Below are 227,530 nucleotides of genomic sequence, written 5' to 3'. Positions count from 1 at the left end.
GGGCGGTCACGCCGAAGGAGCAGCCGGCCAGGCGCTGTACGTCGACCTCGGTGCCGGTGAAGGTCATCACGGGGTGCAGGGCCAGCGGGAGGGCGCCCGCGCGGCGGGCGGGGTCCAGCACGGCGGTCCCGTAGCGCCCGGAGGTGTGGACGAGGAGCTGGCCGGGGCGGATCGCGCCCGTCTCGGCGAGGCCCTCGACGAGGGCGGGCAGGGCGTCGTCCGGGACGGTGAGGAGCACGAGGTCGGCGTGTTCGAGCACCTGCCCGGCCGGCACGAGCGGCACGTCGGGCAGCATCCGGGCGGCCCGGCGGCGGGAGGCGTCGGAGACGCCGGAGACGGCGACGGGGCGGTGTCCGGCCTGCTGGAGGGCGCGGGCCAGCGCGGGGCCGACCCGGCCGGCGCCGACGACGCCCACGGCGAGCCGGGCAGGGCGGTCGGACGGATCCCGGGGCTCCGTCTGATGGGGTGCGTTCACGCGGGGAATGCCTTCCGTTCCAGTCCGCGGGGGGTACCGGACGATACGCCGCCATGCTAGCCCCTGGGCGTGTCGGCCGGTCTGCGGTGGCCCGGGCGATGATCGGGTCATGACGGATGACGAAGACCGGACGAAGCGGCTGGTGGCGGCATGGCGCGCGGCCGACCGGGTGCTGTCGCGGAGCCTGCTGGAGCCGACGGTGGGCGAACTGCTGGCCGCCCTGCCGGGGCTGGCCGCGGCGGACCCGGACGAGGGCGCCGACGTGTACGGCGACGGAGTGGTGGCCCGGCTGGAGCGGCGCGTCGCGGAGCTGCTGGGCACGGCGGACGCGGCGTTCTTCCCGAGCGGGACGATGGCGCAGCAGGTCGCGCTGCGGTGCTGGGCGGGGCGGACCGGGAACCCGGTGGTGGCCCTGCACCCGATGAGCCACCCCGAGCTGTGGGAGGGCGGCGCGCTGTCGGTGGTGTCGGGCCTGCGGACGGTGCACCCGACGCGGGAGGCGCGGCAGCCGACCGCGCAGGAGGTCGCGGAGCTGCCGGAGCCGTTCGGCACGCTGATGCTGGAGCTGCCGCTGCGGGAGGCGGGCTTCCTGCTGCCGACGTGGGAGGAGCTGGTCGCGCTGGTGGAGGCGGGGCGGGAGCGGGACGCGGTCGTGCACTTCGACGGGGCGCGGCTGTGGGAGTCCACGGTGCACTTCGGGCGGCCGCTCGCGGAGATCGCGGGGCTGGCGGACTCGGTGTACGTGTCCTTGTACAAGTCGCTCGGCGGGCTGAGCGGGGCGGCGCTGGCGGGTCCGGCCGAGCTGGTCGCGGAGGCGCGGGTGTGGCGGCACCGGTACGGGGGCCAGGTCTTCCGGCAGTTCCCGCAGGCACTGTCGGGCCTGGCCGGGCTGGAGCGCGTGCTGCCGGAGCTGCCGTCGTACGTGGCGCAGGCGCGGGTGGTCGCGGCGGCGCTGCGGGAGGGCTTCGCGGAGGCGGGGGTGCCGTGGTTCCGGGTGCATCCGGAGGTGCCGCACACGCACCAGTTCCAGGTGTGGCTGCCGTACGGGTCCGACCGGCTCACGGAGGCGGGCCTGCGGCAGGCGGAGGAGACGGGCCGCGTCCTGTTCCGCCGCTGGGCCCCCGGCGGCCCGCCGGACGTGTCCCTGACGGAACTGGAGATCACCTCCCCGGCCCTGTCCTGGACCCCGGCGGACGTCCGCGCGGCGGTCGCGGACTTCACGACCCACCTCTAGCCTCCGGCCGAAGTCGGGCGGCGGCCGGGCATTTCCAGCCCCGCCGACGCTTGAGGCGCGGGTACCGGCGGAACCCGCCCCCGGCCCCGCCGGCGCTTGAGGCGCGGGTCCGGGCGGAGCGGCCCACGGCCCCGCCGGCGCTTGAGGCGCGGGTCCGGGCGGAGCCCGGGGAACGGGGGAAGGGCGGGTAGGGGACAGCTCCGCGCAGCGTCCAAGTGCGGCGGCGCTCCCGGGGGCCGGACCCCCGCGCCTCAAACGCCGGCGGGGCCGGATTGGCCGGGGCAGCCGTAGACCGGGCAACCACAGGTCGCCGCAGGGCCGCGACCCGAGCGGGCGGCCGGGCGGGCCCGCTTCGCCCGGACGGACCCGTGCGGGGGGCGGGGGGCCGGGCGGGTCGGAGAATGGGGCGATGAGCGTCACCATCGACATCGCCGGGCTCCCCGCAGAGCGCATCCGCTTCGCGCCCTCCCCCCTCGCGGAACTCTGCATGGCCCTGCACGCGCTCTCCCAGCCCGCCCATCACCCCCGCCTCGCGTCCTGGGCCACCGCCACCGCCGCCGCGCTCGACCCCTGCCTCGCCGACCGGCTGCTCGAAGCCGACTTCCTGTGGCGCAGCTCCTTCTCCGACATCTTCATGCCCTTCGCCGGGACCCCCGGCGGCACCGGGCTGCCCGCCGCGACCCTGGCCGAGGAGCTCGACGTACTCGACGGCCTCGACGACGAGCGCTTCGTGACGGCCGCCCTCGAACACTGCTGGCTCGCGCTCTACAACGAGGGCGGCGCCCCCTCCCCCCTCAAGGACCCGGCCTCCCGCGCCCGGGTCCTTGAGGCCGCCGCCGCGCGCGGGCCGGCGCAGTTGCGGTTCTCGCTGCGGCTGCTGGACGACACCACCGCCGTCCGGGTCTGGCTGCGCCGCCTCCTGGAGGACTGCGACGCGGCGTTCTTCGCCGAGACCTGGCGGCGGACCGGCCCCCAGCAGGCCGCCGACGCCCGGCACAAGACCGAGGTGCTGCGCCGCAAGGGCCTGCCCGCCGCGCTCCGGGAGGTCTCGGCGGCGCTCTGCGTCGACGCAGCCGGGACCACGATCACCGCCGACAAGATGGTCGACGGCTCCGCCACCGCCACCGACCCGCGCATCGGCCCGGGTCTGGTCTTCATCCCCACCAACTTCGGCTGGCCGCACCTCCTCGTGCTGCACGCCCCCGGCTGGCGCCCGGTGGTCCACTACCCCCTCGGCTCCCCCGAACCGGCCTCCGCGCCCGGCTCGGTGGAGCTGCTCCGGCTCCGTATGGACGCCCTGGCGCACCCGATGCGGATGCAGTTGTGCCGCAGCCTCGCCAGGGCTCCGTACACGACCGGCGAGCTGGCCGCCGTATGCGGCATATCCGCTCCCGAGGTGTCCCGGCACCTCGCCGCGCTGAAGAAGGCCGGACTCCTGCACACCCGCCGCCAAGGGCGCTACGTACAGCACCAGTTGAACCTGCCCGCAGTGGCCCGGATCGGCTCCGACTTCATCGAGGGGATCCTGCGGTGACCAACCCGCCGGACGGTGGCCGGAATTCGACGGACCGGACGCACCGGTATCCGGATTTCACAAACCGGAAGCAGTGAAAGGTATGGCGGGAGCGGCTCCCCGCTGCTTAACGTGCGTCCACCGCCCAGCCCGCCTGTCGTGAAAGGACGTTCATGCCCTCACGCCGTATAGCCGCAGCCACCGCCGCACTGGCCCTCGCCTCCCCGTTGCTGCTCGCCGGCCCCGCCGGTGCCAGCAGCCCGCAGAGCGACGCCGCCCGGGGCGACGCGCTGGCGAAGAAGCTGGTCAAGGAGGCGACCGGCAAGGGCGCCGAGAACCACCTGAAGGTCCTGCAGTCGATCGCCGACTACAACAACGGCACCCGGGTGGCCGGCTCCAAGGGTCACGTGCAGTCCGCCCAGTACGTGGAAGCCGTGATGAAGGCGGCCGGGTACAAGGTCACGAGGAACGCCTTCGACTTCGTGTACGTGCAGACCATCGCCGAGACCCTCAAGGTGAACGGCGCCTCCCCGCGCGAGGTCCCGGTCAAGCTGATGACGTACACCGCGAGCGGCCCGGCCGACGGCGTCACCGCGCGCCTCGCCGTCGTCCCCGTCGACACGGACGGTACGAACGGCTGCGAGCCGGGCGACTTCGCGGCCGGCGCCTTCACCGGGCGCATCGCGCTCGTCAAGCGCGGCGGCTGCACCTTCGCCGCCAAGCAGGCCAACGCCGCGGCGGCCGGCGCGGTCGGCGCGATCATCTACAACAACACCGAGGGAGCCCTGAACGGCACCCTCGGCGACGCCGACGCGGGCAAGGTCCCCACCGGGGGCGTCACCCAGGCCGAGGGCGAGAAGCTCGCCGCCGAGGCCGCGGCCGGACCGGTCGAGGTCACCCTGGACATCCGCGAACTGCGCGAGAACCGCACCACCTACAACGTCGTCGCCGAGACCAGCGGCGGCGCCGAGGACGACACCGTCTTCCTCGGCGCGCACCTCGACTCGGTCGCGGCCGGTCCCGGCATCAACGACAACGGCTCCGGCTCGGCCGGCATCCTCCAGGTCGCGCAGCGCCTCGCGAACAGCCAGAAGCACATCAAGAACAAGGTCAAGTTCGCCTGGTGGTCGGCGGAGGAGTTCGGCCTGCTCGGCTCCGAGGCGTACGTGGGCGGCCTGACGGACGCGCAGAAGAAGCAGATCCGGCTCTACCTGAACTTCGACATGATCGCCTCGCCGAACGCCGCCTACTTCGTCTACGACGGCGACGACTCGGACAAGGCGGGCTCCGGCCCCGGGCCCGAGGGCTCCGCCCAGCTGGAGAAGGGCATCACCGACTTCCTGGACGAGCGGAAGATCCCGCACGAGGGCTCGGACTTCACCGGCCGCTCGGACTACGGCCCGTTCATCGAAGCCGGGATCCCCTCCGGGGGCACCGACACGGGCGCCGAGGGCATCAAGACCGCGGCGCAGGCGGCCAAGTTCGGCGGCCAGGCCGGTGTGGCCTACGACGTGAACTACCACGGCAAGGGCGACACCATCGCCAACATCGACCACAAGGCGCTCGACATCAACGTCGACGTCATCGCGAACGCTGTCGGCCACTACGCCTACGACCTGGCGCCGCTCGCGCGGCCGGTCGTCCCCGCCCCCGCGGGCGGCGGCGCGGGCGGCAGCGGCGGCGGCCTGCGCGAGGGCCACGACCACGGCGTGGCGCAGTAGTCCGGCGCTCCGGCCGGGCGGCGCCGCGCGGCGTCAGCCCGACCGGAGCCCCAGGCCGTCCAGCGGGCCCGGGCCCTCCGAGCCGTCCCCGCGGTCGATGCCGACCGGCTGCACCAGCCAGCCGAAGTCCCCGAGGCCGCCGCGCGCGGTGAGTTCCGCCGCCTCCCCCGCCGAGGCGAGGGCGCGCACGTACCCGGCCGGGTCGCTCGACGCCAGCGCCAGCGGCGGGCGGGCGCCCGAGACGCCGAGGGCGGCCAGCGCCTCCCGTTGCGTGAGCAGCACGGCGCCCGGTCCCGCGCAGGCGTCCAGGGCCACGTGCGCGGTGATGTCGCAGCTGCCGTCCGGGACCGGCCGGACCTCACGGCCGCCGCGGAATCCGGTCAGGGTGCCGTACGGGGGCCGCGCCCCGCGGGTGTGCGCGTAGTCCACCGCCACCGCCAGTCCCCGGTCCAGGGTGGCGACGGCCGCCGCCCAGGCCTCGTCGCGCGGCCGGCCGATCTCCGCCCGGCCGGCGCCCGGCCACCACCGGTCCAGCCAGGTGCGGTCCCGGCTCTCCAACGGGCCGCCGGGGCGCTCCGTACCGTCGGGCGCGACCAGGACGTACCGCCCGTCCTCGGCGACCTCCAGCGGTACGTTGTCCAGCCATTCGTTGGCGAACAGCAGGCCCGTCGTCCCCGGCGGCGGCGCCGCGACCCAGCGGACGCGGGGGTCCGGCCCGGCGGGCCGCCCCGCGCGCTCCACCGCGTACGGCCGCACCCGCGCCGCCGTCTCCGCCGGCAGGGCGGCGAGCACCCCGGTCAGCAGTTCCCCGCGGCCGGCCCCCACGTCGACCAGGTCCAGCCCGGCGGGCCGGCCGAGGGCCTCGTCCACCGCCAGGAGGAGCCGGGCCACGGCCCCCGCGTAGAGCGGCGAGGCGTGCACGGAGGTACGGAAGTGCCCGGCGGGGCCGGGGCCGCGGGGGTCCACGTAGAAGCCGCCCGGTCCGTACAGCGCCGCCTCCATGGCCGCCCGCCACCGGACCGGCCCGATCCCTTCACCCTGAACGCTCATCCCCCACAGGCTAAGGTCACCCTCCACCTTGGGGAGTACGCCCCCTTCGTACGGATCGCCCCTGTGGTTGACTCCCGCACCTATCTCCTTTGCCTACGCTGGGTTACGTGCAGCGCCTCTACGATTTCCTCCGCAGACACCCGACAGGGGTCGACAGCTTCTGGGCCGTCCTCCTGTGCGGGATCGCGCTGCTGGACCTGGCGTCCGCCGACCACTACAGCACCGGGAAACGGCTGCTCATCGTGCCCTCGGTGCTCGCGATGGGCGTCGTCATCGCGCTGCGCCGCAGGTGGACGCCGCAGATGTTCTGGCTGGCGGTGGGCACGGGCGCCTACCAGCTGGCCACCGGTGTCGAGGTGCACAACGGCGACTTCGGCATGCTGGTGATCCTGTACACCGTGGCCGCCTCGGGGGAGGTCTCGCGCCGGCTCTCCCGGTTCGCGTTCGCCCTCGGGCTGACCGCCTCGCCGCTGTACGCCCTGCGCTTCCACGTCGACAAGGGCGACACCAGCGACAACTTCTTCTTCACCCTCTTCGCCGTCGTCCCCTTCGCCCTCGCCTGGGTGCTGGGCGACTCGCTGCGCACCCGCCGCGCCTACTACGCGCAGCTCGTCGAGCGCAACCAGCGGCTGGAGAAGGAGCGCGAGGCGCAGTCCAAGGTGGCCGTCGCCGCCGAACGCGCCCGGATCGCCCGCGAGCTGCACGACGTCGTCGCGCACAACGTCTCCGTGATGGTGGTCCAGGCGGACGGCGCCGCGTACGTCATGGACGTGGCACCGGAACAGGCCAAAGAGGCGCTCCAGACCATCTCCGGCACCGGCCGCCAGGCACTGGCCGAGATGCGGCGGCTGCTGGGCGTGCTGCGCACCGGCGAACCGCAGGAGTCCGAGGACTACGTGCCGCAGCCGGACGTCGAACAGATCGAGGTCCTGGTCGAGCAGGTCCGCGCGGCCGGACTCGACGTGGACTTCGCCGTCGAGGGCGCGCCGCGGCGGCTGCCGAGCGGGGTGGAGCTGACGGCGTACCGGATCGTGCAGGAGGCGCTGACCAATACGCGCAAGCACGGCGGCCCGGAGGCGAAGGCGAGCGTCCGGCTGGTGTACTTCGACGACGGGCTCGGCCTGCTGATCGAGGACGACGGGCGGGGCGCCGCCCACGAACTGTACGAGGACGGCGGCGTCGACGGCGCCGGGCACGGACTGATCGGCATGCGGGAGCGCATCGGTATGGTCGGCGGCACGCTGGACGCGGGCCCGCGTCCGGGCGGCGGCTTCCGGATCAGCGCGCTCCTCCCACTCAAGAAAAGGTGATTGATGTCCATCCGCGTGATGCTGGTCGACGACCAGGTACTGCTGCGCACGGGCTTCCGGATGGTGCTCGCGGCCCAGCCGGACATGGAGGTCGTCGCCGAGGCGGGTGACGGCCTGGAGGCGCTGGAGGTGCTGCGGGCCACCAAGGTGGACGTGGTGCTGATGGACGTGCGGATGCCCAGGCTCGACGGGGTCGAGGCGACGCGGCGCATCTGTGAGCCGGAGGAGCACCCCAAGGTGATCATCCTGACCACCTTCGACCTGGACGAGTACGCGTTCTCGGGCCTCAAGGCGGGCGCGAGCGGCTTCATGCTCAAGGACGTCCCGCCGGGGGAACTGCTGGCCGCGATCCGCTCGGTGCACAGCGGCGACGCGGTGGTGGCGCCGTCGACGACGCGGCGGCTGCTGGACCGGTTCGCTCCGATGCTGCCGACGACCTCGCAGGAGCCGCGGAACAAGGAGATCGAGCGGCTGACGGAGCGGGAGCGGGAGGTCATGCTGCTGGTGGCGCAGGGCCTGTCGAACGGGGAGATCGCGGCCCGGCTGGTGCTGTCGGAGGCGACGGTGAAGACGCACGTGGGCCGGATCCTGACGAAGCTGGGGCTGCGCGACCGGGTGCAGGTGGTCGTCCTGGCCTACGAGTCGGGACTGGTCCGCGCGGGCGGCGGCCCGGCCGCCTGACGGCGGCCGGGCCCGCCCGGCAGGATCCCGAGGAGGGGGCCTAGCCGAACTGGCCGGGCTGGTAGTCGCCCGCGGGCTGCTGGACGATGACGTTGAGCCGGTTGTAGGCGTTGATGAGGGCGATCAGCGACACGAGGGCGACGAGCTGCTCCTCGTCGTAGTGCTTGGCGGCGTTCGCCCACACCTCGTCCGTGACGCCGCCGGCCGCGTCCGCGATGCGGGTCCCCTGCTCCGCCAGCTCCAGGGCGGCGCGCTCGGCGTCGGTGAACACCGTGGCCTCCCGCCACACCGCGACCAGGTGCAGGCGCTGCGCGTCCTCACCGGCGGCGAGGGCGTCCTTGACATGCATGTCGGTGCAGAACCCGCACCCGTTGACCTGGCTGGCGCGGATCTTCACCAGTTCCTGCGTCGCGGCGGGCAGCGTCGAGTCGGAGATCACCTTGCCGGCCGAGTTGACGTGCTTGAGGAACTTGCCTGCGGTCGCATTGCCGAAGACGTTCAAACGGGCGCTCATCGTGGACTCCTCCGCCGTGGTACGGGCTGACACAGCTCTGACGGCGCGGCCCGGCCCGATGTGACACCCCCGGACGTGACGTGCGTCACCGCCCCGGGCCGTCAGGTCATCCACCGGTCCGGGCGGGCCGTGGCGCGCGAGGTGCGCGAGCGGTCGGCCTGGGCGTGGAGCAGGGCGGCCGCCTCGGGCGCCGACCGGAGCCGGGCCGTCACCGTGCCGTTGGCCCCGGTGTCGACGTGTACGTCGGCCACGCCGTGGACCCGCATCCAGGGGCCCCGGGTGAGCCGGACGCTCTGCACCTTGGCGTGCGGGACGATCTCCGTACGGCGGCACAGCAGCCCGCGCCGGGCGGCGAACACCTCCGCGGAGACGGCCACGGCGCAGCCCCGCCACCGGACCGGGGCCACCCACCGCGCACCGGACCGTGCGGCGGGGGCGAAGCACAGCGCCGCCAGGTCCACGCCCGGCAGCACGCGCGCGATCACCTCGTACGCGGCGGCCCGGGCGGCCACCGGAACCAGGACGTCGTTCTTCGAGCCCGCCACCGCCAGCTCCACCCGCACCCAGCCGCGCCGCCGCCACAGCAGCGGCTCGACGATCCGCACGGTCTGCACCCGGCCGGGCGGCACCGTCTCGTGGACCCGGTCCGCCAGCCCGTGGTCGAGCCGCAGCCCGTCGGGGGACTCCGCGACCGTCCAGTCGTACTCCGCGAGGAACCGGCCCGCGCTGCTGCTCCAGGCCCAGCCCAGCAGCGGCAGCAGGGCGGCCGCGGCCGCCCACGGGCCGGCGCTGAACCACCACACCGTCACCGGCACGAGCAGCCCGCCGGCCACCGCCGCGAGCACCCCCGGGCTCAGCAGCAGCGAGACCACCAGCTCGCGCGGCCCGACCCGGAGCAGCGCACGCTCCGGCGCCTCGCCTAGCGCGACCGCCTCGGCCGGGGCGAAGCCGGCGGCCCGGGCGAGGAGTTCGGCGCGCAGTGCGGCGGCGTCCTGCTCGGCCAGGTACGCCAGCTCGTCCTTGTCGTCGGTGCCGATGACGTCGATCCGCAGCTTCGCGACCCCCGCGAGCCGGGCCAGCAGCGGCCGGGTGACGTCCACCGCCTGGATCCGGTCGAGCCGGATGTGGGCCGTGCGGCGGAAGAGCAGCCCGGTGCGGATGCGCAGCTCGGTGTCGGTGACGGCGTAGTGCGTGAACCACCAGCTCAGCAGCCCGTACGTACCGAAGACGAGGAGCAGGGCGAGGAGGACCAGGAAGCGGAGTGACACGGACAGCTCCGTGATCCACTCCTCGGCCCGGTCGCCCTGCTGCGCGACCACGCCGATGACCGCCGCGATCGGCACCCAGGCGCGCAGCAGCGGCGTCAGCGGGTGCAGCCGCCGCTCGTCCGCGGACACCGCGGGCACCCCGGGCGGCCCCGGCAGCCCCACCCCCTCGGCGCCCCCGGCGCCCGCCGTGCTCACAGGCCGGCCGATCTTGCCTCGCCCAGCTCGGTCAGCCGGTCGCGCAGCCGCTCGGCCTCCCCCGGCACCAGCCCCGGGATCTTCGCGTCGGTCGCCGCGGCCGCCGTGTGCAGCTGTACGGAGGCCAGCCCGAAGCGCCGCTCCAGCGGCCCCGAGGTCACCTCCACCAGCTGCATGCGCCCGTACGGCACCACCGTCTGGGCCCGCCACAGCACGCCCCGGGTGATCAGCAGGTCATCGGCCCGTTCCGCGTACCGCCACGACCGCCAGTTCCGCCCGAGCAGCACCCAGCCCCACCCCAGCGCCCCCAGCCACACCGCCCCGCAGGCCGCCCACGCCGGGCCGGCGGTCAGCCCGAGCACGACCCCCGTCACCACCGCGAGCAGCAGTGCCCAGAACGCCAGCAGCAGCCGGCGCAGCCTGAGCAGGCCGCCCGGCAGTCCCACCCAGTCGGGGAGGCTCGTCTCACCCGTTGTCCCGGTTTCCATGGGCACAGCGTAGGGCTGAGAGAATGCGGCCATGACGGAGACCACGGTCGGCATCGGCGGGGCGGCGGAGAGCACCGACATGGTGCTCAACATCGGACCGCAGCACCCTTCCACGCACGGCGTCCTGCGCCTGCGCCTCGTCCTGGACGGCGAGCGCATCGTCAGCGCCGAGCCGGTGGTCGGCTACATGCACCGCGGCGCCGAGAAGCTCTTCGAGGCCCGCGACTACCGGCAGATCGTGATGCTGGCCAACCGCCACGACTGGCTGTCCGCGTTCTCGAACGAACTCGGCGTGGTCATGGCCGTCGAGCGGATGCTGGGCATGGAGGTCCCCGAGCGGGCCGTGTGGATGCGGACCCTGCTCGCCGAGCTGAACCGGGCGCTGAACCACCTGATGTTCCTCGGGTCGTACCCGCTCGAACTGGGCGGGATCACCCCGATCTTCCACGCGTTCCGTGAGCGCGAGGAGCTCCAGGCCGTCATGGAGGAGATCTCCGGCGGCCGGATGCACTACATGTTCAACCGGGTCGGCGGCCTCAAGGAGGACCTGCCCGCCGGCTGGCTCGGCCGGGCCCGTGCCGCGGTCGCCGACGTCCGCACCCGCATGGACGTCTACGACAAGCTGGTCCACGGCAACGAGATCTTCCGCGGCCGCACGCGCGGGGTGGGGGTGCTGTCGGCGGAGGCCGTGCACGCGTACGGGGTCTCCGGCCCCATCGCCCGCGCCTCCGGCGTCGACTTCGACCTGCGCCGCGACGAGCCGTACCTGGCCTACGGCGAACTCCAGGACGTGCTCAAGGTGATCACCCGGACCGAGGGCGACTGCCTGGCCCGCTTCGAGGTGCTGCTCGACCAGACCCACAACGCCCTCGACCTCGCCGAGGCCTGCCTGGACCGGATGGCGGAGCTGCCGCCAGGGCCGGTCAACCAGCGTCTGCCGAAGGTCCTGAAGGCGCCCGAGGGGAGCACGTACGCCTGGACCGAGAACCCCCTCGGCATCAACGGCTACTACCTCGTCTCGAAGGGCGAGAAGACCCCCTACCGGCTGAAGCTGCGCTCGGCGTCCTTCAACAACATCCAGGCGCTGGCGGTACTGCTGCCCGGGCAACTGGTCGCGGACATGGTGGCGATCCTCGGCTCGCTGTTCTTCGTGGTCGGGGACATCGACAAGTAGCCGCCGGGTCGGCGGTCCGGCCTGACCGGGGGCGCCGCCGGGTCCGGCGGCCCGGATGTCGGCGGCGGGGTGCAGACTGGGGGCATGTCCCACTCCCCCCGGCGGGCCTGCCCCGCCTGCGGCCGCGACTGCGCCGTGACGGCCGGCCGGATCGCCCGCCACGACCCGCCCGGCGGCCGGGAGCGCGGCGGGCTGGTGTCCTGCCCCGGCTCCCGTGCCCGGGTGGTCCTGGGCGCCTCGGCCCCCACCCTGGACGGTTTCACCCTGGGCCCGCACCCGGGCCAGCTGCCGCTGTTCTGACGGCCCCGGCCGGTGCGGCCCTTCCTGCTCCTGCCCGTCCTGCCGGGCCGGTCCGTCCGGGTGCGGGCAACGGGTCCGGCGGGTCCTACGAAATGGCGCTGCGCAGGCGGGCCACGTCGACCGGCTCGGTCTCGTCGTGGGCGGTCAGGTCGATGACCTGGCCCACCGCCCGCTGTTCGGCGGTGAGCACCTTGAACCCCGGTTCGGCGTTGCCCTGTCCGGCCGACTCCGCCTTGTGCACCGCGAGGGCCTCCGCGCCGACGACGTCCGCGAGGTCCTCGTTCTGAACGGACTCGATCACGGCGCGGGCCTGTGCGGCGGTCTTGGTGCCGAAGAAGTCGAAGCCGCCCTCGACGCGCGAAGTCGACCGCCGGGGAGCCGAGTACGGGGCCACCGCCGCCGCGAGCCGCCGGGCCGGGAGCTGCGCGGCGGGAACGCCCGGCGCGGCCCCGGCGGACGTACGGCCGTGCGCGTCCGGCTCGCCCGCCGGGGTCTGCGCCCCGGACGCACCCGACGGGCCCGCCACCGCGGCCCGCTGCTCCGCCTTGCGCACCAGCGCGGCCATGGCCGCGTTGGCGCGGGCGTACCCGACCGCCGTGGGCGCCCCGCTGCCGGTACGTTCCTGCGACACCGCCGGGAGTTCCTTCGGCGCGGCCGGACCCGAGGCCGCCTCGAGGGCGAGCAGCCGGCGCCGCTCCAGGGCGCTGGCGCGTTCGGTTTCGGCAGTGGCGTACCGGCGCAGCAGCGCGGCGTGTTCGCCGCGCAGGCCCGCCAGTTCGACCCGCTTGGCGCGCAGCTTCGCATCGAGCTTGGCGCGCAGCACGCGGGCTTCTTCCAGATCGGTCTCGAGCTCGGCTATCCGCTCTTCCGTCTTCCACTCGTCCTTGACCCGCTCACGGGCGAGCTCCGCCACCCGGCGTCCGGCCGAGCGGTCCCAGGAGCGCATGACGGCGGCGCCGGCCACGCCCGCGGCCGCCGTGAGGGCCACGAGCAGGCGCAGCGCCACCGGTTCCGCGAGCAGCCAGGCCGCGCCGGCACCGGCCACGGAAACACCGGCGAGGGCGGTCGGAGTGAGCAGACGGTGCAGAGGTTCTGGATTGCGGTGGCGTCCACGGGGCATGGCCTGAAATTTACAGGGCGTGGGCGTGGTGTGGGGTAGCCGCCCGGCAATCTCTTACCAGGCGGATACCCGCCATTTCCGCATCAAACGCGTAACTGATCTTCGTCCGGGACTACTTCTTGATCAGACCCTTGGATTCCAGGTACGCCTTGGCGACGTCGGCGGCCTTGGCGCGCTCCGCGTCCACCTTCCGGTTGAGGTCGACGAGGTCGGCCGTCGTCAGCGTCTTGGTGAGCCCGTCGAGCGCCGCCGCGACCTCCGGTGCGCCGGCGTCCTTGGCGTTGACGACCGGCAGGACGTTGTCGGCGTTCTGGAGCTTCTTGTCGTCCTCCAGCAACACCAGCCCGTAGCTGTCGAGCGTGGCATCGGTGGACGTGGTCAGCACGAGCTGGTCCACGCCGTCCTTGACGGCCTGCTTGGCCTGCGGGGTGCCGACACCCTTCGGGTCAATACCGGAGACCGAAATTCCGTATGTCTTCTCCAACCCCGGCTGGCAGAAGGGGCGGACCGCGCATTCGTCACCGGCCGCGATCTTCACCTTGAGCCCCGCCCTGCCGAGATCGGAAAGGCTCTTGAGGTTGTTCTTCGCGGCGAATTCCTTCGTCACCGCGAAAGCGTTCTGGTCGACCGCCGAACCCACCGGCAGCACCTTGAGCCCGAGCGGGGTCGCGAGCTTCTCCAGCGCCGCCACCGTTGCCGCAGCGTCACTCGACGCGACCGGCTTGTCCTTCGGCGCGTCCTTGCCGTTGACCTTGGCGTTCAGGAACTCCGCGAGCGTGGCCGCGTACTCGGGGACGACGTCGATCTCGCCCTTCTCCAGCGACGGCTCGTACAGTTCGCGGTTGTTGACCGTGGTGACGGAGGTCGAGTAGCCCGCGTTCCGCAGGACCTGCGCGTACAGCTCCGCCAGCACGTTGGACTCGGTGAAGCCGGCCGCGCCGATCACCAGATTGCCCTTGGCGCCGCCGCCCGGGGCGGAGGAGGCCGAGCCGCCGTCCTTGGCCTTCTCCAGGCTGTCGCCGCCGCACGCGGTGAGCGATGCGGCGAGGGCGGCCGCACCCAGCGCCGCGCCGAGGACGTGCAGGGACTTGCTCATGTGGTGGTCCTCCAGAGGAGTGGGGCCGACGGAAATCGTGAGGTGTCGAAACGGGACGGCCGGCGAACGGTCAGCGGGCCGCCGGGGGGTGGCCCGGCAACAGCCGGTCGGCCGCCACCAGTGCCCCCTCCACCAGCAGGGCCAGCAGCGCCACGAGCACGGCGCCCGCCACCACCTGCGGGGTGTTGTACGTGTTGAACCCGGCGGTGATGATCCGGCCCAGGCCGCCCTGGCCGACCATCGCCGCGATCGTGGCGGTGGCGATGACCTGGACGGCGCCCGAGCGCAGACCCGTCATCACCAGGCCCCGGGCGAGCGGAAGTTCCACCCGCAGGAAGAGCTGCCCACCGGACATCCCCATGCCCCGGGCCGCCTCGACCACCGCGCGGTCCACCTCGCGCATGCCCACGTACGCGTTGGTCAGCAGCGGCGGGATCGCGAACAGCACCAGCGCGATGACGGTCGGCAGATAGCCGGCGCTGCGCAGGGGCGAGACCATGAACAGGGCGAGCACCGCGAAGACCGGGACGGCCCGCCCGGCATTGGACACGTTCACCGCGAGGGTGCCGCCCTTGCCGAGGTGGCCGAGCCACAGCCCGACCGGCAGCGCGACCGCGCAGGCGACGGCCAGCGCGATCCCGCTGACGAACACGTGCTCGCCGAGCCGGTGCCAGACACCGTTCTCCCCGGCCCAGTTGGCGCCGTCCGTCAGCCAGTCCCATGCCCCGCCCAGTATGCCCACGGCTCAGGCACCCCCGGAGGGGACCGGCACGGGAACGTCCGGGGCCGCCGCCCTGCGCGGCGCCCGGTCCGCCCTGGTCCACGGCGTGAGCAGCCGCTGCACCCCGAGCAGCAGCAGGTCGGCCACCAGGGCGAGCAGCACGCACAGCACCGACGCGGTGAGCACCTGGGCCTTGAAGGAGCTGTTCACGGCGGGGGCGATCAGGTTGCCCAGGCCGCCCTTGCCCACGATGGAACCGACGGTCGTCAGCGCCACGGTGGACACCGTGGCGATCCGCACCCCGGCCAGCAGCGCGGGCAGCGCCAGGGGCAGCTCGACCTGCCACAGCAGCCGCCCCGGGCCGTACCCCATCCCGCGCGCCGCTTCCCGTACGTCCTCGGGCACGGCCGCGAGACCGGCCAGCACGTTGCGGACCAGGATGGTCAGCGAGTAGAGCACGAGACCGGTCACGACCAGCGCCGCCGACAGCCCGAAGAACGGCAGCAGCAGCGAGAACATCGCGAGGGACGGGATCGTGTAGAGCAGGGTGGTCAGCCCGAGGACCGGCGCCGCCCAGTGGCGGCCGCGGCGGGCCAGCAGCGCCAGCGGCACCGAGACGACGAGACCGATCAGCACCGAGGCGACGGTGATCCACACGTGCTGGACGGTGGCGTCGGTGAGTTCCTGGGAGCGGGAGGTGACGTACTCCCAGCAGAACCAGTCGTTTTCCACGAGGCAGTTCCGCTTGTCCACCCTGCTCACCTCCTGTCACCGGACGCATACGTTTGCGATCGAGGGCCGTCGCGCGGGCACTCGGCCGGAACCGACCCTAACCCCCGGCACCGACATTGGCCGGAATCCTTCGCACTCGGGTAACACTCTCGTCACACACGCTGCCCGCCGAGTGAGGAAAGATGGCGAGGTGATCCGATTCGAGCATGTGACCAAGCGCTACCCCGACGGGACCACGGCCGTCGAGGACCTGTCCTTCGAGGTGGCGGAAGGCGAGCTGGTCACGCTGGTCGGCCCCTCCGGCTGCGGCAAGACGACCACCATGAAGATGGTCAACCGGCTGATCGAGCCGACGTCCGGCCGGATCCTGCTGGCCGGCGAGGACATTTCGAGCGCCGACCCCGTGGAGCTGCGCCGCCGCATCGGCTACGTCATCCAGCAGGTCGGGCTGTTCCCCCACAAGACGGTGCTGGAGAACACGGCCACCGTGCCCCAGCTGACCGGCACCCCCAAGGCCAGGGCCCGCGCCCGCGCCGCCGAGCTCCTGGACCTCGTGGGACTGGACCCGTCGGTGTACGGGGACCGGTACCCGCAGCAGTTGTCCGGCGGCCAGCGCCAGCGCGTCGGCGTGGCCCGCGCGCTGGCCGCCGACCCGCCGGTGCTGCTGATGGACGAGCCGTTCGGCGCGGTGGACCCGGTGGTGCGCGAACGCCTCCAGAACGAGTTCCTGGAACTCCAGCGCACCGTCCGCAAGACGATCCTGCTGGTCACGCACGACCTGGAGGAGGCGATCCGGCTCGGCGACCGCATCGCCGTCTACGGCACGGGCACCATCGAGCAGTTCGCCCGCCCGGCCGTGGTGCTGGCCGCGCCCGCCACCGAGTACGTGGCCTCCTTCGTCGGCTCCGACCGCGGCCTCAAGCGGCTCGCGGTCACCGCCGTCGAGCCGGCCGACCTGGCCCCGGCGGGCGGCGCCGCGGCCCCGGCCGCCGACGTACCGCTTGGGGCCACGCTGCGCGAGGCGCTCGCGGCGCTGCTCCAGGAGGACTCCGGCCGGATCGGCGTCAAGGACCCCGACTCCGGCGCGCTGCTCGGCGTACTGACCCCCGAGGCCGTGCACCGGGCGCTGCGCCGGGCCCAGCTCCAGGAGGCGTGAACAGCCGCGCGGGCCGAACGAAAAGGAGAGTGACCGGCCGTCAGGCCCGTCACTCTCCTGCCTTCCACCCGCCGGCTCCCCGCCGGCGGCCCGGGTCAGGCCTGCATCCGGCCGCTCAGCCAGACCAGCATCGGCGCGATCTCGCGGCGCCAGGTGTTGAAGTTGTGGCCGCCGCTGTCGAGGACGATCGAGGAGACCCGGTCCGAGCCCTTGACCAGCTTGATGAACTTCTTGGTGTCACCCAGGTTGTCCTCGCCCTTCTCGCTGGTCGTGACCAGGAAGGAGGTGCCGGTCGGCTTCTTGTGCTCGATGCTGTGCAGGACGTCGGCGCGCTTCCTCAGCTTGTCGTCGCCCTTGAACAGGTCACCGGTCGTCGGGTCGTCCGCGGCCTGGTAGTACGCGGACAGGCCGACACCGGCGCCGAAGGTCTGCGGGTAGTGCGCGGCGATCTTCAAGGCGCAGTAGCCGCCCGTGGAGTTCCCGATGAAGCCCATGTTCTGCGGCTTCTTGCCCACCCGGAAGGCGGACTGGATCGCCTGCGGCAGGTCCTGCCCGAAGAAGGTCTCGGTCTGCGGGCCGCCCGGGATGTCCACGCACTCCGTGTCGCGCGGGGGCGCGATCGTCGGGCGGAGCATCACGAGGATCATCGGCTGCATCCTGCCCGCCTTGGCCTGCTTGAAGGCCGTCATCGGGTAGTTCAGGCCTTTGATCAGGTTTTCGGCCGTACCCGGGTAGCCCGTCAGCACGATGGAGGCCGGGAAGTTCTTGTTCTTGTAGTGCGGCTGGAAGTACTCCGGCGGCAGCCACACGTACCCGGGGCTGGTTATCTTCGACTTGTCGCCGGTTATGGCAACCTTCAGGATCTGACCGCCGACCTGGGGCTTGGCGCCACCCGGCACGTCCAGGCTCTGCTTGTCGACGACCTTGATGTCCTTGGTGCTCATCGAGTGGTCGACGACCTTGCCCATGGACGTCTGCTGGCCGAACAGGTCGGCCCAGGAACCGTAGAAGAGGAAGGACTTGTTCGCCGCGAGGCCGACCGCCGAGAACAGCGCCAGCTGGGTCACGAGCAGGAGGCCGATCCGGCCGAGCAGCGCACGCCAGGTGCGGCCCGAGAGCCGCGGCCAGAACCACACCGTGGCCGCGAACAGCAGCACACCGAGGATGATGGCCAGGACCAGAACCGTATTACTGGTGAGACCCATGAGCAGTCAGTCGACTTTCTGGTGGCAGGGCTAGTTTTTCTCGACGGAAGAGTGAACCCGCTCGCCCTCGATGTCGTCCTAGGGGACGCACCACACTCCGGAGGCTGTCGCGGCCTTCGGCCACATGATCTCTCGCGGAGCAACGGGAAGCGATGTCTAGCAGGATAGATGGCGATAAGTCGGGACAGGTTCCGAAGGCGGTCCGCCGAATCCTCCGCGGACCCAAGCCGGAGTCGGTGCCCGGCCTGGTAGGTACGGCCGTCATGATCGTCGGCCTTCTGGACATCGCGGGCGGTGTCTTCCCGCGGTTCCGGCACAGCCGGTTCCACTCGGTCACCGAGGTGCTGCCCGGTGCCCTGGGTCCGTTCGCCGCCGCGCTCTCCATCAGCGCGGGCGTACTGATCCTGCTGCTGGCCCACGGCCTCAAGCGGCGCAAGCGGCGGGCCTGGCGGGCCTCCGTCGTCCTGCTGCCGGCCGGCGCAGTGGCGCAGTTCACATACCGTCACTCCCTCATCGGAGTGGTCATCGCGGCGGTGCTCCTCGGCCTGCTGCTGCGCCACCAGGGTGAATTCAAGGCCCTGCCGGACCCCCGCAGCCGCTGGAAGGCGCTGGCCAACTTCGTCCTGATGAGCGCCGGCTCCATCGGTCTCGGCCTGGTCATCGTCAACGTCCACCCGAACAAGGTCGTCGGCAACCCGAGCCTGTACGAGCAGATCACGCACGTCGTCTACGGGCTCTTCGGCTTCGAGGGACCGGTCGACTACGCGGGCCGCGTCTCCTGGACCGTCGGCTACTCCCTCGGCGCGCTCGGCATGCTGACCGCCGTCACCACCATCTACCTGGCATTCCGGCCCGAGCACCCGGCCGCCCGGCTCACCTCCGACGACGAGGCCAAGCTGCGCGAGCTGCTGGCCAGGCACGGCGGCCGCGACTCCCTCGGCCACTTCGCGCTGCGCCGCGACAAGGCCGTGGTGTTCTCCCCCAGCGGCAAGGCCGCCGTCACCTACCGCGTCGTCTCCGGCGTGATGCTCGCCTCCGGCGACCCGGTCGGCGACGTCGAGGCCTGGCCCGGCGCCATCGAGCGGTTCATGGAGGAGGCCAAGGCCCACTCCTGGACCCCGGCCGTCGTGGGCTGCAGCGAGACCGGCGGCGAGGTCTGGACCCGGGAGACCGGCCTGGACGCGCTGGAGCTGGGTGACGAGGCGATCGTCGACGTCAAAGACTTCTCCCTCGCCGGACGCGCCATGCGCAACGTCCGCCAGATGGTGAAGCGCATCGAGCGCAACGGCTACACCACCAAGGTGCGCCGGGTCAGCGAGCTGACCGAGCAGGAGCTGGAGCAGGTCCGCGGCGCCGCCGAGGCCTGGCGCGGCACCGATACGGAGCGCGGCTTCTCCATGGCGCTGGGCCGGGTCGGCGATCCGGGCGACGGGGACTGCTTCATCGCCACCGCGCACCGCGTGGAGGAGGGCGACACCAGCCCGTTCGGCGACCTCAAGGCCATCTTGCACTTCGTCCCGTGGGGCAAGGACGGCATGTCGCTGGAGCTGATGCGCCGTGACCGCGCCGCCGACCCCGGTATGAACGAGCTGCTGATCGTCGCCTCCCTGGGAGCCTGCCCGGAACTCGGCATCGAGAAGGTCTCGCTGAACTTCGCGATGTTCCGCGCGGCCCTCGCCCGCGGCGAGAAGATCGGCGCCGGCCCGGTCCTGCGGATGTGGCGCGGCCTGCTGGTCTTCCTGTCGCGCTGGTTCCAGATCGAGTCCCTGTACAAGTTCAACGAGAAGTTCCGCCCCCGCTGGGAACCCCGCTTCATGGTCTACCGGCAGACCCGCGACCTGCCCCGCATCGGCTTCGCCGTGATGCAGGCCGAGGGCTTCGTGACCCTCGCCCTGCCCCGGCTCTTCGCGAGCCGGCGCCGGCCCAAGCCGGTCCGTCCCTGCGCCCACACGGACGGCACTCCGGTTCCGCCCCAGCCGGGCGAGCGCGAGGTCCAGGCGGCGTAGGCCGCGCGCCCCGGCAGCGCAAGCCGCGGGCGGGGCGCCCGGCCCGGTCGGCGAGCAGACCGGGCCCGGGCGGCGCGGGCCGCGGGTTCCCGGCGGCATGCCCGATGCCGTCCAGCCGGCCGTGCCGGGCCCGGACGTCGGCCCGCGCGTCCGTGACGTCCGCCTGGCGGCAGCGGACGGAGGCGGCCGGGGTGGCCCGTACCTCGCGTTCGGCCAGGATCCGGGAACCCGGGCGGCGCAGGCCGCACGGTGCCGGCGGCGCAAGCCCGCCGGGCACGGCTTCGCATGCCTCCGCGCCGGGGGCGGCCGCCGGCCCCGCAGGCCCGTCCCCGCCCACCGCCCGGCCAGGGCCCGGGCCCTACCCTTGAGCTATGAACACCAACCACGGGGCCACCGGCCGGGGCCGGGTGACAGGTCTGCCGGAGTGGGACCGCTGCGGGGTCATGGGCGTCGTGAACGTCACCCCCGACTCCTTCTCCGACGGCGGCCGCTGGTTCGACACCACCGCCGCCGTCAAGCGCGGCCTCGACCTCGTCGCCCAGGGCGCCGACCTCGTCGACGTCGGCGGCGAGTCCACCCGGCCCGGCGCGACCCGCGTCGACGCCGAAGAAGAGCTGCGCCGGGTCGTCCCGGTGGTGCGCGGCCTCGCCGCCGAGGGGGTCGTCGTCTCCGTCGACACCATGCGGGCCGAGGTCGCGGCGCAGGCCGTCGCCGCCGGAGCGCGCCTGGTCAACGACGTCAGCGGCGGACTCGCCGACCCCGGCATGATCCCGGCCGTGGCCGCCGCGGAGGTGCCGTTCGTGGTCATGCACTGGCGTGGCTTCAGCGCCGGCATGAACAGCCTCGCCGTCTACACGGACGTGGTCGCCGAGGTCACCGCCGAGCTGCGCGACCGGATCGACGCCGTCATCGCCGGCGGCATCGCGCCCGAGCGGCTCGTGGTCGACCCGGGTCTGGGCTTCGCGAAGAACGCCGAGCACGACCTGGCCCTCGTCGCCCACTTGCGCGACGTGCGGGAGCTGGGCTTCCCGCTGCTGGTCGCCGCCTCGCGGAAGCGTTTCCTCGGCCGGGTGCTGGCCGGCGCCGACGCCGCCCCGCCGCCCGCCCGGGAGCGGGACGCCGCCACGGCCGCCGTCTCCGCCATCGCCGCCCACCAGGGCGCCTGGGCGGTACGGGTCCACGAGGTACGTGCGAGCGCCGACGCGGTTCGGGTGGCCCGCGCCGTGGAAGGGGCACTGTGATCCGTCAGACCGACCGGGAAGGGGCACGGTGAGCCGTACCGACATCGAGGCCGTCGAAGAGATCAACACCGCCTTCTACGAGGCCATGGAGCAGGGGGACTTCGACGCACTGTCGGCGCTCTGGCTGGAGGACGAGATCTCGTGCGTGCACCCCGGCTGGCCGGTGCTCTCCGGGCGCGGCGAGGTACTGCGCTCGTACGCCCTGATCATGTCCCACACGGAGTACATCCAGTTCTTCCTCACCGACACCAAGGTGGCCGTCCTCGGCGACACCGCCCTGGTCACCTGTACCGAGAACATCCTCAGCGGCGGGCCCGCCGAGGACGGCGGGGAACTGGGTCCGCTGGTCGGTCAGCTGGTCGTCGCCACGAATGTGTTCCGACGCACACCCGAAGGCTGGCGCCTGTGGTCCCACCACGGTTCCCCGGTCCTTACGGACTCCGAAGATGAGGACGAAGGGGACACGGACTGACCCCATGGGCGGGGCCGGAGGTCCATCGCAGGTAAATTCGAAGGTGGACGACGCCGACCGCACTCGGCGTAGGCCCATGGCCCGGGGAGTCCCCGGGCCGGAAGCACCTACGAAACAGGAGTGATTCGCGTGGATCGTGTCGCGCTGCGCGGCCTCAAGGCTCGCGGGCACCACGGCGTCTTCCCCCGGGAACGCGAGGAAGGCCAGACCTTCATCGTCGACCTGGTGCTGCACATCGACGCCCGCCCCGCGGCGGCCGACGACGACCTGGCCAAGACCGTGCACTACGGAGTGGTGGCCGAGGAAGTCGTCGACGTGGTCCAGGGAGAGCCGGTCGACCTGATCGAGACACTCGCCGAGCGGATCGCCCAGCAGTGCCTCAAGCACGAAGCGGTGGCGCAGGTCGAGGTCGTCGTCCACAAGCCGGACGCGCCGATCACCGTCCCCTTCGACGACGTGACCATCACGATCACCCGGAGCCGCGCATGAACAACGGACTCAACGCCCAGAGCGACCCCACCGTCCAGCCCGTGCCCGCCTCGGTGGTGGAGAAGGTCGACGCTGCGGACACCACCTTGTCCAACCCCAAATGGGCCGTCGTCGCGCTGGGCGCGAACCTCGGCAACCGCCTGGAGACCCTCCAGGGCGCCATCGACGCCCTCGGTGACACCCCGGGCCTGCGGGTCAAGGCCGTCTCCCCCGTCTACGAGACCGAGCCGTGGGGCGTCGCGCCCGGCTCGCAGCCCTCGTACCTCAACGCGGTCGTCAGCGTGAAGACCACCCTGCCCCCCTCCTCCCTGCTGGAGCGCGGGCACGCCATCGAGGAAGCCTTCGACCGCGTGCGCGAGGAGCGCTGGGGTCCGCGCACGATCGACGTCGACATCGTCGCGTACGCCGACGTGGTCTCCGACGACCCCGTCCTCACCCTCCCCCACCCCCGGGCCCACCAGCGGGCCTTCGTGCTCGCGCCCTGGCACGACATCGACCCCGGGGCCCAGCTCCCGGGCCACGGCGCGGTCTCGGCGCTGCTGGCCGGAATCGGCCTGACCGGCGTCGCTGCGCGCCCGGACCTGGAACTCCACCTCCCCGAGTAGTCGTTAGCCTGTTCACTGCTGACGTAACGGCTCAGAAAGCGGGGAACGGGCACGTGAAGCAACTGAGGCCGGCGGTCCTGGCGGGCATCTTCGTGGTGGCGGGGGTGCTGTCCTGGGCGGGCGCCCGGCTGTGGAACGCGTACGGCACCCTGCCGGGCGTGCCCCTGGCCGCGCCGGTCGTCCTCGCGGTGATCGCGGTGATCCTCTTCGCGACGGGGCTGTCGATGCGGGCGCGCCTGAAGGCGCAGCGCGAGCGCCGCCCGGGCGCGAAGGGGGTCGAGCCCCTGATGGCGGCCCGGGCGGTGGTGTTCGGCCAGGCGAGCGCCCTGGTCGCGGCCCTGGTGGCGGGCATGTACGGGGGCGTCGGGGTGTTCCTGCTGACCGACTCCCTCGACGTCCCCGCCCGCCGCGACCAGGCTTGGTACGCGGGCGGCTCCGTCCTGGCGGGCGCGGCGGTCGTCGCGGCGGCCCTGTTCCTGGAGCACGTCCTCAAACTCCCCGAGGACGACGACACCACCCCGCAGTCCCCGGCCCGCGCCTGACGCCCGCTGGCGCGGCCTAGGCGGACCGGCACCGGCCGGGGGGCGGTCAGCGGGCCATGATCAGGCTCATCGCCTCGTTGCGGGTCGCGGGGTCGCGGAGCTGGCCGCGGACCGCCGAGGTGATGGTCTTCGCGCCGGGCTTGCGGACACCGCGCATGGTCATGCACATGTGCTCGCACTCGATGACCACGATGACGCCGCGCGGCTCCAGGATCTCCATCAGGGAGTCCGCGACCTGCGTCGTCAGCCGCTCCTGCACCTGCGGGCGGCGGGCGTACACGTCCACCAGGCGGGCGAGCTTCGACAGGCCGGTGATCTTGCCGTCCGCCGACGGGATGTAGCCGACGTGCGCGACGCCGTGGAAGGGCACCAGGTGGTGCTCACAAGAGCTCATTACCTCGATGTCCTTCACCAGCACCATCTCGTCGTGGCCGAGGTCGAACGTCGTCGTCAGGACCTCCTCCGGCTTCTGCCAGAGACCGGCGAATATCTCCCGGTACGAGCGCGCCACCCGGGCCGGCGTTTCCAGCAGGCCCTCACGGTCCGGGTCCTCGCCGACCGCGATCAGGAGCTCGCGCACGGCCGCCTCGGCGCGCTTCTCGTCGAACTCGCCGATCGTGCCCTCGCCACCGGTCAGGGTCACTGGGTCGGTCATCTCTTCCTCGTTCCTGTGTGCACAGCGCTCGCGGGCCGATGAAAATGCCGCGCCCCCCAAGGCTAGAACCTGGGGGGCGCGGCAGGCATTCCGGGGGCCTCGGGGGCCACCGGTTCCACCGATTACTCGGTGCGGTCCTCCGGAGCGGCCTCGGGGGCCTTCTCCACCGACACCGCCGACGAGCTCGCCGCCGAGGCGCCGTTCGCCGAGTTGGTCAGCTGGAGCTCCTTGGGAGAGAGCACCGGCGGACGGGTGGAGGGGGTACGGCGGGCGGAACCGGTCCACGCCGGACGGGCCGGGCGCTTCACGATCGTGGAGAAGACCTCGGCGATCTCCTCCTTGCCCAGCGTCTCCTTCTCCAGCAGGGCGAGCACGAGGTTGTCCAGGACGTCCCGGTTCTCGACCAGGATCTCCCAGGCCTCGTTGTGCGCGGTCTCGATGAGCTTCTTGACCTCTTCGTCGACCAGCGCCGCGACCTCTTCCGAGTAGTCCCGCGGGTGCGACATCTCGCGGCCCAGGAACGGCTCGGTGTTGTCGCCGCCGAACTTGATCGCGCCCAGCCGCTCGGTCATGCCGTACTGGGTGACCATGGCCCGCGCGGTGGCGGTGGCCTTCTCGATGTCGTTCGCCGCGCCCGTGGTCGGGTCGTGGAAGACCAGTTCCTCGGCCGCGCGCCCGCCCAGCATGTACGCGAGCTGGTCGAGCATCTCGTTGCGCGTGGTCGAGTACCTGTCCTCGTCGGGCAGGACCATGGTGTAACCCAGGGCCCGGCCGCGGGACAGGATCGTGATCTTGTGGACCGGGTCGGAGTTCGGGGAAGCCGCCGCGACCAGGGCGTGTCCGCCCTCGTGGTACGCGGTGATCTTCTTTTCCCGGTCCGACATGATCCGGGTCCGCTTCTGCGGGCCCGCCACGACGCGGTCGATCGCCTCGTCCAGCATGTCGTTGTCGATCAGCTTCTTGTTCGAGCGGGCCGTGAGCAGCGCGGCCTCGTTCAGAACGTTGGAGAGATCGGCACCGGTGAAGCCGGGGGTGCGGCGGGCGACGGCCGAGAGGTCGACGTCCGGCGCGACCGGCTTGCCCTTCTGGTGGACCCTGAGGATCTCCAGACGGCCCTGCATGTCCGGGCGGTCGACCGCGATCTGCCGGTCGAAGCGGCCCGGGCGCAGCAGCGCCGGGTCGAGGATGTCGGGCCGGTTCGTGGCGGCGATCAGGATGACGCCGCCCTTCACGTCGAAGCCGTCCATCTCGACCAGCAGCTGGTTGAGGGTCTGCTCGCGCTCGTCGTGCCCGCCGCCGAGACCCGCACCGCGGTGCCGGCCGACGGCGTCGATCTCGTCGACGAAGACGATCGCCGGCGCGTTGGCCTTGGCCTGCTCGAACAGGTCGCGGACGCGCGAGGCACCGACACCGACGAACATCTCGACGAAGTCGGAACCGGAGATCGAGTAGAAGGGAACACCGGCCTCGCCCGCGACGGCACGCGCGAGCAGGGTCTTGCCGGTGCCGGGCGGGCCGTAGAGCAGCACACCCTTGGGGATCTTGGCGCCGACGGCCTGGAACTTGGCCGGCTCCTGGAGGAACTCCTTGATCTCGTGGAGCTCCTCGACGGCCTCGTCGGAGCCCGCGACATCGGCGAACGTCGTCTTCGGGGTGTCCTTGGTGATGAGCTTGGCCTTGGACTTCCCGAAGTTCATCACCCGGGAGCCGCCGCCCTGCATCTGATTCATCAGGAACAGGAAGACGACGACGATGAGGACGAACGGGAGCAGCGAGAACAGCACGCTCAGGAACGGGCTGGTCTTGTCCGGCGAGACGGTGTACCCGTCGGTGATCTGACCGGCTTCGTACTTGGTCTGGAGGTTCTGGGCGAGCTGGACGCCCTGGTCCCCGATGTAGTTGGCCTGGAACTTGGTGCCGTCGTTGTTGCCGAGCTTCTGGTCCTTCTTGAGCTCGATCTTGATCATCTGGCTGTCACCGGTGGTGAGCTTGGCGCTCTGCACCTGGCCACTGTTGATCGCCTTGATGACCTCGCTGGTCTCCACCGACTTGTAGCCGCCGCCGGAGCCGACGACGTTCATCAACACGACCACGGCGAGGACGGCCAGCACGATCCACATGACCGGCCCACGGAAGTATCGCTTCACGTCCATCCATACGGGGCGCTAGGCACCCCGTCCCTCCTGCCCGTAGGTAAATGCTGCTGTGAGTAAAGGCTGTTCTTCGGAATGTACCCCTGAATTGTCACCCGCGGCCTCGTGGGACGGCTGACAGACCTGTCTTCCCCTGGTCCAACGGCGGGAAGCGCCGCCAGGTTCCCCCGGGGGCCGCAGGTTTCCCTGAGGCTCCCGGGGCGGGCGCGGGGTCCACCGCACGGCGCGGTGGGGCCGGTCAGCCGCCGTAGACGTGCGGGGCGAGCGTGCCGACGAACGGCAGGTTGCGGTACTTCTCCGCATAGTCCAGGCCGTAGCCGACCACGAACTCGTTCGGGATGTCGAAGCCGACCCACCGGACGTCGATGGCGACCTTCGCGGCGTCGGGCTTGCGCAGCAGCGTGACGACCTCCAGCGAGGCCGGCTCTCGGGAGCCCAGGTTCGACAGCAGCCACGACAGGGTCAGACCGGAGTCGATGATGTCCTCGACGATCAGGACGTGCTTGCCCTTGATGTCGGTGTCCAGGTCCTTGAGGATCCGCACGACGCCGGAGGACTGGGTCCCGGCGCCGTAGGAAGACACCGCCATCCAGTCCATGGTGAGGGGGGTGGACAAGGCCCGCGCCAGGTCCGCCATCACCATCACGGCGCCCTTGAGCACACCGACGATGAGCAGGTCCTTGCCCGCGTACTCCGCGTCGATCTTCGCGGCCAGCTCCGCCAGCTTCGCGTCGATCTCTTCCTTGGTGATGAGCACCGACTGGAGGTCGTCGCCCATGTCCTTCTCGTCCACCCGCATCACTTTCGTCGTCGGCCGGGACTCCGGAGGTGGGTGCCCCCGGAGGACTCAGCCGCGTTTCAGCACCAATCAGCCCTGCCGGATGACAAGTCTGCCACCCTGCCGCTGGGCCTCGACCCGGCCGGGCAGGTTGATGGCGCCCTGACCGCGCCAACCGGTGATGAGCCGGTCGACTTCCTCGATGTGACGGGCGAAGAGCGAGCCTGCGGGAGACCCTGCGGCGACCACGGCCCGGCGCAGCACCCGGCGGCGGACGGCCGGGGGCAGGGCGTACAGCTTGGCGCACTCCAGCCGGCCGTCCTCGTCGCGTACCCGGGTCTCCGCGTCGGCGGCCCAGGCGTCCAGGGCGTCGGCGTCGTCGCGGGACAGCTGGGCGGTACGGGCGAGCGCCTCGACGACCCCCTTGCCGAGCGCCTTCTCCAGGGCGGGCAGTCCCTCGTGGCGCAGCCGGGAGCGGGTGTAGGCCGGGTCGATGTTGTGCGGGTCGTCCCAGACGGGGAGGGACTGGACCATGCAGGCCTTGCGGGCGGTCTGCCGGTCGATGTGGAGGAACGGGCGCCGGTAGCGGTGGCTGCGGCCGGTGCCGCCGGACACTTCCGCCATGCCGGACAGCGAGCGGATGCCGGAGCCGCGGGCGAGGCCCAGCAGGACGGTTTCGGCTTGATCGTCGCGGGTGTGGCCGAGCAGCACGGCGACGGCCCCGAGCCGGTCCGCGGCCTCGTCCAGGGCGGCGTAGCGGGCATCGCGCGCGGCGGCCTCGGGCCCGCCGTCGCGGCCGACGCGCACGGCGACGGACTCCACCGGGTCCAGGCGGAGCGCGGTCATGCGGGAGACGACCTCGGCGGCGCGCAGGTCGGAGCCGGCCTGGAGTCCGTGGTCGACGGTGACCCCGCCGGCCCGGAGACCGAGCTTGGGGGCCTCGAAGGCGAGGGCTGAGGCGAGCGCCATGGAGTCGGCGCCGCCCGAGCAGGCGACGAGGACGAGCGGCGCGGCGCCGTCCGGGGTGCCGGGGGTCGCACCGGACGGCATCCGGGGAACCGCGGCGGGGCGGCCGGTGGGGCCGGGTGCGGGACGGCCGCTCACGTTCCGGTCGCCGTGGTCGGTCAGGTCGGTCAGGACGTCGTGGAGTACGCGGCGGACCGCCAGGCGTATCGCCGCGACCGCAGGATGGGGACCCATGTCCGGTGCCCTTCATGGAGTTCGGATGCCTCGGAGGCGTGGGGTGGTGCGCAGGTGCCGCCGGGGTTCCCCGACGAGGGGCCCCGGGGTTCCGGTTGTCGCTCCGGTTGTCACTCAGAGTGCGTCGATGGTGACAGAACCGAGCCGTTCCCTGAGCATCGCACGCCCTTCCACGGCCCACGGTCCCTCGGAAGGGTGATGCTGCTTCCCCCAACGAGACAAGTTCACACCTGCCCGGCGCGGGAACGCGCCCCGCGCCGCGCCGGTGTTCACGCCCCTTCGCTCCCGTCGCGCCCCTCGCTCCCCTTGCGGTGGACGCGGGCCACCCAGTCCGCGGGCTTGGCGATCTCCGCCTTGGTGGGCAGGGTGTTCGGCGAGGTCCAGACCCGGTTGAAGCCCTCCATCCCGACCTCGCCGACGACGGCGCGGACGAACCGTTCGCCGTCGCGGTACTGGCGGATCTTCGCGTCGAGACCCAGCAGCTTGCGCAGCACGGCGTCGAGGCGGCTCGCGCCGCTGGCCCGGCGCTGCTGGAACTTCTCCCGGATCTCGGCGACCGAGGGCACCACCTCGGGCCCCACGCCGTCCATCACGAAGTCGGCGTGGCCCTCCAGCAGCGACATCACGGCGGTGAGCCAGGCCAGCACCTCGCGCTGCTCGGGGGTCTGCACCAGCTCGACCAGCGAGCGGCCCCCCTCGCCCTGCTCGGCGTCGGGGCGGGCGCCGGCGAAGGTCTGGGCGGCCTCGCGCAGCCGTTCCAGCACGGTCATCGGGTCCATCTCGGTGGCGGCGAGGAACGTCTGGATTTCGCCCTCCAGATGGGCGCGCAGCCACGGGACGGCCGTGAACTGCGTACGGTGTGTCTCCTCGTGCAGGCAGACCCACAGCCGGAAGTCGTGCGGGTCCACCTCCAGCTCCCGCTCCACGTGCACGATGTTCGGGGCCACCAGCAGCAGCCGGCCGCCGCCCTGGGCCGAGCCCGGCAGGTCGAGGGCCGGGGGCGCGAAGGTCTCGTACTGGCCGAGCACGCGGGAGGCCAGGAAGCTCAGCAGCATGCCCAGCTCGACGCCGGTGACCTTGCCGCCGACCGCTCCGAACACGGCGCCGCCCGGGGTGTTGCCGCGGCGCTCCTGCATCTTGCCGAGCAGCGGGGCCAGCAGCTCCCGGAAGCCTGCCACGTTGGCCTTGACCCAGCCGGCCCGGTCGACGACCAGGACCGGCGTGTCGTGGACGGCGGCCCCCTCGGGCAGCGCGCCCATCATCCGGGTGAACTCGCGCACGTGCCGTTCCGACGTCCTGGCGTGCCCGCGCAGCTCCGCCACCACGGCCCGGGCCTCGTCCCTGCTGACCTCCGGGCCGGGCCGGACCAGCCGGGTCGCGGTCGCCACCGCGAGGTTCCAGTCGACCATCTCCGCACCACCGATGCTCGTCATGCGTCAACCGTACGTGGACCGGCCCGCCCGCGGGATCCCCTTCGACCCGGCTACGGTGTCGCGGCCACCGCGGCGGCCAGCTTGTCCAGGCTCCGCTCGGCGGTCGCGCCGTCCGGGCCGTTCGCGCTCAGGAACGCGAAGGCGAGCAGCCGCCCGGAAGGGGCGACGACGGTCCCGGCGAGGGCGTTCACGTTGGTGAGGGTGCCCGTCTTGGCCCTGACCAGGCCGGCGGCCTGGGAGCCGGCGGCGTTGCGGGCGCGCAGGGTGCCGGTGAACCCGGCGACCGGGAGCCCGGTCAGGACCGGCCGCAGCTCGGGCCGCTTCGGGTCGGCGGCCCGGACGAGGAGGCCGGTCAGCAGGCCGCTGCTGACCTTGTCGGCGCGGTTGAGGCCGCTGCCGTCGGCGAAGCGGGCGCCGGCGGTGTCGACGCCGAGGGCGGCGAGCTTCGCGGAGACGGCCTTCTCGGCGCCCTCGAAACTGGCGGGCTGCCCGGCGGCCAGGGCCGTCTGGCGGGCGAGGGCCTCGGCGATGTCGTTGTCGCTGTTGGTCAGCATCCGCTCGACGAGGCCGCCGAGCGGGGTGGACAGGGTGGTGGCCAGCGGCTGGGCGCCCGCGGGCGCCTTGGCTCTCGCGGGGTCGGCGGTGACCTTGATGCCGCGTTCCTTCAGCAGGGCGGCGAAGGCGCGGGCGGCGTCCTGGGCGGGGTCCTTGCTCCGCTCGACGGGGGCCGAGCTGGACGGGTCGGGCCTCCCCTCGTCGGCCATGAGGGCGGTGACGGGTGCGAGGTTGTCGTTCGCGCCGATCGGGTGGCGGACCGGGCCGGTGTAGAGGAAGTCGTCGTAGCCCAGGGTCACCGAGTCGGTGCCGGCGGCCTTGAGCGCCTGGGCGGTGTCGGCGGCGAGGGCGACGAGGCTGCCGCCGGACCCGGCGGGGCTCTTCTTCTGCGCGGTGAGCGAGGGGTCGCCGCCGCCGACCAGCACGACCTGTCCGGGCCCGGCTCCGGGGACCACCGTGGTGCGGATCCGGTACTCGGGCCCGAGGGCGGCCAGCGCGGCCGAAGCGGTGGCGAGCTTGACGGTGGAGGCGGGGGTCATGGCGTCGCGCGGCCCGGACTCGTACAGCACCACGCCGGTCGCCGCGTCGACGACGGAGGCGGTACGGGAGGTGCCCAGCGCGGGGTCGGCCAACAGGGGCTCCAGCACGGCCGCCAGCCCACCGGAATCCGGCGCTCCGGCCTCGCGGAGGGTGCCCGGACCGATGCCCGCGAGCACTCCGGGGGCGCTCGGGGCGGCCTGCGGCACCGATCCCGCCGCGGATCCCGGCGCGTGATCTGCGCCACCCGTGAGGCTCCAGGAGGCGGCCCTGTCCCGCTCGGCCTTACGCTGGCCGGAGTCCCACGGACCCGCGGCGGCCACCGTCACGGCCGACAGGGCAAGGCCGGCCACGGCCGACCCCGCGATGAGCTGCCACGTCTTGACCAGAGGCACCTCGGACCAGCCCCTTTCGCGATCACACATATGCGTGAGGGACACTTAACCATTGCGTCTTGCCGCGAGCATGGCACCCCACCCGGCAGGGCCGGGGCGCACGCGCACGCAGGTGAATCAACGCACTCGAAGCAATGAAGCTGATCATGGAGGAGCAGGACGTGGAGTTCGACGTCACCATCGAGATCCCCAAGGGTTCGCGGAACAAGTACGAGGTGGACCACGAGACCGGCCGGATCCGCCTGGACCGTCGCCTGTTCACCTCCACCAGCTACCCGGCGGACTACGGCTTCGTCGAGAACACCCTGGGCGAGGACGGCGACCCGCTCGACGCGCTGGTCATCCTCGACGAGCCGACCTTCCCGGGCTGCCTCATCAAGTGCCGCGCGATCGGCATGTTCCGCATGACGGACGAGGCGGGCGGCGACGACAAGCTGCTGTGCGTGCCGGCCTCCGACCCGCGCGTGGAGCACCTGCGCGACATCCACCACGTCTCCGAGTTCGACCGCCTGGAGATCCAGCACTTCTTCGAGGTCTACAAGGACCTGGAGCCGGGCAAGTCGGTCGAGGGCGCCAACTGGGTCGGCCGCGCCGAGGCCGAGGCCGAGATCGAGGCCTCGTACAAGCGCCTGGAGGCCCAGGGCGGCCACCACTGAGCCCTGCGCTCGGACGCGGGTGAGCGGGACGTCCCGCTGCCCCTGCGACACCGCGGGCGGTGCCCCCCTGAGGGGGGCGCCGCCCGTTGCCGTATCCGCGGGCGGCCCGCCGGTCCGGACTCCGCGGGATTCCGCTTTCGCCGGGGAGGAAACGATTCCGCATACTGATACCGCTGGTGATCGCTGACTGGAGGACGCGTGGCGGAAGCCGACCGGGCAGAGGACAAGAAGCCCACCTCCGACGAGGCGCACAGCGCCTTCGCCCGGCCGCCCGGGACGGGAGCCGACGCGGCGGAAGCGGACCAGCCGACCTCGGAGTTCGCCGTCCCCGAGGGCCTGGCCGCACAGTCCGCCGAGCCCGGGGGTTCCGCTTTCGCTCCCCCCGCCACCTACAGCGCCCAGCACTCCCCGCCCGCGTACACCCCGGGCCACGGCTTCCCCGTATCCCGCATGCCGGAGTCCCCGTGGCAGGACCGCATGCGCACCATGCTGCGCATGCCGGTGGACGTCAGGCCCGTACCGGAGCCGGTGCAGAAGCAGAGCGAGGCCGGGCCGGCCGTGGGCCGCGTGCTCGACCTCACGCTGCGCATCGGCGAGCTGCTCCTCGCGGGCGGCGAGGGGGCCGAGGACGTCGAGGCCGCCATGTTCGCCGTGGCCCGCAGCTACGGGCTGGACCGCTGCGAGCCCACGGTCACCTTCACCCTCCTGTCGATCACCCATCAGCCCTCCCTGGTGGACGACCCGGTCTCGGCGAGCCGGACCGTACGCCGCCGCGGCACCGACTACACCCGCCTGGCAGCCGTCTACCGGCTGGTGGACGACATCAGCGCCCACGAGATCGACGTCTCGCTGGAGGAGGCCTACCGGCGCCTCGCGGAGATCCGCCGCAACCGGCACCCGTACCCGACCTGGGTGCTCACGGCGGCCGCCGGGCTGCTCGCCGGAGCCGCCTCCACCCTGGTCGGGGGCGGCGTGCTCGTCTTCGTCGCCGCTGCCATCGGCGCGGTCCTGGGCGACCGGCTGGCGTGGTTGTGCGCCGGGCGCGGACTGCCGGAGTTCTACCAGTTCGTGGTGGCCGCAATGCCGCCCGCCGCGATAGGCGTGGCGCTGAAGCTGGCCGAGATCGACGTGCGCGCCTCCGCGGTGATCACCGGCGGCCTGTTCGCGCTGCTGCCCGGGCGGGCCCTGGTCGCGGCCGTGCAGGACGGCCTGACCGGCTTCTACATCACCGCCTCCGCCCGCCTGCTGGAGGTCATGTACCTCTTCATCGGGATCATCATGGGCGTGCTCGTGATGCTCTACATCGGGCTCCAGCTCAACGCGAAGCCGAACCCGGACGAGGTCCTGCTGATCACGCAGCGGCCGCTGATCCAGATCGCGGCCTCGATGGTGCTGGTGTTCACCTTCGCCATCCTGCTCCAGCAGGAACGCTCCACCGTGTGGATCGTGACCCTGAACGGCGGGGTCGCCTGGGTGACCTTCGGGGCCCTGCACTACGCGGGCGGCATCCCGCCCGTGCCCTCCACCGCCGTCGCCGCCGGGCTCGTGGGCCTGTTCGGGCAGCTCTTCTCCCGCTACCGCTTCGCCTCCGCGCTGCCCTACACGACGGCGGCCATCGGCCCGCTGCTGCCGGGCTCGGCGACGTACTACGGGCTGCTGCTGATCGCCGAGAACCGGCTGAACGAAGGCCTCGGCTCGCTGGTGAACGCCGCCGCGATCGCGCTGGCCATCGCCATCGGCGTCAACCTGGGGTCCGAGACCTCACGGCTGTTCATGCGCATCCCGGGCGCCGCGAGCGCCGCGACCCGCCGGGCGGCGAAGCGGACCCGCGGCTTCTGAGACCGCCGGGCGGGTACGAGGGCGCACACGGCGGCGCCCCGGAGGCTCGTGCTCTCCGGGGCGCCGCGCGGGGAAGCCGATCAGCGCTTGGCGTGGCGGCCGCGCTGGGCGGAGACCTGCGGCTCGCCTTCCCGCTGGCGGCCGACCGCGGCGGGGGCCTCGGCGGCCGCGGCCTTCTTGTGCTTGCGCGCCTTGAGCACCTCGAAGATCACCGGGATCACCGAGATCAGGACGATGCCGATGAAGATCGTCTCGATGTTGTTCTTGATGACGTCGAACTGGCCCAGGTTGTAGCCGAGCACGGTCACGCCCGCGCCCCAGCCGATGCCGCCGATGACGTTGAACGCCAGGAAGGTGCGGTACTTCATCGCGCCCGCGCCGGCCACCATCGGGGCGAACGTCCGGATGATCGGGACGAACCGGGCGAGCACGATGGCCTTGGGGCCGTGCTTGTCCATGAAGTCGTGCGCCGCGTCCAGGTTCTCCCGCTTGAAGATCCTTGAATTGGGCCGGCTGAACAGCTTGGGGCCGAAGAACTTGCCGATCAGGTAGCCCACCTGGTCACCGAGGACCGCCGCCGCCACGATCAGCGTGCAGACCAGCCACAGCGGCTGGCTGATGTCACCGCTCGCGGTGAACAGGCCCGCCGTGAACAGCAGGGAGTCGCCGGGCAGGAACGCGAAGAGACCCGATTCCGCGAAGACGATGACCAGGGTGCCGATCAGGCCGAACTGCCCGATCAGGTACTCCGGGGACAGCCACTCAGGGGCGAGCGCAAGCGTGTACACGAGTTCCGGGCTCTCCTGGATCGGGGGACGTCCGCTGCGCGGCGCGCGGCACGGGTGGTTTCAACCACGGGTGGTTCCAATTATGAACGCACACCGCCCCCGCCGGGTTCCAGGGACCCGGAGGGGGCGGTGCGGGAGCGGTACGGGTCACACGGAGCGGACGGCGTTGGCCAGGATGGCGTCCCGCAGGAACACCGCCAGTCCAGGACGGACGGCGTCGTAGTACGCCGTGAACCGCTCGTCCGCGACGTACATCTCACCGAGGCAGGTGTGCATCTCGTACGAGCAGTCGTAGTGGTTCGCGGTGATGGATCCGCGGTGCTCCTCGGCCAGGTCCATGGCCGCCTCGGAGTCCGGGGCCGCACCTGACTCCAGCAGCCGCGCCAGGCGCCGGTTGATGTCGTCCGCCTGGTTCTGGATCCGCTGCCAGTCCTCCTTCGTGTAGGAAGCCGCCCGTCGGGCGGACTCCTTGTACGCGTCGGTGCCGCCCCACCGCTGCCGGACCTCGGCCGCGTGCTCGTCGGGGTCGAAGTCCCCGAAGACCTCGAACTTCTCCTCGGGCGTGAGGTTGATTCCCATCTGGTGTGCCTCCATGGCGTGCTCAACGGCCTTGGCCATCCGCTGGAGCCGGCCGATCCGGTCGGACAGGAGGGCGTGCTGCCGGCGCAGGTGCTCCCTCGGGTCCGAGTCCGGATCGTCCAGCAGGACCGCGACCTCTTCGAGCGGGAAGCCGAGCTCCCGGTAGAACAGGATCCGCTGCAGCCGGTCGAGGTCGGCGTCGTCGTACCGCCGGTGCCCCGCCCGGTTGCGCCCGCTCGGGCTGAGCAGGCCGATCTCGTCGTAGTGGTGCAGCGTGCGCACCGTCACTCCGGCGAAACCGGCGACCTGGCCCACGGAGTAGCCCATCGTTCCCGCTCCTCTGGTTGGGTACGCCCTTCACTGTGCGTCCTCACGCGGCGTGAGGTGCAAGTCCGCCCGCGAGGACCGCTACCCGGCCGCCCCGGCCAGGGCCACCAGCTCGAAGGCCGTCTTGCCGTCCAGGGACTCGCGCACGACGTCGGCGTGGCCGGCGTGCCGGGCGAACTCCTCCACCAGGTGCAGCAGCATCCAGCGCATGGACACCTTGCCGTCCTTCGGGAACCACGGCGCGTCGGGCAGCGGGAACGTCTCGTTCAGGCTCTCCAGGCCCGCGACGAATTCGGCGGTCTGCGCCGCCACCTCGTCCCAGAAGGCCAGGATCCCGGCCGTCGTCTCGTCCCCGACGAGCCGGAAGGAGTCGCCCCAGGTCTCCTGCGTGCGCTGGCGCTCGTTCGGCCGCTGCTGCGCCATCCGCAGCCAGTTGAGCTCACACTCCGCGCAGTGCTTGAGCAGCCCCGACAGGGACAGCTCGCTCGCGCTCGGGCGGCTCGCCGCCTGCTCCTCGCTGAGGCCGAGCACGGAGCGGCGGATGCCGCCGCGCTGGGCCTCCACGAAGGAAAGGAGGGCACCGCGCTCATCGCCGTAGGACTCCGCGGGTACGTGCGTGACCATGCTGAACCGCCTCTGTAGGGGGTGTCTCTTCCCGTCTGCTGCTGACGAGGAACACGCTACGGAGGCTTGCGGTCAGATGCTGTCCGCGATCAAGCCGTCTTGGCGGGTCAGAAGGGGAAATTCGTCCGACCGTGCTGGACGGAGATCCACTTCTGGGTGGTGAAGGCCTCCACCGTCGCCTCGCCGTTCAGCCGGCCGAGCCCCGAGGCCTTCTCGCCGCCGAAGGCCGCCAGCGGCTCGTCGCCGATGGTGGAGTCGTTGACGTGGATCATCCCGGTCTCGATCCGCTGGGCGAACCGCACCCCGCGCTCCACGTCCCGCGTGTGCACGGCGCCGCTGAGCCCGTAGGGGGTGGCGTTCGTGAGCCGGACGGCCTCGTCCTCGCCGTCGAACACCACCAGCAGCGCCACCGGGCCGAAGATCTCCTGGCCCAGGAGCGGGGAGTCCTCGGGGAGCCCGGCCAGCACCGTCGGTTCGACGAGGTTGCCGCGCGTAGAACCGCGTACGAGCGCCTGCGCGCCCTCCTCGACGGCCCGGTCCACGAGGGCGGTCAGGGCGTCGGCCTGGAAGGAGTTGATCAGCGGGCCGATGTGGGTGTCGGCCTCGTGCGGGTCACCGGTCTTAAGGCTCCGCACCCGTGCGGTGAACTTGTCGGTGAACTCCTGCGCGACGGAGGCGTCCACGAGGATCCGGTTGGCCGCCATGCAGACCTGGCCCTGGTAGACGAAGCGGCTGAAGACGGCCGCGTCCACCGCGTAGTCGAGGTCGGCGTCGTCGAGGACCACCAGGGCGCTGTTGCCGCTCAGTTCCAGGACGGTCCGCTTGAAGTGGCGGGCGGCGACGGCGCCGACGTGCCGGCCGACCCGGTCCGAACCGGCGAAGGAGATGACCTTGGGGACGGGGTGGGTGAGGATCGCGTCGCCTATCTCGGCGATGTCGGTGACCAGGACGTTCAGCAGCCCGGCCGGGAGCCCCGCGTCCTCGAAGACCTTGGCGATGACCCCGCCGCCGACCACCGGGGCGTTCTGGTTCGGCTTGATCACGACGGCGTTGCCGAGGGCGAGCGCCGGGGCGACCGACTTCATGGTCACGAGGAACGGGAAGTTGAAGGGGCTGATCACGGCGATGACCCCGACGGGAAGCCGCTGGACGCGGTTCTCCTTGCCCTCGACGGGCGAGGGCAGGATCCGGCCCTCGGGACGGATGGCCAGCTGGATCGCCTCGCGGATGAACTCCATCGCGAGGTGGACCTCGTACTCGGCCTTGGGACGGGTCCCGCCGAGCTCGTCGATCATCGCCTCGACGATCTCCTTCCGGCGGTCCTCGGTGATCCGCAGGGCCCGCTCCAGGACGGCACGTCTCGCGTAGGGGCTGGTGGCGGCCCACTCCCGCTGCGCCCGTTCGGCGGCGCGGTAGGCCTGGTCCACCTGCTCGACCGTGGCCGCGGTGATCGCCGCCAACTTCTCACCGTTGTAGGGGTTGACGTCGATGATGTCCCACGAACCGGCGCCAGGCAGCCATTCGCCATCGATGTACTGGTGAGCCAGGTCGTCGAATATGGACATGCCATCCCTTACTGCGAGCGCGCACCCGTGCGCTGCACCGGAGACCGATCGGTCGTCGTCATGCACTGATCAGACGTCATACTACGTGCGGTTCAAGACAGTTGGAGGAGACCGCGCAGGAGATCACGGGTCCGGTCGGGATCGGGGCAGTCCGCCTGGAGCCGCTCCATCGCCCGTGCGTACTGCGCCACTTCCTCGTCTTTGTCCAGGTAGAGCGCGCTGGTGAGCTGTTCCAGATAGACGATGTCCTGGAGGTCGGACTCCGGGAAGCGCAGCAGCGTGAACGCGCCGCTCTCGCCCGCGTGGCCGCCGAAGGAGAAGGGCATCACCTGGAGCTGGACGTTGGGGCGCTGGGACACCTCGATCAGGTGCTCCAGCTGGCCGCGCATCACGTCGCGGTCGCCGTAGGGGCGGCGCAGCGCGGCCTCGTCGAGGACGGCGTGGAAGACGGGGGCGCTCTCGGAGACGAGGACCTTCTGACGCTCCAGGCGCAGCGCGACGCGGCGGTCGATCTCGGCCGGGGAGGCGCCCGGCATGCCGCGCTTGACGACGGCCTGGGCGTAGGCCTCGGTCTGCAGCAGCCCGTGGACGAACTGGACCTCGTAGATGCGGATGAGGGAAGCGGCGCCTTCGAGTCCGACGTACGTCTGGAACCAGCCGGGCAGCACGTCGCCGTAACTGTGCCACCAGCCGGCCGCGTTGGCCTCGCGGACGAGCCCGAGGAGGGACTCGCGCTCGGCGCCGTCCGTGACTCCGTAGAGCGTCAGGAGGTCTTCGACGTCGCGGGCCTTGAAGCTCACCCTTCCCAACTCCAAGCGGCTGATCTTCGATTCGGATGCGCGGATCGAGTAGCCGGCCGCCTCACGGGTGATGCCGCGGGATTCTCGGAGTCGCCTGAGCTGTGAGCCCAGGAGGATGCGGCGCACCACGGAACCGCTGGCTTCTGCGGTCACTAGTCCTGCCCTCCCCATCGCAATGGTGTGCGCGTGGTCAGCGCTGTCGTCTGCGTGCTGCGTCGCTGGGGCCCCCGAACCCCAGGGGCCGCAGTCTGCCACCAAAACGCACCCGCCCGTACTCGTTCTGTAACGGAATCCGGCGTCCCGGAAAAGAAGTCCGTAAGTATGCGTAGGAAGAAATGAGCAAGAACCATCACGGACGGGACAGGTCCGGCGCGTGCACGTGCATCTGCCCTTGCATCCGGCTTCGGCATTCGGAACGATGGTCCCCGCGCACCTGCGTGCTCTTCGCGCCGGCGCCGGACCCACCCCGCAGTTCTTTCTGGCCGGAGACGCCGCTCCGTCCGCGAATCCCGGGAGTGCCTCGCATGGGGACGAATGGATCGACCATGCTCGAGCCGTTACGGCAGGGGCTGCCCCCGGTCGACCCCACGGCTGTCTCGGGGTCCGCTTCCTGCGCCTTGCCCGCCCGCTTCGAAGCGGTGCGCGGAGCGCGCTCGTTCACCCGCTCGACGCTGTCCCAGTGGGGCCTCGACCAGCGCTTCGACGACGTGTCCCTGGTCGTCTCGGAGCTCGTCACCAACGCGCTGCGCCATGCCCTGCCCGACGACGCGCGCGGGACGGCCGCGGATCCGGACGCTCCGGTCCGGCTGCACCTGATGCGGTGGAGCACCCGGCTGGTGTGCGCCGTGCGGGATCCGAGCGAGGACCGGCCGGGCGGGGCGTTCTCGCCCGAGCGGACCGAGGAGAACTTCGACCTGGAGTCCGGGCGCGGACTGTTCCTGGTGGACTCGTACAGCGACAGCTGGGGCTGGCACCCGCTCGCTGGACGGCTGACCGGCAAAGTGGTGTGGGCGCTGTTCCTGCTTCACAAGTGCGACGGCGGCCGGTGAGACGACGGCGAGCGGGACCGGCGGAGCACGCCTGGGAAACGCGCACACCGGCCGGAACTGATCAGTGCGATCAGTCCCGGCCGGTGCACGTGCATGGCCTGATGTGACGCTGTGCCTGGTTCCGTACGATCAGCGGTTCAGATGACCAGGTGATCGAACTCGCCGTCCTTGACGCCCAGCAGCAGCGCCACTATCTCGGCCGGCGTGTAGATGAGCGCCGGGCCGTCCGGGAAGCGCGAGTTGCGCATCGCGACGTCGCCGCCCGGCAGTTTGGCGAACTCGACACAGGAACCTTGCGAATTGCTGTGTCTGCTCTTCTGCCAGGTCAGCCCAAACAAGGAAGTGAGTTCTGCAGCTGCCATCCCGTTGTACGCGTGGTCCACAGGAAGCCCCCGATAGTGCAGATGTCAACTGCACCGGATCATAGCTCTGTTCATGGCGGGCTGCATGGGCAGATGCACGTGCACGGAGGGTGCCGCTGTGATCACTGGGCAGCCGCTCCCGACCCCGGTACCCCCGCTGATCAGGCACGCAGGGTCGCGGAGAGCTCCTCCAGCGCCTCCTGTACCTGCTGCGCCGCCGCCCGCAGCACCCCCGGGTCGCGCGCTTCCCAGCCGGGATCGGCCAGAACCGCGCGCACCGCGCCCCACTCCGGGGCCTTCCGCTCCCGCACCGCCCTCGCGGCCGCCTCGGTGTCCGCCCGCACGGCGGCGGCCAGTGCGGCCGCGCCCGGCACCGGGGCACGGGTGCGGTCCGGGATGTGCGCCTCCAGCAGCATGACGGCGCGGCCCAGCGCGGCCACGGCGTCGGCCGCGCCGTCGGCCGCCGCGCGGGACAGGCCGCGGTGGCGCACCGGTTCTCCCGCGGCCCGGCCGAGGGAGACCTGCCAGGCGATCCGGGCGTCCCGGGTGGCCAGCAGCGCCCGCCGGACGTCTTCGCGCCGGGCGCCGCCCGGATCCGCGTACTGGGCGAGCACCGCCTGCGCATAGCGCCCGACGGCCGCCAGCCAGTCGGCCAGGCGGGTACGCAGCCGCGGCGTCTCCCAGGCGGGGTAGAGGGCGTACCCGGCCATCGCCAGGACCCCGCCGACCAGGGTGAGGGCCACCCGGTCGTACACGGTCTGGTCCCAGCGCAGGCCGCCCATGCCGAGCAGGAACACCACGTATGCGGAGACACACGCCTGGCCCACGACGTAACCGGTCCGCATCAGCGCGTACATCAGACCCGCGGTGAGCACGGCCAGCAAGCCGGAGAGGTACATCCCGGGCCGCGCCAGCTGCACGACGGCGGTCGCGACGGACACCCCGACGAGGGTCCCGCCGAACCGGGCCACCGCCCGGGACCAGGTCTGGGAGAAGTCGGGCCGCATCACCATCACGGAGGCCATCGGAGCCCAGTAGCCGTGCCCGAACGGCAGCGCCCGGCCGACGGCGTAACCCGTGCAGGCGACGGCGGTGACCCGCAGGGCGTGCCGCAGCACGGGTGACCCGGACCGCAGCTCGGCCCGTACGGTCCGCACCACCTGCGGCACCAGGGCGGGCAGCGTGGGCCGCAGCATCGCGGCGCCCGGATCGGCGGTCCGGCCGGACCCCGGATCGGCGGTCTCCAGTACGTCGTCCAGCAGCGCCGCCAGCCTGCGTGCGGCCCGCAGCGGGGCACCCTGGAGGAGGTCGCCCTGGTCGGGGGCTTTCAGCACGGCCAGGGAGGGCGCCGGGATCCGGACCGGTTCGCCGTGCCGGATCGCCCGCGCGGCGGCGTCCAGGACCGCCCCGGCCGCGGCGAGCAGCTCGGACACCCGGTCCCGCGCCGGGCCTTCGGCGGGGGCCCCGACCGCCGGGTCGGCGAGCGAGGCCAGCACCGGCCGGATCCGCTCCGCGAGCCCGCGCGCCCCGTGCAGCTCGGCGGGGCGCCGCCGGGCCTGGCGGACGGTGACGGTGGCGGCGTCGCGCGCCTTCATCAGGGGCTGCGGATCGAAGGACGCCAGGGGGTCCCGGCGCAGCCGGCGGGCGTAGTCGGCCTCGGCGGCGAGCGCGTCGGCCAGGGCGTCGCGCTGGGCGCCCCAGCGGCGGACCGGGAACAGGACGATGAGCAGCGCCTGCACGACACCGCCGGCGGCGATCACCGCGGCGTGCCCGGCAGCCTGCGGGACGGACGTCGGCAGGGTGACGGTGATCAGCATGATCGCGACGTTGCCCGAGGCGATGATCCCGGCGGTGGGGCCTGCCGCCCACAACAGGCCCGCGGCGAAGGTCCAGAGGGCGAGCAGGGCCAGGAACGCCGGCGTGTTGCGGGAGCCGACCAGGTAGCCGACGAAGGTGGACACGGCCAGGGTCACCCCGGAGGCCAGAGCCAGTACCGGGCGCGGGCGCCAGCTCTGCTGGAAGGTGGCGATGGCCGCCGTGAACGCCCCGAAGGCGGAACTGGCGGCGGCACCCGGCCCGAGCAGGGCCAGCCCGGCACCGATGACGATCGCCAGCCCGACCGCCGCACGGACGGCGACGAGGGGCTCCAGCCGGGTCCGCTCGACCTTCATGCCTGCCCGGGCGGTGTCCTTCAGCGCCCGGAGCCAGCTCATGGGAGCGAGCGTAACGGGACGGGAGCGGCCGACGGCCGGCGGCGCGGGCGTCAGCCCGGCAGGGGGCGACGGCGGCCGCCCATGTGGGCCCGGTCGGCGGCGGCCGTGCCGTCCTCCCAGCCCGCGTGGTCGGTGGCGCCGCGCAGGCGGGTGGTCGTGGTGCGGGGGAACATCTCCTCCGCCCGGGAGGTGACGGCGACGTCCCGGGCCACCAGCGCCGGCAGGTGGCCCGGGGTCTCGGACGCGGTGTGCTCCGCGGTCTCGGCCAGCCGGTGGCCGAGCCGGCTGGCGTAGGCGAGCAGGAAGGACTGCCGGAAGGTCTTGGTGCGCTTGCGACCGCCGGAGCGCTGCGCGGCCTCGGCGCGGGTCATCGCCGCCGTGCCCTGTACGAGCAGCGAGGTGTACAGGAGTTCCACCGCCTCCAGGTCGCTCTCGAAGCCGACCACCGTGGAGAAGAAGAAACCGCTGTTCCACACCGCGCGGCAGCGGTTGGCGGTGGCCACCGCGTCGAGCAGTACCGCCTTGGCCTCCTCGTACGGCGGCTCGACGCCGATCCGGCAGGCGCCGGGCGTCCGGGCCGGCCCTCCGCGCCCGGCGGCGAGCAGGGCCTCGTCGACGGTGTGCCGGGCCATCAGCTCCTGGGCCTTCGCGCTCAGCGCCTCCGCCTCCTCCGGATATGTGGTCGCCTCGGCCTTCGCGAGCAGGGCCCGGATCCGCCCGAGCATCCGGGGCTCGATGTGGGCGTGCTCAAGGGGGTCGGCCGGGTCGCCCGGGAGCGGGCCGACCGGTTCGATCGACGGCAGCCGGATCAGCAGCCGGAACACCTCCAGCACCGCCGTCGCCAGCGTGAACCGGTCCGTCTTCTCGCGTTGCGCGAGCCGGTCACCGTAGCGGCCGTCCTCGGACCACCACACCTCGGCGTCCGTCCACCGCTCCGGCAGCCGGGCGTAGCGGCGCGCCTCGGCCGCGATGAGGTCGGCGGTGATGCGCGCGTGCCGCTCGTCCAGGTCCCGACGGACCAGCCGCAGCACGTCGGCCGGGCGCCAGCCGCGCTCCCAGGCCTGCCGCACGTACGCCTGCCCGCGCCCCAGCAACTCGCTCGCAGCCCCGCTCCAGCGCGCGGCATCGGCGGCGAGCAACGAGGCCCCGGCATCCAGCGCGGCGTCGTCCTGGGCATAGAGCGCGGCCTCGCAGGCCCGATCGACGATGTCCTTCACCCCTTCACCCTCCCACGGCCCGTCCCAGCCCTGGTGGGCCACCTCCCTGCCGACCACTGCGGCGGTCTTCCCACCCCCGCCGGCCCTCTCCAGCCCTGCGGGCGAGCGGGGCGGCACCTCCAGCCCCGCCGGCGATTGAGGCGCGGGGTCCGGGGCGGAGCCCCGGCAAGCCCGGCGCAGCCGGGGCCGCTCCGCGCGACGGCGCCGCACCCGACCACCCGGCAACCCGGCAACCCGGCGGAGCAACCCGCGGAGCCTCTGTCACCCCCCGGTGGCACACTCGCACCCATGACCGGCCGCACCCCCCACTGGGCCCTCGCCGAGGCCGACGACGGCTGGTGGCACGCCGCCCCCCTGCCCCCCGCCGCACCGGCCCCGCCCGGACCGGCCCCCGCCGCACCGGCTCCGCTCCGCGTCCGCGACCCCGCCCACGCCGTGCGCTCCGCCCCCACCGGCACCCGCTGGGTCTGGCAGTCCACCGCCGCCGTCTACCCCCGGCTGCTCGCCGCCGGCGTCCGCGTCGAGCGGTGCTACGACGTCGAGGACGCCGAGCTGCTGCTGCTCCGCCACGAGGGCCGGTTCGGCGAACCCCGCTCCGCCGCGGCCGCCTGGGCCCGGCTGAACGGGCTTCCCGTCCCGCCCGACCCCCCGGCCCGCGCCGCCGAACCCGGGACCCAGGACTCCCTCTTCGACCCGCGGCCCGCCCCGGTCCCCCTGGACGCCCTCGTCTCCGTCCACGCCGACCAGGCGAAACGGCACGACGCCACCGCCCACCCCGACCGCACGCGCCTGCTCACCGCCGCCGAGTCCGCCGCGTTCCTCGTCGCCGCCGAGATGCACCAGGCCGGGCTGCCCTGGCGGGCCGACGTACACCGCGCCCTGCTCACCGAGCTGCTCGGCGAGCGCTACGCGGGCGGCGGCCAGCCCCGGCGCCTCGCCGAGCTCGCCGACCGGATCTCCGAGGCGTTCGGCCGGCGGGTGCGCCCCGAGCTGCCCGCCGATGTCGTCAAGGCCTTCGCCGAGGCCGGGATCAAACTCAAGTCCACCCGGCGCTGGGAGATCCAGGGGCTCGACCACCCGGCCGTGGCCCCGCTCATCGAGTTCAAGAAGCTGTACCGGATCTACACCGCCCACGGCTGGTCCTGGCTCGGGGACTGGGTGCACGACGGCCGCTTCCGTCCCGAGTTCATCCCCGGCGGCACCCTGACCGGCCGCTGGGTGACCAACGGCGGGGGCGCGCTGCAGATCCCCAAGGTGATCCGCCGGGCCGTCGTCGCCGACCCCGGCTGGCGGCTCGTCGTCGCCGACGCCGACCAGATGGAACCCCGGGTGCTCGCCGCGATCTCCCGCGACCCGGCGTTCATGGAGGTGGCCGGCCGCCCGGAGGACCTCTACACCTCCATCTCCCGCCAAGGCTTCTCCGGCGACCGGGACAAGGCCAAGCTGGCCGTCCTCGGCGCCGTCTACGGACAGACCTCCGGGGACGGCCTCAAGAACCTCGCCGCGCTCCGTCGCCGGTTCCCCCGGGCCGTGGCCTACGTGGACGACGCCGCCAAGGCGGGCGAAGAGGGCCGGCTGGTACGCACCTGGCTCGGCCGGACCTGCCCGCCGCCCGCGGGCTCCGCCGATGACGACGGCGAGGCCGGGCTCCCGCAGGACCGGGAGGACGGCGCCTGGACCCCCGGCTACGCCTCGACCAACACCCGTGCCCGCGGCCGCTTCACCCGTAACTTCGTCGTACAGGGAAGCGCCGCCGACTGGGCGCTGCTGATGCTCGCCGCCCTGCGCCAGGCCATCGCCGCCGAGGGGCTCCGGGCCGAGCTGGTCTTCTTCCAGCACGACGAGGTGATCGTGCACTGCCCCGCGGCGGAGTCCGAGGCCGTCGCGCAGGCCATCCGCACCGCCGGCGACCTGGCCGGCCGGATCACCTTCGGCGACACCCCGGTCCGGTTCCCGTTCAGCACGGCCGTGGTGGAGTGCTACGCGGACGCGAAGTGAGCCCGGCGAACCGCCGGCTTGGCGGGACCCCGCGCGGTTGTTTCACGTGAAACGCGCCTGATCTGAAACCCGCCCGAGCCGGGGCCGGTTCGGCGCGGACCGACCGCTCAGCCCAGCTCGTGGAAGTAGATGTGGTACCCCTCCCGCACGAAGCCCTCCGACTCGTAGAGGCCCTGCGCGACGTGGTTGTCGTAGGCGGTCTCCAGCTGGACCCCGCAGACGCCCGCCTCCGCCGCCCGACGCACCACTTCCCGCAGCAGGGCCCGGCCGGCGCCGGTGCGCCGGCCGGAGGGGGCCACGTACAGGTCGCTGAGGACCCACACGGGCCGTAGCTGTAGCGAGGCGAAGGTCCGGTAGACCTGCGCGAAGCCGACCGTGCCCACTCCCGGGACGTCCGCCAGCAGGACCAGCGACTCGTCGCCCCGGATGCGTTCGGCGAGGAACGCGCGCGGGGCGTCCGGGTCTTCGACCTTCACCTCGTAGAAGTCGAGGTAGCCGCGGAACAGCTCGGCGGCGGCTTCGACGTCCGCCGCTCCGGCGACCCGCAACCGCACGTCCCGCTCTCCCGGCGTCTGTTCGTCCATGAGGCCCATTGTGCGGCAGGTTCAGTGGCCGGTCACGGGCTGGGCGGGCAGATCGAAGACGTGGTCCGGAGTCACCGTCTTGGTGATCGCCTGGCCGAAGAGGGTGCTGGGTTCGGCGCCCTGGTAGCTGATATCGGTGTTGAGCAGCACCACCAAGGTGGCCTGCGGCCCGGGGAGGTAGATGGTCAGGGACTGGTAGCCGGGCAGCGAGCCGTTGTGCCCGATCCACCCGTCGACGTTGAAGATGCCCAGGCCGTACCCGGAGTCCGGGATGTCGTCCGCGTTCAGCACCTTCAACCGCTGGGCCTGGGTTTCCGGCGTCAGCAGGGTGCCGGTGGCCAGCACCTTGGCCCATGTCCTCAGGTCATCGCGGTCGGAGATCATGGCTCCGGCGGCCCAGCCCCAGGAGGGGTCCCAGTCCGCCGAGTCCTGGGTCTTCCCGGTTGCCGTCTGGTTCGTGTAGCCCTGGGCGTGCGGCTTCGGGAACTCGGCGCCGGTGGGGAAGAGCGTGTGGTGCAGTCCGGCGGGTTCGAGCACGTTGCGCCGGATGTAGTCGGAGAGCTTGTCCCCACTGGCCTTCTCCACCACCAGTCCGAGCAGGATCAGGTTGGTGTTGCAGTAGTAGAAGTCGGCTCCCGGCGCGAACATCACCGGGTGCTTGAAGGAGTACGCCAGCAGCTCCTGCGGGGTGAACGCGCGCTGGGGGTCGCTGGTCAGCGCCTTGAAGAACCCCGGGTCCTGCGAGTAGTTGAAGAGGCCGCTGCGCATTTCGGCGAGCTGGCGCAGGGTGATCCGGTCCCCGTTGGGAACGCCGGAGACGTACTTGCCGATGGGGTCGTCGAGCCCGACCTTGCCCGCGTCGACCAGTTTCAGCAGGGCGGTGACGGTGAAGGTTTTGGTCTCGCTGCCGATCCGCATGTTGAGGTCCGGCTTCATCGGAGCACCGGTGGCCTTGTCGGCCACCCCGAAGGTCCGCTCGTAGGTGCCCTTGCCGGGCGCCGAAAGCGAGACGATCACTCCTGGGACCTGGGCTTCCTTCATCACCTTCTGGACGGCCTCGTCCAACTGCCGCTGCACGGCGGGCGTCAGCTGTGCGAATTCGTCGGACGGCGCAGGCGACGGTTGCGCTGCCGCACGTGTCACGGCGGCCGGGGAGCCGGCCGTGTCCCAGGCGTAACCCGCGCTGACCCCGAGCGGTACCACCACGAGCCCCACCGCGGCCGCCCCGACCGCCGCACCGCGCCAACGTTTCGTCATGCCTGGCCTCCTACCACGAGACCCCCGAGCACCACCAACCAAAGCTAGCCCTCCCCCCTCACCACGGCGACCGGAACCGGCCACCGGGGGCCACGCGGGTCGCGTCCGCGTCCACGGAAAGCGCTGTCCGCCACGTCGGCGGAGCAGCCGAAGGGGAGCTGTCGGGCGCCCGGTTCACAGCAGGTGACGTCGGCCCGCACCTGGGGGCACAGCCAGCGACGACTACGCGCGGTGACCCGCGATCCCACCAATTGGATCTTCTCTTTCGGGGGCACCGCTCGGATGTTAGCTTGCCCACGCCACCACACGGAGAGCGTCGCCCGGGACGGGCGACCACGGCGCTTCGTGGCCGGAAGGAGACATCAGTGGGTCATCAGGCGGCTGCCCGGCAGCTTCGTTCCGCCACACCCGAGATCATCGAGGCGTACCGGGCGGCGTTGGGACGACTCGGCAGCCCACTGGTGTCACGCGAGGACATCTGGCGGCAGTGCCGCCATCAGGCGGAGAACATCGTCGCCGAGTGCGCGCACGCGCTGGAGGCCGGTGAGCACGCGGAGCCCCCGGGGGTCCGGGAGTATTCCCGGCTGCTCGGGGCCCACCGCGTGGTGCAGCAGGTTCCGGTCTCCGAGTCGGTGCGTGCGGCGGAGGTGCTCTGGCAGGCCATGCAGGTCGCGGTCGGGGAGGCCGTCGAACTGGTGCGGGCCGATGAGCGCCACGCGGCGGCGCAGACCGTGAGCACCGCTTTCCGGGCCGCTGCCGGAAGCCGCCTGTACCAAGGGATCAGAGGCTACGAGGAGGCCCAGCGGCCGTCCGTCCCCGAAGAGGCGGAGAAGGCTCCCGGGGCTGCCGGGGACGCCTCGGACGCGTCGGCACTGGATCTGCTGACCCTACGGGAGCGGCAGATCCTGGAGGCGGTCCGGGCGGGGCTGACGAACCGGCTGATAGGCCGCAGGTTCGAGATCAGCGAGGCCACCGTCAAGCGCCATCTGCACAACGCCTACCGCAAGCTGGGGGCCGGCTCCCGGGTACAGGCGCTCAACAAGGCCTTCCCCGGCCAGGGTTGATCCGACCCTGCTGACGTCCCGGCTCACGCTGCGGCGAACGCGGCCAGCATGAGCAGGTTCGCGCCGTACTGCGTGACCATGAAGGCCCGGTAGGCGCCGCGCCGTTGTGCGCGGTCCGCGTCGGCCCGCCGGGCGTCGCCCACCACCCGGGCGACCACCCACACCGCCCCGGCCGCCACCGGCACCGTCCCCACGAGGGCGAGCGGGGCCCACAGGGCGGCCGCCGCCGTCCCGGCCGCGCCGACCAGCACGGCACCCGCCACGGCCAGGGACCGCGCCGCCGCCACTCCGCGCACGACCGCCACGGTGCGCCGCCCCCCGGCCGCGTCCCCGCCAGCGTCCCCCAAGTCCTTGACCAGGGAACCGACCAGAGCCATCCAGGCCGCCATCACGCAGCCGAACACCCCGCCGGTCGCGGTCCACCCGGACCCGGCCGCCGAGACACCCGCCGCGTACGAGGTCGCGCCCAGGCCGAACACCACCACCGCGCAGAGCCCGCTCGACTCCTTCGCCCGCACCGGGGAGGCCGAGTACACCCAGCCGAGCAGCAGGAAGCCCACCACCCACCCGAGCACCCCGGACCCGGCCAGGCCCCCGAGGACCAGCGCGGCGACCGCCAGCAGGGCCGTGACGGACCCGGCGGTGCGAACGGGCAGGTCGCCCCGGGCGATCGGCCGCCGGGAGCCGTTCGCCCGGTCCTCCCGGACGTCCGTCACGCCGTTGAGCAGGTACGCGCAGGACACCGCGCACCACCAGGCCGCCAAGCCGAGCACGGTCCGGCCCGCGGCCTGCGGCAGCTCACCGGCGGACACCGTCCCCACCACGAACCGCAGCAGGAACACCAGCTGTACCGACGGGCGGGCTTCCGCCCAGCACAAACGCGCCGCATGTGCGGCGTCGTGCCATCGGAGAGCCGGAATGCGAGCCGAAACGGGGACGCTCAGGTGGCCAGCGGAATTCATCACGGCCGCAGCCTAGGAATGGGCTCGGGCGCATCGCCATACAACCATCGGCGTACGCGGTGTACACCCCCACTGAGCCCTTGGTGGCAAGACGTTGCGGAACCCGGAATTCCTGCGGAACGATGGCGACGCCGCGGCCCGGTGAAGCGAATCAGAAGGCCCCGGTGGGGACATGGACCGAACCCGTACCGAAATCTCCGCCTCCGCACGAATGCGCCGGAGTCGCGGCACGTCCCGGAAAGGGCATCGACCCTCTCATCCCCCCTCATTCGAAACGGCAGGGCCCGTAGAAATGGATGCTCAGGTGGAAAGGTTGCAGCAGACCACGAAGCTGATCTCCCAGACGCAAGTCCTCGAAGGCGGAGGGGGATGGCACCGCGCCGTCTTCGACCAGATCGCGTCCCGGCTCGGCGGTCCGGACTTCCCGTGCGTCTTCTCCCGGAACGCGTTCCGGAAGCAGCTCCTGCGGTTCGTCTTCGTGGAGAGCGCCGACAGCGACGGCTTCCGGCACCTCGCGGCGGCCCTCACCGAGTACGTCGGGCTGTCCCGGGACTGGGACGGACAGCTCGACACGGCATATCCGCTGCTCGTGATGTTCTCGAAGGAGGCCGTGACCGCGCGCACGGTCGAGGAGTACCACGCCTTCGGCTGGTGGGTGCTACAGGAACTGCACCACCTCGACCCCGCCCCCTGGCCGGCGGACGTCGGGCCGGATCCGGATTCCGCATCCTGGTCCATGTGCTTCAACGGGATGCCGCTGTTCTGCAACATGAGCAGTCCCGCGCACCTGAACCGGCGCAGCCGGAATCTCGGCGAGCACTTCGCCATCGTCATCAATCCGCGGGAACGTTTCGACGTGTTCGCCGGCGAGACGCCGAGCGGCCGGAAGGTCCGCGCCAACATCCGCAATCGAATACATCTCTACGACGGAATGCAGCACTCGCCGCAATTGGGCTCCTACGGCGTCGGAGCACTCGAATGGCTCCAGTACGGGCTCATCGAGGAGAACGCCGAACGAAAGGGCGTCTGCCCTTTCCGGCCCCAGCCGGCTTTCGAAAACGAACAGGAGATGCTCACCAAATGATCGAGCTCATCGTGTCCCAGGGCCGGGTGGCCGACCGGGAGCCCCGGATGATCGAGGGCGCCGCCCGCATCGCGCGGGCCCTGGAGGACCGCTACGGACTCACCGCCCGCTTCATCGGCGAGCCCGCGCCGCCCGCCGACGACGACTGGAGCGTCAGCCTTCCGCAGGCCCGGGAGACGCTGACCGGGCTGCGCCGGGCCGTCACCGAGAGCATCGCGAACGGCAGCCGGACGGTGCTGATCTCCAACACCTGCTCCGCGAGCCTCGGCACGCTGCCGGTCGTGGCCAGGGAGCACCCGGACGCCGTCGTGCTCTACATCGACGGGCACGGCGACTTCAACACGCCGGAGACGACCGGCACCGGGTACCTGGGCGGGATGGTCCTCGCCGGCGCCTGCGGGCTCTGGGACAGCGGCCACGGCTCCGGCCTGCGCCCCGGGCAGGCCGTCCTGGTCGGGGCCCGCGACATCGACGAGGCCGAGGGCGGGCTGATCGCCGAGCACGGCGTCCGGGTCATCCCCCCGGCCCAGACCACGGCGGAGAACGTCCTGGCGGCCATCGGCGACTCCCCGGTGTGGGTGCACATCGACTGGGACGTGCTCGAACCGGGCCACGTACCGGCGGACTACACGGTGCCGGACGGCCTGCTGCCCGAGCAGATCCGGGCGATCTTCGACGCGATCCCGGCGGAGCAGCTCCGCGGCGTCGAACTCGCCGAGTTCAACGCCCCGCTGGACGACGAGCTGAGCGCACAGGCGGTCGAAACGATCCTCGCCATGGTCGCCCCCGCCTTCGAGAGCAGCCCGGCCGCCTAGTCCTGCCGTCCCCGTCCCGGAACACCACCCACACCGTCCAAGGAGTACCTTCCGATGCCCCTCCACGACAGCATCCTCGACACCATCGGCCGTACCCCGATCGTCCGGCTGCACCGCATGTCCCCGGCGCACGCAACGGTCTACGTGAAGGTCGAGTCGTTCAACCCCGGTGGCTCCGTGAAGGACCGCCTCGCACTCTCGGTCGTCCTCGACGCCGAGGCGAAGGGGCTGCTCAAGCCCGGCGACACCATCGTCGAGTGCACCTCCGGGAACGTCGGCATCGCCCTGGCGATGGTGGCCGCGGCCCGCGGCTACCGGTTCGTGGCGGTGATGGGCGACACGTACTCGGCGGAACGGCGCAAGCTCATCCGGGCCTACGGCGGCAGGGTGCTCCTCTTCCCGGGCCACCTCGGCAGCAGCGGCGGCAACCGGATCGCCGACGAACTCGCCGCGGAGCACGGCTGGTTCCGGGCCAACCAGTTCGACAACCCGGCCAATCCGGCGTACCACCGCGAGACCACGGCCGCGGAGATCCTCGGCGACTTCGCGGGCAAGCGGCTCGACTACTTCGTCACCGGATTCGGCACCAGCGGCACCCTCACCGGCGTCGGCCAGATGCTGAAGACGGCCCGCCCCGGCGTACGGATCGTCGCCGCCGAGCCGGACAACGCCGCCGTGCTCGCCGGACAGGAGTGGAACGTCCACCGGATCCAGGGCTGGGCCCCGAACTTCGTACCCGGCGTGCTCGACGCCAGCGTCATCGACGAACTGGTCACCGTCGACGAGGTGGAGGGGCGCGACACCGCGCGCCGCCTCGCCGCCGAGGAGGGCATCTTCACCGGCATCTCGGCCGGCGCCACCCTGGCGACCGCGCTGCGCGTCGCCGAGACCGCGCCGGCGGGCTCCGTGCTGCTCGCCATGCTCCCGGACACCGGCGAGCGCTACCTCTCCACGTTCCTCATGGAAGGGGTGGCCGAAGGCTCGGACGACGAGTGGCTCGCGTCCCTGGGATCCGGCGCCGACGTGGCCTGACCCCCGGCAGGCGGCCCCATCGTCTCGCGGCACACCACCACCTGGCAGGAACCAGACACATGAGGGAATTCATCCCCCCCGCGGCCCGTTTCGCCTACCTCCCCGCACGGTTCGCCATGCGCCTGGGCGGAACGCTGACCGGCGCGCGCATCGCGTACGAGACCGTCGGACGGCTGACCCCGGAGCGCGACAACGCCGTCCTCATCCTCACCGGTCTCTCGCCCGACGCCCACGCGGCCTCCCACCCCGCCGACACCGGCCCCGGCTGGTGGGAGGCGATGGTGGGGCCCGGAAAGCCCGTCGACACCGATCGCTGGTACGTGATCTGCCTCAACTCGCTCGGCAGTTGCAAGGGGTCCACCGGGCCCGCGTCGGTCGACCCCGCCACCGGCGAGCCCTACGGACCCGGCTTCCCCGAGCTGTCGATGGAGGACATCGCCGACGCGGCGGCCCACACCGTTCGCGCGCTGGGCATCGACCGGCTGGCGTGCGTGATCGGCACGTCCATGGGCGGCATGAGCGCCCTGTCCCTGCTGGGCCGCCATCCCGGGCTGGCCCGCGGCCACGTCAACATCTGCGGCGCGGCGCGCGCCCTGCCGTTCTCGATCGCGATCCGCTCCCTCCAGCGCGAGGCGATCCGGTGCGACCCGCACTGGAACGGGGGGCGGTACGACGACGGGCGCTACCCGCAGCGCGGCATGTTCACCGCGCGCAAGCTGGGCATGCTGACCTACCGGTCGGCTCGGGAGTGGGACGAACGGTTCGGCCGCGCGCGGATCGCGCCGCAGGACCGCGCGGCCGACGGCCGCGACGCACCCTTCGGCCACGAATTCCAGGTGGAGGACTACCTGGAACGCCATGCCCGGCGCTTCGCCCGCCGTTTCGACCCCAACAGCTACCTCTGCCTCAGCCGCTGCATGGACCGGTTCGACCTCGGCGAGTCCTGCGGTACCGCCACCGACGAGGCGCTCTCCCGTATCCGCCTGGAGAAGGCGCTGGTCATCGGGGTGGAGACGGACATCCTGTTCCCGCTGCGGCAGCAGCGGCAGATCGCCGAGGGCCTCTCCGCCGGTGGCACGGACGTCGAATTCGCGGCAATGGATTCCCGGGAGGGGCACGACGCCTTCCTGATCGACACCGCCCGTTTCGGGGCGCCCGTGGCGAAGTTCCTGACCGTTCTCTAGCGGACCGGTACCGCCGTCCCCATCCCCCACTACCCCACCCCTGTGTTGGAGATCCCCATGCCCGAACCGCTGCCCGGACTCGCCCTCGTCACCGGCGCCAACCGGGGCATCGGCTTCGAGACCGCGCGCCAGCTCGCCTCCGCCGGCGTCCACGTCCTGCTCGCCGGCCGCGACCGCGAAGCGGTCGACCGGGCCGCCGCCGCGCTGCGCGGCGACGGCCTGCCCGTCGACCCGCTCGTACTCGACATCACGGACCCGGAGAGCATCCGGGCCGCCGCCCGGGAGGTGGAAAGCCGGCACGGCCGCCTCGACATCCTCGTCAACAATGCCGGCATCCGCGTCGAGGAGTACGGGAAGCAGCCGTCCGAGCAGCCGCTGCGGCAGTGGCGGGAGACCTTCGACACCAACCTGTTCGGCGTCGTCGAGGTGACCACGGCCTTCCTGCCGCTGCTCGGCAGGTCGCCGGCCGCACGCATCGTCAACGTGTCCAGCCTGCTCGGTTCGCTGACCACGCACAGCGACCCCGAGTCGTACGCGTACAGCCCCATGTTCAAGTCGCTCCCGGCCTACAGCGCCTCAAAGAGCGCGGTCAACTCCTGGACCGTCCACCTCGCCTACGAGCTGCGGGGGACACCGGTCAAGGTGAACGCCGTCCACCCGGGCTACACCAGGACCGCGATGAACGACGGCGCGGGCGATCTCGACGTCGTGGACGGAGCCCGGACGAGCGTCACGATGGCGCTCCTCGGCGACGACGGCCCGACCGGCAGCTACACCCACGGCGCGGAGACCGTCCCCTGGTAGCCGCCCGGCCCTCCTCCTGGTCCCCCGCCTCTCCCCCCCGTATTGGAGTTCACCCGATGGGCAACCATCTGGCCCTGGTCACCGACGAGACCAGCCTCGCCATCGACTACGACATGCCCTTGCTGCTCGACGCCTGCCAAGCGGCCGGAATCAGGGCCGAGATATGTTCCTGGCGAGACCCGGACATCGACTGGGACCGCTTCGACGCCGTGCTGCTGCGCTCGCCGTGGAGCTACGTGGAGAGCCTCCCGCAGTTCCTGGACTGGTGCGAGTACGTCACCGACGTGACGTACCTGTTCAACCCGCTCCCTGTGGTGCGGTGGAACCTCGACAAGCGCTACCTCGCCGATCTGGCCGCGGCCGGCGTACCGGTCGTACCCAGCGGCTTCGTGGCCCCCGGGGCCGACCCGGCGGCGGCCCTGCGCACGTTCCTCGCCCGGCACGACCGGGCCCGGGAGATCGTGGTGAAGCCGACCGTCGGCGCCTACTCCAGGGACGTGCAGCGCTTCCCCCGGTCGTCCGGGACCGAGGCGGCCGCGTACGTGGCCAAGCTGCTCGACCAGGGCTGCCACGTCATCCTGCAGCCCTACCTGGACTCGGTCGACCACGACGGCGAGACCGACCTCATCCACTTCGACGGGGTCTACAGCCACGCCATCCGCAAGCGCGCGCTCCTCCTGCCGGACGGCACGGTCGACGAGCCGACCCAGGAGGCCCGCACGGCCCGGGACGCCGCCGAGGACGAACGGGCGGTCGCCGCGGCGGCCCTGGACGCCGCGGCCGCCCACCTGGAGCTCCGAGGGCCGCTGCTCTACGGCCGCGTCGACCTCATCCGCGATGCCGACGGAAAGCCGCTCGTCCTCGAACTGGAGCTCTGCGAGCCCTCGTTCAGCATGCCGTTCGCCGAAAGCGCCGCCGCCCGGTTCGCGCAGGTCATCTCCGTACGGCTGGAAGAAATCTCCCGCAACCGCAAGAACGGACAGTCATGACGGCACAGCAGGGTTCCCTCGCCCCCCTCACCACACCCGCGGTCTCCAGCGGCACCCTCTTCGCCGCCCTCGGCGTGGTCAGCTTCTCCTTCAGCTTCCCCGGAACGATGTGGGCGCTCGACGGGTTCGGGCCGTGGAGCGCCATCGGGGTCCGCGGCGTCCTGGCCGCCGTCATCGCCTGCGCCGCGCTCCTCATCGCCCGGGCGCCATTGCCGGCCCGCGCGGACTGGCCCGGGCTCGCCGTCGTCGCCGGCGGCTGCGCGGTCGGCTTCCCGCTGCTCACCACGCTCGCCCTGCAGACCTCGTCCACCGCGAACTCGGCGGTCGTGATCGGTGCGCTGCCGATGGCCACCGCGGTGTTCTCCGCCGTCCTCACCCGGCGCAGCCCGTCCAAGGTCTTCTGGGCTGCGGCGGGCCTCGGAGCGGCGACCGTCATCGTGTACACGCTGTCGCAGAACCACGGCCGGCCCACCGTCGCGGACCTCTACCTCTTCGGTGCCCTGTTGGTCTGCGCGGCCGGCTACGCCTTCGGCGGCCGGCTCTCCGGAGCGGGCATGCCGGGCTGGCGCGTCATCGCCTGGGGCGTCGTGCTCGCCGCCCCCGTCAACCTCGCCGTGGCCCTGTGGGCGCTCCCGCACGAGCCCGTCCACTTCACCGCGAAGGCCCTGGTCGGCATGGCCTACATCGCCGGGATCTCGCAGTTCGGCGGATTCGTCGTCTGGTACAAGGGCATGGGCCTCATCGGCGTGGCACGGGCGAGCCAGCTCCAGCTGGCGCAGCCGCTGCTGACGCTGGTGTGGGCGGTGCTCCTGCTCGGCGAACACATCACCCCGGCCGTCCCGCTCACCGCCGCCATCGTGCTCACCTGCATCGTGATCACCCAGCGCGCCCGCACCTCCTGACCACCCGGGACCGATTCGGGCGGCCCTGCGATGGAGCGCCCGGCCTCCGGAGCCGGCATGGCCTCCTCCCCCGCCGGTTACGGCTGGGGGTGGTGTCACCGGCTCCGGAGGCGGCCACGGCCCACGGACGAGGGGCCTTCGGCGGCCGGCGAGCGGCTCAGTCCGCCGGTTCCGTGGTTCCGTCCGGGTGGATCAGGATGCGGATCGTGCCGCCGTAGCGGTCGTCGCTGATCGTCGCCGGGGCCGGCCCGCCCATCTGCTGGGCGCGCTGCTGGAGGATCGCGATCACGACCTCCTGGATGTCGACGTACGGCGGTGCGGTCACGGGAACGCCGTCGATGAGCCCCGCGCTGTGCGAGAAGACGCGGACTTCGGCGGCCGGGTGCGTGGGATGCATGGTGCGGACCCCTTCAGGAGCTCGCGGCGGATACGCCGGTGGACGGAGCGGCCAGGGCGTACCTGCCGCGGGACACGCGCAGCAGGCGACCCGCCTGGGACATGGCGGACAAGGCGTTGCTGACCGACTTCGCAGGCTGTCGGTACGCCCCCCGGGGCAGCGCCAGCAGGACGTCCCGGCCGGTGAACGGCCCCGGGAAGGAAGTCACCGCCTGCTCGACGGCCCGCCGGAGGCTCGGCGCGGCTGCCGGGGCGATCGGGGGCGCATCCCCGGAAGCGAGGTCCGGTACGGAGCGCAGCGGCGTGTCGCGCCGGATGCCGTCGGCGGGCCAGGCGGCAACCCGGGGCCGTGGCGCCTCGGAGGCGTACTGGGCGATGTGCGCGCCGAGTTCCCCCAGGGCCGTCTGCAGGGCGGCCGGTTCCGCTCGGTCGGGCGAGTCGCCGACCTGGGAGCTGCCGCCCGGGGCGACGCCGTCACCGTCGTCCGGTGCGGTGCTCAGCACCGCCGTGAGCACCTCGATCTGGCGAATCGATTCGGCAAGCCGGTTCAGCAAGGGTTCGAAGATGTCCTGCCGCAAGGCTCCGAGCGGATCACTGGTCACGAGTTCCAGGCTCACCGATCCGGTGAGCCCGCCCCCCGCCGGGCGGTACGGACCGGCATCGCCCGATGCCGCACACCACGCCGCAAGGCGTCGGCGCACTTCGCCCAAGGCGCCCAGCAGCTCCGGCCTGATCCCTGTGGTGGGCATGCGGACCAGCATGGCCGCGATCTGCTCGGTGACTTCGAGGGTGGACAGCGTGGAGCGCACCAGGGGGCCGAGTACGGCCGTCTGTATGGCTCGGGCCGGATCGTCGAGTGAGAAAGTGATCCGTTCGCCTGCCGGGGGCGCCATCGATACCTCGTCCGTGTTGACTCGCTGTTGACCGGTGTGCGGCTCGCCGCTTGCCGCGACGCGGTGTGCCCTGCCGTAGCCCTGGCGGACCGGACCCTCGGGCGTACCCGTGGCCGACGACAGCGCGGGTCGGCTCGCCCAGTGCTCCTGCAGCGCGTGGAACGCGGCGAGTACGGCCTCGGCGTCCACGTGCCTCGCCTCGCGGTCCGGCCAGAGAGCCAGCCGCCCCTGGGCGTCACCGAGCGCGATCCGCCGCCGGATCCACCGCCGGTCCTGCCGGGTGGTGCCCGCCGCGTAGCCGCCGGGATCGGACTGGACGACGGCGTCCCGCAGGCATTCCGCCCACAGGGGACAGGAGGAGCAGAGCTGCCGGGCCGCGTGGGTCAGCGCCTGGCGCCTGCGCGTCTGGAGCGGTGGCCCCGCCTTGCCCCCGGGCGGATTGGTGAGCAGCGGCTGGCTGAATATGTCCGGTCGCCGCTGGCACGGCAGTGGGGCGGAGGAACCGGCTGACCGAACGGATGTTGGCGGCACTTTGCGTACTGTCGTGACCATGAAAGATCCCCCCGGGTTGATCAAGACTCCCGGGGACTCTAGAGCAGGTCAATTGGCATCGACAAAGTTGTTCCACAACCGGCTTCCGTGCCTGTGCGCGTTGGGGCGTGATGGTCCATCAGTCAACTAACGGTCGGTATCGGAAGTCGGCACGGGGCGTCGCGAACCCAGGCGCTCCGCCCGTCCGAGCCGGCTCCGGACCGCTGTGAATCCGCCACCGCGAACGGCCAGTACCAGGGTCACGCCGAGGAAGCCGAGCGGGACCGACGCGGCCGGGAGAACCGTTCCCACGGCGGACGTCACGACGAGGACCACATCGGCCGTCAGCACCGTGACCCCGCGGCGACCGGGGTGGTCCCGGGGGATCCAGGCCCCCAGGAGGGCCATCCCGGCGAGCGCCCAGTATCCGAACACGGCCTGTCCGCTGAGCAGTCCGTCCGCCTCTCCGCGGGCCATGGCGCCCACGGCCGCGAGATATCCGGTGACCGCGGAGGTGACGGTCGTCGAGACGAGCGCCAGCAGGAACTGGCCTCGGCGGCGCAGCAGCCACCCGGCCGCGGCCAAGAGGAGCACCGCAGAAACGGCGACGAACGAGGACATGCTGACCGAGGCGAGCAGGAAGACCGTGTAGGCACCGGCCAGCCCGAAGACGACCCGGGGCAGCAGCCGCACGGCCCAGTCGTCGCTCTTCTCCTGACGCAGGAGGCGACGGAGGGACCGCAGGCCGGCGGAGCCGGCCCGAGAGGGACGAGGGGTCATGCCGGGCCGTCCATTCCTGTGGCGTGGGGGCGGGGCGCGAGACCGGGAGCCGCCCCCGCGCCGGTGCCGGCGGACGGCCCGGAGGCCCCGCGCCGGGATGCGGTGGGCGTGGGTTTGAAGCCCACCTGCCACAGCGGAGTACGGACGCTCTTCGGCGGAGCCTGGAGGGGCGGCTCCTTTACGGCAGCGGCATCCAGGTTCGGCGTCCCGGCGGCCAGGACCTTGTCGACCTCGTTCTTGCGCACCTCGGGCTCGTCGGCGGCGTAGGACCACGGGTCGATGTACCGCGGCAGGGTCGGATCGTCGAACTGGGCGACCGCCCGGACCGCGTTCGTACCCGCCTCCGCCCGGGTCTGCGCCGGCCACGAGGGCGGCGCCTCGTAGGCGAAATGGATGTTGTCGAGACCGACCTTGGGGTTGCCGCACAGCGCGACCAGTTCCTCCCGGTGCAGGATGGACCGGGTGTGCGCGGTCTGGGCGAACACGATGGCCCGGCCTTCGGCGACCTTGGCGTACGTCTTCGAGATCTTCTGCCAGGTCTCCTTGGCGTACCCCGGGGTGAAGCCCGCCGACGCGCCACCGAGGGCGTCGATGACCTCGTCCTCCCACAGGAACATGTCGTCGAGTTCACGCCCCCCTCGGGTGGTCTCCAGCGTCTGCGCGACGCCCGGCTTGGCCTTGTTCCGCTGGTGGGCCCATTCCTCGGCGATGAAGCGCTGGTCCAGGAAGTGGACGCCGTCCTTGTTCGGCGGCACCGCGGGGTGTTCCACCCCGAACGACCAGAAGGCGCTGATCGGGTGCGTACCGGGGGACGGGATCAGCTTGGACTCGTCCTCGGCCAGCTGGTCGATGTATGCCTTCGCCGAGGGTGCCTCCGCCGCCTTGGCAGCGGCTTTGATGCGTCGCGCTACGGACCTCGGGTCCTGCCTGGCCTGCTGCGACGCCTCGTACCGGGCGCTCGCCCGGCGCAGGGCGCCTTGCTCGATGTACTTCGGTATCGGTTCCGGGCTCATCGTGTTCCGGCCTCGAGCGGACGGGGATACACGCGCAGGCTCATGTTGACCGCTCCGGCATCGGACCCGTCGGCGGTGCCCAGGGCCGGCGTGATCCGGAGGCTGGCGAGGGCGCCGCCCGGAGCTGCGAGCTCCCAGTAGGCGATGCGGTAGGGGTTCTTGTCCTCCAACCGGTGCTCCGGCTTGGGGACCGCGTACGGGCCCAGTTCCTCCGGGAAGGACGGCGAGTCCCAGGCCCCTTCCCAGGCGGGCTCGCCGAGCACCGAGGACACCGCGGTGACGTAGACGGGCCAGACGCGCGCCGCCTCGGCCAGCACGTCCGGGTTGCCGGCCGCGGTGTCCGCCGTCTTCCCCCACACCCAGTGGGACAGGCTCTGCACCGGCGCCCAGCTGCCGCCCTGTGCATTCAGTGTCAACTCGCCCCCAGTGTCGGTGCGCACGTTGAGCACGTACTCGAACTGGGTCGGCGTCCAGCCGAACTGCGCGCACCACATGTCCAGGCCCTGACCGGGCAGTGGGGGGCCGTTCCACACGGTCTCCCAGTGCACGTCGGCCAGCCCGCGCAGCTCGGTCACCAGCTCCTGCGGGGTCCGGTTCACCGGCGGTTCGAATGGGGTGCCCATGTCGCTGTCTCTTCCTCGCGTCTCGTACGTCACAGCAGCCAGCCGGGACCGGCGGCCGCTTCCGGGTCGGCCGGGCCGTGGCAGGTCAGAGTGATCGTCGCATCTGCCCCCGGCCGGTAGTCGAGGGCGAGCACGATCACCGGTGCGAGCGGGTTGGGGTACCTCCACTGGGCGAGCCGGTACGGGGCCTGCCGCTCCAGACGCTCGTCGCGGTCGCCCCACCGGCCCGGGGCCGGCGGCGCCGGGAAGCCGGGGCTGTCCCAGGCGCCCTCCCAGCCGGGAGCGCCCAGCGCGGCGGTCGTCCGCGCGAGGTGGGCCCCGTAGCGGTCGAGGCCGGCCGCGGTGAGGTCCGCGGCTTCGGACGCCGTATCGGCCCTGACCTTCCACACCGTGTACGAAGCGGAGGTCACCGGCCGGCCCGGGGCCGCCGGGGCGGCCAGGTGCAGCCGGCCGCCCCGGCGCGTACGGACCCACAGGCCCGCCTCCGGCCAGAGCGGCTCCCATCCGGAGGCCGCGCACCACGCGCGGCGCCCGTCCTCGTCGGCCGGGATCCCGTTCCATACGGTGCGCCAGTCCACGCGCAGCAGCGCGCCCAGCTCGGCGGCGACCTCCCCCGGCGGGTGGTCGGTGATCACGCTTGCCATGGTCGGCGTCTCCTAGCGGGGCATCCGGTCGCCGTTGCGTGGCGGCGGAGGCTGGTGCGGTGGCGCGGGCGGCTGCGGGGTCCGCGGCTCCGCCGCCCGCGCTGGCTGCTGCCGACGCGGCGCTCCGTCGTCGCCGCTGACCCGGCCGCCGGAGCGGGGAGCCGGCGGCGCTGCGGGGGCGGGCGCGGGAGTCTGCGGTGCGGGCGCGGGTGCGGCGGGGGCGGGTCCCGAAGCGGCCCCCTGCCCCTGCTGCTGGGGCGCCGACTGCGTGGACGCGCTGACCCGCCCGCTGCGGCGACGGGACGGCTGGGACCCCTGGTCGCCGGGCTGCCCCGGCTCCGGCGCCGAGTCCCTCCTCTTCACCATCTCGTCGTACTGGTCCTTCTGGACCTCCGCCCCCATCTGCGCGGCCTTGCGCTGCTTCCGCTTGGGGTTGCTCGGCGCGATCCAACCACCCTTCTGCAGCCGTCCCCCCAGTACGGCCTTGTCCATGCCCCGTCCGACGTTCCCGGCGCCCCGTCCGGCGACCCGGCCGGCCGCCCTGGCGGTCCCGGCGGCGGCATTGCCCGCGAGACGCTGCCCCTGGGCACCCAGCTGCCCGGTCAGCGAGTTCGCCATGTCACCCACGCCCAGCGCGTCTTCCGCACCCGCGATCTTCGGGCTGTAGGCACCCGAGAGCAGCTTCTTGAGCATCATCACGACGGCGATGGTGACCAGCAGCAGCATCAGCAACTGCATGAAGAGGGATATCCGGGACGGCAGGATCATCTGGTACAGCACCAACAACACGGTGAGGATGACGCCGAAGCCGGCACGCAGGACGAAGCTGTGGATGAAGGTCTCCAACCAGCCCTTGAGCAGTTTCTGCTGGGCCGGATGGATGCCAAGCGTCGCGATCAGCGGCAGCATGATGATCATGATCAGGGTCACCGCGTGCCACAACAGCGTGAGGGCACTGAGCACGATCACCATCAGACCGACGATCAGTGCGGCGATCAGCGAATAGAAGGCGATCCCGAGCCGGTCGCCGGCGTTCCTGCCGGCCCACTCGTCGAAGGTGACGGGGTAGATGTACTGGTCCGGCTTGTCACCGTTGGCGTCCTTGCCGCCGGCGATGTCATAGCGGATGGGGACCCAGTCATCGTCGTACTTCTTGAGATCCTTGCCGATCTCCTTGTTGGTCCGGGACTGGGCCACCAACTGGATCACCCGGAGGTCCTCACACCGCGCGCCGGAGCCCCAGTCGCACTCTTTCCCTGCGTTCTTCGGGACGCACGCGCCGCCCTGTATGCTGCCCGACCCTTTCCGGAAGACGCAGTTGGTGCCGGCGTCGCCGAACTGCCCCAGGGCCCACGGCCGGAACACCAGCGTGTCGTACATGGCGCAGCTGTTGACGCGCACACCCCGGTTGGGCGCATCGTCAGGCAGGTCACAGGGGGGCTGCATCTTCCCGGAAAGGCCGCTGAGGACCGCCTCGCTGAGCAGCGAGTTGGCCTGGGCGATGCCGGCGTCCGCTTCATTGATGAGCTTGTTGTAATTGCCGCCGGTGAGCATGGCCACGACGGCGATGGTGGTCAGCGCTGCCCAGCCGACGCCGGACCACGCCTCACGCATCTCGTTTTTGCGCCACTTCCCGAACACCCAGATCCCGGTCAGGGAGATCATCACGGGGACGGCAGGTATGAACAGGTTTTTCTTGAGCTTGTCCACGGCATTGTCGCGCCCCTCGTACAGACCGCCGAGCGGACTGGGGTTGGAGGCGTACTCCTTGATGGAGATGGCCGCGCGGGTGAACAGCTTGGTGCCGTCGAACACGGTGTTGGCTATGCCGTTGTTGACGAAGTCCATGATGGAGCAGTCGTCGGCACCGTTGGCGTTCGACCCCATGAACCCGCCGTCCTGGGAGGCGTCTCCCCGGCCGCGCATGGTCATGGACCAGTTCATGCCACGCATGCCGTCGAGCTCGTACATCGTGTAGTTCTTGGCGTGCCTCGGAAGTTCGGTGGGGCCGCCGAACAGGCCGGTCGTGTCGTTGAGGTTCTTACCGCGTGCGTTCTCCCACTGCTTGACTGCCGGGATGATCGATTCGATGTTGCCGGGGTTGTCCATCTGATAGTCGTCGTCGCCCGTGAAGTCACAGGCGAAGTCGAGTGCCTGCGCCGGGACGGGCACGGCCATGGTCAGGGAGAACAGCGCGAACAACAGGAACAGACCGATCCGCACCGCACGCCCGGCGCCCCGAACCAGGTCGAGTGGCGAACGGGCTCGGGCACTGGATTCACGTGACGTGGCGCTACGGCGCACGGACATCTGCTTCCTTCGGGAGTTCCGCGACATGGGACTGGCCGGGGTGTCGGTGACTACGAGCGACGCGGTCGGTCAGCACGCAGCCCTCGGCCAGTCCCTTGTGCTGCTTGCCTCGTGCGTGCAGGTGTTACGCGGGGATGTAGTCCGTCGTGACGCAGCCTTCGACGGCGCTTTCGGTCTTGGAGTAGCCGCTCGGGAGCTTGCTGTTGAAGGCGGCGTTGCACGACGCGACGAGCAGCCCCGAGGGCTTCATCGCCCGCGTGTCGTCGCTACCGGTGGGCACGACGGCGAAGTCCGCGCCGACCAGGAGGATGGTCTTCTTCCCGGCGGCCTCGTTCGCCTTGATCGCCAGCAGGAACCTCTTCATGTCGGAGACGGCCAGCATGGCGATCGGCCCCCGTTGCCCCTTGCAGTACGCCCGCTCCTTAACGCCGGCGTCGGCGCCCTTCGGCAGACCCTCGAACTTCTCGGCGGTCTCCGAGTACTGGCCCAGCGTCGCGTCCGTCTCCAGGTCCCCGCACGTCGTGTACTGGCTGACGAAGCGCTCCATCGAGGCGACGTCCTTCGCCTTGGGCAGGCTCTTGCCGGCCGGCTTGCCGCCGGAGGCCGCGTCCGCAGGCCGCCCGTCCCCGTCCCCGCCCCCGCTTCCACCCCCACAACCGGTCAGGGCCACGAGTGCCACGAGAGCGGCCCCTGCGGTGAGGCTCTTGGACAGGCGCATGGTGTCTCCTTAGGTACGGCGTACGGCGTTCGGAACGGTCTCGGTACGGGTCGGTCAGACGGCGGCGGCCTCCGCGGCCTCCGCCGCGGCCGCGGCCTCCTCGGCCTGGGCCGCCTCCTGCATGAAGGTCCAGTCCCACACGCTGAGCGGCGGGTCGATCGACTGACGGGCGGGGCGCGTGGTGCCGTTGGTGTCCGTGGCGGCGAGGATCTCCTTGAAGACGAGGTCCACGGCAACCGTGCCGACCCGCTTGTCGACGTCGCGCTGCAGGCAGACGCCCGTACGCAGATCCTGCAGGGCCGAGATGACCTTGGCGTCGTTCTCGGGCCGGCCGAGGAGCGGTGCCACCAGGGACGCCTCCTGGGCGGACTTCTGCTTGAAGGCGAACACCGTGTGGATCTGGTTGGCGCCACCGCTGCGCGCCTCGGAATCCTCGATCTGCACCAGGTCGATGGCCTGCTGCGTGATCAGGACCGTGACCGCCAGGTACGAGCGGCCCTGCTTGAGGGCGCGCCGCATCAGGTCCCGGCCGCTTTCGGTCGCGGTGACGACGTACGCCTCGTCGACGAAGAGCGCCTTCGGCCGCAGCCCGATCTCCCCCGTCACCGGGTTCTTCTCGTACCCGACGTCGAGCATCTGGCTGCCCAGCTCCACGACCGCCATCAGCGCGGTGGCGGCCAGGCGTTCGGCCGGGTTCCAGTTGCGCGGGTCCGAGGAGGACGGCGACTGGAATCCGCGCAAGGTGATCACCGTACGGCGCTTGCGCATCGCGGACAGCGTCTGCGGGCGCTCGGCGAAGGCGAGGCGCGCGTACGGCAGGGTCCGCAGCTCGGTGAGGAGCATCTGGGCCAGCTTGAGCTCCTTGACGGCCTCGCGGTCCCCGCTGGCCACCGCGTGGTCGTAGGCGTTGACGACCTCGTCCACGACCTGCCACAGCGTCGGCCGCGGCACCTTGAGCTCCGCCTCCCGGGCGGTCAGCCCCTGCTCGGTGGCCTGCCGCATCGCGGAGTTGTACCAGCCGACGACCGTCGCCATCGCCTCGATGACGGGCAGCCGTACGCGCTGGTAGTCCTCGTCGCCGAGGAACCCGCGGAGCATCGACTCGGCGAGCAGACGGCCCGAGGGGACGTCCCGGGCGACCACCCACGGGTCGAGCACGCCGGCCTGACCCTTGAGGAGGTCGACGACCTCGGTCTCCGCCCAGAACTCCGGATTGACCGGCCGGAAGCGGCTGCGTTCGGTACCCAGCAGGCCGGTGTCCGCGTCGTGCGCGAAGGCCGGGTCGTTCACCTGGGAGCCGAAGGCCAGGTAGTAGCAGAGCTGGGCGAAGTCGGTCTTGGGGTCGATGACCAGACAGCGCACGCCCGCCTCCGACTCCTCGTAGAACTTCTGCAGCGCCAGGGACGACTTGCCACCGCCGGACGCACCGACGATGGCGAGGCCACCGCCGTCGTTGCGGGCGGGTCCGACGTGCAAGGAGTAGTGGACGGGCATCTTCCCGGCCCAGCCGACGAGATTGCCCACCCAGCCCAGCTGCCTGCCCGACCGGTGTTCGGGGTTGTCGCCGAGCTCGGTGCCCGCCGTGGGCAGGCCGGCGCCCAGCTGCTCGACCTCCTGCAGCCGCAGGTAAGGCGCGATGGGCAGCTTGGGAGCGTCGCCCGGCAGCTGGGACTGGAGCAGCCGCCACTGCTGGCGGGTCGGCCGCAGCAGGGTGACCTTCAGGTCCTGCTTGAACTGCATCTCCAGGACGCGGCGCCGGCGTTCCAGCTCGGCGAGGTCGGGCGCGGAGATGGTGAAGCGGATCTGCGCCTCCATGCCCGGCATCTTGTGTTCCTCGACGTCGTCGAGGAGGTGCTGGGCACGCGTGACCTGGTTGGCGAGCTGGGTACCGGGCGAGCGGCCGGAGTTGGCCATGTCGTTCATCTCGTCGACCAGGTTTCCACTGATCTTCTTCGCCCGGTCCTTGAACTTCAGGTACGGGATCAGGGTGAACCGCATGTCGATCTCGACCGGGAAGTCCACGTGCTGCGAGGCGTAGCGCGCCCAGGCGGTGGACTGCCGGAAGCGGGTCTCGGTGGGCCAGCTGGCGGCCACGAGCGTCGTCGTGTAGCTGGTGTGCTGTTCGCCGGTGACCTCGTCGTACTGGTGCAGCACGATGTGCGTCTTGTGGTTCTCACCGGAGAAGTCGACGACGAGGTCGAACTGGTCCGGTCCCCAGGAGCGGGACCCGAGCACCGGCTCCGGCGGTACGGCCAGGTCGCCGTGGAGCGGCTTGCGGATCAGCCAGACCAGCTCCTCGCGGCTCAGTGGCACGCCGTTCAGGCCCTCCAGGCTCTCGTGGACCTCCCGCGCGACCTGGGTCCACTGGGCCAGCACGCCGGGCGACAGGTACTCGTCGTGGACGCCGGTGGCACCCGCCGCCGCCCTGTCGGCGGTGTCGCGCAGGCCGCGGCCCAGGCCCGGCTCCTCGACCGGGTCGTCACCGCCGGGGAGCACCCCGCTGCCGTTCGACCCCCGCTTCAGCGACCCCAGCTTGACCAGCAGGATGTTGCGCTCGCGGGTCGCTCCGATGCGCTCCTGGTACTCCGCCTTGCGGAGGTTGTACGCCTTGTAGTTCTCGGTCGGGTCCCACGCCACCGTGTTGAGCTGCTCGGCCCATTCCACGGCGGTGATCGGCCGGTACACCTTGCGGTAGTGGCACTCGACGTTGCGGTCGCCGCGGGCGAGGTTGAGCAGTCCGCGGGCGGGGCCCTCGGCCATCGCCTGGAGCTCGGTGGCGTTGAGGTACTCGTCGATGGCGGTGGGCAGCACGAGGCCGGTCCACACCGACTCGCCGTGCACGAAGACCATGTCGTCGGCGTAGCGGTAGGGCAGCCGCAGGTCTTCGCGGCGCGTGGTCCGGGCGGCCTGGTTGCGGGGGCCGCCGGTGCCGCGCGTACCGCCGGAGCCCTGACCGCCCTGGGACTTCTTGGAGCCGGCGGCGGCGATGATCATGGCGATCACGAAGAAGGCGACCGCCCCGCCCAGAAGGATCATCATGATCATGAAGGACTCATCCTGCGGTCTCGGAGTGTGCGGGTGCGGGTACGGGTGCGGGATGCGCGGCATGCGGGTTCAGGGCTCGCGCCTGCCCGGCGTACGAGGAACCGTGCCGGGACGCCGTGGCGCGGGCCTCCTCGTACTGCCGCTGCCAGCGCCGCGATCCCGGCTGCCAGAGGATGACCTGCCAGTGCAGTTCCTCGGGTTCCCGGTCGGCGGCCAGCCCCTGCAGGCGCTTGGGCTGCCACCAGTAGTCGGCCCAGACGACCAACTGCTGGCTGAGCGTGAGTGCGGAGGGCAGCGGCCGGCCCCACACGAAGTAGACGCCGACCGGCGGCCCGAGGTAGAGCACCGACGTCAGCATCGAGATGCCGAGGAAGGGCAGGAACGCGGAGAGCGACAGCAGCGCCACCAGCCACAGGACACCGAAGCCGAAGGCCGCGCCCAAGGCGGGCAGCAGCAGGCCCGGGAGCGGGATGTTGCCCCAGTTCCAGATGCGTTTGGGCCGGTTGAGCAGATCCGTGTGGTCGTAGGCGACCATCGGCTCGGGTGCGTCCGATGCGGCCTGTGCCATCAGCCGGTCCCCCTCTCTGACATGGTTGCGGACCGTGGGTCACGGGTGCGGGCCGGACGGGGGCGATGCGCCGCCGGCCGCTGCCCGGGTCGGTCAGCCCTTGCTGCCGCCGCCACCGATCTGGCTGCCCAGGTCGATCAGCAGACCGGCGAGACCGGTCGCGCCGCCGATGATCAGGGCGGCCAGCGCGATGATGCCGAACCCCTGGAACGCCTCGCGCAAGCCGTCGCCGCGCTTCATCGACAGCAGCATCCGGATGCCGAGGATCAGCAGGGAGCAGACGGCCACGGTGGTGCCGATGCCCAGGAGGATCTTCTGGATCTCTCCGAACATGCCGTTGAGAGTAGTAGCCGCCAGGTACATGGCGATGTCCTTTCACTGCGACTGGGATACGTGGGAAGGGGTACGTCGAGGGTTGCGGTCAGGAGGATTTGGCCGGGGCGGGGCCGGGCTCTCCGCCGGCCGGGGCGCCGCCCGCCGGGGCGCCGCCCGCCGGGGCCGGGGCGCTCTCCTCGGGCGCCGGGACGGCGGGACCGCTCGCTCCGGCGTCCGCGATGCCGCCCGTCGGGTCGAGGACGCCGCCGTGGATGTCCTTGATGAACCAGCCCTGGGCGGTGTTCACCACCGTCAGCCGGTAGGACCGCTTCACGGTGGGGACGGGGGCCGGGGCCCCCTTCGCCCCGGGCGACGGGGCGCCGCCCCAGACGACCGTCACCCGCGTCTGCACCGTCTGACCCGGCCCGTACTGGACGGCCTTGCCGTTCTCACTGCCCGCCGGGGCGAGCGCCACGACCTCCTGGACGTCGGGCGAGGCCAGTGCCCCGGCCAGGCCCGTGGTCGCCGCCTGGGTCGCGTCGGGGGTCGTGAAGCGGGTCAGCCCCGTCGCGTCGGAAGCGGCCCACGCCTTGAAGTAGCCGGGCAGCACCTTCGCCCTGAGCTGGTCGGAGAGCGGCTGGTCGACGACTTCCTTGTCCTGCTTGACGACGGGAACGCTGCCGCGCGAAGGCAGCGGCATCTCGCCCAGGTTGCCCGCGACGCGCAGACCCGACCCGGTGGCCAGGTCCTTCACGTACACCGGCACGGACAGGGTGGTGGTGCGGCCGGTCGACAGCTTGACCTGGATGCCCAGATAGCGGCCGTTCGCACCGTACTCGGGGAGCTCCTCGACGGTCCCGTCCCATTTGGCCTGGCGGACGCTCTGGCCGGCCTGACCGCTGACGCCGCAGTCGCGGTCCACGCCCGACGAGGTGTAGTGGGCCAGCGCGTCGCGGCGCTTGTCGGCGGTCTGCGGGGAGTACGTCATGCAGAGCGTCACGTACTCCTCGGCGAAGGTCGCCGCGGCCTGGATCGGGAAGTCGGTCAGCCGGTACCGCTGCAGGTCCTTCTCGTCCAGGGCGCCGCTCTGCACCGCGACGGACGACTTGCCGATCAACAGGCCCGCGACACCGCACGACCCCAGGGCGAAGGCGCAGGTGGTGATCAGCAGGGTCGCGCGCAGGGCCACGTGCGTACGCCGCCCCTGGACGGGCAGCCGCCCACCCGGGCGCGGCACGTCGAAGCCCGCGGGCGCCGCGGCGGGCGCGGGCGCCTTCGGGTCCCGGGCGGCGGAAGACGGTCGGGTCGTCACGGGTGCGGCCGCCGAGGGGACCGGCGCGGCCGCGGGGGCCGCCGCGCCGCCGCCCTGCTTGCGGCCCTCGCGCGCCGCCTTCTTCTGTTCGTACGCGGCCTTGCGCTCGGCCCTCTTGGCGTCCTGGGCGGCCCTGCTCGCGGCCTTCGCCCGGTCGCGCTTGTCCTTCTTCGACGGCCCCGCCGGCTGGTTCGCGCGCGGGGGCAGGACCGGCACGGCCGCTTCGGCCGGGGGCACGGCGCCAGGCCGGGTGGTGCGCACCCAGGCCGCCGCCACCTGAGCGCGCGCGGCCTCCGAGGACTGCTGCGCCGGGGGCTGGGCGTTGCCCTGGTAGCCGTAGGGAGCGGACACCGGCTGCGTCCGGGGGTGCGGCTGCGCCTGCCGCTCGTCGGCGTGCCCCGCGGGGCCGACCGGCCCTGGCTGCCCGGAAGGCCGGCCCCCGCCGACCCCGCCAGCAGAGCTGTTGTGGTCCGTCATCGAGTCCGTCTCTCCCACGCGTGTGCTCCCCCTCCGCCGGCCGACCGGTTGGCGGGCCCCTGGAATTCAGCCAGGTGTGCGGAACGGCAGTGTGGCAAATGAAGAGGCCATCGCCCCTTCCCTTTTCCCTGCGGGGAAAGAGTGGGGAAAGTCGGGGAAAGAGTCGGGAATCCCCGCGAGGCGGTCCCGCGACCCCGGGGCGGCCCGCCCCTCCCCACGCTCCGCAAGAATGGCGGGTCGTGCCCGGGTGACGGGTGCCGAGCCGTCCCCGACCTTGCGAAGGACGAGAGTTGAGCGACCAGTACGCCCTCCCGCAGCAGAACGTTCCCCCCGCGACGGAGGCCCAGCACGCCTGGATCGACGGCTACGAGCCGGGAAACCCCTGGCAGTCGAAGCTCTGCCTGCAAACCCCGCACGGCACCGTCGCCTTCCCCCTCACTCCGCACACGATGCCCGAGCTTCTGGAGGGGCTGGTCATGGTGGCGCAAGCCCAGCAGGGGACGATCGGAGTCCCGGCCCCGGAGGACGACGCCCCGTCGGACGACCCGGACCCGGCTCCCAGCCTGCACAACGGCCGCGCCGCACGCGTCACGGGCTGGGCCGTGGTCCACGACCTCTGGGAGCAGGGCGACCCGAAGGTCCGCTTCATCATGGGCGCGGTGGTGACCGGCCTGCTGGTCCTCGGGATCATCCTGTCCTGACCGCATGCCACGATGCCCACACGTATACCGAGCGAGGAGCTGCAAACAATGCTGACCGAGACATCGGGCCGCACGGCCCAGGACCTGGCCGCCGAGCTGGAGGGTCTGCGCGGGGTGGACTGGGCCTCCGTGTGGGAGGGTCCGCCGCAGGGTGGATCGTCGGAGTGCCGCAAGTGGTGCGCGAGGTACGGCTGGGAACCGCAGACGGCCGACCGCAACCTGGTCGTGGACACCCCCGGCGGCGGCAGGTGGAAGTTCGAAGCAGGTGGCAACTGGCATCCGGTCAGGCGCCTGACCCACTGGGCGTGGCACGTCAAGGCCGATGAGGCGTCCGAGAACCCCGGCCTCCTGGCCCGCGCGGCAGAGGAGTGGCCTGCGTTCGTCAGTGCAGCCGAAAGCGTGCTGGGGCCTGCGGCCTGGAGCGGGCCCTGGGACGCACCGGACTTCCCGGAACCGCCCGAGCCGGCGTTCTGGGAGTCCCGCGAATACCGCCTCGAAACCCGTACGCCCTACCGGATGGCGTACTGGAAGCCGATGGGCGAACACCCGGGACAGGCATGCATCGTGCTGGTGCAGTCAGTGTCGTTCGCGGCCTGGACCACCGACACTCCCGGCGGCTCACGGATCCGGCTGACGGTGAATGCCCCTGAAGGCTCACGGAGGACCCTGTGAGACCTGACGCTCCTCCCACCGCGGAAGAGATAGCCAGGGCCTTTGCCTTCCAGCAGGCACACGCCGACTCAGAGCCTGGCGACAAGCAGGCCGGGGCCGCGGTAGCAGGCGAGATCTACAGGGAATACCTGTCGACGCTCAAGCAGGACGAGGCCGCACCGGGTCTTCTGAAGTTCATCGAGAATCTTGCGGAGAGCGGATCGGTCACCACTGAGGACCGGGGCCCCCACCGCGCGTTCTGGTCCTATCAGTCCCAGCTCGAGGGCGCTGACACACCTGTACCCAACCGCTTTTTGGCACGGGCGTGTGGCGAATCTCGCGGCCTGCAAGTGCTGGAGGACACCCCGGCTGGGCACCAGCTGAATTCGTACTCCCTTGGCAATGAACTAGTGGTGGATGCTCTCACCCAACACTTCGACTTCGATCCGGACGAACTGGACAGCGCCCACGGCAAGGCCTGGGACACCCTCTCGGACCGGTACGCCGAGGCAACCGAGGGCCTGGTGATCGCCTTCGCTGCCGACATCACCGAGGACTCGGTACTCGGCAAGACCGAGGTTCCGGCGCTCCTCCAGAATTCCAAGGTCGGCAAGGAGGGCATCAAGTTCGCGACACCGATGCCCCGGCATGAGCACATTCCCGCCGAGATCCAGGCGTTGATGGCTGACGACCCCGTCCGCTGCCAGCTACGCATGGGGGACTACGACCCTGAGAAGTCCCCGAAGGACCTCGCCGAGAAGCTGGGCGCCATCGACGTACCCGAGAACCAGCGGATGGCGCATGAAGCGGCGATGTGGAAGCTGGCGTCAGCCAACACCTATGACGAGCTGTCCGTCCGTGCGGCAGTGAAACAGCCCGCGCGGGCCGCCAACGCCTTCATGCCCGGCACGGTCGCCCGCCCCGTCGCCCAGCCCGCGGCCCCACGCGGCCCCACCGGCCACGGCGTGATCAACCCGGCTCCCGGACTTCCCTCCCCGGCACGGGTGCAGTCCGGCACCGAGCGCTAACCGACCGACCCTGTGCGAGAGGCACCCCACTTGAGCAGCGACTACGAACGGATCGCCCAGAGCCTGGCGCAGAAGGCGGTCTTCTTCGCCGCGACCAAAGCCTGGGGCGGCATGCACACGAAGCTGACGTTCTTTCTGGCCGGAGCTCGCTCGGCCCAGGAGGAGGACCAGCGTGGAAGGCAACTAACCGATTGGCAAGGGCGGGTGGTGGCCGCCCGCGGGGCAGGCGACACGGCAGCCGGGCAGGCCGTCGAGGCCGAACTCCGCGATTTGGTGCTGGCCGAGCTCCGGCGCCGGGACGGCGCTCTGGACCAGCTGTGCGAGGCGTTCCCCCTCCTTGCCGCCGAGCAGCAGGGCGAACAGAAGTCGGCCGAGGACGAGGTGGAGTTCTACTTCGCCGACGTCTTCGTCTTCGTCTCCGAGTACCTGTCACAGATGGTGCGGCGCCGCGTGAACGGCTCGACCGCCACCTGGTGTCCGCGCTGGTGGGAGCACCCCGAGGCGGGAGCCCGGCTTTCCGCGCTCTGGCTGGCCTGGGAGCACTTGCGTCACGACCCGGCACTGGGCATGTCCACCTGGTGGCTCCACCACGCCGACCCGCACCTGCGGGTGTTGCTGGACGCGGACCTCGGCCCCTTCGCGGCCTGTTCCCCCAAGGACGGGCATACGGCGTACCCCTTCGAGCCGCTGCCCGTCGACCCGTACGACCCCGCGGCACCCTCCGTCTGAGCAGGAACGGTGAAGGGTCCCGGCGACTCCTTCGCGGTTTCTCCGCACGGATTCCGCCGGACCGGCCACGCCGGAACGCCCAGATGTTTCCCCGCCCTTTCCCCGTCTTTCCCCACGGGGAAAAGGCGTGCGTCATCGGCCGTCCCTCCCCCTACCGTGTCCGGGCGACCTGACTGAGGGAGGCCCGGGACGGTGGAGTCACCTGCCGACGACAAGCGAAGTGCGGCACTTGCCCTGGCGGTACTGGGCGTTCTGCTGATCGGCGCCCTGGTGGTGTTCACCGTCTTCGACGGAGACGACGGCCCCGGTGCGCCGTCGGACGCCAAGGCCCCCGCGCCGGCCGCCCAGGACAAGGGCGCCGGCCATGGCGCCCCCGCCGGTGACGGGACGCAGCAGACCGGTACCTCCGACACCGTGCCGGCCATCGTCACACCGGCGGAACTGGCCGAGGCGCACCGGGCGATGGCCTCGTACATGGCCGGACTGGGCACGTACAGGCACACCGACCAGAGCGCGACCTGGGCGAAGCCGCTGCTGGCGCTGACCGTCGGCGGCGACCAGATGAACCAGCAGACCGCGCTTCCCACGGGCAAGGACTGGGCCACCTGCCAGGCAGTGCGCTGCTCGTCCGCCGGGAAGGCGACCGTGGTCCGCGACGCGATGATCGCCGACGAACTCGCCCGCGGCAGTGGCCGGATGGTGTCCAGCGTGGTGTCGCTGACCGCGGTGCGCTCCGAGAACGGCAAGCAGACCCGTACGGAGAACAACTCCTGGCTGGTCAGCGCCCGCAAGGACGGTGGGGCGTGGAAGGTCTCCTCGTTCGACCTCTACGGCCTGGGCAACGTGGGCGCGTCCGAAAAAGCTGGGGGTTGAGACCCGATGGTGGCTCCTGCCGTGCTGGCGGCCGCGTCGAAGGCCGCCAAGGTGGCGAGATCGGCCAAGACGGCCGCCCAGCGGGGGGGCGGCCAGGGCGGTGGCGCCGGTGGCGGCGGCAAGAAGAAGGGCAGCGGCAAGTGGCTGCTGATCCTCGGCGGCGGCAGCCTGCTGCCGATCGGCGGTATCGGCTTCCTCGCCATCGTCATGATCAGCGCCCTGGTGGGCGGCCTCGGCAGCGGCGCCGCGCAGGCGGCCTGCGGCAACTACGGCGAGAACGCGGCCGGCGGCAACACCGGTGACAAGGCGGCCACCAACCCGATCATGCCGGCCGGCAAGGTCTACATGCCCAGCGATACGGCCCGCAACGAGATACCCCCGCGGATGATCCTGGCCGCGATGCGCGGCGCGGCCCGTTACGAGGGGCTCGACTGGACGCTGATCGCCGGGCAGATGTACCAGGAGACCAAGTTCGGCCAGGACCCGTCCGCCGCGCCGGGGGGCAAGAACAGCGCCGGATACATGGGCCTGCTCCAGTTCGGCGACGACGCCTGGAAGGACTACGGCGACGACGGCAACAGCGACGGCAAGAAGGACCTCTACAACATCGACGACGCGGCGTTCGCCGCCGCCAACTTCCTGCATGCGCTGAAGGCCGAGACGAAGCCCTGGGACGCCCTGCTGACCTACTCCGGCTCGAAGAAGGACAACACCGTCTACCCCCGCGTGGTCCTCACGCAGGCCGCCCGCTACCGCGGCAACCTCACCGGTGAGAAGAGCCTGATCGAAGGCTGGTACGCCCATCTGAAGACGACCGTCGAGAAGAACCCGGGCTTCCCCACCCTCGGACAGCACGCGGACATCCCCGAGCCGGTCGGCAACGACGCCCAGCCGAACGAGGCGTTGAGCATCAAGGCGTCCGCGCCCCGCTCCTGGTCCACCCCGCCCTACGGCGGCGACACCGGACGAGGCCGGGACCAGGCGGCCCGGATGGATCCGGCCGCCTTTTCCCGCCCGCTGCTCAGGCCGGCCGCCGACCCGCGGCCCGCGGGCGGCAAGGACTGGCAGTGGCCGCTGAAGCAGGGCACCTACCAGCTCGGCACCAAGTACCACGAGAGCGGCCCGCATTGGAGCCTCGGCTACCACACCGGGCTCGACCTGGTCGCTCCCAGCGGCACCCCGATCTACGCCCCCGCCGACGGCAAGGTGGTGAAGGCGGGCAACGGCGGCTCGTACGGCAACGAAACCGACATCGAGCACGCGAACGGCGTCATCACCCTGTACGCGCACCAGACCACCATCTCCGTCTCGGTGGGCAGCACCGTCAAGCGCGGCGACCAGATCGGCACGGTCGGCGCCACGGGCAACGTCACCGGCCCGCACCTGCACTGGGAGGTACGCCTCCCCGGCGTCGACAACCCCTTCGTCCCCGGCCAGGACAAGGGTCCCGGCATGGTCGACCCGGAGGACTGGCTCAACGGCAAGGTCTCGGCCAACCCCGACTACGGCACGGTTCCCGGCGGCGACGGCAGCAAGGGCAAGGACGCCACGTACGCCGACTGCGCCAAGAACGGCAAGGGCACCGCGGTGCCCCCGGACGGCGCCGGCGTGACCGGCGTACTGCCGGCGGCCGACGACCCGGTCGTACGGGCGGCCCTCCGCTGGGCGCAGCGGGGCATCGGCCAGCCGTACGTCTGGGCCGCTCCCCGGTTGCAGGGCGACAACCCCGTCTCCTTCGACTGCTCCAGCTTCACGCAGTGGATCTACTACCAAGCCAGCGGCCACAAGATCAACATCGGTGCGAACACGTACGAGCAGGAGGCACGGCTCCGTCCGTACAAGATCGATCTGAGCCAGGCCCAGCCCGGTGACCTGATCTTCTTCCACCCCAGCAGCGCCGGTTCCGAACACGTCGGCGTCGTATGGGACCCGGCCGGCAAGAAGATCCTCCACGCCCCCCGCCCCGGCAAGAACGTCGAGTTCAGCACCTGGGACGTGCAGGACCCGATCACCGCCGTGTACCGGGTGCCGATCCCGCCCGGCACCGACCCCAGTGAGGCCGCAGGCGGCGAGAAGCATGCGTAGCGGAAAGGGATGCGACGACATCCCGGAAGGAAAGTCCTGACCATGACCGTCCAACAGCAGAAGAAGCCCCGGTCCGAGGAGGATTGGACGATCGAGATCGTCCTGCTCGTCGGCTCGGTCCTGGCCCTCCTCTGCGGCGCCTGGCTCGCCGCCCGCCTCGGTGCGACCTTCGCAGGCCAGCCGGCCCCGCCGGGCAACCCCTTGTCCTTCGCCGTGGCCCTGGCCACGGGCGACTACGCCTGGCCGAACGGTGCGGCGAACGCCGTCGCGGCGGCCGAGGCGCTGCTGCTCGCCGCTGCCGCGACCGCCGTGTACCGGATCCGCCGGCACCTGCGCGACAAGCCCGACGTCGACAGCGCGGCCCGCCATCTCGCCCAGGGCGAGGAACTCGGCAAACTCACCATGAAGGGCGCCGCCGCGACCGCCGAGCGACTCGGCGTGCACGGCAACGTGCCCGGCGTCTTCATCGGCCGCTCACTGCGCGGACGGCAGCCGCTGTACGGCTCCTTCGAGGACATGCACATCGACATCTGGGGCCCCCGTACCGGCAAGACGACCCGGCGCGCCATTCCCGCGATCCTCGACGCCCCCGGCGCGGTACTCGTCACCTCCAACAAGCGGGACATCGTCGACGCCACCCGCGGCCCCCGCGGGGCGCGCGGGCCGGTCTGGGTCTTCGACCCCCAGCAGGTGGCACAGGAGCCGCCCGCGTGGTGGTGGAACCCCCTGTCGTACGTGACGGACATCGCCAAGGCCCGCAAGCTGGCCGACCACTTCGCGTCGGGCTCACGGGACGCCGACGCCTCCACCGACGCGTTCTTCGACCCGGCCGGACAGGACCTGCTCGCCAACCTGCTGCTCGCGGCGGCCACCGCCAAGTCCTCGATCACCCAGATCTACACCTGGCTGGCCAACCCGAAGGACGACACCCCGGAGCGCATCCTGCGCGGCGCGGGACAGCTCATGCCGGCCGACTCCCTGGCCGGCGTGATCAGCGCACCGGACAAGCAGCGCAGCGGCATCTACGGCGTCGCCCAGCAGATGGCGTCCTGCCTCATCAACCCCGACGTCAACCGGTGGGTGACGCCCGCCTCCGACCACGACGACCGCCCGGAGTTCGACCCCCACGAGTTCGTCCGCAGCGACTCCACCCTCTACTCGCTCTCCCGCGAGGGCAGCGACTCGGCGGGCCCGCTGGTGACCGCACTGACCGTGGCCGTCGTCGAGGCGGCCGAGGAGTACGCCACCACCCAGCGCGGCGGCCGGCTGGCCCGCCCGCTGGTCGGTGTCCTTGACGAGGCGGCGAACGTCTGCCGCTGGCGCGCCCTGCCCGACCTCTACTCGCACTACGGCTCGCGCGGCATCGTCTTGATGACGATCCTCCAGTCCTGGGCCCAGGGCGTCGAAGTGTGGGGCGAGCGCGGCATGGAGAAGCTCTGGTCGGCCGCGAACGTGCGGGTCTACGGCGGCGGCGTCTCCGACACCCGCTTCCTCGGGGACCTGTCCGAGCTGGCGGGGGAGTACGAGCTGCGCGAGTTCACCACGACCCGTGAGGCGGAGGCCGGCGGCTGGTCCGGCAACCGCTCCGTGAACGAGTCCGTACGCCGCGACCGCGTCCTGAAGGTCTCCGACCTGAGCGCGATGCCCCCCGGCCGGGCGCTCGTTCTGGCCTCCGGCACCAAACCCGTCCTGGTGGAGACGATCCCGTGGTGGGAGGGCCCGTACGCCCGCGCGGTCAAGGCGTCCCTGACCACCCACGACCCGGGCGCCCGCCCCTGACCCCGGCGCCGCCCTCCCCCGCACCACTCGGGCGCCCCTCCAGAGGCCGGATCACGCCTCCTGGAGGGGGACGGGCGACGCCCCTGGGCTGATGCCCCGACAGGAGCAAGGCAAAGAAAAACCCCAGGTCACGGTGAGTGAGTCCTGGGGTTAATCCGAGCCGCCTTCGGGATTCGAACCCGAGACCTACGCATTACGAGGTCCCACGAGATCATCTCGGCTGGTGCCGGGGGGTGCCACAGAATCCCGTTTCCGCAGGTCAGAGACCGAGCCGCTGAACCCTCATGCCGCCAAATCCACCGTGTGCCTCCCCGTCCGCTCACGCACCGCTCACGCAAGGCGGGCCCGCCGACTGGCGGCGGACCTCGGCTTTCTCCCCTCTCCAGGAGCGACCACCCGTACGAGTCATTGCACCCGACCAACTCCAAGGGTCAGCTGTTGCCATGCATCGCTGGTCTCCCCTGAACGAACGGCAGCTCGCCCTCCTCGCCCGGCTCGCGAACAGCGAGGACCTCGGAACCTCCTGGGACCCCAGCGAGTGGCGCTCCGCCTACGCGCTACGCGACCGCGGGCTGGTGATGATCAAGCGGAGCAGCGGCGAGGTGCAGACCCAGGTCACCGAGGCGGGCAAGTTCTGCATCCAGCACGGCCACCACCCCGACGACCCGGCGCATGCTGGGGACGAGAAGACCGCTAATGAACAGGGGAAGCGCGGCGGCCGATCACCGTCCTACAACGACAGACCGATCGCCCTCGCTCGTCGCACGAAGGCGACTGAACTGGTCAGGCGTCTCGTCGCGGACAGGCGTCACACCATCGCCCAGCCCGACGAGGCAACGGTGACGGAATGGCGGCGCGTGATCGACTACGCGAAACGCCATGGCCTCGTACCCGAGGGCAAACGCATCGAGAGAATCCGCATGTGGAATCGCGACCTGCAGATCTCTCTGGCTGACGGACCACACCCCAACTCACGGAGGCAGGCGCCGGATGATGCCCCGCCCATCCAGGTCCCGACTCAGTTGCGCTCCCCGCATCCGGCTGTTGCCGCACTGAGGGACGACGACTGCCGACTGGTCATGCCGGCTCCGCTCCGTCGTCGCTCCTTGCTGCTGCTCCAGGGCCTGGCCGCCGAGACCGTATGCCGCGGATACGAGGTGAAGGAGCACCGCGTCCCCAACCGCTACCGCAGCCGTGCCTACACGTACGCGGGCAAGCACTACCCCTCGGGATACTCGCGTCGCGAGGGCGAGCTGGACGTGATCGTCGGCGGCTTTACCTATACCGTCACGATCCAGCAGGAGTCTCCGCAGTCCACCGACCCAGAGCGTTCCAAGAGCCTCGTGATCGAACTCGGCTACAGCCGGTCCAGTCGGCAGTCCCGCTGGGCCGATCGCAAACGGTGGGTGCTGGAGGACATCCTGGGGGCCGTTCTGCGGGAGATCGAAACCCGCGCCGTGGAGGACGCTCAGCGCCAGGTGGACGAGGAGCGCGCGGAGGTCGAGCGCGAGGTCCGCTGGAGAGCGGCCATGGAGAAGGCGAAGGAGCAGGCCGCCCACGATCAGTTCGCCGAGGTACTCCGTTCACAGGCTCGCCAATGGCAGGAAGCGACGGCACTGAGCGCGTATGCCAACGCCCTGGAGCGCCGAATCGAAGCGGACCCGGAAGGGGACGACGCGGAAGTGGCCTCGACGCGACAGTGGCTGGCATGGATGCACCAGTACATCCGGCACCTCGACCCGCTGACCCAGCTCCCCGCAATGCCCACCGCCCGCGAACCGAAGCCAGAGGAACTGAAGCCGTACCTGAACGGCTGGAGTCCACACGGCCCCGAAGCGCACCGAGGATGGGGGGCCTGAGGAGAGATCCAGGCTACTCGCCAGCGATCCGCATAGGGAGGCGGATGCGGAAGGTCGCGCCCCCCAGCTCCCCGTACGCGTCGGCCGCGAGATCCCCATCCTCAACCACCGACCTCCTGCCACACATGTCGGCAACGGCATCACGGACGACTGTCAGGCCGAATCCGGCGCTCTCGTTCTCCGGACCAGTTACGCCCGGACGCCACATGTGTGCGACGTCGACGTCGACAATCCCCGGACCTGAATCGGAGAAGTCGAAAGCCGCGCGGCCCTCCTCAACCCGAGTCCGGACCTGCACGACTCGGTCCCCCAACAGATCGCCGGCACGCGCGAATGAGCTCATGGCATTGGCGGCCAGATTGAAGACGATCGCTTCCAGGTCCGACACTGCGGCCGCGACATGGATCGGCTCGTCCCAGTACTCCTCGTTGATAGAGATGCCGCGTCGCTCCAGCTGGGGGCGTACCGCGCCCAAGGCACGGCTGACCACTTCGTTCAGATCGGCGATGTCGACGCGGAAACCATCTCCCCGGGCCGCTCGTGTAGCGATTCCCACAAGGTCGATCACCCCGCGACCTACTTCGCTGGCATCGCTTCCAGCTGCTGTCTCACGCCCGAACGCGGAAGCAAGGATCCCAGCAGTGGCGAGGGACCGGTACAAGAGGTGCTCCGGTCGCATCGCTGGCAAGGGTGCCTCGTCGCGCTGCGCAGGCAGACTCGGCGCTAGCGTCAACAGCTCCGGCTGCGATGCCGTCTCCCAAGCCCTACGGTCGTCCGCCGAGCTCCTGGGCGTCTCGGGGCGGTCCGTGACCGGGACAGGCGCGGGACGCTGGGCAGGCGAAGGACGCTGGGCGGGCGAAGGAATCCCGAGCTTCTCACCGTCTCGGATCCTCTTTCGTTCCCTTGCCGCCCACTCTGTGGCGCCTCGGGCAAAATCACGGAGTTCAATGAACGCGACGTTCTCCTGGAACCCCATCCGGTCTGTCTTCGGAATGAGAAGGCCATCCGGGTCATCGACCGATACACGCCCGATGCTGTTGTTGGTGGAGGGGCGAAGTTGCGGGTTACGGGCCCTCAAGAGGTTCAGGTCTAGCCAATCGAAGCCCTGATCACCGTAGGGATGCACACGCAGGCCTCGGTGGAAGAGGTGAACGCCACCGACAACCTTGAGCCACGGACGCAGGGCAGTGAACTGATTCTTCGAGCCACGAAGTTCGAACGAGCGCTTGTCCAGCAGGAACATCCACAGCTCGAAGGAAGCCGCTGGCGCTTGATACCTCAGAGGGGGCTGGAGTCGCCCTCCGCGGCTATCCGGCGCGATGTCGACGTGCTCCCCTCGGGTGATTACGCGGCCTTTCCAGTCGTAGAGGACGGTACTCGCGTACCCCTCTTCGTCGAGATTGGCTTCGAGCTTGTATTCATACTCGTCGAAGAAACTTCGATTTACTGCGTCCGAGACCCGATCGAACTGGGGCGCAATGAGCGTCGCGGTGAAACCTGTGTCCTCATCATTGAAGAACCCGGTGACCAAGCGCATGGCACGAGCAAGCCGATCCATCTGCTCTTTCTCGAAACCCTGCCGCAACTGGTGCACAGTCAATGAGGTGCCGGGCTTCTTCGATGTTGCCTGCGTGACAACCGTGAGCTCGACCTCTTCGACCGAGCCAACCGACTCGTAGTCGGACCAGTCGATGACGAGCCTGTGCTCTACGCCGGGCTCGCTACGCGGGCGGGACAGCAGCTCCACCCGGCGCCCAAGGCGCAGTGCCGCCAGGCGGCCCAGCCCCTTCTCACCGATGCGACGACGCTTGGAGTGGCTGTCTGTTGCACCGGACTTCTGCGACCTCCCAATAAGGAGGAAGCCCTCGCGGATGTCCTCGGCCGTCATGCCGTCGCCGTCATCCTCGACCACAAGGGTGCCGCCGGCTTGGGTGGCGTTGTGGAGCTGAACGATGGCCTTCGTCGCATCCGCGTCGTAGGCGTTGCGGACGAGTTCAATCACCCCGAGGTCGGGGTGCGGGATCAGCTCCTCCCCAAGGCGGATCAGGATCTCCGGCGCAAAGCGCAGATGCGTGTTCAAGCGTCCTCCTTCAGGTCAGATCCGCCCGCGTCACAAGATCTCGGGAGGCACGCAGCGTAGCCACCTGTACGCACAGCGCAGGCCGATTGGCTAGATCACCTCGCTACCCAGCGGCACACTTGGCCGGTTCTCACCCACTACCGACACACGGACCACGACCGTCAGGCCGTCACCTGCCACTTCGGGACCTCCGGGAGCCGTGGGCGACCAGCCCATCGGCCGGCCGGAACGCCGTCGCCAGCCGCCTCCGGGCCAGCCCTGTCGGCCTTCGCGGCAGGACAAGCCAGGTGCACAGCGGCCACTATCCGCCTGTATACTCAGCCAACGAAAGCGCTTCTACGCTAGGAAGTGCTCACCAGATTTTCGGTGACCATAGCGGCGAGGAAACGCCCGGTAACATTTCGAACCCGGAAGCTAAGCTTGCCAGCGCCGATGGTACTGCGAGGGGGACCTCGTGGGAGAGTAGGTCGTCGCCGAATTAAACCCGAAGGGGCCGTTCCGCAATTTTGCGGAACGGCCCCTTTTTTGCCTCGATCCTAGCTGTACGGACCCAAGAAGCGCTCACCGTTAAAGTGAATCAGATGTGTGGGGTTATCCGCGCACCAGACATCCGTCTCCCAAGCGATTTCCTTCAGATACTTACGCAGCTCAGCACGCGACGGCAGCGCTGAGATGAAGACGAGGCCAGCCGATGAGCCTCGGAAGAGTTCGCTGAGCTCCCTGTGCCTCTTGGCATCCACCGGTCCATGGGAGGACGCTGCTTCAATCAGGACGAGCCAGTTCCGATCCCGAAGAAATACCACGACGTCCGGCATTTTTCCATGTGAATCGACCTCCACACCGAGCTCAGCGAGTGAACCTTCTTCGAAGATCGCCCACTTGTTGTCGGCATCACCAACATAGAGCACTTCACCATTGGGCGTGTACCGCTCGCAGAACTCGTTTATGATCTGCACGATCAGGGTGTTCTGACCACCGGGACTGAGGTCGATCTTCTTGCCCCCGGGAAGCTGGACCGGAATCCTATTCATCTCCCGCTCCCGCGCGTACAACGCCTGAAGACCGGGACGCTCTGCAAGGTACTCGGCAAGACGCTCATCGAACCCCTCCTGCCCGAACGATGTAATGAGGCCATAGGCAGCGGGCTCTATCTGATAGCACCACTTCGGCGAGTTCACCGGCCGGTCCGGCTGATCTGGATTCTGCACAACGAGGCCGGCATCGACGAACTGGTGCAGCGTGAACCGGCGAATTGTCTCGCGGCTGTTTGCAGCGTAATCCTTCTCGTAGAAGTCGCGCAGCCACTGCATGATCTGCACAGTCCGAAGCATGGACCGTTCAGCTTGCGTCCAGTCCTGATCAGGGCCAAGTTCCAGAAGGGCTAGGAGCACATAGGCCGAGCGCTCATTGGAGCGCTCCGCGTCGAAGCCAAGAAGCTGGAGAATCCTACGGGCCTCCGTAAGTTTATTTTCACGCGCGCCTCCATCAAATTCAATAACGGTCTGCTCGGTCATCTAGTTTTCAGTCTCCGCTTTCTCGATATTCCACTCGACGACTTCGTCGATCTTTTCCTGCCCCAGCCAGACACCACTATCCCAGCCCCGCCCCATTTCGGAGAGTTGCTCTCGACTTGGATAGCGAAGATTCCGCAGGTCTGTAGCATTTACCTGAGTGTGGCCGCTAAACCGTCGAACGAACCGATCCAGCAGCGTTGAATTCAGCCACAGACAAAGGCCCCTCGCAACGTCTTCAGGCAAGCCTTCCCCACCCTCGTGGAAGACGTTCACATGATTCTCGAATCCAATTCGGTCGCAAGGAACCTGGCTCGGATCGAAAACGGCAGCCACGACGCGACGCTTCTCCTCTTTGGAGGAGAGGCGCTTCACTACGACGTAATAACCGCGAGGGAACGTCATCTTCTCGGTGTCCCCGTTTAGCATGATGGCGTTGTTCTTCTTCGCGCCCGGTACGGGCCAAGAAATGCCACCCTCGCGCATATGCAAGGGGTAGATCAGAGGAACAGATCCAGGGACGGGGTCAGGCCGGAGGTGCTCCTTACTGCGGAAGTCGACCACACGCCCAGTAGAGACCTGAAAGCGAAGGTCAGCTAGGGCGGCCGGCAGGCTGGCATGGGCCTGCGCTAGCTGCGTGTCCTCTTCGTCGGCGCTGATGTGAATAAAGAATTCTCGATCCTCCGGGTGGACCATCTCCGCATAACGAACACTGCGGCTTCGAATCTCGCTCGAGTAGCTCTTGCTGGTCGAAACCGTTACCGGGCCGCGGCCACTTGCATCGGTGCGCGTCGCCGAGAAGATGACATTCTCTTGCAGCACATCAGTGTCGGCGAAGACCTTGTTGCGAGCTTCGAATACATGCACATGATCGAGGTGCATTCGGTCCAGGAAATACTTCCGGAACGGTCGGAAGTAAGGTCCGTTAGCAAAGCTCCGAGGCGTGATCGCCACCAACTGGCCGCCAGGCGCCAGCAGATGAACACCAAGCGCCATGAAGGCCGAGTAAAGATTCGACGTCTCGGTGCATTTCTCGGTGACCGCCCTGCGCTCCCGCGAGTTTGCAGCGAGTTTCTTATAGGGCGGATTCATGATCACCAGGTCGAAACGCTCTCGCGTCTCAGCGAACAAGCCTTCGTCCTCGGTCGCCCACGCGATGAAGTCGCCAGGTACTAGGTTCACCTCGACCGAACCGCCGACTGCTTCCGCTGTGCTGACGCAGTCGGCGAGCGTGGCAGCCAGAGTCGCATGCATCTGCGGATCCACCTCGCATGCCGTGACAGAGATGTGCGACCGCGGTTGCTCGCGCAAGATCCGCATGACAAGGGATGCCGTGAGGGAGCCGGCACCAGCACCAGGATCCAGAACGCGGATCGTCTCAGACGCTTCCAACCTGGCGAGGGAGGCGATGAAGTCCGCGGCAGGGGCAGGGGTGAAGTACTGACCGAGCTTCGCACGCTGCTTAGCGTCCAACGCCGAGGACGATTCCTGCCTGCGCGCTTCCGTGCGGATCACAAGATCCGTTACCGCTGCTGGTGCTCCTGTTGCCATAGACACAGCCTAGCCAGCAGTGGCTCCGGTCCTGCGTGCCTGTGGATAACACGAGGGGCTGGCGTTCGTGGCGAGCCATGGGGAGCGGGTTACGACCCGAACGGGTTTCGAAGATCATGGCCGACCATGGGCGAGGCGATGGTGCAGGTAGGGGCCTAGACGAAGGCGTGATTCAGCCAGGTCGCATACCAGCGCCGTGATTCCGTTGCAGGGGATTTACATGGTCCCTATCCTCGTGGGCAACGCGTAGACGGAGACGAGTAGCCGAAGTGCACGCGAGCAGAGAGAGCCGCCGGTAGCTGGGAAGGCGGACTCGCGCCCGAGGTGAAGACCCTCCTGAGCGCGGGGAGGAACAGCCGCCTGGCCCAATGCCCCGCCGGTTCGCCCCCGTCACAGGGCTGAATGAGGCCGCTGCCGTCGGGTGGCGGCGAAAGTGCGGTGGTACCGCGAGTTCCCTTCTCGCCCGCACGCCCAAGGGATCATGACGACGCCCCTGGAGGGCTGCGATGATCCACACGACGAGCCGCGTTCTGACCTCTGAGCTACGCGGCCACATCGACCAGACCGTCTCCGTGTCCGGCTGGGTGAACGCACTCCGGCTGCAGCGCAAGATGCAGTTCGTGATCCTGCGCGACCACTCCGGCATGGTCCAGGTGACCCACAAGCGCGACGGCAGCCCGCTGGAGGAGCTGCTCGAGTCCCTCACCCCGGAGTCCGCCGTACGGATCACCGGCCGCGTCGTGGACGCGGCCCAGGTCAAGCTTGGGGGCCTGGAGCTCGTCCCCGAGTCGGTCGAGGTGCTGAACCTGGCCGAGACGCCGCTGCCGATCGACGAGCACACCGGGCCTGAGTACCGGCTCGACTGGCGGTTCCTCGATGTCCGCAAGGGGAAGACCGCGCAGATGGTGTTCGCCGTGCAGACGACCCTGGAGCAGGGGCTGCGTGAGTACGCCGTGGAGCACGGCTGTACCGAGATGCACACGCCGAAGCTGATGGGGACGGCCTCGGAGTCCGGGGCGGAGGTGTTCAAGCTCGGGTACTTCGACCGGTCGGCGTACCTGGCGCAGTCGCCGCAGTTCTACAAGCAGATGGCCGTGGCCGCCAGCATCGACCGGGTCTTCGAGATCGGCCCCGTCTTCCGGGCCGAGCCGTCGTTCACCTCCCGGCACGCGACCGAGTTCACGGGCGTCGACGTCGAGCTGTCGTGGATCGATGACGTCGAGGACGTGATGGCCTTCGAGGAGCACATGCTCGCCCACACCATCGCCAAGGTCGCCGAGGCCCACGGTGATCGGATCCGCGAGGTCTTCGGGGTCGAAGTCGCGGTGCCGGAGGCGCCGTTCCCGCGGATCACGATGGCCGAGGCGCAGGAGGTCCTGCGGGCCGGCGGCTGGGACCCCGAGGGGCTGAAGGAGGACCTGGACCCGGACGGTGAGCGACGGATCGCCGCGCACATAAAGGGGCAGACCGGACACGAGTTCGCATTCATCACGCACTACCCGGCGAGCATCCGGCCCTTCTACCACATGCGCCCTGCGGACCGGCCGGACCTGACCCTCAGCTTCGACCTGCTGTGGAAGGGGCTGGAGGTCACCACCGGCGCCCAGCGCGAGCACCGCTCCGACGTGCTGCTGAAGCAGGTGGAGGAGAAGGGCATGAACACCGAGCCCATGCAGGACTACCTGAACATCTTCCGCTTCGGCTGCCCGCCCCACGGCGGCCTCGGCGCCGGCCTCGGACGGATCCTCATGGTCATGCTCGGCCTGGACTCCATCCGCGAGGCATCCTTCCTCTTCCGCGGGACCAAACCGTCTCACTCCCTGACCGCGCCGTGCGCACTGCGGCTCTTGGCGGTGAGGTTCCAGACGAGGGTCGAGCAGGAACACGTGTACGCGGATCCCCACAGGGTCCCTTCGCTGGACTCGCACCTCTCTGGATCGGTCTGATTCGGTCAGATCCGCGCACGACTTCAACGAGCCATCTCCGCAAGACATAGGATGATGCGTCTGGGAGATCTTCGTCCCAGTCAATGGCTGTGGGACGCTGAGGCAGCTCGTGGCTGACCCTCGGTGCAAGGGAACGGAGCGGCTGAGAACGGTGCACATGCACAGCTTCACCGTGTGTGGATTCCGATCCCTAGAGGATGTACGCGACATCCCCGTGAGCACACCGACCATCCTCGCCGGGCAGAACGACGGCGGTAAGAGTGCCGTGCTCGCCGCTCTCGCATTCCTTGTGGGGAACGAACAGCTGGCCGAGGACGACCGCACGTACGCGCTTACTCCTTCTGCCGATGCGGAGGACGTGGCATCCCTGTCGCGATGCTCGACTACCTGGGTGGAAGGGCTGTTCACTCTCGACGCTTGGGAGCAAGAAGAGTTCGGCCTTCCCGCGGAGCTGCGTGTACGGAGACGCTCTACTGCTGACGAGGCACCCGTCCTGGAATGCTGGGCGCCACTGGCGGACGATGATCGACTACGCGACACCTCCAAGCTGTCCCTTACAGAGGTCAGGACGCTGGCCAAGGAATTCCTGCCCGACCTGACGTCCATCAAGCGCGGCGACATCGAGCCGGCGTTGCGCAAATACGGCATGGCCCACGCCTCGACGGCGGCGTGGGTTCCCGCTCCGAAGGGTATGGACCGCAGGCTGCCCCGACTCATGCCGTTCGATGGGAAGACGGCTGATCCTGATGGTGCCGTCAAGACGGCACTGATGGGGCGCTTTCAGGCCCACATGGCCGACCCCACGCTGCAGGGAAGTCTGCAGACGATCGAAGACGGCATCAAGGATCGACTCCAGAACGACGCCAAGTCCCTGTGCGAGCACATTCAGAGCCGCTGCGATGACTTGGCTGAGGTGTACGTCGAGCCCGAGGTCTCCTTCACCCATAGCCTCCGGGGCACTCCGCTACGCATCGCGCGCACCAAGGGTGAAGCCGTGGGCCTCAACCGCTCGGGTCTAGGTAGCGGTCGCCGCATCTCTCTTGCGATTTGGGAGTGGAACAGCCGGCTACTCGCGCAAGAGGAGCTCGGCGACGTCGACCACACGGCCGAGCCAGACTCGGCCGAGGATGCCCCACCGCCCGTGCAAACGATCGTGATCTACGACGAGCCGGACACGCACCTCGACTACGGCCACCAGCGCAAGATCATGCAGCTGATCAAGGACCAGAGTGCCCTGCCTCATGTCAACGTCATCGTGGCCACCCACTCTATGAATCTGATCGACGGCGTCGACATCGCCGATGTCGTCCACCTGCGGTTGGAAGACGGGCGAACGCTGATAGAGCGGCTGGGGGCTGACGCCCACGACGAGATTGACGGCCATCTGGGACGCATTGCGGCAGCAGTGGGCTTGCGCAACTCCGTACTCCTGCATGAGCGCTGCTTCTTGGCAGTCGAAGGTGAGACCGAGCAACGGGTGATCCCTATGTTGTTCGGGCTATCCGAGGGGCAGTCCCTGCAGTCGGCTGGCGTCGCTCTGTGGGCGTGCTTCAACAACGAGGGGGCACTGCATCTGGCCCGCTATCTGGTCGAGCACGAGCGCTCCGTGATGCTCATGGTGGATGCCGACAGCCGCAACTTGCCGAAGGGGCTCTTCAAGGCGGCTCGTCTCCAACAGTTCTTCGGCAATGCCGTTGACGATGTGGTCCGCTTCGTCGGCGAACCGGAGTCGTTCAACGAGTTGGAGGAGCTGTTCTCGGACGACCTGTGGGCCACAGCCGCGAATGACCTCTGGCCGAAGGACGAGCCCTGGACAGCGAGCGACTTCGCAGCTCAACGTCCCTGTCAGAAGTTCAGCAAAGAGGTGCTGAACATGCTTCGCCAGGGAAGCCTCAATGGGCCCAGCGGAAAGCCCGACATGATGTTCGAGCTGGTGACTACGCTGACCAGCCCGGATCAGGTCCCTGCACAGCTGCGAGAGATCTTTAGCGAGGTCAGAAAGCTGGCCGCAGGCTAAAGGCGCGTAACACCGCCCTAGCCTCGCCAGTCTTGCGTTTCCGCCGTGCAAGCATGCGCTCCTTCCGCTGCTCCAACGTCGGAGGCTCCCACTTGTGCCACCCCACCGGCGGCTTCCACCGCTGTGCGTGCTCCCGCGCCTCTATCCCGCACCAGCGGCAGCCACCTGGAGCAGGAATACGCTGGTCAGAGGCATTTTGCTCGTCAGTCATCAGTCTCCCTCCCCGCAAAAGATTCTTCCCTATGACACTGACATCACCCCTGCTTCCCGGCGGGCCATTTCACCCTAAAACGGATGAAATGAGCTAACCACTCACGGGCTCTGAGCGCGGCCCCATGTGCGCTCCATCATTACGACCTGAGTCCCGCACGGAGACCCCCCGTTTCTGTGTTGCGTTCCACGTCGGCCTTGTCGCAGTGCGCCATCGTCTAGAGCTCCCGTAGCGCCGTCAGGACCTGCCCCAGCAGGAGTGGGGTCGTCTCCTGCCGGCCGCTGCACTGATCGCCGAGGGCCTCTCTCGGCCGGGCCGGGATCTCGGCCCACACGAACTTTCCAGGGTGCGGGTGCCTGGGGTAGTAGCCCCAGCGGCTGGCCATGGCTGAGGTGAGGAGGAGGCCGCGGCCTCCGGTGGCGCTGTCACTCGGTGTTCGGGGTGTTGGCGGGTGGGGGTCGTTGTCGCCGACGAGCAGAACGATCCCTGCGTGGGCTGGCCAGAGCCTGAGCAGGATCGTGCCGAGGCCTGCCGGGTCGGGGCCGACGGTGTCAGGTCGGCGTGTGTGTCGGATGGCATTGGTGGCGAGCTCCGAGACGAGGAGACGGGCCACCTCTGTTCCCTCGGCGGGGAAGCGCCAGCTTCGGAGAACGTCGACCGTGTGGCGGCGGGCCCAGGCTACGGCGTTGGGTGTGGCCGCGAGCGTGAGATCACTGACGGGCGGCGGGAGGGGCTGGCTCATGCGGGTGGCTCCCACGGCAGCGTGGCCGGGTGGTGTGTGGTGTTCCGTGGATAGCGGGCAGGGCGGCGGGAGGGGCGCCTCCCGGGGGCTCGCCGGTTCTCGGGCTACTTCGTCGCAATCACGTAGACGCTGCCCCAGCGACGCTTCGGGTTGGCCATGGTGGGGTTGAAGGTCCACGGCTCGACGGTGGTGAAGCCGGCCTCGGTGAAAAGCTGGACGAGCTTCTCGTGGTCGTAGGCCCACAGATGCTGGGTGTACGTGGGGTCGTCGTCCTGGTCGCGGAGGACGAGGTTGACGAGGTCGAGCTGGGTGTTGATGTCGCCGAGGCAGTTCCGCTTGGCGTACCAGCGCTCGATCACCTCGGCGGAGGTGTCGAGAGAGCCGGGGTAGCGGCTGAGGGCGAAGGCGGCGTCGGGGACGCCCGTGATGATCTTGCCGCCGGGCGCAAGGACGCGGTGTGCCTCGGCGACGTAGTGCTTGGCGGAGCGGGGGTAGTCAATGTGCTCCAGGAAGTGCTCGGAGAACAGCGTCTGGGCGGTGTTGTCGCGCAGAGGGATGCCCTCGCGGATGTCCCAAAGAAGGTCGGCCGGCGGGACGGCGTCGATGTTGAAGAAGCCGTCGATCCGGTGGGCGCCGCCGCCGATCTGGACCTTGGCAGGCTTGTGGTCGATCCGGCCGGTGGGCCAGGCGCGCCGGCTCGTGTGGTGGTAGCGGTTGAGTTCGATCTCGCGGGCGGCGGCGCGGAGGCCGCGGGCCAGCCCGTGGGTGGTGGCCGGGTCCTCGAGGAGGGAGGCGATCTGCTCGCCGAGGAGGTCGACCGAGGGCATGCCGGAGGTGCTCATGACAGGACTCCTGATCATGAAAGGGTTGGGGTGAGGTGGTGCTGTGGGTGAGGTGCAGGGTTACGCGGCGCTGGGCGCCGGAGCGGTCCACTGCTTGTTGCGCATCAGCGTGTACTTGATGTCCACCAGACGCGGGGCGATGGTGAGGGAGAGCTCCTCGGCCGGGTGGAGGTGGCCGGTGTCGTCCTGCTCGGCGCGCCAGATGCGGTAGGCCAGGTTGGGGTAGGCCGGGTTGATGCCGATCTCGCCCTTGGGCATCGTGCCGTTGAACGGGGCGACGATGTCCATGTGGTTCCAGTAATTCCAGGCTTGCAGCGCCTTGTACTGGTCGAAGTAGAAGTAGAAGTCGGGGTAGCGGCCGAAGGTACGCAGCTCCCGGTGGATGAGGTGGCCCAGGAGCGGGCCGAGCTGGGTGGCGAGGGCGTCGAACTCCCAGCGGGTGTGGTGCCAGGCTTCGGGGATCTCTCCGGGGGTGAAGAGCCGTGCGGCCACGAGGTGGCTGATGCGCTCGACGAGGTACCTGGCGGCGTGCTCGGGGTCGATGGCGGGATCGACACGGCGGAGGAGCGTGGCCAGCTCGTCGGGCCGGGGGCGGAACTTCGCGAGGTCGAACTTGCCGGACAGAGCAGGGAAGGAGGCGAACAGCAACTCCTTGTAGAGCCAGTTGTTCAGCTCCCCCAGTTCCGCCAGGCGGCGGGTGTGGCGCGAGGTGGAGTGGAGCATCAGGTACTCCGCCACGGCTTCGAAGTAGAGGTAGCCGAGGATCGGCAGGCGGGGGATCGTCTCGTCGAGCTGCCGGAGGAAGGCTTCCGGGGCGATGGCCGTGCCCTGGTAGGCCACGGCGGCAGCGGTGGCGAGGAAAGCGGCCGAGTTCTTGACGCGGGCCACGACGGTCTCTCGGAGCTGGTGCCGCTCGCTCTTGCTGAGCAGGTATTCGAGGTGGCTGTAGATCTGCAGATGGATGAGGCCCAGCCGGAGGTAGTCGATGCCGGCCAGCCCTCGGTACGACTCCGGCGGTGTGTCGATCTCGATGATCAGTGGGGTGGGCCTGCGGTCGGTGATGCCGAGCTTGGCCAGGAAGGCCGGCGCCTCCCTGGTCAGGACGTACGAGGCCAGGTTGTGCATGCGGAAGCCCTGCTCGGTCGGGGTGAGCGGGGCGCAGTAGATGCTTCCGACGAGGCAGCCGCCGGAGGGGTAGAGCATGCCCTCCTGATTGATCTCCTCCAGCGCGTGGGTGACGTGGAGGAGGTGCAGCTTGCCCTCGCCGCTCAGGGCGTCGAAGAGGGCGTTGCGGCGCAGCAGCTGCCCGTTCGGGGTGTCCTCCGCGAGGCGGTGGTCCCATGCGGCGGACTGGGCAGTGAGCGGGTCGACGGGATCGGCAGGGCTGGGGATGAGGCCGCTGCCGTAGAAGGCGTGGGCGTCGGCCCACAGGTGGTAAGCGTCGAGGAAATCCATGGTCACACCAGCCCTGCCTGGGCCAGCGCGAAGCGGACGGCCTCAGGGCTGCTGGCCCCTGCCAGGTGGGCCTTCTCGGAGGTGAGGACCAGGTCGAAGGCCAGGCCGCGGTACTGGTCGAAGGCCGGCTCGCGGACGTGCCGGGCGTCCGGCCACCAGGTGGCCTTCGGGAGCCGGTACCGGTCGAGGGCATCGGCGGCCTTCAGGATGTCCGCCAGCGACTCCGCCTTCGAGTGGTCGTGCCAGTCGTCGGCGGTGAAGGCGTCGTACGGGACGTCGTGCAGGCGGACGGCGGTCGCCGCCTGCGCGATCCGGCGGGGGGTGGCTGTGAGGCCGAAGTGGCCCCACACGGTGTCTGCGTTCGCGGCGAGCCAGATGGCCGCCCGGGCGCCGTGCCCCTGGTCGTCCTTGTCGTGACGACGCTGGCAGTCGTGGACGGCCGCGGCCACGACCACCGTGGCCATGTCGGCGTCGTCGAGCCCGTGGCTGTCGGCGAGTACGGCAGCCAGTGCTGCCGTACGCATGCTGTGACGGACGCCGTGGATCGAGGTGTACAGGCGAGGCGTCGCCATCCAGGCGGCTGGCAGCGCGGACTGCTTCAGTAGACCCCGCGCGGCCGAAGCCAAGGCCGGCTGCGCTGTCGTCGTGAAGTCAGGCCGGTTCTCTTCGATCCACTCGACGGTGGCCCGGTCCATGTACTGGTGGAGCGGCAGCTGCCGACGGGCAGCCTGGTCGATCAGGGTTGCGGTTGCTGGGGTCGTGCTCATGTGTGCCCACCCCCTTTGGTGGTCTCCGCGGTGACGTGCTCCTACCTGAGGGGCGCGGCTTGCTGCTCGCGCTCCTTCCGCTCCTGCTCGGCGGCCTCGAAGGCAGCGGTGAAGTCGGCCAGCTCCTGCTCGGTCATCAGCGTGACGCCCAGCTCCGCCGCCACATCCATGATCTTGGCCGTTGCTTCGTCGCGGGCGGCGTCCGAGGCGGCGTCGTCGAGCAGCACCTCGAACTCGGCGTGGTAGCCCCATGCCTCGCTCCACTTGACCGCGATCTCGACGCCGCCGAAGCGGTAGTTGTGCCGGAAATTGAACGCCTCGTGCATGGCGGCCTCGAAGCCGAGGCTGTTGAACACCTTCACCGCGGCGGACACGTCGGCGGGGGCGATTGCGAACTCCGTCTCCGCGAATGCGGAGCCCTGTCCAATCTTGCTCCCCTTGAGGGTGATCTTGGCGGTGCCGGCGGCGGTGTTGTCGGTGACCTTCAGCAGCTGGTTGGGCAGCACGTAGAAGTAGATGTGCTTGTCGTCGTTGCCGAGGTCCTCGCCATCCGCCTTCAGGCGGGCGACCAGCTGGTCGTGGGACTCCTTGGGGAAGCGGGCCCGCATCTCGATCTCGATGGCCACGGGGTGGTGTCTCCTCGTTTCAGGCATGGCGAAGCCAGCCGGACCCTGCCGTGGGGGCCCTGTCCGGTTGGCCACGCGCTGTGAAATTGGTGCTCAGGGTGGTCGGTGTGGCTGGGCCGGGGCCCCGCCGCTTGTGTGTCAGCCCAGGTCGCCGAAGCGGGCCTGGACCACACCGGAGTGCAGGTACGTGGGCAGCTGGACGCCGCCCACCGACGAGCGGCTCGTGGCGACCTGCTCCTCCGTCTCGCTGGGGAAGCCCTCCAGGAGCCGGAGGCACTGCTGGACCCACTCACGGGACGCGGGCCAGTTGCCCAGATCGCGGTGGCGTACCGCCAGGGCGTAGGCGGTCTCGGTCGCCGCCCAGAGGTCGCTCACCAGCTCACGCTGGAAGATCGACTCCAGTTCGTCGGTGGAGGCCAGGCGGGTCTGGTTGGTCATGGTGCCCTCTCAGATCAGACGGTCGTACCCCAGTGGTGTTCAACGCGTCGGCGTCCCACCGGTGACGCCGCACTCCGCCGTCAGTACGTGTAGATCTCGGCCAGCGTCTTGTAGTCCTGCAGCTCGTCCTTGTCGAACCACAGCTCCACCTCCTGCTTGGCCTCCTCCGCGTTGCCGGAGGCGTGCACGAGGTTCGCGACCGCCTTGCCGGAGGCGATGCTGGCCGCGGCGCTGTAGTGCGACAGGTCGCCTCGCACGGTGCCGGCGGGGGCCTGGTTCGGGTAGGTGCTTCCCACGATCTTGCGGACCGTGGCGATGGCGTCGTAGCCCTCCAGGACCAGGGCGATGACCGGTCCCTGCTGCATGAATGTGGAAGTGACGTTGTAGACCTCCGCCCCGAGTCGTTCTTCCAGGTCGAAGTAGTGGCGGCGAGTGAATTCCTCGTCCATCCACTTCATCTTCGTTCCGACGATCTTCAGTGCGGCGTCCTCGAATCGCGTGATGATCCTGCCTGCCAGGCCACGCGCCAGCGCATCGGGCTTCAGCAGGACGAGCGTGCGCTCCACGGTGTGTGCCTGATCCTCGGGCATTGTCTCCCTTTCGCCTTGCTAGCAACCGGAGATGACGGGCGATCAGCCGTCACCTCCTGAGGTTACCGGCGTCGGCGAAGGGGCCAGGACGAGCAGCGGTGCCACGTGGCGATCAGAGGCGAATGCGGCCTCTGCCGAGACTGGATCAAGGAATCGAATTCAGCCAACTTCCCTGTCCCTCCTATCCAAAGCGAGCGCACATCTAAAATCTCCCTGTGGTCGTCCGGCGCCCGTGCGCCTCTCGGTAGGGCCCTGCATCCGGAACGTCGATCAGGTGATTCCTTGCCCCGGTGACTCCGATTCTTCCGGGGCGCGCGCGGCGCGACCATGAAGCGCCAGTGCAGTTGGAGTGCACCTTCGGCACGCGGGTTCCTGCACCGAGAGCGGCGACGACGAAGGGGCGGCGCGTGGAGGTCATCGAGCTCTGGAGCGGGCGGTACGCATGCATCCTCCAGTCCGCGCTCCGGCTCACCAACGAGCAGTTCGCTGCCCAGCTCGGCATCGCCGTCCGAACCGTCGCGGCCTGGCACGCCGACCCCGCCGTCGTGCCGCGCAAGGAGATGCAACAACTCCTGGACTCAGCGCACGAACAGGCCCCGCCGGCAGCCCGTCAACGGTTCTCCCTCCTGGTCGCGAACGAACACCGACCTGCCGCGCCGAGTCCCGCCGGCGCTCAGGCGCTCCGGGTCGCCATCGCTGTGGTCAGCCGTGACGATCAGATCCTGCTGGTGTGCCGACGGCACGACGACGCGTCGGGCATCACCTGGCAGTTCCCCGCCGGCGTGATCAAACCCGGCGGCAAGGCCGAGACCACCACGGTGCGGGAAACCCTGGACGAGACCGGGGTCCACTGCGCCGTACGCGAGCACCTGGGCAGCCGCCTCCACCCGGTGACCGGAGTGCTCTGCGACTACTTCCACTGCGAGTACCTGGCGGGAGAGGCTGCCAACGCCGACGCCGAGGAGAACGCGGACGTCATGTGGGTTCCGAAAAACTCCCTCACCCGGTTCATCCCCGTCGATACGATCTTCCCACCCATCCTGGCAGTCCTGGAGGAGCAGACGTGACGCAGCAGAACGCTGAGGAACGACCGGGCATCGCCGCGGCCATCGTGGTGTACGAGGGCCGCGTGCTCATGGTGCGGCGCCGGGTCAGCGAGGGCCAGCTCTCCTGGCAGTTCCCCGCCGGTGAGGTCGAGCCGGGCGAATCCCGCGAGGACGCCGCCGTTCGCGAAACCCAGGAGGAGACGGGCCTGACCGTGAAGGCGGCCAAGCTCCTCGGCGAACGGGTCCACCCGGCCACCGGCCGGCTGATGTCCTACACCGCTTGCGAGGTCATCGGCGGCCGCGCGCACGTCGCGGACACCGAAGAACTGGCCGAGCTTGAATGGGTTAGCCACGCAGAGATCCCGCAGCGCGTCCCCTACGGCCTGTTCGAGCCGGTGCAAGACCACCTCGATGCGGCCCTGAACCGCTGACGAGGCGGACGGAGCGTGCGGCGTCGCCCCTTGCGCTGAATGGAACGTGCCTTTCGCCCTACCTGGCCCGGGCGCTGCAAGGCCCTTCGGCGTCTCCCCGGTGTTCCTTCGGGGAACAAGCCGACCGTTCCTTCGGGGAACACCCGCCGTGTTCCGCGAAGGAACACGGCGGGCGCCAGTAACCGTGGCAACTTGCGGGCTACCGCCTGCCTCGGTGGGGTGGCTGCTGTCGTGAGGAACCGAGGACAGCTGTGCTCGCACCCACGCGGGTGGTGCTCGCGGAGTCGGGGTGAGCGGGCCTTTCACCTGCCATGCCGACGAGGCGGTGCAACCGCCAGACGAGGACGTCGCTGATCGAGGTGGCGCTGTCGAGTTCCCGTCGTCGGGTGGCTTCAGCAAGCAGGACGGTCGGGTCGTGGCCGGCCCTCTGGGCGTCGGTGAGGGTGACGGCGAGGGCGGGCCAGCTGGGCTCGGTGAGGATCTGCTCGGCCAGGTCCGGTAGCGCTTGGCGGACGAGGGCGGCCTGTTGCTGCTGCACCGTGGTGGTCAGGCGGAGGCCGCGCTGGTGGACCACGGTCAGAGGCTGGTAAGCGGCGGCCCGGTAGGCGGCGTGCAGGTGCTCGGCAGCTTGGCGGGCGGCTTCGGCTTGCTGGTCGTGGTGGCGGGTGTGGTGCCAGTGCTGGGCCGCGACGACGGCCAGGAGCAGGGCGTCGAGAAGGACCGCGAGGAGGGCTCCGTCCTTGGGCGCGGGTTCACGAACGATCGCCTTGATGGCCCGGCGTGTGGACTGGGCCTGCTGGTGACGGGCGCGGATGCGGGAGCGGCTGGCGCGCTCGAATGCGGCTGCTGCCTGGGCTAGCTGGGGCTTGTAGCTGGCGGGGGCGATGAGGGGGAGTGCGTCGAGGGTTTCGGCGAGCACGGTGATGTGCGCCTGGCCTACAGCATCGTCGGCCTGCTCGAGAAGTTCAGGGATCCGGTCGGCCGCGTCGGTGACCTGCTGCCATGCCGTTCGCCGACGGCCGGAGTTCCGGCCCATGGGGGCGGGTTCGGTGGGTGCGAGGCGTTCGCTGATCTTGGGGTAAGACAGGTCGGGGGCGAGGGTGGAGCCTGAGAACCACACGGGCTCGCCCTTGGCGTTCGTGTCGCCGGGGAGGGCGACTTTGTAGCCGCGGATGTCTCCGGAAGGGAAGCGCTGGATGTCCACCAGCACGCCCGCATCGCGGAGGATGGTGAAGAACTCCTCGGTGCCCGTGGCAGCCGCCACCGTCGTGCGGACGGTAGCGCGCAGCCTCTCCCTAGCCGTGGCGGTGTGCCCGGCGCGCAGGGCCTTCTCCTTCTCGGCGCGGGTGGGGCGTTTGGCGGCGGTACGGTCGCCGCGCACGAGCTGGCGCAGGCCGTACTCCTTCTCGATCGCGGCGCATTCCTTGTCGGCGCGCAGGTAGTCGTTCCAATGACGCGGCTGGGTGAGGTCGCCGCGGACCTTGGTAGCGACGATGTGGATGTGGTCCTCCGCGTGACGGACCGCGACCCAACGGCAGGCGTCGGAGTCGCCGGCGGGGGCGATGCCGGTGGCGTTCAGGATCCGGCGGGCGATCGTCGCCCACTGCTCGTCGGTGAGGACCGGGTCTTCGGGCGCGGTTCGTACCGAGCAGTGCCACACATGCTTGGCGGGTGCGCGGTCCCCGGCTTGCTTGACGCGCAGGTCGAGGACGGTGGCGAGCTGGGTGAGTGTGGCGGTCTCGTCGCGGCCGGGGTCGGGGGCGAAGCCGTCCCAGGATGCGACCAGGTGGGGGTCGGTGTGTTCGTTGGCGCGACCGGGCTCGTAGAGGTAGCGCAGGACGCCGCGGGTGTTGGCGCCGGCCTTGCCGATCTTCGTGATCAATCAGGCCGCCGCCTTCGATGTGGCGATCTTGTCCGACGCCACATCGATTGATGTGGCGGCGTCACGGGCCAGGCCCAGGACGCGTCGGGCTTCCCCGAGGAGCGCTATGTCTACAGGGTGTGGATGGCCGCCGGAGTTCAGCTTGAAGGCGATCTGGTTGACGTTCTTGCCGATGGCGGCGACCTGGAACCGCAGGGCGGCGAGTTCGTCGATCAGGTCGTCGTGGGAGGTCCGCTGGCCGGGCAGGGCGAGATCACCGTTCAGGTGGGCCATGACGACGGCGCCTACGTAGTTTGCGCCGGCCAGGTTCAGACGGCGGGCCTCGGCGAGGATCTCGGTGTGCTCGTCGGCGCTGTAGCGGACATCGACACGCATCTTGCGCTGCTCGGTGTCACGGGCGCGACGGCGGGCGACCCGGTACAGCGCGGCCTCGTCGGCGGCACGCACGACGGGCTCGCCGGCGTCGGCGGCACCGGCCGCCTCCTGCCCCGGTGCGCCCTCGCGCCGGGGTTCTGCCTCCGCCACCCCCGGGGCGGAGGCAGTGTTGGACCGGCCCTTGGACGGTCCAACGCCATACCTTGCTGCCTGGTCTGGGGCTGGGGTACGGGTGTTGTGCTGCTGGTGGACGGTGAGTTCGGGGGTGCGCAGGTTGGGCATGCCGGGCCTTTCTTGGGAAGTGGGGTCGCCTCAGCGGGTGGAGTGAGGGCAGGGCGCCTGCCCACCCGCGGTGCCGGTGCGGGTGGGGGTGGGCAGGCTGGATCAGCGGACGGCGGCGGCGTGCTCGTCCAGTTCGGCCTGGATGATGTCCTTGGCCTTCTCGGCAAGGTCCTTGTTGATGGTGAAGCCCTTGTCGCGGACGGCGTCCTCGATGCGACGGCGGGAGGCGTGTCCGTCCCGGCCCGGCTGCGTGGTGCGGCCTATCTCGATGGCCTGCTCCAAGGTGGCGCTGGACGTGCGTCCCTTGCGTTTGGGCGGGGTGGCGACTTCCGCCTCTTGTTTCTGCGCGGGCTCGGGCACATCCCGGCTCGTTTCCAAGGGCGTTGGCGCAGCAGCGTCATCTGCCGGCGCCGGGCCAGGTTCGTGCACGGTGGCGGGCTTGTGGCGGGTGGCGGCTTCGGTGTCTGCGGTGTTGTGGCGGGTGGCGGGCTGGCGCTGGACGAGCAGGTAGAAGTGGACCGCGCCTGCCAGTGCGAGCGGAGCGATGGCGGAGATGGCGCCCACGGTGATGTCGTCCAGCGGGAGTCCGATGTGGCGGGCTTGCTGGTTGAGGCGGATCGCGTGGAGCACGTTGGCCCAGATGCTTGTGGCGGTGGCGAGTGCGACCAGCGAGGCCACGTAGAGGCGGGCGCGCAGGGGTCCGGCGTGCAGGACCAGGAGCGCGCCGATTCCCAGTGCGATGAAGCCGTCGACGAGGAGGGGGAAGACGTAGGTGAGGGTTGGGTGGACGTGGCTGGCGGCGGCCATCTGACGCAAGGCGTCGTAGGACAGCGCGAACGCGCCGAGCGCCATGAGCGCGACCCCGGTACGAATCGCCGCGGCCAGTTTGGGCCGAGCCGGAGATGGGATGGGGGAGGACGGGATGGCGTGCGAGGGCAAGCGTGGGGCTCCAGGGAGTTGGCGGGGATCATCGTGGCGGGTGGCCGTTAAGGGCGCGGACTCGTCCCACCCGTCCCGTCGCTGGTCAGAGCAGGTACGGGTGAGCGGCTGATGTCGACCCGACTCGTTGCGAGGGACGGGGCGTCCGGCTCGGAGATGGTCGGTGGGACGAGTGGGGACGGGGCGGTACGGATGTTGGTCCGCAGACCGCGCCGAGACTCCTCGGAGGGCGGCTGCGAGCCGCGCCTGCCGTGTTCGGCGAGGTCAGCAGCGTGGTGATGTCGGGTTGACCCGTTGCAGCCTCGTGAGCCGTCCCCGCGCTGACCTGGGCGGGGACGGGTGGGACGAGTCGCGACGGGTCACGCGCCGGTGGCAGGTGCTGCTTCGGGGGCAGGCTGTTCCGGCGGGCAGTACCGCGTCCAGGCGTCGGTGAACTGCGCGAGGGTGAAGCCCTTGGCCTGGTTGCCGCCGGGAAAGCGGCGGTTGCCGGAGCTGATGCCGTAGTCGGTCAGCAGGGCCCGCAGCTTCAGTGGGGTGAGCCCAGCGGAGCTGATCTCGGCCCACGGCGCCTCCGGGTCGGCGTTGAGGAAATTCAGCAGGTCGGCGGTCCGCAGGGCAGGCGGGTTGCCCACACTGGCGAAGGCTTTGCGGATGTCGGTCAGGATGCGAATCTTCAGCCCGCCATCCTGGTCCCGTCCGGACTCGTAGTCCGTCATGGCCTTGCACGCCGTGCGGGCGATCATCGGCCAGCGCCCGCCCGCGAGGTCGGCGACGCTGATCAACGGCTCCCACGTGTCGGCGGCGCGGTCGTCCACCGGGAGCTTGGGCTCCAGCGCGATGGCCTCGTCGCGGACGCTGGTCAGCCAGGCCGCCAGCCGCTCCCGCAGTGCCCTGACCGTCAGGTCGTCGCGGCCGTAGCGCCAGGAGGTCACCTTCTCGACGTCGGCGCGGCGGCGCATGCGGATGACCACGGACCGGTCCATGATCGTGTCGGGCAGGTCCCCGATGCCGGCGAGGGCGGCCATGGCGAAGGTGGAGAACTTCTGCACGTCGTGGTTCGGGCCCGAGACGCGCAGGGTGGGACGGTTGCGCATGTGCCCCGCGTTGAGCAGGCCGCGCATCTCCTCGTTCTTCTCCGCAACCTTCGCCGACCCGAATATCGTGTCGACCTCGTCGACCATCAGGGTGGGCGGGTTGCTGCCGTCGATCGAGCGGAAGATCGCCGCAGCTGACGCGCTGACCGTGATCAGCGGTTCGTGGACGGCCTCGTGCAGGACCTCCAGCAGCCGCGACTTCCCGCACCGCTTCGCGGGTCCCACAACCGCCAGGCGCGGGGCGTGCTGCCACACCGTCTGCAGGTGGGTGGCTGCCGCCCATAGCGTGGCGGCTGTCAGAGCCTCCTCGCTGGGCATGACCACGTAGCGGCGGATCGTGGTCCGCAGCTCGTCCAGGATCCACTCCCCCTCCCAGGCGGGGGTCGGCGGCTTCGGAGGGACGTCGGCCTCACCAGGGGATTCGACGGCTGCGTCGAGTTCCCCGTCCTGTGCGTCGTGCCGCTGAGCATCGGGCTGGCCAGGGATCGCGACCGCGGGCCAGATCGTCTTGGCGGGTGCGGCAGGGGGCGTGGATGTCGTAGGTTCCAAGAGGCAGCTCCTTCTCTTGTGGCCGCGTGCGTGCTGGCCACTCGGGTTGACCGTGTGATTGCGGGTGGGGATGTTGCCGGGGCCTCCGACGTTGGCGCGTCGGGGGCTCACTCGTTTCCCGTGAGCCCTTGGAGGAGCCGGGCGACGACGAACAGTACGTCCGACCCCTGGCACAGTCCAGCGTTTCTGTGTCAGCTCCGCGCAGAATGGTCTGCTACCTTCTCTCGCCCTCAAGCCGCCAGTCCCAGCAGGTTGACCAGGTCTGCGGTCACCACGCGGTACGCCTTGCCCAGCCGCAGGACCTTGCACGGGTACTCGCCTCGCTTGGCCAGCTCGTATCCCTTGCTCCGCCCCAGACCCAGCGCACGGTTACTTGTGTCCAGGTCAATGGCCGCTGGCAGAGCCAACACCTCCTCGCGACTCATCCCCTTCGACCCGGTTTCAGTCGGGTTCTCGCGCACGCAGCGCTCCTCTCGTCACAGCCGTCGGCGAACGCGGTCACCACGTCCGACTCCAGGCCTACGAGAACAAGTCTGGTCGAGCTAATGTGTCGCCATGACACAACGTGGATTCGATGATGGAGACGAGGACGACGTTCCCGAATGGGCGGACCGGGTCATGGGCGACGTGGCCCGTGAGGTTCGGCGACGGAGGAAGGAGATCGGGTGGAGCGCACAGGACCTGGCCGACAGATGCGAGGCGATCGGATTCCCGATCCCCCGCAACGTCATCGCCAACATGGAGTCCGGCCGACGCGCGGTCCTGCCGTTGGTCGAGGTGATGGTGCTGGCCAAGGCCCTGTACACCAACCCGATCCGTCTGATCTATCCCGTCGGTTACGTGGAAGAGGTCCAGCAGCTCCCGCTGAGGTATCCGGTGGATACCCCAGAGGCCATGCGCTGGTTCGCCGGCCTGGATGAGAACTACCAGGCCAATTACCCCATGCTCCGCCACCACCTTGCCCACACCGCAGCACTGACGAAGGCCCAGATGGCCCTGCAGATCGCAGACAGCCAGCGACGGAAGGCCGAGCACGCGACGGACGACATCGAGCGCGCACAGGCCCTCCGCACCCAGGCCGACTACGCCGAACGCGCCTCGCGCGCCAAGGAGGAACTCCGGCAGGTGCGCAGCGCTATCTATGCGGACGGCGAGCCGCTCCTCGACCTGCCGACCGAACTCTCCGACGTCGACCCCGACGACGGCTATGAAAGGGACACTGTTTGAAGGGCTCCACCTACCGCCGCTGCTCCTGCCGTGATCCCAAGGCTGGTAAGGAACTCGGCACTTCCTGCCCCAAGCGCAACAGCAGGAACCACTGCACGTACTCCATACGCCAGGAGCTGCCGCCCCACGAGGACGGCAGCCGACGGTCCTTCGCCCGGGGCGGGTACACCAACGCCAAGGCGGCGCAGGCCGACCTCGACCACGTGCGCGCCCTACTAGGTCTTGCCGAAGCCGACGACCCCGAAGGCGTCCAACTGCTTGCCGAGATGCTCGCGGAGGTCAGTGGCGAGAAGCTGCTCCTGCCCGACGTGGAGGAGACCCGGCGGCGGCTCAAGGCCGGCCAGGACCTCGTCGGGAGCCTGACCGTCACCGAGTGGCTGGACCGGTGGCTGGCGGGCAAGCGGATCCGGAAGTCGGGCATCAGCCGGTACGAGACCGACATCCGCGTGCACCTCAAGCCGCACATCGGCCACCGGCGGCTCGACCGGCTGCGCGTGAGTCACCTGAGCGAGATGTTCACGGCCATCGCCGACGGCAACGCCGAGGTCCTGGAGCAGAATGGCCAGCGGCGGGCCGCCGTAGAGGAGTTGGCGACCATCCCGTGGAAGGGCGTCGAGAACCGTGCGCGCCGGAAGGCGCTGAAGGCGGCGATCGACGCGATGCCAGCCTTCCGCCGGGTGACCGGGCCCGCCACGCGCCAGCACGTTAAGGCCACGCTCCGCGCGTCCCTGAACGACGCGATCGGGCAGCAGATCATCACGTTCAACCCGGCAGCCCACGTCGAGATCGACCCGGTGCGCAAGCCGAAGGCGCTGGTGTGGACGGACGAGCGGGTCGCCAAGTGGGAGCAGACCGGCGAGAAGCCCTCGCCAGTGATGGTCTGGACGCCGGAACAAACCGGCGCCTTCCTCGACTTCGTTGCCGAGGACCGGCTGTACGCGATGTGGCACCTGATCGCGTTCCGCGGCCTGCGACGGGGCGAGGCGTGCGGGCAGCCCTGGTCGGAGACCAATCTCGACCGGCACTCCCTCACCGTGACGGGGCAGCTGGTCCAAGATGGCTGGGAGGTCGAGGCGTCCGAGCCGAAGACGGACAGCGGGTTCCGGGTGGTCGCGCTCGATGACGACACCGTCAGCGTCCTGGGGCGGCACCGCAAGCAGCAGGAGGCCGACCGCGCGGAGTGGGGGTCGGCCTGGGTGAACACCGGGCTCGTCTTCACACAGGAGGACGGCTCCTGGCTGCATCCCGGCAAGGTGACCGACCTCTTCGAGCGGCTGGGGGCCGCCTCCGGGCTGCCGCCGATCCGGCTGCACGACCTCCGGCACGGCGCGGCCACGCTCATGCTGGCCGCCGACATCGACATCAGATCGTGTCGGACACGCTCCGGGCACAGCGACACCCGGATCACGCGCGACATCTACCAGAGCGTGCTCCCCCACGTCGGCAAGAGCGCCGCCGAGGCCACCGCCAAGCTGGTCCCCCTCCAGCGCAAGGCCGAGCAGGAAGAGCAGGCCCGTAAGGCCGCCAGGAAGGCCAAGCGGGCCGAGAAGGCGAAGGTCAAGGGGAAGCAGAAGGGCAAGGCCAAGAAGGTCGCCAAGAAGGGCTGACGGCCCCTCCGCTCACGCATCGCTCACGCACGGGGTTCCGAACCCCAGCCGTCGCATGCGCCGGCTGACCCCGAAAATAGCAAAAGCCCCAGGTCACGGCGAGTGAGAATCCTGGGGCTTCTACAGAGCCGCCTTCGGGATTCGAACCCGAGACCTACGCATTACGAGTGCGTTGCTCTGGCCAACTGAGCTAAGGCGGCACCGCTGGGACGACAAGAATTCCCCCGGAGAGGTGCTCTCATCAGCAGCGGCGCCAAGTCTACAGGGTTGAACGGGGTGCCCCGAACCGGGTTGTGCGGAGGGCGCCGGTGGGGGTCAGCAGCGCTTGGCCGGGGGTGGGGGGGTGCCCTCCAGGAGGTAGCGGTTGATCGCCGTGTCGATGCAGTCGCTGCCGCGCCCGTACGCCGTGTGGCCGTCGCCGTCGTAGGTCAGCAGGGTGCCCGAGTCGAGTTGGTCCGCGAGGCCCTTGGCCCACTTGTACGGGGTCGCCGGGTCGCGGGTGGTGCCGACCACCACGATCGGCGCGGCGCCCTTCGCGGTCAGCCGGCCGGCCTGGCCGGTGGCCTGCACCGGCCAGTACGCGCAGTTCAGCGAAGCCCAGGCCAGGCCCGCTCCGAAGACCGGCGAGGCCTTCTCGAAGGACGGCAGCGCGGCCTCGACCGCCGCCGGGCCGTTGAAGGCCGGGGGCTGGTCCAGGCAGTTCACGGCGGCGTTCGCGAACATCAGGTTCGCGTACTTGCCGTCCGGCTCCCGCTCGTAGTAGCTGTCCGCCAGCCCCAGCAGGCCCGAGCCGTCGCCGGCCAGCGCGGCCGTGAGCGCCTCGCGCAGCTGCGGCCAGGCGGTCTCGTCGTACAGCGCCGCGATCACGCCGGTCGTCGCCAGGGACTCGCCGAGCGGCCGGCTAGCGTCGCCCGAGGGCAGGGGCTGGGCGTCGACCTTGCGGAAGAACTCCTCCAGCCGCTGCGCCACCGCGTCGGGGGAGCCCTGGCCGAGCGGGCAGCCGGGCTGCTTCGCACAGTCCTTGGCGAAGGAGCGGAAGGCCGTCTCGAAGCCCTCGGTCTGGTCCCGGTTCATCTCCAGTGCGGACCGGGAGGGGTCCATCGCGCCGTCCAGGACCAGCCGGCCCACCCGGCCTGGGAACAGGTTCGCGTACGTCGCGCCGAGGAAGGTGCCGTACGAGGCTCCGACGTACGTCAGCTTCTCGTCGCCCAGCACCCCCCGCAGCATGTCCATGTCCCGGGCCGCGTCGACGGTCGAGACGTGCGGCAGGATCCGCCGCGAGTGCGCCTGGCAGCCCGCCGCGAACTCCTTGAACGCGGCCACCAGCAGCGCCTGCTCCGCCTTGTCGTCCGGCGTCTGGTCCACCTGGGTGAACCTGTCCATCGCCGGGCCGGTCAGGCACTCCACCGGAGTGCTGCGGTCCACCCCGCGCGGGTCGAAGGACACCATGTCGTACTGGGCGCGCACCGCCGCCGGATAGCCGATGCCCGCGTACGCCTGGAGGTACCCGATCCCCGAGCCGCCGGGGCCGCCCGGGTTGACCACCAGCGAGCCGAGCCGCTTGCCCGGCCCCGTCGCCACCCGTCGGGCCACCGCCATGTCGATCGCCCGGGCCGAGTCAGGGGTTCCCGGGTCCGCGTAGTCCAGGGGAGCCTTCATCGTGGAGCACTGGAAGCCCGGCACACCGCACTCGCGCCAGCTCAGCTTCTGCCCGTAGTACGGACGCAGCGCCGCCGGTACGGAGCCCGGCGCGGCCGGCGACGCGGACGCCCGGGGTTCTCCCAGCCCGCCGGAAGTGCATCCGGAGAGCAGCAGCCCGGCAGCTGCGATCACGGTTCCGGTCGTACGCAGCAGGCGGCTGGTGTCCATGCCGTGAGCCTACGACCTGCCGGGCGCCCGGGACCGCGCGGTGCCGGCCGCTACGGCGACCCGCCGACCGCCGACCGCCCGCCCCCCAGGGGGGGAAGGGGACCCGCCGGGCAGGAGCCCCGGACCCCTCGTACGGGTGAACACGTCAACGCGGGCGGCGTGCTCAGCCCGCCCGCAGCGCCATCGTCATGGCCTCCACCGCGAGGAGCGGGGCCACGTTCCGGTCGAGGGCGTCCCGGCACGCGATGATCGCCTCGATGCGCCGCAGCGTGCGCTCGGGTCCCGAGGCGCGGGCGATCCGGTCCAGGTCCGCCCGTATCTCCTCGTTCGCGATGGCCAGGCCCGAGCCGAGCTGGAGGGCCAGCACGTCCCGGTAGAAGCCGGTGAGGTCGATCAGCGCCAGGTCGAGGCTGTCGCGCTGGGTCCGGGTCCGACGGCGCTTCTGCCGGTCCTCCAGCTCCTTCATCACGCCCGCCGTACCGCGCGGCATCCGGCTGCCCGGACCCGCTCCGGCGCCGAGCGCGGCCCGCAGTTCCTCGGTCTCCTTGGTGTCGACCTCCTCCGCGACCTGCTTGGCGTCCTCGGCGGCGGCGTCGACGAGCTCCTGGGCGGCCTTCAGACAGCCCCCCACGTCGTCCACGCGCAGCGGGAGCCTCAGCACGGCCGCCCGGCGGGACCTGGCCGCCTCGTCGGTCGCCAGCCTGCGGGCCCGGCCGATGTGCCCCTGCGTCGCGCGGGCGGCGGCAGCGGCGACGGCGGGTTCGATGCCGTCGCGCCGCACCAGCACATCGGCGACGGCGGCCACGGGCGGGGTACGCAGCGTCAGGTGCCGGCAACGGGACCGGATGGTGGGCAGCACGTCCTCCAGGGAGGGCGCGCACAGCAGCCACACGGTCCGGGGAGCGGGCTCCTCCACGGCCTTGAGCAGCACGTTGCCAGCCCCCTCGGTGAGCCGGTCGGCATCCTCCAGGACGATCACCTGCCAGCGCCCGACGGCCGGCGACAGCTGGGCCCGGCGGACCAGTTCCCGGGTCTCCTTCACACCGATGGACAGCAGATCGGTACGGACGACCTCCACATCGGCGTGCGTGCCGACGAGGCTGGTGTGGCAGCCGTCGCAGAAGCCGCAGCCGGGCTCTCCCCCGAGGGCGCGGTCGGGGCTGGTGCACTGGAGGGCGGCCGCGAAAGCGCGGGCGGCGGTGGAGCGGCCGGAGCCGGGCGGCCCGGTGAACAGCCAGGCGTGGGTCATCTTGGACGCGTCCGGGGGCGGCGATCCCGCCGAGACGGCCGTGACCAGGGTGTCCGCGTCACGGGCGGCGGCGGCGAGCTGCGCCTGCACGCGATCCTGTCCCACCAGGTCGTCCCAGACGGGCATCCCGCCCACCGCCCTTCCCTGTCCGTACGTGTCCTACATGCGTGTCATACCAGGCGTCGTGCCGGGTGCCTGTCCACATTGTGGCGGTAGCCACTGACAGCCTGGCCCCGCTCAGCGGCGGCGGCGCGGCCGGTCGTCGTCCTCGTCGTCCGGACGCGGGCCCAGCAGTTCGTCGGCCAGGGTCGGCAGATCGTCCAGCGGGGTCGCCTCGGCCCACTCCGGGCGCTCACGGCGCGGCCGGCCCTCCTCGTCCAGGGCCGGGAGCTCGCGCGTCACGTCGTTCCCGCCGTCCCGGAACATGCCCGGCGGCACCCGTTCGGCCGGGCTCTCCTGCGAGTGGCGGGCGGTGGGCCGCGAGGCTGACGGGGCCGGGGGAGCCGACGGGGCCGCCTGGCCACCGCCCGGCCCGGCGGGCCGGTCGCGGCGCGGGTCCTCGGGACGGACCGGCGGCAGGACGGAGGTCTCCGCCGCCGGGTTCACCTTCGGCACCGGCACCGTCTGCGTGACGTCGTCGGGCTGTACGACCCGCTTGACCACCGGCGTCTCAACCGTGACGGCATCGTCCGGCTGTGCCCGCCGGGCCCGCGGCTGCTCCGGCTCCGGCTCCTTGCGCATGGAAACCGCGGGAGCCGCGGGAGCCGCGGGAGCCTGGGCCGGCTCCGCAGCCGTCCGCGCGGCAGTGGCGGCCGTCGAAGCCTCCGCGAGCCGCCGCGCCTCCTCGGCCCGCAGCAGGGCCTCCTCCGCCCGCCGCTGCTTCTCCAGCCGCCGCGCCTCAGCCTCGGCCCGCAGCCGGGCCTCCTCCTCGGCCTGCTTGCGCAGCCGCTCCGCCTCGACGGCGCGCGCCTTCGCCTCGGCCTCTTCGCGCAGTCGCGCGGCCTCGGCCCGGGCGCGGGCCTCCTCCTCCGCGCGCAGCCGCTCCTCCTCCGCCTGACGGGCGGCCTCGGCCTCGGCCCTGATCCGGGCGGCCTCGGCCTCGCGGGCCAGGCGGGCTTCCTCCTCGGCCCGCAGCCGGGCCTCCTCCGCCTTGCGCGCCGTCTCTTCCTCCGCCTTGCGCCGGGCGTCCTCCTCGGCGAGCCGCCGGGCCTCGGCCCGGGCCGCGATCTCGGCCTCGGAGAGCGGGAGCATCCGGTCCAGCCGGTGCCGTACGACCGTGGTCACCGAGCCCGGCTCCTGACCGGCGTCGACCACCAGGTAGCGCGCGGGGTCGGCCGCGGCCAGCGTCAGGAACCCGGCCCGCACCCGCTGGTGGAACTCCGTCGGCTCCGATTCCAGCCGGTCCGGCGCCTCCGTGAACCGCTCGCGGGCGGTCTCCGGTGACACGTCGAGCAGCACGGTCAGGTTAGGCACCAGACCGCCCGTGGCCCAGCGGGAGATACGGGCGATCTCGGTCGGCGACAGATCGCGGCCCGCGCCCTGGTACGCCACCGAGGAGTCGATGTAGCGGTCGGTGATGACCACCGCGCCGCGCTCCAGGGCGGGCCGGACCACCGTGTCCACGTGCTCCGCCCGGTCGGCGGCGTACAGCAGCGCCTCGGCGCGGTTCGACAGTCCGGCGGAGGAGACGTCCAGCAGGATGGAGCGGAGCCGCTTGCCGACCGGCGTGGCCCCCGGCTCGCGGGTCACGACGACCTCGTGGCCCTTGCCCCGTATCCAGTCGGCCAGCGCCTCCACCTGGGTGGACTTGCCGGCCCCGTCACCGCCCTCCAGGGCGATGAAGAACCCGGTCGCGGAGGGCGCCTGGGCCGGCTCCCCGCCCCGCAGCGCCTCGCGCAGGTCACGGCGCAGCGGCACACCACGGCGGTCGTCGGCCTTGGCCAGCACCACCACCGCGACCGGCAGCAACAGCGCGCCGACCAGCATCAGGGTGAACCCGGCGCCCCCGTGGGCGACGGCCACCCGGCCACCGCCCAGCCGGTGCGGGCCGATGGCCCCGGCGAGCAGGGGCGCCAGGACGGCCCCGGCTGCGACGGCCACCCGGACGACGGCCTGGAGGTGCTCGGTGACCCGGGTGCGGCGGAACTCCTCGGTCTCCTGGTCGAGCAGGGTGTGGCCGGTGTTGGCGGCCACACCGGCGGCCAGCCCGGCCAGCAGCGACAGGAACAGCACGGTCGCGGTGTCCGGGACCAGCCCGGTCAGCAGCAGCGCGAGCCCCGTCACCGCGATGGCGAGCGCCAGCAGCCGGCGCCGCGACAGCCCCGGCAGCACCTTGCCGGCCTGCGCGGCCCGGATGCCGAGGCCGGTCCCGCCGACCAGGGCGAGGACCAGCAGCGCGTACGAGGAGGGGCCCCCGCCGAGGTCGAAGGCGTGCAGCACCGCCACTGAGGCGGCGCAGGCCACCGCTCCTGCGACGGCGGCGCAGGCCGTGACGAGCAGCGCGATGGCCCCCGTACGCCCCTTCTCGGGCCGGTCCCCCGCCTTGGGGGCGCGCAGGCCCTCCAGCGGCGACCTCGGACGCGGGGTCTTCGTCTCGGGCAGCACCAGCGGCAGCAGCAGGGAGACGGACGCGGCGAACAAGCCGGCGGCGACGTACGAACCCAGCGCCGCCTCGTTCGCGGCGAACCACTCCACGCCCAGACCGAGGGCCCGCCCTATCAGGCTCGCGGCGAGCAGGACGGCGGCGGCGACGGGCATCGCGGCGAACCCCGTACGCAGCGTGAGGCGGCGCAGGGTGTCCAGGTGGTCGGGCAGCGGCCGTACGGTCGCCCCCTCCGGCGGCGGCGCGGGCAGCAGGGCGGGAGCAGCGCTCTCCTTCGCCAGCGTCCACAGCCGCTCGGCGGCGCCGGAGACGAAGACGGTGGCCAGCAGCGCGGTCACGGCCTGCGCCGGGATCCAGTCGAGCCACAGCGGGGCGACGACGAACAGTGCTATCCGCACCCCGTCGGCGCCGACCATCGTCCAGCGACGGTCCAGCTTGCCGCCGGGGGCGGTCAGCTTGGCCAGCGGGCCGAGGAGCACGGCGCCGAAGAGCAGGGTGGCCAGGATCCGGACCCCGAAGACGGCGGCGACGGCGAAGGCGGCACCCCGGTAGCCGCCGCCGAAGGCCTCCTCGGAGACAGCCGCCTGGAGCGTCAGAAGCACCAGCACCAGCAGGGCGAGGGCATCCCCGATGCCGCTGACCAGCTGGGCGCTCCACAGCCGCCGCAGTCTGGGCGTGCGCAGCAGCGCGTGCACCGCTCGCTCACGGGAGTCCGCGGCTAGGGCTTCGTCATAGGTGGGGTCCTCGGGGGCGGTCACGACCGGTGGCTGCTCGGCTCGCGTCATCCGCCCAGCCTATCCGTTACGCCAAGCGACTGCCGGGGCCTGTGGACAACGCTGCGGAGCCCCTGCCTCCGCCCCGAAAACGACCGGGCCGGGCCCGTCACGGAGCACCGGACCCCGGCGCCGCAGCGCCGGGGTCCGGCCACACACTTCTCCGAGCGACCGGAGGCTACTCGTCCGTCGACACCGGCGCCGTCACGGCCGCCTTCTTCGCCGGGGCCTTCTTCGCGGCAGCCGTCGACGTCTTCTTGGCCGCCGTCGTCTTCTTGGCGGCTGCGGTCTTTGCCGTAGCCGTCGTGGCCGCGGCCGTCTTGGCCGCGGCGGCCTTCTTCGCGGGCGCCTTCTTGGCCGGGGCCTTCTTCGCCGGGGCCTTCTTGGCCGTCTTCTTCGCCGGCCCCTTCGCCCGCTTCTCCGCGAGCAGCTCGTAACCCCGCTCCGGCGTGATCGTCTCGACGTCGTCGTCCCGCCGCAGCGTCGCGTTCGTCTCGCCGTCCGTCACGTACGGCCCGAACCGGCCGTCCTTGACGACCACCGGCTTCTCGCTCACCGGGTCCGTACCCAGCTCCTTGAGCGGCGGCTTGGCCGCGGCCCGCCCGCGCTGCTTCGGCTGCGCGTAGATCGCCAGGGCCTCGTCCAGCGTGATCGAGAACAGCTGGTCCTCGGTCTCCAGCGACCGCGAGTCCGTGCCCTTCTTCAGGTACGGGCCGTAGCGCCCGTTCTGCGCCGTGATCTCCACGCCCTCCGCGTCCACGCCCACGACCCGCGGGAGGGACATCAGCTTCAGCGCGTCGTCCAGCGTCACCGTGTCCAGGGACATCGACTTGAACAGCGAGGCCGTCCGCGGCTTGACCGCGTTCTTGCCCGTCTTCGGCGTGCCCTCGGGCAGGATCTCCGTCACGTACGGCCCGTAGCGGCCGTCCTTCGCGACGATCTGGTTCCCGCTCACCGGGTCGGCACCCAGCTCGAACTCGCCGCTCGGCTTCGCGAACAGCTCCTCCGCGTAGTCCGTCGTCAGCTCGTCGGGCGCCAGGTCGTCGGGGACGTCCGCCCGCTGGTGGCCCTCGGCGTCCTTCTCGCCGCGCTCCACGTAAGGCCCGTACCGGCCGACGCGCAGCACGATCCCGTCACCGACGGGGAACGAGGAGATCTCCCGGGCGTCGATCGCGCCCAGGTCGGTGACCAGCTCCTTCAGACCGCCGAGGTGGTCGCCGTCGGCCGGTACGACCTCCGACGCGTCCTCGGCCCCGAAGTAGAACCGCTTCAGCCACGGCACGGACTGGGCCTCGCCCCGCGCGATGCGGTCGAGGTCGTCCTCCATCTTCGCGGTGAAGTCGTAGTCGACGAGCCGCCCGAAGTGCGTCTCCAGCAGGTTGACGACGGCGAACGACAGGAAGGACGGCACGAGCGCCGTGCCCTTCTTGAAGACGTAGCCGCGGTCCAGGATCGTGCCGATGATCGACGCGTACGTCGACGGCCGGCCGATCTCCCGCTCCTCCAGCTCCTTGACCAGCGAGGCCTCGGTGTAGCGGGCCGGCGGCTTGGTCGAGTGGCCGTCCGCCGTGATCTCCTCGGCCGACAGCGCGTCGCCCTCGGCGACCTGCGGCAGCCGCTTCTCGCGGTCGTCCAGCTCCGCGTTCGGGTCGTCCGCGCCCTCGACGTACGCCTTCATGAAGCCGTGGAAGGTGATCGTCTTGCCGGACGCGCTGAACTCGGCGTCCCGGCCGTCCGAGGCCCGTCCGCCGATCTTCACGGTCACCGAGTTGCCGACCGCGTCCTTCATCTGGGAGGCGACGGTCCGCTTCCAGATCAGCTCGTACAGGCGGAACTGGTCGCCGGTCAGACCCGTCTCGGCCGGAGTGCGGAAACGATCACCCGAAGGCCGGATCGCCTCGTGCGCCTCCTGGGCGTTCTTGACCTTGCCCGCGTAGACGCGCGGCTTCTCCGGCAGGTAGTCGGCCCCGTAGAGCTGCGTGACCTGCGCCCGCGCCGCCGACACCGCGGTGTCGGAGAGCGTGGTGGAGTCCGTACGCATGTAGGTGATGAAGCCGTTCTCGTACAGCTTCTGGGCCACCTGCATCGTCGCCTTCGCACCGAAGCCGAGCTTGCGCGAGGCCTCCTGCTGGAGCGTCGTCGTACGGAAGGGGGCGTACGGGGAGCGGCGGTACGGCTTGGACTCGACCGAGCGGACGGCGAACGAGGTCTCCGCCAGCGCGGCGGCCAGGGCCCGCGCGTTCGCCTCGTCGAGGTGCAGGACCTCGCTCTTGAGCTGCCCGTTCGAGCCGAAGTCGCGGCCCTGCGCGACGCGCTTGCCGTCGACCGCGTTCAGGCGGGCGACCAGGGTGGAGGGGTCCGACGGGTCACCGGCGCGGCCGGTGCCGAAGGTGCCGGTCAGGTCCCAGTACTCGGCGGAACGGAACGCGATGCGCTCGCGCTCCCGCTCGACGACGAGGCGGGTGGCCACCGACTGGACGCGGCCCGCCGAAAGCTTCGGCATGACCTTCTTCCACAGGACCGGCGAGACCTCGTAGCCGTAGAGGCGGTCGAGGATGCGGCGGGTCTCCTGCGCGTCGACCATGCGCTGGTTCAGCTCGCGCGGGTTGGCGACGGCGTCGCGGATCGCGTCCTTGGTGATCTCGTGGAAGACCATCCGGTGGACGGGGACCTTGGGCTTGAGGACTTCCTGCAGGTGCCACGCGATGGCTTCGCCCTCGCGGTCCTCATCGGTGGCGAGGAAGAGTTCGTCGGACTCGGCCAGCAGCTCCTTGAGCTTCCTGACCTGAGCCTTCTTGTCCGCATTGACCACGTAGATCGGCTGGAAATCGTGCTCGACGTCGACGCCGAGACGGCGGACCTCGCCGGTGTACTTGTCGGGAACCTCGGCCGCGCCGCTGGGGAGGTCGCGGATGTGCCCGACGCTCGCCTCGACGACGTATCCCGGGCCGAGGTAGCCCTTGATCGTCTTCGCCTTGGCAGGGGACTCGACGATGACGAGTCGGCGGCCGCCCTTTGCGGTCTCGCTAGTCGGGGACAACTTGGCTCTTCTCTCCGGTCGGCACTCGGTCGCGGTACGGCGACGCTGCGGAGTGTGACGGTACAACCCGCCCCCGTGTCAAACGGCACAAGCCCGCAACGGCCACTCGAACGGTAACCCGACAAGTGCCACTTCTGCCGCCCGGATACCGCGCCGGGCCCTTGGCGATCACCGGGCCGAGTGGCCGGGGGGCCGTCTGGCCCCGCTCCGGCAGCCGGCCCCGGCCCCCCGTCTCACGGGGTTCCCGCCCTGCTCGGGGGAGTCCTCGCGCGGCCCCCGCGGAACCGGCCCGCGCGGCGTTCGCGACCGCCGCGAACCCCGGATCCGAAGACCCGGCGCGACCGCGCCTGCCTGCGGTGACGGCCGCTGCGACCGTGGTGCGGCAAGGCCGGGGCGCGTGCCGGGGGCCGTCGGCGCGCACTGCGGGGCGCGAGCCCCCGGCACCTCCGGCTACCGCCCGGGGGCGGCGACGGGCTCCAGGAAGCCCTGCTCCACCAGCATCCGGATCGCCTCCGGAGTACGGTCGCGCAGGACGACCGGGTCCTCCTGCATGAGCTGCGCGATCGCGTCCAGGATCCGGCCGGCGCTGAGTGAGCCGTCACACACTCCGGCGAAGCCCGCGCCGACCGTGTCGACCTTGGTCGCCCGCCGCATCCCGCGGTTCTGCCGCAGCACCACGTGCTCCGGGTCCTCCGCCCCGGGCGCGCCGACCTGCTCCTGGACGACCTCCTCGGCCAGCGCGAAGTACCCCGCCAGCAGGGCGGCGTCATCGTGCTCGCGCAGGAAGTCCTGGCGCGCGAAGTGGGCCAGGACCGTCTCGCCGAGCGGCTGCTCCACCGAGTGCGGCCACTCCTCCACCACGATCGAGGGCTCGGCCGCGTCGGTCCGGCGCAGGGTGATCCAGCCGAAGCCGACCGCCTTGGTCTTTCGGGCCTCGAACTCGTCCAGCCAGTCCTCGTAGCGCCGCGCGTACTCGGCGGGGTCGGTGCGGTGGTCGCCGGAGTCGCGCAGCCACAGCTCGGCGTACTGCGTCACGTCCTGCACGTCCCGCTGCACGATCCACGCGTCGCAGCCGCGCGGCACCCAGGAGCGGAGCCGGTCGCGCCAGTCCTCGCCCGCCACGTGCTGCCAGTTCCCGAGGAACTGCGCGTACCCGCCCGGGTTGAGCCGGGAGCCGGCCTCCTGGACCAGGGTCCGGCACAGGTCGTCGCCGCCCATCCCGCCGTCCCGGTACGTCAGCCGCGCGCCCGGGGAGATCACGAAGGGCGGGTTCGACACGATCAGGTCGTACGTGGCGTCCCCGACCGGCTCGAAGAGCGAACCCGCGAGCAGCTCGGCCTCCGGTGCCCCGGAGAGCGCCAGCGTCAGCCGGGTGAACCCCAGGGCCCTCGGGTTGACGTCGGTGGCGGTGACCCGTGTCGCGTGCTGGGCGGCGTGCAGGGCCTGGATGCCCGATCCCGTGCCCAGGTCCAGCGCGGACCCGACGGGGATGCGGACGGTGATCCCGGCCAGCGTGGTGGACGCGCCGCCCACGCCGAGCACCACCCCCTCCTCCCGGCTGCCGATCCCGCCGGCGCCGCCCACGGCGCAGCCCAGGTCGGAGACGATGAACCAGTCCTCCCCGTCGGGCCCGCCGTAGGGGCGCACGTCGACGGTGGCGCGCACCGCGTCCTCGCCGTCGGTGGCCTCCTCACGCCGCAGCCAGCCGTCGGCGAGCGCCGTCCCGACGGGCAGTGCGGCCGCGGCCCGCGCCGAGGGCACCGGCTGCTGGAGCAGGAAGAGCCGGACCAGCGTGGACAGCGGGGCGTCGGCGTGGTCGCGGGTGGCGCGCAGGGCCGGAACCGTCTCGCTGCGGGCCAGCGCGGCGTAGGCGGGGGCGCCGAGCAGGTCGAGCAGCCCGTCGGCGGTGAAACCGGCGGCCAGCAGGGCCGTGCGGAGCTCGGCGGCGCGGTCGGGCGAGGGGAGGCTGGTGGTACTCACCCGCCCATTGTGGCGGCTGGCTCCGACAATGCGCGTGCCGCGCGGCCGTGTACCGGCGGGCGGTGCGGGCGACGGTGCGGCAGATGCCCGCCGGGGTGCTGCGGACGGGCGGCGGTGCGGCAGACGCGCGCCGGGGTGCTGCGGACGGGCGGCGGTGCGGCAGATGCGCGCCGGGGTGCTGGCGACGAGCCCGACGCCCGGCAAGGTGCCCGGGCGGCGGGGGGCCTGGCCTATGCCCCGCCGCGCACCTGTCGGCCGCAGCGGACGACGCGGTGCGCCGACGCCCCGCCGTGCACCCGGCGACCGGTCGTCGGCCGGCGGCGGGGGCCGGGACGGGCGGCGGGGGCCAAGAGGGCGGCCGGGGGCCGCTTCCGGCCCCGGCCCGCGGGTCGACGTACGACGGACGACCGGGAACCCGCCGCCACCGCGCCGGCCCCGCCCCGCGGGCGCTACTTCGCCGAAGCGCTCGCCGAAGTCTGGACCTGGCAGCCCTTCTGGCCGTTCATCGCCTTGTCCAGGCCGCCCGACTTCAGCCGGTCCAGGGCCTCCTTGCCGCCCTGGGTCGCGGTCTCCAGACCGCCGGCGACGTCCTTGAGTCCTTCGGCGAACTTCGTCTGGTCCTTGACGTCGAGGGCATCCATCTTGACCTTCAAGTCGGCGTAGCCCTTCGACGTCGACTCGAAGCCCTTCACCGCCGTGCTCTGGGTCTCCGCGCCGTTCTTGACGGGCGGAACCCCCGCGGCCGCCAGGGCGGTCCCCATCGACTTGTACGAGTCCGACATCACCAGGAACGCCGCCGAGTCGGTCTTCTGGACCTCCTCCGGCTTGCTGCTCTCCGTGGCCACGCGCTTGATGTCGACATTGGCGGCCTCGATCTTCGTGAGCTCGGGCTGCCAGGCGTCACAGACCTTCTTGGCCCATGCGTCGGCCTTCTTGTCGCCGTCGTCCTCGCCGCACCCGGACAGCACGAGCATCAGTACCGCACCGCCGGACACCGCGGTCGCAAACTTCTTGTTCACCGGATTGGTCCCTTCGAAGGCTCTCGGCCCGGAAGATACACGCCAGCCATCGGGTGACATGCAAAGGCGGACGGACGGCGCGTCTGTCCGCGCCGCCCGTCCGCCGTTCGGGCGCACCTTCGAGCCGGTCGGGCCCGTTGCCCGCAAGAGCCGCCGAGGGGGCCGCTCAGAGCTGCCCGGAGGCCCGTTCAGGACTCATCAGAACCTGTCCGTTTCGGCCGGGCCCCGTCAGGAGACCGTCGCCGCGTCGGGCGACGGCGTGGCCACCCGCTCCGCCGCGCCGCTCTCGGTGTCGTCGCCGACCGCGATTCCGCGCCGCTTGGAGATGTACACCGCGGTGATGATGACGGCGATGGCGAGGGCCGCGACGATCGCCCGCACCGTGGCACTGGTGTCCGCGCCGTAGCTGAACTGCACGACCGCGGGTGCGATCAGCAGCGCCACCAGGTTCATGACCTTGAGCAGCGGGTTGATGGCCGGACCGGCGGTGTCCTTGAACGGGTCGCCCACGGTGTCGCCGATCACGGTCGCGGCGTGGGCCTCACTGCCCTTGCCGCCGTGGTGACCGTCCTCGACCAGCTTCTTCGCGTTGTCCCAGGCCCCACCCGAGTTGGCGAGGAAGACGGCCATCAGCGTGCCGGTGCCGATGGCGCCCGCGAGGAACGAACCGAGCGCGCCGACGCCCAGCGCGAACCCGACGGCGATCGGGGTGAGGACCGCGAGCAGGCCGGGAGTGGCCAGTTCGCGCAGTGCGTCCTTGGTGCAGATGTCGACGACGCGGCCGTACTCGGGCTTCTCCGAGTAGTCCATGATCCCGGGGTGCTCGCGGAACTGCCGGCGCACCTCGTAGACGACGGCGCCCGCGGAGCGGGAGACGGCGCTGATGGCCAGGCCCGAGAACAGGAACACGACGGCCGCACCGAGGATCAGGCCGACCAGGTTGTTCGGCTGGGCGATGTCCAGGCTGAGGTTCATCTCCCCGGCCTTGGCCCCGACCTCCTTCACGGCGGTCGCGATGGCGTCGTTGTACGAGCCGAACAGCGCGGCCGCCGCGAGGACCGCGGTGGCGATGGCGATGCCCTTGGTGATGGCCTTGGTGGTGTTGCCGACGGCGTCCAGGTCGGTGAGCACCTGCGCGCCCGCGCCCTGCACGTCGCCCGACATCTCGGCGATGCCCTGGGCGTTGTCGGAGACCGGTCCGAAGGTGTCCATGGCGACGATGACGCCGACCGTGGTCAGCAGGCCGGTGCCCGCCAGGGCCACCGCGAAGAGCGCCAGTGTGATCGACGCGCCGCCGAGCAGGAACGCCCCGTAGACGCCGAGGCCGATGAGCAGCGCGGTGTAGACGGCGGACTCCAGGCCGACCGAGATGCCGGCGAGGACGACGGTGGCCGCGCCGGTCAGGGAGGACTTGCCGATGTCCCGGACGGGACGGCGGGTGGTCTCGGTGAAGTAGCCGGTCAGCTGCTGGATCAGGGCCGCGAGCACGATGCCGATGGCGACGGCGACGACGGCCAGGATCCGCGGGTCACCGCTGTGGTTGGTGATCGTGGCGTTCTCGACGCCGATGAGCTCCTTGTAGGTGGCCGGCAGGTACACGTAGACGGCGACCGCGACCAGCACCAGGGAGATCACCGCGGAGATGAAGAACCCGCGGTTGATCGCGGTCATTCCGCTGCGGTCGGAGCGGCGCGGGGAGACCGCGAAGATGCCGATCATGGCGGTGACCACGCCGATGGCGGGGACGATCAGCGGGAAGGCCAGGCCAAGGTCGCCGAAGGCGGCCTTGCCGAGGATGAGCGCGGCCACCAGGGTGACGGCGTACGACTCGAAGAGGTCGGCCGCCATCCCGGCGCAGTCGCCGACGTTGTCGCCCACATTGTCGGCGATGGTCGCGGCATTACGCGGGTCGTCCTCCGGAATGCCCTGCTCGACCTTGCCGACCAGGTCGGCGCCCACGTCGGCGGCCTTGGTGAAGATGCCGCCGCCCACGCGCATGAACATCGCGATGAGGGCCGCGCCGAGGCCGAAGCCCTCCAGGACCTTGGGCGCGTCGGCGGCGTAGACGAGCACGACGCACGAGGCGCCGAACAGGCCGAGGCCGACGGTGAACATGCCGACCACGCCGCCCGTGCGGAAGGCGATCTTCATCGCCTTGTGGGACACCTCGGTCAGGTCCTTGGCGGGCCCTCCCTCGGCGGGGGTGGCCTCGCGGGCCGCGGCGGCGACGCGGACGTTCGCGCGGACGGCCAGGCGCATGCCGATGTAGCCGGTGGCGGCCGAGAAGAGGGCGCCGACGAGGAAGAAGGCGGAGCGGCCGGCCCGCTGGGACCAGTCGTCGGCGGGGAGCAGGAAGAGCAGGAAGAAGACGACGACGGCGAAGACGCCGAGCGTGCGCAGCTGCCGGCCGAGGTAGGCGTTGGCGCCTTCTTGAACGGCGGCGGCGATCTTCTTCATGCTGTCGGTGCCCTCGTCGGCGGCGAGCACCTGGCGCACCAGGATCTGCGCGACGACGAGTGCGGCAAGTGCGACCGCGGCGATCACGATGACGATGAGGCGATTGTCATCGGTGAGCACTGCGGCTGCCAGATCGGAGTAGCCGATCGGCGCGTTGGGGGTGAAGAGCCCCGTCATTCGTCCTCCTTGACGTGATGAGCTCAAGATGTGGACGGATTGTAGGGAGCGCGACCTGATCAAAACAGTGGGCGGGAAACGGAATTGGCCTGCTCTTGCTCCTCAGCAATAGATCCCGTCACTCCATTACCCTCGAAAGTAGTAACGGGACAAAGGCATTGACGATTGATCATTGAGCCGGATATTCATGTCGGCTCGACTCCCGGAAACGGGAAAGGCCCTGCTCAGCAGGGCCTTGATAAAGATCAGAAGATACGATGCACGCGCACCCGGCACCACCCTGGCGGACCGGCACCCCGCCGCCCGGAGCCCAACCCCCCGACGGCACCGCCCGGCAGCCCGCCCCACGGCGCGGCCGAGACCCGCGCCACGGACCGGCGGAGGACGCGGCGGAGCAGGCCCCAAGACGGGCGGGACGGCGGCGCGACGGAGCGCCCGGCCGCGGCGGGCCGGGGCCCGCGAACAGCCGGACGCGGCCGGGGCAGCCCGGCCGGGGCAGGGGCGAGGCAGAGCCGCGCGACCCACGACGGCGGGCAGACCCGCGCCGTCGGCGGTCGGGAGGCCGACGCGGCTACGGCAGGACCGAGACCCGCGCCACGGGCCAGGTCATCCGAATGGTCCCGCCCGCTACGCCGCTGGTCACCTCGACGTCGTCGACGAGCCCGCTGATGACCGCCAGGCCCATCTCGTCCTCGCCCTCGATGTCGGGGTCCAGGACGGCCTCGATCCCCGGCACGGCATCCGCCGGACCGCCGGCCGGCCCGGGAACCTCGTCGCCGACCTCGATGGAGAACGACTTCTCCTCCTCGGTGAGCACGACCCGGACGGGCGCGGTGAGTCCGTTGCTGCGGTGCAGCCCGACGGCACGCGAGCAGGCCTCGCCCACGGCGAGGCGGACCTCGTCGAGGACTGCTTCCTCCACACCGGCCCGGCGCGCCACGGCGGCGGCGACCAGGCGCGCCGTCCGGACGTGTTCGGGCTGGGCGCTGAAGCGGAGTTCAACGGTGGCCATGCGCGTCCCCCTCGGACTACGGGCGCCTCGGAACTACGGGCGCGGGCTATGGCGCCAAGCGGGCGCTCGGGCGTGCCTTACAGGGGCCCGGACCGCCCATGGCCCGGTACCCCCGCCCGTCGTCGGCTCCCTGACGGCTGGTCGCCGCCCTGGTGCGTCAGTCGGTGGCGTTGACGGCGTCGTCCACGGTGGTGTGGATCGGGAACACCTTCGTCAGACCGGTAATACGGAAGATCTTGAGGATGCGCTCCTGGTTGCAGACCAGACGCAGCGAGCCCTCGTGGGCGCGAACGCGCTTGAGGCCTCCCACGAGCACACCGAGGCCGGTGGAGTCGAGGAAGTCCACTCGCTCCATGTCGACAACCAAGTGGTAGCTGCCGTCGTTCACCAACTCCACCAACTGCTCGCGCAGCTTGGGCGCGGTATACACATCAATCTCGCCACCGACCTCTACGACCGTGCGGTCGCCGACAGTGCGAGTCGACAGGGACAGGTCCACGGATCCTCCAGCACCTTGCTATCGAGCGGCGCCCCCCAGGGGCCTCCTTACCCGAAGGTAGAGGAGGGATTGGCTGCCGCAATGGCATTCAATCACTTACCGGCAGGCGCGCACGACGCCTTGGGACCATTGTCCCGCACGCCAGTGACACACTCGGTTCCAATGGCCAATACTCACGATCCCGGTCGGCCCACGGCACACGCGGACACACGACCCACCCCCGGCACGGTCCTGGACCGGCTGGCAGCGGGGCCTTCCCGGGCTGCGCGCATCACCCATACGGAGCACTTGCCCCCTCGGGCGGGTCGTCATGCGGTCTGGCCGGACCGTATTCGATCAGATGTCGTAGCGGCCATCGCCGCCGCCGGGATCGAACATCCGTGGGCCCACCAGGCCGAAGCCGCCGAGCACGCCCTGGACGGCACCTCCGTGGTCGTCGCCACCGGCACCGCCTCCGGCAAGTCTCTGGCGTACCTGGCACCCGTCCTGTCCGCCCTCGCGGACGGCGCGCAGGCGCCCAACGGGCGGGGAGCGACCGCCCTCTACCTGGCCCCGACCAAAGCCCTGGCGGCCGACCAGCGGCGGGCCGTCCGGGCGCTGGCCGCGCCGCTCGGCAACGCGATCCGACCCGCCGTCTACGACGGGGACACGCCGGTGGAGGAACGCGAATGGGTCCGCCAGTACGCGAACTACGTCCTCACCAACCCCGACATGCTGCACCGGGGGATCCTTCCCGGCCACCCGCGCTGGTCCTCCTTCCTCAAGGCGCTGCGCTATGTCGTGATCGACGAGTGCCACACCTACCGGGGCGTCTTCGGTTCGCACGTGGCGCAGGTGCTGCGGCGGCTGCGGCGGCTGTGCGCGCGCTACGGCTCCGAGCCGGTCTTCCTGCTGGCGTCGGCCACCGCGAGCGACCCGGCGGCCGCGGCGTCCCGGCTGACCGGGGTGGCGGTCACCGAGGTCTCCGACGACGCCTCGCCGCGCGGCGAGGTGGTCTTCGCCCTGTGGGAGCCGCCGCTGACCGACCTCAAGGGCGAGAAGGGCGCTCCCGTGCGCCGCACCGCCACCGCCGAGACCGCCGACCTGCTGACCGATCTGGTGGTCCAGGGGGTGCGCACGGTCGCCTTCGTGCGCTCCCGGCGTGGCGCCGAGCTGATCTCGGTGATCGCCCAGGAACGGCTGGCGGCGGTGGACAGCTCGCTGCCCGGGCGGGTCGCCGCGTACCGGGGCGGCTACCTGCCCGAGGAGCGGCGCGCCCTGGAGCGGGCCCTGCACTCCGGGGAGCTGCTGGGGCTGGCCGCGACCACCGCGCTGGAGCTGGGCGTGGACGTGTCGGGCCTCGACGCCGTCCTGATCACCGGCTACCCGGGCACCCGGGCCTCCCTGTGGCAGCAGGCAGGGCGGGCCGGACGCTCGGGGCAGGGCGCGCTGGCCGTCCTGATCGCCCGGGACGACCCGCTGGACACTTACCTGGTGCACCACCCCGAGGCGCTGTTCCGCCGACCGGTGGAGGCCACCGTCCTGGACCCCGACAACCCGTACGTCCTGGCCCCGCACCTGTGTGCGGCCGCGGCGGAGCTCCCGCTGACGGAGCCGGACCTGACCTTGTTCGGCCCGGCTGCCGAGGAGCTGCTCCCCCAGCTGGAGGCGGCGAAACTGCTCCGGCGCCGGGCCACGGCCTGGCACTGGACCCGGCGGGAGCGCGCCGCGGACCTGACGGACATCCGGGGCGGCGGCGGGCGCCCGGTGCAGATCGTGGAGGCCGCCACCGGACGGCTGCTCGGCACGGTCGACGAGTCCGCCGCCCACACCGCCGTCCACGACGGGGCCGTCCACCTCCACCAGGGCCGCACCTACCTGGTGAAGCACCTGGACCTGGAGGATTCGGTGGCCCTGGTGGAGGAGGCCAGCCCGCCGTTCTCGACGACCGCCCGGGACACAACCTCCATCTCGGTGCTGGAGACCGAGCACGAGATCCCGTGGGGGCAGGGACGGCTCTGCTTCGGCTCCGTCGAGGTCACCAACCAGGTCGTCTCCTACCTGCGGCGCAGGCTGCTGTCGGGTGAGGTGCTCGGGGAGGCCAAGCTGGACCTGCCGCCGCGCACCCTGCGCACCCGCGCCGTGTGGTGGACGGTCAGCGAGGACCAGCTGGACGAGGCCCGGATCACCCCAGAGATCCTCGGCGGCGCCCTGCACGCCGCCGAGCACGCCTCCATCGGTCTGCTGCCGCTGTTCGCCACGTGCGACCGCTGGGACATCGGCGGTGTCTCCGTCCCGTTGCACCCGGACACCCTGCTGCCGACGGTGTTCGTCTACGACGGCCACCCCGGCGGGGCCGGCTTCGCGGAACGGGCCTTCCACACGGCCCGCGCCTGGCTGACGGCGACCCGCGACGCCATCGCCGCCTGCGAATGCGCGGCCGGCTGCCCCTCCTGCATCCAGTCCCCCAAGTGCGGCAACGGCAACGACCCGCTGCACAAGCGCGGCGCGATCCGCCTCCTCACCCGCCTCCTGGCAGAATCCCCACCCCCCACGGAGCCCGCCCCCTAGTGCTGTGACCGGAAAGGCCTCCCCCAGCTACCGCTGGGAGGGGCCCGCAGCGTTGTCGGGCCACTAAGTACGTCCAATACGAGCCGCGGCCCTCCGCCTTGCGATGCACCGCATCCTGGGGGTACCCCCCAGCGGTAGCTGAGGGAACCGCGACCCGCAGGCCTTCCCGGCCACAGCACTGGGAACCGGCCCGGCCGGCGATACGCCCGCCGCCCCCGGGCCCCAGGGCTCGGCCCCCGCCGCCCCCGGGCGCCGCACGCCCGGGACCGGGGCGCTTACGCCGGCCCGCACGTCGGCCCCAGCCGGTCGGCGGTGCGCGCCGAGGGCGCGAACCCGCGCGGCAGCGGGCAGAGCAGGCCCGCATGGGCGGTCCCCGGGCGGGCCCGGTCTGAGCAGTGCGGGCAGGGGCGGTCCCGTCCCGGGCGCGGCGGCCGGAGACGGGCCCGCCAGGGCCGCGGCGGGCACGAGGGGGCCGGCTCCGGCGGTGGGGGGCAGGGCTGGGCCCGCGCGGGCGGTGGAGGAGGGGGCGAACGGGCCCATCGGGGCTCGGGCCGTGACGTCCGCGACCTCCCCCCGCAGGCGGCACTCCGTCAGGGCCGCCCCCTGGGCCCGGGCCACCCGGGCCGCCGTCCCGCACGCCACCTCGGGGCCGTGCGCCCAGGCTGTGGCCGCCGCGAGGGACGCCAGGTCCGCCGCGGCCGCCGCCCGGTGGCGTGCCACGACCGCCTGCCCCAGCAGCAGCACACCCCCGAACACCGCCCCCAGCACCGTCGTCACCAGCGCGGCCCACACCGTGGCGGAGCCCCGGTCCCGGCTCACGGCGGCGGCCCCACGCTGTCCTCCGCCAGGGCCACCGCCTGCGCACCCAGCCGGACCGGCAGCCCCCCGGGCCCGGGCGCGGGCGCCGACACCCGGACCCGCCAGAGGTCGCCCGCCCGCTCCAGCCCCACCTCCGCCCCCGGCGGGGCGGCCGCCTTCGCCGCCGCCACCGCCACGTCCGCCGGCTCCGACCGGGCCGCGGCCCTGGCCCCGGCCCGCGCCGCGTCCACGCACCGGATCTGAGCGGCCGCCGCCATCAGCGCCCACACCAGCAGGGCCGCGAACAGCACCAGCGCCGGGATCACCAGGGCCGCCTCCGCCGTCACATATCCGCGGTCCCCGATTCCCCGCGGAACTTTCTCAGAACGGCACATCGAGGGCCTTCCCGATGGTCGACTGGAGCGCCGTCGAAACCACCTCACTGGTCACCACCTTGTACAGAACCGCGGCGAACGCACAGGCCGCGATCGTGCCCATGGCGTATTCCGAAGTCGACATCCCGGCATCGCGGTGACGACCGGTCAGCGACGCCCGCACCCGAATCCAGATGATCTTCATGAGAGCCTCCTGTTGCATTACGTTCTTGATCTGTTTTCAGCTGGTGATCTCAACTGCCCGAAAGGAGACCGGAAGCCATACCGATCACCACGGGCGCCACTCCCAGCGCGAGAAACGCGGGGAGGAAACACAGCCCCACCGGTGCGGTGATGAGCACCGCCGCCCGCTGCGCCCTCGCACCGGCCTGCCGGGTCCGGTCCGCCCGCAGGGCCGCCGCCAAGCGGGAGACCGGCTCCGCGGCCGGCGCCCCCGTACGGGCCGCCCGCTCCAGGCACTCCGCCAGCGGACAGGCACCCGGTATCTCCGCCAACCTCCCCCACGCCGCTCCGGGTTCGCCGCCGAGCCGCAGCTCCGCCCCGGCCAGCGCCAGCCGCTCACCGACGGGGCCGCCCAGCGATTCCCCCACCACCTCGGCCGCTTCCACCGGGCCGGCTCCGGCCGCCAGGCACGCGGCCAGCAGGTCGGCCGCGAACGGCAACTGCCGCTCCGCTTCCGCCGGATCCACCCCGGCCGCCGGGCGGCGCCGCAGCATCCGCCGCACACCGAACGCGGCCCCGCAGCCCAGCAGTGCCCCCGGCACCCCGCCGACCAGCACCCAGCACGCCACCACCGCTCCGGCCGGCCCGGCCCAGGCCGCCGCCAGGCCACGTATCCGTACGCCCCTGGCAGGCCCGGGCCTGGCCGCCTCCACCGCCAGCAGCGCCGAGAACCGGCGGCGGGCCGCCCGCTCCCGCATCCGCGCCGCCACCACCGACCCGAGACACAGCACGGCCACCGCGAGGCAGACCGCCATCCCCAGCCGGTGAGCCACCGGTCCGCCCATCACCGCTCCCCCATCCGTACGATCCGCCCGCACCACAGCAGCCCCAGCGCCTCCAGCACCCCGCCAGCCAACAGGCAGCCCCACCCCATCGGGGTGTGCAGCAGCACCCGCAGCGGATCCGCGCCGAGCGCCGTCCCCATCAGCAGCCCCACCAGCGGCAGCAGCGCGAGCACCACCGCGGTCGATCTGGCCCCCGCCAACTGGGCCCGCAGCGACTCCTGCCGGTCCCGCTCGGCGCGCAACGCCCCTTCCAGCCGCTCCAGTCCGGCGGCCAGCCCCGCGCCACCGTCCACGGAGACCCGCCAGCAGGCCGCCATCCCGGCCAGCCCTTCCGAACCCGGCTCCCGCGCCGCCTCGCGCAGCGCCGCCGCCACGTCCCCGCCGAACGCCGCGGCGGCCAGCACCCCGGGTTCCGCCGCGCCGACCCGGCCCTCCCCCGCGGCAGCCCGCCGGATGGCGGCGGTCAACGCCTGGCCGGGCTGCGCACCCGCCCGCAGCTCCCCCACCGCAGCCGTGCACAGCGCCACCACCCCGGCGGCCCGCCCGGCCCGCGCCCGTTCCCGCTCCCGGATCCGCAGCCACCGCCGCACCAGCGGCACCGAGGCCGCCCCCAGCGCCACGGGAATCACCGACCCGCCGAGCAGCGCCACCAGCAGGCCCACGCCCAGACCGGCCCACTCCCGCCACCGCGCGGCCCGCACCCGCACCGCGATCACCAGCCGCTCCCAGCGGACGGGACCGCCCGGCAGCACCGGCCCGCCCCCGCCCAGCACCAACCGGGCCCGCCGCGACACCTGGTCGCCCCCGGCCAGCAGCCACGCAGCGGTCCCGGCACACAACAGCCCGGCGAACACGGGCACCGAGCCCACGGCCCCCGCCGCCCCGGCGCTCACCGGACGCCGCCCAGCAACGGGCCGAGCCGGGCCCAGCCGTGCTCCCGCACGAAGCCCCGCGCGCCCCACCGCAGCGCGGGCACCGTCACCACCAGGCCGGCCGGATCCCGCTCCAGCACGTGCACCTCGGCGACCCGGCGGCGGCCGGAGCGGTCCCGGACCAGGTGCACCACGAGGGTCAGTGCGGCCGCCAACTGGCTGTGCAGCGCGGCCCGGTCGAGGCCCGCCGCCGTCCCGAGTGCCTCCAGCCGAGCCGGTACGTGCGCCGCGGCATTGGCGTGCACCGTGCCGCAGCCGCCTTCGTGCCCGGTGTTCAGCGCGGCCAGCAGGTCGGCCACCTCCGCGCCCCGGACCTCCCCGACCACCAACCGGTCGGGCCGCATCCGCAGCGCCTGCCGGACCAGGTCCGCCAGGGTGACCAGCCCCGCCCCCTCCTGGTTGGCGGGCCGGGTCTCCAGCCGCACCACATGCGGATGGTCGGGGCGCAGCTCGGCCGAGTCCTCGGCGAGTACGATCCGCTCGCCCGGGCCCACCAGCCCCAGCAAGGCACTGAGCAGCGTGGTCTTGCCCGTGCCGGTCCCACCGGAGACGAGGAAGGACAGCCGCGCCTCGATCATCGCCGCCAGCAGCGTCTGCCCGCCGGGCGGCAGCGTGCCCGCGGCCACCAGCTCGTCCAGCGTGAAGGCCCTGGGCCGCACCACCCGCAACGAGAGGCACGCCGACCCGACCGCCACGGGTGGCAGTACGGCATGCAACCGGGTGCCGTCCGGCAACCGGGCGTCGACCCAGGGCCGGGCGTCGTCCAGCCGCCGTCCCGCGACGGCCGCCAGCCGCTGGGCGAGGCGGCGCACCGCCTCGGCGTCGTTGAAGGTCACCCCGGTCAGCTCCAGCCCGCCGCCCCGGTCCACCCACACCCGGTCCGGGGCCGCCACCAGCACGTCGGTGACCTCCGGATCGGCGAGCAGCGCCTCCAGCGGGCCGGCACCGACCAGCTCCGACCGTAACTCCGCTGCCACGCCGAGTACTTCCGCGTCCCCGAGGAGTCGGCCCTGGGCGCGCAGAGCCGCCGCCACCCTGGCCGGGGTCGGCTCCGCCCCGCTCTCGGCCAGCCGTTGCCGCACCGCGTCCAGCAGCACCGTGCTCATGCCGGCACCCCTTGGGCGGAGCCGAGCGCCCGCTGCCAGAAGCCGTCACAGAACCGGGCGAGCGCGCTACGCCCCCGCGCCCCCGGCGGTTCCCCTTCGGCCACCCGCCCCGGAAGCCCCACCTCGACCGGCACCACCCCGGCCAACGGCGCCCCCAGGAGGTCCGCCACGGCTTCGGCGTCGAGCCCGTCAGGACAGCGGCCCCGTACGACGACGCGGACGTCCCGGGCCACCATCCGCACCCCGGCGGCCACCCGCCCCGCGGCAGCCACGGCGCGCAGCTCTCCCGGCACCACCATCAGCACCAGGTCCAGCTGGGCCAGTACCTCGGCGACGGCTTCGTCCACCCGCCGGGGCAGGTCGACCACCACCACCCCGCCCCGGCGCCGGGCAGCGGCCAGCACCGACCGCATCGCGGCGGGCGGCACCACTACCCGGTCCCCGCGGTCCCAGCTCAGCACCCTGAGGGCGTGCAGCTCGGGCAGTGATTCCTCCAGCGCCCCGGCACCCACCCGGCCCCGCGACCCGGCGAAGTCCGGCCAGCGCAGCCCTTCGGCGCCCTCGCCGCCGAGCAGCACGTCCATTCCCCCGCCGAGCGGGTCTCCGTCGATGAGGATGGTCCGCTCTCCGGCCCGGGCGGCCCGCACGGCGAGGGCGCAGGCCAGGGTGGATGCCCCGGCCCCGCCGCTGCCGCCGATCACCCCCACGGCGAGGGCGGGCCGGCCCGCCCCTTCCACCACGTCGGCGATGCGGTCGACGAGCCTGCTCTCGGCGTCGGGCAGCCGCAGCACCTCCTCGGCGCCGATCTCCACCGCCCGCTGCCACACCCCCGGGTCGTCCAGGTCCCGGCCGACGAGGAAGACCCCGTCCCGCCGCGGCGCCCCACGCACCCGCCGGGCGGCATCGTCCCCGACCAGGACGAGGGGGGCGGACTCCCATCCGGTGCCACCGCGCGGCCGGCCCGCCTCCTCGTCTCCGTCGACGCCGCTTGACGCCTCCCCGGCATCGGCATTCGGGTCACTCACGGCCCACCCGGCCCGCCGGACACCCGCAGCACCGAGCGCTCCGCTTTGCTCGGGCACCGCGTGGTGCACATGCGGCTCGGCGCCCGCAGCGGCACACAGCCGCAGCAGGTCGTCGAGCAGCAGGGGATCCTCGGTGATGATCAGCGGCCGTCCGCCACCGGGCACCGGCCCGCCCGTCCGGTTCGGCGCCCCGGCCCCACCCGACGCCCCGAACTCCGCGACTTCACACGACTTCGATCCAGCCACGATCTCCGCCCCCTTCTCACTGCAAATCCATGAACCGCGGACTTCGCGGCTGGAATCACGGTGCAGCGATCAGGAAAAAGAAGTGGATCTTGCTCGATATCTGTGGCCGAGAACGCGGTTGTGGATATCCCCGCCACCCCATTGGGTGAGTTCAGAGCGCTCCGGAACAACTACACAGAGTCACGAGTTCTGAGAGGTGAGGGCCTGCACAGGCGGGCCCGCCGAACAGGAAGGGCCGGGAAGATGTCCATCAAAGGCCGAAGCAAGGGGCGCGAACCGCGCCTGGACATGCGACGACCCCCGCCGGGGGGGAGAGCGGGGGTCGTCCCCACGGTCCGACTCGGGGGGGGAGGAGCCAGACCGGGTTAGCACGGTCGCGAACGATCCGTGACTTCCATGGTGTACCCGAGAGCCCTCTCAGGCAAACCCACGCGCCACACCTTACGCCGAATGGTGGGCGCATATGCTCGGGGCGTGGAAAATCAGCCCTTGCCGCACTCCTCGCCTCGGACCGCTGCCTTCTTCGACCTGGACAAGACCGTCATTGCGAAGTCAAGCACCCTGACCTTCAGCAAGTCGTTCTACCGGGGCGGCCTGATCAACCGGCGGGCCGTCCTGCGCACCGCGTACACCCAGTTCATCTTCCTGGCCGGCGGCGCCGACCACGACCAGATGGAACGGATGCGCGAGTACCTGTCCGCCCTCTGCAAGGGGTGGAACGTCCAGCAGGTGCGCGAGATCGTCGCCGAAGCCCTGCACGACCTCATCGACCCGATCATCTACGACGAGGCCGCGTCGCTGATCGAGGCCCACCACACCGCCGGGCGTGACGTGGTGATCGTCTCCACCTCAGGTGCCGAAGTGGTCGAGCCCATCGGGGAGATGCTCGGCGCGGACCGCGTCGTGGCCACCCGCATGGTCGTCGGCGAGGACGGCTGCTTCACCGGAGAGATCGACTACTACGCCTACGGACCGACGAAGGCCGAAGCCGTGCGCGAACTCGCGGAGTCCGAGGGATATGACCTCGCGCGGTGCTACGCCTACAGCGACTCGATCACCGACGTGCCGATGCTGGAGGCGGTCGGACACCCGCACGCCGTGAACCCGGACCGGGCCCTGCGGCGCGAGGCGGCGGCCCGGGAGTGGCCGGTGCTGGTGTTCAACCGGCCGGTGCGACTGAAGCAGCGGGTGCCCGGGCTGTCGATGGCCGCGCGACCGGCGTGGGTGGCCGCGGCAGCCGTCGGAGCGGCGGCGGCCACAGCGGGGCTCGTCTGGTACGCCAGCCGGCGCCGGGCCGCCGGCGCAACCGCCTGAAGACTGGCTTGATCCGCCCGGCCGACACCCCGGCCGACACCCCGGTCGGCCGCGGGCCGGCGCACTCCGACCGGCGCCGGCCCGGCTCCTGCGCGACCCGACCGGCGCCGCGACCGGCGCCGCGACCGGCGACCCGACCGGTCCAGCAGAATGGCCCCGCGCTGCCCGCCCCACCGCAATGCCCCGGTCTATCCCGTTATCGCATGTCCGGAACAACCGTAAATGCGAAGAAAGGTAAAGAAGTGAGGCCAGGGGTTTCACTCCTGTCGCAAGCGGAGTACAAAGGAATCAACGGCCCGCGAGACCAAAGAACATCCGAGAGGATCATCTTTAAAACGCAGTAAGGCCCACGGACCGAAGCAGGAACGCCGAGCACCCACGCGACGTCGACCCGTCGATTACGGGCCAGCCGCACCAGGCACGGGCAAAGTTCCCGGCCTGATGGGCAACATCGAGGACGCTTGGTAACCCGGCGGGAATGCCAGCGGCGACACCAAAGCAAGACGGTGTCGCCGCAACCCTGTCCGGAGCCCCTCCGGAACCCGCCCTGCGGAGGGATCAGGCCGCGCCGCGCTGGAGCGCCTCGCAGACCGCCGTCGATTCCCGCACACCCAGTTCGACCGCCCGCCCGCAGTGCGCGATCCAGGCCGCCATCCCCTCCGCGGTTCCGGAGAGGTAGCCGTCGAGAGCCGCCACGTACGCCTGTCGGCCCTGCTCCGCATGGCCGACCTCCGCCGGGCAGATCGCCTTCGGGTCGAGCCCGCTGTTGATCAGCACGATGCGCTCGGCCGCCCGCGCGACCAGGCCGTTGTACGTGCCGAACGGGCGCAGCGCCAGCAGCTCGCCGTGCACCACCGCCGCCGTGACCAGCGCCGGGGCCGAGCCTCCCGCGATGACCAGCCGGGACAGCCCGTCCAGCCTGCCCGCGACCTCCTCGGCGCTGGGCAACGGGGCCTCGATCAGCGGCTCGTCCACCGGCTCGCCCGCCAGCCGGGGCCGCCCCACGGTGTCGCCGCCGCGCTCGCCGGCCCCGGCCCCCGCACCCGTCGGCAGGGTGGAACCCGAGGCGACCAGGTGCAGGCGCGCGAGGACCCGTAGCGGCGACTGGCGCCAGATGCTCAGCAGCTGCCCGGCCTCGGCCGTCAGGCGCAGGGCCGCACCCACCGTGCGCGCCTGCTCCTCCGTGCCGAAGTCGGTCCGGCGGCGCACCTCTTCCAGCGCCCAGTCGGCCCCGGACAGCGCCGCGCTGGCCCTCGCCCCGCGCAGGGCGGCTTCCGAGGTGATCTCGCCGCCGCGCCGGCGCATCACCCGGTGCCCGTAGACCCGGTCCACGGCCTTGCGTACGGAATCCACGGAATCGGCGACACCCGGCAGCCCGGCCAGTGGGGCCAGCGGGTCAGCAGCGCTACTCATAAGTAAGGAGCCTACGCACTGCGGCCCGGTAGCACCGACCCCTCCTTGGAGTGGTCTTCTTCACTCACTCAGAGCACACACAGCGAGCGATCGACTACCCTTCGTGAACATGAAGATCGCTTTCGTGGGAAAGGGCGGCAGCGGAAAGACGACGCTGTCCTCCCTCTTCATCCGCCACCTCGCAGCCAATGAAGCCCCCGTCGTCGCGGTGGACGCCGACATCAACCAGCACCTCGGCGTCGCCCTCGGGCTCCGCGAGGACGAAGCCTCGGCGCTGCCCGCCATGGGCGCGCACCTGCCGTTGATCAAGGACTACCTGCGCGGGTCGAACCCGCGCATCGCGTCCGCCGACACCATGATCAAGACGACCCCGCCGGGCACCGGCTCACGGCTGCTGCGGATCACCGAGGACAACCCGGTGTACGACGCGTGCGCCCGCACCCTGCTGCTCGACGGGGAACCCGTACGGCTCATGGCCACAGGGCCGTTCACCGAGGCGGATCTGGGCGTGGCCTGCTACCACTCCAAGGTCGGCGCGGTCGAACTGTGCCTGAACCACCTGGTGGACGGCCCCGACGAGTACGTCGTCGTCGACATGACCGCCGGCTCGGACTCCTTCGCCTCGGGCATGTTCACCCGCTTCGACATGACCTTCCTGGTGGCCGAGCCGACCCGCAAGGGCGTCTCGGTCTACCGCCAGTACAAGGAGTACGCCCGGGACTACGGGATCGCCCTCAAGGTGATCGGCAACAAGGTGCAGGGCCCCGAGGACATCGAGTTCCTCCAGGACGAGGTGGGCGAGGACCTGCTGGTCACGGTCGGACACTCGGACTGGGTGCGGTCGATGGAGAAGGGCCGCCCGGCCGCGTTCGAACTGCTGGAGGCGACCAACCGGCTCGCGCTGCAGGCGCTCCAGGACGCCGCCGAAGACTCGTACGCCGACCGTGACTGGGCCCGGTACACCCGGCAGATGGTCCACTTCCACTTGAAGAACGCGGAGAGCTGGGGCAACGCCAAGGCCGGGGCCGACCTCGCGGAACAGGTCGACCCCGGCTTCGTCCTCGACGAGGCGCGCCCCGCCGGATCGCAGGGGCTGGTCAGCCCTCGTCCGACCCCGACTCGGCCGGCTCCGCAGCCGGCTTGACCTCGGCCGGGGCGGCCGGCTTGGCCGGCGGCCCCGCCGTCAGGAACTTCGCCCAGCCGTCCTTGGGCGCCTCGCCCACGTCGAGCGTGCGCATCCACTCCAGGACCTTGGGGTCCTGGGCGTCCAGCCAGTCGGCCAGTTCACGGAACGGCACGCAGCGGACCTCCTTCTGCGTGCACATCGATTTGATGGAGTCCTCGACGGCCTTCATGTAGGTGCCGCCGTTCCAGGACTCGAAGTGGTTGCCGATGATGAGCGGCGCGCGGTTGCCCTGGTAGACGCGGTCGAAGGCCTTCTGCAGGCCGTCGCGCATCTGCTCGCCCCAGTACGCGTGCTGCGACGGGTCGCCCTGCGTGGTCGTCCCGGACTGGTTGACCAGGTAGTTGTAGTCCATGCTCAGGGTCTCGAACGCGCGGCCCGGCATGGGCACCAGCTGGAGCGGGATGTCCCAGAGACCGTCCTTCTTCTTCGGCCAGATCTGCTTGCTGATGCCGCTGGAGTCGTACCGGAAGCCCATGTCCTTGGCCGCCAGCATGAAGTTCTTCTGGCCTTCGAGGCACGGGGTGCGGGCGCCGATGAGTTCCTTGTCGTAGTCGAAGGGGAGCGCCTCCATGTCCTTGAGCGCGGGCGAGTTGGTCTTCCAGTTCTTGACGAAGGACTTGGCCTGGTTGATCTCGCTCTTCCACTCCTCGACGGACCAGGTGCCCACGCCGCCGTCGGGGCCGCAGAAGTGGCCGTTGAAGTGGGTGCCGATCTCGTTGCCCTCCAGCCAGGCCGCACGGACCTGGGTGGCGGTGTCCTTGATGCCCTGCGGGTCACCGAAGCCGATGTCGGAGCGGCCCGGGTCGTGCTGCGGGGCCGTGTAGAGGGAACGCTTTTCCTCCGGCAGCATGTACAGGCCGCTGAGGAAGTACGTCATCCGCGCGTTGTACTCCTTCCCGACTTCGCGGAAGTGGGAGAAGAGCTTCTGGCTGTCCTCACCGGCGCCGTCCCAGGAGAAGACGACGAATTGCGGGGGCTTTTCGCCGGGCTTCAGCTTCTGGGGCTGCTGTACGTTCGGCTGGCGGCCGGTGTACGAGGTCGAGCCGTCGCCGATGAGCCTATTGACGCTGCCCGGGGCGGCCTCGGGCGCGCCGGGGCCCTTCTTCGCGTTCGGGCCCCCGAGAGCAGGGGGTTTGGCGGGTTCCGAGCTTCCGCACCCGGAGGCTCCCAGGACCAGGACCGTGGCGACCAGGCCGCCGGCGATCTTCTTCGTAGCGGCGATCATCCGCACACCTCTCCCTCGCAGTTCCCTCGTGGGACTTCCGGGCGCACCGTCCCACGCGGTCTGCTTTGAAGAAGATGTGACAAGCCGGACAAAATGCTTAATCACTCCTGAGGGTTAATTCCTAGGCCGTTTGCCCCCTTTCTCTCCCATCTATCTTTACACTCCATTACCATCCATTTACCGAGTGTTGACTCCCGCCGCTTCATCCCTCCTCAGAGGAGACGGGAACCCATGACAGCCACCTCCGCCACCAGTTCCACCGCCACCCGCCACCGGTTCCGTGACCGCCGCCCAGGCAGCCGGCCCGGTGGTCGGCAAGGCAGTCGGCCCGGCAAAGGCCTGCCGGCAGGACTGTCCGCCGATCTGTCCGCCTCCGTCGCCGTCTTCCTGATCGCCCTGCCCCTTTCCCTCGGCATCGCCCTGGCCACCGGCGCCCCGCTCCAGGCCGGGCTGGTGGCCGCGGCGGCCGGCGGGATCGTGGCCGGGCGGCTCGGCGGCGCGCCGCTGCTGGTGAGCGGGGCGGCCACCGGACTGACCGTGGTCACCGCCGAGTTGATCCAGCGCTACGGGTGGCGCACCACCTGTGCCATCACCGTGCTCGCCGGCTGCTGCCAGCTCGCGCTCGCGTTCCTGCGCACCGCCCGGTCGGCGCTCATGGTGAGCCCGGCCATCGTGCACGGCATGCTCGCCGGCATCGGGGTGACCATCGCCCTGGCCCAGCTGCACATCGTGCTCGGCGGCACCCCGCAGAGCTCCGCCCTCGCCAACGTCCGGGGCCTGCCCGCCCAGTTGGCGGACCCGCACCCGGCGGCGCTCGGCGTCAGCGTGCTGACGCTGGTCGTGCTGCTCGGCTGGCCGCGACTGCCCGGACAGGCCGGGCGGGCCCTGCGCAGAGTGCCCGCCGCGCTCGCCGCCGTCGCCGCGGCCACCGCCTTCGCGGCCCTGGCGGGGCTCCGGCTGCCCCGGGTGGACCTGCCGTCCTGGCGCAGCCACGCACTGCCCGAGCTGCCCGAGGGGCCGGTGCTCGGCATCATCGCCGCTGTTCTGACGGTCACGCTGGTCGGCAGCGTGGAGTCCCTCCTGTCCGCCGTGGCCACCGACAAGCTGATCGCCACGGGCCGCAACACGGGCAGCCGCCCGCCGCGCGCCGACCTCAACAAGGAACTGCGCGGGCAGGGCGCGGCGAACGTCATTTCCGGAGCGCTGGGCGGGCTGCCCGTCGCGGGCGGGGCCGTGCGCAGCGCGGCGAACGTCAGAGCCGGGGCCGTGAGCCGCCGGGCGACCATGCTGCACGGCCTGTGGATCATGCTTGCCGCCGGACTGCTGGTTCCAGTCCTCGACCTGATCCCGCTCGCCTCGCTCGCCGCGCTGGTCATGGTGGTGGGGGTGCAGATGGTGAGCGCGACGCACGTGCGCACCGTCACCCGGCACCGCGAGATCCTGGTCTACGCGGCGACGATCGCGGCCGTGGTCCTCGGCGGCGTCCTGGAAGGGGTGGCCGTCGGCATCGCGGTGGCCGTGGCGGTCGCCCTGCACCGGCTCGCCCGGACCCGGATCACGGTGGAGGAGCTCGACGGGGTCCACCGGGTCTGGGCCCGCGGGCAGTTGACCTTCCTCGCCGTGCCGCGACTGAGCCGGGTGCTGAACCAGATCCCGCACGACGCGCAGGCGGTGATCGAGCTGGACGGCTCGTTCATGGACCACGCCGCCTACGAGGCGCTCCAGGACTGGCAGGACGCGCATGTCGCGCACGGCGGTTCGGTCGAGGTGACGGGCCGGGCCGGGGCCCGGACCGCCGAGAGCGCCCGGCCCGAAGGCGGTGAGCCGGTCCAGCGCGAAGCGCACCACTGCTGCCGCCCCTGGACGCCCTGGAAGAACCACTGCGACCACCGCGCCGCCGGGAGCGAGGAGGACCGTACGCTTCCCGGCCCGGCGGCGGCCGCCGCCACCGCGGCGGAGCCGCGGCGGCGCGGGGCGGGCCGGCTGGCCAGCGGGATCACCGCCTTCCAGCGCGACACCGCGCCGCTCGTGCGGGACGAGCTGGCCCGCCTCGCCCGCGAGGGGCAGCAGCCCTCGCAGCTGTTCCTCACCTGCGCCGATTCCCGTCTGGTGACCAGCATGATCACGGCCAGCGGCCCGGGTGACCTGTTCACGGTGCGCAACGTCGGCAACCTGGTCCCGCTCCCGGGTGCGGAGGCCACCGACGATTCGGTCGCGGCGGCGATCGAGTACGCCGTGGACGTGCTCCAGGTGGACAGCATCACCGTGTGCGGGCACTCCGGCTGCGGTGCGATGCAGGCCCTGCTGAACTCGCACCCGGGTGCCCCGATGACCCCGCTGCGGCGCTGGCTGCGGCACGGGCAGCCCAGCCTGGAGCGGATGCGGAGCCGGCACCACCCCTGGGCCCGCATCGCGGGCCGGCTGCCGGCCGACGCCGTGGAGCAGCTGTGCCTGACCAACGTCGTCCAGCAGCTGGAGCACCTGCGGGCGCACGAATCGGTGGCGCGCCGGCTGGCCGAGGGCACACTGGAGCTGCACGGGATGTACTTCAACGTGGGCGAAGCCCAGGCCTACCTGCTCTCCGCGGGCGACGACTTCTTCGACTGCCGGATCTTCGACAGCATCGGCGGCCACGCCTGACCCGCGCGCCCGGCCGGGTACGGAACCGGCCACGCCGAGACCGGTGGGGCTCCTGAACCGATAACCTCCCGTATCCGTGCCACCCAGTGGCCCCTTTCCGCGCCCTGCAGCGGGAAGGGGCCATCTGCATGGGCCCTGCCGTGCTATAGGTCTAAACCAATTTCCGGCTACCCCTTGTCACCTGGGCCGCTGACTGATGAGCTATGCCCCGGGGACACAACGGACACCCTGGGAAAGGGAGATGTCGTGAGCAACGAAAGCCTGGCCAATCTGCTCAAGGAGGAGCGGCGGTTCGCACCGCCCGCCGATCTGGCCGCCGCCGCCAATGTCACTTCGGCTGCGTACTCACAGGCCGAGGCGGACCGGCTGGGCTTCTGGGCCGAGCAGGCCCGGCGGCTGACGTGGGTCACCGAGCCGACGGAGACGCTCGACTGGACGAACCCGCCCTTCGCGAAGTGGTTCGCGGACGGCAAGCTGAACGTCGCGTACAACTGCGTCGACCGGCACGTCGAGGCCGGCAACGGCGACCGTGTCGCCCTCCACTTCGAGGGTGAGCCCGGCGACAGCCGCTCGATCACCTACGCCGAGCTCAAGGACGAGGTCTCCAAGGCCGCCAACGCCCTGACCGAGCTGGGCGTGCAGGCCGGTGACCGGGTCGCGGTGTACCTGCCGATGATCCCCGAGGCCGTCGTCGCGATGCTCGCCTGCGCCCGCGTCGGCGCCGCCCACTCGGTGGTCTTCGGCGGCTTCTCCGCCGACGCCGTCGCCTCCCGCATCCAGGACGCCGACGCCAAGCTGGTCATCACCGCCGACGGCGGCTACCGCCGCGGCAAGCCCAGCGCCCTCAAGCCCGCCATCGACGAGGCCGTCGCCAAGTGCCCGCAGGTCGAACACGTCCTCGTGGTGCGCCGCACCGGCCAGGACACCGCCTTCACGGAGGGCCGCGACGTCTGGTGGCACGACATCGTCGGACGGCAGTCCGCGGAGCACGCCCCGCAGGCCTTCGACGCCGAGCACCCGCTGTTCATCCTGTACACCTCGGGAACCACGGGCAAGCCCAAGGGCATCCTGCACACCTCCGGCGGCTACCTGACCCAGGCCGCGTACACCCACCACGCGGTGTTCGACCTCAAGCCGGAGACCGACGTCTACTGGTGCACCGCCGACATCGGCTGGGTGACCGGGCACTCGTACATCGTCTACGGTCCGCTCGCCAACGGTGCCACGCAGGTGATGTACGAGGGCACCCCGGACACCCCGCACCAGGGCCGGTTCTGGGAGGTCGTGCAGAAGTACGGCGTCACCATCCTCTACACCGCGCCCACCGCGATCCGGACGTTCATGAAGTGGGGCGACGACATCCCCGCCAAGTTCGACCTGTCGAGCCTGCGGGTCCTCGGCTCGGTCGGCGAGCCGATCAACCCCGAGGCCTGGATCTGGTACCGCAAGCACATCGGCGGCGACCGCTGCCCGATCGTGGACACCTGGTGGCAGACCGAGACCGGCGCGATGATGATCTCCCCGCTGCCGGGCGTCACCGAGACGAAACCGGGTTCCGCGCAGCGCGCGCTGCCCGGGATCGGCGCCACGGTCGTGGACGACGAGGGCCGCGAGGTCCCCGACGGCGGGGGCGGCTACCTGGTCCTCACCGAGCCGTGGCCGTCGATGCTGCGCACCATCTGGGGCGACGACCAGCGGTTCATCGACACCTACTGGTCGCGCTTCGAGGGCAAGTACTTCGCGGGCGACGGCGCGAAGAAGGACGAGGACGGCGACATCTGGCTGCTCGGCCGCGTCGACGACGTGATGCTGGTGTCGGGACACAACATCTCGACCACCGAGGTCGAGTCCGCGCTCGTCTCCCACCTCTCGGTCGCCGAGGCGGCGGTGGTCGGCGCGAACGACGCGACCACCGGCCAGGCCATCGTCGCCTTCGTCATCCTGCGCGGCAGCGCCTCCGAGACGGAGACCCTGGTCGCCGAGCTGCGCGACCACGTGGGTGCCACGCTCGGCCCGATCGCCAAGCCGAAGCGCATCCTGCCGGTGCAGGAGCTGCCGAAGACCCGCTCGGGCAAGATCATGCGCCGGCTGCTGCGCGACGTGGCGGAGAACCGGACGGTCGGTGACGTCACCACGCTCGCCGACTCCTCGGTCATGGACCTGATCCAGAGCAAGCTGCCGGCCGCCGGCAACGAGGACTGAGCAGGGCGGAACGGGTTCGATCCGGGCCCCGGGGGCCATCCGGCGCGACGCGCCGGATGGCCCTTTCGCACATAAAGTGAAGATCGCCGGATACGCCCTTGCGCACCGCCTGTAAAGTATTGAGAACGTAAAGAGTTACTCAGGGTGCGCCGGGAAGTCTGGTCGGCAACGAGCTCCGCCATGCCGTCCAACCGCCCCGGAGGTGCCTCACGTGGCCGCGCCCAGCCCCACCGACCACCAGAGCCGCAAGCTGCTCGGCCGGCTCTCGCTGCCCGAGCGCCGCTACGTCGCCGACGCCCTGCGGACCGAGACCGTCGGCGGTGTGCTCCTCCTGGTGGCCGCGATCGCCGCACTCGTCTGGGCCAACGTCCCCCCGCTCGCGGACAGCTACGAGAACGTGCGGTCCTTCCACATCGGCCCCGCGGCGCTCGGCCTGGACCTCTCCCTCCAGCACTGGGCGGCGGACGGCCTGCTCGCCGTCTTCTTCTTCGTCGCCGGCATCGAGCTCAAGCGCGAACTCGTCGCGGGCGACCTGCGCGACCCCAAGGCGGCCGCCCTCCCGGTGATCGCCGCCGTCTGCGGCATGGCGGTGCCCGCGCTGGTCTACGTACTGGTCAACGTGCTCGGTGACGGCTCGACGGACGGCTGGGCCGTCCCGACCGCCACCGACATCGCCTTCGCGCTCGCGGTCCTCGCGGTCATCGGCACCTCCCTGCCCTCGGCCCTGCGCGCGTTCCTGCTGACCCTGGCCGTGGTCGACGACCTCTTCGCCATCCTGATCATCGCGGTGTTCTTCACCAGCGACATCGACTTCCCGGCGCTCGGCGGCGCCGTCGCGGGCCTGGTGCTCTTCTGGTTCCTCCTGCGCAGTGGCGTCCGGGGCTGGTACGTCTACATCCCGCTCGCCCTGGTGACCTGGGGCCTGATGTACAACAGCGGGGTCCACGCCACCATCGCCGGTGTCGCGATGGGCCTGATGCTGCGCTGCACCCGCAAGGAAGGGGAGGACACCTCTCCGGGCGAGCACGTCGAACACCTCGTACGGCCCCTCTCCGCGGCCCTGGCCGTCCCCCTCTTCGCCCTCCTCTCCGCCGGCGTGTCGCTCTCCGACGAGGCGATCGCCCAGGTCTTCACCCGGCCGGAGACCCTCGGCGTGGTGCTCGGCCTGGTCGTCGGCAAGACGCTCGGCATCTTCGGCGGCACCTGGCTGGCCGCCCGATTCACCAAGGCCGAACTGAACGAGGACCTCGCCTGGCCGGACGTCTTCGCGGTCGCCTCGCTCGCCGGCATCGGCTTCACGGTGTCCCTGCTCATCGGCGAACTCGCCTTCGCGGGTGACGCGACGCTCACCGGCGAGGTGAAGGCCGCCGTCCTGATCGGCTCGCTCATCGCCGCGGTCATCGCGTGTCTGCTGCTCAAACTCCGCGACCGCAAGTACAGGGCGCTGACGGAGGCCGAGGAGCGCGACGAGGACAGCGACGGCATCCCGGACATCTACGAACTGGACAACCCCGAGTACCACCTGCGGATGGCGCGGATCCACGAGGAGAAGGCGGCGGAGCACCGCCGCCTCGCGGCAGCGGCCGCGACGCTCTCGGGCGGCGAAGCGGCGGCCGGGTCCAGCGCAGAGCGCGGCCGTCCGGCATGATCTGAACTGACGGAGGACAGCCGTCGACGACGGACGACATAGGGAGAGAGCGATGAGCGCGTTGGACCAAGGGGTGCAAGGAGCCGAGCGCACACTCGGCCAGCTGGTCGCCTCGGCGACCGCCGAGATGTCCGCCCTGGTGCACGACGAGATCGCCCTCGCGAAGGCGGAGCTGCGCCAGGACGTCAAGCGCGCGGGCACCGGCGGCGCCGCGATCTCCATCGCAGGAGTGTTCGCGCTCTTCTCCCTGCCGGTGCTGAGCTTCGCCGCCGCGTACGGCATCCACAACCTCGGGCTGGGGCTCGCCTGGTCCTTCCTGATCGTCGGCGCCGCGTTCCTGCTGCTCGCCGGGGTGCTCTCGCTGCTGGCCATCTCCAAGTTCAAGAAGGTCAAGCCGCCGGAGAGGTCCATCGCCTCCATGAAGGAGACCGCGGCCGTCGTCGGGACCGTCAAGCCGCACCCCCGCCCGGTCAGTGACAACGCCGTGGGTGTGGCACGCTCGTCCTCATGACAGCCCCCTCGCCGGCTTCCGGCACCCCGCCCACGGCCGCCTCGGCGGTACGAATCGACATCCCCGGCGGGAAAGAGGTCACGCACCGGGACGTCGCCGCCAACGGGGCGCGGTTCCACGTGGCCGAGCTCGGCGACGGGCCGTTGGTGCTCCTGCTGCACGGTTTCCCGCAGTTCTGGTGGACCTGGCGGCACCAGCTGACGGCCCTCGCCGACGCCGGTTACCGCGCCGTCGCGATGGACCTGCGCGGAGTGGGCGGCAGCGACCGCACGCCGCGCGGCTACGACCCGGCGAACCTGGCGCTCGATGTCACCGGCGTCATCCGGTCCCTGGGCGAGCCGGACGCCGCCCTCGTCGGGCACGACCTGGGCGGCTACCTCGCCTGGACGGCGGCGGTGATGCGGCCGAAGCTGGTCCGCCGGCTCGTGGTCTCCTCGATGCCGCACCCGCGCCGCTGGCGCGCGGCGATGCTGGCGGACTTCGGTCAGACCCGGGCGAGTTCGCACATCTGGGGGTTCCAGCGGCCGTTCGTCCCCGAGCGGCAGCTCGTCGCCGACGACGGGGCGCTCGTGGGCCGGCTGATCCGGGACTGGTCCGGCCCGCTGCCCCCCGAGGACGCCGATGTCGACGTGTACCGGCGCGCGATGTGCATCCCGTCCACCGCGCACTGCTCGATCGAGCCGTACCGCTGGATGATGCGCTCCATGGCCCGGCCCGACGGGCTCCAGTTCAACCGGCGGATGAAGCGTCCGGTGCGGGTGCCGACGCTGCACCTGCACGGCTCGCTCGATCCGGTGATGCGCACGCGCAGCGCCGCGGGTTCCGGGCAGTATGTCGAAGCCCCGTACCGCTGGCGGCTTTTCGACGGTCTGGGCCACTTCCCGCACGAGGAGGACCCCGCGGCCTTCTCGGCGGAACTGGTGAACTGGCTCAAGGACCCCGAACCGGACCGCTGAGCGGACGGACCCGGCAATCGGCCGATCCTTCATACGGTCGTGTGATGGTCGTTCAATTGCCCGGCGCATAGGCCAATTGGCCGCCCCGTACGGGATTACCGACCTTGGGGCCCGGGCACAGCTCGGAGTATGGGCTGGACGCACGACTACCGTGACACCGCACACGAACGCCGCTCGGCCGCCGCGCCGGGCGCCCCCGAGGGGGAGGGCCGCGACGGCCACGACCCTCGGCTCGGGATCCCGCGCATCCTGCGCCGCCGGGCCCGCTGGGTATCGGCCCGGCTGCGCCATCCGCGGATGTAGAGCCCTTCGGTCCCGGTGCTGCTCCGAGACCTGCGTCTAGAGCGCGCAGCCCTGGCTGTCGACCCGCCGTTCGGCGGTCTTCCCGCTCCGGATGTCGTCGTGGATCTCGTCCGCCGTCAGGGCGTAACCGGTGTTGGGGTCGTCCAGTGACTTGGCGAAGACGACCCCGTACACCTTGCCCTCGGGCGTCAGCAGCGGGCCACCGGAGTTGCCCTGGCGGACCGTCGCGAACAGGGAGTACACGTCCCGTCGGACCGTGCCGCGGTGGTAGATGTCCGGGCCGCTGGCGTTGATCCGGCCGCGGACGCGCGCCGAACGGATGTCGTACGCGCCGTTCTCCGGGAAGCCGGCGACGATCGCGTCGCTGCCGCTCACCGCGTCCTTGTCGGTGAACTCCAGCGCGGGCGCCTTCAGCTTGGGCACGTCCAGGACGGCGATGTCGCGCTCCCAGTCGTAGAGCACCACCTTGCCGTCGTAGAGCTTGCCTTCGCCGCCCACCTGCACGGTCGGCTCGCCGACCCCGCCGACGACGTGTGCGTTGGTCATCACCTTGCCGGGCGCGAACACGAAGCCCGTGCCCTCCAGCACCTTGCTGCAACTGGGCGCGGTGCCCACGACCTTCACGATCGACCGCTTGGCCAGGTCGGCGACGCCGCTGCGGGCGAGCGCCGGATCGGGCGCCCGCACCTCGGTGATCGGCTCGTTGGAGAACGGGCTGAACACCTGCGGGAAACCGTTCTGCGCCAAGGTCGAACTGAAGTCCGAGAACCAGGTGTTCGCCTGCGCCGGCACCACCCGCGACACCCCGAGGAGCACCTTGGAGTTGCGGACCTCCTTGCCCAGGGTGGGCAGTGAGGTCCCGGCGAGCGCGGATCCGATCAGCCATGCCACCAGCAGCATCGCGACGACGTTCACCAGCGCCCCGCCCGTGGCGTCGACCGCGCGGGCCGGGGACCAGGTGATGTGCCGTCTGAGCCTGCTGCCCAGATGGGTGGTGAGGGCCTGGCCGATCGAGGCACAGATGATGATCACGACGACGGCGATCACCACGACGGTGGTGGACACCTGGGTGCCGTTGTCCGTGACCCGGTCCCAGATCAGAGGCAGCAGGGACACGGCGATGAGACCACCGCCGAGGAAGCCGATCACCGACAGGATGCCGACGACGAAGCCCTGGCGGTAGCCCACGATCGCGAACCACACGGCGGCGACCAACAACAGGATGTCCAGCACGTTCACGTGGGCCACCGTCTCATGCGCGCCAGTCGATCGTGACCTCACGTGATCGGTCCCACTCCCGCTCCCACCCCGCGAAGTGCAGCAGCCGGTCGATCACCCCGGCGGTGAAACCCCAGACCAGAGCCGATTCGACGGTGAAAGCGGGGCCCAGATGGCCGCTCGGATGGACCGCCGTCACGCGGTGCGCCGGATCCGCGAGATCCGCCACCGGCACCGTGAAGACCCGGGCCGTCTCCGCCGGATCCACGGCGCCGACCGGCGTCGGGACCCGCCACCAGCCGAGCACCGGGGTCACGACGAACTCGCTGACCGGGATGTACAGGCGGGGCAGCGCCCCGAAGAGCTGGACCCCGGCGGGATCGAGGCCGGTCTCTTCCTCGGCCTCCCGCAGGGCGGCCCGCAGCGGGCCCGTGGTCTGCGGATCGCCGTCCTCGGGGTCGAGGGCGCCGCCCGGGAAGGACGGCTGGCCGGCATGCGAGCGCAGGCTCCCCGCGCGTTCCTGGAGCAGCAGCTCCGGGCCCCGGGGACCCTCGCCGAAGAGGATCAGCACGGCGGACTGGCGGCCCCGCCCGTCCTCGGGGGGCAGGAACCGGCTCAGCTGGTGGGGCCGCACCGTACGCACCGCCTCGACCACCGGATCCAGCCAGCCCGGAAGCCCCCGGGTGCTCAGGGTCACGCCGCCGCGGGGGCCGGCGTACGGCTCCCCGCCCCGGGCCCCCGGCGCGCCCGGCGGCACGTCCGTCACGCTCTCGTCCCTCGTACCCCGCGTCATAGGCACCCCTGCTCCTGGATCCGTGTCCACCCCGGCGACGGTGACATTCGCTCAACGCGGCCCGGCGCCGGTTTCGTTCCTCGGCGAGCCGCGCCCGGGCCCCGCACTAGGGCGCCGGGGCGCCCAAGGGCGGTGCGGGCAGGCCCGGGTAGTCCGGCGGCGGGCTCAGCCGCTGGCCCGGGTGACCGCCCTTCTCGTACTTGAGCAGCTTCCGCGCCTTCTCCGGATCGGTCTCGCCCTCCCCGTACGACGGGCAGAGCGGGGCGATCGGGCAGGCACCGCAGGCGGGCTTGCGGGCGTGGCAGATCCGGCGGCCGTGGAAGACGACGCGGTGCGAGAGCATCGTCCACTCGCTCTTGGGGAAGATCGCGCAGATCTCCTCCTCGACCTTCTCCGGGTCCTCCTGCTCGGTCCACTTGAAGCGGCGCACCAGCCGTCCGAAGTGGGTGTCGACGGTGATCCCCGGGACCCCGAAGGCGTTCCCGAGCACCACGTTGGCCGTCTTGCGGCCCACGCCGGGCAGCGTGACGAGGTCTTCGATCCGGCCGGGCACCTCGCCGCCGAAGTTCTCGCACAGCGCCTGCGAGAGCCCGAGCAGGGACCGGGCCTTCGCCCGGAAGAACCCGGTCGGCCGGATCAGCTCCTCCAGTTCCTCCGGGGCGGCCGCGGCCATGGCCTCGGGGCCCGGGTAGGCGGCGAACAGGGCCGGGGTCGTCTGGTTCACGCGCAGGTCGGTGGTCTGCGCGGACAGGACGGTGGCCACCAGGAGCTCGAACGGGTTGCGGAAGTCCAGCTCCGGATGGGCGTACGGGTACACCTCGGCCAGTTCCCGGTTGATCCGGCGGGCCCTGCGGATCATCGCGAGGCGGGATTCCGGCTTCGGCGACCGGGCGGGCACGGCGGGCTTCGTGCTGGTGGGCTTGGCAGCGGCGGGCTTCGCGGCGGCGGACTTCGCAGGCGCCGCGCGGGTGCCGGTCCCGGCCGGCGCGGCCTCCGGCTGCTTCGCGGCCCGCCCGGATGCGGGTTTCTTGGTCGAACCTTTACCCTCGGAACCCGGCGGAGCCGCCGAGGGCGACGTTCCGGGGCCTTGTTCGCCCACGGCTGAATTAGGGGCGGCCGTCACTCCTGCGGACCCCATGGCCTGTGCTCTCACCGGCTTATTGGACACCCGGCCAGCCTAAGGCCGGCCGCTGACACCCGCCCGGACCTCAGGTAACACCACCCCGATGGGGCTCTCGCCACACAGCACGCCCGTACGTCCGGCATCCTTGTGATTGATCGCACTGTTTCAGCCGTCCGGCAAAATGGGGAGCGGTCCCCTGAGCCGGTCGACATAGGAGAGAGACTCGTGGACGACGTTCTGCGGCGCGCCCCGCTCTTCGCGGCGCTCGATGACGAGCAGGCCGCGGAGCTCCGCGCCTCCATGGGCGAGGTGACCCTCGCACGCGGTGACGCCCTGTTCCACGAGGGCGACCCCGGTGACCGGCTCTACGTCGTCACCGAGGGCAAGGTGAAGCTGCACCGCACCTCCCCCGACGGCCGCGAGAACATGCTGGCCGTCCTCGGTCCCGGCGAGCTGATCGGCGAGCTGTCGCTCTTCGACCCGGGTCCGCGCACCGCCACCGCGACCGCGCTGACCGAGGTCAAGCTGCTGGGCCTGGGCCACGGCGACCTCCAGCCCTGGCTGAACGCCCGGCCCGAGGTCGCTACCGCGCTGCTGCGCGCCGTGGCACGGCGCCTGCGCAAGACCAACGACCAGATGTCCGACCTGGTCTTCTCCGACGTTCCGGGCCGCGTGGCCCGGGCCCTCCTCGACCTGTCGCGCCGCTTCGGCGTGCAGTCGGAGGAGGGCATCCACGTCGTGCACGACCTCACCCAGGAGGAGCTGGCACAGCTCGTCGGCGCCTCCCGCGAGACCGTGAACAAGGCGCTGGCCGACTTCGCCGGCCGCGGCTGGCTGCGGCTGGAGGCCCGTGCGGTGATCCTGCTGGACGTGGAGCGGCTGGCGAAGCGCTCGCGCTGACGCCACGGCGCCACAGGCCGGTACGGAAGGGTCCTGCCCCGAGGGGCGGGACCCTTCCGCCGTCTACGGGCGGGAGGCGGGCGGCCGGGGCCCGTGATCAGGGTCCGGCCGGTCAGGGCCCGTCGGTGAGCGCCTCGACCGCGCGCTTGGCCTCCAGGAGGTCCGAGCCGGTGGCGCGGCGGTGGGCGCGGATGGCCTCGACGGTGCGGCCGTCGCGGGCCAGGGCCCGGATCCCGGCCATCCCGGCCGGCTCCGGCTCCTCGATGCCGAAGTGCTCCAGGACCAGGCCCAGACGGCGCTCGAGGCGGTCCGCCCGGCGTTCCAGGGCCTTCGTGCGGAGGGTCACCGCAGAGGTGATCCACGCGGCCGTGGCGATCAGTGCGAGCAGCAGGTACAGCGTGGTCACTCGGGTCCCCCCGGAATCAGTCCGTGATCTTGAAGGTACTCCAGCTGGGCCCGGACGGACCATTCCGCGATCGGCCAGAGCGACCGGTCGACGTCGGCGTAGACGTACGCGACGACCGCCTCCGGGGTGAGGAAACCGTTCTCCACGGCGGTCTCCACCTGGGCCAGCCGGTGGGCGCGGTGGGCCAGGTAGAACTCCACGGCGCCCTGCGCGTCGTCCAGGACCGGCCCGTGGCCCGGGAGCACCGTGTGGACCCCGTCGTCGACGGTGAGGGAGCGCAGGCGGCGCAGGGAGTCCAGGTAGTCGCCGAGCCGGCCGTCGGGGTGCGCGACGACGGTCGTACCGCGCCCGAGGATGGTGTCGCCGGTCAGGACGGCACGGTCGGCCGGCAGGTGGAAGGAGAGCGAGTCGGAGGTGTGACCCGGCGTCGCGACCACGCGCAGCTCCAGGCCGCCGACGTAGACGCCCTGGCCCGCGGACAGGCCCTCGTCGCCCAGGCGCAGCGCCGGGTCCAGGGCGCGCACCTTGGAGCCGGTGAGCTCGGCGAAGCGGCCGGCGCCCTCCGCGTGGTCGGGGTGGCCGTGCGTGAGAAGGGTCAGGGCGACCCGCTTGCCGGCCTCTTCGGCAGTACGGATGACCGCCCGCAGGTGCCCCTCGTCCAGCGGGCCCGGGTCGATGACGACGGCCAGGTCGGAGCCGGGCTCGGAGACCAGCCAGGTGTTGGTGCCGTCCAGGGTCATGGCGGAGGCGTTGGGGGCCAGGACGTTGACCGCGCGGGCGGTGGCGGGCCCGGAGGAGACCACTCCTCGGGGCTGGCCGGGCAGGGCTGCGGCGTCGGTCATGCGGTGGCACCTCCGGGGCGTCCGAGCCGGACGCGCTTGGTGAACTCATCGTGCCCCGGCCAGCTGAGCACCACATCCCCGTCCTCCAGGGCGGCCTGTGCGAGAACCGGGGCCAGGTCCTGGTCCGCGGCCCCGGCCAGGGCGTGGGCGGCGCTCTCGTACGGTGTCAGGGACCGCAGCGTGGAGATGGTGGGCGGCATCATCAGCAGTTCGCCCTTGTCGTAGCCGGCGGCCGCCTCCTCGGGGCGGATCCACACGGTCCGGTCGGCCTCGGTGGAGGCGTTGCGGGTGCGCTGGCCCTCGGGGAGGGCGGCGACGAAGAACCAGGTGTCGTAGCGGCGGGGCTCGAACGCGGGGGTGATCCAGCGGGCCCAGGCCCCGAGCAGGTCCGAGCGCAGCAGCAGCCCGCGGCGGTCGAGGAACTCGGCGAACGACAGTTCGCGGGCTACGAGGGCCAGCCGGTCGGCCTCCCAGTCGTCGCCGGTGGTGTCGCCGACCACGGTGTCGGGGGCTTCGCCGGCGAGCAGCACGCCGGCTTCCTCGAAGGTCTCGCGGACCGCTCCGCAGACGATGGCCTGGGCGCCGCGGGGATCCGTGCCGAGCCGGTCCGACCAGTCCGCGAGGCTCGGTCCCGCCCAGCCGATGCGGTGGTCCTCGTCGCGGGGGTCGACCCCGCCGCCGGGGTAGGCGTAAGCGCCTCCGGCGAAGGCCATGGAGGTGCGGCGGCGCAGCATGTGCACGGCGGGACCCGCGTCGGTGTCCCGCAGCAGCATCACGGTGGCGGCGCGTCTGGGTTCGACGGGGGTGAGGGAACCGTCCGCGAGCGCGCGGATGCGGTCGGGCCACTCCGGGGGGTACCACTGGCCGCCGGCGGGCGCGGCCCCGTGCGGTCGCGGCTGCTGCTGTCCCTGCTCACCGTTGGGCATGGCCGGATGCTACGGCCATCCGGCCCGATGTTCGAGGGCCCCCACCCCGCACCCCTGCCCGGACCACCGCGGGGCGCGGGCATCCCGCCCGAGCGGCAGAACGACGGGCCCCACCCGGCCGGCGCCCGGGACGCCGCCGCCCCCGCAGGGGCGCAGGCCCGGCCGGAGGGGCCGGGGCTCAGGCCTCCGGGGTGAGTTCCACCTGGATTTCGACCTCGACCGGGGCGTCCAGCGGCAGTACCGCCACGCCGACCGCGCTGCGGGCGTGGACGCCCTTGTCGCCGAGCACCGCGCCCAGCAGCTCGCTCGCACCGTTGAGCACGCCCGGCTGGCCGGTGAAGTCCGGGGCGGAGGCCACGAAGCCGACGACCTTCACCACACGCGCGATCTTGTCCAGGTCGCCGATCAGCGACTTGACCGCGGCCAGGGCGTTCAGCGCGCAGGTCGCGGCCAGCTCCTTGGCCTGCTCCGCCGACACCTCGGCGCCGACCTTGCCGGTGACCGGCAGGCTGCCCTTGACCATCGGGAGCTGACCGGCGGTGTACACGTACGCGCCCGACCGCACGGCCGGCTGGTACGTCGCCAGCGGCGGCACGACCTCCGGCAGGGTCAGGCCGAGCTCGGCCAGCTTCGCCTCGACCGTCCCGCTCATGCGGCCTTCTCCCGCTTCATGTAGGCCACGAGCTGCTCGGGGTTGTTCGGCCCGGGCACGACCTGGACGAGCTCCCAGCCGTCCTCGCCCCAGGTGTCCAGGATCTGCTTGGTGGCGTGGACCAGCAGCGGGACGGTCGCGTATTCGAACTTCTTGGTCATGGGAGCGAGGGTAGTGCCTGTCGCGCGGGCCTCTCGCGCGGCCTCGTTGTGCGGCCCGGAACACGAACCGTCCGGCCGACTCGTTAGGCTCGGACGCTGTGAGCAGGCTCCAGGTGGTCAGCGGCAAGGGCGGCACCGGCAAGACCACGGTCGCCGCCGCACTCGCGCTCGCCCTCGCGCGCGAGGGCGGACGGACTCTGTTGGTGGAGGTCGAGGGCAGGCAGGGCATCGCGCAGCTCTTCGGCGCGCAGGCGCTCCCGTACGAGGAACGGAAGATCGCCGTCGCGCCGGGCGGCGGCGGTGAGGTGTACGCGCTCGCCATCGACGCCGAACGGGCGCTGCTGGACTACCTCCAGATGTTCTACAAGCTCGGCTCGGCCGGCCGCGCGCTCAAGAAGCTCGGCGCCATCGACTTCGCGACGACCATCGCGCCCGGCCTGCGCGACGTCCTGCTGACCGGCAAGGCCTGCGAGGCGGTGCGGCGCAAGGACAAGGCCGGGCGGTACGTCTACGACCACGTGGTCATGGACGCGCCGCCGACCGGGCGGATCACCCGCTTCCTGAACGTCAACGACGAGGTGGCCGGGCTGGCCCGGTTCGGGCCGATCCACAACCAGGCGCAGGCCGTCATGAAGGTCCTCAAGTCCCCGGAGACGGCCGTCCACCTGGTCACCCTGCTGGAGGAGATGCCGGTCCAGGAGACGGCGGACGGGATCGCCGAACTGGAGGCGGCCGGGCTCCCCGTGGGCCGGGTCGTGGTCAACATGGTCCGCCCGCACCACCTGGACGAGGAAGCCCTGGGCGCCGCGGCCGGCGAGCGCCGCACCGATGTGGCGAAGGCCCTGTCCCGCGCGGGTCTGGGCGGCTCGCGCCGCGGCGGCCTGGCCGAGCGGCTGGTGGACCCGCTGCTGGCGCAGGCCGCCGAGCACACGGGCCGGGTACGGCTTGAGCGGGAGCAGCGGACGGTACTGGAGGGGCTGGACGTGCCGACGTACGAACTCCCCCTGCTCGGCACCGGCATGGACCTGGCCGGTCTGTACGAGCTGGCGACGGAACTGCGCAAGCAGGCGGTCGACGCATGACCGAGCGGGGCACGACGACGGGCGAGCCGACGACCGGGAAGCTGGTGGATGACGAGATGGGCCTGGACACTCCGCCCGCACTGGCGGTCGACGCCCTGCTGGACGACCCGAAGACCCGGATCATCGTGTGCTGCGGCTCGGGCGGCGTCGGCAAGACCACCACCGCGGCGGCACTCGGCGTACGGGCGGCGGAGCGCGGCCGGAAGGCGGTGGTGCTGACCATCGACCCGGCGCGCCGGCTGGCCCAGTCGATGGGGATCGCCTCGCTGGACAACACGCCGCGAAAGGTCGCGGGGGTATCGGGCGACGGCGGCGAACTGCACGCCATGATGCTCGACATGAAGCGCACCTTCGACGAGATCGTCGAGGCGCACGCGGAGGGGGAACGGGCCCGGGCCATCCTGGCGAACCCCTTCTACCAGTCCCTGTCGGCCGGCTTCGCGGGCACGCAGGAGTACATGGCGATGGAGAAGCTGGGCCAGTTGCGGGCGCGGGACGACTGGGACCTGATCGTGGTCGACACCCCGCCGAGCCGGTCGGCACTGGACTTCCTCGACGCGCCGAAGCGGCTGGGGTCCTTCCTGGACGGGAAGTTCATCCGGGTGCTGATGGCTCCGGCGAAGGTCGGCGGGCGGGCCGGGATGAAGTTCCTCAACGTCGGCATGTCGCTGATGACCGGCACGCTGAGCAAGCTGATGGGCGCCTCGCTGCTGAAGGACGTACAGACCTTCGTGGCCGCCATGGACACGATGTTCGGCGGTTTCCGCACCCGTGCGGACGCCACCTTCCGGCTGCTCCAGGCCCCGGGTACGGCCTTCCTCGTGGTCGCCGCGCCCGAGCCGGACGCCCTGCGCGAGGCGGCGTACTTCGTCGAGCGGCTGGCGGCGGAACGGATGCCGCTGGCCGGCCTGGTACTGAACCGGGTCCACGGCAGTGACGCCGAACAGCTCTCCGCGGAGCGGGCGTTGGCCGCCGCAGAGAATCTTGAGGACTCCGGCATTGTCGATCAGGAGTCCGGGAAAGCTGGACTTCGTGACTCGGACGCGGACACCGGCACTCCCGAGACAGGCTCCCCCAGCGCCGTCGACGCCGACGTGGACGAGATCACCGCGGGACTGCTGCGCCTGCATGCCGAGCGGATGCAGGTGATCGCGCGCGAACAGCGCACGCGAGACCGCTTCACCTCGCTGCACCCCGAGGTGGCGGTGGCCGAGGTGGCCGCCCTGCCCGGCGATGTGCACGACCTCGCCGGGCTACGGGCCATCGGAGAGCAGCTCGCGACCGGGGTTCCGGCCGGAGCGTAGGCGTTCGTACGTGCGGCTGGGGGCGGTTTACCCGGCTGCCGCGTACGTCTCGTACGGAACGTCGATCTCCGCGTCGACATCCATGGTGAGGATGCCCGTACTGCGCTCGTACTCCGTGCGGGCGGTTTCGAGCAGCCGTCGCCACGAGGTGACGGTGGGACGCCGGCGCAGCAACGCGCGACGCTCCCGCTCGGTCATTCCGCCCCATACTCCGAACTCGACACGGTTGTCGAGCGCGTCGGCCAGGCACTCGGTCCGCACCGGACATCCGGTGCACACCGCCTTGGCCCTGTTCTGTGCCGCTCCTTGAACGAACAGTTCATCCGGATCGGTAGTGCGGCAGGCTGCCTGCGCACTCCAGTCGGTAACCCAGCCCATCCCGGCGCCGTCCTCTCCCGAATCGAGGCTCCCCCACGGCGGTAGCGGCATATTCACCGCTGCCAGTTGAGGACGTTACGGAAGGCGGGCACAGTGCAACACCCCCGTCGGGCCCAATCTTGAATGGTCCGAACGGACTATGGGTAAGCGGCAGATCACCCGACGGAGTGATCGGACGACATGCCCGACCATTCCGGCGATTCGGGTGAAATCGGGGAATCACCGGTGGGCACCGTCCGAGTGAACGGCGAGATTCGGACATCAGTCCATCCCATTCGGCAAGGGTGAAAATCAAGCCGAGGGGTTGATGTCGCGCCGGGCTGCTGTGACAGTTGGGCCAGCTTAGGCCAAGGCATTCGCGCGTGTCCGGCGAATGAGAACGTAGGCTGCCCTCCATGGGAAAGAAGCGCTCGGGCGGCGGGCTCACGGGGCCGCAACAGGCCGCCAAGTTCCTCGGGGTGTCGGTTCTCTCCGGAGTCGTACTGGCCGGCATCGCGATCCCGGGCGCCGGCGCCCTGGGCCTCGCGGCCAAGGGGACGGTCGAGGGATTCGACGAGATCCCGGCCAATCTCAAGACACCTCCGTTGAGCCAGCGCACCACGATTCTGGACGCGGAGGGTGGCTTGATCGCCACCGTCTATTCACGGGACCGGCAGGTCGTCCCGCTGACGGCCATCTCCCCGTACATGCAGAAGGCGATCGTCGCCATCGAGGACTCGCGTTTCTACGAACACGGCGCGGTCGACCTCAAGGGCATCCTGCGCGCGGTCAACCGCAACGCGCAGGAAGGCGGTGCGGCCCAGGGCGCGTCCACGCTCACGCAGCAGTACGTGAAGAACGTCTTCGTCGAGGAAGCCGGCGACGACGAGTCGAAGGTGCGCGAGGCGCAGGAGAAGAGCCTCGGGCGCAAGATCCGCGAGCTGAAGTACTCGATCCAGGTCGAGGAGGAACTCGGGAAGAAGAAGATCCTCGAGAACTACCTCAACATCACCTACTTCGGCCAGCAGGCGTACGGAATCGAATCGGCGTCCCAGCGCTACTTCAGCAAGCCGGCCAAGGACCTGACGCTGGACGAGTCCGCGCTGCTGGCCGGCGTGGTGCAGTCGCCGACCCGGTACGACCCGGTCAACGACTCCCAGGAGGCGATGAAGCGCCGCAACGTCGTCCTCCAGCGGATGGCCGACATGAAGGACATCTCGCAGGCGGAGGCCGACGAGGCGAAGGAAAAGCCGGTCACGCTCAAGGTGACCCGGCCCAAGAACGGCTGCATCACCGCGGTGAAGGGCGCCGGCTTCTTCTGTGACTACGTGCGCAACACGTTCCTGACCGACCCGGTGTTCGGCAAGACCCGCGAGGAGCGCGCGAAGCTCTGGAACCGCGGCGGCCTGACCGTCCGTACGACCCTCGACCCGCAGTCGCAGGACTCGGTCAACGAGTCCATCAAGGAACACGTCCACCAGGACGACAAGGTCGCGACGGCCGTCACCCTCGTACAGCCCGGCACCGGCCGGGTGCTCGGGATGGGCCAGTCCAAGCCGTACGGCTTCGGCAAGGACGAGACGCAGATCAACTACTCCGTGGACAAGCGGATGGGCGGTTCGAACTTCGGCTTCCCGACCGGCTCCACCTTCAAGCCGTTCGTCGCGGCCGCGGCCATCGAGCAGGGCATGCCGCCGACCAAGATGTACGCCTCCCCGCACGACATGGAGTACCCGAGCGGCGTGCAGACCTGCGGCGACAAGCCCTGGGTCAACGACAGCAAGCCCAAGGACCGGGTGGAGAACGAGTCGGAGTCCGAGGCCGGGCCGTACGGGATGAGGGAGGCGATGGCCAAGTCGGTCAACACCTACTTCGTCGAGATGATCAGCGACATCGGGCTGTGCCCGGTCACCGAGATGACCACCAAGCTCGGCGTCGTCCCGGCCGACGGCGCCAAGCTGCCGGAGGTCCCCGCCATCGCGCTCGGCACCCAGGGCATGTCCCCGCTGACCATGGCCAACGCCTACGCGACCTTCGCCAACCGGGGCGTGCGCTGCACCCCGGTCGCCATCGAGTCGATCACCGATGCGCACGGCAAGGCGCTCTCCGTCCCCAAGTCGCAGTGCGAGCGGGTGATGTCGGAGAAGACGGCCGACACCATCAACACCCTGCTGCTCGGCGTGGTCGACTCCGGTACGGGTGCCCAGGCGGGCCTCACCGACCGGCAGAGCGCGGGCAAGACGGGTACCACCGAGAACCGCTACAACGCCTGGTTCGTCGGGTACACCCCGAACATGGCCGGCGCGACCTGGGTCGGCTCCGCGGGCCTCAAGCAGGTGTCGATGGAGAACATCACCATCGGCGGCGAGTTCTACGACAAGGTCTACGGCGGCGGGCTGCCCGGCCCGATCTGGAAGCAGGCGGTGACGGGCGCGCTGGCGGGCCGGGAGAACCAGAGCTTCTCGACGCTGTTCATCGGGGACACCGCCTCGCCGTCCGGGGGCGCCCGCGGCAACCGGCCGGTCCAGCCGGCCAACCCCACCCCGGCGAAGCCGGGCAAGCCGGGCAAGCCGGGCAAGCCCGGACGGGACGGCAAGCCGGGCGACGGCGATCCGGGCGGGGCGACGATCGCCGGAACCGGGGGCGGCGTTCCCGTCGACCCCTTCCCCGGGCTCCCTATCCCGCCGGGCACGATCGGCGGCGACGTCCAGTAGCCCGTACAGGGCCCCGTACATGAGGGAGGCCCCCGCCGGATGTCCGGCGGGGGCCTCCCTCATATGTACATGTACGCCTAGGACAGCCGCTGCTTGACGGCCGCGGCGACGCGGCCGCCGTCCGCCAGCCCGGCGACCTTCGGGTTCACGATCTTCATGACGGCGCCCATGGCCCGCGGCCCCTCGGCCCCGGCCGCCTTCGCCTCCGCGACGGCCTGTGCCACGATCTCGCCGAGCTCGTCGTCCGTGAGCTGCTTGGGCAGGTACTTGTCGAGGAACTCACCCTCCGCGAGCTCCCGTGCCGCCGACTCGGCGCGACCACCCTGACTGAACGCCTCCGCGGCCTCGCGGCGCTTCTTCGCCTCCTTGGCGATCACCTTGAGGACTTCGTCGTCGGAGAGGACGCGCGCTTCCTTGCCCGCGACCTCCTCCTTGGTGATGGCGGAGAGGGTCAGCCGCAGCGTGGACGAGCTGAGCTCGTCGCGCGCCTTGATGGCAGTGGTGAGGTCTTCCTGGAGCTTGGCCTTGAGCGTGGTCATGCACCGAGTCTGCCAGGTGCGGCGGCGTCGGCGCCCGCCGGTTTTCCGCAGCGGTGACGCGGGGTGCGACGATGGGGTCATGCGTGCGCGTTACGGAGTACCCCTGAAGGTCACCGCCGGGATCGCGGCGGTGGGGGCCGCGGGTGTGGCCTATGCGGCCGGATTCGAGGCGCGGTCGTTCCGGCTGCGCCGGGTGACGGTTCCCGTCCTCCCCGCCGGAATGCGGCCCCTGCGGATACTGCAGGTGTCGGACATCCACATGGTCGGCGGCCAGCGCAAGAAGCGCGCCTGGCTCCAGTCGCTCGCCGGGCTACGGCCGGACTTCGTGGTGAACACGGGCGACAACCTCTCCGACACGGAGGGCGTGCCGGAGGTGCTGGACGCCCTGGGACCGCTGATGTCCTTCCCCGGCGTGTACGTCTTCGGCTCGAACGACTACTACGGGCCGCGGCTGCGCAACCCCGCTCGCTACCTGATCGAGAAGACGCAGGGCCGGCACGGGCTGAACGGCAACAAGCCGGTCGTCGGCGCCGTGCACAACCCGTGGGAGGAGCTGCGCGACGCCTTCGACGCGGCCGGCTGGCTGAACCTGACCAACGCGCGGGCCCGGATGAAGCTGGACGGGCTGGAGATCGCCTTCACCGGCCTGGACGATCCGCACATCAAGCGGGACCGCTACGCGATGGTCGCGGGCGGACCGGAGGCGGACGCCGACTTCTCGATGGCGGTGGTCCACGCCCCGTACCTGCGCGTCCTCGAAGCCTTCACCGCCGACCGCTACCCGCTGATCCTGGCCGGCCACACGCACGGCGGGCAGCTGTGCATCCCCTTCTACGGGGCCCTGGTGACCAACTGCGACCTGGACACCGACCGGGTCAAGGGCCTGTCCACGCACACGGCGAACGGCAACCGGTCGTACCTGCACGTCTCCGCGGGCTGCGGCACCAACCGCTTCACCCCGGTCCGCTTCGCCTGCCCCCCGGAGGCCACCCTCCTGACGCTGACCCCCGCCCAGCCCGGCTGACCGCCCGGCGGGCGCCCCGCGAAAACCGGATTTCGTCTCCGGCCGACGGTCCGCTAAAGTAATCGATGTCGCCAGGACAGCACACGCTGCACAGGTGACGATCGGGGTGTAGCGCAGCTTGGCAGCGCGCTTCGTTCGGGACGAAGAGGTCGTGGGTTCAAATCCCGCCACCCCGACTTCGCAAGACCAGGTCAAGGGCTTGATCCGCATCGCGGGTCAGGCCCTTCCTGCGTTTCCGCGCCTTTCCGTGCGCCCGCCTGCCGGACGGGGTGCCGCCCCCGGTCGGCCGGCGGGTCGCTCCGTCCCGGGTCGTCGCCGCCGACGTGCCGGGGGTGGTGCGCGACGATGAGGGGATGGAGCGGGCGTTCCCGGACGCGTCGCGGCCGTCGGGAGGGGATCGGCCCGGACGAGCCGGCGCTGGCCGCCCGCAACCACGGGCTGCCCCTGGAGGCGCTGCGCTACGAGGCCCCCGCCGGGCTGGTCCACTATGACATCCCCGCCAGCCCTGGACGCTGACCGTCGGCGGCCGGGTCCGTACGCGGCCGGTCCTGGACCCGGCGGCCCTGCGGGCGCTGCCCGCGGTCACGCACCGGGTCACCATGTGCGCGGGCAACGGCCGGGCTCGGCTGTCGTCGCGGCCCGTGAGCCAGCCGTGGCTGGTGGAGGCGGTGGACACCGCCGACTGGACAAGCGTGCCGCTGCGGACGGTCCTCACCGAGGCGGTACTGGAACCGGACGCCCTCGAAGCCGTCTTCACCGGCGCCGACCACGGCGTGGAGCGCGGCGTCGAACAGGACTACCAGCGCAGCCTGCCGCCGGCCGTCGCGACGGGTACGGACCCGGAGGTGCTGATCGCTTGCGCGATGAACGGCCTTGCCGCTGCCCCCGCGGCACGGGTATCCGCTGCGCCTGGTGGTTCTGGCTGGTACGGCATGGCGCACGTGAAGTGGCTGCGGGACATCACCTTGGCCGACGCCCCGTTCACCGGCTTCCAGCAGGCCGTCGCCTACCGCTACCGGCAGGCGCCCGACGAACCCGGCGAACCGGTCAGCCGGATCGCACCGCGCGCGCTGATGGTTCCGCCGGGCTTCCCCGACTTCATGTCACGGGTCCGCGTCGTACGCCCGGGCCCCGTAGCACTGGAGGGGCGCGCCTGGTCGGGATACGGGCCGATCGCGCGGGTGGAGGTGAGCGGCGACGGGGGCCGAAGGGCACACGCAGCCCGTCGAACCGCCGTGGAACCGTGGCGGCTTCGGCAACAACCTCGTGCAGTACGTGCCCGTCCGCTGCCGCTGAACGGCCGCGCGCCCGAGCCGCTCAGGCGGACTCGGCCAGGGCGGCCAGCTCCGTGCGGGCCAGGTCGAGGAGTTCGGGCGAGGGGTGGCCGAGGTCCACGCCGCGTGCGGCGGCGAGTTCGCCGAGGTGGTCGAGGACCGCCGCGACCGAGTCGAAGGGGCCGACCGGTCGCAGGAGCCAGACGCGGCCGTGGGGGCGGGGCGGCAGACCCAGGGCGGCGATGACCTCGGCGGCCTCGGCTTCGAGGAGGTCGACGTCCGGCTCCGGGAGCGGGGCGGCTTCGACCTCCACCACGTGGCCGTGGCCGTCCAGGCGGGATTCCACCGCCCAGCGCGTACCGCGGTCCGGGACCCAGGTGCGGGCGGCCGGCGGCCAGACGTACGGGAGGAAGAGCCAGGCGTGCGTCTCGGGCGCGGGCTCCCAGCCGAGCGCCGCCAGCTCCCGCACCTCGGGCAGCCGGTCGGGCTCCTGCTCGCTGCGGCCCGAGCGGCGCTCCGCGAGGGGGTGCGGCGGACCGCTCTCGTCCCAGGACATGCGGGCACGCTATCGGACGAGGTCGCCGACGCGGGTGAGTTGCGGGGTGGCGGCCAGGCGAATGCCGCGGGCGCTCGCACCGTCGGCACCGGGAGCGGTCGGCCGGAGACCGTGTCGGCCATGACCGCGCCGTCGAGTCCGGCGATGGCGGCGGCCGGGTCCCCGGTCTCGCGGCGGACACCGCGTACGGCGGGGCGTCGCCGCTGCCGCCGCCCGGCCGCGGCGGCGTACGTCACGACCGGCGCCCGCCCGGGGCTCGTAGGCCGTACCGTAAGTGGACGCTGTCCACATCTAGGGAATCGGAGATCCGCATGGCTCCACCGGACAGCGAACCGCCGCAGAAGCGCAGCACCTACCGGCACGGCAACCTGCGCAACGCCCTCCTCGACGCGGCCCCGACGCCGTCTCGCTCCGCGAGGTGACCCGGCGGGCCGGGGTCTCGCCCAACGCCGCCTACCGGCACTTCGCCGACCGCGGGGCCCTGGTTTACGGGGTCTCGCAGGCGGCCATGGCGCGGCTGGCCCTCGCCATGGAGGCCGAGACCGACGGCCTGCCGCCGGCCGGGGACCCCGTCGTACGGGCCCGGGCCCGGTTCCGCGCCGTGGGGACCGGGTACGTCCGCTTCGCCGTCGCCGAGCCGGGCTGGTTCCGTACGGCCTTCCACGTCCCGGCCGACATGGCCTACGCCACCGACGCCACGGCCGCCGGGGCCGCCGGGCTCACCCCCTTCGAGCTGCTCGGGGCCGCCCTGGACGCCCTCGTGGAGACGGGCGCCCTGCCTGCCGAACGCCGGCCCGGAGCGGAGTTCCTCGCCTGGTCGGCAGTCCACGGGCTGGCGGTCCTGGTCATCGACGGGCCGCTGCGCGGGGTGACGCCGGAGCAGGCGCACGAGGCCGGCCAGGACGTGATCGTCATGCTCGAAAGGGGCATCTGAGCCCGCACCGGACTCAGCCGCGGTGGTCCAGCGGGTTCGCCGCGATCCGGGCCTCCGCGCCGCCCGCCACGTAGGCCGCCGCCGCGCAGTCCGGCTTGCGCACCGCCTGGTCCTCGACCAGGGTCAGGAACGCCTTGCCGAAGCCGAGCCGCGGGCGCTCCGCGAGGAGGTCGGTGAGGAAGGACTCGGGGAATTCGCCCACCCGCAGCCCCGAGACGTCCGCGCTCGTCCCCACCTGGAGGAGGTGGCTCTCCACGTCCTGGGCCCCGGTGACGTCGTCCCGCATGTGCAGGACGATCACCTCCTGCGCCCGCGCCCGCCGGGCCGGCGGCCAGCCCAGCCCCGCCGTCAGGACGCGCGCGACATGGCCGCCCGCCTCCTCGAACGGCAGCGTGTGGCTGTCGAACGGGGCGGTCAGGCCCAGGTCGTGGAGCAGCGCGCTGACGTAGAAGAGCTCGGCGTCATGGGTCAGGTCGTGCTGCCGCGCGTACCACGCGCCGAAGGCGTACGAGCGGATGGAGTGGTTCAGCAGGGTCGCGTCCGCGTACTCGGATGCGATCTCCAGCGCGGCGCGCCCGGCATCGGTGTCAAAGGTCCATGTCATGGGCGCAGCGTAGGGCGTTTCCGTCGAACTGCCGTACTACTTCCGAGTGAAGTCCACTTCCGTCGGCCCGTCCTGCCCCGGCCAGGACAGCAGCCGCGTCACCGCGGGCGGGCTCTCGGCGAGGACTCTGCCGCGCGAGACGACGTACCGGGGGCGGACCTGGCGGCGGATCGCCTCCTGCGGCGAACCGGCCGGGAGCAGCAGGAACGAGGCCGGCGCGCCCGCCGCGATGCCGTACTCCGCCTCGGACAGGCCGAGCACCCGCGCCGCACGGTCCGTCACCATCGAGAACGCCACCGCGATCTCGTCCGCGCCGGTCAGCTGGGCCGCGTACAGGCCGACCAGGGCGGTCTGCAGCGGGTTCGCCGTCCCGAGCGCGTTCCAGGGGTCCATCACGTCGTCATGGCCGAAGGCCACGTTCACGCCGGCCGCCAGCATCTCCTTGACCTGGGTGAGGCCGCGCCGCTTGGGGTAGGCGTCGAAGCGGCCCTGGAGGTTGAGGTTGGCGAACGGGTTCGCGACGAGGTTGATCCCGGAACGCGAGAGCAGCCGCTGGAGTTTGAAGCTGTACCCGCCGCCATAGGAACCCATCGCCGTCGTGTGGGAGGCCGTCGCGCGCTCCCGCAGGCCCGAGCGCAGCGCGAGCGTGGCCAGCACCTCGACGAACCGGGACTGCTCGTCGTCGATCTCGTCGCAGTGCGCGTCTACGCGCAGCCCGTGCTCCTCGGCCAGCGCGAAGGCGGTGCCGAGCGAGGCGACGCCGTCCTCCCGGGTGTCCTCGAAGTGCGGGATCGCGCCGACGACGTCCGCGCCGCGCCGGACCGCCTCGCGCAGCAGCGCCGCACCGTCCGGGAAGGAGACGATGCCCTCCTGCGGGAAGGCCACGATCTGGAGCGTCATGACGTCCCGCAGCCGGTCGCGGACCTCCAGCAGCGCGTCGAGCGCGGTGAGCGCGGGATCGGTGATGTCGCAGTGCGTCCGCACGTGCAGCACGCCCTGGGCCGCCTGCCAGCGCAGCACCTCCGTGGCGCGGGCGATGACGTCCTCGCGGGTCAGGGTCTGCTTGCGCTCGCTCCAGCAGGCGATGCCCTCCCAGAGGGTGCCGGACGCGTTGGGGCGCGGCTCACCGGCGGTCAGGGCGGTGTCCAGGTGGATGTGCGGTTCGACGAAGGGGGGCGTGAGCAGCGCGCCGTGCGCCTCGATCAGCACACCGGTCGCCGGTGGTTCCTTCTGATCGTCGTACGGGACGACCCGTGCGATCCGTCCGTCCTCGGCCACCTCCACGTCGGACAGGCCGTGCGCGTTCAGCAGCCGGGCACCCCGGACGATCATCCGCATGAGGTCAGCGTAGGGGCGGCCCGCGGACGCCACCCGCGATGCGCCCGTTCGGCCTACTCGGCATCCCGGCGCCCGGTACGGCAAGGTGGGGGCCATGACCAGCGACACCGATGTGACCTCCGTACCGTCCCCCGAGATGCCCGACTGGGAGAAGCGCTTCCGGGCTCCGCGCGTCGGGCTGCCCGAATGGGCCGAGGACGCCCCGGACCGGTCGCTCTTCGTCTCCAACGCGACCGGCACCTACGAGCTCTACGCGTGGGACCGCGCCACCGGCGTCCAGCGGCAGGCCACGGACCGCCCCAACGGCACCACCGACGGCACCGTCTCCCCCGACGGCGAATGGATCTGGTGGTTCTCCGACACCGACGGCGACGAGTTCGGCACCTGGGTGCGCCAGCCCTTCGCGGGCGGCCCCGACGAGCCGGCGACCCCCGGCCTGGCGCCCTCGTACCCGGCCGGGCTGGCCATCGGCCGCGACGGCACGGCCGTCGTGGGCCGGTCCACCGACGAGGAGGGCACCAGCATCCACGTCGTACGGCCCGGCGGGGGCGAGCCGGCCCTGATCTACCGGCACCGCGAGTCCGCGGGCGTCGGCGACCTGTCCCGGGACGGGACCCTGATCGCGATCGAGCACACCGAGCACGGCGACGCGATGCACTCGGCGCTGCGCGTGGTCACCCTCGACGGCGCCACCGTCGCCGAGCTGGACGACTCCAAGGGCGGTACCGAGGAGCTGGGCCTCGGCGTGCTCGGCTTCGCCCCGGTCGCCGGTGACACCCGGCTGCTCGTCGGGCACCAGCGGCGCGGCCGCTGGGAGCCGATGGTGTGGGACGTGGCGGCCGGCACCGAGGAGGAGCTGGCGATCGACCTGCCGGGAGACGTCGGCGCCGAGTGGTACCCGGACGGGTCGGCGCTGCTGATCCACCACGGCTTCGAGGCGCGCAGCGAGCTGTGGCGGTACGACCTGGCCGCGCGGGAACTCGTACGCGTGGACACGCCGCCGGGGTCGGTGTCCGGTGCGACGGCCCGGCCGGACGGGACGGTGGAGTACCAGTGGTCCTCGGCCGCCGAGCCGTCGGCGATCCGCTCCACGGCGGGCGGGATCGTGCTCGACCCGCCCGGTTTCCGGCCCCCGGGCTCGGTCCCGGTGGAGGACGCCTGGGTGGACGGCCCGGGCGGCCGCATCCACGCGCTGGCGCAGCGGCCCGTCGGCCACGGCGACGGCCCCTTCCCGACGGTCTTCGAGATCCACGGCGGCCCCACCTGGCACGACAGCGACGCCTTCGCCGCCACCCCGGCGGCCTGGCTGGACCACGGCTTCGCGGTCGTACGCGTCAACTACCGCGGTTCGACGGGGTACGGGCGGGAGTGGACCGACGCCCTCAAGCACCGCGTCGGGCTGATCGAGCTGGAGGACATCGCGGCGGTCCGCGAGTGGGCCGTCGGCTGCGGCCTGGCCGACCCGGCGCGGCTCGTGCTGTCGGGCGGGTCCTGGGGCGGGTACCTGACGCTGCTGGGCCTGGGCACGCAGCCGGACGCCTGGGCGGTGGGGCTGGCCGCCGTGCCGGTGGCGGACTACGTGACGGCGTACCACGACGAGATGGAGGCCCTGAAGTCCCTGGACCGCACCCTCTTCGGCGGCACGCCGGAGGAGGTCCCGGAGCGGTTCGAGGCGTCCTCGCCGCTCACCTACGTGGACGCGGTGAAGGCTCCCGTGCACATCGCGGCGGGCGTGAACGACCCGCGCTGCCCGATCCGGCAGATCGACAACTACGTGGAACGGCTCGCGGCGCGCGGGGCGGTGCACGAGGTGTACCGGTACGACGCCGGGCACGGCTCACTCGTCGTGGAGGAGCGGATCAAGCAGGTCCGGATGGATCTGGAGTTCGCCCTCAAGCACCTCCCCGCCTGACCCGGCACCGGTGATCCGGTGCGCCCCCCGTACGGTGGTGGGGTGCACCGGTTTCTCCTGACCCCGCGCTGGTGGGGGATCAACGTCTTCGTCGCGCTCGCCATCCCCTTCTGCCTGTTCATGGGCACCTGGCAGCTCGGCCGCTTCGAGGACCGCGTCGGCGACCACCGGGAGGCCACCGACCGGCGGCCCGACGCGCAGGCCGCCGCGCCGCTGGACTCGCTGCTCCCGGTGGACAAGAAGACCTCCGGACGGCTGGCCTCCGCGGCCGGGGTGTACGGGAAGCAGCTGCTGGTCCCCGAGCGCGACCTCGACGGCAAGAGCGGCTTCTACGTCCTGAACCTGCTCAGGACCGACTCCGGCAAGGCCGTCCCGGTGGTCCGGGGCTGGCTGCCGGGCGACGCGGACGCGGCGAAGGCACCGGCCGCGCCCGGCGGCCGGGTGGAGGTCACCGGGGCGCTCCAGGCCTCCGAGAACTCGGGCACGAAGGGCGTGCACGCGCAGGGCGGCCTGCCCGCCGGGCAGCTCGGGGTGATCGGCGCGGCGACGCTGGTGAACCTGGTCCCGGAGCCGCTGTACGACGCGTGGCTGACCGTGCAGACCCCGTCGGACGGGATGCTCCCGGTGCCCGCGAAGGCACCGGACAACACCGGGCTCGACCTGAAGGCCTTCCAGAACCTCGGCTACACGGGCGAGTGGTTCGTCTTCGCCGCCTTCGTGCTGTTCATGTGGTTCCGGTTCTACCGGCGCGAGGTGGAGAGCCTGCGCGACGCGCAGGCCGGCCTGCTGCCGGAGCAGCCCCGGCCGGCCGCTACGGCCGCGGCGGCGCCAGGGGAATGACCCCGGTCCGGTAGACGGTGCCGCCGCAGGCCGCCGGGATCGTGGCCTGCGTCGTCGGGGCGCCCGCCGACGGGGTGTGGGACACCTCGACCCCGGTCGGGGCCGGATCCGCGGCGGCGCCCAGCGGATCGGCGGCCGTCACGGCCGGGGCGGTGGCGGCCGCCGTACCGGCCGCGCCGCTCCCGCCCTGTACGGGCTTCGCCGACGGCCCGGCGGTCCCCGCGGGACAGGAACGCTCCGAGGGCACCCAGGCGAACCGGACCTCGTACGCCGCGTTCGGCTGGAGCACGACCACCGGTGACTCCGCGGACGGGTCGGGCAGCAGCCCGCTCGCCGGGTCCCCCGCGGTGTGGCCGACCACCGCGACCGCGGGGCTCAGGGCGGGCGGCGGGGGACCGGCCGCCGGGGCGGCGGTCACGGTGTCCGGGCCCGCGGCGACGCAGCCCCGGTCCGAGACGTTGGTGACCTTGAAGCTGCCGTACACCGAGCCGTCGGCCCCGGGCGGGCGGGCGCCGCCCAGTACGCCGAGCTGCCCGGCGGTGCACTCGGGGAGGCCCTGCACCACCCCGAGCGGGGGGAGCCGGGGGTTGTGGGTGCCGGGGGAGGCGGCCGAGGCGCCGCCGGCCGTCGGGCCCGCGACCGCGCCGCCCGGGGACGAGCCGCTCGGGCGGGGGGCGGGGCTGCCGCCGGTGCCGCCCGCCTGCCGGCCGCCGTCGGTGGGTCCGGCCGGCTCGGGGTGTGCCCCGGCGCCGTTCTGGTGCGGATGGGACGAGCCGGCGGCCTTGCCGCCCTGCGGCTCGCCGTGCCCGGCCATGGCGGAGTGTCCGGTGGCGCCGCTGCTCGCGGTGCCGGTCATGCGCAGGGCCGTCGGGATCACGGCCCCGGCCAGCAGCACGGCCGCGGCCGCGCCGACCAGGGCCCGGCGCTTGCGGGTCCGGCGGGCGGGGACCGCGTACCGCAGCCGCTCCAGTGCGTCTTCGGCGGGCTCCAGGCCCTGCACGGCGCCGCTCAGCAGGGCCCGCAGCCGCTGCGGGTCCAGGGGGTCCGGGCCGGCCGGCCGCGGGGTGTGGTCGTCCCTCATGACTGCGCAGCCTCCATCGCCACCCGCAGCGCGGCAATGCCCCGCGAACCGTACGCCTTCACCGAGCCGAGCGATACGCCGAGCGTCTCGGCGACCTGGGCCTCGGTCATGTCCGCGAAGTACCGCAGTACCAGTACCTCGCGCTGCCTTCGCTGGAGTCCCCGCATCGCCTTGATCAGGTCGTCGCGCTCCAGCTGGTCGTACGCGCCCTCCTCCGCGCTCGCCATGTCCGGCATGGGCTTCGAGAGGAGTTTCAGGCCGAGGATGCGGCGGCGCAGCGCGGAGCGCGACAGGTTGACGACGGTCTGGCGGAGGTACGCCAGCGTCTTGTCGCGGTCCCGTACCCGGTTGCGGGCGGAGTGGACGCGGATGAAGGCCTCCTGGACCACGTCCTCGCAGGAGGCGGTGTCGTCGAGGAGCAGCGCGGCCAGCCCGAGGAGGGAGCGGTAGTGGGCCTGGTAGGTCTGGGTGAGGTGGTCGACGGTGGTGCCCGCGACGACGGCGTTCTCCGCGGGCCCCCCGGCGGCCCGGGCCGGCGCGCTCCCGGCGGTTTCCGCGCTGTCGCGGGGCGCGGGGACGCGGCCGCCGCGGGTCGGCCGGGCCGCCGCCGTCGGAACGCCCGTCGGCGGGACGGGAAGGATCATCGGGGGCCCGCCGGGCGCGGGGGGCCGCCAACGCGCCGGAGCGGTGCGCGCCGCAGCGATGGTGAAGTCGAGCAATGCCTCTGCCACGCCCGTTGGACTCGCGTCGGCCCGCCGGGGTTGTACGCGCCGGGCAGAGCGGTCGGCCTCTTTCCCGTCGGCCTCTTCTCCGTCGGGCCCTTCCCCGTCGCCCTCGTCCCCGTCATGCGCACCCGATCTTTCCGTTCGCCCCGTTTGTCCAGGGCGGCAGTCGGGCCATCACCTTGATCAAGGGATCGGCATTGATCCTACAAAGCGAATTGCGCGAATTCACCCGCGATCAGTTCCGAGATCTGCGTCGCGTTCAGGGCCGCGCCCTTGCGCAGATTGTCGGCGCAGACGAAGAACTCCAGGGAACGGCTGTCGTCGAGCGACGCCCGCACCCGGCCCACCCAGGCCGGATCCGTCCCGGCCGCGTCCACCGGCGTCGGGAACTCCCCCGCGGCGGGATCGTCCACGAGGACCACTCCGGGCGCCGTCTCCAGGGTCTTGCGGGCCTGCGCGGCGTCCACTTCGCGCTCGAACCTTGCCCGCACGGTCAGCGAGTGCCCCTCCAGCACGGGAACCTGTACGCAGGTCACCGCGATCGGCAGCTCCGCCAGTTCCAGGATCCGCCGGGTCTGCGAGCGCACGGCCAGCTCGTGCGAGGACCAGCCGCCCTCGCGCAGTTCACCGGACCAGGGCACCACGTTCAGGGCGAGCGGGGCCGCGAAGGGCCCGGTGTCCTCGCCCACGACCCGCCGCACGTCCCCGGGCTGCTCCCCCAGGGAAGTCCCGGCGACCAGCGTCAGCTGGCGGCGCAGCGCCTCCGTACCGGCCCGGCCCGCGGCGCTGGCGGCCTGGTACGAGGACACGGCCAGGTCGGCCAGCCCGTAGTCGGAGTGCAGCGCGCCCAACGCGGCGATCATGGTGGCGGTCACGCAGTCGGGGCCCGCGACGATGCCGCGCGGCCGGACCCGTACGGCATGCCCGTTCACCTCGGGCACCACCACCGGCACCTCGGGATCCTCCCGGAAGGCCGCCGACTGGTCCACGGCCACGGCTCCGCGCGCCGTCACGGCGGGCGCCCAGTGCGCGGAGACCTCGGCCGGGGTCAGGAACAGCACCACGTCGCCCTTGCCGAAGCCGTCGAAGGCGTCCTCGTTGAGGGCGAGCACCTCGGTCTCCCGCCCGCGCACGGCCAGCACGCGGCCGGCCGAGCGCGGCGAGGCGATCAGGCGGATGTCGCCCCAGACGTCAGCGCGCTGGGACAGTATCCGCAGGACGACGGAGCCGACCGCTCCGGTCGCCCCGACCACGGCGAGCGCCGGGGCCGGGGCGGACCGGGTGCCGGTCATCGTCCGGTGCCTCCGTAGACGACGGCCTCGTCAGTGTCGGAGTCGAGGCCGAAGGCCGTGTGCACGGCACGGACGGCCTCGTTCACGTCGTCCTGGCGGGTCACGACCGAGATGCGGATCTCGGAGGTCGAGATCAGCTCGATGTTGACGCCCGCGTCGGACAGCGCCTGGAAGAACGAGGCGGTGACGCCGGGGTTCGTCTTCATCCCTGCGCCGACCAGGGAGATCTTGCCGATCTGGTCGTCGTAGCGCAGCGAGTCGAAACCGATCGCGCCCTTCGCCTTCTCCAGGGCCTCGATGGCCTTGTGGCCCTCGGCCTTGGGGAGGGTGAAGGAGATGTCCGTCAGCCCGGTCGAGGCGGCCGACACGTTCTGCACGATCATGTCGATGTTGATCTCGGCGTCCGCGATCGCGCGGAAGATCGCCGCGGCCTCGCCCGGCTTGTCCGGGACGCCGACGACCGTGATCTTGGCTTCGGAGACGTCGTGCGCGACTCCGGAGATGATGGCGTGCTCCACCGGCTCGTCCCCTTGCGGATTCTCGTTGCTGACCCAGGTGCCCGGCAGTCCGGAGAAGGACGAGCGGACGTGGATCGGGATGTTGTAGCGGCGCGCGTACTCGACGCAGCGGTGCAGCAGCACCTTGGAGCCGGAGGCCGCGAGCTCCAGCATGTCCTCGGAGGAGATCCAGTCGATCTTCCGGGCCTTCTTCACGACGCGGGGGTCCGCGGTGAAGACGCCGTCGACATCGGTGTAGATCTCGCAGACCTCGGCGTCCAGCGCAGCGGCCAGCGCGACGGCGGTGGTGTCCGAGCCGCCGCGGCCGAGGGTGGTGATGTCCTTGCTGTCGGCCGACACACCCTGGAAGCCGGCGACGATGGCGATGTTGCCCTGGTCCAGCGCGGTGCGGATCCGGCCCGGCGTGACATCGATGATGCGCGCTTTGTTGTGGACCGAGTCGGTGATGACTCCTGCCTGGCTGCCGGTGAACGACTGGGCCTCGTGGCCCAGGTTTTTGATCGCCATGGCCAGCAGGGCCATAGAGATCCGCTCTCCCGCCGTCAGCAGCATGTCGAACTCACGACCGGCGGGCATCGGGGATACCTGCTCGGCGAGATCGATCAGCTCGTCCGTCGTGTCGCCCATCGCGGAAACCACGACGACCACCTGGTGGCCGTTCTTCTTGGCATCCACGATCCGCTTGGCGACGCGCTTGATGCCCTCGGCATCGGCTACGGAGGAGCCTCCGTACTTCTGCACGACAAGGCCCACGTGCGCTCCTCGCTCAATCCAGTACTGCGGTCAGTGACGCAGTCTAACGAGCGCCCGGAATCCGACCGCCATGTACCACATCATGAGATTTTGGGTTCATCCCAGGATCGCCGTGTCACCAGCCTCCTGCGGGCAAGCGGCTGGACAGCCTCCTGCGGACGACTCGGCTAGACGCGGCCCATGCCGCCCAGTTCCTGCGCCATGACCTCGCCCGCCTGCTCCGCGAGGTCGTCCTCGGCGAGGTCCTCGTCCGTGTCCAGGCCGTCGAGGGCGTCCAGCGGCTGGTCGAGGCGTACGTGGGCCACCAGCGACTGGAGCGCGCGCAGGGTGGCCGAGGCCGTCGAGCCCCAGTTGGAGAAGTAGGAGAACTGCCACCACCACAGCGCCTCGGTGGTCCGGCCCGCCCGGTAGTGCGCCAGCCCGTGCCGCAGGTCGGCCACGACGTCGGCGAGGTCGTCGGAGATCCGGTGCGCGACCGGAGCCTTGCGCGGCTCGTAGGGGTCGAAGACCTCCGAGTACACGTCGACCGGGTCGAGCATGTACGCGAACCGCTCGCGCAGGTCGTCCACGTCCGGCTCCGGGCCCAGGTCGGGCTCGTAGCGCTCGTCCGGCAGGACGTCCTGGTACGCGCCCAGCCGGCCGCCCGCCAGCAGCAGCTGCGAGACCTCCAGCAGGAGGAAGGGCACCGCGCTGTCCGGGTCCTCGCCCTTGGCCACCTCGGTGACCGCGACGATGAAGGAGTCGATCTGGTCCGCGATCTGGACGGCGAAGTCGTCCGGATCCTGGCCCAAGGCGTGCAGCGTTGCGTCAGACATCGAGAAGTCGCCTTCCTTCAAAGGCCCGCCCCAGCGTGACCTCGTCCGCGTACTCCAGATCTCCCCCGACGGGGAGCCCGCTGGCCAGGCGGGTGACCTTCAGGCCCATGGGCTTGATCATGCGGGCGAGGTAGGTGGCGGTCGCCTCGCCCTCCAGGTTCGGGTCGGTGGCGAGGATCAGCTCGGTGACCGTGCCGTCCGCGAGGCGCGCCAGCAGCTCGCGGATGCGCAGGTCGTCCGGACCGACGCCCTCGATCGGGCTGATCGCGCCGCCGAGGACGTGGTACTTCCCCCGGAACTCACGCGTCCGCTCGATCGCGACCACGTCCTTGGGCTCCTCCACGACACAGATCACCGTCGGGTCGCGGCGCGGATCGCGGCAGATCGCGCACCGCTCCTCCTGCGCCACGTTCCCGCACACCGCGCAGAACCGGACCTTGTCCTTCACTTCGAGCAGCGCGTGCGCGAGGCGGCGGACGTCGGTGGGCTCGGCCTGCAGGATGTGGAAGGCGATCCGCTGCGCGCTCTTGGGCCCGACGCCGGGCAGCCTGCCCAGTTCGTCGATCAGGTCCTGGACCACGCCTTCGTACAACGGACTGCCTTCTTTCGATGTCTGCGCTCATCTGCGCTTGTCAGGGCCGCAACCTGTGCTCACAGGCTCCGGGGAGGGGTCTCGGCGGAGTCAGAACGGGAGGCCGGGGATCCCGCTGCCGCCGCCGAAGCCCTGGGCCAGGGGGCCCAGCTTCTCCTGCTGGAGCGCCTGGGCGTTCTCGTTGGCCGCCTGGACCGCCGCGACCACCAGGTCCGCGAGGGTCTCGGTGTCCTCGGGGTCCACCGCCTTCGGGTCGATCACGAGGGCGCGCAGCTCACCGGAACCGGTGACCGTCGCCTTCACCAGACCGCCGCCGGCCTGTCCCTCGACCTCGGCCTGCGCCAGCGCCTCCTGCGCGGCGGCGAGATCCTGCTGCATCTTCTGGGCCTGCTGGAGCAGCTGCTGCATGTCGGGCTGGCCACCACCGGGAATCACTGGGCACTCACTCCATAGCTGGGGACGCTTCTCAACGCTTGGTCAATCCGAGCCTACGTGCTCCCCGCGCGCAGCGCCCTACGCCGTGAGGACCAACTCTTTCGAGTGAGAGAGCGGGAGTGCGCGCACCTGCTGGAGCCCTCCTTGCGAGCGGAAATCGCGGGATTCGCCGCCCATCGCGCGTCATTCGAAGGTAGGAAGTGCATGCGCACCATTGCGCACACGCGCACCACCACACGTCAGCGCAGGCAGAGGGAGTGCCGGTGAGTCAGCCGGAGATGCAGCCCGAGGGGCCACCCCGGGATCCCGCAGAGGACGGCGACCTGACCGGCCGGCCGTTTCCTCTCGGGGACTGGGGCGAACCCGCCGAGCGCCTCGACGAGCTCTACCGGCGGGTCGAGGCCGACGCCCTGCGCACCGCCGAGTGGTACCTGGCCGACCGGGCGCGGAAGCGGCTCGGCGCGCGCACCCTGCGGGCGGGCGCCGCCGCGGGCGCCGTCGCGGGCGCCTCGATGCCGCTGCTGGAGCTGACGGGCTCCGCCCCGGGGGCGTCCTCGTACGGCTACCTGTGCCTGCTGCTCGGTGCGGCCTGCCTGGCCTGCGACCGGTTCTTCGGGCTGACCTCCGGCTGGATGCGGGACGTGGCCACGGCCCAGGCCGTACAGCGCCGGCTGCAGACCCTCCAGTTCGACTGGGCCTCGGAGAACGTACGGGAGGTACTGGGCCCGACCGAGGGCACGGCGAGCGAGGCGGCGGAGCGCTGCCTGACCGTCCTGCGCCGGTTCTCCGAGGACATCACGGAGCTCGTGCGCTCCGAGACGGCGGACTGGATGGTCGAGTTCCGGGCCGGCCCGGCCCCGCTGGTCATGCAGTCCCTGGGCGCCGCGGCCGCCCGGCCCGATCCCGGCGTCCCCCCGGCCCGCTTCGCCCTCCCCCCGGGCACCCGCCCGAACATGCCGCGCCAGCGGCCCCCGGAACAGCCCCGCTGAGGCCCGTCCGGGGGCGCGCGGCGCGGGCTCAGCTGAAGATGATCATCGAGCCCTGGCCGAGGCTGCGGGTCGCCGCCGCGTGCAGCCCCAGCCACACGTGCCGCTCCCGCGCGAAGGGACTGTCGTCGTACGGGATCGGCCCCGCCGGTTCCTCCAGCGAGGTCGGCCGGCCCGGCGGCGCGGGCGCGGCCGGCGGATTGCCGGGATCTATCCCGATCGCGGGCGCCACGAAGGCCAGCTCCCGCAGCAGCCCCTGCGCGGAGCCCAGCGGTCCGCCCCCCGCCAGCAGCTCCTCGTTGGCCAGCGGAGCGGGGAAGTCCACCGGGACGTAGGCCCCCGCGTGGTCGTAGTGCCAGACGAGGTGCGACTGCTGCGCCGTGGACTCGAACATCTCCAGCAGTTGCTCGTAGTCACCGCCCAGCTCGTCCACCGGGGTCACCGGCAGCCCGCAGATCTGGAGCAGGTACGCCCGGCGCAGGAAGTGCAGGGCGTCGTAGTCGAAGCCGGCCACGGGAGCGACGTCGCCGCTCAGGCCCGGCATGTAGGCGAACACCGGGACGGACGGGAGACCCGCCTCGCCCAGCGCCTTGTCGTACGAAGCGATCTCTTCCGCGAAGGGGTTGTCGGGGCTGTGGCACAGCACGTCGACAAGGGGGACCAGCCACAGGTCACAGGCCACGCGGCCTCCGATCAGTCGTTGCCGCCGATCGGGCCAGCGTAGTGCGCCGGACACGCTCCGCGAAGGGGTCGGCGGCTACCGGCCCGCGACCGGCCCGGTGATCGGCCGCAACCCGGCGGCCCAGTCCAGCCCGTGCTGGTTGTACGCGTGCACGATGCGGCGCACCTCCCCGGCATCGGACCGCGTCACCGCCTCCACCAGCTCGCCGTGGCCGTCCCACAGGGCCCGCCGCATCTCCTGCGCCGTGGCCCGCTGGAGGTGGGGCACCGAGAAGACCCAGCACTGGACCCGGATCCGGTGCAGGAACTCGGAGATGTACGTGTTGCCGACCAGCCCGCTCAGCTCCCGCCAGAACCGCAGGTCGTAGCCGATCAGCACGTCGAGGGAACCGCTCTGCGCGGCCCGCCGGGCCTCCTCGGCGCGACGGCGCACGGAGACCAGCAGCTCGGCCGAACCGACCGCGGTGCCGCGCTCGACGAGCCGGCGGAAGATCCCGTCGACGACGAGGATGCGGGCCTCGACCATGCCCCGGAAGTCCTCGACGCTGTAGGTGCGCACCCGGAACCCGCGGTGCTGCACCGACTCCAGCAGGCCCTGCGCCGAGAGGTCCACCAGCGCCTCGCGCACGGGCGTCGCGGAGACCTCGTACTGCTCGGCGATCTGCTTGACCGTGAACTCGGTGCCGGGAGGCAGGCGCGCCGCGAGCACCTCGTCGCGCAGCGCGTCCGCTATCTGCTGGCGAAGCGTGTTGCGGGTGACAGCTCCGCTGCCTGGCATAGGGGTCCGTCTCCTCGGTAGGACTTCGGACACCTTAGGCCAGCCGATGCGGCCGAAACCGATCGGTAGGCAGGCAAATAACGGACATAGCGCTCGATATCAGGACGGTCGTAGGCCTTGTCGTGTGTGCTGCCGGCTGACCGGGAGCCGATCGGTCGACCGGCCGGTGGTGCGCCGAGCCGCCACCGGCCGGTACCGGCCATCCGCCTCCGGCCGGTGCCGTGGCGGCCGGCTAGCCGGCCGTCGTGTGGCGGTCGGCCACGTCGAGCGCCGCGTCCAGCAGGGCCAGACCCTCCTTGGCCTCGGCCTCCGAGACGGTGCAGGGCGGCACGACGTGGGTCCGGTTCATGTTGACGAAGGGCCACAGGCCGGAGGCCTTGCAGGCCGCCGCGAACTCGGCCATCGGCGCGTTGTCGGCGCCGGCCGCGTTGTACGGGACGAGCGGCTCGCGCGTCTCCTCGTCCCGTACGAGTTCCACGGCCCAGAAGGCACCGAGGCCGCGGACCTCCCCGACCGACGGGTGCCGCTGGGCGATGTCGGCGAGCCCGGGGCCGATCACGTCCTCGCCGATGCGGGCGGCGTTCTCCACGACGCCCTCCTCCTCCATCGCGTTGATCGTCGCGACGGCGGCGGCGCAGGCCAGGGGGTGGCCGGAGTACGTCAGGCCGCCCGGGTAGGGGCGGGTGGCGAAGGTCTCGGCGATCGCACCGGAGATGGCCACGCCGCCGAGCGGTACGTAACCGCTGTTGACACCCTTGGCGAAGGTGATCAGGTCCGGGGTGACGCCCCAGTGGTCGGCGGCGAACCACTTTCCGGTCCGGCCGAATCCGGACATGACCTCGTCCAGGACGAAGACGATGCCGTACCGGTCGCAGAGCTCGCGGACGCCCGCGAGGTAGCCGGGCGGCGGGGTCATGATCCCGGCCGTGCCCGGCACGGTCTCCAGGATGATCGCCGCGATGGTCTGCGGCCCCTCGAAGGCGATCGTGTCGGCCAGGTGCGCGAGGGCGCGGGCGCACTCCTCGGCCTCGGTGGCCGCGTGGAAGGGCGAGCGGTAGAGGTAGGGGCCCCAGAAGTGCACGACTCCGGCCGCGGCCGTGTCGGAGGGCCAGCGGCGCGGGTCACCGGTGAGGTTGATCGCGGCGGCGGTGGCACCGTGGTACGAGCGGTAGGTGGAGAGCACCTTCGGCCGGCCGGTGTGCAGCCGGGCCATCCGTACGGCGTTCTCGACGGCCTCGGCGCCGCCGTTGGTGAAGAAGACCTTGTCGAGGTCGCCGGGGGTGCGCTCGGCGATGAGGCGTGCGGCCTCGGAGCGGACGTCCACGGCGAAGCCGGGGGCCAGGGTGCACAGCCGGGCGGCCTGCTCCTGGACGGCGGCGACGACCTTGGGGTGCTGGTGGCCGATGTTGGTGTTGACCAGCTGGGAGGCGAAGTCGAGGAAGCGGTTCCCGTCGTAGTCCCAGAAGTACGACCCCTCGGCGCCGGCGACGGCCATGGGGTCGATCAGGGCCTGGGCGGACCAGGAGTGGAAGACGTGGGCGCGATCGGCGGCCTTGACCGCCGCGCCGGTGACATGAGGGGTCATACGGTCACGCTAGGAGTTCCCTGGCAGGGCGGGACATCGGCGGACTGTATGGGGGTGGCGGTCCGCCCTCGGCAGTCTGTCTGCGGGCGGGGCGGGCATTGACAGTCCCCTGCCCATACGACAGCCTGCTGTCATATGGGACTTGGACGCTGCCCCTCGAGGAGGCGAGCACCATGAGCGACACGCCGCGGGAAGCCTCCCGCAAGCCGGTCCACCTCGCGGTGTACGACACGTACGCGGACTGGGAGACCGGCCACACCACGGCGCACCTCACCCGGCGCGGCCACCGGGTCCGTACGGTCGGCTTCGCCGCCGAGGCGCCCGTCACCACCATGGGCGGGCTCCGGATCCAGCCCGACCTCGCCCTGGCCGGCCTCCGTCCCGAGGACTCCTCCCTGCTGATCCTCACGGGCGCCGGGCTGTGGGACGCCGGGGACACCCTGGCCCCGTTCGCGGCGAAGGCGCGCGAGTTCCTGGCGGCGGGGGTACCGGTCGCGGCGATCTGCGGCGCGACGGCCGGCCTCGCCCGCGACGGCCTGCTGGACGGGCGCCGGCACACGAGCGCCGCCGCCGCGTACCTCGCGGCGCAGCCCGGCTACGCGGGCGGCCCGGACTACGTCGAGGCCGACGCGGTCACGGACGGCGACCTCATCACGGCGGGGCCGACCGAGCCGGTGGCGTTCGCGCGCGAGGTCTTCGCCCGGCTTGACGTGTACGAGCCGGTCGTGCTGGACGCCTGGTACCGCCTCTTCCACGACTCGGACGCCACCGCTTACCCGGTGCTGACGGCCGCGGCGGAAGCGGAACCCAGCGATGCCTGAGCCGGGGCCCGGGTCCGGGCCGGCCCCGCAGCTCTCCGTACGCGCCCGCCAGGACCTGCTGAGCCGTACGGCCCTCGGCGTCTTCCGGTTGAACGGCCAGTTCCTGGCCGTCTCCGAGGAACTGGCCCGGCCCGCCGGGCTGACGGCGGCGCGCTGGCAGGTGCTGGGCGCGGTGCTCCGCGAACCCCTGCCCGTCGCCGGCATCGCCCGGGCCATGGGCATCACCCGGCAGAGCGTCCAGCGCGTAGCCGATCTGCTGACCGCGCAGGGTCTCGCCGAGTACGTACCGAACCCCGCCCACCGGCGCGCGAAGCTCCTGCGGCCGACGGAGGAAGGGCGCGCGGCGAACGCCCGCATCGCCCCGGGTCACGCGGCGTTGGCCGAGCGGCTGGCCGAGGAACTCGGGGAGGAGGCGTTCGCGGAGACGGTCCGCACCTTGGAACGGCTGTCCGCGGCGCTGGAGGCACTCGACGCGCCCGGGTAGGAGGAGCCGCGCCGATTGTGTCGAAGTCAATAAGGCTGCAGGCAAAGCTTGTTGCGTGTCACAGGAGCGTCGCAGACTGCCGCACATGGAGCCGTTGGACGTAGTGGCACGACTGTGGGAGCGGATAGGGGCGCGCGACTGGGACGGCGTCGCCAAGCTGGTCGCCGAGGACGCCGTGATCGAGTGGCCGGTCAGCGGCGAGCGCATCGTGGGCCGGTCCAACTTCATCGCCGTCCTCGCGGAGGACGGCGACGTGGGCGGTGACACCTACGAGGACGCGGGCGGGGCGTCCGTGGAAGTCCTGCGCGTCCTCGCCGATGGGGAACTCGTCGTCACCGAGGTGGAGATACCCGAGGACCACGTGGTCTACCGGGCCGTCTCGCTGTGGACGGTGCGGGACGGGGAGATCGTCGGGGCCAGGGAGTACTGGACCAGCCCCGGCCAGGATCCGGCGCCGCGCTGGCGGGCGGGGTACGTCGAGCCGCTGGTCGCGGGGGACTGAGCCGCGGGGCGGGTCGCGAGCCGAGCCGCGATCGGGGCGGAGGTGCCAGAGTGGGGCGGGTGTATACCCAACTCCTCACCGCCACCGGTGTCCTGGCCCTGCTGACGCTCGTTCCCGGGCCGGACATGGCGATCGTGACGAAGCAGGCCGTCTCGCGCGGGCGCGCCGACGGGCTGCGCACGGTCGGCGGGATCGCCGCCGGGCTGCTGCTCTGGGGTGCCCTCACGGTCGCCGGGCTCGCCGCGCTGCTCGCCGCCTCCGCCGAGGTGTACCTGGTGGTCAAGCTGGCCGGCGCGGGCTACCTCTGCTTCCTCGGCGTGCAGTCGCTGCGCCACCCGGGCGCCGAGCCGGCCGTGGCGGCCGTACCGGGCGGGCGCGGCGGGAGCGCCTGGCGCACCGGCCTGGTCGGCAACGCGCTGAACCCGAAGATCGCCGTCTTCTACACGGGTCTGCTGCCCACCCTCGCCCCGGTGGGTGTGCGCCCGGCGGCGGGCATGGTGCTGCTCGTAGGGGTCCACGTCCTGCTGACGCTGCTCTGGCTGGGCACGTACGTGTACGTCCTCTCCCGCGCCCGGCACTTCTTCGCGCGCCCGCGCGTTCGCCGGACCCTGGACCGGGTGACGGGCGCGGTACTGATCGCCTTCGGCGTGCGGGTGGCGACGGCGGCCTCGTAGCCCGCCGGCCCCTACCTGCGGGTGAGCCGGTCGAGTTCCTCACCGATGGCGGCCCGCAGCCCGTCGTGGCGGGGCGCCAGTGCGTACCGCCCGCCGCGCCAGAACTGCGCGTCCTGGTAACGCCAGACGGGCTTTCGAAGGAGGTCGGCGGGCTCCCAGTCGTAGCGGGGCCAGATGTGGGCGTGGAGGTACGGGTCGGTGTTGCCGAGGATCTCGATGTTGACGCGGCGGAACGCCGGATCGAGTCGCGCGCAGGCGCGTTCGACGGCTTCGGCGAGCCGTTCCAGGTCGGTGAGGTACGCGATCCGGCGGGGCCGGGGCAGGTCGGAGAGCCGGGTCGCGGCGGCGTCGTCCGTCAGCAGGACGGAGTAGCCGGGGAGGAACTGCCGGTCTCCGATCACCGCGAACCCGGCGTCGAGGCGGCGTACGACGGTGGGATTCCGGCCCCGGTGCGCGCTGCCGATGCGGTCTTCCCGCCAGTCGCCGTCACCCATGTCCGTGCTCCTTCCGGTGCTCTGCTCACGCTCACGGTCCCTGATCGGCGGCAGGCCGGCCGCCGGGCCGGGCCGGCCCACGACGACGCGTGCCACCGCGGGCGGCGGGGCAGGGGCACCCGCCCACATCATGACGACGTACGCCACCGCCGTCGGCATGCGCGGTGTGCCGGGCCTGCCGCGACGGCGGGGGCGGCACTGGTGACGCCCGGCCTCGACATGGGCTCGGGGCGCGCCCGCCCGCGGATGCATCGGACGGCGCGGCCCGGCGACGTGGGTCGCCCCCCGACCGCGACGGCCGCGCCACGTTCGGGGCGCCCGCCCCCGGCGCACCGCGCAGTGGCCCGGCGTCCTGCGGCGAACGCGACCACGCCCCGGCGACCGGCGCCACCGGCCGACCGGGCCGGACGCGCCCACCCGCGGATGCATCGGACGGCGCGGCCCCATCCCCACGAGCACGGCCCCCGCACAGCCGGGCCGGCCGCACCGGCGGCACCCGGTGTACCGCGCCGGACGCGCCCGCCCGCGCCCCCACCGGCCGGCCGGCACGACCCCCACCGCCACGAGCACGGCCCCCGCCCCCGGCGCCACCGGCTCGCCGGCCGGGTCCGCCGCAGAGCCTGCTTCCCGCCGGGCGGCATCGGTGGCCCGGTCCGTGGCCGGGCACCGGGGCGCGCCATAACACCCCGTCAATGCGCCTGCCCGAAGGCGCCCCTGGCTCTGGAGTAGCCCGCGTCATACCTGAGAGCTACCCGCGAAGGCCGCTCCCCAGCGGGACGCCGACGAGAGGGGCTGATTCCTAACTTCGATACCAGAGAAGAACGCCACGCTCGCCCACCGAAGGACGCCTCATGAACGCCACTGGCAGCCGCCTGAACCCCACCGGCAGCCGTCTGCGCCGCACCCTGCTGGCCGGGCTCATCGCGGCGGCCGTGGTGCTTCCCGTCTCCGCCGCGGCCTCCCCGGACGTACCGGCACCGGAGCCCATCGCGTTGGCCGCGACGGCCGCCCCGCACAGCCGGTACGCCGCGAACCTCGGAAACATCGCCGACGCGGCCCGGATGGCGCAGGAGGCGGGTCGTAGCGGCCGGGCCGCGAAGTTGCGGGCGATGGCGCAGGGTTCGGGCGGGGACGGATTCGCCGCCCGGTTCCTCGCCTTCGACGGCCGGGGGCAGGGCCGGGCCGTCGAGGTGTTCGGCGACCTGGGGAGCGCCGACCGGGTCACCGTCCTGGTGCCCGGTTCCGACACCACGCTGGACACCTACCAGAGATTCCGTGCCGGGGCGGTCACCCTCGCGCAGCGCCTCCGGGCGGAGCACCCGAACTCCGCCGTGGTCGCCTGGCTCGGCTACGACACCCCCGGCACGGTCAGCACCACGGTCCTGACGGCCGGCCGCGCCGACGCGGCCGCCGCCGAACTGGCCGCTTTCCTCCCCGGCTTGGAGGCCCTCAGCCGCCCCGGGACCCGGATCTCGCTGCTCTGCCACTCCTACGGCTCCGTGGTCTGCGCCCGTACCCGTACCGGCCCCGGGGTCACCGACCTCGTGCTGTACGGCAGTCCGGGCACGGGCGCCGACTCCGTGGCCGCACTGCACACCCCGGCTCAGGTGTGGGCGGGGCGCGGCAGCCGCGACTGGATCGGCAACGTCCCGCATGTCCGGCTGGGCGGCGTCGGGTTCGGTACCGACCCCGTCGACCGCGCCTTCGGAGCCCGCGCGTTCGCCGCCGGAAGCGCCGGACACAGCGACTACCTCAAACCCGGCACCGCGTCCCTCGCCAGCCTGGTCCGCATCGTCATCGGGCCCGCCGCCACATCGCCGGAGGTCTCCCGTGCGTAGCGCACACGTCCGCTGGTCCCGGCTCGCGGACCGCGTTCACGCCGGGACTCCGGCTTCCCGAGACCGCAGTGTGGACGCGCTGCGCGCCCTCGCCATCCTCGGCGTGGTGCTGGGCCACTGGCTCGTCACCGCGCTGACCGCGGGCGACGGCGCCCTGAGCAGCACCAGCCCGCTGGCGCACATGCCGTGGCTGGCGCCCGTCTCGTGGGTGTTCCAGACACTGGCCGTGTTCTTCCTGGTCGGCGGCCATGTCGCGGCCCAGGGGTACGCCTCGGCCCGGGCGCGGGGAGTTCCGTACCGCACCTGGGTGCGGCAGCGGCTGGGCCGGCTGTTCCGTCCGGTGGCCGCGGTGCTCGCGCTGTGGGGCGTCGCCTCCGCCGGGATGCTGCTCGGCGGGGTGGCACCTGGCACCCTCCACACCTTGCTTCGGCTCGTCCTTTCCCCGCTGTGGTTCCTGTTGGTCTTCGCGGCGCTCACCGCCGCGACGCCGCTGGTGTCCCGGCTCCAGCCGGTGTGGCCGCTGGCCGTGGTCGCGGGCGTGGATGTCTGGCGGTTCGGCCTCGGGGGCCCCGAGTGGGTCGGCTGGGTCAATGTCGCCGCCGGCTGGCTCGTCCCCTTCACGCTGGGCGCCGCCTGGTCCCGCGGCGCGTTCGGCCGCCGCGCCCCGGCGGTGGCCCTGCTGGCGGCGGGCGCCGTCGCTGCCGCCGGGCTCGTCCTGTGGGGCGGCTATCCCGCGTCGATGGTGGGGGTCCCGGGCGCCCCGGTGTCCAACCTCAACCCGCCCACCCTCGCCGCCGTGAGCTTCGGTCTGGCCCAGTGCGGGCTGGCCCTGCTGCTCCGGGAACCGCTCGCCCGGGCCATGCGGCGGCCCCGGACGTGGGCGAAGGTGGCACTGCTGAACCTGTCCGCGATGACGGTATTCCTCTGGCACCAGACCGCGATGATGGCCGTCACCGCCCTCGGGCTCCTCGTCTCAGCGGATCTGCCCGGGCTGCACACCGTGCCCGGCTCTCCGGAATGGATAGCGAGCCGACTGCTGTGGCTCCCCCTGTTCACCGCCGCGCTGGCCGCCTGCTGGGCCGCGTTCCACGCGTACGAGCAGGGCACACCCCCGCGCCGCGGTCCCGTCACCCGGACCTCTCCGGCTCCCCGCGACGGCCGAGGGGCTCCGATCAGCGAGGTCACCCGTGCCTAGGCTGACCGGTGTGAATGTACAGAGCGAATCCCCGTTCCCGGCCCCCCTGACACCTGGCCGTGACCGGCGCGGTCTGGCAGGGGAGTTGTTCACGTTGCGGAAGGATCCGCTGCCACCGATGGCGCGGCCCCGCTGGCTGGCCCGGCTGCCCCACGCCCTGGTCGTCTACGCGGCGGTGTTCTTCGGCTTCCTCACCTTGGTGCAGCTCCAGGACCACTACGACGCCCACGGCCCCGGCAGCGTCCTGCTGTCGATCTTCACCGGCTTCTCCCTGGTGATCGCGATGTTCCGTCCGGTCGCGGCCTGGTGGCTGGGCCTGCTGACCGCCGCCTTCATCGCCTGGACGATCCGCGGCCAGGTCGGGCCGGGCCAGCTCTGGCCGTGGACGGCCATCGGACCGTTCTCCTTCGCCCCACTGATCCTGCTGGTGGCCCTGCGCGTACCGCCCCGGGTGACCATCGCGGTCATCGGCGTCTCGCTCGCCGCCACCGCCGTGGCCGAGGGGTTCTTCAGGCCGGAGAAGGCCCAGACCAGCTTCGTCGTGGCCCTCCTCCTCTTCGGTTTCGCCGGGCTCCTCGGCTACGCGCTGCGGGCGATGCGCCTTGCCCGCGGCCAGCTCGTCGCACAGGAGAGCCTGACCGAGGAGGAGCGGGCGCGGCGGACCCTGCTGGAAGAGCGCAGCCGCATCGCCCGCGAGCTGCACGACGTCGTCGCGCACCACATGTCGGTGATCTCCATCCAGGCTCAGGTCGCCCCGCACCTGGTGGAGAACCCGTCCGAGGAACTCAAGGAGAACCTGGCGGGCATCCGGGAGAACGCGCTGGAGGCCCTCACCGAACTGCGCCGCGTCCTCGGTGTGCTGCGCTCCGAGCATCCCGACGATCCGGCGAACCCGCACCATCCGCAGCCCACCCTCGCCGAACTCGACGCCCTCGCTGACAACGTGCGGGCGGCCGGGCTGGAGGTCACCACGGAAACAGCGGGTATCCGGCGGCCCCTGACCCCGGGCACCGAGCTCACCGCGTACCGGATCGTGCAGGAGGCGCTGAGCAACTGCCTGCGTCACGCGCCGGGCTCCCGGGTCGAGGTCGGAATCGCGTACGGGCCGCGCGAGTTGCACCTGTGCGTCGCCAACAGCGCTCCGACCCGGGCGGCCGCGCCGTCCCCCGGCGCCGGGCACGGGCTGCTGGGGATGCGCGAGCGGGCGGGCATGCTGGGCGGCGAGCTGGCCGCCGGTCCCCGCCCCGGCGGTGGGTACGAGGTGAGCGCCGTGCTGCCCATGGATCTGCCCGGGGGCGCCGCGCCCAGGACCGACGAGACGGAGAAGGCCTCATGAGTGCCCCGATCAAGGTGATGATCGCCGACGACCAGATGATGGTCCGGCAGGGGTTCACCGTGCTGTTGAACGCACAGCCCGACATAGAGGTCGTCGGCCAGGCCGTGGACGGCGCCGAGGCGGTGGCGAAGGTCGCCGAACTCCGTCCCGACGTGGTGCTGATGGACATCCGCATGCCCGGTATGGGCGGCATCGAGGCGACGTCCGTCATCACCGCCGACCACGCCGCCGCCGTGAAGGTGCTCGTCCTGACCACCTTCGACCTGGACGAGTACGTCTACGAGGCCCTGCGCGCCGGTGCCTCCGGCTTCCTCCTCAAGGACGCCTCGGCGGACCAGCTCGCCGAAGCCGTGCGCGTGGTGGCGGCCGGTGAGGCACTGCTGTCGCCGAACATCACCAAGCGGCTGATCACCGAGTTTTCCCGGCTCGGGGCACCCCGGGCGCCGTCCCGGGCGCGGATCGACGAGCTGACGGAGCGGGAGACGGAGGTGCTGTCGCTGATCGCGCAGGGCCTGTCCAACGCGGAGATCGCCCAGCACCTGGTCCTGGCCGAACAGACCATCAAGACGCATGTGAGCCGCGTCCTGGTGAAGCTGGGTCTGCGCGACCGGACGCAGGCGGCGGTGTTCGCGTACGAGACGGGCCTGGTCCGTCCGACGGGCTACTGACGCACCGCCGTAGTACTTGAGGGGGAGCCGCGGATATCCCCATCAGCGGCGACGCGGATGAGGGGGGCGCGGACCTACGGTTCATGTATGACCGAGACGACCGCCGGGGGGACAGCCCGGACACCGGAACTGACAATGGCTTCGGGACTCCTGAAGATCCTGCGCCAGGACCTGATCAGCGACGCGTTCGCCTACCGGCCCCTGCAACCGGTGCGGGTGCGCGGCCCGCTGCTGCGGCTGCTGCCCGCGGGCATACGCGCGAGGGCCGGCTACCTTCCGCACGCGCTGGTGGGGCTGATCGTGGTGATCATCCTGCTGACCAGCAGCGTCAACTCCTACGGTGTGCCGCATTCGCTGCGCCTGTTCACGGGCCTGATAGCGGTGGTTCCGGTCGTGATGACCCTGGTGCGTCCCATGGGGGCGTTCTGGGTGGCGCTGGGTACGACGGCAGTCCTCTCGCTCGTCGAGGACCGCAACGTCGCCTGGCCGTGGTCGCCGACGAGTTTCGTCGCCTACCTCGCGGTGCTGACCATCGTCGCCATGCGGAGCCGGCCCCGGGCGGCCGTCTGGCTGTGGGTGATCACCGTGGTGTTCGGGACGGCGATGCCCGTGCTGACGAGCACCTACGAGTCGGTCAATGCGGCGCCCATGGCGTTCGTCTCCGCCCTCACCCTGCTGACGGTCACGGTCCGCAACACCCGCCGCCAGGCCGAGCGGGAGGTCACCGCGCAGCAGCAGGTGACGGCCGTCGAGCGGGACCGGCGCACGCTCCTGGAGGAGCGGACGACCATCGCGCGCGAGCTGCACGACGTGGTCGCGCACCACATGTCGGTGGTGGCGATCCAGGCGGAGGCGGCGCCGTACCGGGTGAAGAATCCGCCGGCGGAACTGGAGGCGGCGTTCGTCACCATCAGGGAGAACGCGGTGGCGGCGCTGACGGAGCTGCGGCGGGTGCTGGGGGTGGTGCGCTCCGCGGACTACGAGGCGCCGGACGCGCCGCAGCCCACGCTGGCCTCGCTGGACGGGCTGCTGGCCAATGTGCGGGAGGCCGGGCTGAGTGTGGAGAAGACGGTCACCGGGGCGGTCCGGGAGCTGCCGCAGGGCGTGGAGCTGTCGGCGTACCGGATCATCCAGGAGGCGCTGAGCAACTCGTTGCGGCACGCGCCGGGCGCGGCGGCCGGGGTGGAGGTGTCGTACGTGCTCGGCGGTCTGGGGGTACGGGTCGTCAACGGCCCGCCGACGGAGCAGGTACCGCCTTCGCCGGGCGCGGGGCACGGGATCACCGGGATGCGGGAGCGGGTGACCATGCTGGACGGAGAGATGACGGCCGGGGAGACGACGGCGGGCGGGTACGAGGTGGCCGTGTTCATACCGGTGCGCCGGGCTGCGGAGTCGTCGTCATCGGCGGGCGGGTCCTCGGCCTCGCTCCCACCGTCACCGCAGGGGCACTCGGCATGACGATCAAGGTGCTGATCGTCGATGACCAGATGATGGTCCGCGAGGGCTTCTCCGTCCTGCTGAACGCGATGGAAGGAATCGAGGTGGTCGGCGAAGCGGTCGACGGCCGCCAGGCCATCGCGCAGGTGAGCGCCCTGCGGCCGGATGTGGTGCTCATGGACATCCGGATGCCGGAGATGAACGGGCTGGAGGCGACGCGGCGGATCGTGGCCGCCGACACGAGCGCGAAGGTGCTGGTCCTGACGACCTTCGACCTCGACGAGTACGTGTACCAGGCCCTGCGGGCGGGCGCGTCGGGGTTCCTGCTCAAGGACGCGTCCGCGCGGCAGCTGGCCGAGGGGGTGCGGGTGGTGGCGGGCGGTGAGGCGCTGCTGGCCCCCTCGGTGACCAAGCGGCTCATCTCCGAGTTCTCGAAGCTCGCGGAGGCGCCGAAGCTCGCCGACCCGGGCGGGGTCGCGCAGTTGACGGAGCGGGAGACGGAGGTGCTGGTCCTGATCGCCCAGGGCCTGGCGAACGTGGAGATAGCCGACCGGCTGGTCGTGGCGGAGTCCACGATCAAGACCCATGTGAGCCGGATCCTGGTGAAGTTGGGCCTGCGCGACCGCACCCAGGCCGCGGTGTTCGCTTACGAGACCCGTTTGGTGACCCCGGGCTGAGGGGGGATCAGGCCGGTCGGCCGACAGGTGACGGCGGAAAGGGGGTTGTCGATCTAGGCTGCGGGGATGCGCTTTGATCCGTGGGATGCCGCGTTCGTAGCCGACCCGTATCCCGCCTACCGGGAGCTGCGCGGGCAGGGGCGGGCGGTGTGGTCGGAGGCGACCGGCCAGTGGCTGGTGCCGCACTACGCCGATGTGAGCGCGTTGCTGCGGGACCGGCGGCTGGGGCGCACCTACCTGCACCGCTTCACGCACGAGGAGTTCGGGCAGCAGGCTCCGCCGCCGGAGCACGAGCCGTTCCACGTCCTCAACGGCAACGGGCTGTTGGACCTGGAGGACCCCGCGCACGCGCGGGTGCGGCGGCTGGTGGCGAAGGCCTTCACCCCGCGCACGGTGGAGCGCCTCGCGCCCGCCGTCGAGCGGCTGGCCGGGGAACTGGCGGGTGCCCTGCTGGCCGACGGGGGCGGCGACCTGCTGACCGCCGTGGCGGAGCCGCTCCCGGTCGCGGTGATCGCGGAGCTGCTCGGAATCCCGGAGTCCGACCGCGCCCTGCTGCGGCCCTGGTCGGCGGACATCTGCGGGATGTTCGAGCTCCGGCCCGACGAGGAGACGGCGCGGCGGGCCGTCCGGGCGAGCGTTGAATTCAGCGATTACCTACGCGGTGTGATCGCCGAGCGGCGGGGGCGCCCCGGGGCGGATCTGGTCTCCGGCCTGATCGCCGCCCACGACGAGGAGGGCCGGCTCAGCGAGCAGGAAATGATCTCCACCTGTGTGCTGCTGCTCAACGCGGGCCACGAGGCGACGGTCAACACCACCGTCAACGGCTGGTGGGCTCTGTTCCGCAATCCCGCACAGCTGGCGGACCTCCGGTGTCATCCCGAAAAGTTGTCCACAGCTGTGGACGAACTCATGCGGTACGACACACCCCTACAAATGTTCGAACGTTGGGTGCTGGACGAGATCCGGATCGGCGACACCGTCATCCCGCGCGGCGCCGAGGTCGCACTGCTCTTCGGCTCCGCCAACCGGGACCCGGCGCGCTTCGAGGACCCCGACGCGCTGGACCTCGTCCGCACCGACAACCCCCACCTGAGCTTCGGGGCGGGGATCCACTACTGCCTGGGCGCTCCGCTGGCCCGGCTGGAGCTCACGGCCTCGTTCGGCGCCCTGCTGGCCGCCGGGGCGCCGCCGCTGCGGCTCGTGGCGGAGCCGCAGTGGCGGGACGGGTACGTCATCCGGGGGCTGCGGGAGCTGCTGGTCACCTTCTAGCGGCGCCCGGCCCCGACGGCGTCAGCGCGGCACCGTGAGGGACCAGGCACCCGGGCGCAGGGTCCACGTGCGCCGGCGCAGCGGGCCGGTCACGGCGGCGTGGTCGGCGCGGTAGCGGAAGTCCGCGCCCGACACCGTCACCGTCGCGGCCCGCCGCCTCAGGGCCGCGCACCCCGCGAGCCGGACCACCACCTCCGCCGGGCCGCCCGGCTCGCGGGTGACCACCGCGACGTCCTGCACGGGATGGTCCACGTCCGCCAGCACCACCCCGTCCGCCTCCACCCTCAGCCGGTGCACCGGCCCCGCCTCCGGCTGCCCGGCCCCCGGGGGGCTCGGCAGCAGCATCCGGAGCAACGACCGGTAGCTCCGTACGGGTGGAACCTGCTTCCGCGCCGGCGGCGGGATCCGCAGACCGCCCAGCACCACCCCGTCGCTGTCGTCCACCAGCAGGTCACGCGCCTGGACCGCCCCGTCCAGCGCCGCCCGCGCCGCCATCACCGCCGACAGCGGCACGCCCAGCGACACCGCCAGGGCGAGGGAGCCCACCGGTCCCACCGGGATCAGCGACAGGGGCTCCCCCGACAGGTCACGCGAGCGGTGCAAGAGGGTGACAGCCCGTAGCAGAGCCCCGTCGTCGCCCACGATCACCAGCCGCCGATGACCTCGGCGGGCGAGCGCCCGCGCGAACTCCTCCGGCGAGTCGGGGAGAGAAATTTTCGCCGCGGCGCCGGCGCACAACACATCTTTCGCGATCCGCACGGACTCGCCGTCAAGACGGCGGGCGACCGGGTCGACGAGCACGAGCAGGCCGCCTACCGGCGCGCCCGCATGGCTCATGGTGGGCTCTGGAGCCGACACCTCGGTCCTTCCTCGGGTAGCATCTTTGTGCAAGAGGCCCTTGCGCTATTGCGCCAGGGCCTTCGTCTATTCCGGGGTACCGGTCCGACGGCTCAGCCTGCGGTGTACATCGTCGTACGCCCCCTGACCTTGGACATGCCCCATCCGGAAGAGGTGTACGCCTGTGCCCGCTCTTGTGCTGCTCGGAGCTCAGTGGGGTGACGAGGGCAAGGGAAAGGCCACCGACCTGCTCGGTGGATCCGTTGATTATGTGGTGCGCTACCAGGGTGGCAACAACGCCGGCCACACGGTCGTCGTAGGCGACCAGAAGTACGCGCTGCACCTTCTCCCTTCCGGCATCCTCTCCCCCGGATGCACCCCGGTCATCGGCAACGGCGTCGTCGTCGACCCGGCCGTCCTGCTCTCCGAGCTGCGCGGCCTGAACGAGCGCGGCATCGACACTTCCAAGCTGCTCATCAGCGGCAACGCGCACCTGATCACGCCGTACAACGTCACCCTCGACAAGGTCGGCGAGCGTTTCCTCGGCAAGCGCAAGATCGGGACGACCGGCCGCGGCATCGGCCCGACGTACGCCGACAAGATCAACCGCATCGGCATCCGCGTCCAGGACCTCTACGACGAGTCGATCCTCCAGCAGAAGGTCGAAGCGGCGCTGGAGGGCAAGAACCAGCTCCTCGCGAAGCTCTACAACCGCCGCGCGATCGACGCCGCCGCGATCGTGGAGGAGATGCTCCAGTACGCGGAGCAGATCAAGCCGTACGTCGCCGACACCACCCTGATCCTCAACAACGCGCTGGACGAGGACAAGGTCGTGCTGTTCGAGGGCGGCCAGGGCACCCTGCTCGACGTCGACCACGGCACGTACCCCTTCGTGACCTCGTCGAACCCCACCGCGGGCGGCGCCTGCACCGGTACCGGTGTCGGCCCGACGAAGATCAGCCGCGTCATCGGCATCCTCAAGGCCTACACGACGCGCGTCGGCGCGGGCCCGTTCCCGACCGAACTGTTCGACCAGGACGGCGAGGACCTGCGCCGCATCGGCGGCGAGCGCGGTGTGACCACCGGCCGTGACCGCCGCTGCGGCTGGTTCGACGCCCCGATCGCCCGCTACGCCACCCGCGTGAACGGCCTGACGGACTTCTTCCTCACCAAGCTGGACGTGCTGACCGGCTGGGAGCAGATCCCGGTCTGCGTCGCGTACGAGATCGACGGCAAGCGCGTCGAGGAACTCCCGTACTCGCAGTCGGACTTCCACCACGCGAAGCCGATCTACGAGAACCTCCCCGGCTGGTCCGAGGACATCACCAAGGCCAAGACGTTCGCGGACCTCCCGAAGAACGCCCAGGCGTACGTGAAGGCACTGGAGGAGATGTCGGGCGCCCCGATCTCGGCGATCGGCGTCGGCCCGGGCCGGACCGAGACCATCGAGATCAACTCGTTCCTGTAGGACCCCCTGTTCCCGTAGGAACACTGGTCGGTCCGCCCGCCGAAGGGGCCGGATGCCGCAGCGCACCCGGCCCCTTCGGCGCGTGTCAGGCGGAGCGGTGCACCAGCAGCAGGGTGTACGTGCCCGTGACCGTGTCGTGGACCGGGGCCAGCGCCGGGGTGTTGCGGCTGTCGTGCTCGTCGAGGTCCGTGCCCTCGTCCCAGGTCCTGCCGTCGAAGACCGCGTGCCGGAGCCGGTCCGCGCGGGACGACGGGTACACGGCGTGCAGCCTGCCGTCGTACGAGGCCACGGCCGCGCCGCGGCGGCTGGTGTGGCCCTCGCCCAAGGGGACGGGCTTGTGCCAGGCGGTGCCGTCGTAGACCGCGTGCATCAGGCGGGCGTCGTCCGTACCGAAGCGGTAGACGAGGTGGATGCTGCCCTCGTGGACGGTGGCGGACAGGTTCGCCGGGCAGCTGCCGTTCCTGTTCCAGACGCGCAGCATCCCGTACGCGCCGTCGCCCCCGGCCGGCTTTTCCCACGGTCCGCGCGCCGTCCGCGCCACCCGGTGGATGATCTTTCCGTGCAGCGGTGCGACGGCGAGCAGGTGCAGCGCGTCCCCGTACGAGACCAGCGCCGGGGCGATCCCGTCCTCCAGGGCCCGGGCCGGCGCCTCCGGTCCGTCCCCGGTGAGCGGGGTGACGGCGATGCACCGGCGGCCCGACGGGTCGTCAAAGGTGTGCGCGCAGTGGAGTTCGCCGTCGTGGGCGGTCAGGGCCGGCGTATCGACCGCCTCGCCGAGCAGCCGTTCCCGCGTGACCTCGCCCCGCAGTACGTCCAGCAGCTCCGGCGCGTACGTGGTCACCCGCAGCGGCAGGTACCGGCCGTCCTGCTGCCGCGCGCCCCGGTGAGCGCAGTACAGCTTGCCCTCGTGGACGGCGATCGCGGGCGCTGCCGCGCTCGTCCGGTCCGCGAAGACCTGGTCGGCCTGCCAGCCGCCCGCCGTGCTGTAGACGGAAAGCCAGAGCTTCCGCTCGTCCTCGGCCATGCATGCTCCCCTTCGCTCGACCGGACGGGAAACCGGCGACCGTCCAGAGGGCAACGGCGGGATGTCCCACGCCCCGAACGACCGTAGCCAGGTGGGCATCATCAGCCAACCCACCTGTCGGATACCGGACACGCCGGAAGATCAACAAGGCCAGAACCAGGCCCCTTGGGGCGCTTTTGTCCCGTCACCAGGCCAGCTGGGAGATCTCCTCGGCGACCACCGCGCAGGCGTCGGCGGCCGGGTCGATGAGCGGGAAGTGGCCGACCCCGTCGAGCAGGGTCAGCCCGACCAGCTCGCCCGCCTTGGCCGCCGCGGCGACGTACGCCTCCGCCACCTCTTCCGGGACCACGATGTCGTCCCGGCCCTGCACCACGGCCGTCGCGATGCCCGTCGGCAGGAGGGCGGCCGGGTCCGCGTGCGGCAGCCGCTCCTCCCAGTACCGGGCACCCCCCAGCAGTTGCGCCGACGCGCCGCCGCAGACGCCCATCCGCTCCGCCACCGCGAAGTCCGCGATGGGCGCCAGCGCCACCACCCCGCGCAGCTGCGGCGGGGACGGCAGCCGCCAGGGGCTGCCCTCCGGCAGGACGTGCCGGGCCGCGGCCCACAGGGCGAGGTGCCCGCCGGCGGAGTGGCCCGTCACCACGGTCCGGCGCACATCGGCCTGCGGCAGCGCCCGGGCCGCGAGCCCCGGCAGCGCGTCCATGGCGGCGGCGACGTCGTCGAAGGTCTCCGGCCAGCGCCCCGCGACGGGCGCCTCGGCGCCCTGGTGCGGCAGCGAACTCCCGCGCCGGTACTCGACGTTGGCGACGGCGAAGCCCCGGCGGGCCAAGAAGTCCGCCAGCGGGGTCACGTGGTGCCGGTCGTACGGGGCCCGCCAGGCGCCCCCGTGCAGGACCACGACCAGCGGGGCCGGGCCCGGGGCGGCGCCGCGCGGGGCGTAGAAGTCGACGACCTGGTCCGGGTGTTCCCCGTACGCGGCGCTCACGTCCGGCTCGACCGGCGGATGGGAGAAGGCCGAAGCGGACTCGGCGGCGTCCCGTTCGACTGCGGGGTCCGTCATCGGCTCAACCTCTCGGTAACGCATGGGGCAAAGGTGAACAGGAGCAGCAGGAGTTACGGCGGGGACACGTGTTCCGGTGTTCCGGTGTTCCGGCAGAGCGGGACCGTATCAGGCCTGAACACGCCGTTACGTGGCGGGCCGAGGCAATGTGGACGCGGGCGGAGCCGAAGCTCCGCCCGCGCTGTGATGTGCCTCGTGATGTGACGTTTCTCCGCTACATCACCCGAAAATGTGACCCAGCGTCCGGGCCGCGCGCTCCACATCGGCGAATCCGACGTACAGCGGGGTGAACCCGAAACGCAGGACGTCGGGTGCCCGGAAGTCCCCGATCACGCCCCGGGCGACGAGTTCGGCCATGACCGCGCGGGCGTTCTCGGAACGCAGCGAGACCTGGCTGCCGCGCCGGGCGTGCTCGTGGGGGGTCACCGATTCCACGGCGCCCGCCGGGACGTACGCGGCCACGCACTCCAGGAAGAAGTCCGTCAGGGCGAGGGACTTGGCCCGCACCGCCTCGACCGTTACCCCGTCCCAGGCGTCGAGGGCCGACTCGAGCGCCAGCATCGACAGGATGTCCGGGGTCCCCACCCGGGCGCGCGCCGCGCCCGCCGCCGGGACGTAGTCCGGTGTCATCGCGAACGGTTCCGCATGCCCGTTCCAACCGGGCAGCGGGGAGTCGAAGGCGGCCTGGTGCCGTTCGGCGATGTACAAGTAGGCGGGCGAACCGGGGCCGCCGTTGAGGTACTTGTACGTACAGCCCACCGCGAGGTCGACCGCGTTCTCGTCCAGGCCCACGGGCAGCGCCCCGGCCGAGTGGCACAGGTCCCAGACCGTCACGGCCCCGGCGGTCCGGGCCGCGCGGGTGAGGGCCGGCAGGTCGTGCAGCCGTCCGGTGCGGTAGTCGACGTGGTTGAGCAGGACGACGGCGGTGTCCGCCCCCATCGCGGCCGCGGCCTGCGAGGGGTCGACCGGGACGACCGTCAGGCCGGTCATCCGGGCGGCCGACGCGGCGATGTAGCCGTCGGTGGGGAAGGTGGAGGCGTCGACCAGCAGCCGGGTGCGGGCCGGGTCCGCCAGCCGGGCCGCGCCGACCAGCGCCTTGAACAGGTTGACGCTGGTGGAGTCGCCGACGGTCACCTGGCCGGGCGCCGCGCCGATCAGCGGGGCGATCTTGTTCCCGACGCGCTCGGGCGCGGTCCACCACCCGGACTCGTCCCACGAGCGGATGAGCAGCTCGCCCCACTGGCGGTTCACCACATCGGCAGTGGCGGCGGCGACGCCGGCCGGCAGGGCGCCCAGCGAGTTGCCGTCCAGGTAGACGACGCCCTCCGGCAGGGTGAAGCGCTCGCGCAGCTCGCCGAGTCCGTCGGCGGCGTCCAGCGCCGCGGCGCGACCGGCGAGATCCCCCGGGACGGGCCGGGTCCCGGTCGTCGTCGGCTCAGACATGGCTGCGCGCCGTCCACAGCTCGGGGAACACGTTCTTCTGCGCGCGCTTCTCCAGCCAGGTCACGCCCGCGGAGCCGCCCGTGCCCGTCTTCGCGCCCATCGCACGACGGGTGGCCACCAGGTGGTCGTTGCGCCAGCGCCACACCAGCTCCGCCACGTCCGTCAGCACCTCGCCGAGCCGGTGCAGGTCGGGCTGCCCGTCCGGGTCGGCGTACAGCTCCGTCCAGACGGCCTCGACCTGCGGCGACGGCTCGTAGCGCTGCGAGAGGTCCCGGTCCAGGACCGAGGCGGGCACCGGCAGGCCGCGGCGCGCGAGCAGCCGCAGCACCTCGTCGTAGAGGCTCGGCTCCTGGAGGGCCTTCTCCAGCTCCGCGTGGACGCGCGGGGCGCCCCGGTGCGGCACCAGCATCGACGCGGACTTGTCGCCGAGCAGGAACTCCATCCGGCGGTACATCGCCGACTGGAAGCCGGAGCCCTCGCCGAGCGCGGAGCGGTACGAGTTGAACTGGGCGGGGGTCAGCTGGGCCAGCGGGCGCCATGAGGCGTTGAGCGCCTCCAGCTCACGGAGGGAACGTTTCAGCGCGTCCATCGCGGCCGGGATCCGGTCCTCGCGGAGGGCCTTCGCGGCCGTCTCCCACTCGTGGACGATCACCGTGAACCACAGCTCCATGACCTGGGTCGTCACCAGGAAGACCATCTCGCCGGGGTCGTCCGAGCGGAGGTGCTGGAGGTGGGTGAGGACGTCCGCCTGGACGTAGTCCTCGTAGGGGGTGGTGCCGGCGAAGTCGAGGTTCGGGGTGTCCGAACCGGCTCCGGAGGCATCAAGGGCGTGCGACATCTCTGTCTCCTCGACACGTGCTTCCGGGTAGCGGTCCGCTCCTTCCGGTGAGGTAAGTGGAGCCCCGGTCCCCTGCTCGCATCATAAACAGGAGTTCCGGGGCCCCTCTAGGCCAGCAGGCCAGGGCGTTACGCGAGCGTGTCCGCCGCCGTCTGCGAGGAGTCGCGCAGGAAGGCCGAGCAGCGCTCGTACTCGTCCTTCTCGCCGATGGCCTCGGCGGCGCGCGCCAGGGCGTGCAGGGCGCGCAGGAAGCCGCGGTTCGGCTCGTGCTCCCACGGCACCGGGCCGTGGCCCTTCCAGCCGGCGCGGCGCAGGGCGTCCAGGCCGCGGTGGTAGCCCGTACGGGCGTACGCGTACGACTCGACGGTGCGGCCGGCGGCGAAGGCGTCGTCGGCCAGGGTGGCCCAGGCGAGCGAGGACGTCGGGTGGGCGGCGGCCACCTCGGCGGCGGGGGTCCCGGCCGCGAGGGCTTCGCGGCCGGGCTCGTCGGGCAGGTGGGTGGGGGCGGGGCCCCCGAGCAGGTTCTGGTGAATCGACATGCGCCCAGTCTGGGGTATCGGACCCGCTCCGCGCCGCCCGGTGGTGGGCGCCCCACCACCGCGGGCGGCAGGGGTGTGCCCGGCGCACCTCCCCGCGGGGCGGCCCGGGGGCGGACGGTGGGGGTAGTCGACGGAGGGGGCAGCGCGTGAACACCGGCACCGGCACGGGGACCGGCCGGCCCGACCACATGGACGGGGTCGTCGAGGAGTTGTGCGCCGCGGTGTTCGCGCCGTTGCGGCGCCGGGACCAGCGCGACCGGGGACGTCAGTACGTACGGGGGCTGCTCGCCGCCGAGGGGCGCAAGTCGATCCGCAACATGGCGCTGCAGACCGGCTCCGGCGGCGCCGCCGAGGAGCAGGCGCTGCACCATTTCATCGCCGGCTCGACCTGGGACTGGCAGCCGATCCGCACCGCGCTGGCGCACTACCTCGCCCGGTCGGCGCCGCTCGGCGCCTGGGTGGTGCAGCCGGTGGCGATCCCGCGCGGCGGGGAGCACTCGGTGGGCGTCGGGAACCGCTTCGACCCGTACCAGGGGCAGATGTTCCGCGGGCAGCAGGCCTTCGCCACGTGGTTCACCTCGGGCGGGGTGGCGACGCCGGTGGCGTGGCGGCTGTTCCTCGGCGGCGCGGGGCCGGCGCAGTCCGCGGAGTCGGCGGACTCCTACGGAGCCTGCGCGGTCGAGGGGGTGCCGGAGCTCGCCCGGGGGTCCGCCGCGGGTGTCCGGCCCGTCGTGCTCGACGTCCCCGGCATCGCGACCCGGGCCGTGCTGGGCCGCTTCGCGCAGGCCCGGGTGCCGGTGGTGGCGCGGGTCAGCCCCGGTGCGCGGCTCGGGGTGGCGGACCAGCGGCTGCCGAACTACGGGGCGTTGCCGATGGCGGCGCGGGACATCCTGCAGAACGTACGGGGGATGCGGATGCCGGTGGAGTGGGCGGACCCGGACCGGCCCGGGACGCGGCGCAGCTCGCTCGTGGCGGCGGTACGGGTGCTGCTCGCGGGGCGGGAGATGCTGCTGTTCGGGGAGTGGTCCGATGCGCGGCGGCTGCCGGGGCGGATGTGGGTCACGGACATGACGCGGGTGGCGCCGGGGGCCTTGGTGCGGCTGACGAAGGAGGCCGGGACCGTGTCCCGGGCGGCGGGGGCGAGCATGGACCGGGTGGGGCTGCGGGACTTCGCGGGGCGGTCCCTGTCGGGGTGGCACCGGCACGTCACGCTGGCGTCGGTGGCGCACGCGGGGCTGTGGCTGGGCGGCCGGCTGCCGGTGGCCTCGCCGGACCCGGACCCCGGTGTGCGCGCGCACCGGCCCCGGGCCGCGCTGGCGCGCTGCTGACCCGGTCGAGAGGGAGCCGCGGTACCGCCCGCTGCGCCCCGACCGCCCGCGCGGCGGCCCGTGCCGGGGCTCGCGCGCATCAGGGGGCGTGCGCGTCGCGGGGCTCCGTCGAGCGGCGGGCGTGCAGGACCGCGCGGGTCTTGCGCAACCGGAGCGCCATCTGGATCTCCAGGGCCTGACCCGGCTTCTGCCAGCCCTCGCCCAGCAGTTCCGTGATCCGCTCCAGCCTGCGGGACACCGTGTTCGGGTGGACGTGCAGGGCCTCCGCCGCGTGCGTGGGGCTGCCGCCCGAGGCGAAGTACGCGTCCAGCGTCCGCGTCAGGTCCGTCAGCCGGTCCGCGTCGTACTCCAGCACCGGGCCGATCGTCGACGCGATGTACGCCTCCACGTCGTGATCGGCGGACAGCAGCAGCCCCACGAATCCCAGTTCGCGCAGCGAAGCCGTGCCGCCCGCCCCGTCGAGCGCGGTCAGCGCGTCCAGGCAGCGCACCGCCTCCGCGTACACCCGGGCCACCTCCCCCGGGCCCCCGGCCGGCCCGGCGGCGCCCGTCGACACCGGGTGGCCCAGCAGCGGCGACAGCTCCCCCGAGGCCCGGTGGGCGGCGGCCGAGGCGTCCGTACCCGGCAGGAGCAGCACGATGCAGCCCCGCCGGACGCCCTTGAGGCCGCCCATCCGGTAGGCGTACGAGGACGCCCAGGCCACCGCCCGGCCCAGCTCGCCGCCCTCCGGCCGGGCCACGACCACCACGTGCGGCCGGTCGAGGTCGACGCCGAGCCGCCGGGTGCGCTCCGCGAGGCGCAGTTCGAACGAGTGCGGCCGCTCCAGCAGATCGGCCAGCAGTTCGTCGTGCACGGGCCCTGCCGCGGCCGCCGTGCCCCGCTGGATCAGCATCAGCGAGGCCACCGACTGCGCCGCCAGCCGGAGCAGCCGTACGTCCTCCTCCGCGAGCGGCGCGGACGCGCTCAGCAGCAGCACCCCGAGGTCCTCGGCGCCCGCCAGCACCGGCGCCAGCCACACCTCCCCGGGCAGCTTCACGGGACGCCGCCCGGTCAGCGCCTGGAGCGCGGCCCGGGTCACCGCCTCCGGCTCCAGGGAGGGGAGTTCACCGGTGACGGCCAGCACCCGCCCGCCCGGGTCCCGGACCTGGAGCACGCCGTCCAGCGCGTCGGCGGTGGCCCGGGCCAAGGTCACCAGCCCGGCTCCGTCCAGGACCAGTCCGGCCAGCCGGGCGTGGCACTCCCACAGGTAGCGGACGCGGGTGAGGGCGGTGTTGGTCCGCGTGCCGAAGGCCGCCAGCTCGGTGACCTCGTCGCGGGTCTGCTCCAGCAGCCGGGCCTTCTCCAGGGCGACGGCCGCCAGGTCGGCGAGGGAGAGCAGCAGCCCGATCTCGTCGGGGGTGAACCGGCGCACGCAGCGGTCGGCACCGTAGAGCGCGCCGAGGGTGGAGTCCCCGCGCCGCAGCGGTACCGCGATGATCGCGTGCAGCCCCTCCGCCCGGACGACGGCGTCGATGCCGGGCGCGTGCGCGATGGAGTCGTCGTTCAGGTAGTCGGCGGTCCAGACGGGGGACCGGCGCTGCTGGGCGATGCTGCCCAGGCCGGTGCCGCTGCCGAGTTCGAGCCCGATGTTGAGGGCGGTGGTCTCGCCTTCGGAGGTCCGTACGTAGGCGGAGCCGTCCGGGCGGCTCAGGGACAGCCACGCCATGTCGAAGCCGAGGAGGCGCCGGGCCCGCCGGGTGATCAGGCGCAGCAGACCGTCGATGTCGTAGGGGGAGGTCAGGTCGTGCGCGGTGTCGACGAGGGCGGTCAGCGCCGCCTCGCGTTGCTTGCTGCGGCTCGCGCTCGCCCGGACCGACCGGGCCAGCGCCACCGCACGCGTGAGGTCGCCGAGTCGGGCGGGGTCCGCCCGCCCGCGACGGGCTCCGTCCAGCAGGGCGTCGTAGGCGCTCTGCGGCGCTTCCTCCGCGAGCAGTTCCAGCACGGCGAGCACGCCTGCGCCGGCGTCCCCGTCCCGTATCCCACTGTCCCCCATACGGCACTTCCCCCGTCCGACCTGCTGTTTTCAGCCCGGATCTTGAACCTAGGTTCCGCGCGGCGGAGGGTCAAGCACCACACGCCACGGGCGTACCGGTGAGGGAGCGGGCGGAGCCGAGGGCCTCGACGCGTTCCTCGGCCCGGCGCACACCTGCCAGGAAGGCGCCGTCGGCCCGTTCCCCGCCGGCCCCGCGCAGGCCGGCCAGTTCCAGGCGCAGTTCACGGCTGCGGCCCAGCGCCAGTTCGGCCTCGACCCACTGCTCCAGCACCGAGCGCCGGTCGGCGTCGAGCACCGCGACGCGGGCGCCGAGCCAAGGGCCGACGTCGATGCCGTCCAGCGCGGGGCCGGTCCACAAGGCGAGGGCGCGGCGCAGCCGGCGGGCGGCCTGCTCGAAGTCGCCCCGGCCCATGGCCCGGTATCCGGCGCCCGCCTCGCGCTCGAACTCCCGGACGTCGGACCGGCCGCCGCCGGTGTCGAGAACATACCCGCCGGCCCTGACGGACAGCACGGCCTCGGGAGTCCGTACCGACCCGGCCCGCAGCGCCTCCGCCAGCCGTTCGCGCAGCCGGCGTACGGCGGTGTGCAGGACGGCGTGGTGGTAGGGGGACGAGGTGCGGTGGGCCAGTTCGTCCGCGAGGACGGTCTCCGGCACGACGCGGTCGGGAGAGGCGGCCAGCGCCGCCAGCAGGTGCCGCGCCTCAGGCGTGGGCGCCGTGATGGGTACGCCGTTCTCGGTGACGCGCGGCACTCCGAGCACCTGAATGTCCACAGTCTTCTCCCCCTGACCCAGGAGGCATCGCCCCCAAAAAATAATACCCGGAAGCATCTTCTTGGGAAGGGGGGAAGCGAAAACCAAGGGGCTCGTGGGGAAGGAGGGGCCGTCAGGCGCCCAGCGTCCCCGGCGCGTTGACAGCCGGTCCGGCCGCCGCGCCGTTCTCGCGCGGTGCCACGCCCACCGGGCAGCCCTCCCGGCACTCGTGCGCGCCCTGCCCGCCGAAGAGCGCCCGCGCACCCCGCCCGGGGGCGGTGTCCAGCCGGATCGCCACGGCCGGGACGACCACGCTCGGCATGACGTGCGCGTACAGCTCCGAGACCTGCCGGTCCATGTCCAGACCGAGCGTGTGGGACATCGTGTTGAGACCGGCGTACGCGCCCACGATCAACTGCGAGGGGACCGCGGGATCGACGCCCGGCAGCAGCTCCCCGCGCCGCTTCGCCTCCGCCAGCACCTCGGTGTGCAGGGCGATCCAGGCCTCGTACGGGGCCGCCTTGTCGAGGGCTTGACCGGCGCGGTCCAGGGTGAGCCGGGCACTGGCCCGCATGAGCACGTCGTGCCGCAACTGGTGGCAGAAGACCATGCCCATGTCCAGGAACTCCTGCGCCTTGTACTCCTGCGGCAGGGCCTGCGGCTGCCCCTGGTTCTGGGCGTCTATGACGGCCTGCGCCAGTGCTTCCTTCGAGCCGAAGTGGAAGTACAGGGCGCCCTTGGTGACCTTGGCGATGTTGACGATGTCGGAGAGCTTGGCGGTCTCGTACCCGTACTCCTCGAACACCGTCGCCGCCGCCACCAATATGGCCTGCCGGGTGCGTACCGCCCGGTCCTGTTTCACCGGCGGGCGCTCTGTTCTCATGGGTGGGCCTCTCCTGACCCCCGGATTTACATCCCCGGGAGTACGTTCTTGTGAGGTGATTTCACACCATCGCGGGGCCGCAGTCCACCGCCGTCCGTCACCTCCGGCCATCCCGTCGGGATTCGGACGTGCGACAGGGGCCCGCCCGTCCCTGGTGGACGGGCGGGCCCCTGTCGTGGGCCCGGTCACGGACGCCGCCGTGACGGACGGGCTACTTCAGCTTGGTGCCCGCGGAGCGCAGGTTCGCGCAGGCCTCGGCGACCCGCGCGGCCATGCCGGCCTCGGCGGCCTTGCCCCACGTGCGGGGGTCGTACTTGGACTTCGTGCCGACCTCGCCGTCGACCTTCAGGACGCCGTCGTAGTTGCGGAACATGTGGTCCACGACCGGGCGGGTGAAGGCGTACTGGGTGTCGGTGTCCAGGTTCATCTTCACGACGCCGTTCTCCAGCGCGGTGGCGATCTCCTGCGCCGTGGAACCCGAGCCGCCGTGGAAGACGAAGTCGAACGGAGAGGCCTTGCCGTACTTCTCGCCGACACCGGCCTGGAGGTCCTTCAGGAGCTCGGGGCGCAGGACGACGTTGCCCGGCTTGTAGACGCCGTGCACGTTGCCGAAGGAGGCGGCCAGCAGGTAGCGGCCCTTCTCACCGAGGCCGAGGGCCTCGGCGGTGCGGATCGCGTCGTCGACGGTGGTGTACAGCTCGTCGTTGATCTCGTGGCTGACGCCGTCCTCCTCGCCACCGGTCGGGGTGATCTCGACCTCAAGGATGATCTTGGCGGCGGCGGCCTTGGCGAGCAGCTCCTGGGCGATGGCCAGGTTGTCCGCCAGGGTCTCGGCGGAGCCGTCCCACATGTGCGACTGGAAGAGCGGGTTCAGGCCACGGCTCACGCGCTCGGCCGAGATGTCCAGGAGCGGACGCACGTAGCCGTCCAGCTTGTCCTTCGGGCAGTGGTCCGTGTGCAGCGCGACCGTGATGTCGTACTTGGCGGCGACGATGTGCGCGAACTCCGCCAGGGCGACGGCGCCGGTGACCATGTCCTTGTTGTACTGGCCACCCAGGAACTCGGCACCACCGGTGGAGATCTGGATGATGCCGTCGCTCTCGGCCTCCGCGAAGCCGCGAAGCGCAGCGTGCAGGGTCTGGGACGAGGTCACGTTGATGGCGGGATAGGCGAACTTGCCTGCCTTCGCCCGGTCCAGCATCTCGTTGTAGACCTCGGGGGTTGCGATGGGCATCTGTCCGCTCCTTGGATGTGCGGGGAGTGTGCGATTGCTGGCCCTGACCTGGGGGCGACGTTGCCGTCGCGCCTATCTTTCCAGACTCGGTACCCGCCTCCACCCGGGCCCAGTGGACGTTTCACGTGAAACATTCGGCCGGGCCCGGGGGCCGGGAGAAAACAGCAGGTCAGCGGCTGCGGCCGGCTGACGGCCGGGTTCCGCGGGCATCTCGGCCCGTGGACGCCCGGCCTCCGGAAGACCCGGGGACCCCCTAGGAGAGACCCAGGTCCGAGAGCTGGTAGCCGGTGAGGTAGGGCAGGCCCGCCCCGGCGATCGCGTCGGCCGCGCCGCGGTCCACGATCGTCGCCACGGCCACGACCTCGCCGCCGGCCTCCCGGACCGCCTCGACGGCGGTCAGCGGGGATCCGCCGGTCGTCGAGGTGTCCTCGACCACCAGGCAGCGCTTGCCCTTCACGTCGGTGCCCTCGATCCGGCGCTGCATGCCGTGCGCCTTCTGCGCCTTGCGGACGACGAAGGCGTCCAGGCGGCCGCCGCGCGCGGCGGAGGCGTGCAGCATCGAGGTCGCCACCGGGTCGGCGCCCAGGGTCAGACCGCCGACGCAGTCGTAGTCGAGGTCGGCGGTCAGGTCGAGCATGACCTGACCGACCAGGGGGGCGGCCTCGCCGTCCAGGGTGATCCGCCGGAGGTCGATGTAGTAGTCGGCCTCCCGCCCGGAGGACAGGGTCACCTTGCCGTGCACGACGGCCTTGTCCTTGATCTGCTGCAGAAGCTCATCGCGTACGTCACTCATGGCTCCGAGCTTAAAGGGAGGCCGGGCCCCGCCTCGACGACAGCGCCTACGGCAGGCGTCGCCAGGTCCAGGTGGTGGAGATCTCCAGCGGGTCCACCGGGGTGACCAGCCGCGGCAGGGTGTTCAGACCGTTGGGCGGGCCGGACTGGGGCTCGACGCAGATGGCCTCCGGCTCCTCGTCGTAGACGACCACCCACTCGGCCCGGCTGGTGATCTCCAGTTCCAGGGCGCCCGGCCAGGTGAGGGTGACGTCCACCCCGTCGGGCATCCCGAAGCAGTCGTCCCACGGCCCCGGCTTCGGGTCGATGCGGTGGCCGGTGGGGAGGTGGTCGGAGCCGCGTTCCTCCTGCCAGGCGGGGGCGAAGCCGATTTCGGCCTCCGCGCCGCCCGGCACGAGGCTGCGGTTGAACCAGGGATGCCAGCCCGCCTGGGCCGGGAAGGAGTCCCCGTACGTCTCCACGCCCATCGTGAGCGTCAGCGCGTCCTCGCCCAGCCGGAAGACCTGGGTCACGCGGCCCGGGTACGGCCACGGGTCGGCGAGGTCGTACGTGAACACCGCCTCGGTGCCGGTGCTGTGGGCCGGGCGCCAGGCCGCGTCCCGGCCGAAGCCGTGGATGGCGTGCGGGGGGTGGTTGAGCGGCAGCTGGTGGACGGTCGCCCCGTCGCGGAACCGCCCGTCCGCGGTGCGCCCGCACCACGGGACCATCGGGAAGGCCCCGTACTTGTGGCCCTGCCGCAGGAGCTCGGTCCCGTCGACGCGCAGACTGCTGATCCGGCAGCCGTTCTCCTGGTCGATCGTCAGCTCGGCGCCGCCGGCGCTCAGTCGCGTACTCATACGGCGACCCTAAACGGCACGGGCGCCCGGCGCGTTCAAGCTCCGCAGGCCCAGGGGTGTCCGGCGGATCAGGGTCGGGCGCTCCTAGCGGCGGCGGCGCAGGACGCGGCCCACCACCACGGCCGAGGCTACGGCCAGGGCCGCCGCCGGGGCGATCCAGCGGAGGCCGACTCCGGCGGCGGCGGAGGACGGGGCCGGGACGGGGGCGTAGCGGCCGCGCGGGGGTGCGTGGTCGACCTCCTCGGCGCTGCGGCCGATCATCGTGCGGCGGGCGTGGGCGGCTTCGGCCGGGGGCCGCGCGGGTCCGTCGAGCGTGCCCGGTTCGCCGAGGTCCTCGAAGCCGCTTTCGACGAAGGGATCGAGGGACGGGGGCGGGACCTCGGCGTCCGACACCGACTCGGTGATCTCGGTGACGCCGTCCTCGTCCCCCTCGTCATCACCGTCCGCCGGGTCGAGCACCGCGTCCTCGGCGTCCGCGACGGGGTCCTGGACGGGCTCGGCCTCCGGCTCCGCCGCCGCGGCGAGGTTCGCGGCGGTGCGGTCCAGCAGCCGCTGCACGGCCGCGGCGGTGGCCTCCGGCGCGAATCCCGCGGCGCGCCCGGCGGCGGAGCCCTCTCCGGAGATCTCCAGCCTGGTGCCGTCCCCCTGCGGGGTGAGCCGCAGCGTCAGCGCGAGCTTGACCGTCCCGCTGCCCCGCACCTCGGTGCCCTCCCCCTCCACGGAGAAGTGCTCCGGGTTCCGCTCGGTGACGGACAGCGCCCCCCGGTAGGTCACGGTGTGCCCGCCCACCCGCACCCTGAACCGGCCCGCCAGCGGACCGGACGCGGTGTCGGCGTCCTGCTGGAGCCCGGGTACGCAACGGGCCACCCGGGCGGGATCGCGCAGCACTGCGCGGAGGTCGTCTGCCGGTACCGGAACGAACACCTGATGCTCCATGCGGACGAGCCTACCGACGAGACCGCTTCCTGTACCCGGTCCGGGGCCGACCCGGGCCCTACGTGTACCTCGGGTGCGGGAGCGTCGACGGCGGCAGGCCGGGCAGCCGGGTGCGTTCGGCCTCCCGGGCCGCGTCCTGGAGGGCCGGGGTGGACACCGAGCGCAGCCCCGGCGTGTCGCGCTCCACCCGCAGCTGCGGTACGGCGTCCCGGCCGGCGAGTACGAAGCCCCAGTCCTGCGGCCGGGTCCCGGTGCCGCCCTGGCCGCGGTCGGGCCCGGCGGCGGAGCCGGAGAGACGGCCCCCCGCGCTGTAGGGGACGGTCCGCAGGCCGGCCGCCCGGAGGGTGGCCTCGACCGTCCAGTACGTGCGCGGCCGGGTGGCCAGCGGCCCCGCGTGCACCGCGATCCGGCCGCCGGGCAGCAGGGCGCGCGCGGCCAGCCCGTAGAACTCCTGCGAGTACAGCTTCGTGCTGGGCGTGATGCCGGGATCGGGCAGGTCGGAGACGATGACGTCGAAGCGGTCCCGGGAGCCCGGGCCCCGCAGCCAGTTGAAGGCGTCCTGCGTGACGACGCCGAGGCGGCGGTCCGCGTACGCCGCGCCGTTCAGCTCGGACAGCATCGGGTCGGTGCGCGCGAGCCGGACCACTCCCGGGTCGAGCTCGACGACGGTGACGGAGGCGACGTCGGGATAGCGCAGCACCTCGCGGGCGGCGAGCCCGTCACCGCCGCCGAGGACCAGGACCCGGGCGTGCGGGCCGGCCATCGCGGGGTGGACGAGGGCTTCGTGGTAGCGGTACTCGTCGTAGCCGCTGACCCGCAGCCGCCCGTCGAGGTAGAGGTCGAGCGAGCGCGGCGAGCCGTCGGCCGGCCCGGTCAGCACCAGTTCCTGCACGTCGGTCTGTACGGCCACCCGCACGTCCCCGCCGTAGACGGCGCTGCGGGCGGTCCGCTCGAAGTCGCCGGCCAGGAGGGTCGCGGAGCCGAGCACGGCGAGGACGGTCACGTTCGCGGCGATCAGCAGCCAGCGGCAGCGGCGGCTGAGGTCGTGACGGAACAGCCACAGCACGAGCCCGCCGCCGACGGCGGCGTTGACGGTGCCGGTGAGCATCGCGCCGGTCAACTGACCGAGCACCGGCAGGAGCAGGAACGGGAAGGCGAGCCCGCCGACGAGGGCGCCGACGTAGTCGGCGGCGAACAGGTCCGCGACGGCGCCGCCCGCGTCCTGCCGGTGGATCCGCTGGATCAGCACCATCAGCAGCGGGATCTCGGCGCCGATGAGCACGCCGATGGAGAACGAGAAGGCGACGAGAGCGGGCCGCGACTCCCCCAGCCAGGCGAAACTCGCGTACAGGGCCATGGCGGAGAGCCCGCCGAGCAGGGCGAGGGCCGCTTCGACGGCGCCGAAGCCGAACGCGGGCCGGCTGCGCAGCCGCTTGGCGAGCAGGGAGCCGACGCCCATGGCGAAGACCATGACGGACAGCACCACCGAGGCCTGGGTGACGGAGTCACCGATGAGGTACGAGCCGAGGGCGAGCAGCTCCAGTTCGTAGACGAGGCCGCAGGCGGCGCAGACGAAGACGGTGGCCAGTACGAGGAGCCGGCCGGTCCGGGGCCGTACGGGCAGGGCGGCCGGGACGGTCGCCACGCCCCGCGGCCCCGGAGCCGGCAGCGCCCGGCGCGGTACGGAACGGTCGATCATGAGGCGAACGGTACGTCACCACCCACTCGCACTCCGTCACTCACATGGGTGCAAGTGGTGCACCGGTTCAGCCAGTTGGAGTAACCACTGGGCCGCCCCGCACCGCCCTCACAGCGACGCCACGGCCACCGTCTCCGGCGTTCCCGCACCCGTGCCCATCCGTACGCCCACCCGCGTACGGGTGGCGACCAACTGGCCCTCCTGCGGGTACGCGTGCCAGGTCCGCCACCGCACCTGGCCCTCGTGGCGCTGCGCCAGCAGGGCGGTGAAGGCGTGCGGGCTGCCCGGGAAGGTTCCGGCGAGCCCGTTCGGGTGATCCGCGACCAGTGCGAGCAGTTCCTGGGCGCGCCCGGCGAACGAGCCGCGCGAGAGGGTCTCGACGCGCGCGGCGAACTCGTACTCCCAGTCGCCCAGCCGCTCGGCCACCCCCAGCGGCAGCGGCGTGCTGCTGCCGGGCATGCAGGCGACGGTCTCCGAACAGAGCACCTCCCCTTCCTCCAGGAGCACCTGGTGGGAGGCGCCGAGCAGGCGCAACTCCACCTTCGCGCCCGCGAGCTGGAGGTTCAGTACGGCGAGGGCGGGCAGCCGGTCCCGTCCCAGGGCCCAGGCGAGGTCGGCGGCACGCGTGTCGGTGTAGGTGGTCTGGAGGGTCGTGAGCATGAGTCGGCTCCGCAAACGCGCGAGGGAGGTGGGCCGGGGACCGCCAGCGGTTGGTCAACGGGTGGGGGGACACCGGCACGGGTCCACAGGAAGTCCAGGGAGGTCCGAGGACTGGTCTACTCAACCGAGGGAATCATGAAAGGCACGGCACTCACAGCGTTTTTACCCAACTTGACGGGGTTTACATCCCCCCGGGGGCTACCCGGTTCACGTGTTCAACCGCATGCCGCCCGTACGTCGTAACGCGCAGGCGGACACGGGTGCCGACAAGGTGCTGCCGGGGTGCGAACGAGGAGACGTCCAAGGGTAGTTGTCCCCGCTGGGCGTCCCGTTTACGCGGTACCGGCCGTACCGATCCTCAACTGGATCCGCAGCCGCCGCCACCGCAGGAGGAACCGCACGAGGAAGAGGACCCGCAGGAGGAGCCGCCGGAGCAGCCGCCCGACGACCCGTCGGAGCCGCTTCCGGCCCACCAGCTGCTGCCACTGCCACTGCCACTGCCACTGCCGCTCCCGCCGCCCGCGGCCTTGACGGCCACGATGACGATCCCGACGACGACGGCACCCAAGAGCACTACGGCAAGAACCATCTCCTCGCCCCTCTCTGAACCCCCGGATCCCCGGGGTGCGGGACCCCCGTGTCCCGTGTGCGGGGGAGATGCCCGCAGGCCACTCGCGCCAAAGCACACTTGAGCAACTCCAGAGGTTGCCCGCAGGATGGCCGCCATGAGCGCACCCGCGGGCGACAGCCGCCCCTTCCTGAACCGCCGTCTGGCGGCCTTCGGCACGACGATCTTCGCGGAGATGTCGGCCCTGGCCACCGCCACCGGATCGATCAACCTGGGCCAGGGGTTCCCCGACACCGACGGTCCGGCCGAGATCGCCGAGGCGGCCGTACGCGCGATCCGGGACGGCAGGGGCAACCAGTACCCGCCGGGCCCGGGCGTCCCGGAACTGCGGCTCGCGATCAGCGAGCACCAGCGGCGCTTCTACGGGCTGACGTACGACCCCGACACCGAGGTACTGGTCACGGCGGGCGCCACGGAGGCCATCGCGGCCGCCCTGCTCGCCCTGCTGGAACCGGGCGACGAGGTCATCGCCCTGGAGCCGTACTACGACTCCTACGCCGCCTGCATCGCCATGGCCGGCGCAGTCCGCGTACCGCTCACCCTGCGCGCCCCCGGCTTCCGCCTCGACGTGGACGCCCTGCGCGCCGCCGTGACCCCCCGCACCCGGCTGCTCCTGCTGAACACCCCGCACAACCCCACGGGCACGGTCCTGACCCCGGCGGAGCTGGCGGCCGTCGCCGAACTGGCGGTCGAGCGGGACCTGCTGGTCGTCACCGACGAGGTCTACGAGCACCTGGTCTTCGAGGGCGCGCACACCCCGCTCGCCTCCTTGCCCGGCATGCGCGAGCGCACGGTCGCCATCTCCTCGGCCGGCAAGACGTTCTCCTTCACCGGCTGGAAGGTCGGCTGGGTCACCGCCCCGCCCGCCCTGATCGCGGCCGTCCGCTCGGTGAAGCAGTTCCTCACGTACGTCTCCTCGGGCCCCTTCCAGCACGCGATCGCCGAGGCCCTGGCCCTGCCCGACGCGTTCTACGAGACCTTCCGCACCGACCACCTCGCCAAGCGCGACCTGCTCGCCGACGGGCTCGCGGCGGCGGGCTTCGAGGTGTTCCGTCCGCAGGGCACGTACTTCGTCACCACCGACATCACCCCGCTCGGCGAGAAGGACGGTCTCGCCTTCTGCCGCGCCCTGCCCGCCCGCTGCGGCGTGGTCGCCATCCCGAACCAGGTCTTCTACGACGACCGGCCGGCCGGCGCCACCCAGGTCCGCTGGGCGTTCTGCAAGCGCACCGAGGTCCTCCAGGAGGCTGTCGCCCGGCTCGCCCGGCTGTAGCGCGAAGATCCCGCAGACACCCGAACGGGCGCGTCCGGGTCCCCCGAAAGACTTCGTCGCGCGAGCGCCGTGCGCGCCCGTCACCTGGGCGAACGGTGGTGTGGCGGGGTGTCGGCGGGGAACCGGCTCGGGGGTCGGCCTCGTAGGGTTTGCCCAACGTGGGGAGGCCGGCCGGGAGCCGCTTCCCCCGCGGGCTCCGGGGTGACCGGCGCCGGAGCGAGGCTGACGAACGCGAACGCGCCGGAAGCGCCGGCGGGAAGACCGGGAGACATGGCTGCGGTTTCGACGGGTCCGACGGTCTCGCTGCGACCGCCGCGGACGCATACGGACGGCCCGTCGCCGGCCCTCCTCGCGCTCGGCGTGTTCGCCGCCGTCCGCGGGGCCGGGGTGCTGGTCATCGCCGTCGGCGCGTGGTGGGCCGGCCGGGACCCGGTCAGGGTGCTGGGCGGATCCTGGGACTCCATCTGGTACCTCGGCATCGCCGCCCACGGGTACGGGCGGACCCAGATGTGGGCGAACGGCTCCGTGCAGAGCGACTGCGCCTTCTTCCCCCTCTACCCGGTACTGGTGCGCCTCGCGGGCGGCGGCGCGCTCGCCGCGCTGGGAGTGGCGTGGGCCGCCGCGGCCGGGGCCGCCGTCGGGGTCCTGCGGGTCGGCGAGCGGCTGCTGGGGGCCCGGGGCGGGGTGCTGCTGGTCGCACTGTGGGCCGTGCTGCCGCACGCCGTGGTGCTGAGCGCCGGCTACACCGAGGCGCTGCTGGCCGCGCTCGCCGCCTGGGCCCTGTACGCGCTGCTCCGGGAGCGCTGGCTGTGGGCCACCGCCCTGGCGGTGCTCGCCGGGCTGACCCGGCCCACGGGGATCGCCGTCGCCGCCGCGGTGTCGCTGACGGCCCTGCACGCGCTGGCGGTACGGGGCCGCCGCGCGCCCGAGGTGTGGGCGGCCGCGCTGCTGGCCCCGGCGGGCTGGGCCGCGTACGTCCTGGCGGTGGGGGTGCGCACGGGGCACCCCGTCGGCGGGTACTTCACCGTCCAGCGGCGCTGGGGGTCCCGCTTCGACTTCGGCGCGGGCACGCTGCGCGACGCCGAGAAGGTGCTGACCGGCGGCCCCGTGCCGTTCGCCACCACCGTCACCGTGGCGGTGCTCGTCGTGGCGGCGCTGCTCGCGGTTCCGCTGGTGCTGGACCGGGCCCCGCTGGCGCTGCTCGCGTACACCGGGGTGCTGATGCTGATCACCTACGGCGGGGGCGGCTTCTTCGAGTCGAAGCCGCGCTTCCTGCTGCCCGCGTTCCCGCTGCTGCTCGCGCCCGCCGCGGTAATGGCCAGAGCCCGGCCCCGCACCGCGGTCGTGGTGACCGCGGTGCTGGCCGGGCTCTCGTACGGCTACGGGGTGTACCTGCTCCTGGTGGCGCGGGTACCGCTGTGACGGGTTACTGCTCCTCGTCGCCCTTGTCGTCCCCGCCGTCGGCGGAGTCGGCGTCCTGTTCCAGGCCGAGCTGCTCGATGAGCCACTTGTCGAACTCGATCGAGGCCCGGACCCAGCTGACGGTGGAGGACACGAAGTGCTCCAGGCTGACGCCGGTGCCGACCAGCATCTGCGCTTCGCCGATCAGGCGGACGGAGCCGTCGTCGTGCGTGTGGCTGTAGACCTTCGGCCACAGGGTGCGGCGGTTCCAGTCGTCGATCGTCTCCAGTAGCTGCGGCTTGTCTTCGATGCCGTGCGGACGGTCGTAGAAGGTCCGCACCGAGAAGACCTGCTGCTCGCCGTCGCCGCGGAACATGAAGTACGTACGGAACTCCTCCCACGGCGCCGCGAGGTCACCCTCGTCGTCGACGACGTACTTGAGCTCCATCTGCTCCAGCAGCTGCTTGACCAGATCCTGGTCGGGGACGACGGGGCCCGCCGGTCCTGTGGCCTGCGGATCGGGCTGCTGCCCTCCGAAGTTCGGAATCGAGGCCGGGTCGATGCTCACCGTGTACTTCCCTTCGTGCGGATGGTGTCATCCTCCCCCATCGGTCCTACCCCGTGTCCAGCCCCGCACGTCCGATCCGCTCCGGGCGGACACGAGTAGGGCTCCGGTGGGGCCGGCCGCGGGCCGGGGCCCCGGAACCGGGGCCCCGGCCCGGCCTCACAGCGCCTTGCCGACCAGCAGGTCCTCCCCCGCCACGTCCACGCGCACGGTGTCGCCCTCGCGGATCTCGCCCGCCAGGATCTCCTTGGCGAGGCGGTCCCCGACGGCCGTCTGGATCAGGCGGCGCAGGGGCCGGGCGCCGTACGCCGGGTCGTTGCCCTTGTCCGCCAGCCAGGCCAGGGCCTCCGGCGTGATGTCCAGGGTCAGCCGGCGGTCGGCCAGCCGCTTGGCGAGGCGGCCGATCTGGAGCTCGGCGATGTGGGCCAGCTCGTCGCGGCTCAGCGCCGAGAAGACCACCAGGTCGTCCAGGCGGTTGAGGAACTCCGGCTTGAAGGAGGCCCGCACGAGGTCGAGGACCTTGGCCTTCTTGTCCTCCGGCGAGGCCAGCTGGTCCATCAGGAACTGGGACCCCAGGTTCGAGGTCAGGATCAGGATGGTGTTGCGGAAGTCCACCGTGCGGCCCTGGCCGTCCGTGAGACGGCCGTCGTCCAGGACCTGGAGCAGGATGTCGAAGACCTCGGGGTGGGCCTTCTCCACCTCGTCCAGCAGGACGACCGAGTAGGGGCGCCGGCGCACGGCCTCGGTGAGCTGGCCGCCCTCCTCGTAGCCGACGTAGCCGGGTGGCGCGCCGACCAGCCGGGCCACCGAGTGCTTCTCGCCGTACTCCGACATGTCGATGCGGACCATGGCCCGCTCGTCGTCGAAGAGGAAGTCCGCGAGGGCCTTGGCCAGCTCGGTCTTGCCGACGCCCGTCGGGCCCAGGAAGAGGAACGAGCCCGTGGGCCGGTCCGGGTCCGCGATGCCCGCCCGGGTGCGGCGCACCGCGTCGGAAACGGCCCGTACGGCCTCCTCCTGGCCGATCAGCCGGCGGCCCAGCTCGGCTTCCATGCGCAGCAGCTTCTGCGTCTCGCCTTCGAGGAGGCGGCCCGAGGGGATGCCCGTCCAGGCGCCGACCACGTCCGCGATGTCGTCCGGGCCGACCTCGTCCTTAACCATGGCGTCCTTGGCCGGGCCGGCCTGCGAGGCCTCGGCCTCGGCTTCGGTGGCCTCGGCCAGCTCGCGCTCCAGGGCCGGGATCTCCCCGTAGAGCAGCTTGGACGCCGCGTCGAAGTCGCCGTCGCGCTGGGCGCGCTCGGCCTGCCCCCGCAGGTCGTCCAGGCGCTCCTTGAGCTCACCGACCCGGTTGAGGGACTGCTTCTCCTTCTCCCAGCGCGCGGTCAGGCCGCGCAGCTCCTCCTCCTTGTCCGCCAGGTCCTTGCGGATCTTCTCCAGGCGCTCGACGGAGGCCGGATCGGACTCGTTCTTCAGCGCCAGCTCCTCCATGCGCAGCCGGTCGACGGAGCGCTGGAGCTCGTCGATCTCGACGGGGGAGGAGTCGATCTCCATCCGGAGCCGGGACGCGGCCTCGTCCACCAGGTCGATGGCTTTGTCCGGGAGGAACCGGGAGGTGATGTAGCGGTCCGAGAGGGTGGCCGCGGCGACGAGCGCGCTGTCGTTGATGACGACCTTGTGGTGGGCCTCGTAGCGGCCCTTGAGGCCGCGCAGGATCGCGATGGTGTCCTCGACCGTCGGTTCCGCCACCAGCACCTGCTGGAAGCGGCGCTCCAGCGCCGGGTCCTTCTCGATCCGCTCCCGGTACTCGTCGAGCGTGGTCGCGCCGACCATGCGCAGTTCGCCCCGGGCGAGCATGGGCTTGAGCATGTTGCCCGCGTCCATGGCCGAATCGCCGCCGGCGCCCGCGCCGACGACCGTGTGCAGCTCGTCGATGAACGTGATGATCTGGCCGTCGCTGGACTTGATCTCGGCGAGGACGGTCTTGAGCCGTTCCTCGAACTCGCCGCGGTACTTCGCGCCGGCGACCATCGCGCCGAGGTCGAGGGCGACGAGCCGCTTGTTCTTCAGGGACTCGGGGACGTCGCCCTTGACGATGCGCTGCGCCAGGCCCTCGACCACGGCCGTCTTGCCGACGCCGGGTTCGCCGATGAGGACCGGGTTGTTCTTCGTACGGCGGGAGAGCACCTGCACGACGCGCCGGATCTCCTGGTCGCGGCCGATGACGGGGTCGAGCTTGCCCTCGCGGGCCGCCGCCGTGAAGTCGGTGCCGAACTTCTCCAGGGCCTTGTACTGGCCCTCGGGGTCGGGAGTGGTCACCCGCCGCCCTCCTCGTGAGTTCTCGAAGGCGTCCAGCAGCTTCCGCGCCGTCGCCCCCTGGGCGGTAAGGACCTCGCCGGCCGCGCCGCCCTTGGCGGCGAGGGCGATGAGCAGGTGTTCGGTGGAGAGGTACTCGTCGCCGAGCCTGCCCGCCTGGTCGTCGGCCTCGGCGAGCACGGCGAGCAGCTCGCGCGTGGGCTGCGGCGGCGCCACCGTGGACCCGGTGACGCTGGGCAGGGCGGCCAGCAGCCGCTCGGCGCCCGTGCGCACGGCGGCCTGGTCCGCCTCGGTCGCGGCGAGCAGGTCGACGAGGTTCTCGTTCTCCTCGCCGGTGAGCAGGGCCAGCAGCAGATGCGCGGGGGTCAGGTCCGGGTGGCCGTCCTTCACGGCCCTGCTGGTGGCCGCGTTCAGGGCGTCCCGGCTCTTGTTCGTCAGCTCGGCTTCCACCGCCGCTCTCCTCTCCGTGGCAGGTTCAGGTCGTCACGTACGGCATGACACCCGATGTGACAGATACAGCGTGCACAAAGTTGAGTCTATTCCACTCAAGGCGCATTTCAAGGCTCGACCGGCCCCGGACGTACGCTTCGCCCCATGGCCCACGACGTACTCCACCCGACGCCCGAATACCTCGCCTTCTGGCAGGAGCGGCACGTCTGCACCCTCACCACCCACCGCCCGGACGGCAGCCCGCACGTGGTGCCGGTGGGCGTGACGTACGACCCCGCGGCCGGACTGGCCCGCGTGATCAGCAACAAGCACAGCAAGAAGGTCCGCAACGTCCTGGCGGCGCCGGACGGCGTCGCGAGGGTGGCGGTGTGCCAGATGGAGGGCCGGCGCTGGGCCACCCTGGAGGGGCGCGCCACGGTCCGCACGGACGAGGCTTCGGTGGCCGACGCGGTTGAGCGCTACGCGCGGCGGTACGGGCGCACGCCCTCGCCGAACCCGGACCGGGTCGTCCTGGAGATCGCCCTGGACCGCGCGATGGGCCGCGCCTGAGGCGCACGGCGGGCCTCAGAGGGATCCGCGGCCGCCCGCGGACATCACAACGGCGCCACCGTGGTCAGGTCCACGATGGCGCCGTTGTGTGGGGGTAGCGCCTGAGCGATGTGCAACGAGGGGGAATCGCTTCAGGCACTTCGGGGGGTGGCGGCGGTGATATCGGGCTCGAACAGCTGGTGGTCCCGCTGGTCGAGGTTGACGAAGACCATTCCGTACCGCACCTCACAGCGGACGGGCTGCGGTGCGCCCCGGGGGCGGCGCAGACAGCGGTAGGCCCGGACGTCTTCGTCCTCTTCTCGTACTACGACGATCGGCTGGCCGAACAAGGTGACCATCAACGAATCGCCGGCGTGGGGGATCGCCGTGGCGAGGTCGATGAACTGCCATCCGGACCGGTACGCCGAAGCCATCTCGCGTCGGAAGTCCCGGTCGTCGGGGGTCACTGGGAGACCTGCGCAGGGGCAGTGTCCCAGCCGAGGTCTAGGGGAGCCGTGTTCCAGCCGAGATCGTGCTTGCCTGCCGACTCGACGGGCGTACCGGCAGCACTGGCCTGAACGCTTCCCGCGCCCCCGTTGACGGCGACGACTGCCCCGAAGACCGCAACGGCGGAGAAAACAACGGCAAGCGCCGAGCGAAGCATTCTCTTATACATGGTCGGCTTCGTCCTCACTTGATGGAATCCTCTCCCCCGCAGTGACAGACGATGGCTTATTCAGGCACGTCAGTGCCACAGGGACGATGCATCATGTTCTTACATGTTCAGGACCCTGGGGGGTGGAGATTTGACAAGAAGTGAGACAAACCCGACACATCCCCACCCCGTCACGGCGATGTGCGCGGAGGGAGCACGGCTTTACGCGGCCGCGCTGAGCACCGGCCGCGTCGCCCGCGGTGAGGTCAGGAACGCCCCCTGCCTGCTCGAATTCGCTCTGCTACGACCCGATCCGGATGACGCGAACCAACTCCGCGCGGTTCCCCCCTCCGTCGCACTCGCCCAACGGCTCCACCCCATCGAACGTGAGATCCAGGACCGCAGACGCACCGCTGTAGATCTCACCGATGCATTCGAGCCGTTCCTCGCCATCAGCGCCCAGAGTCCCGCCAACACCCACGCCATCACGGTGCTGGAGGGAATCGACCAGATCAACGCCGCGCTCGACCTGGCCACCGCCGAGTGCCACACCGAGGCCCTGACCGTCCAGCCGGGCGGCGCCCGGCCCACGTTCATCCTCAGCGAGGCCCTGGAGCGCGCCGCGCCGCTGATCGACCGCGGGGTGAGCATCCGTACGCTCTACCAGCACACCGTGCGGCACAGCCAGGGCACGCTCGCCTACGTGGACCGCATCTCCACGGGAAAGGTGGAGATCCGCACGCTGGAGGAGCTCATCGAGCGCCTCATGATCTTCGACCGTACGGTGGCGTTCATCCCCGCGAGCGACGACCGCCGGGTGGCGCTGGAACTGCGGCACCCGGGGCTGGTCGACTACCTCATCAAGGTCTTCGAGCAACTGTGGCGCCGGGCCGTGCCGCTGGGCGACGAGGTGACGTACACGCACACGCCGGATGGTATCTCCGGCGTACAGCGCTCCATCGCCCAACTCCTCATCGAGGGGCACGTGGACGAGGCGATCGCGCGCCGGCTGGGGATGAACGTACGCACCTGCCGCGCGCACATCGCGAAGCTGGCGACCGCCCTGGGCAGCGGCAGCCGCGCCCAGCTCGGCTTCCTCATCGCGCAGTCGGGGATCCTGCACAGCGCCGCCCCGCCGCTGCCGCCTGGGCACGTCTGACGCCTGGGCCGGTCTGACGCGGGCCCGTCTGACGCCCGGGGCGGGCGTGACGCCCGGGGCCCCTCTGGCGCCCGGAAAACGGGGGACCCCGCCCGGTTCCCCGGGCGGGGTCCACATGTCCTGCGGAGCGGGCCGACGGGCCTCTTCGCCCCGGTCAGCCCTGCGGGCGCTTGGGGCGCCACACGACCAGCGCACTGCCTGCCTGCGGCGGCTGGTACGGGACCAGGTCGCGCCGGTACGAGGCGTGCACCTGCGCTTCCCTCGCCTGGAGGGCGGCGGCCGCGCCGTCCACAGCTGTGGACAGTTCGGCCACGCGCTGCTGCAGGGCCGCGACCTGGTTCTCCAGCTCGATGATCCGCTTGATCCCCGCGAGGTTGATGCCCTCGTCCTGGGACAGCGCCTGCACCGTACGGAGCAGCTCGATGTCCCTGGCCGAATACCGCCGTCCGCGCCCGGCCGTCCGGCCCGGTGAGACCAGCCCGAGACGGTCGTACTGGCGCAGGGTCTGCGGGTGCAGGCCCGAGAGCTGGGCGGCCACCGAGATCACATAGACCGGTGTCTCATCGGTCAGTTGGTACGGGTTCTTGCGGCGGCCGTCCATCTCATGCTCCCTTCGCGGACTCGAACAGCGCGGCGCGCGGGTCCTCGGACCCGGTCGCGTCGCGGTACATCTCCAGCGCCTCGCGGGCCTTGTCCGACAGCTCCGCCGGGACGGACACCTCGACCGTCACCAGCAGGTCGCCGCGGGTGCCGTCCTTGCGGACCGCGCCCTTGCCCCGGGCGCGCATCGTACGGCCGCCCGGCGTGCCCGGCGGCAGTTTGAGCGTGACCGAAGGTCCGTTCAGCGTCGGCACCTTGATCTCGGCGCCGAGGGCGGCCTCCGCGAACGTCACCGGGACGGTCACCGTCAGGTTGTCGTCCTTGCGCCCGAACACGGGGTGGCTGCCGACGTGGACCACCACGTACAGGTCGCCGGCGGGACCGCCCCGCTCGCCCGGAGCGCCCTTGCCGCGCAGCCGGATCCGCTGGCCGTCGGAGACGCCCGCCGGGATCCGGACCTGCATGGTGCGGGAACTGCGCGCGCGGCCACTGCCCTTGCAGACGTCACAGGGGGTCTCGGCGATCAGGCCGCGGCCCTTGCAGTCCGCGCAGGGGTCGGTCAGCGAGAAGCCGCCGCCGCTGCCCCGCGACACCTGGCCGGTACCGACACAGGTCGGGCACACCCTGGGGGTGCCGTTCTTGTCGCCGGTGCCCGAACAGGCCTTGCAGGGGGCCTGCGAGGACATCCGGAGCGGGACCGTGGCCCCGTCCACCGCCTCCGTGAAGGAGAGGGTGACCTCCGACTCGATGTCCTGGCCGCGGCGGGGCTGGGTACGGGTTCCCGCACCCGGGCCCGCGCCGCCGCGGTTGAACAGGCCGCCGAAGACGTCCCCGAGGCCGCCGCCGAAGCCGCCGCCCGCGCCGCCCGGCTGGGTACCGCCGAAGAGGTCGCCGAGGTCGAAGTTGAACGAGCCGCCGGCCCCGCCCGGACCGGGGCGGAAGCCACCGTTTCCGAACAGCGCGCGGGCCTCGTCGTACTCCTTGCGCTTCTTGGCGTCCCCGAGGACGTCGTTCGCCTCGGAGATCTCCTTGAAGCGCTCCTCGGCCGAGGCGTCACCCTTGTTGGCGTCCGGGTGGAACTCGCGGGCGAGCTTCCGGTACGCCTTCTTGATCTCGGCCTCGGTGGCGTCCTTGGGGACACCGAGGACCTTGTAGTAGTCCTTCTCGACGAAGTCCTTCGTGCTCATCCCCGGTGGCCCTCCTCTCGTACACCTACATGTTCGACGTCAGCCCTCGTCCGGGGCATCCGTGTCCTTGTCAGACGGCGTATCGCCGTCCGCGGACTCGGACTTCGCGGCGGGAGCCGCGCCCGGCTGGGGCTCGGCCACCGCGACCCGGGCGGGACGGATGGTGCGCTCGCCGATCCGGTAGCCCGGCTGCAGGATCGCCACGCAGGTCGTCTCGGTGACGTCCGGCGCGTACGAGTGCATCAGGGCCTCGTGGACCGTCGGGTCGAAGGGCTCGCCCTCCTTGCCGAACTGCTGCAGCCCCATCTTGGCGGCGGCGGTCTCCAGCGATTCGGCCACCGACTTGAAGCCGCCGACCAGCTCGCCATGCTCCCGCGCCCGGCCGATGTCGTCCAGGGTCGGGAGCAGTTCCGTCAGGAGGGACGCGACCGCGATCTCCTTGACGGCGATCCGGTCCCGCTCCACCCGCCGGCGGTAGTTCTGGTACTCCGCCTGGAGCCGCTGGAGGTCCGCGGTGCGCTCGCCGAGCGCGGTGCGGGCCTGGTCCAGCTGCGCCACGAGGGCCGTCTCCTTGCCGAGGGCCTCGGCTGCTGCGTCCCCGGTCCGGGCCGCCTCGTCCTCCTTGGAGGAGTCGGCGGCCTTCGGCTCGGCTGCCGCGTCGTCCGCGCCGGCGCCGGTGGGGACATCAGGCTTCTCGTCGAAACCCGGGGTCTCCTCCGACATCAGGCAGCGCCGCCCTTCGGCTTCTCGTCGTCCACGATCTCGGCGTCGACCACGTCGTCGTCGGCCTTGGCCTGGCCGGCGTCGCCCGCGCCACCGGCGGCCTGGGCCGCCTGCGCGTCGGCGTAGATCGCCTGGCCGAGCTTCTGGCTGACCGCCGCGACCTTCTCCGTGGCGGTACGGATCTCGGTGGTGTCCTCGCCCTTGAGCTTCTCCTTCAGCTCGGCGACGGCCGCCTCGACCTCGGTCTTGACGTCACCAGGGACCTTGTCCTCGTTGTCCTTGACGAACTTCTCCGTCTGGTACACGAGCTGCTCGGCCTGGTTGCGGGTCTCCGCGGCCTCCTTGCGGCGCAGGTCCTCGTCCGCGTACTGCTCCGCCTCCTGGCGCATGCGGTCGACCTCGTCCTTGCCGAGCGAAGAGCCGCCGGTGACGGTCATCTTCTGCTCCTTGCCCGTGCCGAGGTCCTTGGCCGTGACGTGCATGATGCCGTTGGCGTCGATGTCGAAGGAGACCTCGATCTGCGGGACCCCGCGCGGGGCCGGCGGCAGACCGGTCAGCTCGAACATGCCGAGCTTCTTGTTGTACGCCGCGATCTCGCGCTCGCCCTGGTAGACCTGGATCTGCACCGACGGCTGGTTGTCCTCGGCCGTCGTGAAGATCTCCGACCGCTTGGTCGGGATGGTCGTGTTGCGCTCGATCAGCTTGGTCATGATGCCGCCCTTGGTCTCGATGCCGAGGGACAGCGGGGTCACGTCGAGCAGCAGGACGTCCTTGACCTCACCCTTGAGCACACCGGCCTGGAGGGTGGCGCCGATGGCGACGACCTCGTCCGGGTTGACGCCCTTGTTGGCGTCCTGACCGCCGGTGAGCTCCTTGACGAGCTCGGCGACGGCCGGCATGCGGGTGGAGCCGCCGACCAGGACCACGTGGTCGATCTCGGACAGCTGGATGCCGGCGTCCTTGATGACGTTGTGGAACGGGGTCTTGCAGCGGTCGAGCAGGTCCGCGGTCAGCTGCTGGAACTGGGCGCGGGTGAGCTTCTCGTCCAGGTGCAGCGGGCCCTCGGCGGAAGCCGTGATGTAGGGCAGGTTGATCGAGGTCTCCGTGGAGGAGGACAGCTCGATCTTCGCCTTCTCGGCGGCCTCGCGCAGCCGCTGGAGCGCCATCTTGTCCTTGGACAGGTCGACGCCGTGGCCGTTGGCGAACTGCTTCACGAGGTAGTCGACGACGCGCTGGTCCCAGTCGTCGCCACCGAGGTGGTTGTCGCCGTTGGTGGCCTTCACCTCGACGACGCCGTCGCCGATCTCCAGCAGGGACACGTCGAACGTGCCGCCACCGAGGTCGAAGACGAGGATGGTCTGGTCGTCCTTGTCGAGGCCGTAGGCCAGGGCGGCGGCCGTCGGCTCGTTGACGATGCGCAGGACGTTCAGGCCCGCGATCTCGCCGGCCTCCTTCGTCGCCTGACGCTCGGAGTCGTTGAAGTAGGCCGGAACGGTGATGACCGCGTCCGTGACCTTCTCACCCAGGTACGCCTCGGCGTCGCGCTTCAGCTTCTGCAGGATGAAGGCGCTCATCTGCTGCGGGTTGAAGTCCTTGCCGTCCAGGTTGATCTTCCAGTCAGTGCCCATGTGGCGCTTGACCGAGCGGATCGTACGGTCCACGTTCGTGACCGCCTGGCGCTTGGCGACCTCGCCGACGAGGACCTCGCCGTTCTTGGCGAAGGCGACGACGGACGGCGTGGTCCTGGCGCCCTCGGCGTTGGTGATGACGGTGGGCTCGCCGCCTTCCAGAACGCTGACGACGGAGTTAGTGGTGCCCAGGTCGATGCCGACCGCACGTGCCATTTTGATTCCTCCAGCTGACTTGAGTGGAACAGACTCAAGGATGCAGGAACCCTCCGCCTGCGTCAACAGAGGTGAGCCGAGTCGACTCAACTCTTACGCCACCCTTACGCTCAACCAGCGCCTTCCAGCCCTGCCCTGCGGGGCCGAGCGGGCGACGCCCGCCGCGCGCCGACCCGGGCCCGGCGCGGCCGTACGGCACGGTGCCTGCATGCCGCTGCCGCCCCTCACGCTCCCCGCGATCCGGCGCCCCGCCTGGACGCCCCCGCGGCCGGACCTGTCGGCGAAGCGGGTGCTCGACCTCCTCGGGGCGCTGCTGCTGGCCGTCGCGTTCGCCGTCCCGCTGCTCGCGGCCGGCGCACTGCTGTACGCGGCCGGGGCCGGGCGGCGCGGGACGCCGGGCGCGCGTGTCCTCGTACGGGAGCCGGCGGCCGGGGCGGGCGGGCGCACGTTCCGGACCTGGCGGCTGCGCACGGAGGGCGCGGGCCGGGCGGGCGGGCTCGTCGAACGGTGCGCCCTGGACGCGATGCCGCAGCTGCTCAATGTGCTGCGCGGCGAGATGTCACTGGTCGGCCCGCGGCCCGAGGCGTGCGCGGACAGGGCCGATAGGCTGCTCGTACGGCCCGGTATGACCGGATTGTGGCAAGTGAGCGCCCGCTCCGACCTGCCCTGGGAAGAGATGGCCCTGCTGGACCGGCACTATGTGGAGAGTCACTGGCTGGGGATGGATCTGGCGATCCTCGCGCAGACCCCCCGGGCCGCCTACCGACAGAGGCATGCCTGAGCGACACAGATCACCGCACGCCCACCTACATTGCGGCGCGGGAACTGGGTAACCTCAAGCCTTGACTCAATAAGTTACCGCTTAGTAAGTCCCGCCCGAGGAGCCCTCCCATGCAACTCGCCGCGATCATCGTGTCGCTGGTCCTGACCGTGGTCGGCGTCGCGCTGCTCGCCCGAGCCGTGGCGCAGATCTACCGGTTCGTGAAACTCGGTCAACCCGTGCCGGCGGGCAGCCGCACGGACCGTCCGAAGGAACGAACGCTCACCCTGGTCAGGGAGTTCCTCGGCCACAGCCGGATGAACCGCTGGGGCATCGTCGGCTTCGCGCACTGGTTCGTCGCCATCGGCTTCCTGACGCTGCCGCCGACGCTGCTGCAGGCGTACGGCCAGCTCTTCCGGGCCGACTGGACGCTCCCGGTCGTCGGCGACTTCCTGCCCTTCGAGCTCTACATCGAGTTCATCGGCGTCATGACGATCCTCGGCATCGTCGTCCTGATGGCGATCCGGCTGCTCTCGCTGCCCTCGCGGGCCGGCCGCAAGTCGCGCTTCGCCGGCTCCAAGGCCTGGCAGGCGTACTTCGTCGAGTACGTGATCCTCACCATCGGCCTCGCGATCCTCACCCTGCGCGGCCTCGAAGGCGCGACCCACCACGTGGACTCGTACGAGCCGGCGTACTTCGCCTCGTACCCGCTGGTGCTGGCCTTCAAGGGCCTCTCGCTCGGGGCCCTCCAGAACGCCATCTACTTCACCGCGATGGTCAAGATCGGCGTCTCGCTGATCTGGATGATCGTGGTCTCGCTCAACACCAACATGGGTGTCGCCTGGCACCGCTTCCTCGGCTTCCCGAACATCTGGTTCAAGCGCAACGCGGACGGCTCCACCGCCCTGGGCGCGCTCCAGCCGATGACCAGCGGCGGCAAGGAGATCGACTTCGAGGAGCCGGGCGAGGACGACGTCTTCGGCGTCTCCCAGGTCGAGCAGTTCTCCTGGAAGGGCATCCTCGACTTCTCCACCTGCACCGAGTGCGGCCGCTGCCAGTCGCAGTGCCCCGCCTGGAACACGGGCAAGCCGCTCTCCCCGAAGCTCCTGATCATGTCGCTGCGCGACCACGCGCACGCCAAGGCGCCGTACCTGCTCGCGGGCGGCGGCAAGGACATGGAGGGCAACGAGAAGGCGACCGCCGAGCAGCTGAAGGACGTTCCCGCCGCCGCCCTGGCCGAGGCGGAGCGCCCGCTGATCGGCACGGTCGAGGAGAACGGTGTCATCGACCCCGACGTGCTGTGGTCCTGCACCACCTGCGGCGCGTGCGTCGAGCAGTGCCCGGTCGACATCGAGCACATCGACCACATCGTCGACATGCGGCGCTACCAGGTGATGATCGAGAGCGCGTTCCCGTCGGAGGCGGGCACGATGCTCAAGAACCTGGAGAAGAAAGGCAACCCCTGGGGCCTGGCCAAGAAGCAGCGGGTGGAGTGGACCAAGGAGGTCGACTTCGAGGTCCCGATCGTCGGCAAGGACGCGGAGGACCTCTCCGAGTTCGACTACCTCTACTGGGTCGGCTGCGCCGGCGCGCTGGAGGACCGGGCGAAGAAGACCACGAAGGCCTTCGCGGAGCTGCTGAACATCGCGGGCGTCAAGTTCGCGATCATGGGCGGGGACGAGAAGTGCACCGGTGACTCACCGCGCCGCCTGGGCAACGAGCCACTGTTCCAGCAGCTGGCGCAGGAGAACGTGGCCATGCTGAACATGGCCTTCGGTGAGGACGACGAGGACCCCGCGACGCGCAAGCCGAAGTCGGCGAAGCGGATCGTCTCGACCTGCCCGCACTGCTTCAACACCATCGCGAACGAGTACCCGCAGCTGGGCGGCGAGTACGAGGTCATCCACCACACGCAGCTGCTCCAGCACCTGATCGACGAGGGCCGGCTGACGCCGGTGACGCCGGTCGACGGGCTGATCACGTACCACGACCCCTGCTACCTGGGCCGGCACAACAAGGTCTACACGCCGCCGCGCGAGATCATGTCGGCGGTGCCGGGGCTGCGGCAGCAGGAGATGCACCGCCACAAGGAGCGGGGCTTCTGCTGCGGCGCGGGCGGCGCGCGGATGTGGATGGAGGAGCGGATCGGCAAGCGCATCAACAACGAGCGCGTGGACGAGGCCCTGTCCCTGAACCCGGACATCGTGTCGACGGCGTGCCCGTTCTGCCTGGTGATGCTGACCGACTCGGTGAACGGCAAGAAGAACGAGGGCCAGGCCAAGGAGTCCATCCAGGTGGTGGACGTGGCGCAGCTGCTGCTGGAGTCGGTGAAGACCCCGGGCCCGGACGCGGAGGCGCTGGCGCTGGCCGAGGCGGAGGCCGCGGCGGCCGCGGAGGCTGCGGCGGCCAAGGCGAAGGCCGAAGCCAAGGCAAAGGCCGAGGCCGAAGCCAAGGCAAAGGCCGAGGCCAAGGCAGAGGCCGAGGCGGAAGCCGCCACCAAGGCGGAGGCCGCTGCCAAGGCGGAGGCCGCTGCCAAGGCGGAGGCCGCCACCAAGGCGGAGGCCGCTGCCAAGGCGGAGGCCGCCACCAAGGCGGAGGCCGGGCCGGAGGCCGAGGCCACCGCGGCCGACGCGGAGCCGGAATCCCAGGCCCCCGAGGCCGAGGCGCCCGCGCCGAAGGCCGACACCGAGCCGAAGGCCGAGGAGTCCGAGCCGAAGGCCGACATCGAGCCGAAGGCCGAGGAGCCCGCGCCGAAGGCCGAGGCAGAGCCGGAAGCCACCGCGGCCAAGGCCGAGCCGAAGGCAGAGGCCACCGCGGCCAAGGCCGAGCCGAAGGCAGAGGCCACCGCGGCCAAGGCCGAGCCGAAGGCAGAGGCCACCGCGGCCGACGCGGAGCCGGAGTCCCAGGCTCCCGAGGCCGGGGCGAAGGCTGACGCGCCCGAGGGCGCCAAGTAGGCCCACCACGCCGCACGTCCACGCCGCGGCAACGGCATCGGAACGGCCGGTCCCCGACCAGGGGGCCGGCCGTTCCGGCTTCCCGCCCCACCGGCCGTGACGAACACCCCCGGGAGTTCCCCTAGGGGATGTCACAGCTCAGCCGCAAAGGACGCCGGTTCCGGCCGCCCGCCCACCCGCGCCCTCCGGACCAGGTACTTTCGATCACGTGGCTGGATTCAGGATCGGACGCGGCCGGGACAACAACCGCACCCCGCAACAACCCCCGCAACCCCCGCGGCAGCAGCCGTACGGTCAGCAGCAGGCGCCAGGCGCGCCGCAGGCGCCGTACGGCCGTCAGCCCTACCCTCCCGCCGGTCCCCCTCCCCAGCAGCAGTGGCCCCAGCAGGCCACCGGCGGCGCCCGGGACCACGGCGAGCCCGAGTACTTCGACCCCTACGGTCAACCGCACCCCCAGGCGTACCAGCAGCCCGCGCACGAGGCCTCGTACGCCGACAACCCCGGCTACACGCAGGCCTTCTCCATCGGCGAGGACCCGTACGGCCAGGCCGCGCCCTACCAGGGCGCGACGTACCACGCCGGTTCGGCGCCGGCCGCCCCGGCCGGTCCGCGGCTGCCCTGGAAGGAGCTGCTGCGCGGCATCGTGATGCGGCCGGGCCCGACGTTCTTCCGGATGCGCGACTACCCCGTCTGGGGTCCGGCGCTGATCGTGACCTTCCTCTACGGCATGCTCGCGGTCTTCGGCTTCGACAAGGCCCGTGAGGACGCCATCAAGGCCACCCTCGCCCAGGCCGTCCCCATCGTCCTCAGCACCGGCGTCGCCTTCGTCATCTGCGGCCTCATCCTGGGCGGCGTCACCCACACCCTGGCCCGCCAGCTGGGCGGCGACGGTGCGTGGCAGCCGACCGTCGGCCTGTCGATGCTGGTCATGTCGATCACCGACGCGCCGCGCCTGCTGTTCGCGGTCTTCCTCGGCGGCGACAACATGGTCGTCCAGGTCCTGGGCTGGGCCACCTGGCTGGCGGCCGGCGCGCTCTTCACCTCACTGGTGAGCAAGTCGCACGACCTGCCCTGGCCGAAGGCGCTCGGCGCGTCCGCGATCCAGCTGATCGCGCTGCTGTCGATCATCAAGCTCGGCACGATCTGAGCGCTGCGGCCGCACACGAAGGGGACCGGCCCACGGATGTGGCGCCGGTCCCTTCGCTATGCCCCTCGTACGTCCCTCGCCGTCAGGCGTCGAGGACCTGGCCCTCGCGCTTGACGACGGGCGGCTCGACCGACCACGGGAAGTTGATCCACTCGTCGGTCTTCTTCCACACGTACTCGCACTTCACGAGCGAGTGCGACTTCTCGTAGATGACGGCCGACCGGACCTCCGCCACCGTGCCCAGGCAGAAGTCGTGCACCAGCTTGAGCGTCTTGCCGGTGTCGGCGACGTCGTCGGCGATCAGCACCTTCTTGTCGGTGAAGTCGATGGCCTCGGGCACCGGCGCCAGCATGACCGGCATCTCCAGCGTGGTGCCCACTCCCGTATAAAATTCAACATTCACGAGGTGAATGTTTTTGCAGTCGAGCGCGTACGCCAGGCCGCCCGCCACGAACACGCCGCCGCGGGCGATGCTCAGGATGATGTCGGGCTCGTAGCCGTCGTCGGCGATGGTCTGCGCCAGCTCGCGCACGGCGCGCCCGAACCCGTCGTAGGTCAGGTTCTCGCGTACGTCGCTCATGCCTCGTGCCTCACCTGGGTGCGGTGGAAGTTCTGGAAGGATCGCGACGCCGTCGGGCCGCGCTGGCCCTGGTAGCGCGACCCGTACCGCTCGCTGCCGTACGGGAACTCCGCGGGCGAGCTGAGCCGGAACAGGCAGAGCTGGCCGATCTTCATGCCCGGCCAGAGCTTGATCGGCAGCGTGGCCAGGTTCGACAGCTCCAAGGTCACGTGGCCCGAGAAGCCCGGGTCGATGAAGCCGGCGGTCGAATGCGTGACCAGCCCCAGGCGGCCCAGGCTGGACTTCCCCTCCAACCTGGAGGCGATGTCCTCGGGCAGCGAGATGACCTCGTAGGTCGAGGCGAGGACGAATTCGCCCGGGTGCAGGATGAACGCCTCGTCCCCCTCCGGCTCGACCATCCGGGTCAGGTCCGGCTGCTCGGTGGCGGGGTCGATGTGGGCGTACCGGTGGTTCTCGAAGACCCGGAAGAACCGGTCGAGACGCACATCGATGCTGGAGGGCTGCACCATCGACTCGTCGAACGGGTCGATGCGAACCCGTCCGCTGTCGATCTCGGCCCGGATGTCTTTGTCAGAGAGAAGCACGTGCCGAGGATACGCAGAGCGCGCGGGCCACCCCCAATCGAGAGCGGCGCCCGCGCGCCCTGATCACTACGCCCCGACGGCTACCGCTTCGCGCCGCCCACGGGCACGGCGTGCCTCAGCCGCGCGCACCGCGGACACCGCAGCAACCGCCCCGGTCCGATCCGGGCGGCACCGAGCTGCCGCAACGGGAACGAAGCGGTGCTGAAAACGTGCCCTTCGGCACAACGGACGACGGTGTGCTCCATCGAGTCCCTTTCCCCAACGAGCCGTACTGCGACGAATCGCCACATTAGGGGATGACTCAGACCCGCTCCAGCCGCCGCTCCGAACCTTAAGCCACGCCCCAACTCCCGCCCCCACGACCCCTCCTGCACGCCCGGAACGACAACGACCCCGCGGCGGATTCACCGGGGGTCGATCATGAGGTAGAGTGGGCGAAGCTGAGGATCCAGACAACTGGAAACCTATGCGGATGTAGTTTAATGGTAGAACATGAGCTTCCCAAGCTTATAGCGCGGGTTCGATTCCCGTCATCCGCTCTTGCAAGAAGGCCCAGGTCACCGACCTGGGCCTTCTTCATTGTCTAGACCTCTCAGCCCTCGCCGTGCCCTCCGCGTGCCCCAACTCGCAGCAAGGGCCTGCCCAGCGTCTGGGCCGGCCGCGCAGTGCGGACACACGACGGTTTCGAACTTCAACTCGGTCATCACCTGCGCTCCCCTTCCCCGCCCGCAGGGCTCACATTCCGCCTGACGGCGCACGTCGCAGCTCGTGAACGCCCTTGCTGCCGAAACGCTGCAGTCGGGGTGAATCAGTATCTGTGCCCGCGGTCTGAGAGTTCATCGGGCCCCACCGGGAGAGTTTTTGCCGCGCCGCATAAGGCGGAGATATTTAACGCACACAAGCCACTGAGGCGTGCTACTGTCGATCTCGGTTGCAGTTTTGGTACCCAAAAAAACTTCAAGCGTCTCCAGTCGGCCTCCGCGCCGCATTCGAGCGCTTTATATTTCCGGGCTATTTTCCGGGCGGGGCATCATCGCGGCGACACGGCATCCGCATGGTGCGGATGCCGGTGTACTGCCCCAAAGGAGATATGACATGGCTGCTGGCACCGTGAAGTGGTTCAACGCGGCAAAGGGTTTCGGCTTCATCGAGCAGGACGGAGGCGGCGCTGACGTGTTCGCCCACTTCTCGAACATTGCCGCCCAGGGCTTCCGCGAGCTGCTGGAGGGCCAGAAGGTCACCTTCGACATCGCGCAGGGCCAGAAGGGCCCGACGGCCGAGAACATCGTTCCCGCCTGACGCTGACGCGCATTTCGTAGCTGGGGCCCGCATCCCTCGGGGTGCGGGCCCCAGCTGCAAGCATTTCCCGCAGTGGAGTCACCTGCGGGACGTACCGTTCAGGGTCGCAGGCTCCTCAGAGCTGCACCCACGTTGGTTCTCTGGATTGCGTCCGCAGGACGCCAACCCATTTCAGCGACTGCGCCCGTGCAGATTTCCTCAGGCCAGAATCGCTTTCGCATTCCATTCGGCCCGTTCTTGTGATTCCCTGCGCCGCGTTTTCGCTGCGGGAATTCCTTGATACGTGCCGTATCAAGGAAGGTTCTGAATGAACCCCACACGTACGAACGGCCGTTCCTCCCGCACCCGCAGCCGCACCAGTGGCCCCGCTTTCGGCACTGACGCTGGTTCGGGTCGGGGAAGCCGCTTCGGCTCGTCCACCCCGAGCCGTTCCGGAGGCCCGAACCGCTCGGGCGGCTTCGGCCGCCGACCCGCGACGGTCCAGGGCGAGTTCGCCCTGCCGAAGACCATCACTCCCGCGCTGCCCGCCGTCGAAGCCTTCGCCGATCTCGACATGCCGGCCGAGCTGCTGGCCGCCCTCGGCGCGCAGGGCGTGACCGTGCCCTTCCCGATCCAGGGCGCCACCTTGCCCAACACCCTCGCGGGCCGTGACGTCCTGGGACGGGGGCGCACCGGCTCCGGCAAGACCCTGGCCTTCGGCCTCGCGCTGCTGGCCCGCACCGCCGGTCAGCGCGCCGAGCCCCGCCAGCCCCTCGCCCTGATCCTGGTCCCGACGCGTGAGCTGGCGCAGCAGGTGACCGACGCCCTCACCCCGTACGCCCGCGCCGTGAAGCTGCGCCTGACCACGGTCGTCGGCGGCATGTCGATCGGCAAGCAGGCCGGAGCGCTGCGCGGAGGCGCGGAGGTCGTCGTGGCCACGCCCGGCCGGTTGAAGGACCTCATCGACCGGGGCGACTGCCGGCTGAACCACATCGCGATCACCGTCCTCGACGAAGCCGACCAGATGGCCGACATGGGCTTCATGCCCCAGGTCACCGCCCTCCTGGACCAGGTGCGCCCCGAAGGCCAGCGGATGCTGTTCTCCGCCACCCTGGACCGCAACGTCGACCTGCTGGTGCGCCGCTACCTGACCGACCCGGTCGTGCACTCGGTGGACCCCTCGGCCGGTGCGGTGACGACCATGGAGCACCACATCCTGCACGTCCACGGCGCCGACAAGCAGCGGATGACGACGGAGATCGCGGCGCGCGAGGGCCGGGTGATGATGTTCCTGGACACCAAGCACGCCGTGGACCGCCTCACCCAGGGCCTCCTCGACAGCGGCGTCCGTGCCGCCGCCCTCCACGGAGGTAAGTCCCAGCCCCAGCGCACCCGCACCCTGGCCCAGTTCAAGACGGGACACGTCACCGTCCTGGTCGCCACCAACGTCGCCGCCCGCGGCATCCACGTCGACAACCTCGACCTCGTCGTCAACGTGGACCCGCCCACCGACCACAAGGACTACCTCCACCGCGGCGGCCGCACCGCCCGCGCCGGCGAGTCCGGCACCGTCGTCACCCTGGTCACCCCCAATCAGCGCCGCGAGATGGCCCGCTTGATGCAGGCCGCGGGCATCACCCCGCAGACCACCCAGGTCCGCTCCGGCGAGGAAGCACTGAACCGGATCACCGGAGCCCAGGCCCCTTCCGGCATCCCCGTCACCATCACGGCGCCGGTGTCCGAGCGGCCCAAGCGCGGCACAGCCTCCCGCGGTCGACGCAGCCCCGCTTCGGCTGCCCGGCGCGTCAGCGTGCGGCAGTCCGCCTTCGATGCGGCGGCCTGACAACCACGTGATCAGAAGACTGACCCATCTCTCCAGGAGGCACGTTTTGACGCTGGTCCAGATGCAGCCCCGCCCGGTGATTTCCAACCCTGTGGCCCAGACCGTGGGCAACGCCATGGAGGCGGCCGGGCCACAGGTCTGTGACGACATGACGGTCGAGGTGGCCTTGTCCGTCATGGCCAGTGCCCGCGCCGGACATCTGCTCGTCTGCGACGAGGACGGCCTGTGCACGGGACTGGTCACCCAGGCCCGGCTCGCCACCGTCCGCGACAGTGACGCGTACACGGACCGGGTCAGGCTGCGTGACGTTCTCGGCGACCGCGGGCCGGTCACCTCGCCCATGACCACGATGGCCGAGGCCGAGCACGCGATGCGCTACCGCCGGCTCGACGCCCTGCCCGTCGTCGATGAGCAAGGCAGCGCTCTGGGCGTCCTCGCCCTTGCCCGCTGAACGACCTCACCGCGCGGTCGGACCATTCACCTCTTCTCCCTGTGAGGCATCATGCGCTGCGTCATCGCCCGCTTCCCGTTCGACCTGACCAAGAGCGGCGTCCTGGAATCGATGAAGGGCATCAAGCCCGAGCAGGCCGTCGGCGAGTCCGTGATCATCGGGCGCCGTACCTACCCCGTCAAGCAGGTCGGCCAGGTCATCACCCGCCAGGACCGCCGTGACTTCAGCGCCGGTGAAGTCCTCCGGGCCATGACCCAGCTCGGGTTCACCTGCCGCGGGCTTCCCCAGGCCGCAGCCCCCACTCGCGTCCTCAGCCCGCTCCAGAAGGCAGCCGCAATGCTCGGGCACCCCGTTACCGTCTGACCGACGGGACCGGCGCGAGCCGACACGGACTTGGCGACGAGGGCCCGACCGGCACGTGCCGGTCGGGCCCTCCTGCGTACCGACGGCTTTCTCTACGCGGCGCAGGGTCAGTGGTCGGAGTAGCTGAAGTCGCCCACGGTCCAGGCACTGACATCCGCGATCGAGACTCGATACATCCCGCCCGTCTCCGGGATCCCCACCGTGCCCTGCAGGATCCGGGCCACATGGAAGTGCAGATGGGTTGGCGGCCCGTCCCGGCGGGTCGTGGCGGTGAAGACGGCGGAGAACTCGGCCAGGCGGGCCGAGTCCGTCAGGACCTCCGACACCCGCTGCCTCCAGACGGCTTCGGGGGCCAGCCGACCGGTGATGACAGCACCGCTGGTGACCACGGTCAGGGACATCTGATTGCTCTGCCCGGACTCCACCAGGGTGGCGACTTCAACGAGCAGCTGGTCAGGCTTCGACATGAGAGCCGATTCTATTCACCGGCCTGTCCGCCCGCTCCAGCGGTAGCGCCACCAGGCGAGAAGGGCACTCATCCGTCTTCCCGCCGGTGGCCCGACGGGTGACCGCGGTCGCTCGGGCGAGCCTGCTGACCAGGGGCCGGCCGAAGCCCCGGTGCCGCCGTCGACGTCAGGGGGCGCATGCGCGGCGCGTGCGGGCCGGGGCCTGGACGGCCACCTCAATGCCCTCCTCGGCGCGCCGGAAAATCTATCTCGGCTGGAGTAGACATTGGGCTGCGGCGTGGTTATGGTTTCTCTCGTAGCCCAGAGGGACAGCAGGGCCCGGCAGAGACGAACTGCCGGGCGGCAGTACCCGCAGTACAAGCAGGATCCGCAGTTGCAGTTCGCAGGACGGTGCGGTGGTGGAGTTCCGAAGCCAGAGCGGTTGCAGGACGGCGACGGGACTGACCACCGGACCGGGTGGCCCGCAGTGATCAGGGGCCGCCACAAGCAGTACCGCAGTTACCGCAGTGGCAGTACTCGCAGTAAGTGCAGTTGGCAGTACCAGCAGTGAAGTCAGTGAGCAGCACCTCGGTGAAGGCGTCGGCTGCGGGCGCGCGTACCGGGAAGTTCGGCAGTGGGGTTCTAAGCCAGAGCAGATGCAGGATGGGCGACGGGGCTGGCTGCCGAAGAGTGGCGCTGGGCGAGGCCACCAGAAGTACAAGCGGTTCGCAGTATGAGCAGTAACCGGTTCCCGTTTGGTAAGTGATTGATCCAGAGGGACGAACGGAGGACGCAGAGCACCATCAGGATCGCCCGGGCGGAAGTCTGAGCCCGGGTACCGCAGGACATCGATAGTGAGGTGGTCTCCGGTCAAGCAACTGCGATCCCCGCACTCCCGGCAGCATCTTGGCCGGGTCGGCGGAAAC

At 71.5% G+C, this 227,530-nt stretch carries 202 protein-coding genes, 3 tRNA genes, 1 rRNA gene and 3 pseudogenes (1 of these 209 cut by a window edge); 87 read left to right on the top strand and 122 right to left on the bottom strand.

Annotated features, from left to right (window positions below; genetic code table 11):
* Positions 1-475: the 5' end (the start) of a Rossmann-like and DUF2520 domain-containing protein gene (locus tag ACWGH1_RS03495; protein WP_453356317.1), read on the bottom strand. The gene continues 521 nt to the left of window position 1, outside the view; the window shows 475 of its 996 coding nt (coding positions 1-475); its start codon is at positions 473-475; its stop codon lies beyond the left edge, outside the window.
* 109 nt (positions 476-584) lie between these two features.
* On the opposite strand from ACWGH1_RS03495, the gene ACWGH1_RS03490 reads away from it, so the two are divergent.
* From ACWGH1_RS03490 to ACWGH1_RS03480, 3 genes are all read left to right on the top strand, one after another.
* Positions 585-1,709 carry a threonine aldolase family protein gene (locus tag ACWGH1_RS03490; RefSeq protein ID WP_453356316.1) on the top strand — a complete coding sequence of 375 codons (1,125 nt, stop codon included), beginning with the start codon at positions 585-587 and terminating at the stop codon, positions 1,707-1,709.
* A gap of 409 nt (positions 1,710-2,118) precedes the next feature.
* Positions 2,119-3,243: a DUF5937 family protein gene (locus tag ACWGH1_RS03485; RefSeq protein ID WP_453408382.1), complete on the top strand. Its 1,125-nt coding sequence runs from the start codon at positions 2,119-2,121 to the stop codon at positions 3,241-3,243.
* 152 nt (positions 3,244-3,395) lie between these two features.
* Positions 3,396-4,943 carry a M20/M25/M40 family metallo-hydrolase gene (locus tag ACWGH1_RS03480; RefSeq protein ID WP_453357320.1) on the top strand — a complete coding sequence of 516 codons (1,548 nt, stop codon included), beginning with the start codon at positions 3,396-3,398 and terminating at the stop codon, positions 4,941-4,943.
* Between the two features lie 33 nt (positions 4,944-4,976).
* Here ACWGH1_RS03480 and ACWGH1_RS03475 read toward each other — a convergent pair whose 3' ends face one another.
* Positions 4,977-5,993 (bottom strand): SAM-dependent methyltransferase, encoded by a 1,017-nt coding sequence (locus tag ACWGH1_RS03475; RefSeq protein ID WP_453408381.1) that lies wholly within the window; start codon positions 5,991-5,993, stop codon positions 4,977-4,979.
* A 107-nt stretch (positions 5,994-6,100) separates the two neighbouring features.
* Here ACWGH1_RS03475 and ACWGH1_RS03470 point away from each other — a divergent pair, with 107 nt between their 5' ends.
* Together ACWGH1_RS03470 and ACWGH1_RS03465 are read left to right on the top strand one after the other, a co-directional pair.
* Positions 6,101-7,303, top strand: a complete 1,203-nt coding sequence (locus tag ACWGH1_RS03470) for a sensor histidine kinase (protein WP_453357087.1) — start codon at positions 6,101-6,103, stop codon at positions 7,301-7,303.
* 3 nt (positions 7,304-7,306) lie between these two features.
* Positions 7,307-7,984 carry a response regulator gene (locus tag ACWGH1_RS03465; RefSeq protein ID WP_453408380.1) on the top strand — a complete coding sequence of 226 codons (678 nt, stop codon included), beginning with the start codon at positions 7,307-7,309 and terminating at the stop codon, positions 7,982-7,984.
* A 40-nt stretch (positions 7,985-8,024) separates the two neighbouring features.
* Here the strand turns inward: ACWGH1_RS03465 and ACWGH1_RS03460 are convergent, their stop codons facing one another.
* From ACWGH1_RS03460 to ACWGH1_RS03450, 3 genes are all read right to left on the bottom strand, one after another.
* Positions 8,025-8,498, bottom strand: a complete 474-nt coding sequence (locus ACWGH1_RS03460) for a carboxymuconolactone decarboxylase family protein (RefSeq protein WP_453353381.1) — start codon at positions 8,496-8,498, stop codon at positions 8,025-8,027.
* A gap of 101 nt (positions 8,499-8,599) precedes the next feature.
* Positions 8,600-9,961, bottom strand: a complete 1,362-nt coding sequence (locus tag ACWGH1_RS03455) for a PH domain-containing protein (protein ID WP_453353380.1) — start codon at positions 9,959-9,961, stop codon at positions 8,600-8,602.
* Positions 9,958-10,449, bottom strand: coding sequence for a PH domain-containing protein (locus tag ACWGH1_RS03450; protein ID WP_453353379.1), 492 nt, complete (start codon positions 10,447-10,449; stop codon positions 9,958-9,960). The genes ACWGH1_RS03455 and ACWGH1_RS03450 overlap by 4 nt, the downstream gene beginning before the upstream one ends.
* Positions 10,450-10,480: 31 nt before the next feature.
* Between ACWGH1_RS03450 and ACWGH1_RS03445 the strand changes: the two genes are divergently transcribed.
* Positions 10,481-11,623 carry an NADH-quinone oxidoreductase subunit D gene (locus ACWGH1_RS03445; RefSeq protein WP_453353378.1) on the top strand — a complete coding sequence of 381 codons (1,143 nt, stop codon included), beginning with the start codon at positions 10,481-10,483 and terminating at the stop codon, positions 11,621-11,623.
* 84 nt (positions 11,624-11,707) lie between these two features.
* A complete protein-coding gene (locus ACWGH1_RS03440) occupies positions 11,708-11,923 on the top strand; it encodes a hypothetical protein (protein WP_190185956.1) in 216 nt (71 codons plus the stop codon).
* Between the two features lie 85 nt (positions 11,924-12,008).
* Here ACWGH1_RS03440 and ACWGH1_RS03435 read toward each other — a convergent pair whose 3' ends face one another.
* From ACWGH1_RS03435 to ACWGH1_RS03420, 4 genes are all read right to left on the bottom strand, one after another.
* Positions 12,009-13,043, bottom strand: coding sequence for a hypothetical protein (locus ACWGH1_RS03435; protein WP_453353377.1), 1,035 nt, complete (start codon positions 13,041-13,043; stop codon positions 12,009-12,011).
* A 112-nt stretch (positions 13,044-13,155) separates the two neighbouring features.
* Positions 13,156-14,139, bottom strand: coding sequence for an ABC transporter substrate-binding protein (locus ACWGH1_RS03430; RefSeq protein ID WP_453353376.1), 984 nt, complete (start codon positions 14,137-14,139; stop codon positions 13,156-13,158).
* 70 nt (positions 14,140-14,209) lie between these two features.
* Complete coding sequence (locus ACWGH1_RS03425) at positions 14,210-14,881, bottom strand: ABC transporter permease (protein WP_453353375.1); 672 nt, start codon at positions 14,879-14,881, stop codon at positions 14,210-14,212.
* A gap of 3 nt (positions 14,882-14,884) precedes the next feature.
* Complete coding sequence (locus ACWGH1_RS03420) at positions 14,885-15,613, bottom strand: ABC transporter permease (RefSeq protein ID WP_453353374.1); 729 nt, start codon at positions 15,611-15,613, stop codon at positions 14,885-14,887.
* A 169-nt stretch (positions 15,614-15,782) separates the two neighbouring features.
* Between ACWGH1_RS03420 and ACWGH1_RS03415 the strand changes: the two genes are divergently transcribed.
* A complete protein-coding gene (locus ACWGH1_RS03415; protein WP_453353373.1) occupies positions 15,783-16,748 on the top strand; it encodes an ABC transporter ATP-binding protein in 966 nt (321 codons plus the stop codon).
* Between the two features lie 95 nt (positions 16,749-16,843).
* On the opposite strand, the gene ACWGH1_RS03410 is transcribed toward ACWGH1_RS03415, so the two are convergent.
* Positions 16,844-17,953 (bottom strand): alpha/beta hydrolase, encoded by a 1,110-nt coding sequence (locus tag ACWGH1_RS03410; protein ID WP_453353372.1) that lies wholly within the window; start codon positions 17,951-17,953, stop codon positions 16,844-16,846.
* A gap of 152 nt (positions 17,954-18,105) precedes the next feature.
* On the opposite strand from ACWGH1_RS03410, the gene ACWGH1_RS03405 reads away from it, so the two are divergent.
* The 6 genes from ACWGH1_RS03405 (at position 18,106) to ACWGH1_RS03380 (ending at position 23,308) form a co-directional block, all read left to right on the top strand.
* Complete coding sequence (locus ACWGH1_RS03405) at positions 18,106-19,959, top strand: phosphatidylglycerol lysyltransferase domain-containing protein (RefSeq protein ID WP_453353371.1); 1,854 nt, start codon at positions 18,106-18,108, stop codon at positions 19,957-19,959.
* A gap of 371 nt (positions 19,960-20,330) precedes the next feature.
* A complete protein-coding gene (gene folP / locus ACWGH1_RS03400) occupies positions 20,331-21,200 on the top strand; it encodes a dihydropteroate synthase (RefSeq protein WP_453408379.1) in 870 nt (289 codons plus the stop codon).
* Positions 21,201-21,228: 28 nt separating this feature from the next.
* Positions 21,229-21,672 carry a nuclear transport factor 2 family protein gene (locus ACWGH1_RS03395; RefSeq protein ID WP_453356701.1) on the top strand — a complete coding sequence of 148 codons (444 nt, stop codon included), beginning with the start codon at positions 21,229-21,231 and terminating at the stop codon, positions 21,670-21,672.
* A gap of 129 nt (positions 21,673-21,801) precedes the next feature.
* Positions 21,802-22,161, top strand: a complete 360-nt coding sequence (folB, locus tag ACWGH1_RS03390) for a dihydroneopterin aldolase (RefSeq protein ID WP_136216387.1) — start codon at positions 21,802-21,804, stop codon at positions 22,159-22,161.
* Positions 22,158-22,766, top strand: coding sequence for a 2-amino-4-hydroxy-6-hydroxymethyldihydropteridine diphosphokinase (gene folK, locus ACWGH1_RS03385; protein WP_453356700.1), 609 nt, complete (start codon positions 22,158-22,160; stop codon positions 22,764-22,766). Before folB ends, folK begins: the two co-directional genes overlap by 4 nt.
* Positions 22,767-22,819: 53 nt before the next feature.
* Positions 22,820-23,308 carry a DUF3180 domain-containing protein gene (locus ACWGH1_RS03380; RefSeq protein ID WP_453356699.1) on the top strand — a complete coding sequence of 163 codons (489 nt, stop codon included), beginning with the start codon at positions 22,820-22,822 and terminating at the stop codon, positions 23,306-23,308.
* A 46-nt stretch (positions 23,309-23,354) separates the two neighbouring features.
* On the opposite strand, the gene folE is transcribed toward ACWGH1_RS03380, so the two are convergent.
* The 6 genes from folE to dacB all read right to left on the bottom strand — a co-directional run bounded on the left by folE (position 23,355) and on the right by dacB (position 31,014).
* Entirely contained in the window at positions 23,355-23,963 is a 609-nt protein-coding gene (gene folE / locus ACWGH1_RS03375) for a GTP cyclohydrolase I FolE (protein WP_453356698.1), read from the bottom strand.
* Between the two features lie 122 nt (positions 23,964-24,085).
* Positions 24,086-26,116 (bottom strand): ATP-dependent zinc metalloprotease FtsH, encoded by a 2,031-nt coding sequence (ftsH, locus tag ACWGH1_RS03370; protein ID WP_453354739.1) that lies wholly within the window; start codon positions 26,114-26,116, stop codon positions 24,086-24,088.
* Between the two features lie 238 nt (positions 26,117-26,354).
* Positions 26,355-26,915 (bottom strand): hypoxanthine phosphoribosyltransferase, encoded by a 561-nt coding sequence (hpt, locus tag ACWGH1_RS03365; RefSeq protein WP_136216392.1) that lies wholly within the window; start codon positions 26,913-26,915, stop codon positions 26,355-26,357.
* 69 nt (positions 26,916-26,984) lie between these two features.
* A complete protein-coding gene (gene tilS / locus ACWGH1_RS03360) occupies positions 26,985-28,094 on the bottom strand; it encodes a tRNA lysidine(34) synthetase TilS (RefSeq protein ID WP_453354738.1) in 1,110 nt (369 codons plus the stop codon).
* Between the two features lie 269 nt (positions 28,095-28,363).
* Entirely contained in the window at positions 28,364-29,527 is a 1,164-nt protein-coding gene (locus ACWGH1_RS03355) for a zinc-dependent metalloprotease (RefSeq protein WP_453354737.1), read from the bottom strand.
* A 50-nt stretch (positions 29,528-29,577) separates the two neighbouring features.
* Positions 29,578-31,014 carry a D-alanyl-D-alanine carboxypeptidase/D-alanyl-D-alanine endopeptidase gene (dacB, locus tag ACWGH1_RS03350; RefSeq protein ID WP_453408378.1) on the bottom strand — a complete coding sequence of 479 codons (1,437 nt, stop codon included), beginning with the start codon at positions 31,012-31,014 and terminating at the stop codon, positions 29,578-29,580.
* 161 nt (positions 31,015-31,175) lie between these two features.
* On the opposite strand from dacB, the gene ACWGH1_RS03345 reads away from it, so the two are divergent.
* Both ACWGH1_RS03345 and ACWGH1_RS03340 read left to right on the top strand, forming a co-directional pair.
* On the top strand, positions 31,176-31,670 hold the full coding sequence (locus tag ACWGH1_RS03345; RefSeq protein ID WP_030031597.1) for an inorganic diphosphatase: 495 nt from the start codon (positions 31,176-31,178) through the stop codon (positions 31,668-31,670).
* A gap of 198 nt (positions 31,671-31,868) precedes the next feature.
* Positions 31,869-33,509, top strand: a complete 1,641-nt coding sequence (locus ACWGH1_RS03340) for a threonine/serine ThrE exporter family protein (protein WP_453357616.1) — start codon at positions 31,869-31,871, stop codon at positions 33,507-33,509.
* A gap of 80 nt (positions 33,510-33,589) precedes the next feature.
* On the opposite strand, the gene ACWGH1_RS03335 is transcribed toward ACWGH1_RS03340, so the two are convergent.
* The 5 genes from ACWGH1_RS03335 to ACWGH1_RS03315 all read right to left on the bottom strand — a co-directional run bounded on the left by ACWGH1_RS03335 (position 33,590) and on the right by ACWGH1_RS03315 (position 38,363).
* Positions 33,590-34,297, bottom strand: coding sequence for a VTT domain-containing protein (locus tag ACWGH1_RS03335; RefSeq protein ID WP_453354530.1), 708 nt, complete (start codon positions 34,295-34,297; stop codon positions 33,590-33,592).
* Positions 34,298-34,444: 147 nt separating this feature from the next.
* Positions 34,445-35,203 carry a MerR family transcriptional regulator gene (locus tag ACWGH1_RS03330; protein WP_453354529.1) on the bottom strand — a complete coding sequence of 253 codons (759 nt, stop codon included), beginning with the start codon at positions 35,201-35,203 and terminating at the stop codon, positions 34,445-34,447.
* Between the two features lie 81 nt (positions 35,204-35,284).
* The gene (locus ACWGH1_RS03325) at positions 35,285-35,827 is read right to left on the bottom strand and encodes a DinB family protein (protein ID WP_453354528.1); all 543 of its coding nucleotides are present in this window, start codon (positions 35,825-35,827) and stop codon (positions 35,285-35,287) included.
* Between the two features lie 107 nt (positions 35,828-35,934).
* Positions 35,935-37,392 carry an aldehyde dehydrogenase family protein gene (locus ACWGH1_RS03320; RefSeq protein ID WP_453354527.1) on the bottom strand — a complete coding sequence of 486 codons (1,458 nt, stop codon included), beginning with the start codon at positions 37,390-37,392 and terminating at the stop codon, positions 35,935-35,937.
* 92 nt (positions 37,393-37,484) lie between these two features.
* Positions 37,485-38,363 carry a helix-turn-helix domain-containing protein gene (locus ACWGH1_RS03315; RefSeq protein ID WP_453354526.1) on the bottom strand — a complete coding sequence of 293 codons (879 nt, stop codon included), beginning with the start codon at positions 38,361-38,363 and terminating at the stop codon, positions 37,485-37,487.
* A 353-nt stretch (positions 38,364-38,716) separates the two neighbouring features.
* On the opposite strand from ACWGH1_RS03315, the gene ACWGH1_RS03310 reads away from it, so the two are divergent.
* Positions 38,717-39,241 carry an ATP-binding protein gene (locus ACWGH1_RS03310; protein ID WP_453354525.1) on the top strand — a complete coding sequence of 175 codons (525 nt, stop codon included), beginning with the start codon at positions 38,717-38,719 and terminating at the stop codon, positions 39,239-39,241.
* A 137-nt stretch (positions 39,242-39,378) separates the two neighbouring features.
* Here ACWGH1_RS03310 and ACWGH1_RS03305 read toward each other — a convergent pair whose 3' ends face one another.
* The 3 genes from ACWGH1_RS03305 to ACWGH1_RS03295 all read right to left on the bottom strand — a co-directional run bounded on the left by ACWGH1_RS03305 (position 39,379) and on the right by ACWGH1_RS03295 (position 43,033).
* Positions 39,379-39,624 carry a DUF397 domain-containing protein gene (locus tag ACWGH1_RS03305; protein ID WP_190185982.1) on the bottom strand — a complete coding sequence of 82 codons (246 nt, stop codon included), beginning with the start codon at positions 39,622-39,624 and terminating at the stop codon, positions 39,379-39,381.
* Positions 39,625-39,764: 140 nt separating this feature from the next.
* A complete protein-coding gene (locus ACWGH1_RS03300) occupies positions 39,765-41,816 on the bottom strand; it encodes an FUSC family protein (RefSeq protein ID WP_453408377.1) in 2,052 nt (683 codons plus the stop codon).
* Positions 41,817-41,866: 50 nt separating this feature from the next.
* A complete protein-coding gene (locus ACWGH1_RS03295; RefSeq protein ID WP_453357766.1) occupies positions 41,867-43,033 on the bottom strand; it encodes a DUF2786 domain-containing protein in 1,167 nt (388 codons plus the stop codon).
* A gap of 288 nt (positions 43,034-43,321) precedes the next feature.
* Between ACWGH1_RS03295 and ACWGH1_RS03290 the strand changes: the two genes are divergently transcribed.
* Positions 43,322-45,031, top strand: a complete 1,710-nt coding sequence (locus ACWGH1_RS03290; RefSeq protein ID WP_453357511.1) for a bifunctional 3'-5' exonuclease/DNA polymerase — start codon at positions 43,322-43,324, stop codon at positions 45,029-45,031.
* Positions 45,032-45,138: 107 nt separating this feature from the next.
* Here the strand turns inward: ACWGH1_RS03290 and ACWGH1_RS03285 are convergent, their stop codons facing one another.
* Together ACWGH1_RS03285 and ACWGH1_RS03280 are read right to left on the bottom strand one after the other, a co-directional pair.
* Positions 45,139-45,615, bottom strand: coding sequence for a GNAT family N-acetyltransferase (locus ACWGH1_RS03285; protein WP_453408376.1), 477 nt, complete (start codon positions 45,613-45,615; stop codon positions 45,139-45,141).
* A gap of 21 nt (positions 45,616-45,636) precedes the next feature.
* Positions 45,637-46,872: a serine hydrolase domain-containing protein gene (locus tag ACWGH1_RS03280; RefSeq protein ID WP_453352760.1), complete on the bottom strand. Its 1,236-nt coding sequence runs from the start codon at positions 46,870-46,872 to the stop codon at positions 45,637-45,639.
* Between the two features lie 365 nt (positions 46,873-47,237).
* Here ACWGH1_RS03280 and ACWGH1_RS03275 point away from each other — a divergent pair, with 365 nt between their 5' ends.
* Entirely contained in the window at positions 47,238-47,936 is a 699-nt protein-coding gene (locus ACWGH1_RS03275) for a LuxR C-terminal-related transcriptional regulator (RefSeq protein ID WP_453352759.1), read from the top strand.
* 23 nt (positions 47,937-47,959) lie between these two features.
* Here ACWGH1_RS03275 and ACWGH1_RS03270 read toward each other — a convergent pair whose 3' ends face one another.
* Positions 47,960-48,778 carry a UbiA family prenyltransferase gene (locus ACWGH1_RS03270; RefSeq protein ID WP_453408375.1) on the bottom strand — a complete coding sequence of 273 codons (819 nt, stop codon included), beginning with the start codon at positions 48,776-48,778 and terminating at the stop codon, positions 47,960-47,962.
* A gap of 433 nt (positions 48,779-49,211) precedes the next feature.
* Between ACWGH1_RS03270 and ACWGH1_RS03265 the strand changes: the two genes are divergently transcribed.
* From ACWGH1_RS03265 to ACWGH1_RS03235, 7 genes are read left to right on the top strand one after another with little or no spacing between them, the layout of a single operon-like run.
* Entirely contained in the window at positions 49,212-49,982 is a 771-nt protein-coding gene (locus ACWGH1_RS03265) for a YqcI/YcgG family protein (RefSeq protein ID WP_453352757.1), read from the top strand.
* Entirely contained in the window at positions 49,979-50,797 is an 819-nt protein-coding gene (locus tag ACWGH1_RS03260) for an arginase family protein (RefSeq protein ID WP_453352756.1), read from the top strand. Before ACWGH1_RS03265 ends, ACWGH1_RS03260 begins: the two co-directional genes overlap by 4 nt.
* 54 nt (positions 50,798-50,851) lie before the next feature.
* A complete protein-coding gene (cysK, locus tag ACWGH1_RS03255) occupies positions 50,852-51,829 on the top strand; it encodes a cysteine synthase A (RefSeq protein WP_453408374.1) in 978 nt (325 codons plus the stop codon).
* A gap of 59 nt (positions 51,830-51,888) precedes the next feature.
* Positions 51,889-53,013 (top strand): homoserine O-acetyltransferase MetX, encoded by a 1,125-nt coding sequence (gene metX, locus ACWGH1_RS03250; protein WP_453352754.1) that lies wholly within the window; start codon positions 51,889-51,891, stop codon positions 53,011-53,013.
* Positions 53,014-53,070: 57 nt separating this feature from the next.
* Positions 53,071-53,817: an SDR family oxidoreductase gene (locus tag ACWGH1_RS03245; RefSeq protein WP_453352753.1), complete on the top strand. Its 747-nt coding sequence runs from the start codon at positions 53,071-53,073 to the stop codon at positions 53,815-53,817.
* Between the two features lie 56 nt (positions 53,818-53,873).
* Complete coding sequence (locus ACWGH1_RS03240; RefSeq protein ID WP_453352752.1) at positions 53,874-54,806, top strand: ATP-grasp domain-containing protein; 933 nt, start codon at positions 53,874-53,876, stop codon at positions 54,804-54,806.
* Positions 54,803-55,708, top strand: a complete 906-nt coding sequence (locus ACWGH1_RS03235) for a DMT family transporter (RefSeq protein ID WP_453352751.1) — start codon at positions 54,803-54,805, stop codon at positions 55,706-55,708. Before ACWGH1_RS03240 ends, ACWGH1_RS03235 begins: the two co-directional genes overlap by 4 nt.
* A 157-nt stretch (positions 55,709-55,865) precedes the next feature.
* Here the strand turns inward: ACWGH1_RS03235 and ACWGH1_RS03230 are convergent, their stop codons facing one another.
* The 12 genes from ACWGH1_RS03230 to ACWGH1_RS03175 all read right to left on the bottom strand — a co-directional run bounded on the left by ACWGH1_RS03230 (position 55,866) and on the right by ACWGH1_RS03175 (position 69,351).
* On the bottom strand, positions 55,866-56,105 hold the full coding sequence (locus ACWGH1_RS03230; RefSeq protein WP_453352750.1) for a hypothetical protein: 240 nt from the start codon (positions 56,103-56,105) through the stop codon (positions 55,866-55,868).
* A 13-nt stretch (positions 56,106-56,118) separates the two neighbouring features.
* Positions 56,119-57,528, bottom strand: coding sequence for a WhiB family transcriptional regulator (locus ACWGH1_RS03225; protein ID WP_453408373.1), 1,410 nt, complete (start codon positions 57,526-57,528; stop codon positions 56,119-56,121).
* Positions 57,529-57,675: 147 nt separating this feature from the next.
* A complete protein-coding gene (locus ACWGH1_RS03220; RefSeq protein WP_453352748.1) occupies positions 57,676-58,308 on the bottom strand; it encodes a hypothetical protein in 633 nt (210 codons plus the stop codon).
* Positions 58,305-59,321 (bottom strand): hypothetical protein, encoded by a 1,017-nt coding sequence (locus ACWGH1_RS03215; protein ID WP_453352747.1) that lies wholly within the window; start codon positions 59,319-59,321, stop codon positions 58,305-58,307. Before ACWGH1_RS03215 ends, ACWGH1_RS03220 begins: the two co-directional genes overlap by 4 nt.
* Entirely contained in the window at positions 59,318-59,944 is a 627-nt protein-coding gene (locus ACWGH1_RS03210) for a hypothetical protein (protein ID WP_453352746.1), read from the bottom strand. Before ACWGH1_RS03210 ends, ACWGH1_RS03215 begins: the two co-directional genes overlap by 4 nt.
* Positions 59,945-59,973: 29 nt before the next feature.
* Complete coding sequence (locus tag ACWGH1_RS03205; RefSeq protein WP_453408372.1) at positions 59,974-60,588, bottom strand: hypothetical protein; 615 nt, start codon at positions 60,586-60,588, stop codon at positions 59,974-59,976.
* Positions 60,589-60,600: 12 nt separating this feature from the next.
* Complete coding sequence (locus ACWGH1_RS03200) at positions 60,601-62,811, bottom strand: hypothetical protein (protein WP_453408371.1); 2,211 nt, start codon at positions 62,809-62,811, stop codon at positions 60,601-60,603.
* A 211-nt stretch (positions 62,812-63,022) separates the two neighbouring features.
* Complete coding sequence (locus ACWGH1_RS03195) at positions 63,023-63,616, bottom strand: hypothetical protein (RefSeq protein WP_453354589.1); 594 nt, start codon at positions 63,614-63,616, stop codon at positions 63,023-63,025.
* Positions 63,617-63,670: 54 nt separating this feature from the next.
* Positions 63,671-66,661 carry an ATP-binding protein gene (locus tag ACWGH1_RS03190; RefSeq protein ID WP_453408370.1) on the bottom strand — a complete coding sequence of 997 codons (2,991 nt, stop codon included), beginning with the start codon at positions 66,659-66,661 and terminating at the stop codon, positions 63,671-63,673.
* A 7-nt stretch (positions 66,662-66,668) separates the two neighbouring features.
* Positions 66,669-67,229, bottom strand: a complete 561-nt coding sequence (locus tag ACWGH1_RS03185) for a hypothetical protein (RefSeq protein ID WP_453354587.1) — start codon at positions 67,227-67,229, stop codon at positions 66,669-66,671.
* A 93-nt stretch (positions 67,230-67,322) separates the two neighbouring features.
* On the bottom strand, positions 67,323-67,562 hold the full coding sequence (locus tag ACWGH1_RS03180; protein WP_453354586.1) for a hypothetical protein: 240 nt from the start codon (positions 67,560-67,562) through the stop codon (positions 67,323-67,325).
* An 88-nt stretch (positions 67,563-67,650) separates the two neighbouring features.
* The gene (locus tag ACWGH1_RS03175; protein ID WP_453408369.1) at positions 67,651-69,351 is read right to left on the bottom strand and encodes a conjugal transfer protein; all 1,701 of its coding nucleotides are present in this window, start codon (positions 69,349-69,351) and stop codon (positions 67,651-67,653) included.
* Between the two features lie 272 nt (positions 69,352-69,623).
* On the opposite strand from ACWGH1_RS03175, the gene ACWGH1_RS03170 reads away from it, so the two are divergent.
* The 8 genes from ACWGH1_RS03170 (at position 69,624) to ACWGH1_RS03135 (ending at position 79,038) form a co-directional block, all read left to right on the top strand.
* Positions 69,624-70,034 carry a hypothetical protein gene (locus tag ACWGH1_RS03170; RefSeq protein WP_453353136.1) on the top strand — a complete coding sequence of 137 codons (411 nt, stop codon included), beginning with the start codon at positions 69,624-69,626 and terminating at the stop codon, positions 70,032-70,034.
* Positions 70,035-70,082: 48 nt separating this feature from the next.
* Complete coding sequence (locus tag ACWGH1_RS03165; protein ID WP_453353137.1) at positions 70,083-70,706, top strand: hypothetical protein; 624 nt, start codon at positions 70,083-70,085, stop codon at positions 70,704-70,706.
* Positions 70,703-71,713: a hypothetical protein gene (locus ACWGH1_RS03160; RefSeq protein ID WP_453353138.1), complete on the top strand. Its 1,011-nt coding sequence runs from the start codon at positions 70,703-70,705 to the stop codon at positions 71,711-71,713. The genes ACWGH1_RS03165 and ACWGH1_RS03160 overlap by 4 nt, the downstream gene beginning before the upstream one ends.
* Positions 71,714-71,743: 30 nt before the next feature.
* Positions 71,744-72,442 carry a DUF4913 domain-containing protein gene (locus ACWGH1_RS03155; RefSeq protein WP_453353139.1) on the top strand — a complete coding sequence of 233 codons (699 nt, stop codon included), beginning with the start codon at positions 71,744-71,746 and terminating at the stop codon, positions 72,440-72,442.
* Between the two features lie 192 nt (positions 72,443-72,634).
* Positions 72,635-73,315 carry a hypothetical protein gene (locus tag ACWGH1_RS03150; protein WP_453353140.1) on the top strand — a complete coding sequence of 227 codons (681 nt, stop codon included), beginning with the start codon at positions 72,635-72,637 and terminating at the stop codon, positions 73,313-73,315.
* A 6-nt stretch (positions 73,316-73,321) separates the two neighbouring features.
* Entirely contained in the window at positions 73,322-75,400 is a 2,079-nt protein-coding gene (locus ACWGH1_RS03145) for a peptidoglycan DD-metalloendopeptidase family protein (RefSeq protein WP_453353141.1), read from the top strand.
* 42 nt (positions 75,401-75,442) lie between these two features.
* Positions 75,443-77,179: a type IV secretory system conjugative DNA transfer family protein gene (locus ACWGH1_RS03140; protein WP_453353142.1), complete on the top strand. Its 1,737-nt coding sequence runs from the start codon at positions 75,443-75,445 to the stop codon at positions 77,177-77,179.
* A gap of 443 nt (positions 77,180-77,622) precedes the next feature.
* Positions 77,623-79,038, top strand: a complete 1,416-nt coding sequence (locus ACWGH1_RS03135) for a hypothetical protein (RefSeq protein ID WP_453353143.1) — start codon at positions 77,623-77,625, stop codon at positions 79,036-79,038.
* Positions 79,039-79,051: 13 nt separating this feature from the next.
* Here the strand turns inward: ACWGH1_RS03135 and ACWGH1_RS03130 are convergent, their stop codons facing one another.
* Positions 79,052-81,118 carry an ATP-binding protein gene (locus ACWGH1_RS03130; RefSeq protein WP_453353144.1) on the bottom strand — a complete coding sequence of 689 codons (2,067 nt, stop codon included), beginning with the start codon at positions 81,116-81,118 and terminating at the stop codon, positions 79,052-79,054.
* 362 nt (positions 81,119-81,480) lie between these two features.
* Here ACWGH1_RS03130 and rrf point away from each other — a divergent pair.
* Positions 81,481-81,597 (top strand): 5S ribosomal RNA (gene rrf, locus ACWGH1_RS03125).
* 57 nt (positions 81,598-81,654) lie between these two features.
* Here rrf and ACWGH1_RS03120 read toward each other — a convergent pair.
* Positions 81,655-82,632, bottom strand: a complete 978-nt coding sequence (locus tag ACWGH1_RS03120) for a BsuBI/PstI family type II restriction endonuclease (protein WP_453351849.1) — start codon at positions 82,630-82,632, stop codon at positions 81,655-81,657.
* Entirely contained in the window at positions 82,633-84,180 is a 1,548-nt protein-coding gene (locus ACWGH1_RS03115) for an Eco57I restriction-modification methylase domain-containing protein (RefSeq protein WP_453351850.1), read from the bottom strand.
* A gap of 506 nt (positions 84,181-84,686) precedes the next feature.
* Here ACWGH1_RS03115 and aspS point away from each other — a divergent pair.
* Positions 84,687-86,004: pseudogene (gene aspS, locus ACWGH1_RS03110) on the top strand (aspartate--tRNA(Asn) ligase).
* Positions 86,005-86,340: 336 nt separating this feature from the next.
* Positions 86,341-88,143, top strand: coding sequence for an ATP-dependent nuclease (locus ACWGH1_RS03105; protein WP_453351851.1), 1,803 nt, complete (start codon positions 86,341-86,343; stop codon positions 88,141-88,143).
* A gap of 428 nt (positions 88,144-88,571) precedes the next feature.
* Here the strand turns inward: ACWGH1_RS03105 and ACWGH1_RS03100 are convergent, their stop codons facing one another.
* From ACWGH1_RS03100 to ACWGH1_RS03070, 7 genes are all read right to left on the bottom strand, one after another.
* Positions 88,572-89,096, bottom strand: coding sequence for an ATP-binding protein (locus ACWGH1_RS03100; RefSeq protein WP_453351852.1), 525 nt, complete (start codon positions 89,094-89,096; stop codon positions 88,572-88,574).
* Between the two features lie 104 nt (positions 89,097-89,200).
* Positions 89,201-89,938: a class I SAM-dependent methyltransferase gene (locus ACWGH1_RS03095; RefSeq protein ID WP_453351853.1), complete on the bottom strand. Its 738-nt coding sequence runs from the start codon at positions 89,936-89,938 to the stop codon at positions 89,201-89,203.
* 60 nt (positions 89,939-89,998) lie between these two features.
* Positions 89,999-91,393 carry a hypothetical protein gene (locus ACWGH1_RS03090; protein WP_453351854.1) on the bottom strand — a complete coding sequence of 465 codons (1,395 nt, stop codon included), beginning with the start codon at positions 91,391-91,393 and terminating at the stop codon, positions 89,999-90,001.
* A 2-nt stretch (positions 91,394-91,395) separates the two neighbouring features.
* Positions 91,396-92,160, bottom strand: a complete 765-nt coding sequence (locus ACWGH1_RS03085; protein WP_453351855.1) for a hypothetical protein — start codon at positions 92,158-92,160, stop codon at positions 91,396-91,398.
* Between the two features lie 41 nt (positions 92,161-92,201).
* Positions 92,202-92,786 (bottom strand): CYTH domain-containing protein, encoded by a 585-nt coding sequence (locus ACWGH1_RS03080; RefSeq protein WP_453351856.1) that lies wholly within the window; start codon positions 92,784-92,786, stop codon positions 92,202-92,204.
* A gap of 138 nt (positions 92,787-92,924) precedes the next feature.
* Entirely contained in the window at positions 92,925-93,224 is a 300-nt protein-coding gene (locus ACWGH1_RS03075) for a hypothetical protein (protein WP_453351857.1), read from the bottom strand.
* An 80-nt stretch (positions 93,225-93,304) separates the two neighbouring features.
* Positions 93,305-93,814, bottom strand: a complete 510-nt coding sequence (locus ACWGH1_RS03070; protein ID WP_374775016.1) for a nucleoside-diphosphate kinase — start codon at positions 93,812-93,814, stop codon at positions 93,305-93,307.
* Between the two features lie 407 nt (positions 93,815-94,221).
* On the opposite strand from ACWGH1_RS03070, the gene ACWGH1_RS03065 reads away from it, so the two are divergent.
* Positions 94,222-94,881 (top strand): NUDIX hydrolase, encoded by a 660-nt coding sequence (locus ACWGH1_RS03065; RefSeq protein ID WP_453351858.1) that lies wholly within the window; start codon positions 94,222-94,224, stop codon positions 94,879-94,881.
* Entirely contained in the window at positions 94,878-95,291 is a 414-nt protein-coding gene (locus ACWGH1_RS03060; RefSeq protein WP_453351859.1) for an NUDIX hydrolase, read from the top strand. The genes ACWGH1_RS03065 and ACWGH1_RS03060 overlap by 4 nt, the downstream gene beginning before the upstream one ends.
* Positions 95,292-95,490: 199 nt before the next feature.
* Here ACWGH1_RS03060 and ACWGH1_RS03055 read toward each other — a convergent pair whose 3' ends face one another.
* The 5 genes from ACWGH1_RS03055 to ACWGH1_RS03035 form a co-directional block, all read right to left on the bottom strand.
* Entirely contained in the window at positions 95,491-97,173 is a 1,683-nt protein-coding gene (locus ACWGH1_RS03055) for a relaxase/mobilization nuclease domain-containing protein (RefSeq protein ID WP_453351860.1), read from the bottom strand.
* Positions 97,174-97,830, bottom strand: a complete 657-nt coding sequence (locus ACWGH1_RS03050; protein ID WP_453351861.1) for a plasmid mobilization relaxosome protein MobC — start codon at positions 97,828-97,830, stop codon at positions 97,174-97,176.
* Between the two features lie 102 nt (positions 97,831-97,932).
* On the bottom strand, positions 97,933-98,682 hold the full coding sequence (locus ACWGH1_RS03045) for a DUF2637 domain-containing protein (RefSeq protein WP_453351862.1): 750 nt from the start codon (positions 98,680-98,682) through the stop codon (positions 97,933-97,935).
* 446 nt (positions 98,683-99,128) lie between these two features.
* Complete coding sequence (locus ACWGH1_RS03040) at positions 99,129-100,412, bottom strand: DUF3631 domain-containing protein (protein ID WP_453351863.1); 1,284 nt, start codon at positions 100,410-100,412, stop codon at positions 99,129-99,131.
* Between the two features lie 230 nt (positions 100,413-100,642).
* The gene (locus ACWGH1_RS03035; protein ID WP_453351864.1) at positions 100,643-100,873 is read right to left on the bottom strand and encodes a hypothetical protein; all 231 of its coding nucleotides are present in this window, start codon (positions 100,871-100,873) and stop codon (positions 100,643-100,645) included.
* 94 nt (positions 100,874-100,967) lie between these two features.
* Between ACWGH1_RS03035 and ACWGH1_RS03030 the strand changes: the two genes are divergently transcribed.
* Together ACWGH1_RS03030 and ACWGH1_RS03025 are read left to right on the top strand one after the other, a co-directional pair.
* Positions 100,968-101,639 (top strand): helix-turn-helix domain-containing protein, encoded by a 672-nt coding sequence (locus ACWGH1_RS03030; protein WP_453351865.1) that lies wholly within the window; start codon positions 100,968-100,970, stop codon positions 101,637-101,639.
* Positions 101,636-103,246: a tyrosine-type recombinase/integrase gene (locus tag ACWGH1_RS03025; protein WP_453351866.1), complete on the top strand. Its 1,611-nt coding sequence runs from the start codon at positions 101,636-101,638 to the stop codon at positions 103,244-103,246. The genes ACWGH1_RS03030 and ACWGH1_RS03025 overlap by 4 nt, the downstream gene beginning before the upstream one ends.
* A gap of 126 nt (positions 103,247-103,372) precedes the next feature.
* On the opposite strand, the gene ACWGH1_RS03020 is transcribed toward ACWGH1_RS03025, so the two are convergent.
* The 10 genes from ACWGH1_RS03020 to bldG all read right to left on the bottom strand — a co-directional run bounded on the left by ACWGH1_RS03020 (position 103,373) and on the right by bldG (position 119,923).
* Positions 103,373-103,446 (bottom strand) — tRNA-Thr (locus ACWGH1_RS03020).
* A gap of 115 nt (positions 103,447-103,561) precedes the next feature.
* Positions 103,562-105,115 carry an alpha/beta hydrolase gene (locus ACWGH1_RS03015; protein WP_453351867.1) on the bottom strand — a complete coding sequence of 518 codons (1,554 nt, stop codon included), beginning with the start codon at positions 105,113-105,115 and terminating at the stop codon, positions 103,562-103,564.
* Between the two features lie 163 nt (positions 105,116-105,278).
* Positions 105,279-106,490, bottom strand: a complete 1,212-nt coding sequence (locus ACWGH1_RS03010) for a DNA polymerase III subunit delta' (protein ID WP_453351869.1) — start codon at positions 106,488-106,490, stop codon at positions 105,279-105,281.
* A gap of 111 nt (positions 106,491-106,601) precedes the next feature.
* Positions 106,602-109,751, bottom strand: coding sequence for a dTMP kinase (tmk, locus tag ACWGH1_RS03005; protein ID WP_453351868.1), 3,150 nt, complete (start codon positions 109,749-109,751; stop codon positions 106,602-106,604).
* 166 nt (positions 109,752-109,917) lie between these two features.
* On the bottom strand, positions 109,918-112,779 hold the full coding sequence (topA, locus tag ACWGH1_RS03000; RefSeq protein WP_453408368.1) for a type I DNA topoisomerase: 2,862 nt from the start codon (positions 112,777-112,779) through the stop codon (positions 109,918-109,920).
* A gap of 450 nt (positions 112,780-113,229) precedes the next feature.
* Positions 113,230-114,759, bottom strand: coding sequence for a DUF7059 domain-containing protein (locus tag ACWGH1_RS02995; protein ID WP_453356081.1), 1,530 nt, complete (start codon positions 114,757-114,759; stop codon positions 113,230-113,232).
* Between the two features lie 449 nt (positions 114,760-115,208).
* Positions 115,209-115,778, bottom strand: coding sequence for a small secreted protein (locus tag ACWGH1_RS02990; RefSeq protein WP_453354873.1), 570 nt, complete (start codon positions 115,776-115,778; stop codon positions 115,209-115,211).
* A 228-nt stretch (positions 115,779-116,006) separates the two neighbouring features.
* Positions 116,007-118,412 (bottom strand): sodium-translocating pyrophosphatase, encoded by a 2,406-nt coding sequence (locus ACWGH1_RS02985; protein ID WP_453354872.1) that lies wholly within the window; start codon positions 118,410-118,412, stop codon positions 116,007-116,009.
* 571 nt (positions 118,413-118,983) lie between these two features.
* The gene (locus ACWGH1_RS02980) at positions 118,984-119,424 is read right to left on the bottom strand and encodes an ATP-binding protein (RefSeq protein ID WP_453354871.1); all 441 of its coding nucleotides are present in this window, start codon (positions 119,422-119,424) and stop codon (positions 118,984-118,986) included.
* Positions 119,425-119,581: 157 nt separating this feature from the next.
* Complete coding sequence (gene bldG / locus ACWGH1_RS02975; RefSeq protein ID WP_030028781.1) at positions 119,582-119,923, bottom strand: anti-sigma factor antagonist BldG; 342 nt, start codon at positions 119,921-119,923, stop codon at positions 119,582-119,584.
* A gap of 81 nt (positions 119,924-120,004) precedes the next feature.
* On the opposite strand from bldG, the gene ACWGH1_RS02970 reads away from it, so the two are divergent.
* Complete coding sequence (locus ACWGH1_RS02970) at positions 120,005-122,473, top strand: DEAD/DEAH box helicase (RefSeq protein ID WP_453354870.1); 2,469 nt, start codon at positions 120,005-120,007, stop codon at positions 122,471-122,473.
* Positions 122,474-122,536: 63 nt separating this feature from the next.
* On the opposite strand, the gene ACWGH1_RS02965 is transcribed toward ACWGH1_RS02970, so the two are convergent.
* Genes ACWGH1_RS02965 through ssd form a run of 7 tightly spaced genes read right to left on the bottom strand, consistent with a single transcriptional unit; the run spans position 122,537 to position 127,901 of the window.
* On the bottom strand, positions 122,537-123,229 hold the full coding sequence (locus tag ACWGH1_RS02965; RefSeq protein WP_453408391.1) for an Rv3654c family TadE-like protein: 693 nt from the start codon (positions 123,227-123,229) through the stop codon (positions 122,537-122,539).
* 59 nt (positions 123,230-123,288) lie between these two features.
* The gene (locus tag ACWGH1_RS02960; RefSeq protein WP_453355201.1) at positions 123,289-123,666 is read right to left on the bottom strand and encodes a TadE family type IV pilus minor pilin; all 378 of its coding nucleotides are present in this window, start codon (positions 123,664-123,666) and stop codon (positions 123,289-123,291) included.
* Entirely contained in the window at positions 123,653-123,850 is a 198-nt protein-coding gene (locus ACWGH1_RS02955) for a DUF4244 domain-containing protein (protein ID WP_453355200.1), read from the bottom strand. Before ACWGH1_RS02955 ends, ACWGH1_RS02960 begins: the two co-directional genes overlap by 14 nt.
* Positions 123,851-123,899: 49 nt before the next feature.
* On the bottom strand, positions 123,900-124,673 hold the full coding sequence (locus ACWGH1_RS02950) for a type II secretion system F family protein (protein ID WP_453355199.1): 774 nt from the start codon (positions 124,671-124,673) through the stop codon (positions 123,900-123,902).
* A complete protein-coding gene (locus ACWGH1_RS02945) occupies positions 124,673-125,566 on the bottom strand; it encodes a type II secretion system F family protein (protein ID WP_453355198.1) in 894 nt (297 codons plus the stop codon). The genes ACWGH1_RS02950 and ACWGH1_RS02945 overlap by 1 nt, the downstream gene beginning before the upstream one ends.
* Positions 125,563-126,711, bottom strand: a complete 1,149-nt coding sequence (locus ACWGH1_RS02940; RefSeq protein ID WP_453355197.1) for a TadA family conjugal transfer-associated ATPase — start codon at positions 126,709-126,711, stop codon at positions 125,563-125,565. Before ACWGH1_RS02940 ends, ACWGH1_RS02945 begins: the two co-directional genes overlap by 4 nt.
* Entirely contained in the window at positions 126,708-127,901 is a 1,194-nt protein-coding gene (ssd, locus tag ACWGH1_RS02935) for a septum site-determining protein Ssd (protein WP_453355202.1), read from the bottom strand. The genes ACWGH1_RS02940 and ssd overlap by 4 nt, the downstream gene beginning before the upstream one ends.
* A gap of 531 nt (positions 127,902-128,432) precedes the next feature.
* On the opposite strand from ssd, the gene ACWGH1_RS02930 reads away from it, so the two are divergent.
* Positions 128,433-129,296: an HAD-IB family hydrolase gene (locus ACWGH1_RS02930; RefSeq protein WP_453355196.1), complete on the top strand. Its 864-nt coding sequence runs from the start codon at positions 128,433-128,435 to the stop codon at positions 129,294-129,296.
* Between the two features lie 558 nt (positions 129,297-129,854).
* Here ACWGH1_RS02930 and ACWGH1_RS02925 read toward each other — a convergent pair.
* Positions 129,855-130,709: an oxidoreductase gene (locus tag ACWGH1_RS02925; RefSeq protein WP_453355664.1), complete on the bottom strand. Its 855-nt coding sequence runs from the start codon at positions 130,707-130,709 to the stop codon at positions 129,855-129,857.
* 109 nt (positions 130,710-130,818) lie between these two features.
* Between ACWGH1_RS02925 and ACWGH1_RS02920 the strand changes: the two genes are divergently transcribed.
* Positions 130,819-131,853 carry an ATP-binding protein gene (locus tag ACWGH1_RS02920; RefSeq protein WP_453355663.1) on the top strand — a complete coding sequence of 345 codons (1,035 nt, stop codon included), beginning with the start codon at positions 130,819-130,821 and terminating at the stop codon, positions 131,851-131,853.
* Here the strand turns inward: ACWGH1_RS02920 and ACWGH1_RS02915 are convergent.
* Positions 131,807-133,120: a hypothetical protein gene (locus tag ACWGH1_RS02915; protein WP_453355662.1), complete on the bottom strand. Its 1,314-nt coding sequence runs from the start codon at positions 133,118-133,120 to the stop codon at positions 131,807-131,809. The two genes, ACWGH1_RS02920 and ACWGH1_RS02915, sit on opposite strands and share 47 nt — an antisense overlap.
* 231 nt (positions 133,121-133,351) lie before the next feature.
* Between ACWGH1_RS02915 and ACWGH1_RS02910 the strand changes: the two genes are divergently transcribed.
* The 6 genes from ACWGH1_RS02910 (at position 133,352) to ACWGH1_RS02885 (ending at position 141,380) form a co-directional block, all read left to right on the top strand.
* Positions 133,352-135,760, top strand: coding sequence for a SulP family inorganic anion transporter (locus ACWGH1_RS02910; protein ID WP_453408367.1), 2,409 nt, complete (start codon positions 133,352-133,354; stop codon positions 135,758-135,760).
* Between the two features lie 246 nt (positions 135,761-136,006).
* Positions 136,007-137,962 carry an acetate--CoA ligase gene (gene acs, locus ACWGH1_RS02905; protein WP_453357108.1) on the top strand — a complete coding sequence of 652 codons (1,956 nt, stop codon included), beginning with the start codon at positions 136,007-136,009 and terminating at the stop codon, positions 137,960-137,962.
* A gap of 211 nt (positions 137,963-138,173) precedes the next feature.
* The gene (nhaA, locus tag ACWGH1_RS02900; protein ID WP_453354912.1) at positions 138,174-139,610 is read left to right on the top strand and encodes a Na+/H+ antiporter NhaA; all 1,437 of its coding nucleotides are present in this window, start codon (positions 138,174-138,176) and stop codon (positions 139,608-139,610) included.
* A 52-nt stretch (positions 139,611-139,662) separates the two neighbouring features.
* Positions 139,663-140,121, top strand: a complete 459-nt coding sequence (locus ACWGH1_RS02895) for a phage holin family protein (RefSeq protein ID WP_453354911.1) — start codon at positions 139,663-139,665, stop codon at positions 140,119-140,121.
* Positions 140,118-141,077, top strand: coding sequence for an alpha/beta fold hydrolase (locus ACWGH1_RS02890; RefSeq protein ID WP_453354910.1), 960 nt, complete (start codon positions 140,118-140,120; stop codon positions 141,075-141,077). Before ACWGH1_RS02895 ends, ACWGH1_RS02890 begins: the two co-directional genes overlap by 4 nt.
* Before the next feature lie 129 nt (positions 141,078-141,206).
* Entirely contained in the window at positions 141,207-141,380 is a 174-nt protein-coding gene (locus ACWGH1_RS02885) for a hypothetical protein (RefSeq protein WP_453354909.1), read from the top strand.
* Positions 141,381-141,416: 36 nt separating this feature from the next.
* Here ACWGH1_RS02885 and ACWGH1_RS02880 read toward each other — a convergent pair whose 3' ends face one another.
* The 3 genes from ACWGH1_RS02880 to nth form a co-directional block, all read right to left on the bottom strand.
* Complete coding sequence (locus ACWGH1_RS02880) at positions 141,417-142,619, bottom strand: MarP family serine protease (RefSeq protein WP_453354908.1); 1,203 nt, start codon at positions 142,617-142,619, stop codon at positions 141,417-141,419.
* A gap of 13 nt (positions 142,620-142,632) precedes the next feature.
* Positions 142,633-143,391 carry an NUDIX hydrolase gene (locus ACWGH1_RS02875; RefSeq protein WP_453354907.1) on the bottom strand — a complete coding sequence of 253 codons (759 nt, stop codon included), beginning with the start codon at positions 143,389-143,391 and terminating at the stop codon, positions 142,633-142,635.
* A 106-nt stretch (positions 143,392-143,497) separates the two neighbouring features.
* Entirely contained in the window at positions 143,498-144,529 is a 1,032-nt protein-coding gene (gene nth / locus ACWGH1_RS02870) for an endonuclease III (protein ID WP_453354913.1), read from the bottom strand.
* A gap of 210 nt (positions 144,530-144,739) precedes the next feature.
* Between nth and ACWGH1_RS02865 the strand changes: the two genes are divergently transcribed.
* Positions 144,740-145,414: a Crp/Fnr family transcriptional regulator gene (locus tag ACWGH1_RS02865; protein WP_003981529.1), complete on the top strand. Its 675-nt coding sequence runs from the start codon at positions 144,740-144,742 to the stop codon at positions 145,412-145,414.
* Positions 145,415-145,526: 112 nt separating this feature from the next.
* Here ACWGH1_RS02865 and ACWGH1_RS02860 read toward each other — a convergent pair whose 3' ends face one another.
* From ACWGH1_RS02860 to ACWGH1_RS02840, 5 genes are all read right to left on the bottom strand, one after another.
* Complete coding sequence (locus ACWGH1_RS02860; protein ID WP_453354490.1) at positions 145,527-145,820, bottom strand: hypothetical protein; 294 nt, start codon at positions 145,818-145,820, stop codon at positions 145,527-145,529.
* Positions 145,817-146,662, bottom strand: a complete 846-nt coding sequence (locus tag ACWGH1_RS02855; protein ID WP_453354491.1) for an MBL fold metallo-hydrolase — start codon at positions 146,660-146,662, stop codon at positions 145,817-145,819. The genes ACWGH1_RS02860 and ACWGH1_RS02855 overlap by 4 nt, the downstream gene beginning before the upstream one ends.
* The gene (locus ACWGH1_RS02850; protein ID WP_453354492.1) at positions 146,659-147,588 is read right to left on the bottom strand and encodes an NUDIX hydrolase; all 930 of its coding nucleotides are present in this window, start codon (positions 147,586-147,588) and stop codon (positions 146,659-146,661) included. The genes ACWGH1_RS02855 and ACWGH1_RS02850 overlap by 4 nt, the downstream gene beginning before the upstream one ends.
* Before the next feature lie 178 nt (positions 147,589-147,766).
* Positions 147,767-148,240: a RidA family protein gene (locus ACWGH1_RS02845; RefSeq protein ID WP_453354493.1), complete on the bottom strand. Its 474-nt coding sequence runs from the start codon at positions 148,238-148,240 to the stop codon at positions 147,767-147,769.
* Positions 148,237-148,401 (bottom strand): DUF4177 domain-containing protein, encoded by a 165-nt coding sequence (locus tag ACWGH1_RS02840; protein WP_136216794.1) that lies wholly within the window; start codon positions 148,399-148,401, stop codon positions 148,237-148,239. Before ACWGH1_RS02840 ends, ACWGH1_RS02845 begins: the two co-directional genes overlap by 4 nt.
* A 98-nt stretch (positions 148,402-148,499) precedes the next feature.
* Between ACWGH1_RS02840 and ACWGH1_RS02835 the strand changes: the two genes are divergently transcribed.
* Complete coding sequence (locus tag ACWGH1_RS02835; protein WP_453354494.1) at positions 148,500-149,483, top strand: ArsA family ATPase; 984 nt, start codon at positions 148,500-148,502, stop codon at positions 149,481-149,483.
* A 56-nt stretch (positions 149,484-149,539) separates the two neighbouring features.
* A complete protein-coding gene (locus tag ACWGH1_RS02830) occupies positions 149,540-150,787 on the top strand; it encodes an ArsA family ATPase (protein WP_453354496.1) in 1,248 nt (415 codons plus the stop codon).
* 27 nt (positions 150,788-150,814) lie between these two features.
* Here the strand turns inward: ACWGH1_RS02830 and ACWGH1_RS02825 are convergent, their stop codons facing one another.
* Positions 150,815-151,165 carry a WhiB family transcriptional regulator gene (locus ACWGH1_RS02825; protein WP_053676911.1) on the bottom strand — a complete coding sequence of 117 codons (351 nt, stop codon included), beginning with the start codon at positions 151,163-151,165 and terminating at the stop codon, positions 150,815-150,817.
* 395 nt (positions 151,166-151,560) lie between these two features.
* Between ACWGH1_RS02825 and ACWGH1_RS02820 the strand changes: the two genes are divergently transcribed.
* Positions 151,561-153,858 (top strand): transglycosylase domain-containing protein, encoded by a 2,298-nt coding sequence (locus tag ACWGH1_RS02820; protein WP_453408366.1) that lies wholly within the window; start codon positions 151,561-151,563, stop codon positions 153,856-153,858.
* A 77-nt stretch (positions 153,859-153,935) separates the two neighbouring features.
* Here ACWGH1_RS02820 and ACWGH1_RS02815 read toward each other — a convergent pair whose 3' ends face one another.
* Positions 153,936-154,397, bottom strand: a complete 462-nt coding sequence (locus ACWGH1_RS02815; RefSeq protein WP_453354266.1) for a GatB/YqeY domain-containing protein — start codon at positions 154,395-154,397, stop codon at positions 153,936-153,938.
* 79 nt (positions 154,398-154,476) lie between these two features.
* Between ACWGH1_RS02815 and ACWGH1_RS02810 the strand changes: the two genes are divergently transcribed.
* The 4 genes and pseudogenes from ACWGH1_RS02810 to ACWGH1_RS02795 form a co-directional block, all read left to right on the top strand.
* On the top strand, positions 154,477-155,421 hold the full coding sequence (locus tag ACWGH1_RS02810; RefSeq protein ID WP_453354267.1) for a metallophosphoesterase: 945 nt from the start codon (positions 154,477-154,479) through the stop codon (positions 155,419-155,421).
* A gap of 102 nt (positions 155,422-155,523) precedes the next feature.
* Positions 155,524-155,597, top strand: a tRNA-Pro gene (locus ACWGH1_RS02805).
* 169 nt (positions 155,598-155,766) lie between these two features.
* Positions 155,767-155,937 (top strand): hypothetical protein, encoded by a 171-nt coding sequence (locus tag ACWGH1_RS02800; protein ID WP_453354268.1) that lies wholly within the window; start codon positions 155,767-155,769, stop codon positions 155,935-155,937.
* Positions 155,934-156,353, top strand: a pseudogene (locus ACWGH1_RS02795) (molybdopterin-dependent oxidoreductase); the annotation flags it as partial. The gene ACWGH1_RS02800 and the pseudogene ACWGH1_RS02795, both read left to right, overlap by 4 nt.
* A 385-nt stretch (positions 156,354-156,738) precedes the next feature.
* Here the strand turns inward: ACWGH1_RS02795 and ACWGH1_RS02790 are convergent.
* On the bottom strand, positions 156,739-157,251 hold the full coding sequence (locus tag ACWGH1_RS02790; RefSeq protein ID WP_453354269.1) for a DUF5956 family protein: 513 nt from the start codon (positions 157,249-157,251) through the stop codon (positions 156,739-156,741).
* Between the two features lie 418 nt (positions 157,252-157,669).
* Here ACWGH1_RS02790 and ACWGH1_RS02785 point away from each other — a divergent pair, with 418 nt between their 5' ends.
* On the top strand, positions 157,670-158,185 hold the full coding sequence (locus tag ACWGH1_RS02785; protein WP_453354270.1) for a TetR-like C-terminal domain-containing protein: 516 nt from the start codon (positions 157,670-157,672) through the stop codon (positions 158,183-158,185).
* Between the two features lie 13 nt (positions 158,186-158,198).
* Here the strand turns inward: ACWGH1_RS02785 and ACWGH1_RS02780 are convergent, their stop codons facing one another.
* Positions 158,199-158,789, bottom strand: coding sequence for an HD domain-containing protein (locus ACWGH1_RS02780; protein WP_453354271.1), 591 nt, complete (start codon positions 158,787-158,789; stop codon positions 158,199-158,201).
* A 36-nt stretch (positions 158,790-158,825) separates the two neighbouring features.
* Positions 158,826-160,127, bottom strand: a complete 1,302-nt coding sequence (gene codA, locus ACWGH1_RS02775; RefSeq protein WP_453354272.1) for a cytosine deaminase — start codon at positions 160,125-160,127, stop codon at positions 158,826-158,828.
* Positions 160,128-160,221: 94 nt separating this feature from the next.
* On the opposite strand from codA, the gene ACWGH1_RS02770 reads away from it, so the two are divergent.
* Positions 160,222-162,039, top strand: coding sequence for a prolyl oligopeptidase family serine peptidase (locus ACWGH1_RS02770; protein WP_453354273.1), 1,818 nt, complete (start codon positions 160,222-160,224; stop codon positions 162,037-162,039).
* Between the two features lie 42 nt (positions 162,040-162,081).
* Positions 162,082-162,879 carry an SURF1 family protein gene (locus tag ACWGH1_RS02765; protein WP_453354274.1) on the top strand — a complete coding sequence of 266 codons (798 nt, stop codon included), beginning with the start codon at positions 162,082-162,084 and terminating at the stop codon, positions 162,877-162,879.
* On the opposite strand, the gene ACWGH1_RS02760 is transcribed toward ACWGH1_RS02765, so the two are convergent.
* The 7 genes from ACWGH1_RS02760 to ACWGH1_RS02730 all read right to left on the bottom strand — a co-directional run bounded on the left by ACWGH1_RS02760 (position 162,851) and on the right by ACWGH1_RS02730 (position 169,090).
* Complete coding sequence (locus ACWGH1_RS02760) at positions 162,851-163,960, bottom strand: hypothetical protein (protein WP_453408365.1); 1,110 nt, start codon at positions 163,958-163,960, stop codon at positions 162,851-162,853. The genes ACWGH1_RS02765 and ACWGH1_RS02760 overlap by 29 nt on opposite strands.
* Positions 163,957-164,604: a SigE family RNA polymerase sigma factor gene (locus tag ACWGH1_RS02755; RefSeq protein WP_453408390.1), complete on the bottom strand. Its 648-nt coding sequence runs from the start codon at positions 164,602-164,604 to the stop codon at positions 163,957-163,959. Before ACWGH1_RS02755 ends, ACWGH1_RS02760 begins: the two co-directional genes overlap by 4 nt.
* Before the next feature lie 284 nt (positions 164,605-164,888).
* Positions 164,889-165,977: an aspartate-semialdehyde dehydrogenase gene (locus ACWGH1_RS02750; RefSeq protein WP_453351822.1), complete on the bottom strand. Its 1,089-nt coding sequence runs from the start codon at positions 165,975-165,977 to the stop codon at positions 164,889-164,891.
* On the bottom strand, positions 165,974-167,248 hold the full coding sequence (locus ACWGH1_RS02745; protein ID WP_453351821.1) for an aspartate kinase: 1,275 nt from the start codon (positions 167,246-167,248) through the stop codon (positions 165,974-165,976). Before ACWGH1_RS02745 ends, ACWGH1_RS02750 begins: the two co-directional genes overlap by 4 nt.
* A gap of 167 nt (positions 167,249-167,415) precedes the next feature.
* Complete coding sequence (locus ACWGH1_RS02740; RefSeq protein ID WP_453351820.1) at positions 167,416-168,063, bottom strand: DUF5063 domain-containing protein; 648 nt, start codon at positions 168,061-168,063, stop codon at positions 167,416-167,418.
* Positions 168,056-168,655, bottom strand: a complete 600-nt coding sequence (recR, locus tag ACWGH1_RS02735) for a recombination mediator RecR (protein ID WP_453351819.1) — start codon at positions 168,653-168,655, stop codon at positions 168,056-168,058. Before recR ends, ACWGH1_RS02740 begins: the two co-directional genes overlap by 8 nt.
* Positions 168,656-168,745: 90 nt before the next feature.
* Positions 168,746-169,090: a YbaB/EbfC family nucleoid-associated protein gene (locus ACWGH1_RS02730; RefSeq protein ID WP_453351818.1), complete on the bottom strand. Its 345-nt coding sequence runs from the start codon at positions 169,088-169,090 to the stop codon at positions 168,746-168,748.
* A 263-nt stretch (positions 169,091-169,353) separates the two neighbouring features.
* On the opposite strand from ACWGH1_RS02730, the gene ACWGH1_RS02725 reads away from it, so the two are divergent.
* Entirely contained in the window at positions 169,354-170,079 is a 726-nt protein-coding gene (locus ACWGH1_RS02725) for an SLATT domain-containing protein (RefSeq protein WP_453351817.1), read from the top strand.
* A gap of 28 nt (positions 170,080-170,107) precedes the next feature.
* Here ACWGH1_RS02725 and ACWGH1_RS02720 read toward each other — a convergent pair whose 3' ends face one another.
* The 3 genes from ACWGH1_RS02720 to ACWGH1_RS02710 all read right to left on the bottom strand — a co-directional run bounded on the left by ACWGH1_RS02720 (position 170,108) and on the right by ACWGH1_RS02710 (position 173,120).
* Positions 170,108-170,758: a hypothetical protein gene (locus tag ACWGH1_RS02720; protein WP_453351816.1), complete on the bottom strand. Its 651-nt coding sequence runs from the start codon at positions 170,756-170,758 to the stop codon at positions 170,108-170,110.
* Between the two features lie 75 nt (positions 170,759-170,833).
* Positions 170,834-171,535: a GntR family transcriptional regulator gene (locus ACWGH1_RS02715; protein WP_453351815.1), complete on the bottom strand. Its 702-nt coding sequence runs from the start codon at positions 171,533-171,535 to the stop codon at positions 170,834-170,836.
* Positions 171,536-171,767: 232 nt separating this feature from the next.
* Positions 171,768-173,120: an aminotransferase class III-fold pyridoxal phosphate-dependent enzyme gene (locus ACWGH1_RS02710; protein ID WP_453351814.1), complete on the bottom strand. Its 1,353-nt coding sequence runs from the start codon at positions 173,118-173,120 to the stop codon at positions 171,768-171,770.
* Positions 173,121-173,293: 173 nt separating this feature from the next.
* Between ACWGH1_RS02710 and ACWGH1_RS02705 the strand changes: the two genes are divergently transcribed.
* The 4 genes from ACWGH1_RS02705 (at position 173,294) to ACWGH1_RS02690 (ending at position 175,601) form a co-directional block, all read left to right on the top strand.
* Complete coding sequence (locus ACWGH1_RS02705; RefSeq protein WP_453351813.1) at positions 173,294-173,941, top strand: DJ-1/PfpI family protein; 648 nt, start codon at positions 173,294-173,296, stop codon at positions 173,939-173,941.
* A complete protein-coding gene (locus ACWGH1_RS02700; protein WP_453351812.1) occupies positions 173,934-174,425 on the top strand; it encodes a MarR family winged helix-turn-helix transcriptional regulator in 492 nt (163 codons plus the stop codon). The genes ACWGH1_RS02705 and ACWGH1_RS02700 overlap by 8 nt, the downstream gene beginning before the upstream one ends.
* Positions 174,426-174,510: 85 nt before the next feature.
* Positions 174,511-174,927: a nuclear transport factor 2 family protein gene (locus ACWGH1_RS02695; RefSeq protein WP_453408364.1), complete on the top strand. Its 417-nt coding sequence runs from the start codon at positions 174,511-174,513 to the stop codon at positions 174,925-174,927.
* A gap of 59 nt (positions 174,928-174,986) precedes the next feature.
* Positions 174,987-175,601, top strand: a complete 615-nt coding sequence (locus tag ACWGH1_RS02690) for a LysE family translocator (protein ID WP_453351810.1) — start codon at positions 174,987-174,989, stop codon at positions 175,599-175,601.
* An 11-nt stretch (positions 175,602-175,612) separates the two neighbouring features.
* Here the strand turns inward: ACWGH1_RS02690 and ACWGH1_RS02685 are convergent, their stop codons facing one another.
* Positions 175,613-176,095 carry an HIT family protein gene (locus ACWGH1_RS02685; RefSeq protein ID WP_453351809.1) on the bottom strand — a complete coding sequence of 161 codons (483 nt, stop codon included), beginning with the start codon at positions 176,093-176,095 and terminating at the stop codon, positions 175,613-175,615.
* Between the two features lie 851 nt (positions 176,096-176,946).
* Here ACWGH1_RS02685 and ACWGH1_RS02680 point away from each other — a divergent pair.
* From ACWGH1_RS02680 to ACWGH1_RS02650, 7 genes are all read left to right on the top strand, one after another.
* Positions 176,947-177,933, top strand: coding sequence for an alpha/beta hydrolase (locus tag ACWGH1_RS02680; protein ID WP_453351808.1), 987 nt, complete (start codon positions 176,947-176,949; stop codon positions 177,931-177,933).
* Positions 177,926-179,128 (top strand): acyltransferase family protein, encoded by a 1,203-nt coding sequence (locus ACWGH1_RS02675; protein WP_453351807.1) that lies wholly within the window; start codon positions 177,926-177,928, stop codon positions 179,126-179,128. The genes ACWGH1_RS02680 and ACWGH1_RS02675 overlap by 8 nt, the downstream gene beginning before the upstream one ends.
* Positions 179,129-179,246: 118 nt before the next feature.
* Positions 179,247-180,464, top strand: a complete 1,218-nt coding sequence (locus tag ACWGH1_RS02670) for a sensor histidine kinase (protein WP_453351806.1) — start codon at positions 179,247-179,249, stop codon at positions 180,462-180,464.
* Positions 180,461-181,132, top strand: coding sequence for a response regulator (locus ACWGH1_RS02665; protein WP_453351805.1), 672 nt, complete (start codon positions 180,461-180,463; stop codon positions 181,130-181,132). Before ACWGH1_RS02670 ends, ACWGH1_RS02665 begins: the two co-directional genes overlap by 4 nt.
* 87 nt (positions 181,133-181,219) lie before the next feature.
* Positions 181,220-182,590 carry a sensor histidine kinase gene (locus tag ACWGH1_RS02660; protein ID WP_453351804.1) on the top strand — a complete coding sequence of 457 codons (1,371 nt, stop codon included), beginning with the start codon at positions 181,220-181,222 and terminating at the stop codon, positions 182,588-182,590.
* Positions 182,587-183,246: a response regulator gene (locus tag ACWGH1_RS02655; protein WP_453351803.1), complete on the top strand. Its 660-nt coding sequence runs from the start codon at positions 182,587-182,589 to the stop codon at positions 183,244-183,246. The genes ACWGH1_RS02660 and ACWGH1_RS02655 overlap by 4 nt, the downstream gene beginning before the upstream one ends.
* 66 nt (positions 183,247-183,312) lie before the next feature.
* The gene (locus ACWGH1_RS02650; RefSeq protein WP_453351802.1) at positions 183,313-184,515 is read left to right on the top strand and encodes a cytochrome P450; all 1,203 of its coding nucleotides are present in this window, start codon (positions 183,313-183,315) and stop codon (positions 184,513-184,515) included.
* 21 nt (positions 184,516-184,536) lie between these two features.
* Here ACWGH1_RS02650 and ACWGH1_RS02645 read toward each other — a convergent pair whose 3' ends face one another.
* A complete protein-coding gene (locus tag ACWGH1_RS02645) occupies positions 184,537-185,352 on the bottom strand; it encodes a diacylglycerol kinase family protein (RefSeq protein ID WP_453351824.1) in 816 nt (271 codons plus the stop codon).
* Between the two features lie 184 nt (positions 185,353-185,536).
* On the opposite strand from ACWGH1_RS02645, the gene ACWGH1_RS02640 reads away from it, so the two are divergent.
* Positions 185,537-186,820, top strand: a complete 1,284-nt coding sequence (locus ACWGH1_RS02640; RefSeq protein WP_190186053.1) for an adenylosuccinate synthase — start codon at positions 185,537-185,539, stop codon at positions 186,818-186,820.
* A gap of 85 nt (positions 186,821-186,905) precedes the next feature.
* Here ACWGH1_RS02640 and ACWGH1_RS02635 read toward each other — a convergent pair whose 3' ends face one another.
* From ACWGH1_RS02635 to ACWGH1_RS02615, 5 genes are all read right to left on the bottom strand, one after another.
* A complete protein-coding gene (locus ACWGH1_RS02635; RefSeq protein WP_453351801.1) occupies positions 186,906-187,844 on the bottom strand; it encodes a hypothetical protein in 939 nt (312 codons plus the stop codon).
* A gap of 184 nt (positions 187,845-188,028) precedes the next feature.
* Complete coding sequence (locus ACWGH1_RS02630) at positions 188,029-188,904, bottom strand: alpha/beta hydrolase family protein (protein ID WP_453351800.1); 876 nt, start codon at positions 188,902-188,904, stop codon at positions 188,029-188,031.
* 219 nt (positions 188,905-189,123) lie between these two features.
* Positions 189,124-190,347 (bottom strand): kynureninase, encoded by a 1,224-nt coding sequence (kynU, locus tag ACWGH1_RS02625; RefSeq protein WP_453351799.1) that lies wholly within the window; start codon positions 190,345-190,347, stop codon positions 189,124-189,126.
* Positions 190,340-191,185, bottom strand: a complete 846-nt coding sequence (locus ACWGH1_RS02620) for a tryptophan 2,3-dioxygenase (protein ID WP_453351798.1) — start codon at positions 191,183-191,185, stop codon at positions 190,340-190,342. The genes kynU and ACWGH1_RS02620 overlap by 8 nt, the downstream gene beginning before the upstream one ends.
* A 128-nt stretch (positions 191,186-191,313) precedes the next feature.
* Entirely contained in the window at positions 191,314-191,724 is a 411-nt protein-coding gene (locus tag ACWGH1_RS02615; RefSeq protein WP_453351797.1) for a DUF3151 domain-containing protein, read from the bottom strand.
* Positions 191,725-191,912: 188 nt separating this feature from the next.
* On the opposite strand from ACWGH1_RS02615, the gene ACWGH1_RS02610 reads away from it, so the two are divergent.
* Complete coding sequence (locus tag ACWGH1_RS02610; RefSeq protein ID WP_453351823.1) at positions 191,913-193,052, top strand: IS701 family transposase; 1,140 nt, start codon at positions 191,913-191,915, stop codon at positions 193,050-193,052.
* Positions 193,053-193,131: 79 nt separating this feature from the next.
* Here the strand turns inward: ACWGH1_RS02610 and ACWGH1_RS02605 are convergent, their stop codons facing one another.
* The 9 genes from ACWGH1_RS02605 to ACWGH1_RS02565 form a co-directional block, all read right to left on the bottom strand.
* Positions 193,132-195,084 carry a GAF domain-containing protein gene (locus ACWGH1_RS02605; RefSeq protein WP_453351796.1) on the bottom strand — a complete coding sequence of 651 codons (1,953 nt, stop codon included), beginning with the start codon at positions 195,082-195,084 and terminating at the stop codon, positions 193,132-193,134.
* A gap of 70 nt (positions 195,085-195,154) precedes the next feature.
* Positions 195,155-195,856, bottom strand: a complete 702-nt coding sequence (locus tag ACWGH1_RS02600) for an AfsR/SARP family transcriptional regulator (protein ID WP_453351795.1) — start codon at positions 195,854-195,856, stop codon at positions 195,155-195,157.
* 112 nt (positions 195,857-195,968) lie between these two features.
* Positions 195,969-196,718 carry a ScbR family autoregulator-binding transcription factor gene (locus ACWGH1_RS02595; protein WP_453351794.1) on the bottom strand — a complete coding sequence of 250 codons (750 nt, stop codon included), beginning with the start codon at positions 196,716-196,718 and terminating at the stop codon, positions 195,969-195,971.
* A 211-nt stretch (positions 196,719-196,929) separates the two neighbouring features.
* Positions 196,930-197,952, bottom strand: coding sequence for a class II fructose-bisphosphate aldolase (gene fbaA, locus ACWGH1_RS02590; protein ID WP_453353945.1), 1,023 nt, complete (start codon positions 197,950-197,952; stop codon positions 196,930-196,932).
* A 253-nt stretch (positions 197,953-198,205) separates the two neighbouring features.
* Positions 198,206-198,745, bottom strand: a complete 540-nt coding sequence (pyrE, locus tag ACWGH1_RS02585) for an orotate phosphoribosyltransferase (RefSeq protein ID WP_453353946.1) — start codon at positions 198,743-198,745, stop codon at positions 198,206-198,208.
* Positions 198,746-198,791: 46 nt separating this feature from the next.
* Complete coding sequence (locus tag ACWGH1_RS02580) at positions 198,792-199,580, bottom strand: aldose epimerase family protein (RefSeq protein ID WP_453353947.1); 789 nt, start codon at positions 199,578-199,580, stop codon at positions 198,792-198,794.
* 84 nt (positions 199,581-199,664) lie between these two features.
* Positions 199,665-200,516 carry an SRPBCC family protein gene (locus tag ACWGH1_RS02575; protein ID WP_453353948.1) on the bottom strand — a complete coding sequence of 284 codons (852 nt, stop codon included), beginning with the start codon at positions 200,514-200,516 and terminating at the stop codon, positions 199,665-199,667.
* A gap of 58 nt (positions 200,517-200,574) precedes the next feature.
* Positions 200,575-202,215, bottom strand: coding sequence for a polyamine aminopropyltransferase (locus tag ACWGH1_RS02570; RefSeq protein ID WP_453353949.1), 1,641 nt, complete (start codon positions 202,213-202,215; stop codon positions 200,575-200,577).
* 108 nt (positions 202,216-202,323) lie between these two features.
* Entirely contained in the window at positions 202,324-202,875 is a 552-nt protein-coding gene (locus ACWGH1_RS02565; RefSeq protein WP_453353950.1) for a DUF2617 family protein, read from the bottom strand.
* A 716-nt stretch (positions 202,876-203,591) separates the two neighbouring features.
* Between ACWGH1_RS02565 and ACWGH1_RS02560 the strand changes: the two genes are divergently transcribed.
* Both ACWGH1_RS02560 and ACWGH1_RS02555 read left to right on the top strand, forming a co-directional pair.
* Complete coding sequence (locus tag ACWGH1_RS02560) at positions 203,592-204,776, top strand: pyridoxal phosphate-dependent aminotransferase (protein WP_453353951.1); 1,185 nt, start codon at positions 203,592-203,594, stop codon at positions 204,774-204,776.
* 270 nt (positions 204,777-205,046) lie between these two features.
* Entirely contained in the window at positions 205,047-206,198 is a 1,152-nt protein-coding gene (locus ACWGH1_RS02555) for a hypothetical protein (RefSeq protein WP_453353952.1), read from the top strand.
* A 4-nt stretch (positions 206,199-206,202) separates the two neighbouring features.
* Here the strand turns inward: ACWGH1_RS02555 and ACWGH1_RS02550 are convergent, their stop codons facing one another.
* Positions 206,203-206,745 carry a YbjN domain-containing protein gene (locus ACWGH1_RS02550; RefSeq protein WP_453353953.1) on the bottom strand — a complete coding sequence of 181 codons (543 nt, stop codon included), beginning with the start codon at positions 206,743-206,745 and terminating at the stop codon, positions 206,203-206,205.
* Between the two features lie 156 nt (positions 206,746-206,901).
* The gene (clpB, locus tag ACWGH1_RS02545) at positions 206,902-209,502 is read right to left on the bottom strand and encodes an ATP-dependent chaperone ClpB (protein WP_453408363.1); all 2,601 of its coding nucleotides are present in this window, start codon (positions 209,500-209,502) and stop codon (positions 206,902-206,904) included.
* Positions 209,503-209,646: 144 nt separating this feature from the next.
* Between clpB and ACWGH1_RS02540 the strand changes: the two genes are divergently transcribed.
* The gene (locus ACWGH1_RS02540) at positions 209,647-210,051 is read left to right on the top strand and encodes a pyridoxamine 5'-phosphate oxidase family protein (protein ID WP_453355983.1); all 405 of its coding nucleotides are present in this window, start codon (positions 209,647-209,649) and stop codon (positions 210,049-210,051) included.
* 131 nt (positions 210,052-210,182) lie between these two features.
* Here ACWGH1_RS02540 and ACWGH1_RS02535 read toward each other — a convergent pair whose 3' ends face one another.
* Entirely contained in the window at positions 210,183-210,464 is a 282-nt protein-coding gene (locus ACWGH1_RS02535) for a Rieske (2Fe-2S) protein (RefSeq protein ID WP_136210630.1), read from the bottom strand.
* 345 nt (positions 210,465-210,809) lie between these two features.
* Between ACWGH1_RS02535 and ACWGH1_RS02530 the strand changes: the two genes are divergently transcribed.
* Positions 210,810-211,844 carry a helix-turn-helix transcriptional regulator gene (locus tag ACWGH1_RS02530; protein WP_453355982.1) on the top strand — a complete coding sequence of 345 codons (1,035 nt, stop codon included), beginning with the start codon at positions 210,810-210,812 and terminating at the stop codon, positions 211,842-211,844.
* A 154-nt stretch (positions 211,845-211,998) separates the two neighbouring features.
* Here ACWGH1_RS02530 and ACWGH1_RS02525 read toward each other — a convergent pair whose 3' ends face one another.
* Genes ACWGH1_RS02525 through dnaK form a run of 4 tightly spaced genes read right to left on the bottom strand, consistent with a single transcriptional unit; the run spans position 211,999 to position 216,198 of the window.
* Positions 211,999-212,445, bottom strand: a complete 447-nt coding sequence (locus ACWGH1_RS02525; protein ID WP_453354748.1) for a heat shock protein transcriptional repressor HspR — start codon at positions 212,443-212,445, stop codon at positions 211,999-212,001.
* 1 nt (position 212,446) lies between these two features.
* Entirely contained in the window at positions 212,447-213,631 is a 1,185-nt protein-coding gene (gene dnaJ / locus ACWGH1_RS02520; protein WP_453354749.1) for a molecular chaperone DnaJ, read from the bottom strand.
* Between the two features lie 39 nt (positions 213,632-213,670).
* The gene (gene grpE, locus ACWGH1_RS02515) at positions 213,671-214,354 is read right to left on the bottom strand and encodes a nucleotide exchange factor GrpE (RefSeq protein ID WP_453354750.1); all 684 of its coding nucleotides are present in this window, start codon (positions 214,352-214,354) and stop codon (positions 213,671-213,673) included.
* Positions 214,354-216,198: a molecular chaperone DnaK gene (gene dnaK / locus ACWGH1_RS02510; protein ID WP_453354751.1), complete on the bottom strand. Its 1,845-nt coding sequence runs from the start codon at positions 216,196-216,198 to the stop codon at positions 214,354-214,356. Before dnaK ends, grpE begins: the two co-directional genes overlap by 1 nt.
* A gap of 208 nt (positions 216,199-216,406) precedes the next feature.
* Here dnaK and ACWGH1_RS02505 point away from each other — a divergent pair, with 208 nt between their 5' ends.
* The 3 genes and pseudogenes from ACWGH1_RS02505 (at position 216,407) to ACWGH1_RS02495 (ending at position 221,059) form a co-directional block, all read left to right on the top strand.
* Positions 216,407-216,979 (top strand): sugar transferase, encoded by a 573-nt coding sequence (locus ACWGH1_RS02505; RefSeq protein WP_453354752.1) that lies wholly within the window; start codon positions 216,407-216,409, stop codon positions 216,977-216,979.
* Between the two features lie 110 nt (positions 216,980-217,089).
* A pseudogene (locus tag ACWGH1_RS02500) lies at positions 217,090-219,297 on the top strand ((Fe-S)-binding protein); the annotation flags it as partial.
* Positions 219,298-220,120: 823 nt separating this feature from the next.
* The gene (locus ACWGH1_RS02495; protein ID WP_453356847.1) at positions 220,121-221,059 is read left to right on the top strand and encodes a Yip1 family protein; all 939 of its coding nucleotides are present in this window, start codon (positions 220,121-220,123) and stop codon (positions 221,057-221,059) included.
* 82 nt (positions 221,060-221,141) lie between these two features.
* On the opposite strand, the gene ACWGH1_RS02490 is transcribed toward ACWGH1_RS02495, so the two are convergent.
* Positions 221,142-221,639 (bottom strand): phosphoribosyltransferase, encoded by a 498-nt coding sequence (locus tag ACWGH1_RS02490; protein ID WP_453356848.1) that lies wholly within the window; start codon positions 221,637-221,639, stop codon positions 221,142-221,144.
* Positions 221,636-222,223: a dCTP deaminase gene (gene dcd / locus ACWGH1_RS02485; protein WP_136210083.1), complete on the bottom strand. Its 588-nt coding sequence runs from the start codon at positions 222,221-222,223 to the stop codon at positions 221,636-221,638. The genes ACWGH1_RS02490 and dcd overlap by 4 nt, the downstream gene beginning before the upstream one ends.
* Positions 222,224-222,691: 468 nt before the next feature.
* On the opposite strand from dcd, the gene ACWGH1_RS02480 reads away from it, so the two are divergent.
* From ACWGH1_RS02480 to ACWGH1_RS02460, 5 genes are all read left to right on the top strand, one after another.
* Positions 222,692-222,762, top strand: a tRNA-Gly gene (locus ACWGH1_RS02480).
* Positions 222,763-223,318: 556 nt separating this feature from the next.
* Positions 223,319-223,522 (top strand): cold-shock protein, encoded by a 204-nt coding sequence (locus ACWGH1_RS02475; protein WP_361312641.1) that lies wholly within the window; start codon positions 223,319-223,321, stop codon positions 223,520-223,522.
* 307 nt (positions 223,523-223,829) lie between these two features.
* On the top strand, positions 223,830-225,344 hold the full coding sequence (locus tag ACWGH1_RS02470) for a DEAD/DEAH box helicase (RefSeq protein ID WP_453357251.1): 1,515 nt from the start codon (positions 223,830-223,832) through the stop codon (positions 225,342-225,344).
* A 46-nt stretch (positions 225,345-225,390) separates the two neighbouring features.
* On the top strand, positions 225,391-225,795 hold the full coding sequence (locus ACWGH1_RS02465) for a CBS domain-containing protein (protein ID WP_453357250.1): 405 nt from the start codon (positions 225,391-225,393) through the stop codon (positions 225,793-225,795).
* A 51-nt stretch (positions 225,796-225,846) separates the two neighbouring features.
* Positions 225,847-226,158, top strand: a complete 312-nt coding sequence (locus tag ACWGH1_RS02460) for an SCO5918 family protein (RefSeq protein WP_453357249.1) — start codon at positions 225,847-225,849, stop codon at positions 226,156-226,158.
* Positions 226,159-226,265: 107 nt separating this feature from the next.
* Here ACWGH1_RS02460 and ACWGH1_RS02455 read toward each other — a convergent pair whose 3' ends face one another.
* Positions 226,266-226,625, bottom strand: coding sequence for a hypothetical protein (locus ACWGH1_RS02455; RefSeq protein ID WP_453357728.1), 360 nt, complete (start codon positions 226,623-226,625; stop codon positions 226,266-226,268).
* Between the last annotated feature and the right edge of the window lie 905 nt (positions 226,626-227,530).

The sequence above is a fragment of the Streptomyces sp. NPDC054883 genome, assembly GCF_053610645.1.
This window is presented reverse-complemented; position numbering and strand designations above follow the sequence as displayed.

Coding starts and splice junctions, on each gene's coding strand:
- ACWGH1_RS03490 (WP_453356316.1), top strand. CDS start 585: ATGACGGATGACGAAGACCGGACGAAGCGGCTGGTGGCGGCATGGCGC.
- ACWGH1_RS03485 (WP_453408382.1), top strand. CDS start 2,119: ATGAGCGTCACCATCGACATCGCCGGGCTCCCCGCAGAGCGCATCCGC.
- ACWGH1_RS03480 (WP_453357320.1), top strand. CDS start 3,396: ATGCCCTCACGCCGTATAGCCGCAGCCACCGCCGCACTGGCCCTCGCC.
- ACWGH1_RS03475 (WP_453408381.1), bottom strand. CDS start 5,993: ATGAGCGTTCAGGGTGAAGGGATCGGGCCGGTCCGGTGGCGGGCGGCC.
- ACWGH1_RS03465 (WP_453408380.1), top strand. CDS start 7,307: ATGTCCATCCGCGTGATGCTGGTCGACGACCAGGTACTGCTGCGCACG.
- ACWGH1_RS03460 (WP_453353381.1), bottom strand. CDS start 8,498: ATGAGCGCCCGTTTGAACGTCTTCGGCAATGCGACCGCAGGCAAGTTC.
- ACWGH1_RS03450 (WP_453353379.1), bottom strand. CDS start 10,449: ATGGAAACCGGGACAACGGGTGAGACGAGCCTCCCCGACTGGGTGGGA.
- ACWGH1_RS03445 (WP_453353378.1), top strand. CDS start 10,481: ATGACGGAGACCACGGTCGGCATCGGCGGGGCGGCGGAGAGCACCGAC.
- ACWGH1_RS03440 (WP_190185956.1), top strand. CDS start 11,708: ATGTCCCACTCCCCCCGGCGGGCCTGCCCCGCCTGCGGCCGCGACTGC.
- ACWGH1_RS03435 (WP_453353377.1), bottom strand. CDS start 13,043: ATGCCCCGTGGACGCCACCGCAATCCAGAACCTCTGCACCGTCTGCTC.
- ACWGH1_RS03430 (WP_453353376.1), bottom strand. CDS start 14,139: ATGAGCAAGTCCCTGCACGTCCTCGGCGCGGCGCTGGGTGCGGCCGCC.
- ACWGH1_RS03410 (WP_453353372.1), bottom strand. CDS start 17,953: ATGGGTCTCACCAGTAATACGGTTCTGGTCCTGGCCATCATCCTCGGT.
- ACWGH1_RS03405 (WP_453353371.1), top strand. CDS start 18,106: ATGTCTAGCAGGATAGATGGCGATAAGTCGGGACAGGTTCCGAAGGCG.
- folP (WP_453408379.1), top strand. CDS start 20,331: ATGAACACCAACCACGGGGCCACCGGCCGGGGCCGGGTGACAGGTCTG.
- folK (WP_453356700.1), top strand. CDS start 22,158: ATGAACAACGGACTCAACGCCCAGAGCGACCCCACCGTCCAGCCCGTG.
- folE (WP_453356698.1), bottom strand. CDS start 23,963: ATGACCGACCCAGTGACCCTGACCGGTGGCGAGGGCACGATCGGCGAG.
- ftsH (WP_453354739.1), bottom strand. CDS start 26,116: ATGGACGTGAAGCGATACTTCCGTGGGCCGGTCATGTGGATCGTGCTG.
- hpt (WP_136216392.1), bottom strand. CDS start 26,915: ATGCGGGTGGACGAGAAGGACATGGGCGACGACCTCCAGTCGGTGCTC.
- tilS (WP_453354738.1), bottom strand. CDS start 28,094: ATGGGTCCCCATCCTGCGGTCGCGGCGATACGCCTGGCGGTCCGCCGC.
- ACWGH1_RS03355 (WP_453354737.1), bottom strand. CDS start 29,527: ATGACGAGCATCGGTGGTGCGGAGATGGTCGACTGGAACCTCGCGGTG.
- ACWGH1_RS03330 (WP_453354529.1), bottom strand. CDS start 35,203: ATGGGCTACTCCGTGGGCCAGGTCGCCGGTTTCGCCGGAGTGACGGTG.
- ACWGH1_RS03325 (WP_453354528.1), bottom strand. CDS start 35,827: ATGGTCACGCACGTACCCGCGGAGTCCTACGGCGATGAGCGCGGTGCC.
- ACWGH1_RS03320 (WP_453354527.1), bottom strand. CDS start 37,392: ATGTCCATATTCGACGACCTGGCTCACCAGTACATCGATGGCGAATGG.
- ACWGH1_RS03315 (WP_453354526.1), bottom strand. CDS start 38,363: ATGGGGAGGGCAGGACTAGTGACCGCAGAAGCCAGCGGTTCCGTGGTG.
- ACWGH1_RS03310 (WP_453354525.1), top strand. CDS start 38,717: ATGGGGACGAATGGATCGACCATGCTCGAGCCGTTACGGCAGGGGCTG.
- ACWGH1_RS03300 (WP_453408377.1), bottom strand. CDS start 41,816: ATGAGCTGGCTCCGGGCGCTGAAGGACACCGCCCGGGCAGGCATGAAG.
- ACWGH1_RS03290 (WP_453357511.1), top strand. CDS start 43,322: ATGACCGGCCGCACCCCCCACTGGGCCCTCGCCGAGGCCGACGACGGC.
- ACWGH1_RS03285 (WP_453408376.1), bottom strand. CDS start 45,615: ATGGACGAACAGACGCCGGGAGAGCGGGACGTGCGGTTGCGGGTCGCC.
- ACWGH1_RS03280 (WP_453352760.1), bottom strand. CDS start 46,872: ATGACGAAACGTTGGCGCGGTGCGGCGGTCGGGGCGGCCGCGGTGGGG.
- ACWGH1_RS03260 (WP_453352756.1), top strand. CDS start 49,979: ATGATCGAGCTCATCGTGTCCCAGGGCCGGGTGGCCGACCGGGAGCCC.
- cysK (WP_453408374.1), top strand. CDS start 50,852: ATGCCCCTCCACGACAGCATCCTCGACACCATCGGCCGTACCCCGATC.
- metX (WP_453352754.1), top strand. CDS start 51,889: ATGAGGGAATTCATCCCCCCCGCGGCCCGTTTCGCCTACCTCCCCGCA.
- ACWGH1_RS03245 (WP_453352753.1), top strand. CDS start 53,071: ATGCCCGAACCGCTGCCCGGACTCGCCCTCGTCACCGGCGCCAACCGG.
- ACWGH1_RS03240 (WP_453352752.1), top strand. CDS start 53,874: ATGGGCAACCATCTGGCCCTGGTCACCGACGAGACCAGCCTCGCCATC.
- ACWGH1_RS03235 (WP_453352751.1), top strand. CDS start 54,803: ATGACGGCACAGCAGGGTTCCCTCGCCCCCCTCACCACACCCGCGGTC.
- ACWGH1_RS03230 (WP_453352750.1), bottom strand. CDS start 56,105: ATGCATCCCACGCACCCGGCCGCCGAAGTCCGCGTCTTCTCGCACAGC.
- ACWGH1_RS03220 (WP_453352748.1), bottom strand. CDS start 58,308: ATGACCCCTCGTCCCTCTCGGGCCGGCTCCGCCGGCCTGCGGTCCCTC.
- ACWGH1_RS03215 (WP_453352747.1), bottom strand. CDS start 59,321: ATGAGCCCGGAACCGATACCGAAGTACATCGAGCAAGGCGCCCTGCGC.
- ACWGH1_RS03210 (WP_453352746.1), bottom strand. CDS start 59,944: ATGGGCACCCCATTCGAACCGCCGGTGAACCGGACCCCGCAGGAGCTG.
- ACWGH1_RS03205 (WP_453408372.1), bottom strand. CDS start 60,588: ATGGCAAGCGTGATCACCGACCACCCGCCGGGGGAGGTCGCCGCCGAG.
- ACWGH1_RS03195 (WP_453354589.1), bottom strand. CDS start 63,616: ATGCGCCTGTCCAAGAGCCTCACCGCAGGGGCCGCTCTCGTGGCACTC.
- ACWGH1_RS03190 (WP_453408370.1), bottom strand. CDS start 66,661: ATGATCATGATGATCCTTCTGGGCGGGGCGGTCGCCTTCTTCGTGATC.
- ACWGH1_RS03185 (WP_453354587.1), bottom strand. CDS start 67,229: ATGGCACAGGCCGCATCGGACGCACCCGAGCCGATGGTCGCCTACGAC.
- ACWGH1_RS03180 (WP_453354586.1), bottom strand. CDS start 67,562: ATGTTCGGAGAGATCCAGAAGATCCTCCTGGGCATCGGCACCACCGTG.
- ACWGH1_RS03165 (WP_453353137.1), top strand. CDS start 70,083: ATGCTGACCGAGACATCGGGCCGCACGGCCCAGGACCTGGCCGCCGAG.
- ACWGH1_RS03145 (WP_453353141.1), top strand. CDS start 73,322: ATGGTGGCTCCTGCCGTGCTGGCGGCCGCGTCGAAGGCCGCCAAGGTG.
- ACWGH1_RS03140 (WP_453353142.1), top strand. CDS start 75,443: ATGACCGTCCAACAGCAGAAGAAGCCCCGGTCCGAGGAGGATTGGACG.
- ACWGH1_RS03135 (WP_453353143.1), top strand. CDS start 77,623: ATGCATCGCTGGTCTCCCCTGAACGAACGGCAGCTCGCCCTCCTCGCC.
- ACWGH1_RS03120 (WP_453351849.1), bottom strand. CDS start 82,632: ATGACCGAGCAGACCGTTATTGAATTTGATGGAGGCGCGCGTGAAAAT.
- ACWGH1_RS03115 (WP_453351850.1), bottom strand. CDS start 84,180: ATGGCAACAGGAGCACCAGCAGCGGTAACGGATCTTGTGATCCGCACG.
- ACWGH1_RS03100 (WP_453351852.1), bottom strand. CDS start 89,096: ATGAGCCAGCCCCTCCCGCCGCCCGTCAGTGATCTCACGCTCGCGGCC.
- ACWGH1_RS03095 (WP_453351853.1), bottom strand. CDS start 89,938: ATGAGCACCTCCGGCATGCCCTCGGTCGACCTCCTCGGCGAGCAGATC.
- ACWGH1_RS03090 (WP_453351854.1), bottom strand. CDS start 91,393: ATGGATTTCCTCGACGCTTACCACCTGTGGGCCGACGCCCACGCCTTC.
- ACWGH1_RS03085 (WP_453351855.1), bottom strand. CDS start 92,160: ATGAGCACGACCCCAGCAACCGCAACCCTGATCGACCAGGCTGCCCGT.
- ACWGH1_RS03075 (WP_453351857.1), bottom strand. CDS start 93,224: ATGACCAACCAGACCCGCCTGGCCTCCACCGACGAACTGGAGTCGATC.
- ACWGH1_RS03070 (WP_374775016.1), bottom strand. CDS start 93,814: ATGCCCGAGGATCAGGCACACACCGTGGAGCGCACGCTCGTCCTGCTG.
- ACWGH1_RS03050 (WP_453351861.1), bottom strand. CDS start 97,830: ATGCCCAACCTGCGCACCCCCGAACTCACCGTCCACCAGCAGCACAAC.
- ACWGH1_RS03045 (WP_453351862.1), bottom strand. CDS start 98,682: ATGGCGCTCGGCGCGTTCGCGCTGTCCTACGACGCCTTGCGTCAGATG.
- ACWGH1_RS03030 (WP_453351865.1), top strand. CDS start 100,968: ATGACACAACGTGGATTCGATGATGGAGACGAGGACGACGTTCCCGAA.
- ACWGH1_RS03015 (WP_453351867.1), bottom strand. CDS start 105,115: ATGGACACCAGCCGCCTGCTGCGTACGACCGGAACCGTGATCGCAGCT.
- ACWGH1_RS03010 (WP_453351869.1), bottom strand. CDS start 106,490: ATGCCCGTCTGGGACGACCTGGTGGGACAGGATCGCGTGCAGGCGCAG.
- tmk (WP_453351868.1), bottom strand. CDS start 109,751: ATGACGCGAGCCGAGCAGCCACCGGTCGTGACCGCCCCCGAGGACCCC.
- ACWGH1_RS02985 (WP_453354872.1), bottom strand. CDS start 118,412: ATGACGGGGCTCTTCACCCCCAACGCGCCGATCGGCTACTCCGATCTG.
- ACWGH1_RS02980 (WP_453354871.1), bottom strand. CDS start 119,424: ATGGCCACCGTTGAACTCCGCTTCAGCGCCCAGCCCGAACACGTCCGG.
- ACWGH1_RS02970 (WP_453354870.1), top strand. CDS start 120,005: ATGGCATTCAATCACTTACCGGCAGGCGCGCACGACGCCTTGGGACCA.
- ACWGH1_RS02960 (WP_453355201.1), bottom strand. CDS start 123,666: ATGTGCCGTTCTGAGAAAGTTCCGCGGGGAATCGGGGACCGCGGATAT.
- ACWGH1_RS02955 (WP_453355200.1), bottom strand. CDS start 123,850: ATGAAGATCATCTGGATTCGGGTGCGGGCGTCGCTGACCGGTCGTCAC.
- ACWGH1_RS02950 (WP_453355199.1), bottom strand. CDS start 124,673: ATGGGCGGACCGGTGGCTCACCGGCTGGGGATGGCGGTCTGCCTCGCG.
- ACWGH1_RS02940 (WP_453355197.1), bottom strand. CDS start 126,711: ATGAGCACGGTGCTGCTGGACGCGGTGCGGCAACGGCTGGCCGAGAGC.
- ACWGH1_RS02930 (WP_453355196.1), top strand. CDS start 128,433: ATGGTGGGCGCATATGCTCGGGGCGTGGAAAATCAGCCCTTGCCGCAC.
- ACWGH1_RS02925 (WP_453355664.1), bottom strand. CDS start 130,709: ATGAGTAGCGCTGCTGACCCGCTGGCCCCACTGGCCGGGCTGCCGGGT.
- ACWGH1_RS02920 (WP_453355663.1), top strand. CDS start 130,819: ATGAAGATCGCTTTCGTGGGAAAGGGCGGCAGCGGAAAGACGACGCTG.
- ACWGH1_RS02915 (WP_453355662.1), bottom strand. CDS start 133,120: ATGATCGCCGCTACGAAGAAGATCGCCGGCGGCCTGGTCGCCACGGTC.
- ACWGH1_RS02910 (WP_453408367.1), top strand. CDS start 133,352: ATGACAGCCACCTCCGCCACCAGTTCCACCGCCACCCGCCACCGGTTC.
- ACWGH1_RS02895 (WP_453354911.1), top strand. CDS start 139,663: ATGAGCGCGTTGGACCAAGGGGTGCAAGGAGCCGAGCGCACACTCGGC.
- ACWGH1_RS02890 (WP_453354910.1), top strand. CDS start 140,118: ATGACAGCCCCCTCGCCGGCTTCCGGCACCCCGCCCACGGCCGCCTCG.
- ACWGH1_RS02885 (WP_453354909.1), top strand. CDS start 141,207: ATGGGCTGGACGCACGACTACCGTGACACCGCACACGAACGCCGCTCG.
- ACWGH1_RS02875 (WP_453354907.1), bottom strand. CDS start 143,391: ATGACGCGGGGTACGAGGGACGAGAGCGTGACGGACGTGCCGCCGGGC.
- nth (WP_453354913.1), bottom strand. CDS start 144,529: ATGGGGTCCGCAGGAGTGACGGCCGCCCCTAATTCAGCCGTGGGCGAA.
- ACWGH1_RS02855 (WP_453354491.1), bottom strand. CDS start 146,662: ATGACCGACGCCGCAGCCCTGCCCGGCCAGCCCCGAGGAGTGGTCTCC.
- ACWGH1_RS02850 (WP_453354492.1), bottom strand. CDS start 147,588: ATGCCCAACGGTGAGCAGGGACAGCAGCAGCCGCGACCGCACGGGGCC.
- ACWGH1_RS02845 (WP_453354493.1), bottom strand. CDS start 148,240: ATGAGCGGGACGGTCGAGGCGAAGCTGGCCGAGCTCGGCCTGACCCTG.
- ACWGH1_RS02840 (WP_136216794.1), bottom strand. CDS start 148,401: ATGACCAAGAAGTTCGAATACGCGACCGTCCCGCTGCTGGTCCACGCC.
- ACWGH1_RS02830 (WP_453354496.1), top strand. CDS start 149,540: ATGGGCCTGGACACTCCGCCCGCACTGGCGGTCGACGCCCTGCTGGAC.
- ACWGH1_RS02825 (WP_053676911.1), bottom strand. CDS start 151,165: ATGGGCTGGGTTACCGACTGGAGTGCGCAGGCAGCCTGCCGCACTACC.
- ACWGH1_RS02820 (WP_453408366.1), top strand. CDS start 151,561: ATGGGAAAGAAGCGCTCGGGCGGCGGGCTCACGGGGCCGCAACAGGCC.
- ACWGH1_RS02815 (WP_453354266.1), bottom strand. CDS start 154,397: ATGACCACGCTCAAGGCCAAGCTCCAGGAAGACCTCACCACTGCCATC.
- ACWGH1_RS02810 (WP_453354267.1), top strand. CDS start 154,477: ATGCGTGCGCGTTACGGAGTACCCCTGAAGGTCACCGCCGGGATCGCG.
- ACWGH1_RS02800 (WP_453354268.1), top strand. CDS start 155,767: ATGAGGGGATGGAGCGGGCGTTCCCGGACGCGTCGCGGCCGTCGGGAG.
- ACWGH1_RS02790 (WP_453354269.1), bottom strand. CDS start 157,251: ATGTCCTGGGACGAGAGCGGTCCGCCGCACCCCCTCGCGGAGCGCCGC.
- ACWGH1_RS02780 (WP_453354271.1), bottom strand. CDS start 158,789: ATGACATGGACCTTTGACACCGATGCCGGGCGCGCCGCGCTGGAGATC.
- codA (WP_453354272.1), bottom strand. CDS start 160,127: ATGCGGATGATCGTCCGGGGTGCCCGGCTGCTGAACGCGCACGGCCTG.
- ACWGH1_RS02770 (WP_453354273.1), top strand. CDS start 160,222: ATGACCAGCGACACCGATGTGACCTCCGTACCGTCCCCCGAGATGCCC.
- ACWGH1_RS02760 (WP_453408365.1), bottom strand. CDS start 163,960: ATGAGGGACGACCACACCCCGCGGCCGGCCGGCCCGGACCCCCTGGAC.
- ACWGH1_RS02755 (WP_453408390.1), bottom strand. CDS start 164,604: ATGATCCTTCCCGTCCCGCCGACGGGCGTTCCGACGGCGGCGGCCCGG.
- ACWGH1_RS02750 (WP_453351822.1), bottom strand. CDS start 165,977: ATGACCGGCACCCGGTCCGCCCCGGCCCCGGCGCTCGCCGTGGTCGGG.
- ACWGH1_RS02740 (WP_453351820.1), bottom strand. CDS start 168,063: ATGTCTGACGCAACGCTGCACGCCTTGGGCCAGGATCCGGACGACTTC.
- ACWGH1_RS02715 (WP_453351815.1), bottom strand. CDS start 171,535: ATGCCAGGCAGCGGAGCTGTCACCCGCAACACGCTTCGCCAGCAGATA.
- ACWGH1_RS02710 (WP_453351814.1), bottom strand. CDS start 173,120: ATGACCCCTCATGTCACCGGCGCGGCGGTCAAGGCCGCCGATCGCGCC.
- ACWGH1_RS02705 (WP_453351813.1), top strand. CDS start 173,294: ATGAGCGACACGCCGCGGGAAGCCTCCCGCAAGCCGGTCCACCTCGCG.
- ACWGH1_RS02700 (WP_453351812.1), top strand. CDS start 173,934: ATGCCTGAGCCGGGGCCCGGGTCCGGGCCGGCCCCGCAGCTCTCCGTA.
- ACWGH1_RS02695 (WP_453408364.1), top strand. CDS start 174,511: ATGGAGCCGTTGGACGTAGTGGCACGACTGTGGGAGCGGATAGGGGCG.
- ACWGH1_RS02685 (WP_453351809.1), bottom strand. CDS start 176,095: ATGGGTGACGGCGACTGGCGGGAAGACCGCATCGGCAGCGCGCACCGG.
- ACWGH1_RS02680 (WP_453351808.1), top strand. CDS start 176,947: ATGAACGCCACTGGCAGCCGCCTGAACCCCACCGGCAGCCGTCTGCGC.
- ACWGH1_RS02670 (WP_453351806.1), top strand. CDS start 179,247: ATGGCGCGGCCCCGCTGGCTGGCCCGGCTGCCCCACGCCCTGGTCGTC.
- ACWGH1_RS02665 (WP_453351805.1), top strand. CDS start 180,461: ATGAGTGCCCCGATCAAGGTGATGATCGCCGACGACCAGATGATGGTC.
- ACWGH1_RS02660 (WP_453351804.1), top strand. CDS start 181,220: ATGACCGAGACGACCGCCGGGGGGACAGCCCGGACACCGGAACTGACA.
- ACWGH1_RS02655 (WP_453351803.1), top strand. CDS start 182,587: ATGACGATCAAGGTGCTGATCGTCGATGACCAGATGATGGTCCGCGAG.
- ACWGH1_RS02650 (WP_453351802.1), top strand. CDS start 183,313: ATGCGCTTTGATCCGTGGGATGCCGCGTTCGTAGCCGACCCGTATCCC.
- ACWGH1_RS02645 (WP_453351824.1), bottom strand. CDS start 185,352: ATGAGCCATGCGGGCGCGCCGGTAGGCGGCCTGCTCGTGCTCGTCGAC.
- ACWGH1_RS02635 (WP_453351801.1), bottom strand. CDS start 187,844: ATGGCCGAGGACGAGCGGAAGCTCTGGCTTTCCGTCTACAGCACGGCG.
- ACWGH1_RS02630 (WP_453351800.1), bottom strand. CDS start 188,904: ATGACGGACCCCGCAGTCGAACGGGACGCCGCCGAGTCCGCTTCGGCC.
- kynU (WP_453351799.1), bottom strand. CDS start 190,347: ATGTCTGAGCCGACGACGACCGGGACCCGGCCCGTCCCGGGGGATCTC.
- ACWGH1_RS02620 (WP_453351798.1), bottom strand. CDS start 191,185: ATGTCGCACGCCCTTGATGCCTCCGGAGCCGGTTCGGACACCCCGAAC.
- ACWGH1_RS02615 (WP_453351797.1), bottom strand. CDS start 191,724: ATGTCGATTCACCAGAACCTGCTCGGGGGCCCCGCCCCCACCCACCTG.
- ACWGH1_RS02610 (WP_453351823.1), top strand. CDS start 191,913: ATGGACGGGGTCGTCGAGGAGTTGTGCGCCGCGGTGTTCGCGCCGTTG.
- ACWGH1_RS02605 (WP_453351796.1), bottom strand. CDS start 195,084: ATGGGGGACAGTGGGATACGGGACGGGGACGCCGGCGCAGGCGTGCTC.
- ACWGH1_RS02595 (WP_453351794.1), bottom strand. CDS start 196,718: ATGAGAACAGAGCGCCCGCCGGTGAAACAGGACCGGGCGGTACGCACC.
- fbaA (WP_453353945.1), bottom strand. CDS start 197,952: ATGCCCATCGCAACCCCCGAGGTCTACAACGAGATGCTGGACCGGGCG.
- pyrE (WP_453353946.1), bottom strand. CDS start 198,745: ATGAGTGACGTACGCGATGAGCTTCTGCAGCAGATCAAGGACAAGGCC.
- ACWGH1_RS02580 (WP_453353947.1), bottom strand. CDS start 199,580: ATGAGTACGCGACTGAGCGCCGGCGGCGCCGAGCTGACGATCGACCAG.
- ACWGH1_RS02575 (WP_453353948.1), bottom strand. CDS start 200,516: ATGGAGCATCAGGTGTTCGTTCCGGTACCGGCAGACGACCTCCGCGCA.
- ACWGH1_RS02570 (WP_453353949.1), bottom strand. CDS start 202,215: ATGATCGACCGTTCCGTACCGCGCCGGGCGCTGCCGGCTCCGGGGCCG.
- ACWGH1_RS02565 (WP_453353950.1), bottom strand. CDS start 202,875: ATGCTCACGACCCTCCAGACCACCTACACCGACACGCGTGCCGCCGAC.
- ACWGH1_RS02560 (WP_453353951.1), top strand. CDS start 203,592: ATGGCCGCCATGAGCGCACCCGCGGGCGACAGCCGCCCCTTCCTGAAC.
- ACWGH1_RS02555 (WP_453353952.1), top strand. CDS start 205,047: ATGGCTGCGGTTTCGACGGGTCCGACGGTCTCGCTGCGACCGCCGCGG.
- ACWGH1_RS02540 (WP_453355983.1), top strand. CDS start 209,647: ATGGCCCACGACGTACTCCACCCGACGCCCGAATACCTCGCCTTCTGG.
- ACWGH1_RS02535 (WP_136210630.1), bottom strand. CDS start 210,464: ATGGCTTCGGCGTACCGGTCCGGATGGCAGTTCATCGACCTCGCCACG.
- ACWGH1_RS02530 (WP_453355982.1), top strand. CDS start 210,810: ATGTTCAGGACCCTGGGGGGTGGAGATTTGACAAGAAGTGAGACAAAC.
- ACWGH1_RS02525 (WP_453354748.1), bottom strand. CDS start 212,445: ATGGACGGCCGCCGCAAGAACCCGTACCAACTGACCGATGAGACACCG.
- dnaJ (WP_453354749.1), bottom strand. CDS start 213,631: ATGAGCACGAAGGACTTCGTCGAGAAGGACTACTACAAGGTCCTCGGT.
- grpE (WP_453354750.1), bottom strand. CDS start 214,354: ATGTCGGAGGAGACCCCGGGTTTCGACGAGAAGCCTGATGTCCCCACC.
- dnaK (WP_453354751.1), bottom strand. CDS start 216,198: ATGGCACGTGCGGTCGGCATCGACCTGGGCACCACTAACTCCGTCGTC.
- ACWGH1_RS02505 (WP_453354752.1), top strand. CDS start 216,407: ATGCCGCTGCCGCCCCTCACGCTCCCCGCGATCCGGCGCCCCGCCTGG.
- ACWGH1_RS02490 (WP_453356848.1), bottom strand. CDS start 221,639: ATGAGCGACGTACGCGAGAACCTGACCTACGACGGGTTCGGGCGCGCC.
- ACWGH1_RS02475 (WP_361312641.1), top strand. CDS start 223,319: ATGGCTGCTGGCACCGTGAAGTGGTTCAACGCGGCAAAGGGTTTCGGC.
- ACWGH1_RS02470 (WP_453357251.1), top strand. CDS start 223,830: ATGAACCCCACACGTACGAACGGCCGTTCCTCCCGCACCCGCAGCCGC.
- ACWGH1_RS02460 (WP_453357249.1), top strand. CDS start 225,847: ATGCGCTGCGTCATCGCCCGCTTCCCGTTCGACCTGACCAAGAGCGGC.
- ACWGH1_RS02455 (WP_453357728.1), bottom strand. CDS start 226,625: ATGTCGAAGCCTGACCAGCTGCTCGTTGAAGTCGCCACCCTGGTGGAG.